We start from the raw sequence: 229688 nt of genomic DNA on the forward strand, positions 1-229688 counted from the left end.
TGAGTACACGCCGTCGTGGATAGAACTATCACGCCCGCTAGGACGGCGATTCCAGCTTTCATGATAGTTCCCCCCTTACCGTTGGCGAGCTCGCAATAGCGGGCGTGTTAGTAAGAACCAAAGGAGAATCCCAGCCAGAACCCCCTCCGCGCCGCAAACCAAACCACAAAAAAGCGCTCGACCAGGTGTAAGAATGCCCTGTAAATAACTCACATAAGAAAACGCCACAAATGTTGGAAATCCAACAACTATCAAACACAAAGCGATATTTCCGAATGGCGTTCTGCCCGCCCAGATCATGAACTTGGAAGTCACTACGCGCTTCAGCATGCCCATCTTCTTTACCTTACTGGCTCCAGAGTCACAGACACGGGCCTTTCGTCCACTTCAGTGTAGCGTCCGCTACCGGTCGATTGTGTTGAAAAAGTCCGACCAAGAAAATTTGGGCGGAAATTTTCGATCGCGATGCCCACGACAGTTCGTTTCTAGGCAAATGCGCGGATCAAACTGGTCAGAAAGCGATCGTCGTGGCCAATTTCTCGAGCTTCGTAAGCCCCGAAATTTTGGAGGCGACTTTTTCAACACAATCGGTCGGAAGCAGACCTTTCGACGTTGCGCTGTAGCCGAGAGCCGCAAACTCTCAGCAGCTACATCAGTGGCAACTTCTCAAGACGCATATAGAACAACATCACTATGCCAAGGGCGGCGTACGCAGCCAAGAAGGCCGCTAGCGCGACCGCAAAGCCCCAATTTGGATAAATGACGGCTGCACACATAATCACGCTCGCCAACACCGCCAATGCTGCCAGCGAGTTTTGTTCTGCAAGCAAGCGCGACTGCTTTCCGCAGTCACCGCAACGATATGGCCACTTCCGAGTGGCGAAGACGAGACGAACTGCACTCGCGCGAACCCCACAGTGGGGACAAATGTTCATATCGAAGCGCCCCCGATCATGCCCTCTCTCCCTGTCCTTACTTTGGCCAAATTTACCAGATCGGAAACGTCCGTTCCGGGTCGGTAGCGGACCTCCTGCCTGTGTCAAACCAGCCAAACCTGTCACGGGCCCCAATAGTCGAACTTGAATACGGTTCCGCGTGTAATTTCGAACGAAATACCGTTCGACCCTTCAATGGTCGGGTCTACCTCTCCGCAGTCAATCGCATGAGAGCCGGGTGCTATCGGTGTCGCCTCCCCAAGCTTGTGAGGCCAGACCTTACCGTCGATTCTGATCGGAAAGCAGGCGCCTCCACTACTACTCATCACCGCAAGGTATGTCTTCCCGTCCGAAGACTGCTCAACAGAGCCTCTCAGTGGGCGATCTGAGCAAGATGCGACCAACACGGCACCTATCGCCACAAAAATCGGAACCCGCATTGCTACGCTCTCCTTTCTTGGTGAACTGTCGGCTACGGGTCGGAAGTGGATACTCGTGCCCAATGGCTACTGTGAGAGATGAGAAAATTCCAAGGCAAGTCGTACGAAAAACGGCACGGCAAGCGCAACGCAAACAGCGACCCATAAACGTGTTCGCCTGGGAACGAAGGCCAGAATCAAAAACATCGCCGAGCCGTCATAAGCGGAGGACATGATTGACCTGTGGTGCGCGCTCCAAAACCATGCAACCAACAGGTAAGCAACTGCGAGGCACACGATGCCCAGCCGCGACCGCCAACTCAGGTTCCATTCCCGCGCCATCCCCATGCCACCCCCGAACGAACGCAAAGCAAGTATCCCAAGGTCCGCTGCGGGTCGTAGGCGGACCTTTACTTCAATTCTTTTTCCGATTCCCACGCTGCCAAGGCAGACATGAGCTCCGCTATCTGCATATGCCCGTATTCGGGCGATTTGTAGCGAATGTCTGCGTCAGATAGGAAGTGCCAGGCGATCTCTGGCATGTTGGTTCCAAGCCCGTTTGAACCTTGGACGTGCAAAGCTAGCAGTAGAGAGCCTCTCTGCAAATGTGCCAGCTCATCTTCGTTGCCCGGCCTTCGCCCAGCTAGTTCTCGAAGCACTTCTCTGAGCTGTTCGGCCGTTTGAGGTCTCACATCCATGGTTTCACCGTAACGTTGAGCGTCCGCTGCGGGTCGTAAGCGGTCATTACCGGCATGCCAACTATCTGACCTTAGCCACGATCAGGTCCGGACCATCGCCCAGGATCGGGAGCCTATCGCTCAGATGCACGTGGTCAAAACCTTCGGCCTCCATCTCGACTGCTACCTCGGCAAGCATTTTCGCAATGGCCCTAAGCTCGGCTGGGTTGGCCAAGATGCTCGCTTCGGAAAGCTTCATTGGCCCCTGCCGCGTGTCATTCCCTTCTTCGTAACCAAACAGCTTCATGCGGACCTCGGCTTTGTGATCTTCGTATTCATAGAACTGTCGGCTTTGGGTTGCGGACACTTGGCAATCCGCCGAATGCACATACACCTGACTATTTCGGGCACCTGGACAGCGCATCTGCAACCTTCCTCAGCAAGCGCGCATTCTGTCCATGGCCCTCAGCCCACAGTTGTACGAAGATCTTCTTCTGGACCGGCCCAATTGGCGAATCCGTGTCCCCGTAGGAAAGTCCGTAAAGCCTCTCAACCCCATAGCCAATGGGCTTTCCATTGATGCCCATTTGCAACGGACCGTCCGATTCTGCAAGTAGTTGCAGGTCCTCTGGTAGCCGTCCTTCGCGTCCGCCACGCCCCATGCTTGCAGGCAAGTTCGGGTTATGGCTGATCATGTAGTCGACGGCACCACCTTGACCAACGAACTGGCCCTCGGCCGCGTCAATTCCGACGTGAACAACATACGTCACTCCGGGAATTGGCCTCATGCAAATGGGAAAATACTTACTAATGGGTGCCGGCTCCGCAGCAGACGCAACCCAACTCACCGTAGCGGCAATAAAAGCCAGAATTGGCCCCAGAAGTTGCCTTGTAACGACAGATGCCATTGCCCCCCCCCTAGCGTCCATGTTGCCCAGCTCTATCATTGTGACACCGGCCATACCAAGGTCGGCTTTGGGTCGGAAACGGACCTTACGCCACCATCCTTTGACCCACAATTTACAGTGCTGGTGCTTACTACCCAAAGCCTAAGGCAGATGCTTTCCAGCTTCTTCTAAGAACTAGTGGGCGCGGCTTTTCGCGATCTCCGGGAAGGTCAAATAGAGGAAATAGACTCCCCCGGCAACACTGAGCGCATAAAGAACCCGGATCGCGATGATGTCCCTACGGACCTTGGGTCCATGCGCCGGTTTAGGAAGCCGCGGATCAAAGAGCATTCCTAGAACGCGAAGATGCGCACCGAAATCCCACCAATGCAACTTTCCATCGAAAGTTCGAAAGTAGCTCGGATCGACACGTCTAAGATTCTTCGCAACGCGCCACATCATCAGAGCACTACCAATTGTGAGTAGTGCGAAGACATCTAGCATGGTGTCATCCGACATTCTGACTCCCTCATTTGCTTAGGATGTAGCAGGAGCAATTTCTTTCGAGGAACGTCCGCGGCGGGTCGTGAGCGGACTTTGCCGTTGATCCTCGAACCTACGGCTAAGCCTACTCAACCTGGCGCGTGGAAATACTCCTCGTACCGCCTGACGGAGGCAGAAGCGGGCAACCCAACGGAACCGGCCCCAGCCACTTCAAGCCCAACGATTTGATCATCGACCGCCCAAACGATGATGTCGATGGTCTGACCGTTCCAAGTGCCACAGGCTTCAGCGACTTTTGTACCTGCCGCTGCGTCACCGTCTGGACCGAACCACACCGTCGCGCATCCACACTTGCAAGATGCTGTCACTTTGAGTTGTCCGACCGAGGCCATCATCTCTGGTGACACGGCCCGGACGGCGCCGACCTGTACGGTGCGCTCCACCACCGAAGCCTCTTCCAGCGAGATTGATCGAATCATTGGCATGGGATCGGGTCGTCGTATCGCGCAAGTTATCGGGTGGTCAAAGGTGGCGGCGCTTAGGTCCGTTTTGGGTCGGAAGCAATGGGATGGACTCCTCCCCGCCCTCGGCATCTAAGAGTGCCAGACTGGAATTGCGAAACAACCAGTCACAGCGAGGAGGAGTCCGCCATGAAGCTTACGCGCATTGGGGTCGATGTGGCCAAGCAGGTCTTCCAGGTCCACGGTGTTGATCGACATGAGACGGCTATTTGGCGTCGCCGTTTGTCACGGGAGCGGTGGTTACAGGCGGTGAGCGAGGCCGCCGAGGCAGGTTGTGAGATCGGCATCGAAGCCTGCGGTGGTGCACACCATTGGGCGCGGCAATTGCAGGCGCGTGGTTATCGGGTGAAGTTGATCGCGCCGCAGTTTGTGAAGCCGTACGTGAAGAGTAACAAGAACGATGCCAACGATGCCGAGGCAATCTGCGAGGCGATGAGCCGCCCGAGCATGCGCTTCGTGGCAGTCAAGACTGTCCAGCAACAAGACATCCAGGCAGTGCATCGCGTGCGCTCGGGACTGGTCGAACAACGGACGGCCAAAGGCAATCAAATACGTGGCCTGGTCGCCGAATATGGGCTGGTTGCACCGAAGGAGTTGTCCTCGCTTCGCCGCGCGATTCCCTGCTGGTTGGAAGATGCCGACAACGGCTTGAGCGGGTGCTTCCGACAGTTGCTCGAGGGCCTATGGCGCGACCTGCGCACCGCTGATGACCGCATTGGCGAACTGGATCGCACGATCGCCGACCTAGCGCAAGCCGATCCGGATGCACAACGACTCCAACAACTTCGTGGTGTGGGACCCATGGTCGCCACAGCACTGATCGCTGCGGTCGGCGACGCCAAACAGTTCGCCAACGGTCGGCAGATGGCCGCCTCGCTAGGACTAACCCCGCGGCAACACAGCTCGGGTGGCAAGGATCGTTTGCTGGGTATCAGCAAACGTGGCGACGCCTACGTGCGCGGGCTCCTGATACATGGCGCGCGATCGGCGTTACGAACGGCACCCACCAAGGATGATCGACTAAGCCAATGGGTCACGCGATTGGCTCAACGGGCTCACCCCAACGTGGCCTGCGTGGCACTAGCCAACAAAACAGCGCGCCTGGCCTGGGCCTTGCTGCGTCATGGCACCCACTATCAACCGGCGCTGGCGGCCGCCTGAGCGAGTAGACGTCTGAAACAACCCTATCCACGATTGCTAAGCCACCCGCACGATGGCGAACCGGTCGAACCGGCGCCGGCAAAACCCTGAAAGGTCCAAGTGCTTGCAAGCACGAGAAAGCGATTGGGAGCCGGCGCGCGACTAGCCCATCATGGCCAAGCACCGCAAAGCGGTGCGGCAGTTAGAGGCCGGATATACGTGTGCAGTCGACACGGACGCCAGAGCACGGGAGGCTTTGCAAAGGGGAGGAGTCCATATACGGACCTTGGCGCTCCGCGCTAGATGTCTCGGCCACCATAGAAAAACGCACCCCTAACCACCTCTTCGTCCGTCGCTTTCGGAAACGAAACGACATCCGGTCATCGCATCCTATCGGATGGATTCAAGCGCTCGCCGCCAGACTGGCTCGCTAGGAAACGGAATCCGAATCGAAACGCTCATCTTCCTTCCGCCAATGGCCACTGCGCTCTTCTGAGGTATTCCATGCACGAAGGCGTTCAACTGCGGAAGCATTGCTCCGTCCAGGAAGATCGAGTAGTCCTTGCCTCGTCGGATCGTCCGCGAAGAATCCAGCCCTGGCCAGTTCTTTGGCCACGGAATGGACGAGCCTGGCGCGTAGTTGTTGTCCCAGATCATGACTTCGGCATAAGGAGGCGACCATTTTTCGCTGCCAGGAAAGTCTAGGGAACAAAGGGACGCGTTCAAATCCAGCACCGCCTGCGGAGGTGGGGTGACATTCCTGCCCCTCGGAGATGGGTTCGACGGCGCGCAATCCAGGCCATCAACCTCAGTGGCGACGGAACCTTTGGCATCGTGGAGATAGAACTCGGCCACCGGCTGATCGGTAAAGCCGCGCATGTCGTAGTGCTGCTTCAGCTCCGGGCTCCGAAACACCCTGCCGGCCTGTTGCCTGACATCTTCCAGCTCTTGGGCAGTCAGCCGCTTAAAGCGATAACCCGGATCCTTCCCATCCTTGCCAACGAAGATCGCGTCTCCGTTCTCATAGATGGCCACCCGAGGCGAATCCGCGCCCAACACCATGGACCAAGGGTCGAACTCCACGACGACCAGGAGTGGCTCCGGTCCCTCGAAAGGATTGAAGTCGGCGGCAGGACAAAGCCTCGTAAAGCAGAGGCCAATGATCAGGCAAATTGAACGCTTTGACACGATAGCCCCTGTTAATGCGTGACGTCGGCATACTCTGAAATATCGGGCGGGTTTCAAATGGCAACTAACGCTTTATCAGGTTCGTCCGGTTTGGGTTGAATGCCCCATTCGCCTCAATCAGGCCTGGGGGCGCTGAGCTCACCAGTCGCGATCGGGCTGTCCATCTTGATGGTAATCGCAGCCAGGTCACACGGTCCCCACGCAAGGCCACCGCCACCAAGGTTGATTCCTCCATAGAGCCTCACCTGCCATGCGGAGAGGCGAGCTTCGCGAACGACGCTAAAGCCTCTGTAGACCAGCGCTCCGCCGGCAAACTCCCTGACGACTGGGGTGGCCTCGGGACCAACATTCTTAAATAGCTGATCGAATGCGGCATTTCCCTGGTCACTGATCGTCGTTCCCTTCGCTAGGTACTCATTACCGAGCAGCACGCCAAACTCATGGAAAAGCAGCCCCCGAGCAACCCACGCGGAGTACTCGGACAGCACGTCGCCACGGAACGTCGTCGCGTGCATGGACGAGGAGACGTGAGCAAGGCTTTCGAAGCCGTCCTCAATCTCGCGCTGCAAGCGAGCATTCGCGGTGAGGCGGCGCGCCACGTCAGACTCAACCATCCGCGAAGCGGCGTTGTGGTTCCCGGCCAACGGCAGGGTTGCGGTCAGGTAACCTTCGAGAAGGGACTTCTTGGCGTTGCATCGCGAGCACGAAGGCACCTGGGGAAGGTTTTCGCGGAGATCCACGGGGAAGAACGTCCGAGCCAAGACATGGTCCCCCGTCTCCGACGGCGAAGTGCAGTACACGCAAGGCTTACCTTTGAAGCGCTTTCCGGCCACGCGACTTTCTCCCAGGGAAGACCTATATCGGGTCGGAAGCGGACATCCCCCGCCTAACCCTCGCCCTGCTGAGCTGCCTCGAAACCGGAGATTTGGGGCGAGAGCACCGTTTTCGCTCGCCGCATAAAGAACAGGCCAACTATCAACAGAAAGGTGCTGAATTCAACGCGGCCCATAGGTTCGACAATCTCACCGCCTCGCAGCAGCACTGCGAGCCAAAGGGAGGCGCCTGCGACTATACAAATCGCGGCCCATATTCGAACGATCAGATGCGCCCAAGGCTTCCTCTGGAAGACGGTCCAGACAACTGTTGCCTGGATACCAATTGGCAAAAGGGCAAGCCACTCGCCAGACGCTAACGTCAGCGCATTACGAGCCAACAAGATACCGACAGTGACATACAGTGCTGGAACGTAATATTTGTCATATCGCGCAAGCATTTCCTTCCCCCTTAGCCTTTCGTACCCAGCGTCCTGGCACGATGTCATTCAATCGTGCCCCTCGCCAATGTCTGCTTCATGCCCTGAGCCGTTCCGTCAACTATCTGACGAAGCCAGGCCAGCGAGCAAGGGCGAGCCGCGACGTTGCAGGGCCATAAGGTAGCGCGACTCATCGTAGGGCGTGTGGGACTGCCAACAGCGGTGCAGGATGCGGATCCACTTGAAGGCTAGCGCCCGTACGGCCACCTGGTGCGGGCTGCCCTTAGCGCGCTGTTGGCGATAGAAGGCGCCGGCCCAGAAGGACTTGTTGATGGTCTGCGCGGCCCATTCGACGAAGGTCTGGCGAACGAAGGTCGGACACTGCCAACGCCAGTGCACCCAGCTTTTCTTGCCGCTGCGCTCCGTCACCGGTGCCACGCCGGAATAGCGCTGCAGTTGCGCGGCGGTGGCGAAGCGTTCGCGTTGGTCGCCGAAGGCGGTCAGCAGGCGCGGGGTCAAGATCGGTCCACTGCCCGGCAAGGCCTCGAAGAGCGCGTAGTCGGGAAGCGTGGGAGCGAGCACAGCGATCTCTTCGTCGAACCGTTCGATCGCCCGCAGGATCACCTGCAACTGCTCGACCAGGGCCTCGGCCAGCAGTTGATGCGTGGTGATCACGGCCGGATCCTCGGTCAACGGCATGGATGACCGGATCGCCTGCACGCGCTCGGCAATGACCGTGGCAAAGCGGACGTTGTGGGCATGGAAGAATGCTTCAAGCGTGGCCTTGCGCGCCCGCTTAGCCTGCTTGAGCATGGGCCAACGTCGCAAGAAGTCAAAGAACACCACCGTATCGTGCTGCTCAAACCAGTCCAGCAGTTGGGGGTAATACTGCTTGAGTGTGTTGCCCAAGCGATTGACCAAGCGCTTCTTGTCGTCGACCAGCAATCGTCGCTGCTCGACGAGGAAACTCAAGGTGCGCATCTCCACACTTTGGGGTTTGAGCGGCGTAACTCGGTCGGGATAGCGTTGCATCAGCTCCAATGTCAGCTGTGCATCGGTCGGATCGTCCTTCGCCCGGCTGGGTTTGAACGCTCTGCGATACATGGCCAGCAGGCTGGCATCGATCGAAAACAGCACGATGAAATCGTACTTCTGCAGTGCATACACCACGGGCCCTTTGGCCAGTTCGAGCGCGATGGCAATGCGCCCACCGAAGCGCTGATGCAATCCACGCGCCCACGCGTCGATGGCGTCGGGCTGATGCGCGAACGTGCCGAACTCATACGCGTCGCTGCCGGCCGGCTGCAAGCAAACGTCGTGCTTCGCATCCGCCCAATCCAAGCCAATGAACGCCGTGAAATCGTCATCCCGATGTGTGCGCATACGTCACCTCGTGGCGTGATCACGATACGAGACCTGCGTGCTTAAGCTCGGCGAAGCCAATATAGAGAGCCGATCACTCGGCGAGCCCTGAGTATTCGTTAAAGAGCTCAAGCGCACCGGCCGGCTCGAAACCAAAGCGGCGAACATCGGATGTTTGGGTCGGAATATTCGTAGCCGACCGGTGCAAGTCCCGCCCTCGCTGCCAGCTACCTGGCAACCGTGACATGGTCACTGAGAACGGGACGGAATACCTATACCGGGTCGGAAGCGGACGTTTCGCTCTATCTGGAACGCAGCGCTTCACCATCCTTGCTAGAGATCATTTCTCGCCAAAGCAAATCCATCGACCTTGTCGCCAACTATGCAAGCCAGCCCTGGCGCTGCGTCGATCAAAGGACCTGAGGTTGATGCGAAAAGCCCAGTAGAGCTTCCAGTTCAATCGCCATCGGTATCCCAAAAGCTTACTTTTATTCCCGAACTGTATGAGCCACTGGGTTTCGTTGTAGTAGCCAGAAGTATCAGGGAAGGCTGATTTGCCCCGAATGAGTACGACGCGAGTCACATCAGCCCAAGGGATAAACCCCACGTCGCTTCGAGTCGTGTAGGCGATCCCTCGTCGAGATATCTCGATTCGGTCGACGCTAACCGGGTCGTAGAAGACCATGCCCAAGTAGACGACAAGTCCTACGATGACAACTCCTGCAATGACCTCAACAACCGTGGTCGTCAGCTTCTCGTATTCCGGCCACGCCTTCCCAATGATTAGCAGCGCCGCTACCAAGAGTCCGAGGGCAATCCCCGGGATATCTCGCTTGGTAATTTCGGTGGCCTGACTACGTCGTCGGTTTCCCACGCATCCCCCGGATTCGATTCTCGGTAACACCAACTTGGACGTCCGCGTCGGGTCGGGAGCGGACATCCCATGTTTTCTAGTTACTGTTGGCACTCGGTGTGAAGTTCGGACCGAAAATTCCGTCCCACTCCCCCTCCCAGCAACAGTCATAGGACCTCTTTCCTTCAATGTCCTTGATATTCGGATCTGCGCTGTGCGCTAACAGCAGCCTCGCGATCTCAAACTTGCCCATTCGGATCGCATGGTGCAAAGCCGTCTCACCCCTTTCGCGCTGGACATTACAGTCCGCCCCGGCTTCAAGCAGCAACCTGACAGCGTTTACGTTACCCCAAGTTATTGGCGCGAAAAGCGGGGTGCTGCCAAAGATACCTATGGAGTTGACTGATGGCCGCTCCTGATAGTCGGCAAACTCCACGATGCCCCACACCACATCTAGAACATCGTCGACGGTCTGAAATTCACGCATCCGTATCACTCTGATTGCGATGTACGCTTGGGATCGCAAGCTGACAGTCAGCCACCTTGATTGGCCACCTGATCGGAAACCACCTCCCCCACGTAGGCCAGCAGCGGAGCAACCTCCGTCAAAGTTAGTGCGACAGGCAGCGCCCCGGGCTTTAGGACGCTGAGAACAAAATCGAGATCGTCATTTAGATCGCCCACCCCCAACGCGGCGGGTTGCTCATCCATCGCGCGAGACTCCCCAGGAAGGACGGACCAATACAGAGGATGATCGATTGCGACCTCGCTGATACCGCGAGTGACCATGACGTGATCAAAGAGCGCTTCAACTGCTCGCCGCAGCTCCGCCAGATCAATGGTCCTAGCCTGCTTATCGGTCCCCATACACCCCTCTCTGCCATTCCCTGAATAGGTCCGCTCCGGGTCGGAAACGGACCTAATTACATGGATCCAGTAGCTCCAACAGCTTGGCAAATGACGGGGCCACGAGCCACGCATCCTTTGCCCCCATGCCGATGAAGGGCATGCGCACAATCGAGCCGATTGGAGACAGGGCAATTAGCTCCCCACAACCATTCGTCGCGAACATGAAGTAACCAGGAGCGTACTCCGGCACCTCGTATTCCAGGTTGTAGCGCAGTACTACCGCTTCCTCGTAGAACTCGCAGTCCAGTTCTTGGCTTGGAATATTTCGGGCGAGTGGCGCCCCGGAACGGTAGTAATTCAGAACATCGTTGGGTATCTGCATACCGCGTCCTTTTCCCATGCCCAACACGAAGCCGTCGCTCTAGGTCCGCTGTGGCTCGCAAGCGGACCTTACTGAGAACGATCGACTAACCAGCGGCGCTCGTCGCTTGGACAAAGAGCTCTTCGAGTTCGTGCATCCGCCCGTCGACCGGCCCAAAGGTCAGGTCGGACTTTGACACGCCAAGCGTCGGCCCATAGGCATTCCAAAGCGATCCCTGGATTGCCAAGTCCCGCCATCTGCGCACGTTTTCGATCGCAATGGCTGCGTTGTTGTAGCGGATGTCTCCTGACACGATGGCTCCTTCAAGCTCTGAGACCACTTCGCCCGCCAACGCTATGAATTGATCGGTCTTGTCCATTGTCGTAATCCAGTTACTTTGTTCAAGACGAAGAGCTAGTCGTCCCTAAGGTCCGTTGTGGGTCGCAAGCGGACCTTTCAAGAATCTATGGTGATTGCACTTTAACGTCTCGCGCCGAGCGAATGCAGACCATCTGCATTTCACCCTGCTTGGCCTTGGCAACAGGGCAAACTTCCAAGTCGGCGACGGCAGACCGATCAAAGGCGACAACCCCTTTGATGTTCGCGGGGGCGTCTTCGTGCTCCGCTGGAACTACCCCGAGCAGCCTTTTGGAACCTATAGGCCAAATCCGCATTGACGGCGTTCCGTTGTAAAGCGAAACGCGCCCGCGCAGGGTGAAGCATTTTCCACCGCTGACGGGCGCTTCTTCGCATGCCAATGCGGCACTGGCCACAGAGCCCAAAGCGAGCGCCAAGCAAATGTTGCCGGCCATCTTCGATAGCCTTGAAATTACCATCCCAAAGACTCCCCCCGAATCTCAAGATAAGGTCCGTTCCGGGTCGGAGGCAGACATTCCCAGCTTGCCGATGGATGGATCTAGCCGCAAGGTCCGATATCGGGTGGATACTGGATCGCTCAATCGCAAGAGATTTCGCTGATCTACTGCCTTCGCGCTCAAAAGCACTCGATCAAATGGTGAACACCGGCGGCACATCGACTTATGCTCGATGCCGCACCTAAGTTTGAGCAATCCTCGATGCCAGGCGATCTCTTGGTGAATTTTTCTTCACCAAATTGGTTGGTGGCGGCACTTCACAACGGATTGCCTTCGCTCGATCATGCCCATGCAGATCGGTTATCAAGTAATCAGGGAATGTCCGCTTGTTGACTGCCGAATCCGCTTGCAGATTCGGCCTTCGTTTCAATGACGGGGGAGGATATTGCACATGGATCGATTCGTTCGGCATGCTCGACTGAATTGGCTCGTGGTCTGCGCGATCACGGCATATCAACCGGCAGCTAGCGCCGCCGAGAATTCCTCTGGCACCTGTGTACCCATATTGGCTCGCCTTCTCCCTGGCGAATATCACTATTGCGTTGCGGTTCGTGATTGGCAACACGGACGCGACCGCCGCGGACTTGAAGAGGCCGAGTATTCCGCCGAGTGGGGCGAAAAGCGCGCGCAGTTCGAACTAGGTGTCGACCACTTCAATGGTCGTCGCGGCGTCAAGGCGGATCACCCGCTGGGACTGGCCTGGCTGACCCTTGCTTCCGAACGCAATGATCCTCATTACGTCTCCATCCTCGCTTCAGCCCGCGCCCAAGCAACGCCGGAGGATCAGGAGCAAGCGGCGGCTTTGGTGGCGAAGATGCGGGAACGCTACAGTGATGCCTACGCGGTGGACCGTGCAGAACGACATTATCGGACTGAGTTGTGGGCCATACGTGATCAGGTCTGGAGTGTGCTCCTGCTCAACCCAGTCGACCCTTGGTCCGACCGTATCGCTGTTCAAATCGACGGATTGGGCGCTGTTCAACCCATGATCGCGCTAAGAAGACTGCAGAGTGTCGGCGAAACTTACTTTCAAGGGTGGGGTGGTCATGTGACCGTGGAGCCACTAGTTCCAGTGACGAACCCGTCCGGGTCCTCCTCTTCGGCGCAGCCCTCAGCAGCGCATCACTAACGGACAAGTTCCTCCAAAGTGATCGCGATGCCCGGTCGCAATGTCTGCTCCGCGCCGAGAGCGGGCCCTACCGCCAGGAGGTCGAGCTGTCCGACTCGTCAGATTTAGACTGCGACCGCGGTGGCAATAGCACGCGCCATACCTGCCGCGATACTTTCACTCGACTCGACATCAGTCTCGCCGACATGCAGGGGCCACTTCCGGCTATGCCATGGAAGTAGATAGACCTCCCATGGGCCAATCCAGCCTTCCGCCCCAGGCAGATCGATCCGGACGCTGCGAATTTTGACCAAACAGTCACGGATGGCGATCTCGTGAAGAGCATCGATCTTCATCTGTCTCTCCACCTAGGCCCAGCCATCTTACGTCCGCTTTGGGTCGCAAGCGGACCTTTTTGTCCTATCAAAATTCAACAAAGCAATCAGTTTTCAGCGTCACCCGAGAGCGGCAATCGGCAATGCAGGCATCGACGAGCGAACGCCTTGAAATACCAACTCGAAAAGAAACGTTTCTTGCAACGAGGGCAAGTACTAGAACAAGTTATCACCGACGAAAGCCACCAGCTCGCCATATAGAGCAGGACAGCGGCCACTTCGGCAGAGTCGGACATCCGTACTTGCGATAGTACGAGGCCGAATGGCAGCCATCCTGCAAGCAAGCCAATAGTGATCCATCGCCTGATACGGATACGGCGAAGTGCAGCGTTAATGACACATGTACTTTGCGCCACGGTATGCGTTGCCTCTCTGGCAGAACTAACGATCCATTGTCCAAGTTGGCATAAGGTCCGCTCCGGGTTGCGGATTCAACCGGTCGTTGCAACACCCCTAGACTGCGTCAGCAGGAGGCGTGCTGCAATGGCCCAACGACCCCGGATCCATTACACAGACACCCAGAAGGCCCTGATGTGGGACCGCTGGCAGCGTGGCGAGTCGTTGCACGAGATCGCCAAGCTGTTTGATCGGCACCACTCGGCAGTGCGTCGGATACTGGCCGAGACCGGCGGCATACGACCGTTGCCCCGTCGTCGTGCTGAGCGCGCTTTGACGCTCGCCGAGCGGGAAGAGATCTCACGAGCGATGGTGGCAGGCCATTCGATCCGTGCCGTCGCCTTGCAACTGCAGCGAGCACCGTCGACGATTAGTCGCGAGATCCAGCGTAGCGGTGGTCGGGACGGCTACCGCGCCAATCAGGCCGACCAGCAAGCCTGGGATCGCGCGCGTCGCCCCAAGGTCTGCAAGCTGGCCAAGCATCGGGTGCTCGCAACCCGGGTGGCGCAGAAGCTACAAGGGCGATGGGCGCCGGAGCAGATTTCCGGCTGGCTCAAGGGCACCTACCCGGACAGCGAGGAGCACCAGGTGTCACACGAAACCATCTATCGGAGCCTCTATGTCCAGGCCCGTGGTGCCCTAAAGAAAGAGCTCTTGGCCCACTTGCGGCGCACCCGAACGATGCGCCGTTCGCGCCACCACACGCAGAAGACTGACAACCACGGCCAGCTCCGCGACGCGGTGTCCATCAGCGAGCGCCCAGCCAGCGTCGAGGACCGCGCGGTGCCCGGTCATTGGGAAGGCGATCTGCTCTGCGGCAGCGGCAACAGTCAGATCGTGACCCTCGTTGAGCGACACACGCGCTTTGTCATGCTGATCCAAGTCGCCCGCAAGGATACCGAGACGGTCATCGACGCGTTGATCAAGCACGCGCGCACGTTGCCAAAGGAACTCTATCGATCGCTGACCTGGGATCGCGGCAGCGAAATGGCCGACCATCGACGCTTTACCCTGGCGACGGATATCCAGGTGTACTTCTGCGATCCTCAGCATCCGTGGCAGCGCGGTTCGAACGAGAATACCAACGGCCTACTCAGGCAGTATTTCCCTAAGGGCACTGATTTGTCCGTGCATTCGCAGGCCAAGCTCAACGCCGTGGCACGGGAGTTGAACGGACGTCCAAGAAAGACCTTAAACTTCGAGACGCCGGCCGAACGATTTCATCAGACTGTTGCGATGACCGGTTGAATCCGCAGTCGAAAGCAGACATTACGAAAGCTTAGCTAACCGACCAATCTAACCAAATGCAGTCCACGCTCTCCGGCTGGATCGCCCAGATCCGGAGCAGATCGAACCAACCGCGATTCTCACCTACCTGAATGTGCAACCTCGCACTTGGATAGGCACCGGCCAAGGCTGCGAACAGACCATCGGTCGCTTCGCGCGCCTCTTCCGGATTGCTTCGCGTCGTATCGCCTAGAGCGCAGGCAAGGTATTCCATGACCAGTTCGCGGGACGCGGATTCGCTACCAGGAGGGGTTGGTGCATCTTTCCCAGTCAACACCCCTCGAACCTGGAGTCCGCCTTGGGGGAAGCGAGCCCTCGAAGAGACGCAGAGGCCGTAAAGAAATCCAGCCAGGAAAGGCTGCAAGGTGTTCGTCACTTCATCCCCCTAGTAAAAACGTGCCTGCGCGATAAGGTCGGCTTTGGGTCGGAAGCGGACCTTCCCAGCTTGCCGACGGGCCGCTCTGGCCGCAAGGTCCGCGTTCGGCCAGAACCGGGCACTTTAAGGAAGGCGCATAAGTAGCGACCGAACGATCTGTCTTCCCTTTGGGACTCTGCTAAAGACCTGAGACGGCGAAGAATTGTCGAGCGCTTTGACGGGCGAGAGCCACCAGCCGAGGGCACGTTCGCCAAGTAACGCGATGACAACACTTGCAGTTTCCGCGTCGATCTCGCCGAACGCGGCGAGATGCTGAGGGCTGTCCAAGCGCTTGCACACCGCTTCGGTGTACCTGGCCCATGCAGTGTCTCCCGGATATTCGTCCCGCAGCACGTTAATCGAAGTCACGTCTTCCAGTCCGCAGTGTGGTTTGTGGGTGTCCGTTCCGGGTCGGAAACGGACGATTCTAGCGTCCCTCTCTTTTCCGCCGTATCCGAAGAAAGGCGGCCCTGATCAAACGGGACGCAATGTAGACGGCGACGAATATTCCCCACACCACTACCAGCGCCGCGGGTCCCTCAGGCTCAAACTTCAGTATCGCCAAGGATGCGGCCAAGCATAGGCCAAACATCAGAGCGTCAAGAACCTCGATAGGGGCCATCACCCGAACAAGGCGGGAATCCGGCGACGTACTCTTCAACCGACGCTGGAGCCTTCGACCGAGCACGATCAGGCCAATGATGGGCGTAAGAATCATGAAAAACGCTATCACGATCACGCAAGCGAACTTCATCGACTCTCCCAGGGTTCCGCTTCTCGTGCTCAGAATTTTATGTCTGCTCCGGGTCGGAGGTGGACCCTAGCCAGCATGCCAGTGGGTCACCCCATCCGCAAAGCCAATTCACTTCGCAAAGCCGCCGTCGCCTCAATAAATGCCCCAACGAGCCTCTCATCCGTCACGGCAGCGGGTCACGATGACAAGACCGCATTGGGGGGAACTGCCAATGGCTTCACTCCGCAGCTTGCGCCTCGCTTCGGCAGCCGTACTCATTCTTGCTGTTACGACAGCGGGGATCATGGAGTTTGTCGGGCATATGCTGATAGCGCCCGCACGGGAGGAGATTGGGCCTCCACCACCCGAGCTATCTGCAACCAGGGTCGGCTTTCGCAGTGCTTCGGGTGAGGTATACGGCTGGTTTGCACCCGGCACACCCGGGCGTGGCACCATCCTCCTTCTGCACGGCGTTCACGCGAGCCGACTGGCGATGCTGCCTCGTGCCCGTTGGCTCCATAGCTTGGGCTACTCGGTTTTGCTCATCGATTTCCAGGCGGCGGGTGAGAGTGACGGTAACGCCGTCACGTTCGGATACCGTGAGTCGTTTGATGTGAGTGCCGCCCTAAGCTGGCTTAGAACGCGGTTGCCGGACGAGCGCATCGGCATCATCGCGACTTCTATGGGTGGCGCTGCTGTGCTGCTTGCCGAACCGCCGGTGCGTGTGGACGCTATCGTGCTGGAGCAGGTGTACCCGACGATTCAAGAAGCCACGCGGGATCGGTTAGTCTTGCACCTGGGCTCCATCGGCCAGTGGCTGACTCCGCCTTTTCTCACCAGCATGCGTTTCCTGTTTGGGGTCGACCCCGGTCAACTTCGCCCAATTGACCATATTGGATCACTCTCTTCGCCGAAGCTCTTGATCGCGGGCGACGCCGATCTCTACACACGCTTGGCCGAATCTCGCGCCATGTTCGTGGCGGCCGGCGCCAAGAGTAGCTTATGGATTGTTCCGGGCGCGAGTCACGTCGATCTCTTCCACTATGCGGGTGACGACTATCGTCGCCATGTCGGCAAATTCTTGGATCTGGAGCTGCACGGGGTCTCACGCGAATAGAGTTGAGATGTGCCGTCGCGTCCGCGAGAAAAGGAGGTCCGCTACGGGTCGGAAGCGGACCTCCCCAGATTGCCGACGGCCCGACCCGATCGCAAGGTCCGACATCGGGCACAAGCGGACATTTCGATATTTAGGCGTCCTCGCCGGAAAGAGGCAGCCCACAGTTCATGCAGCGGCCCGCGAGAATATTCGAGAACGTCCTCATGAAGAATAAATTCTTGCATCGAGGGCAGGCGCTAAAGCCAGCAATGGCGCCAAAGATCACCACGATTGCCATATAGAGCAACGCGCCAATCGTCTCTACGGAATTAGAACTTGTCAGATTCGAAATCACAACCATGAAGGGAAGCCAGCCAGCGAAGAGACCGAATACAGTCCAGCGCCGAATTCGAATGCGGCGAAGTGCGGCATCAATAGCCGACAAACTTTGTTCCATAGCGAGGAACCCCTTGTTGCTATGTGGGAAGCTTATTCGAGATGCCCGATTCGGGTCGAAAGCGGCTTCCTACTGCCCGTTGACCATGTAACCCTCAGAGACAACCCGACTCCATCCATTCGCTTGCATACATCGATCAATATTCAGTTGTGTGTCGTCCGCAGGCGTATACCAATGCGATGAACGCTTCAGGCTATCTATGCACCAGTCGAATATGGGCTGTGCTTCATCGTTGGCGCAGATCACTTTCTTTCCTTTGATCTCTAGCGGTGAGCTATATGGAACCCAGCACATCTTTCCGTGTACAAGTTCGAGCATGTGCGGCTTTGCTTGTTCGTAAGGGTTGAGGTAACTGCACCCTTGGACGAACAAGAGTGGCAAAAGCACAAGGCAACTGATCCATCGCATGCCACCTCCTTTTTGATGGTCTTTGCGATGTCCGCTTCGGGTGGCGGGCTCAACCGGTCGATGCAACACTCCTGTTGCTTACGCAGTCGTCAGTGTGTTGCATCGACCGGTTGAGGCCGCCGTCGGGAGCGGACATCCCGTCAAAGTAGAGAAATGACCTCGGCCTCACCGACTAGCTTTCCGCCCTCTTGGATCCGCCAGCGTCGCCCGGGCTGCAATAGCTCCGCGATCCCCACGACGTTTAGGAACTCGACCACTAGCTCGGCAGTCTCCCCAGGCTCAATCCAGCGTTCCCCCGGAACCTCGAATTGACCGATGTAAAAGGTCAGATCGGTAGCTGCACCAAAATTGTGGTTCGGCCGATATCGAGTCGTTACCGGGCTGGTCCGACCACCCTCTTGGGCACTAAACATGTGCACCTTCGCTTGGACTCGAATGGCCTTGGGGCCACTACCAGTCGGCTCTACCACGTCATAGAAACCGAACGCTTTCGACATTTCCTTCCCCGGTTTTCAATGTCCGCGCTGGGTCGCAAGCGGACGTTTGAGTCGAACATATCAGAGCAACCGTTCGGACAGAACACAAAACGGGACGCTTGGAACAAGGAAGCAAAGTGGTCTTCCCGTAGCACCGATTTGCCTGAGGAATTCTCCACTTACAGGTAGATCCACTGATGCCAGCGGCGCCACCGTGTCAGTGTCGACAGGGAGATCTATGGCTGCATACGCGAGACGATCACAGTCTTCGACTTGCGCGACCGCACTGTGTTGCAGACACAGGAACGTGACAGCGCTACGCCATGAGTCGAAAAACGGGGCGAAAGCTTCAAACAATGATCGCTCGGACGTTGCTCCTGCTACACATCGAAATTCGGGCGCGCTACCAGCACCCGCGGAGATCATCGTGGCGAATTGCTCATTCGAGACTGTATGTTCGAACCCTCCGGCGACGTGCGATGGCAGAGCATCGCTGAACAGCCGGGTCCCGATGGCGTAGAGGGGATTGTCAAAGATGTTCTTGACGAACAGGACCGTCTTGTCTGTTGGAACGTTGCCGGGAAGCGTTTCGACGTACAGCCGCCAGTTGCTTTGAAGCGGCGAAGGAAACACTCGTCGAAGCGGCCCAGCGATTCGGGGGCCGAAATGGCCATGAGCATAGGTAAGGATCGTGAATAGTGTCGATCCATTGCGCTGTTTGAGCACAACACCAGTTGGCACTAAGTGGCTAACGTCTCGGACATCGACCACCCATGTGCAATACACCACGTTAGTGACATCACTCGCTAGTTTCAGAAACGGCAAGTGTGAAAAGAGCGCGCGGCGGAACCTCAGGAGCAACCGGCACGAGACCAACCAGTTAGCGAATTTTCCAAGCAGACCGGCTGACGGGTACACAAATTCATTCGTGTACGCCATGTCTTCTTCTGAATGTCCTTCCACTAGACGCTCATCTCTTCTCGTTATCGGAAACTGGGGCAAGGTGCACGGATGGCCAAAGGAATTTCAGCAACTTTTCGACTGCAAGAGAGTCCGCTATGGGTCGACAGCAGACATCTACCCAGTAAGCCGTCCACGCATTGCGTCATCCGACGGATGACGATAGGTCAACTCCTTTGAAGTGCTCCGCCAAGTCGCTAGCGCACAACATCGTTCCGTCCGACCGGACGTTTGCGACAGTATGTGCGGCCGCGACTACAGCGAGGATAACGTCCGTCTTAGTGCGCCCATCCTGAGTCCAATCGTTCGGAAGCGCCTCCACCGCGCCTAATGCCTCCTTCCCAGACATGTATTGCAGGCAGGTGATAAACGACCACTGCAAGCCCACCTCCTGGCGCAGACGTAGGCCGGCAGCCTGTGCGTCGATCTTCTCGTCCATCACGTCCAACAAAACGAGTGCAGCGGCAATGGTCTTTCCCTGAGGACCCAATTTGCTCTTCTTCCGTGGAAACGGGCTGCGCATCAAATTACCTCCGCTCTATGACCGCCTAGTTGTGTTGCTGCAAAGACCGGCTGAATCCGCAGTCGGAAGCGGACGCTCATCCCTAAACCGCGCTGTGCTCTGCTTAAGAGTGCTGTTGGCTACTTATACGCACCCGCAAGACCCACCTTGTAGCCAGCCTTTTTCAGAAAGGCCGTTGCCTTGCCATTGACGACGAGCAACGTAATCAGATTGACCAGCGGAATCAGCAGGAAAACGAACGTGACGACCTTCGCCAGCGTCGACCACTTGAGTTCGCTGGCAATCTTGAAGATACCGAACAGACCCAGCACCACCGCGCCAAGGCGAAGCACCCAGGAACCGATGACCAAATATCCGCCCGTGGCCTGAGAAACGTCCATATTGGGCAGCACCCCGACCAACGCTAACGCGACGAAGTTGACTAGAAATGCATAGATAACAGCCTTCTGTCCTTTGGAAATCTCGCGTGCGGTCAGATCGGCCCCCTGGTTCTGGTTGAACTTGAGATCGGCAAAATTCGGTTCCATGACTTCCCCTTGTCAATCGTGACGACGCGTTGAACGTTACCGTGAACCTCTGAATCACCTGGGCTTCCCTCGGCAGCGAGAAGTCCCGAAAGTCTAAGACTGTGCTCGTACTCTACGGGAGTCGAACTGCCGCCCTTACCCACGATGCAACGTCCGTTGTGGGTCGAAAGAAGGCGTCGGTGGCAACGGCTACTTCCTTCCACGCCTTAAGAGCACGAGCCGTTCACTTGAGCTCAAATGATGTGCGTAGCGGCACGCTGACCTTCCGGACATTGTCTTTGAGAAAAACGCGTAATACCCATGTGCCTGCGGGGTCATCAGAATCGCCAGTCCACCCGATAACCGGTGCCGACAGGAAGGTATGGTTTTTGGATTCGCTGATGACTCCCTTGAAGCAGGTCATATCGAGCTGATGGAACGTTGCTTTCCCATCCGGCCGTAGCACATCGATATCGCACGTTATGTCTGCAGCGCCTCCCTCCTTCAAAAGAGGGTTGGCGAAAAAGATCAGGAAAAAGACCTGTTTCCCTCTCGGAACAGCCTTTGCCACAGCAAAATTGGGAACAGTGTCTGATGGCGTCTGCCATTTAGCCTGCCAATCCGCGTCCGGAGTGACCAACAACGAGCCTCCAAATCCACCTACGGACCGCCGGGATTCGGTATCGGGCGCGAAGTGCCCCCGCCCGTCCTTCCACCCCTCTTGGGAAAAAGCAGGCAAGGCCAACAAAGTCAGCAGAAGCAAGCTCAGTAGCTTTGGCATGGATCCCCCAATCCAGTCAACAGTCCCTCGCAGTGTTCCGGCGTTGACCTGCAGCGTCAATAGCATCGATCGTCCGCTAGGGGTCGGAAGCGGAAATTTCGATGTCAGGCAGGAACAACCATCCCGAAGTAAGCTTCGGCTCTCTTCGCTAGGTCGTCGAGCTGCCCCGCCTCAATGATCAATGAAGCCTCTGCTACCCATAGGTTGGGGACATCCACGCCCCTTAAGCGAAACCTCAGCCGGATATGTCCGAGAGAGTCAGCAGTATTAGCCTCCAGGCGGAAATGACCTTCCAGGGATTCGTGATCCTTGACGCCTTGCCAACCCCGCCAATGGACTGCGAGATCCTTGAAGAATGCCGTCCATTGGTCCGGCCTAATGTCATAGACCTTCGTTACCGCGCTCAGCTCGTGTGATGAAGCGCTCACAGAAAACGTGCAGCCGTCGTACCCGGTCAGATCCGTTGGAATCTCCCCCTCAAAGCGAAGGGTCGTACTGCTGTTTACGTCCTTGATCAAGAAGTCGGGCATGCGCCAAGCTCCATAATTGTTTTGCAGTTCTGCGAACTGTCCGTTTTGGGTCGGAAGCGGACCTCATTATCACGGAGAGGGCGCAACATCGTGCCAAATCTCCGCACGCTCAAACAATCCGACGTATAGCTCAACGAGCTTCGTCAGGCCTCTCGATCCTGCATTGGAATCCGGCTGCCAACGTGAAATCACCTTACATTCGCCGTGACTAACTACTTCGACAATCAGAGTGTCTCCATCCGCTCCGAGAGTGGCATCCTCTGGAGGGAGCAACCAAAAGCCCGCATCGTCGAGTGCCTTCTTTAATTCACTGATCTCTGCTCGGGATGGCTTGTCGGTCTTCTGAAACTCGATTGTCCCAGAGTCGTACCCGGCGCGGCCCGACAAGACAACCGCCCGTCTGAGCGTCCCCGCCCCATTTTCTTCGTACCGAAGCGCGATTGGGTGCCGAAATATCGGCGAGTAGACGAGTCGCATCGCGAAATAGCTCGGGTCCTTGCCTGCGGCGGTAAGGACCGGCTCATTCATAGGTTTCAGATACGCGTCTGCGTATGAGTTACTCCGACACTCCTTGACCTTAGTAGCCTCGCTGGCGCAGACCGAATTGGCCCAGATCGCCAAGATCAAGTAAAGGATGGGGCGTACCAATTTCACGAGCTACGTCCTTGTCTGTGGATTCTCGGGTGTCCGCTCCGGGTCGAAAGCTGACTTTCCAGCTCACACCCTTGGCCGCGATATGTGGGCAAAAAATCCAGCTAAAGCGACTAACCAACCCAACAACATTACTGCCCATCCCAGCTTGTGCCACCAAAGGACGCCCAGGGCGAAACCACCGGCGGCAATCGCGAGGCCGGCGACACCGATCCGCACTCCAAGGAAGCGTCTGTCTGTGAAGATAATCTTCAGGTCTAGGTCTTCGTCGATCATCAATAGTCCCCTCTAGCCTCTTCGCGTTCCGTCGTGCAATGTCCGTTCTGAGTGGCGGACATAACGGGGATGCCCTGCTCATAGGACGATACATTCGGCGTCAGCTATTTGCTTCAACCGGCTCGATTGACTGAACTTTGATGCCAATTGGCTTGCAGGACCCTAAGCTAACTTCGCCCGGTGGGGCCGGGTCCACTATCCGCCCCCTGATTACAACCGTAGTTGCGTCGAGTTCCTGTGCCCGTTTGATTAGGGCCATATCGGCGCGCTTGATGAGAATCGGAAGGCATAGCGGTTCGGGCGGATTGCTGGGATCGGTACCCACTGGAAATAGGTTTCTGTTTTCGCCTGCCCAACGTAAGAGGCCCGTTACTCTGAGTTCCTTGCCGAGCATGGGTTTTGCGTCCCGAAAAACCTGGGGTGCTGGACTCTTTGTTGCTTCAATCGCATAGGCCGAGGTCACGAAGCTGTATGCCATCGTGATGGCAGCCGCATACAGCGAACCCCTCTGGACAATCTTCATGGTCTTGGTCCTGTTTCCAGCCAACACTTCCAATTGAATCAGGGTGAAGCCGCACAGAAACGCTCGTCGATCTGCTTCGTTCTGCGAGATGTCCGCTTTGGGTTGCGGACAGTTCAACGAAATCGAATCTTGACGATCTTCATGTCCGCCCTTCCAACCTCATAGCTTGAAATCCCGTCGAACACGCGTCGCCCCTGATAAGGCTTGATAGTGAAAGTGAATACGAAGGAGCTATCGGTCTCTCGCACTTGAAAGGTGTAGTTGTATGGGGCCGCGGCAAATCGCTGAAAGTCGTTCTCGGCAGGCTGGACTTGGAGGTCCTTCGCGAATTGTTCCAATGCGACGCATCCAGCGCGCAACTCCTGCACGGAATGCACCCCAGCCTGAACCGGCGGCGCGGCGGTCCTAGAGCAGGATCCGAGGCAGACCAAGGCCACAGTCAGCACAACCTTTTCCACGAACACCAGACACTTCACGGCCCATCCCCTGTTAAGCCCACTGCGTCCGCTTCATGCCCTGAGCCGTTCCGTCAACTATCGGACGAAGCCGGGCCGGCGAGCAAGGGCGAGCCGCGACGTTGCAGGGCCATAAGGTAGCGCGACTCGTCGTAGGGCGTGTGGGACTGCCAACAGCGATGCAGGATGCGGATCCACTTGAAGGCGAGCGCCCGTACGGCCACCTGGTGCGGGCTGCCCTTGGCGCGCTGCTGGCGATAGAAGGCGCCGGCCCAGAAGGACTTGTTGATGGTCTGCGCGGCCCACTCGACGAGTGGTCTGGCGCAGAAAGGTGGGGCATTGCCAACGCCAGTGCACCCAGCTTTTCTTGCCGCTGCGCTCCGTCACCGGTGCCACGCCGGAATAGCGCTGCAGTTGCTCGGCGGTAGCGAAGCGTTCGCGTTGGTCGCCGAAGGCGGTCAGCAGGCGCGGGGTCAAGATCGGTCCACTGCCCGGCAAGGCCTCGAAGAGCGCGTAGTCGGGAAGCGTGGGAGCGAGCACAGCGATCTCTTCGTCGAACCGTTCGATAGCCCGCAGTGCCACCTGCAACTGCTCGACCAGGGCCTCAGCCAGCAGCTGATGCGTGGTGATCACGGCCGGATCCTCGGTCATGCATTCGCGCCAAAATCAAAGTCGATGGAAGCGCTGGGCAAGAAAACCTCACAGCCATATCCGTGCTTTCGATAGCTAATGCCACCTTCAAGGAGACCACGCGCCGGGATTAGGTTTGCGGCCCAGTCGAGGTTGCTTGAAGGAAGCGGAATCCCCGACTTCACCATCAAGGCTATCGCCGTGCTCACGGCAGATTGATATTCGTGGACCAGGACCAGCAATCGAGAATCCATACTTCCCCGCCGTTGACCTTGAGGCTTCCGAGCTTGGGTCCGCTGTGGGTTGTGGATTCAGGCAATGCTTCGAGTGTTTTCTACCTGGCCATCCCCTGTCGGGCCGCCTGCGTCAGGAAACCCATGTTAGGAGACTGAAGAACACGCCTCCCCCAAGGAACTCGAAGCTGCGCTCACCTGACAACCGGACGTTGTAGTCATGAATCACAATCTTCAGCTCAGGCCGCATCGTTCCGTCGCGAACAACGACAGCCTGACCACCTTCGAGAAGCTGTCCGACCAGATACAAAGCGTCGCGTTGAGGAAAAGCTTCGCCTAATGTGATCTTGGCGCAGCCCGACTCATCCGTTTCGGACGACATGCCATCGAGTAACAGGCGTGCTCGATCGCCGGCGATCAGCGCGAGCCGCTGAGCTTCGTTTTGATAGGTTGGGATCCGATTTCTGCTCAGGTCATCTAGGGTGTTCTGTGACAATAGGATTCTCGCACCCGTGACCCGGACGGAGGCACAAGGGTGGGGAATCACGGTCAGCGGATCCATGGCCCTGTACCCGTTTGGTGGAGGGCCCAACTCCTGTGCGGACAGGTCACCAGAAAGCGCGAACGATGCGAGGAAGGCGAGGAAAATTCCAGTTCTCACAAATGTTCCTCTCAGTAGGTCAAAAACGCCTGACAAGTCCTGATACAGGCGGACCGGAGACAGCGTTTTCATCAATGTCCGTTTTGCATCGGAAGCCGACGTGCAGTGTTAGCGGGGAATAAGCATAGGAACAGTTCCGCTTACAGAATGCCGTTCGTTCGCGCTGGTCTTTACAAGAACCACCCGTGGATTGTCGAAGCTGACATCGATGCCACCAATGGCCTTGAAGTGAGGCAAAGGAGTCATCGTGGCAGCACCACGCCAGTCGATCTGATAGAGCCCGTCGGTGCCAACTGCCCACAATGTGCCACCACTTGAGGTTAAACCGAAGAACGCTATCGTTTCAGCGGGCGGAGCATGACTTCGCGATAAGCTCGCTAGGAATCCCGAGTCAAAGGGCTTCGTGTACAGGGTTCGAATTACGTCTCCACACACCTCAACGATCCGGCCATGCGCCATCATGTGGACGAGACCCACGGCGATAGCCAGGCAGCTGTTGTTCCAAGGTTCGGCCGCGATACCGTTCACCGGATCACACTCGGAGTTCAATGGTCCGCCGCAGAGTTGGCCCGTGATATTTTTTTCTACGGAGGCAACCTCCCCGGTAATCTTGTCTATTTGAGCCAGGCCGCCGCCCCATTCGCCGGCATTGAGCGCAACGAAAAAGTATCTACCGTTGTCATACGACGCACTGACTAAGCCGCGATGCAATGGCCCCGAGAGTGACGTTGAATGAACTGCGCCGTCCTTACCAAGCGCAATCAGACGCTTTGAAGTCAGTATCGTCTCAGCGCCACCCATGCAATTGATGGAGATGAAGGCGTCTCCATCCGTTGGTACTGTGGTTATCGTAGACCACGCTTGGTTGGACCAAACGGATAGCTCCCAGCGGGAATCGCCCCCATTGGATATAGCGACCGGATGCCCATCGCGCACACATAAATCGAGCACCGAACCTGGAAGATGCTGCGTTACTCGACTATCGCCAGATTCCTCGATCGCAGACAATTCGCCGGCATCTGAAAGAAGCCATAAATGGTGATCGGCGAAGACCGCTCGAATGAGGAATGACTCCTGTCCCTGGCGCACAGGTTCGGTCGCATGAACATTAGTCGGCATGCACAAGAAAAGCGCCGCGACCGTTGTTAATGGCGCCAGAGCTATGACGAACGTAATGGAATAAAACGGCCTGAATTTGATCACGCGTGAGTTCCCTTCCATCTCGCTCTACCAGTGGCTATGTGATCGAAGATACGTGATGTCTGCTCTAGGTCGGAGGCGGACATCCCAACTTGGTTAACTATCAATTGTCGCTCGGCCATTCTTACCCATTCGAAAGCCAGCCTCCGGCCGCCGAGCCCAGCGCCGCCAGGATGCCGACCAACACGGCAAAGGCATTCGTCGACAATTCCTTCTTCGCTCGGATTGCGCTGGCTAGCCCGATACCGGTTGCTACGCCCGCGGCAACAAAGGGCTTAAACGCATGAGAATCAAATAGGCTAAACATCAGCATCGCCAACGAAACAGCGGCCAATGCACACAGGAACGACGTACCAAAACGGGTCAGCACCTTCACAGTCACCTCCATGTATTTAATCCGGCGCACCTCAGACTAGCGTGTTGATCATAAGGTCGGGTTCGGGTCGGAAGCGGACCTTACGGTTGTGCGCTTTTCCGCCACTCGGCAAGGGGCGCTTCACACACCCTTATTGTCTGCACTTACACTTTCGGCGCTCACTTCCAGCTCAAACCGGCCTACGGGATAGGCCAGGACATCGAGCGTAGTAGAGGGAAAGTTGTTGACCAAAATGTGGATGTGCTCGATTGGCTGGTCGATGCTCGAATTGTCGGCGGCCACGACGATATAAGAGAGATCTGCGCCGGAGAACTCCGCATCGAACGATATGTGCAACGGAGTCGCGACCCCGGAGGCTTGATGTAAGTCGTACTTGCTCGAGCCAGCCTTGATGACTCGCCCGGTCGACGACAGCCCATAAAGAACGGGGACCATGATGCGTTTGTCGTAGCCAAAGCATGCGCAATAGGAGTTCAACGAGACCTTGAGTCCGCCCGCATGCGCTCCGTCGATCTTGAAGATCTTGTAATACGACGAGTAGTTGGAAATCTGCACGACCTTATCGTGCGAATCAATGTGGTAGCTGTTCGTTCCCTGCTTCAAGGTCAATACGTCTGATGCCTGGAGCGAGACCGAGGTTAGGCTAGCTGATGGCGACCGTTTCATCTGCGACAAGTACGTGTCGCTTGGTGGAACGCTGGCGCAACCGAACAAACCGAAAGCCATAAGGCACAGCAAAGATACGCGCTTCATCTTCCCCCCTGAATTTATACGGCCAGTGCAAGCCAGCTGCCCCCACATTCTAGTCCTCACCTTACGCAAGCCTTCGGTGCAGGACAACGCATCAGCCCATTGATATTCACCGACCGGCAGCTAAGGTCCGCATCGGGTCGGGAGCGGACCTTTCGTATGCCTAATGATTACCGAAAATGAGGCTGGTCACATCGCGCCAACCTGAAGCTGAGAGCGGGAGCAATTCGCCGTCTCGGAACTGACAAAGCAGTACGGTCGCCTGTGATGCCGTGAACCGCTCGTCTCCTTGAAGCACCAACGTCCCAGCACCGAAAGGCAGCTTGGTCCCATCAGGGAAGACCGGATGCGACTTGGCCTGATGAGCCCGGTAGTGACTCCCTGTGGTGATGTCTCTGACTTCAACAGCGCAAGTCTGGCTCCCGCCCGCCACTTGAATGTAGCTACCGGTGACAGACGTCAGGATTGCGAAGGAGCTTGGCCCAAAACTGCGAAGTGAATCCACAGCACGAACGATGTCCGCCTCTGTGGCGTCGTGGATGGTCGGTTTCCCTTCTATATCAAGACGCACTCCGCCCCCTTAATCGACCGATTCGTAGCAAAAACGAACATTGCGGCAGTGTCTGCTCCGGGTGGGGAGCCGACGTTAGCGTCGCGAAAGAATCGAATGCATCCGCGAAAGAATAAATCCACCGCTAGCGCCCCCTAGCACAGCGCCAAGCTGAGGATGCCCCTGGGCACTTCCGAAATAGCTTCCAATCCCACCACACAGCCCACAAAGGGCCAGTGCAAGCCAATACTTCCACTGTCCTAGCTTTTCAGCGAAGTCCATATCGTGTCCCGATGAACGGATTAGTTGATTTCATTGATTGATCAGCTTTTCTTTGGCTTGGAAGCGGACATCTCTGATCGAGAGGTAACGCTCAACTTTGGCTTGCTGCTGGGCCGGGATTAACCCCTATCCATACTTCGATACCCCTCTTATCTGCTCCCGCGTCAGTGAATTCGATGGGTAGGAATGGGATCTCCGCCGCGACAAACGCGGCCATAAGACGGGTCTTCTCGGCAGACGGAATGCCACTTATTTCAACGCCTACAGTTGTGTTGGTCATACCTCCGAACCAATTAGTCTGTAGGCCTGCTTCTGAAAGCGCGTCAAAGATTTGCTTGTGGAAATTCGATGGTTCGGCCTCGTGACGGTTATGAGCTACGACGAGATGGAAAGAGGCCCCGAGCCTTAAGCTCTCAATGAGCCGTAGGCGCTGCTTAGAAGTTAGCGATCGAGGGCCCAGCTGTTTAAGCAGTACCCGCTGCTGCCTGGCAGTCGCAATACGGTTGATTATGGGAGCGATGACTGTGATGCAGCCGGCGGCCACGGCCGTTTTCGTCCAGCCGAGTCCACTGGCCATCGCAGCGGTGATGCCGGCGATGACACTTACTGAAAACGCCGTGCGATCAACAATCTTCAACAAGTTCATGCCTATCCCAAGGGGGCCCGAGGCCGCCATCACGGTCGAAGCCCATAGTTCACCCGTACTGTCCGCTACGGGTCGCGGATTCAGCCGGTCGTTGCAACCCTCACAAACTGCCGGCGCCCTTTTCACTCCAATGCGTGAAGGTGGACGCCAAGCAGAATCTTTATCAGGAGCATATAAGCGGCACCGCCGAGAATAACTGAGACCGTTACGATGGCAGCAAGCCGCAAGGCTCCCCAAAAGATGACCGTCCAACGTAATTTCATGGCGACCGGACTCCGGCAAGTATCAGGTGTGTTCTGGCATCCCCAAAAGGTCCGTTCCGGGTCGGAGGCGGACATTGCCAAACCGGCTAATCTTCGTGCTTCGATGGCACGGCATCTTCACCGAAATGCATCTCGATAGCGGTCCGCACTAAGCCAGGGTAAGCGAACCAATATTGGCGTCTAGTGCGATCGGACACAAAGGCCGCACCAAGGTCATGGATGGCCAGACGGCGTTCGAACTCCGATATCGGGGCTCGATCAAAGCTGAGCAAAGCACGCCTATAGCGGGTCATTAGGCGTTTGAAATCGCCAATGCAGGTGATTCCTAGCGCCCGCAGTTCTGTTGCCAATTCATCGAACGAACCGTCGCCGTAATCATTCCTTCGAGGAAATAGGTTCGACATGGATCGGTGTATCAATGCTCCGGTCAGTGGCCGCTCGTAAGCGATTCGTCTGGCTGGTGATCGGTTCCCCATTTCTCCTCCCAGGAACTGTCTGCATTGGGTCGGAAGCGAACCTTGGGCCGTATAGGCCGGGACCTCCGAAATCACACGTAGACGCCGCAATTGACGCAACTGTGAAAGCCATTCTCCTGCGCGTCGAGGAGCGCACCACAATTGGGGCAACTCTCTGGACGGTGTTCATTCCAGAACCAAAGGTAGCTACATGGTCTATCCACAGAAAGCGCCTTTGCGACCGCCAGGCCATCAACGTTCACTGGGCTGCCCGAACTCCTTAGCTGCTCGAAGGCCCAATCTTCGTAAGAGCCAGACTGAAGCCATAACCTGTAAATGGAACCGAAAGTGGTCGTCCAGTCGGCGACAGCGTCGACCAACTGGGCCGTCGGATTGAGCTTCTCGGGCGCAACGGTCCTCCGGCAAACTCCACAGTGGATCGGGTTCTCCGACAGGTCAAACGCCAGATAGACCGAATCCACACCCGCACAGTCGCACCAGTCCTCGGGAGGGACCGGCACCATTGGGGTCAGTTTTTGGTATCGCCCACTGATCTCTGGCATGGCTTCCCGCCAAATTGTTGAGTGCTCGACTTAACTGATCTACTGGCGAACCTGATGTCGGCTCCGGGTCGGAGGCGGACATAACAAGTTCCATCAATCCATCCCCTTATAGACCACTCTACTCGACAGGCCAGAGAACCTTGTCATCAACCGAAATTTCGACGACGTATATAAATTTGTGGGGTTGGTTCAGAGGCGCAACGTTCATTCGCTCGATCCCTAGAAAAATAATCTCATCACGCCCTTGCCAAGCACCGGTGGATTTCCCTATGGGGCTAAGGTCCTGGACCGCAGGGAGGTGAAAAAATGGGGCTACCGCGTCAAACGGCTCAACTGTTCGGCTGGCTGATTCGGAAGGCGAGTCCAGACCCATCGCTGCGAATTTGTCGCGCCAGGCGGCCATCAGCTTCATGGCTTGCTCAAAGTCATATGGATCGTTGGCGGCCACTTGGATAGTAATTGCGCCAACCTTTCCATTCTTGGGTGTCACAGAAACCATATGTGGGCACGTGACCGTGAATTGCGTGCCGCCGACGTACTTCAGCACACCAGGTCTGTAGACATAAGCGGACAGACCCACGTCAAATCCGGGCGTCTCTGTGAGGGCGAGGGCCGGCGAGCGTTTCTTCGCGAGGTCGATTGACCACCCGGTCGCCACTTCAATCACTTTGCCGACGCTGCAATCCACAGTTTCGCGTGGCGGCTCGGCGCCAAGGCCGAGAACGCGACCGGCAAGTATCAAGACGAGTAGAAGCGCGAGTGTTGATACCAGCACCAACTTGATCGCAGTGGCCTTCATTTTTACCCCTAATTGAAGTGTCCGTTCCGGGTCGGAAGCGGACCTTACGGCCACCTAATTTTCGTACCAGCGCCGATAGCCGTGCCACTCGAATCCCCGATCAGTGATGGACTGCTCTGGTTGCGCGACGCCGTCGATGACACGGGCGCGCCGACGAATCAGCCTGAGCTTCTTGTCGGGATCGAACACAAGTGAGAGGCCGCTGCCGGCAACCCCACAATCCATCACACCCGGGCCACTCGTGACACAGTCGTCTAAGGCGACCCGACTTTTTACATCATCAAGGGATTGCATTGGCTCCGCGTAGGGCTTCAGCCTGGCTAGGCGATCTTCTCGCGAGTAGTTGCCGTAGAGAATGGCATCAATAGCCTTGGCAGCCCGCAAATTCTCGGCAGTCGTACAGACTGCCGTCGGGCACCTGCTTTCGGCGAAATTGAACTCATGGCCATTGATACCAGCCGCACCATCCTGTGCGGATGCCGTCGCGGCTATCCCCATGGCCAGTACCGCAAGGCAAACAAACACTCATCTCATGTCTTCCCCCTGGTGACGTACGACGGAACGACCTTGGATCATTGGTGTCCGCTGTTGGTGGCGGACACTCATCCACGTGAGTGGTACCAGATAATCAGGCCGAATATGGTTGCTCGCTGGATGGCCACGACACCAACGTAAAACGCTTACTGTCCGCTCGGAGATTCACCTGCTCACTGATGCCGTCGAGAGCCAACTAGCGCCCGTAGCCTAATTGATCGAGTTGAGCGGCAACGGTTTGGCGGTCCTGCATGATGTCCGGCCCCGGATGGAAGCGCCAAGCCTCAGACAGGTACACAAAGGCCAGCTCGGGATGGTTCTGGTCCTTGGCACACCCACCTGCGCCCAGAAGGTCACCGAAGCTACCGACTTGGTCGAACACATCGCGATAGGCGGCCTCCTCTTGTCCTGTCCGGCCGTGGCACACACGAAGGTCATACACATCCATCAAGACGGCGGCGCGGATTACGACCAGCAACGGATTGACGACCGACTGTTGTTCCGCGGACTTCATCACTGCTTGCTGAAGCGCCCGGGAGCCGCCCCAACGTGGTTCGGCCGCTTCAGCAACCATTTGATAGATCGCATAGCTCGCCGGATCAACGGCCAATCCACGCCGAGCCGATTCCTCGGTGAAAGCCGCGTCACCATCCATTCTTCCTACGCGCACCATCACGGCGTATGCACCGCTCAGCGATGGGTCCATCGCCACCGCCTTGGCAAGATCCTCTTTCGCCTTCTCGAGCAAGCCATGCATCGCCTCGAAATTAGCCTGCGGCGTTTGATTGGCCCAAGCTTCACCACGGGCGGCAGCCGCCATCTTGTAGTAAACGTTCCCGCTCGCCGCATAGGCCAGCGCGCTCCGGGGTGACTGCTTCTTCCACTCGTCCACCATCGACCGTACCTGCGGACTGGCAGTATCGAAGTTTTGGGCGATTGACCGCCAAATGGTGTCCTGCGGATGCTCAATAGTTGCAGTCGTCTTCACGTACTCGGCAACAGCCCTATCAATTAGCGCCGCTTGCTTGTTTTTCAGCAACTCCGCCATAAGCCCAGGATTGAGTGTAGGTTGCAGGCGGTAGTGGCAATACGCCATTACCGCGTCACGTGACCAGTGGCTCCCAGGGGGATTTGGGTAGGCGAGGCAGCGCGCGTCCTCATCTTGAATCTGCTCGGCCTTGGCCACCTCCGCTCGAAACGCTTGAATTTCTTCGGTCGAGAACGGACTGCTGCCTTCACTCTGCGAAGGATGCGAGCGTTCAACAGCGGCGTTTCGCGCCGGGACGGAGTGACTATCCTTCGACGGCGGCGTGCCGCAGCTTGCCAAACACGCGCAAAGCAATATCAGGCCAAGTGACTTGCTATTCATTTTTGAAGAGCCCCCCCCTAGTTAACCCCTCAGGATGGTGACCCGACGGGCGAAAGAACACTGTTTGAGCTGATGCAGTCTCATCGGACCCAGTTAGGCGGTCCTTGAACTAACTCGGAACCCGATGAATCGCGGCAGCAAGGGATTATGAGGACCATAAACGGCCTGCGTCGCTTGCTGTCGCCGCGTGGAACCCCCTGATCGCTGGCTACGAATTTCTCCTAGTCCGCGATGTCCGCTTCGGGTCGATTGTGTTGAAAAACTCCGTCTTTACAAATGGATGGCCAAAAATTCGTTCGCGACGTCGACGACAGTTCGATTCTGCATAACTTTCTACTTCGATATCGCCAGAAGGCGATTGTCGCGGCCAGTTTTTCGAGCCTCGAGAGAGCCGAAATTTTGGACGCGACTTTTTCAATACCATCGGTCGGATGCGGACATTAGCTCGAAGCTGGATCCGTAAATGTGGATGTGGGCAATGCTGCGAGCACAGCATCCAACAAGATGCCTCCGCTCTCCATAATCCACTCCCTGTAGTGATCCTCTGCGGCGACTCTCCCTGCGTCAGCCTTAGCAAGCCCGTCAGCACTCCAAAGCTCTCGTACCCGCCCGACTGGGAAGCTATCCGTTTCGGAGTCGACGCCAACAAATGTACGAAAAAGCTCTTCGTTCAGTCCATGGTTCGACCAACTCCACTGCGCGACATCCCTAACACCTTCGGTCAGACACGCGTCGCCGGTCAAGAGGCTGTCAAGGGCCTGCTTGACGTGTCTCAGGACCACGGTGTTCGAGTAGCCGACTTCCATATATCCCCAAATGTCTATTCAAGCTCAAGGTCCCCTTCGGGTCGAGGCTGTGTGAAAACACAAAAACTCGAGTAAAGCGTCACGCTGTTTCACTTCGCGTGATCGTCTCAAAGATCGAGCGCAAGTATCAACGCCTAGTCAGGCCATGATGGCCTGCATCAGCGGCTTCACCCCCATGATCTTCATGACCCGCTTCATGTTGTAGGCCAGCACGTGCAAGCTCATCTCCGTGGCGACTTTCGGCATAGTGCGCGTGAGGAAGTGTGTCGCCCCCATCCACGCTTTTAGTGTGCCGAACACGTGCTCGACGGTTTGTCGTCGCACGCGCATGGCGTCGGGACGTGCATTGAGCTGGTCCTGCATGGTTTCCAGCACCGTCTCGTGCTCCCAGCGTCGGATGCGTCGATAGCGACTGGTGGTGCACTGCGATCGTAGTGGGCATGTCGGGCAGGCCGACGACCAGTAGACGTGCACCGACTTGCCACCTTCATCGCACGTCATGCGCCGAGGTGCATCTTCACCCGCGGGGCATTGATACACGTCGCGGTCAGCCAGGTAGCGAAAATCACGCTTGTCGAAACGCCCCGCCGCCTTGCTGCTGGAGGTCAGCGGCTTGGGCACCAATGGCGTGATACCCGCCTGCTCGCAGGCCAGGATTTCCTCGCCCTTGAAGTAACCGCGGTCGGCCAGGGCAGTGAGCGTATCGCGTTGCATCGCATCGCGAGCACGCGTGGCCATGGCCGTCAGCTGGTGACGGTCATGGCCTTCGTTCGTGACCTCATGGGCCACGATGAGGTGATGGGTGGCCTCCACGGCCGCTTGCACGTTATAGCCGACGATGCCTGAGCCTCGACCGCTGGTCGCCATGGCGCGCGCGTCGGGATCGGTCTGCGAGATTTGCTGATCGGGTACCTCTCGCATCGCGTTACCGAGCGTGGCCAGTTGCTGCATCTGTTCGCGCACCGTGGCGATCTTCTGTCCCAGGTGTTTCACCCGAACTTCCGGCAAGCTTCCAGGCTCGCGATCGGCGCGATCGAGTTCGGCCAGATACCGAGCCACGCTGGATTCGAGCTGTTCTTGTCGAGCTTTGAGCTTGGCTTGGGTGAGGTTCTTGTCCCGGCCGTTGACCGCCTTGAACTTGCTGCCATCGATGGCAACCACCGCATCGGTGAACAGCTTCATTCGCCGGCACAGCATCACGAACTGGCTGCACACGCGCCGGATGGCCAAGCCGTTGTCTTTACGGAAATCGGCGATCGTCTTGAAGTCCGGCATGCAGCGGCCGGTCAGCCAGATCAGTTCGACATTGCGCTGGGCTTCGCGCTCCAGGCGGCGGCTGGACTGCACGCGATTGAGGTAGCCGTAGATGTAGATCTTGAGCAGCGTGCCGGGGTGATAGCTGGGGCGACCGGTGGCGGCAGGCTCGACACCTGAAAAGCCCAGGTCGCCAAGGTTCAGCTCGTCGACGAAGACATCGACAATCCGCACGGGATTGTCGTCATCGATGTAGTCATCCAGTCGCTCGGGAAACAGCACGCTCTGCGACCGATCGGCACCTTCAACGAATCGCTTCATGAGGCACACCCACGCTAGGATGTGCCTAGCGTAGCAAGGCTGAGTGGTTAGGTGTTTTCACACAGCCTCGGTCGGAGGCGGACATCGCACACTCAGTAACTGCGGCATCTGAGCTTAAACAGCACGCTATTGTTGAATGCCCCTCGCAAAAGAGGGTCCCTTCAATAGCCAAGACGTTCTTTCTACACAGGCAGCGGCGCCTTCCTGGCAAATCGCAGAAACCATAACCTCAGGTGATAAGGGCGCACCAGTAAAAACGAACCGAATGGCCATCTGACGCGACGTCCCCAAATCGGCAAACACCCATTCCTCAAGCGTCGAGCCATCACTGCCGAATAGCTTGAAGGTGGTCAGGTGGCCATCGGAGTTACTGGACCCGACCGACTGGGCAGACAGGCCCTCGAGCGCACTCGCCACCGATGGATAGGGAAAAGGCCGTGTGTCCAGAACGTAATGCGGATTCAAATAGCTGGAAGGCCACATTCCGTACTTAGAGTAATTGGCGTTGAAGCTAACTGGCACACGCGCTTCGCTGATGATATTGCTGCCATTTTTGCGTGCTGGAACGAAAAACGACTGGCGCACAGCAGCGACGGCCGAATCGTCTAAATCATTGTGGCCTGAAGACTTATCCACCCGCGCGTTGAGGACGTGGCCATCGGGTGCAATCGTCACATAGACCATCGTCGTGCCTTCGATACCAAAAAGCGCGTCAAAGCCTGGATAGCTCGGTTGTACAAAACGCGAGAGATCCTCCTGGGGAAGCGCATCGCCTAGTTGCGAATTCGAGGCTGGCGTCGCCACCGACGCATTCGATCCAGTCGCTGGACGACTCGGATTATTACTACAGCTGGAGACCATCAACGCGACGCCAAATACCGCCATCCACTTCCGCATGTTTTCTCCCCTGACATACTTATCCCATAGGCGAGCCGACGCTATTGCTTGCGACTCAATGTGATCAGGCTTCGGCAATGAACCAAAGGCCCGATCCACAGCAGCAATGGCCTCAGACCGAGTCACCATCGTTGAATTCTATGTTCGTTTAGACGACCACCATGATGCATCTTAAGCAGGTCCGCTTCATGCCCTGAGCCGTTCCGTCAACTATCTGACGAAGCCAGGCCAGCGAGCAAGGGCGAGCCGCGACGTTGCAGGGCCCTAAGGTCGGAAGCGGACATTGCAATCGATCGCACGGAAGCCGTCTTCGTGCCGCCGAACTGGAGATTGCCACGCCGCCGACATCACGACTCAAGGCGGGTCAACCACCGCAAAAGCGGTCAGCGCCCCAAACAGCATCGTCGCGAGACCCTGGATCACGACAGCCCGATAGAAGCCAAAGGGCTCTTCTGAGCGTCGGTAGGTATGTCCGGAGTCATTGGCATACATGCCGATCTCGCCAGTGCGCAGACCGACAATGATCTTGCCCACGCTGAACGCCGTCAGCGTCCCCATAAACAGCAGCATCCAATTCACGCCACTCCCCCAGCCAAGGTTCTCTACACGTTCTGATACACCACTTCTGCCATGTCCGTTACGGGTCGAAAGCGGAACTTTTTAAAGCTTGCCCCACCACTGCGGGGCCTGGGTGACTCGTCCTCGATAATCACGATATGTGATCTCACACCCCGAGCGTTTCTGCAGCTCTTCGACTAGCAGGCGCGTGCACGCAAGATCTGCTCCGACCGTTTCCTTCCCGCGATATCGAACCATCACTGAGAGAACAATAGATCTGGCCGTTGACATCAGCTCCAGCTGGGCCATCTCCGAGTAGGCCACGTAGTTTCGGTATCGCCAGCCAAAACGCATACCAGCCGGCTCCAGGCGCACGCCAGTAAACGAGCGCACCAAGACAAAAACCGTGCCGCCTAACCCAAACAGGGACATGGGCCACGTGGGGCCTCTCGCACCCGGATGATCCGTCACAATCGCCATGAAGCTGGCTACCAAGGCCAGCATTAAGAAGATGACCACGGGCCACCGGGGAGCCTTAAGTTCGCCGGTTTTCCGAAGCAATTCGGCATTTTTCTGCTCGGTGCGCGAATTTCTTGCTGCAAAAAATGCAGCCAACATGGAACAAAGAAAAAGCAGGGCTATCGCAAAGCCATTTGTCACACGCTCCCCTTACATTAATGAAAGGCCGTCGACACCTTGTTGCCGAATGTCCGCCCCGGGTCGGAAGCAGACACGATGGATGACATCAAAACAGCTCCAACGTGAAGCAAATTCCGCCGATGGCGCAAGTCACTATTGCCAACGTCGCGCGCCATCTTGCTGTTGAAAAGGTACGAACTGCGAGCCATGCCGACGACAAAACTAAGGAGAAGCCGGCGCCCGAGAGGATCCAGAAGGCGCTCAGCTTGATAGCGAACCCTTCGCCTTCGGATCCGGGCCGGGGGTCTCCAAGGAGGGACGTCAGCCCGAAAAAGAGAAAGACCCAGGAGAGGAAGGCCAGGATGATTGCTGTATTTGCGCCTAAGACTCGCCTCACCCGACTACTCCCAAAATAGTTATGTCCACAACAGCCTCAACATTTGGTGCGTTACGGGTCGAAAGCGGACTTAATGGCTCTAAAGGCGTGGAAACCAGACTCCGCGAGCCAAGGGCATGTTCATGTTCGGAATGACGCGCCGCTGGTCGAGAGTACTTATATCCACATCCGTCACGACGCGATCGATCTCCTGGAATCCGAAGACCGGATAGACCTGCTCCTCGATCATTCGGCGTGCGTCGGCCTCATCCATTGCCGTCACCCCACACCCCGTATTCAGGACGCAAGGGCACGGCGACCTATTAAAGGTGAACCAGTAGCGATGAAGCATCGCGGTTATTCCAAGTGTTAGGTTCGCAATGGGTTGAAAACGGACGCTCTGACGCTCGTCGGATAAGCCGCCTAATGGCTGATCGCACTCGCGGGCAGGTCCATTTCGAAAGATGAGTAGAACGGACTTTTCGGCGGCGAGAACAACTTCGCCTTCGCCGCTATGCCCTGGAAGCAATCAGCCACTATCGAATCACCGCTTCGCCAGGACCTCAAGACCTTTCCAGCCGAGTCCAGCTCAACTACAACGACAAAGGAAAACGGTTTCGGCCCGTTAGCCCCCAGACAGGACGACATCGCAGCCTGTACTACAGGAGCCTGAGATTGAACCAACGCCTGTTGTTGCTCCGGTGATAGTGATCCTTCATCGCGATCAGCCCATACCTTGGCATCGGCAAATGTCACATCGGCAGCAAAAGCGGCGGGCGCCGCGATTAGCAAAAGCAGAAGGCAAATCCTGACCATATCTCCCCCATGGATTCGGCCCAGACCAGGCCTGAGTTGAGCATAGCTGTTACTTCCGCTACGGGTCGAAAACAGACATTCCCTAGATCCCCCGGTCCTCAGTATGGCAACTCTCCAAACCGTCGGGGAGTATCGCCATGTCCATGCAGCCCAATGGCCGTCCGCTGACCCCATGGAACCGTGGCAGGGTTATCGGGCAGAAGCTTCCACTTAAGCTCCGGGATATCTTTGGGGTGAGGGTCCGACTTCAGCTGCAACGCCGCATCCGAGACTTGGCCCTGTTTAATCTGGCTATCGACAGCAAGCTTCGTGGATGCGACCTGGTCGCTCTGAGAGTTTGCGATCTGGCCCGGGAGGGTGGCCTCGGTGCCCGGGCCCAGATCATCCAACGCAAGACGGGAAAAACGGTCCAGTTCGAACTCACCGAACAGACCCGGCGCGCCATCATGGATTGGATCAACAGAAGGTGTTTGACCCGAGAGGACTACCTGTTTCCAAGTCGGCAGCGACCCGAGGCCCACCTGTCCACTCGCCAGTACGCCCGGATCGTAAAGCGCTGGGTTGCAAGCGCCGGGCTCCAGCCGTCGGACTATGGAACCCACTCCATGAGGCGAACGAAGCCGACCCTGATCTATCGCCGGACCCACAACCTGCGGGCGATCCAGCTTCTATTGGGTCATACGAAGCTCGAGAGTACTGTCCGCTATCTGGGGATTGAGGTAGAGGATGCCTTGGCGCTATCAGAGGAAACGGAAGTTTGAAGACAAGCCGAGCTTGGGCCGACTGCCCCATCAAGCGGCGCGGATCGAACGCGTACGTGTAGGGGTCGAAGCACGTAGCGCTTCAAGAAGGCGCTGAGAACAATCGTCGACACGCGGCTTCCGCCGCCTGAAGACCCTCGTCCGTCAGGGTCATCTGCTTGCTCTTATTGACGGGGTTCAGAATCAGTCCCTTGGCGAAGAGGCGCCCAGTCACCTCCCAGTCCATGCCTTTCCACACCATCTGGATGTCGTGTAGCGTGAGGTAAAGCAGGGCCAGGGCCGCCTCATCGATCTTATCCGCGTCGAGGTCCATGGTGGTCTCCCGAGGGCCAATGGGTGTCGATTTGAGTACGCCCGGGGAGAGGATCCGAAGGGTTTGGGGCGCCATCGAGATCCGCTTTTGAAGCTTGCGGGCGATAATCGGGCGGCCAATCGGTTTTTCGGCCGAATCTCGACAAGGTCCAACGGCGTATCAGGCTAGATCCACAACGCTATGCAATGGCATCACCTAGGATCGAGGATCTCGCAAATGAACAACCCGGTCTTCCCGGACGACGAGAATGGCGAGATGCTTCGGCAGATGGCTGCGGAGGGGGACGACCTATCGGTACCACGCGAGGTCGACTTCTCGGTCATTTTTCCGTCAGAGGAAACCGCGCTGAAGTTCGCAGTCGTGCTGCTAAAACACGGGCAGAAGGTGTCTTTCGCGGAGTGTGGAGAGCGCGACGAGGTCTTCTGGCTCGTGCAAGTTCATCCGTACATGATCCCCTCGCACGAGAACATATCCGGCTATGAGGATCTGCTGGCCAGTGAGGCCGACTCCCTCAGTGGGCAAACCATTGGATGGGCGTGCGAAAGTCCGGGATGAAACACGAAAATCTTGGCGATTCAAACGTGCGCTTCCGACGCAGAGCGGACACTTTATGGGTAACTAGTGACCATAAATTGGCCAAAGCGGCCAAGTTATGGGTAAGTGCACACCTTACTAAAAACCCGCAAATTTATGGTGGGCCCACCAGGATTCGAACCTGGAACCAAGGGATTATGAGTCCCCTGCTCTAACCGTTGAGCTATAGGCCCGTAGTGCGCCAGCGCTTGATGGCGGGCGTGGCGGGGCCGACATGTTAGCTGTGTTGGGGCGGGGGCGTCGACCGATGGGGCTGGAATGTGGCTGGGGAATGGGGTTCCCCTCATGCTGAAGGGTCGGCTTCCCGCCGCGGGTAACGTAGACTCGCCGGCAGCGCGCCTGGTAGCGGGCGCATCGACGGGAAGGCGCTATGCGCGAATTGATTGAACGTTACCTTGGCGCGTACAACCGCATGGATGTCGACGGCATGCTGGCGACGATGCATCGCGAGGTGGTGTTCGAGAACTATACCGCTGGCGTACTGAGCGTACGCACCCAGGGCGCGGATGAATTGCAACGCCTGGCGGAGAGCTCGCGCTACCTGTTCTCTGCGCGTCGGCAGCTGGTGCTTGCCTATGAAGAACGCGACGGCACGGCCACCGTACACATCCTGTTTGATGGAACGTTTGCCGTGGATCTTCCGAACGGCGTGCGCGCGGGACAATCGATCACCTTGGGCGGCCGTAGCGAATTTCGTCAGCGCGACGGTTTGTTGGTCTATATCGCTGACTACAGCGAGTAACTCGCGGGACGTGCGCTCGCCTTGAGCGCATCGTGGTCCGTCCGGCGTAGCAAGGCGTTGCGCCAATGCTGTTGCAGATCCGGTGCGGCGTCCACCAGCCATTGCGGCTTGTTGGCTACCAGTGCAGCGACGACTACGCCGTCTTCGTAAAGGACGCGCGTGCCGATGACGGCGGGCAGTTTGTTGCCGACGAGTACGGTGCCCACCAGGTTGAGCGGATCATGTCCGCTGATGCAGACCAGTTCGCCTTGCGGCTCGGTTTGTCGCGTTGCGCGTAGGCGGGCGATGGCTTCTGGCAAGGCGAATTGCTCACCCACCAAGCCTTCCACGAAGCGGCCGCCGCGGATTTCGCCACGGGCTTCCAGGCGGTGGTAGACGCGTAGGAGTTCGCGCCAGCTTGGGAGCCAGGGTGCTTCGCGCTCGAGCAGTTTCCAGAACACTACGCCGTAGCGGCGTAGCAGGGTGCGGGCGATGTGTTCGATGGCGTCGGGGTCGGAGGGTTTGGTTGTCCCCAACCGCTGGAGAGCGGGAGCGTTCTTGGCGGAACCTTTCAGCTCTTTCGCGAGCACCCGCCCCTCATCTGCCCTGCCGGGCATCTTCCCCCCAGAGGGGAGAAGAATCTGGTTGCGGACCAGTGACCAGCGGCCGGCGTCTTCGATGCCGGTGAGCATGTGGCGGCGGAGGCGGCGATGTCGGTGGGCGTCGCGTTTGGCGGCGGGCACCAGCAAGGCGCGAAGGCCGGCGTAGCTGTCGGCGGTGATGCGGCCGGCGGCCACCAGTTCGCCGAGTGCGTCTTCCAGCTCGGTGCGCAGCAAGTGAGTGGCGTGCAGTAGTTCGTCGAAGAATAGGGCGCCTTCGTCGCGCAAGGCATCGAGCACGGCCTGCGCGCGCGAGGAGATCAACACGTCCTGGAGGTTGCCGTCGCCGGAGGCCGCGCCGGTCCAGATTGGCAGGCTGCGACGCGGCAACAGTACGATGGGCGTTGCGCGAACCGGGCCGCCGCCACCGCCGCTACCGTGACGCAGACGGCTCCAGCTGACGCGGCCCGCCCGGCAAAGGTCGTCGAGCCAGCTGATGGCGTAGTCGTCGATGCGCGCAGGCAGCAGTTCCGCTTCCCACGCGCCCGCCGCGGCTTCGAAACCTTCAAGCTGGGTGAGCACGGCTGGCAGGGCATCGGGCCCGCTAAGGCGTGAACCTGGCGCCACGTGTTGCCAGTCGAACAGGAAGCGCATCAGGTCGCGCCGGCTTACCGGCTCGATCTCGCGACGCAGGCGGCCGATGGTGTAGCGGTGGATACGCGCCAGCAGGTGGCGTTCGCACCACTCCACGTTCGTGGCGCCCGGCGTGAAACGCCCCTGCATGACATAGCCTTCGGATTGCAGGCGGATCAGTGCGAGGTCGACGTCGGTGGTGGCTACCTGCAGCGTCTCGGCGAGTTGCGCCACGGTGACGGGCCCGAGTCCGCTGAGGCGACTGCGTACGAGTTCGAGCAAGGCCTCTTCGCGACTCCCTGCCTGGCTCGCGAATTCCGCCGGCGCGACGATGGCCGGTTGTAACGTCGCATCGGGGTGTACGGCCTGCCACAGGGGCAGCTTTTCGGCCGAGGTCCAGCATGCTTCGGGCGGGACTGACGCCTCACTCCCACGGAGCGAGGGGGTGAGCAACGTTGACCGGTGGGACTTGGCCAAGTCGGCGAGCCAGGCGTCCCAGCCTTGGTTCGCGTGGACTTCGCGCTGAGTGACTGCGCCGAGTATGCCGAGTGCCTCATGCATCTCGTCGGCGCTGCGCACCTGCGGCCAGGCCTCCTCGCGCACGGCAGCGATCGCTTCCGGGTCGAGGCGGCCAAGATCATCGGCACTTTCGGCGTCGTTCCACCGGCGTGCCTGCACGGCCTGAGTGCGCCGCTCTTCCAGCGGCGCGTCATCGAGGAAGGCGTAGGGCGCGGCGTTCAGCACTTCGCCGGCCAAGGGGCTGGGAGCGGCGAGATCGCGGGCGACTTCGGTGATCGAGCCGTCCTCCAAGCCATGCAGGATATGCAGCAGGCCATCCACATCCATCGCTTCGCGCAGGCAGTCGTGCAGGGTCTGGTTGACCAGTGGATGATCGGGAATCTCGCGCTCGCCAGCGATGTTTTCCAGGCAGGCCACCTGATCGGGAAACACCGCGGCGAGCAGGTCTTCGCTCTTCATGCGCTGCAAGGGCGGCGGCACCTTGCGGCCACCCTGGAAGCGCGGCAAGGCCAGCGCGGTGGTGGCATTCCAGCGCCACCGCGCCGGGAACAGCGGTGCATCCAGCAATGCCTGGATAAGCACCTGCTCAGCCGAGCCGGAATGCAGGTAGCGCGCCACTTCCTCCAGCGGGAAGCTGTGGCTGGTGGACAGCGACAGCACGATGGCGTCTTCGGTCGCGGCGGCCTGAAGCTCGAAGTTGAACTGTCGGCAGAAGCGTTTGCGCAGCGCGAGGCCCCAGGCGCGATTGATGCGACTGCCCCAGGGCGAATGGATGATGAGCTGGGTGCCGCCCGACTCGTCGAAGAAGCGTTCGAATACCAGGGTGTTCTGCGTCGGCAAGACGCCGAGTGCGTTTTTGGCCGCCGCGAGGTAGTCGGTGAGTTGCTGTGCCGCCGCCTCGTTCAGGCCGAGCGTGTGTTGCAACCAATGCATGACAGCCGGTACACCGCCGTCATCGAGGCGGGTGGCGATTTCCTCGCGCAGGCGCGATACGCCATGCGATAGCTCGACCGTGCGACCCGGCGCCTCGCCCAGCCAGAACGGGATATTCGGCGGCACGCCTTGGGCATCCTCCACGCGCAGACGATCGCGCTCGACGCGCTGGATGCGATAGCTGGTGTTGCCGAGCTGGAATACGTCACCTGCCAGACTCTCGACGGCGAAGTCTTCGTTCACCGTGCCGATGATGGTGGCCTGGGGCTCCAGCACGACGAGGTAATCGGCGGTATCGGGGATGGCGCCGCCCGAGGTCACCGCGGTCAAGCGTGCGCCGCGTCGGGCGCGCAGCTGGCCATGCACGGCATCGCGATGGATATAGGCTGCGCGCGGGCCGCGCGGCGTGGCAAAACCCTCCGCCAACATGCGCACCGTGGCGTCGAATTGCTCACGCGTAAGTTCGCGATAGGGATGGGCGCCGCGCACCATGGCGAACAGCGCATCCTCGCTCCATTCCCGGCAGGCCACTTCGGCGACGATTTGTTGCGCGAGTACATCCAGCGGCTGCGGCGGCTGGATCAACGCGTCCAGCTCGCCCCGTCGCACGCAGTCGAGCAACGCCGTGCATTCGACCAGGTCATCGCGCGTGGCGGGAAACAGCCGCGCCTTCGGTGTGCCGTCCACCGCATGGCCAGAGCGACCCGCGCGCTGCAGAAATGCGGCGATGGATCGGGGCGAGCCGAGCTGGCAAACCAGGTCGACATCGCCGATGTCGATACCCAGCTCCAGCGATGCGGTGGCGACCAGCACGGAAAGTTCGCCGCGCTTGAGACGCTGCTCGGCATCCAGACGCTGTTCCTTGGCGAGGCTGCCGTGATGCGCGGCGACCGCCGGCTTGCCCAGGCGTTCGGAGAGATGCCGCGACACGCGCTCGGCCATGCGTCGCGTATTGACGAAGACGAGCGTGGTGCGATGCGACTCCACCAGCTGGGCGAGGCGGTTGTAGACCAGCTCCCAGCAGTCGTTGGACATGACGGCTTCGAGCGGGACGGGGGGAACTTCGATGGCGAGGTCGCGCTGGCGGGTGTGGCCGACGTCGATGATGCATACGTCCTCCTCTCCCCTCTGGGGAGAGGACTGAGGTGAGGGGCGGGTGCTTGCGGCGTTGCTGATCAGAGCCTGCTTCGCTCCAGCCTTGTCGCTAGATTGGCCCCTCACCCCAGCCCTCTCTCCCACGGGACTACCTTCGGGTCGCCCGGAGGGGAGAGGGAGTAGAGCGCGGGCTCCGACCAGGAATTTCGCCACTTCCTCAATCGGCTTCTGCGTCGCCGACAAACCGATCCGCAGCAAACGGCGCTGGCATAGCGACTCCAGGCGCTCCAGCGAGAGCGCCAGATGCGCCCCGCGCTTGCTCGAAGCGATGGCGTGGATTTCGTCGATGATGACGGTACGCGTGCTGCCCAACATGGCGCGACCGGATTCGGAGCCGAGCAGGATGTACAGCGACTCCGGTGTGGTGACCAGGATGTGCGGTGGCTGCTTGCGCATCCAGGTGCGCTCGGACTGCGGTGTGTCGCCGGTACGCACGGCCGTGCGGATCGCCACGTCCGGCAGCCCCAGCTTGGCCAGCTCCGCGCGAATGCCTTCCAGGGGGGCTTCCAGATTGATGCGGATATCGTTGGAGAGTGCCTTCAGCGGCGAGACGTAGACCACCGAGGTGACATCCGGCAGCGCGCCGCCATGGGCGAGGCCTTCGCGCACCAGCATGTCGATGGCCGAAAGGAAGGCCGTGAGCGTCTTGCCCGAGCCCGTAGGTGCCGCCACCAGGGTATGCCGGCCCGCGCGAATGGGCGGCCAGGCCGCCTTTTGCGGCGCCGTGGGCGCGGCGAACGCGCCCTGGAACCAGGCCGCGACGGCGGGATGAAAATCGTGCAGTGGCATGGACTTGGGCTGGTGTCCGGGCAGTTCGGCAATGGATTCGAGATGGGGGTTTCAGGGCCGTTTGGCAACACGCACCCGATATCATGCACCCGTCCTCCCGCGAGGTGGCCAGCGTCGGGCGACCCGTGGAAGGCGCCGCCGAGTCCCCCACGCGCCGCGGGCGGCCACAGCACCCTCCACTTGATGCAGAATTCGGCCTTTCCCAACAAGGCCGCGATGTGAACCACCCGGGCGACCAGGGCAGCGACAGCTCCCAACACCTGACCATGGCCGATGGCCAACGCCTGTTCGTGCGCGACTGGCCCTATGCCCGCAGCCAGGATGCAGTACTGATCGTGCACGGCCTGGGTGAGCACAGCGGCCGCTATCAGCGGCTGGCGCTGTGGTTCCGCACGCGCGGCTATGCCGTGCGCAGCTACGACCAGCGCGGCCACGGCCAGACGCCAGGCATACGCGGGGCGATGCGCCACAGCGACGACCTGCTCGAGGACCTGGCCACGGTCTACAACGACTATGCCTCTGGCCTGCCCCGCCCACCCTTGCTGCTAGGCCACAGCATGGGTGGTCTGGTGGCGGCACGCGCCGTGCTCGATCAGCGCGTGCAGCCGCCCGCACTGGTACTTTCCTCACCGGCGTTCCGGAGTTGGGAGCATGCCTGGTTGCGGCGCCTGGCCGCCCTGCTCGCCCATGTTGTGCCAAATCTGCCCCTGCCTAACGGGCTGTCGTTCGACGAGCTCTCGCATGACCAGCAGGTGCAGCAGGCCTACCGTGGCGATCCGTTGCGGCATCGCTGGATAACGCCGCGCATGGCCGATTTCATTTTCCGCGCCGGCGAGAGCTCCATTGGCGACTCGTCTCAGCTGCGGATGCCCACGCTGCTGCTGGTAGCCGGTGCCGACCGGCTGGTCGATCCCTCAGGCAGCCGCGACTTCGCCGCGGGCGCATGGGCTGGCCAGAAGCTCACCACGCGCTATTTCGATGCGCTGTACCACGAGTTGTTCAACGAAGCGGAACCCGCGCGCAGTCAGGTACTCAAGCAACTGGGCGACTGGTTGCAACGGATGGCCTGAGGTCATTGTCGCCGGCGGCCCACGGCCGGCCGTTACATCCACTCGCGTTTGCTGGTGAAGGTGATGGTCAGCCATTCCGCCCGGATGTCGCTGCCCAGACGCGCGGCAATAGCGCTGCGCACGGCGTCCATCTCACCCATCGTACCCAGCGGTCGATACGGCTCGACCAGGATATGGATGTCGATGAAGCGCATGCGGCCGATCTTGGCGACGTAACTATCGAATCGCAGATAGTCGTACTCCTTCACCATGGCCTCCATCACCGTGCGCACGCGGCTGTCCAGCTCGTCCGGCGCCAGCTGCAGTACCTCGCGCAATGCATGCCACAGAGTCTTCAGCGGCAGGGGCAGCAGTGCGAGCGTGAGCAGGAGCAGAATGGTGGAGTCGATATAGCGCGTCCAGTGATCAAGCGGACCGCCCTTGATGACGGCGGCGATGCCGAAACCCGCCAGCACGGCGATGCTGATGCAGCCACTGATAAACCAGCTGCGCATATCCACCTGCAGCAGGACCGAGCCCAGCGCGACAGCGTGCCGATGCATGTAGAACGCCATGCCCATGCAGAACACGCCTACAAACGCCACCCAGGCAGCGCCGATACCAAACGCCAGCTCGTGACCACCGGTGAGCAGGTCGTGCACGGCGGTGAAGGCCGCGTAGCTGCAAACGACGGCGAGCACGGCCGAGTTGAACACCACGATCAACGGCTCGAGATGCCAATACCCAAACTGGAAGCGCCGGCTGCCTTCGCTGGCGACCAGGCGGGAAACGGCCAGTGAACCACCGGTAAGCACGGCATCGACCAGCGAATAGAAGCCATCGAAGGCGATCGCTTGCGAGCGCATGAACAGACCCGCCACCACGCTTGCCACGCCCACGAGCAAGGCCAGAACGATGGAAAGGCGCAGCTGGCTTTGTTCGCGTGAAGTATCCATGGCATCCGTCGTCGCTGACCGCGCGCGGCGTGGAATCAGCATGGCACGAGTCCTCGCGGAGCATCCACTCGCCGCCGCTAGCCATGCTTCCGAAATCGCCACCGCAGCCTGCTTTTTGATTGTGACAATGCCGCCGGTCGACTCACTGTGAAGGCAGCGGCTACCTATCGAAACACGGAATTCAAAAGCGCCGGTGATTCAGCGAGTTCGACGCATGGGGCTGGAGCCTTCACGTTTTGCATTCATCCGGCAAGCCAGCATGAACGGGGTTTTTTTAGCGCCCGGGGAATGCCATGTCCGATAAGCTCGGCTCGTCGTCTCGGCGCGATTTTCTTCGGCAGTCTCTGGTTGCCGTTCCGGCAGTGAGCCTGCTGGGGACTTCGGCCATCGCGCAGCCCCAGGGCGGCTCCACGGCAGCGGCGGCGGGACCCGCCTATACGCCCCACTACTTCACCGCGCCCGAATGGGAGTTCATCCAGGCGGCGGTGGATCGACTGATTCCCTCCAGCGAAGACGGACCCGGCGCACTGGAACTGGGTGTACCCGAGTTTCTCGATCGGCAGATGGACGATGCCTACGGACATGGCGGCCTCTGGTACATGCAAGGGCCGTTTGTGCCCAATACGCCGCCCACACTGGGTTATCAACTGCGCTTTGCGCCGCGCGAGCTCTATCGCACCGGTATCGCCGCGGTCGACGACTGGTGCCAGAAGCAACACAACCAGCGCTTCTCTGCCCTGACACCCGAGCAACGCGACGAGGTGCTGCATGGCCTGGAGAAAGGCGACATCAAGCTCGACCAGCTGCCTGCCACCGCATTCTTCTCGTTACTGCTGACCAATACCAAGGAAGGCTATTTCGCCGACCCGATGTATGGCGGCAACAAGAACATGGGCAGCTGGAAGATGATCGGTTTCCCCGGTGCACGCGCCGACTTCGCCGACTGGATCGAACAGCCCGGCAAGGTCTATCCGCTCGGTCCCGTGTCCATCAAAGGGGCGAAGCCATGACGCGTATGAAACCGGTCGACGTGGTGATCGTCGGCTTCGGCTGGACCGGCGCGATCATGGCCATGGAGCTGGCCGATGCCGGCATCAACATACTCGCGCTCGAGCGCGGTGACTTTCGCGATACCTCACCGGATTTTGCCTATCCGCGCAGCGCCGATGAGTTGGCCTATGGCATCCGTGGCGGCCTGTTTCAGCCGCTAGCCAAAGAAACCATCACCATCCGCCACACCCTGGATGAAACCGCCGTGCCGTATCGCCAGTACGGTTCGTTCCTGTTCGGCAACCACGTCGGCGGCGCCGGCATCCACTGGAACGGCCAGCATTACCGGCCATCGCCAGAGGACTTGGAGTTCGAGAGCCATATCACCAAACGCTACGGCAAGAAGTTCATGCCGGACGACATGCAGATCCAGGACTATGGCGTGACCTACGACGAGCTCGAGCCGTTCTTCGATCGGTTCGAGTACGTATGCGGCACCTCGGGGCGCGCCGGCAACCTCAATGGCGAGATCAAGGATGGCGGCAATCCCTTTGAGGGGCGACGCAGTCGCGAGTATCCGAACCCGCCGGTGGCCGATAACTACGCCGCCAAACTGTTCGCCGATGCCGCACGAACACTGGGCCACAAGCCGTTTCCGCAGCCTTCGTCCAATGCCTCGCAGCCTTACACCAATCCGTATGGCGCGCGCCTGGGTCCATGCAATCTCTGCGGCTATTGCGAGCGCTTCGGCTGCTACATGTATTCCAAGGCCTCGCCGCAGACCACCATCCTGCCGGTGTTGATGCGCCGCCAGAATTTCGAGCTGCGCACGAACAGCCATGTCACTCGCGTCAATCTCGACAACACCGGCAAGCGCGCCACCGGCGTCACCTATATCGACGCGCAGGGCCAGCAGGTGGAACAGCCGGCGGATCTGGTAATCGTCGCGGCATTCCAGATGCACAACGTGCGCCTGATGCTGATGTCGGGTATCGGCAAGCCCTACGACCCGAAGACCGGCACCGGCGTCATTGGCAAGAACTACGCGTACCAGATGATGAGCGGCATCTCGCTGTTCTACGACAAGGACGTGGCGATCAACCCCTTCGTCGCCGCGGGCTCGGGCGGCAACCAGATCATCGACGACTACAACTCGGACCATTTCGATCATGGCCCGCACGGCTTCGTCGGCGGCGGTTACATTTTGGGCGGACAGACCGGCGGGCGCCCGATCCAGCAGCTGACCTTGCCACCGGGCACGCCCGCATGGGGCGAGAAGTGGAAGCGCGCCGCCAAGGACAGTTACCTGCACACCACCGGCCTACAGACGCACGGCTCGGTGATGTCCTATCGCGATCGCTATCTCGATCTCGACCCCACCTACAAGGACAGCTTCGGCCTGCCCTTGCTGCGCATGACCTTCGATTGGCATGACAACGAATACAAGATGACGCGCTTCCTGACCGACCGTGCGCAGGAGATCGTCGACCAGATGAAGCCGCGCCAGAGCGCGCAGACCATCCGCAAGCCCGGCGACCACTACGACGTGCGCCAGTACCAGACCACGCACACCACCGGCGGCGTCATCCAGGGCAAGGACCCCAACACCAGTGCGCTGAACAACTTCCAGCAGAGCTGGGACGTGCATAACGTGTTCGTCACCGGCGCCTCGGCGTTTCCGCAAAACATCGGCTACAACCCGACCGGCCTCATCGGCGGCCTGACCTACCGATCGGTCAAGGCGATCCGTGAGACCTACCTCAAGAACCCCGGTCCCCTGGTGCAGGTATGAACACCCTGGCCCAACGTCGTCGCAGTCGTGGTGGCGCCCTGCTGCGCATCGTTACCTGGCTGGTCGTGCTGGTCGTGTTGGCCTGGTTGGCAACCCTGGCCCTGGGTCGCGGTGGCGGCGACGCCGCAGCGACGCTGCCGATGCCGACCGATGCGCAGATGAAGCAGGGCGAGTACCTGGCCAGGCTGGGCGACTGCGCGGCCTGCCACACGGCACCTGGTGGCAAGGCTTTCGCGGGCGGACTGCCGATCGCTTCGCCGATCGGCACCATCTTCAGCACCAACATCACGCCTGATCCGAAGACCGGTATCGGCAACTACACCTATGGTCAGTTCGAGCGAGCCGTGCGGCGAGGCATCAAGCCTTCGGGACAGTCGATGTACCCGGCGATGCCGTTCCCTTCGTTCTCACGGGTAAGCGACCAGGACATCCAGGCGCTGTATGTCTATTTCATGCGCGGCGTAACGCCGGTGGAGCAGGACAATCTGCACAACCGCATTCACTGGCCGCTGTCGATGCGCTGGCCGCTGACGTATTGGCGCTGGCTGTTCGCTCCGAAGGTCGAACCGATGCAAGTGGCGATGTCGCAGCATCCGGTGCTGGCGCGCGGCGAGTATCTGGTCGAAGGACTCGGCCATTGCGGTGCCTGCCACACCCCGCGCGCGTTCACCTTGCAGGAACGCTCACTGGGCAACAGCCCGCTTTTTCTCAGTGGTGGCGAGAGCGACAACTGGATTGCGCCCAGCCTGCGTGGCGAACCGGCCAGCGGTCTCGGCAGCGTGTCGGAAGCGGAGCTGGTGACCGTGCTCAAGAGCGGGCGCAACGAGCGCAGTGCCATCTTTGGCGCGATGTACGACGTGGTGGAACACAGCACGCAGTTCATGAGTGACGACGACCTCACGGCGGTCGCGCAATACCTCAAGTCGCTCACCCCATCGCGCCAGGAGACTCCGCTTACCTATGACCAGGCCACGCGCGACGCCTTGTTCGCCGGCAACGTGAGTGCAGCGGGTGCGCAGCTCTATATCGACAACTGCGCCACCTGCCACCGCACGGACGGTCACGGTTACGGCTACGTGTTTCCGGCACTCGCCGGCAACCCGGCCGTCAACGGCGACGACCCGCGCTCCATCATTCGGCTGGTTCTGCATGGCGGCACCATGCCGTCGGGTCGCGATGCACCGAGTCAATTCAGCATGCCGGCTTTCCGCGATCGGCTAAGCGACCATCAGGTGGCTGAAATATTGAGCTTCGTGCGCTCCAGCTGGGGCAATCGAGGGGGCTCGGTGGACGCAGCGCTGGTAACGCATATGCGGGGGCTGCCACCGGCAGGACAGCCCATGATGACGGGCTACGATCCACGCGCCGCCGAGCCTGCGGCGGCACCGGCCGCGCAGCACTAGCGAACGGGGCGAGCAGCGAAAGGCGGCATGGCCGAGCTACTTCCATTCCGCCGCGGATGGTGAAACAGGGCCATCGGAGCCCGCCTTCTGGCGTCCAAATGCCTGCGCACTACTGGACGAACAGGCTTCGGGGAGTCACGCTTATCGTTCCCCGCCGCCAGGACCCTCCATGAGAACGCCAGCCCGTGCCGCCCCGACCCTGCTTGCTGACCTCGGCGGCACCAATGTGCGTTTGGCCCTGGCCGATACGGGCCGTACGGCGCCGTTGATGGAAGACAGCGTCCGTCGCTATCGGGTCAAGGATTACGCCTCGATGGCTGACGCGATCCGTCAGTACTTCGAAGACACCGGCCATCGTGCCCAGCGCGCCATCATCGCCGCGGCCGGCCGCATCAGTGAGGGCGAGACGGTCAAGGTCACCAATAATCCCTGGCAGGTGGCGGCGCACGCGCTGCAGACCGAGCTGGAGATGGAGTCGGTGCATCTGGTCAACGACTTCGCCGCGCAGGCCATGGCCGTACCCCTGCTGCTCGCCGAACAGACGTCGTCAGTCGGCCCGCAGGCGCTGCCGCAGCTGGGTCAGCGCGAGCCGCAGACCTTCGTCGTAATGGGCCCGGGTACCGGCCTGGGCGTCGCCGGCCTGCTGCGCCGCGAATCGAACTGGATCGTACTGGAGACCGAGGGTGGCCACGCCGGCTTCGCCGCGCACACCACCGAGGACGTGGAGATCCTGCACCGCCTCAACGACCGCTTCGGTCGCGTGTCCAACGAGCGCATGATCTGCGGCAACGGCCTGGTGAATCTCTATCTCGCCCTGGCCGACATGGCCGGCCAGCCGGCCGAGGAATACACGCCCGAAGACATCACCTCGCGTGCCGAGGCCGGCACCGATCCGCTGTGCGTGCGCACGGTAGAAACGCTGGCGGGCATCTTCGGTAGCGTGGCAGGCGATCTGGTACTGAGCCTCGGCGGCTGGGACGGCGTCTACCTCACCGGCGGCGTCTTGCCCATCCTGTTGCCGTGGATCAAGCGTGGCGGCTTCCGCGAACGCTTCGAGGCCAAGGGTCGCTTCCGCGAAACGATGGAACAGGTACCCACGGTGGCGATGGTTCATCCGGAGCCGGGCCTGCTCGGCGCTGCGGCGCTGGCCGTGCTGGAAGCAGGCAAGCCCCTGGTCGCTGCAGCGATTAATAGCCGCTCGGCCGAATAGGGCCTCACACTCGGACAAGGATGACTTGCCGATGCCTGTGCTCACTCGTAGTCCCGCCTGAGCAGCTGAACCTGCTCGCTTGAGCGTGAGCGTGCACTATCGACGTAATAGTCGAGCAGGCGGATGCCGGTGTGACGGCTGACCGACATCCTATGCTCGGTGTAGAGCGGACCGTGGCGTTTTCCGCCGCCTGTAGCGCCCAGCGCGCAACGATGGCGCACCTGCCGTGGCTCGGGAGAGCGATTCACCGCGACGGTATCGGCACACGTTCCCTGCAAAATCAATCCACTTATTTGAATTGTTCCTGACGACTGTCCGTGCAGCGCGACACTTGTCGTGCTCAACGCCATCGCCAGAAGCATGACCGCGCGTTTCATCGTGCTATCCCTTCCGTTTGTAATGTTCTGCCATGCCTGCGCATCAGTCGGGCACACGGCAGTCATGACGTAACCAAGGCCCCGTAAAGGGATTGGGAATCGGCAGCGCAGAGACGCGCGATTCCGGCGTTGCAACTTATTGCCTGGTGATCTAGCGACGGTCCAATCGCTACCGTCGAGCACCGGATCTTGTATGAACTATCCAGGCTTGAGATGGGAGGTGAAACCCCTCTTTCGCGGGGATGCGATGGGGGAACTGGAGCGAGGTATCGGTGGCACCAACGCGTCGCGCGTCAGCATCGAAACGCTGGCGTCGCTCAGTCGATGCCGATCGGCGTAGCGGCATCCGACGCGCTATCGGCGGCGTCCGCAACGCGCTGGGGTTGCGCCGATGCGACGAGAGCCTCTTCAATGCGTTGGCGCAGCATGGGCGCCGAAATGGGTTTATGCACGATGCCGTAGCCCGACTGCTTGGCGTCCGCCAGCGCCGACGACGACGTTTCGCCGGTAACGACAAGCACCGCGAATGTTCCGTGCATGCGCCTCATCCTTTCAGCCAAAGCGATCCCGTTTTCGTCGTCCCGCAGACGCAGATCCACGATCAGAAGATCTGGACGTCCATACTTGACGAACAGCGAAGCCAGTTCCTCCGAGCCGGTGGCGGTGCGCACCTGGTAGCCCCAGAGTTCAAGTAGCGCGCGTGCGCCTTGCACAATGTCCACCTCATCGTCCACGACGAAGACGGTGAGATGGCCGCGCGCCGCAACGGCGTTGCCATCGGCGCCCGGCGAAGCGTCGCTGTTACCGCTGGGTAGTTCGACAATGCCGGGAATTCGCAGCTCGATCGTCGTCCCTTCGCCCTCGCGCGATCGAAGCACAATTCTTGCTCCGATCAATTCAGCCAGTCGCTTAACGATGGCCAGGCCGAGACCGACGCCCCGCACACGGTCGCGACCGGGATTGCGGAGCTGATAGAACTCTTCGAAGATCCGTGCGTGTTCGCTCTCTGGAATGCCTACGCCTGTGTCCAGCACGGCCAGCACGGCTTCGCTCGAATCGCGTCGCAGCGATACGGTAACGCCGCCCTGTTGCGTATATTTGAACGCGTTGTCCACCAGGTTACGCAGAATTCTGGAGATCGCCAGAGGATCTGCGTGGACCGCAAGCGGCAGGGTATCGATCTTGAGGCTGAGGCAGTTTTGCTGCGAGACGGATGTGTATTCGCTGCAAACGGAGCTGACCAGGAGGTCCAACGGGAAGGTCTTGGTGATCGCTACGTAGTGACCCATGGACAGCTGCGAAAGATCCAGCAAGCCGTGCACTAATGAGCCCAACGTATGGACGATCTCGTCGATCTTCGTGCTGACTTCCCGCAGCGTTTCGGGTGAGGGTTCTGCATTGAGGATGGCACTGTAAAGCGACAGCGCATGCAGCGGCTGGCGCAGGTCATGGCTCGCCGCAGCCAGCACGCGTGAACGTGCCGCCGCTAAATCTTCAGCCAGCCGCATCGCCTGCGTGACTTCGGTATGGCTGTGTTCCAGTTTACGGACCATCTGGTCACGTTCGCGACGCACGGCGATGGACCGTCGGAGCATGCGTTCGCTTTCGCCGGCAACGCCGATCAGCAGCCCCATATAAAGCATGTCCATCGCGAGCATGGGCAAGGCATGCTGCGGGTACAACCGAAGCCAGCCGACGTCAGCGATCACCAACAAGGCGCCCGAGTAGGCGCCAATGATAAGCCGCGACGCTTGCGCGACGGCAACGCTGCCGGCGGAAGCGGCGAAGACGATGAGTCCAAGCAGCAACTGATCTTCTACCAGCAACTTGGCAATAAAGAGGAGGCTTGACATGCCGATGCCCGCACCAGAAACGACGGCCAGCGACACCATCTGCCATTCCACCATTCGCAGTGAATACCAGTCCGTCCGTTTGAGTATCCACATGCCGTAGAGCGCTCGCGCGAACTCGGTAAGCAAGATCCACGACGCCCATGCGATGAAGGTCCCAGCAGCGACATGGGGTATTTCAGTGAGAGCCAGGCCCACGATCAAGGCGACATGCGCCAACGGCATGCGTTTCAGCATGCGCGCGTGAAGTTCAAGCCTCTCGCGCAGTACTTCCTGATCGAGCGATGCAGCCGTCAAGGAACTCTCAGCCATGGCGGCGCCGTCGGTGGCTTTGCTGTCATCCATGGTGGCGTCCCGAAACTCGTCGGCGCGCTTCATTGGCCTCGGCCAGCCGAGCGGGCGGACCACAATCCAAGCGCAGTGGCCGTCACCACCGCTTCCGTCCTGTTGTTGACCTTCAGCGCGCAAAACAGTGCGCTGATGTATTCCTTGACCGTGTGCTCCGACAGCCCCAACTCCCTGGCAATCGACTTGGTCGGTAGTCCCCGGCCCAAGGCGCGCAAAACATCGTGCTGCCGACGGGTGAGAACGGGTGCGGCCGTTTCGCTTGAGCCGGAGTGCGCAAGCACGTCGGGCGGCAGGTAGACGTTGCCGGCCAGAACCTCCTTCATCGCGAGCGCGAGTGTGGCGGGCGGCATGCTCTTGGGCACGAAGCTCATGGCGCCAACATCCAGACAGGCATGGATCGTGACGGGGTCATGCGCTGCCGAAACGACCACGGCGGCGACATCCGGCGCGATCTGCTTCAGCCGGGACAGGCCATCGAGCCCGTACTCGCCTTCCAGATTCAAATCGAGCAGGCAGACGGAAAGATCGGGATGCCTGGTGGCGAGAGCGATGGCTTCGGCAAGCGTCGATGCCTCGAGAACCTCGGCATTGTGCTGGATGGATTGCAGCAGAAGGCGCAGTCCGGCCCGGAACAGCGCATGGTCGTCGACCACCAAGATCTTCACATTCCCTCCTTAAGTCCTCTAAGAGAGTGGCGGAAGGCCTGGCAGAGTTGCCGTCCTTTTGATGTTGGCATGAGATCCGATGCGGTCGCCATGGGCCCGTGCCGACACGCCGAGTCGGGAAAGACGACTGGGTGAATGACGAAGGCGCTGCGCTGACCGTCCTGGAAGCCTTCCGCGGCCGCGCCCTAGTTGGGCATCCCGCGCCAATCGGCGACACTAGCCGCCTGTCAGTGATGGAGAAGCGCCATGGCGCACGGTGACACGGCCTTCCTGTTCGATCTCGATGGCACCCTGGTCGACAGCGTGTATCAGCACGTGCTGGCCTGGAAGGAGGCGCTCGATCGCGAAGGCGTCGAGCTGTCGGTATGGCGTATTCATCGCAAGATCGGCATGAGCGGCGGGCTTTTCGCGAACATGCTTCTGCGCGAAACCGGCCTTGAAATCACCGAGGAGCGGCTTACCCGATTACGCCAATGGCATGCTGAAGCCTACAACCGGCAGGCCTCGCAGGACGCGGTGCGACCCTTGCCCGGTGCGCGCGAACTGCTCGATTTCCTCACCGCAGAACAGATCCCCTGGGCCATCGCCACCAGCGGGCGCATGCTGACGGCGCAACACAATCTCGAAGCGCTCGGCGTCGACCCGTCGAAGGTGCCGGTGGTGACACGCGATCAGGTTCGCTACGCCAAACCCGATCCCGATCTGTTCATCACCGCGGCAGAGCGACTTGGCCTGGACGTCCATTACAGCCTGGTCGTCGGCGACAGCATCTGGGACATGCTCGCGGCGCAACGCGCGCGTGCGCTCGGCGTGGGCCTGCTCTCCGGCGGCTACGGCCAGGAAGAACTGGAAGACGCCGGTGCATTCCGCGTGTATGAAGATCCGGCGGACCTGCTCAAGCATATCGACGAGGTCGCCGCGCGCCGTTGAGGCGCACGAAGCGCACCTATCGCACCACGCATGTCAGGTGCGATTCATCGCCACAGGGTCGGCTGCCGTTAGTCTCAACCTCTGTTCGTTGATCGGAGGCCGCCATGCGTCGATATCTCGCCATGCTCCCGCTCGTCCTGCTCACTGCGTGCTCGCCAAGCTCACCACCGCCCGAGCAGAAGCCGCCTCAACCAAAAGCCGCGCAGAACGCGCCCGACAACGCCATGCTCGGCTCCGCCGAATGGTATGCCTGGGTCGACAACCGGCTACACGTCACCGACGCCGAAGGTCACGGCCCGGACCGCGGCTCGGACGAATGGAATCACGCCGTACAGCACCGGCTAGGCCAGGAAGCACCGCAGCTGCCCGTGGGTTCACCGCAGTGGCAACAAGCGGTGGATGGGTTGCTGCGGGCGCGGCCGTAGCCATTCTCCCTCTCCCCAGAGGGGAGAGGGTTGGGGTGAGGGGCGGGTGCTCGCGGTAACGCTTCGACGAAGCCCGCTTCGATTCAGCCTCAACGCAAGATTGGCCCCTCACCTCGGCTCTCTCCCCAAAGGGGAGAGGAAGAAGATGAACTAAGCCGGCGCCAGCAGCGCGTCCAGATCCGACTGATCGAAGCTGAGCTTCTCGCGCGTGCCGCCACCTTCGAGCACGGCCTCGGCCAGCTCGGCCTTGCGTGCCTTCAGCTCCTCGATGCGCTCTTCCACGGTGCCGCCGGTGATCAGGCGGAACACGAACACCGGCTTGTCCTGGCCAATGCGATGGGCGCGATCGGAAGCCTGCGCTTCCGCGGCCGGGTTCCACCACGGGTCGTAGTGGATCACGGTGTCCGCAGCGGTGAGGTTCAGGCCGACGCCGCCCGCCTTGAGCGATAGCAGGAACAACGGCACCTCGCCTTCCTGGAACTGGCGCACCGGCTCGGCCCGATCGCGCGTTTCGCCGGTCAGCGTGACGTAGCGGATGCGCTGACGATCCAGTTCGTGGGCGATCAGCTTGAGCATTTCGGTGAACTGCGAGAACAGCAGCACCTTGCGGCCTTCCGCCAGCAGCGCGGGCAGCATGTCCATCAGCAATTCGAACTTGGCCGAATCGCGCACGCCACGCGCCGCCTCCAGCTTGACCAGGCGCGGATCGCAGCAGACTTGGCGCAGCTTGAGCAAGGCATCGAGCACCACGATGCCGCTGTGCGAGATGCCGCGCTGGGCGATGACCTCGCGCAACTCTTCGGCCAGGGACAGGCGCAGGCTCTCGTACAGTTCGCGCTGGCGGCCTTCGAGGATGACGCGCCGCGTGATCTCGGTTTTCGGCGGCAATTCGGAAGCCACCTGCGACTTGGTCCGACGCAGGATGAAGGGCGCGAGGCGGCGATTGAGGCGGTCCTGGCACTCGGTTTCGCGATGACGTTCGATCGGCACGCGGTAGTGGCGACGGAACGCGCCCTCGTCACCGAGCAAGCCGGGTACCGACAGGTCGACCTGGGACCACAGCTCGCCCAGATGATTTTCCAGCGGCGTGCCGGTGAGGCAGATGCAGCGCGGCGCGCGCAGGCTCAGCACCGCGCGGCGTGCCTGCGTGCGTGGGTTCTTCACCTGCTGCGCTTCGTCCAGCACGATCAGCGCGAACGGCTGCTTGCGCAGCGTGACCACGTCGCGCGGCAACAGCGCATAACTGGTAAGCACGATGTCCTGCCCGCCCAGCTGCGAGAAATCGCCACCGCGCTGCGGGCCATGTAGGGCCAGCACGCGCAGTGAGGGCGCGAAGCGGGCCACTTCCGCCTGCCAGTTCGGAATCAGGCTGGTGGGCACGACGATCAGCGCGGGCTGGGTCAGTTGGCCGCGTTCTTTCAACGCCAGCAAATGAGTGATCAGCTGCAGGGTCTTGCCCAGGCCCATGTCGTCGGCCAGCACGCCGCCCACGCCCGCTTCAGCGAGTGCGTTGAGCCAACGCAGCCCTTCGCGCTGATAGGGACGCAGCTCCACGGTGATACCTTCGGGCACCGCATCACTGGCTCGCTCTGCCGCATCACGCAGGCGCGCGGTGAAGCCACGCAGCGCATCGGGCGCGACCAGCTCGCCGCCGCTGGGCAGTGCGTCGACCAGCTCTTCCAGGCGGCCCGCCTGCACGCGTGGCAGGTGCAGTTTGTTGCGCGGGCGCTCGAGATACTCGGCCAGTGGCGCCAGCAGCCCGCGCAATTCCTTCAGGCGCACCGGCACGCGGCGGCGTTCGTCCACCGGCGCGTACCACACGGCGTCTTCCGGCTCGTTCGGCGCGGGGCTGAGGTTGAGTTGATGCTCGGCCAGGGCCTGCGCCACGGCGGGCAGCAGGTTGTGCCGCTTGCCTTCCACCTCGATGCCGATTTCCAGGTCGAAGGCGTGATCGTCGGTGTCTTCGACGGCGTTGCCGTACCAGCGCACCGGTCCTTCCAGCACTTCGAACGGGAAGCTCGGCGCGTAGTCGAGCATGAATCCCTCGGCTTCGAGCTTGGGCCGCAGCGCCAACCAGCGTGCCGGCGTGTTCACTTCCAGTGCGCCAGCGTAGCCTTTGCCGGGGAAAAGCCATGCATCTTCAGGCAACGTGTCGGCAAGATCCCAGGGCAGGCCTTCGGTATCCACGCCCGGCGTGAGGCCGGCGCGCTCCAGCTGCTCCATCGCGGAGAGCTCTTCGGCGCGGCGGCGGATGATCTCGACCAGATGACCATTGCGCACGCGACGCACCAGCGGCTCGCCGCCACGGCCAGGCAGGCGCTCGCCCGCATAGTCGAAGTTGAGACGGGCGTAGGCCAGCGGTGGCGTACCGGCCGCGAGGCGGGCGTGACGGGTGAGCGCGTGCAGGGTCAGCACCGGCTTGGGCGACAATTCGGCGCGACGCATCTCGCCCAACACCCGCGGCAACGGCAGCCGATGCGCCAACCGGCTGCGTGGCAGAGCATCGCGCAAAGTCTGACTGTATTCGTGCTTCAGCGGCGGCAGGTCCAGCCACTGGGCTTCTTCCAGCGGCGCCTCCAGGTGACCCAGCTCGGCGCGCTCACCGTCCATGTACCACAGGCCATCGATGCGCAGCAGGCGATGATTGGTGGGCAGCGAAGGGAACAATCGCTGGCTGCCATCCTGCTCCATATGCCATTGCCAATTGAGCTGATGCGATTTGCCGCGCGACACGCGCAGGCCGGCGAGGCCGCCCAGGAAACACGGCGAGGTATCGAGAATCTCCGCCAGCAGCGCATCGCCGACATGGCCGGACAGCCGCGCATAGCTGCGACTCTTGCGCAGACTCTGCGGCAGGCCGAGCACGGTGGCGGCAAGACGCTGTTCGTGTGGCTGCAAGTGCCGCTGCGCCAGATGCTTGCTGTCCAGCGGCGCAGGCCGCACGAAGCGACCGCCCTGCTCGGCCACCGTCAACAGCACCGGCGCCACGTCCAGATGGGCGTAGGGCACGCCCTCTTCAGGCATCACTTCGAGGAAAAAGCCCAGCACGCCCTGCTCATGGGGCGCGCCCACAGCCGCCGACGCCAGCAACTTGCGCCAGACACCAGGCAACGACTCGCCACCGCTGTCACTACGGGGCGCGACCAGGTCGCCGTGCTGTTTATCGTCCGGTGACTGCATGCGCATTCAGTCCGCTAGGGCGACCAAAACATTGAGCTTAGCAAGGGACTTGCACGAGTGCGCGTCTCATCGCGCGGTTTTTGATGCCGGATGATGAGACATGGCTTCACAGCTCAAACGGAGCGTCAAAATGGACCGAACAAGCCTTTCGGATACTCGGGCTTCTGCTGGCGTCCCATCAGCAGCTTGAGGCCCTCGGCGGGCGTGACCTCGCCGTGCAGGACGGCGCGCACGCCGCTGCTGATGGGTAGATCAAGCTCGTGCTTGGTCGCCAGGCGAACCACTTCGTCGGCGGTGAGCACGCTTTCCACCACCTGCCCGATCTCGCGAACGGCCTCGGCGATGCCCTGGCCACGTCCTAGCGCCAGGCCCAGGCGGCGATTACGCGAAAGATCGCCGGTACAGGTCAGCACCAGGTCGCCCAAGCCCGCCAGGCCCATCAGGGTCTCGGGGCGCGCACCCAGCGCCACGCCCAGTCGCAGCATTTCGTTCATGCCACGCGTAATCAGGCCGGCGCGGGCATTGAGGCCCAGCTCCATGCCGTCGGCGACACCAGTGGCGACCGCCAGCACGTTCTTCATGGCGCCACCCAACTCCGCACCCAGCACATCGCTGCCCGAATAGGCGCGAAAGTTCGGCGCGTGCAGCAACACGGCCAACTCATGGGCGAAAGCGTCATCGTCGGAATGCACGGTAACGGCACTGGGCATGCCGGCCGCCACTTCGCGCGCGAACGACGGACCGGTGACCACCGCCGCCGGACGCCCCGGGAACCGCGCGGCCACCAGCTCGTGCAGGAACCGGCCCGTACCTGGCTCGAAGCCCTTGGTGGCCCAGGCAATGCGGGCACCGGGCTCCAGCCACGGCTCGATGTCCTCCAGCATGGAGGCGAACGCGTGGCTGGGCACGACGATCAGCACCACCTGCGCGCCGCGCAAGGCAGCGGCGAGGTCGGCCTCGTAGACCAGCTCGGACGGCAGCTCGACATCCGGCAGATAGCGCCGATTGCGATGGCTTGCGGCCATTGCATTCAACGCGGAGGCATCACGCCCCCACAGCCGGGTCGGCACCTGGTTGCGCGCAGCAAGAGCCGCCAGCGCGGTGCCCCAGGAACCGGCACCGAGAACGGCCAGGATCGGACGCTCCTCCATAAGCAGGCTCTATCGGATCAGCTATTGAGCATCGGAGCGGCGCTGCCGCTGAGCATGCGACGCTGCTGCTCGGCGAACAGGGCGTCGAAATTGATCGGCTGCAGCAGGAACGGCGGGAAGCCGCCTTCCAGCACGAGCGAGGAAAGTATCTGGCGCGCGTACGGGAACAGCAGGTTCGGGCAGTAGCTGTTGATGATGCCGGCGTGGTCCACTTCGTTGAAGCCGGCAATGCCGAACACGCCGGCCTGCTGGACTTCGGCCAGGTACGCGGTGCGCTCGCCCAGCATGCAGGTAAGGGTCAGGCTCAGCACCACTTCGTACTGGTCGTTGCCCAGCTCCACGGCCTTCTGGCCCAGGTTCAGCTGCACCTGCGGCTGCTGATCCGTTTCACCTACTTCCTGGAAGATCTGCGGGGCGTTGGGTGCCTCGTATGACACGTCCTTCACATAGATCTTCTGCAACACCAGCTGCGGCTGGCCAGCCTGGCCATTGGCCTGGCCGTTGGCGGTGAAATCTGCCATGGGATATCCCTCGTAAAATAGTGCGAGTGCGGTTGAGCAAAGAGCTGAATTGTTCCATACATCCCCGCAGGCCGCCATGCGGACATCCCTCAATTGAGCAAATATTGCGCACGACCCTGTTTTTCTGGGAGAATGTCTGGCTCGACTATGCCGACCCGATGCTTCGGGCACGTTCGCGACGCGATGCGAACCTCACGGCAGACCCCGAAATCAACACCCTCCAGCATCGCGTGGCGCACAGCGCCGCTGGGCCGATGTCGCCCTGGCTAACGGGCGGTACACCGATTACGGAGGTCATCATGGCCCGTGTATGTCAAGTCACCGGAAAGGGTGTGCAGACCGGCAACAACGTCTCGCACGCCAACAACAAAACCCGTCGCCGCTGGTTGCCGAACCTGCATGAGCGTCGCTTCTGGGTCCCGAGCGAGAAGCGCTGGGTGAAGCTGCGCGTTTCCAACCACGCACTACGCACCATCGACAAGAATGGCATCGAGGCCGTGATCGCCGACCTGCGTGCTCGCGGCGAAAAGGTCTGAGGATTGAGCCATGGCTAATAGCAAACAAGACAAGATCCGCCTGATCTCCTCGGCCGGTACCGGCCACTTCTACACCACGCAGAAGAACAAGAAGAACACGCCGGAAAAGTTCGAGTTCAAGAAGTACGATCCGGTCGTCCGCAAGCATGTGATCTACAAGGAAGGCAAGATCAAGTGAGCGAGGGGCCACGCGCCTAGCGCGTGGCCTACCGTTGCTCACCCCTGCGAAGGCAGGGGTCCAGCGCCTTTCACAAAAAACCCGCCGCAAGGCGGGTTTTTTGTTTCACGATGAGCGGCGCAATACTCTCAACTGCGGCGGGCGCCGCCTTACTGTAACGGCACCCTGGCAGCAAGGATGGCGGGGCGGAAAAACATACCCGTTTCGGGTATACGTCAAAGACGAAGCGGGTATGAATGTCCTCAAGCGCAAGGACTTCGCTCGGTAGCAAGCTGCAGAGAAGCTACCCGATGCCGCTTTGTGCAAGGCGGTTCACGAAATGGAAGCCGGCCTGGTCGATGCGGATCTGGGTAGCCTCCTCTACAAGAAGCGGGTGGCCCGCCTTGGCGGTGGCAAGAGCGGCGGCTATCGGACGCTGCTGTCGGCGCGCATCGGAAGCCGCTATGTGTTCCTGCATGGGTTCCCCAAGAGCGACAAGGCGAACATTACGCAGGACGAGAGGAAGGCGTTGCAGTTCGCCGGCAAGGTGTTTCTGGAACTATCGGCTGAGGCTTTGGTGAAGGCACTGGAGATTGGTGTTCTATTGGAGGTGTGTTGTGACGAGCAAGCTCATTGAATCCCTGCGTGGCGATCTCGCCGCGCTGCAGGACGCTGGCGCGATCGGCAAGGTGACGATGCGCGAGTTCGATGTGATCTGCCCACCGCCAGTGCGAGCGTTCAGCGCCATCGACATTAAGCGGCTGCGCGAGCAACTGAAGTTCAGCCAGCCGGTGTTCGCCCTGCACCTGCACACGTCGGCATCGACGGTGCGCAAGTGGGAGCAAGGCGATACCCACCCCGCGGGGCCTGCGCTCAAGCTGCTGAACATCCTCGCAGACAAAGGTTTGCAGGCCATCATCTGAAGCGCCCGAGGGACATCATGGTGTCGGGTTGAAGTCATTCTTCTGATCAAGCCAATTCGCCAGACCGTGTCGGGTGAATCTGTCTCTTTTTGCTGCCTGAACTGAACCATGGCATCTTCAACTACTGCGGTGCCCAAGTGGTGACATCCGAACTCCTGCTCGACTCGGAAACCCTGGACCCTAGACCCCGTCTGCAAGCCGCACGTGCCATTGGCCGCAACCTCTTCTACAGCCGCGAAGCAGATCATCCGATGGCATGACCGCTCTGGCCGAACTCTCGGCCAACCTGCCTATTCAAAACAAGCAGGCACGCCCACACGACAACCGAGCCATACAGTCACTGGATCTCGACCTACGCCAGAGGGCAGGAACAAGGGGCGCGATTCAAATTCGGCACTGCCCAAAGAAAAAGCCCGCCTTGCGGCGGGCTTTTCATCACTTCGGTGACAATACCAATCAGGCGTTGGCGACCGAGTAGCTCTTCAGTCGAGCAGCGAACTCCTGCAAGGCACGAATGCCGCTCTGCTCTGCTTCGGCGATCCACTGCTGCAGGCCCTTCAGTGCCTGGTCGGCACCGCGCTGCTCCATCAGGGCCGCCAAGCGCGCACGGAAATCACACACGGTGCTGAGCGTCGGACGCTTGGCCAGCACGGCCTGCATGCGGTCACGACCTTCATTGTCCAGCCAGCGACCACCGTCGGCCAGCGCGAGACGCATGCGACGCGGCATCGACTTGATGCTGTCGCCTGCATGCTGCGCTTCGTCACGCATGGTCGGCATGATCACGTTGCGGTAGTAATCGGTCATCGCCGCGAAGCGATGGGTGAGCACGCCCTTCAGCGTCTCGGCATCCGGCAGGTGCACGTTGGGGCGGATATCCAGCGACGGCGCCACACGCAGCACCTTGGCCAGGCCCACGGCACGCAAAGCGCAGATGGCAGCCCAACCAATATCGAACTCCCACTTGCGCAGGGCGAACTTCGCCGAACTGGGGAAGGCGTGGTGATTGTTGTGCAGCTCTTCGCCGCCGATCCAAAAAGCCCAGGGGATCAGGTTTCTCGCGGTATCCGCGCTTTCGAAATTGCGGTAGCCCCACCAGTGGCCGATGCCATTGACGAAGCCGGCGGCCCAGAACGGGATCCAGATCATCTGCACAGCCCACAGCGCCGCACCGAGCACGCCGAAGAGGGCGAAGCTGATGATCAGCATCAGGGTCGGGCCCCAGTACGGATGGGCGCCGTAGAGATTGCGCTCGATCCAGTCGTCCGGCGTACCGCGGCCGTACTTCTCGAGGTCTTCCTTCACTTCGCTGGCGTCGCGGTACAGCGAGACGCCGTCCCAGAACACCTTCTTGATGCCGTAGATCTGCGGGCTATGCGGATCTTCCTCGGTCTCGACCTTGGCGTGGTGCTTGCGATGCACCGCCACCCACTCCTTGGTGACCATGCCCGTGGTGAGCCAGCCCCAGAAACGGAAGAAATGCGCCACCACCGGGTGCAGGTCCACACCGCGATGCGTCTGGCAGCGGTGCAGGTACAGCGTCACCGTGAAAATGGTGAGCTGGGTCATGATCAGCATGTAGATCGTCATGCTGAGCCAGCCGGCATGCGTGATGCCGTTGGACAAGAAATTGAGGACCGCGTCGAGCATGGGAAGCACCCAGGTGTATGAAATATCAGTCTAAGCGAGGGGTTTCCGTACCCGCCAGCATGGACAGCGCAAAATATTGTCGCACCTCTTTCGTGCAACAAAGTTAATGTGCTGTGCCACGCATTAGGGCCCTCACCCAGTTGTCTATAAGTGGGGGCCCCGTGACAATCATGCAATGACCGCGCCTACCGCCGTATTGCAACTGGATCACATCACCCGCCACCGGGCCGGACGAGCTGCCGTGACGGATCTCAGCCTGCAGCTGGACGCCGGACAGGTACTGGGTTTGCTGGGGGTCAACGGGGCGGGCAAGTCGACCACCTTGGCCATGGTGGCAGGGGCACTGGTACCCGATAAAGGCTGCATCAAGCTGAATGGCATGGACTTTATCGAGCACCCCGAACTGGCTCGCCGGGCCATTGGCTGGCTGCCGGAACGTGCCCCTTTGTGGCCAGAACTGACCATCAGTGAACATCTGGACGCGTATGGGCGCTTGCGTGGCCTGCATGGCGTGGCTTTGGCACAGGCCGCCAAGAAGATCATCGAGCGCCTCGACCTCGGCTCGCTAGGCCGCCGACTGGCGGGCGTATTGTCTCAGGGTCAACGCCAACGGCTTGGGCTGGCCTGCGCGCTGCTGCACGAACCCTCCCTGCTGGTGCTGGACGAACCGGCCAACGCGCTCGATCCGGTCCAGGTCGCCGCGCTGCGCGGCGTGATCCGCGAACAGGCGGCGGCCGGCACCGCCATCATTCTCTCCACGCACCTGCTGGCCGAAGTGACGGCGGCCTGCGATCGCGTGGCGATCCTGCACGAAGGCCAGTTGCGCTATGACGGCCCGATCACAGACGGCGACCACCGAATGCTGGAACAGACCTTCTTCGATATCGCCATGCGCGGAAATGGGAACGGCGACCGGATGCACGCGGCATGAGCCTGCCTTGGACGGGTGTGTTCGCGGTAACGCGACTGGAACTTCGCCGCTTGTTTGTCCGCCCGCTGGCCTGGGTGCTCGCCGCACTGACCTTGGCCCAGCTCGCCTGGCGCTTCGTGCTGCTGCTGGGTGGCTTCCTGGCCAGCCAGATCAAGCTGGCGGCGCTGCCCGGCGGCCCCGGTTACACCGACCTGGTCGGGGTACCGATGCTGAGCAGCATCCTCACCGGTGGCATCCTGCCGTTTGGCGTCGCCGAGCTGGCGCTGGTGATCGTGCCGCTGCTGGCCATGTCGACCCTGGCCGGCGAACGCAGCAACGGCACCTTGCCGCTGTGGTTCGCCACCGGCCTGCCCTCCTCGCATATCGTGCTGGGCAAGTACCTGGCGCTGATGCTGTGGCTGGTGATCTGGCTGGTGCTGGCGCTGGCCATGCCCTTGAGTCTCGCGCATGGCGTCACCCTGGACTGGGGCAAGCTGGCGTCCGCATCGCTGGGGCTGTTGCTGATGCTGGCCGCGCTCGCCGCCATTGGCGTGGCCTGCTCAGCCTTCACTGCGCTTCCCGCGATGGCGGCCGCCACCAGCCTGATGCTGGGACTGGCCCTCGCTGGCGTGAACCTGGGTGCGCAGATGGCCGGCGTCAGTAATGGTTTTTTCAATGCGCTGTCGCTGAGCGCCCATCTCGAATCGCTGTTGCGAGGGCTGGTTTCCAGCGCCGACGTCATGTGGTTTGTGCTGGTGATCGCGGTCGCGCTGGCGCTTGCCACGCAACGCCTGAGCTCCGAGCGGGAGCGCGGCTGATGACGCGTCTGTTTCGACATCTGAACGGCTGGCTGTTCGCCTTGGCGCTACTGGTGGGCGCCGGCGCGCTGGGTTATCTCGCCGCGCGCTATGACCATGTCGCCGACTGGAGCTACGGTGGCCGCGCCAGTCTGTCCCCCGAAACACGTGCCGTCTTGGCCACGCTAAGCGGTCCCGTCGAGATCGTCAGCTACGCCGGGCCGCAAGGCGATCTGCGCAACACCGTCAGCAACTTCGTGCAGCGCTACCAGCGCGTGAAGAGCGACCTGTCGCTGCGCTTCGTCGATCCGCAACAGGATCCGGCGGCCATGCGCGAGCTGGGCATTACCGTCGACGGCGCCTTGATCATTCACTACCAGGGCCGCGAGCAGCGCCTGGACGAGCTGTCCGAACGCAGCCTCACCAATGCGCTTGAACGCCTCGCACGCGGTGGCGAGCGCATCGTGGCCTTCGTTTCCGGCGACGGCGAGCGTCGCCCCGACGGCAAGGGCAATGCGGACCTCGGCACCTTCGTGGCGCAGCTGGAAGGCCGCGGCATGCGCGCCGTGCCGCTGAACTTCTCGCAGGTAGCCGCAGTGCCGCAACACACCGACCTGGTGGTGCTGGCGAGCCCGGAGCTGGCCTTGCCCGACGGTGCCTTGAAGGCCCTGACCGACTACGTTGCCAATGGCGGCAACCTGTTGTGGCTGACCGAACCGAGCAATGATGACCTGCATCTGCAAGTGTTGGCCGATGCGCTGAGTGTGCGGGTGCTGCCCGGCGTTATCGTCGATGGCCAGGGTGCGGCGCTGGGCCTGAAAGACCCGCGCATGCTCGCGCTGGGTAGCTACCCGGTGAACCCCATCACGCGCGGCCTCACGCTGACCACCTTGTTCCCGCAGGTCTCCGCGCTGGCAGTGACCGCACGCAGCGACTGGACCGTGATGCCGTTTCTGCACTCGAGCGCGCAGAGCTGGACCGAGTTCAAACCCATCGACAATGCGCAAGACTCCACGGTCCAGTACGACGCCAACCTGGGCGAGCTGAAAGGCCCGCTGGACTTCGCCTTCGCGATGACCCGGCTGTCGCCGAGCCCGGATAAGAAAGAACAACGCGTCGTCGTGATCGGCGATGGCGACTTCCTCTCCAACACCTTCCTCGGCAATGGCGGCAATCGTGCGCTGGGCGAACGCATCTTCGACTGGCTGCTCGGCGACGATGCCTTGGTCAACCTGCCACCGCGTGGTGCGCCGGACCGCGTGCTGCAAATCTCGCAGGCGCAGCTGAGCGGCGTGACCCTGGGCTTCCTGGTCGTGCTGCCGCTGTTGCTGCTGGGCATCGGTGGCTGGATCACCTGGCGCCGTCGTCGCGCATGAAGCGAGCCGTGCGCCAATGCTTGTGGATGATCGGTGGTGCCGTTGGGCTGGTCGCGCTGGCTGGCTGGCAATGGCAGCGCGATCGCGCGCAGGACCCTGGCAGCTTACTGGATCTCTCGCCCGCATCCGTCACGCAGGTGGAACTCAGGCTGGGCCAAGGCGCCACTGAACGCTACTCCCGGCATGACGGCCATTGGTGGCGCACCGACGGCACGCCGGTGCGCGCCGACGATGGGCGCCTTGGCGAGATGGTTGATACAGCGGCAGCCGCCGTGCTCAGCTGGCGTCCGGCCAATGATTTCGTGCCCGCCAAGATTGGTCTTTCCCCGCCGCTGGCGGTGCTGAGCCTGGACGGTCAGCGGCTGGAATTCGGCGAAATGTCGGTCACCGGCCCGCAGCGCTATGTGCGCGTGGGTGACCGCGTAGCGCTTATTTCCGTACGCTACATGCCCCGGCCTGTCACCGGCGAGGTTAGGCAGCTGCAGTAGACCGTTTTTTTGGGTCATCCCGGCCTTTGCGAGGATGACGGGTGGCAAGCCCACTTGCACCTAGCACTCCCCTCCCCATATCTAGGCCATTCCTCGACAGGAGCAGCGGTATGAGTCAGCAGGCGATCGGCGTGATCGGCATGGCAGTGATGGGTCGCAACCTGGCTCTCAATATCGAGAGTCGCGGCCACGCGGTATCCATTTACAACCGCAGTCGCGAGAAGACCGACGAGGTCGTCGCCGAGCATCCGGACCGCCGCCTCGTACCCACCTACACGCTGCGCGAATTCGTCGATTCGCTGGAAAAGCCGCGACGCATGCTGCTGATGGTGAAGGCCGGCGAACCCACCGATGCCACGCTTGCCGAACTGAAGCCCCTGCTGGACAAGGGCGACATCGTGATCGACGGCGGCAACACTTTCTTCCAGGACACCATCCGGCGCGAACGCGAGTTGAGCGCGGCGGGCCTGCACTTCATCGGTACCGGCGTTTCCGGTGGCGAGGAAGGTGCACTGCATGGTCCTTCGATCATGCCGGGCGGGCCGCGTGACGCTTACGACCTGGTCGCGCCGATTCTTACCGAGATCGCGGCGCGCGCGCCCGATGGCGAACCCTGCGTGGCCTATATGGGCCCGAATGGCGCTGGCCATTACGTGAAGATGGTACACAACGGCATCGAATACGGCGATATGCAGTTGATCTCCGAAAGTTACGCGGTGCTGCGCAACGTGCTGGGCCTTTCCAATGACGAACTCGCCGCCGTCTATGCTGAATGGAACAAGGGCGAGCTGGACAGCTACCTGATCGCGATCACCGCGGACATCTTCACCAAGAAAGACAGCGAGACCGGTAACGCACTGGTCGACATGATCCTCGACCGTGCCGCGCAGAAGGGCACCGGCAAATGGACCAGCCAGAGCGCGCTTGACCTGGGCGTGCCGCTGCCGTTGATTACCGAGTCGGTGTTTGCACGCTTGCTGTCGGCCATCAAGGAGGAGCGCGTTGTCGCCAGCAAGGTGCTAGCCGGCCCCAAGGCGCCGGGATTCACCGCCGACCGCGCCGCCTTTATCGAAGCCGTGCGCCGTGCGCTGTACTTCAGCAAGATCGTGTCCTATGCCCAGGGCTTCGCCCAGCTTCGCGCCGCCTCGGACGAATACCAGTGGCAGCTGCCGTACGGCACTATCGCGCGCATCTTCCGCGCCGGCTGCATCATTCGCGCGCGCTTCCTGCAGAAGATCACCGACGCCTATGAGCGCGACGCCCAACTGAACAATCTGCTGCTCGATCCGTATTTTCGCGATATCGCCGCGCAGTATCAGGACGCACTGCGCGAAGTGGTGGCTACCGCCGTACGTGCCGGCGTGCCGGTGCCGTGCTTTGCCTCGGCGATTGCCTATTACGACGGCTATCGCGCCGAACATCTGCCCGCCAATCTGTTGCAGGCGCAGCGCGACTACTTTGGCGCACATACCTTCGAGCGCGTCGACAAACCCGGCAGCTTCCACGCCGACTGGAGCTAACCGCACGCCTCTAGGAGCGCACCCTGGGGGCGATCACGGCGTTACCGCTTCGTAGGCTTTTCACTCGGGCCATCCCTGGCCCTCGCCCTGCGGGCAGCTTACGATGTGCAAACCGGCAATCCTGCCGGTTTGTCACTCGGGCCATCCCTGGCCCTCGCCCTGCGGGCAGCTTACGATGTGCAAACCGGCAATCCTGCCGGTTTGTCGCGCACAGGGTGCGCTCCTACAGACATATACATCCACCGTGCCGAGTTGTAAGTCGTGCCTGAATTGCCCGAAGTCGAAACTACCCGTCGTGGTATCGAGCCGCATGTTGTCGGTCGACGCGTTACCGGGGTGACCCTGCGTCGCCCGGATCTGCGTTGGCCGATTCCTGCGGAGATCAGCGAAGTGCTGCCGGGCCAGCGCATCGATGCCGTCGAGCGGCGCGCGAAGTATTTGCTGCTGCATACGCAAGCCGGCAGCGTGCTGGTGCATCTGGGCATGACCGGTGTGCTGCGCGTGTTGCCGCCCGATGCGCTGGTCGGTAAGCACGATCACGTCGACATCGCGCTGGAGCCGACCGCGACCGAGGGGCCTCGCATCCTGCGTTTCACCGACGCGCGGCGCTTCGGTTGCGTGCTGTGGCAAGCACCCGGTGACACGCACGAGCTACTCGCATCGCTCGGGCCGGAGCCGCTGACCGATGATTTCGATGGCGACCTGCTGTGGCATCTGTCGCGTGGACGCAAGGCTGCGGTGAAACTGTTCCTGATGGACAACGCCATCGTGGTTGGCGTGGGCAATATCTACGCCAGCGAGGCGCTGTTTGCGGCAGGCATTGATCCACGCAAGCCCGCGGGCAACGTGTCGCGTGTGCGTTATGCGCGATTGGCGGCGGAGGTGAAGCGCATCCTGGCCTGGGCGATCGAACGCGGCGGCACGACGTTGCGCGACTTTCTCAATCCGGATGGGGCGCCCGGTTATTTCTTCCGCGAGCTGCAGGCCTATGGTCGCGAGGGTGAGCCGTGTCGGGCGTGTGGCACGCCGATTCGGCAGGTAGTGCTGGGGCAGCGTTCGACGTTTTGGTGTCCGAAGTGCCAGCGGTAGCTCCAAGCTCCTTCTCCCAAAAGGGGAGAAGGAGCCAAGAGCCGCCACGATTAATCTGGCCAGCGAAACTCCACGAACGTATTGTTGAACTCCGGATCCTCCATGCCACCGCCCAGCTGGGCGACCAGTTCGCCGCCCAGGCCTTCGGCCTCAAGCTTCTGGCCATCGGCGAAGTGCGCGCCGAGTGCTTCCAATTCCACCAATCGCTCGCACAGCAGCCCAGCGCGATCACTGTCGGCTTCCGGCACGTTGCGGACGCTAATGTCCGGCCGTCCAAACTTGCGCATGCCGCGCGTATGCACCCAGTAGCGTCCAGATGCCTCTTCGGGATCGCGCAGAATAAGCAGGTGATTACGGATCGGTGCGCCATCGCGGATCAGGAACTGCCGGCGCCAGCCATCGGCGTCGAACAGGCTCAGCGTCTGCGGATCGAGTATGGCCTTGCCGCCCACGTCGAGCAGCGCCGCCAGCACGCCCAGCGTGTCGCGCAGGTAGCCGGTGTCCGAGCTATCCGGGAGGCGACCGCGTACTACCAGGACTTCAGGTGAATCCAGGGCCAGCTTGTACGCTTCCGGCGCATCGTCCTTGAACATGCGGCCCATACCGCCCTTGAGCGGATAGCCCTCCCACTGACGCAGTGCGTTGTGGTGGTGGCTGGTCAGTTCCATGCCCTCGGGCAGGCCTTCGCTGCCGTAGTCGATGGAAGGTGCGCGCACGGGCTCAAACTTGCCGAACACGTAAAACTGCAGCAGGGCTTCCTCACTGCTCGGCTGCCAATGCGGACGCTGCCAGGCGGGGATGGTGATCTTGGACATACCTGTTCCTTAGAGTGGTCTAGTGGGCTCAGTGCCCTTCTTAGGGACGCCCTGATCGATGCGACGAGGGTGTCACCGGCTCTGTCTGCCCGCAGATGCGTGCTGCGTCGGCGAAGGCAGGCTGCCTGTCGAGACGGCGCGGCGCGGAGCTGCGGGCAGACAGAACCGGCCCTTCGGGTGATGTCCAGAAAGCCCGCAGGCCGTGGTGCGCGGCTTGCCCAGGCGGCCAGCCTGCGCTGCGCCACGCCCCACACCCTGCGAACTTTCTGGACATCATGCCACCCTCGTTGCATCGATCAGGGCGTCCCTAACGGCAGCACCGACTGCTGCAGCTCGATCCGGCCGTGTCCCTCGGTGATGTTCTTGAACTCGGCACGACTCACCGAGACATAGCGGTCGTTGCCGCCAATCTCAACCTGCGGACCCTCGGTCACGGCGCGACCCTGTTCATCGACGCGCACCACCATGGTGGCCTTGCGACCGGTGTGGCAGATGGTCTTGATCTCTTCGAGGTTGTCGGCCCAGGCCAATAAGTAGCGACTGCCCTCGAACAGTTCGCCCCTGAAATCGGTGCGCAGGCCATAGGCCAGCACGGGGATGTTCAGCCGGTCGACCACATCGCTGATCTGCCACACCTGGGTCTTGCTGAGAAACTGCGCCTCATCGACGAACACGCAATGCAGCGGCCCGCACGCAGCAATATCGGCCTGCACCATGGCGAGGAGATCTTCTTCTGCGCCGAACCGGCGCGCCTCCGCCTTCAGGCCAATGCGCGAGGCCACTACACCCTCGCCAAAACGATTGTCCAGCGCGGGCGTGAGTATGAGCGTGCGCATGCCGCGCTCGCGATAGTTGTAGGCGCTCTGCAGCAATGTCGTGGTCTTGCCAGCGTTCATTGCCGAGTAATAGAAGTAGAGCTTTGCCATGATCGTTCCTGTTGCGGGGCGCTGATGTTACCCGTTTGCCGGCTGCCTTAGCGGGCAAACCTGCTTCACTCCTTGTCCAGCGGGGTGGTGCCTCCCGTAAAGCGTGTGCGAGCCTGCGCCAGCCGGTACTTGCGCTCGTCGCTCCAGCGCCGCCAATGGCACAGCGCCAGCACGTCATAGACCAGCCGGAAAGCGAGGATACGCGTCCACACCTTGAACGAATCGAAGACGTCGCCGGCCAGCATGGAAACCACGCCCTGCTCGATCTGGAACGTATTTCGCGGCGAGCGAAACAGCTGCTGCATCACCGGCCCATTGAAGCGATAGATAAAGAATCCGAAGCGGCGCATGCCTCGCCGCTGGCGCCGCTCCAGCCGCCGCTGAAGAGCGGCTTCCGTGGCTGGTTCGCGCAACGCGCGATCGACGACCTCGGCCGCCTGCTCGGCTCCGCTCATGGCCAGATACACGCCCGAGGAGAAAACGGGATCGAGGAAGGCGAACGCGTCGCCCACCAGCACCCAGCCGGGCCCGCCCATCCGCTGGGATTCATAGGAATAGTTGCCGGTCACGCGAACCTCGTTGCCGATCAATTCGGCCTGCTCGACGCGCTCCCACAAGGCCGCATTCTGTTTCAAGGTCTCGCGCAGGAAGTCCACCGTGCGACCGCGACGCTGCTTGAGATAATCGGGCCGACATACGGCGCCCACGCTCATCACGCCGTCCGGCAGCGGGATCATCCACATCCAGCCATGCGCGAAGCGATAGATGCTGATATTGCCCGCATCCTCGCCGGGCCGCGTCTGCGCGCCCCGGTAGTGGCCGAAGATCGCCGCACTCTGGTGTTCGGGGTTCTTGAGCCTGAATTTTCCGCGGCTGGCGAGCAAGGCGTCGCGGCCACTGGCGTCAACCACATAGCGCGCTTGCAGCTGGTATTCCTCGCCCGCTTTCGTGGCAACACGCAAGATCGACTCGCGCGGGCCTACATGCGTCACTTCGCGTACTTCATGCCCCTCGCGCGCATCTGCGCCCGCTTGGCGCGCATGCTGGAAAAGCATGGCGTCGAAATCCTGCCGCCATACCTGGTACGCATGCGGCGGACTGTGGCCAATGGCCCGGGCGAAGGCAAACGTGTTGTAGCCGCGCTCATTGTCCGCCTCGAAGTCGGCGCCGGCCTTGTACACGCCCAGGTCGCGCACTTTCTCCAGTACGCCGAGACGCTCGAAAATCGGCAGGTTCATCGGCAGCAGCGACTCACCGATATGGAAGCGCGGGTGCCGGTCTTTCTCCAGTACCACCACGTGATAGCCGCGTCGCGCCAGCAAGGCCGCGGCCGTACTGCCGGCAGGTCCCCCGCCGATCACGACGACGTCGCACTGCTGTGTCGGGATGCGCTCCCCGTCCGCCATGCCACCCTCCAGCGCCCAGCCAGGGCCCCATTATGCGGCGGCACGCGGCGTATGCCACAGGAGCGACGACGCCGGAGACGCCGACCCGCCCGGCTGGCTATACGGACCGAACGGCGCGACCCGCCTCTGCTACCATCGTGCGCCGCTCAAGATACCGCGCTGACCATGCTCAATCCCCAACAATTGGCCGCCGTCGAACATTGCGACGGCCCGCTGCTGGTATTGGCCGGCGCAGGCTCGGGCAAGACCAGCGTGATCACGCAGAAGATCGCGTATCTGATCACCCGCAAGAAACTGTCGCCGTCCAAGATCGCCGCCATCACCTTTACCAATAAGGCGGCGAAGGAGATGCGCGAGCGCGTGGCGAAGCTGATCACTACTGAGGATGCGGCGGCACTCACCGTATGTACCTTCCACGCCCTGGGCTTGAAATTCCTGCAGATCGAGCATGAGCGCGCCGGCCTGCGCCGTGGCTTTTCGGTGCTGGACGCCGATGACAGCGAAGGCATCATCAAGGAACTGTCGCCCAAGGGGGTGAAGTCGGATGTGCTGTTCGGCATCCGCAACCTGGTCAGCCGCGCCAAGAACAGCGGGCTGTCGCCGGAAGAAGCCTTAGCCGCGGCGCGCAGTCCCCGTGAGCTGGATGCCGCCACCATCTACGAGATGTACCAGCAGCGTCTTGCCGCCTTCAATGCGGTGGATTTCGACGACCTGATTCGCCTGCCACTGCGCATCCTGGAAAGCGACATGGAATGCCGCAATGCCTGGCGCGAACGCCTGCGCTATTTGCTGGTGGACGAATACCAGGACACCAACGACGCCCAGTACCGGCTGCTCAAGGCCTTGACTGGCGATCGCGGTGGCATCACCTGCGTGGGCGACGACGATCAGTCGATCTACGCCTGGCGTGGCGCTAATCCCGAGAATATCGATCAGCTCGGCCGGGATTGGCCGACGCTGCGCGTGATCAAGCTCGAGCAGAACTATCGCTGCGGCAAGCGCATCCTGCGCGCTGCCAACAAGCTGATCGCCCACAACCCGCATCTGCACGAAAAGAAACTGTGGAGCGAGCATCCGGAAGGCGCACAGATCCGCGTACTGGAGTGCAAGGACAACGAGAACGAAGCCGAGCGCGTCGCTGCCATTGCCGCCACCCTGGCGGAGAAGCACAAGGCACGCTGGCACGATATCGCCATCCTGTATCGCGGCAATTTTCAGGCGCGGCCGCTGGAAAAGGCGCTGCGGCTGGCACGCGTGCCCTACCACCTCACCGGCGCCCTGAGCTTTCTCGACCGCGCCGAAGTGAAGGACCTGCTCTGCTATCTGCGCCTGCTGACCAATCCCAGCGACGACGCAGCCTTCCTGCGTGTGGTGAACGTACCCAAGCGCGAGATCGGCTCGACCACGCTGGAGAAGCTGGGCCAGATCGCGCAGACGCGCCATGCGCCCTTGCTGGAAGCTGCGCGCAGCGACGCCGTCTTGCGCCAGTTGACGCCGCGCCCCGCCGCCGCGCTGGCGTCCTTCACTACGCTGATGGATGAGCTGCGCAGCGCCTCGCTGCACGAAAGCGCCGCCGACCTGGTGGAAACGGTGCTCAAGCGCACCGGCTACGCCGAACAGATCGCCGCCAGCACCACCGACGCCGCCTTGCGCGAACGCCGCCTTGGCAACCTGCGTGAATTGGCGGACTGGTTTCGCGCCATGCAGCGAGGCAACAACACCGCCGGCGATCTTGCTGCGCAGCTGGCGCTGCTCAGTCATGCCGACCGTGATGAACCCGGCAATGCCGTGCGCATGATGACGTTGCACGCAGCCAAGGGCCTGGAGTTCCGTTTTGTCTTTATCGTCGGCTGCGAGGACGGCACCCTGCCCCACGACGGCGCGATCGACGAAGGCCGCATCGATGAAGAGCGGCGCCTGATGTACGTGGGCATTACCCGCGCCAAGGAAATGCTGACGCTGTCGTGGTCATCCAAGACCAAGCGCTACGGCGAAGTGCACAGCAACCAGCCCAGCCGCTTCCTGCATGAGTTGCCGCAGGACGATCTGCACTGGCAAGGCAAGGATCCGGAAGCGGACAAGGAAGTGGTGCGCGAAACAGCCGAATCGCATATGGCGAAGATCGCCGCGATGCTGGCCGGCGGCTGATCACTGACATGAGCGATCACGCGTTTCCCGATGCGCAACGCGAGGGGCTTTATCGCGCCATCCACGAACGTCGGGATGTGCGCTCGCAGTTCTTGCCTGATCCCATCGCGCCGGACGTGCTCGCGCGCCTGCTACTCGCTGCGCATCACGCACCCTCGGTCGGTTTCATGCAGCCCTGGGATTTCATCGTGATCGATCGGCCGCAAACCAAGCAGGCGGTGAAGGCGCTGTACGACCGTGCCAACGCCGACGCCGCCGGTAACTACGAAGCTGACCGCGCCGCGCTGTACCGCCGGCTCAAGCTCGAGGGCATCGTCGAGAGCCCGATCAACCTATGCATCACCTGCGACCGCACCCGCGGCGGTCCGCATGTACTGGGCCGCAACACCATGCTGGATGCCGACCTGTTCAGCACCTGCCTGGCCGTCCAGAATCTCTGGCTTGCCGCCCGCGCGGAAGGCATCGGCGTGGGCTGGGTCAGCATCGTCGACGCGGCGGAACTGGCCGGGGTTCTGGGTCTGCCGACCCACGTGGTTCCGCTGGCCTACCTCTGCCTGGGCTACGTCAGCGAGTTTCTTCCACGCCCTGAACTGGAAACCGCCGGCTGGCGCGCACGACTGCCGCTGGATGACTTGCTGCACGGCAACCAATGGGGCGAACCCTTGCAGGACGATTCGTTGCTGAGCGCCTTGCGCGACATCACGGCCGATGCGACACGCTGACGGCGTGCGCGCCAACGGCACTCAGATCATCCGCTCCGCTTCCAGCTCACTCTTCAGATACGCATAGTAGATCGGCCCGGCAATCAGCCCGGGTAGGCCGAAGGCGGCCTCCATGATCAACATGGCCACCAGCAGTTCCCAGGCGCGTGCGCGTATCTGGCCGCCGACGATGCGTGCGTTGAGGAAGTACTCGAGCTTGTGGATCAGCACCAGGAAGCCAAGCGCGGCGATGCCCACGCCCAGCGACAACGACAGGCCGGCGATGGTGATGGCGGTGTTGGAGATCAGGTTGCCGATCACCGGCAACAGGCCAACGATAAAGGTGACGATGACGAGGGTCTTGGCCAGCGGAACATGGATGTCCATCAGTGGCAGGACACCCAGCAGAAAGATCGCGGTGAAGACCGTATTGAGCAACGAGATCTTGAATTGCGCGAACACGATGTTGTGGAACGCTTCGGCCAGACGCTGACAACGTAGGCCCAGTGCCGCCGCCAGCGGACCGACCTGATGCGCCGGACGTGCCCGACTCAGCGCGACGACGGCGCCCAGCACCATGCCGATCAGGATATGCACGAACACCCGCGCAGCCCCCTTGCCGATGGTTTGCAGGCTCACCGAATGCTTGCGGGTCAGCTCCATCGCCATCACGCGCAGGTCGTCCACGCTGTCGGGCAGCCAGCCCACTACCGAGGCGGGCAGCTGCTGGCGCGCCTTCTCCACCAGCGGCATCAGCTGTTGCTGCCACATCACTTCGGGATTGCCAATTTCATTGCGCAGGAAACTCACTGCGCTAAGGATCAACAACACCAGCAGTCCCACCACGATGGTGCCCAGCAAGGCGACCACCAGCACGCGCGCGCGGTCGCTGGGCACACGCTTGCCCAGCAGCGGCGCCGTCGATTGCACGAGCTCGTAAACCAACAGTCCCGCAAACAATGCCGGCAGCAGGTGTAGCCCCAGCACCAGCAGCAAGGCCACTCCGGCCAACACATAGCTGGTCACCCTTATCGCAAGTGACGATGGGCGTTGGACGGTCGAAACAGATTCCATGCAGTTCATACGAGCAGCGGGGATTCTCCGAGTCTGTCAGCAGCACGAGGCAGCCGCCAGCCCCACGAGACTCGCTGTGACTTCCTGTCGCCTGTCACGGGGGGTCGCGCCCCGAGGTCGACACCGCCCTGTCGTAAACTTGTTCAATCCTGCTCGCTCAAATCTCCACGGGAATCCTTCATGTCCGTTCGTCTGCCGACGGCTCTTGCCGCCCTGGCCCTGCTCGCCGCTTGTTCTGCCGCGCCCACCAAGGCGCCATCTGTCCCCACTGTGCCCACGGCCGCCGCGACCGCCGCGACGCCCGCCGACGACAATCTCAATGCCGTCGCCTGGAGCCAGACCGCGATCGAGCACGACCTGATCTACCTGCAGACGTATCGCGATGCCGAGTCGCGCCTGCTGCCCGCGCTGAGCGACAAGCAATGGGACGCCCTGCCCAAGGACGATCGCCTGGCGCCGGTCAAGGGCCTCAATCCCGCCGTGGTGCTGGATATCGACGAGACCGTGCTGGACAACTCGCCCTACCAGGCGCGTCTGATCAAGAGCGGCGGCGAATTCAACGAGGCTGACTGGGCCGCCTGGTGCAAGGAAGAGCGCGCCCGCGCCCTGCCTGGCGTGGTCGAGTTCACCCGCTTCGCGGCCAGCCATGGCATCGCCGTGATCTACATCTCCAATCGCGCCAAGGACCTGGACCAGGCCACCTTGTCCAATCTGCGCAAGGCGGGCCTGCCGGTATCCGGCCCGGAAGCGTTCCTGGGCCTGGGCACCTTCGTGGAGGACTGCGAGCAAGTCGGCACCGAGAAAGGCTGCCGGCGCCAGCTGGTCAGCCGCAAATATCGCGTATTGATGCAATTTGGCGACCAGATCGGCGATTTTGTGACTGTATTGGCAAATAATGCCGAAGGCCGCCAGAAGGCCATGAGCTCCTACATGGGCTGGGTCGGCACGCGCTGGTTCGTCCTGCCCAATCCGACCTATGGCTCTTGGGAGCCGGCTTTGTTTAATAATGACTGGAGTGCGCCCCGCGAAGAGCGTCGTCGCCAGAAAATCAGTCGCTGCGCCTCGATTAATAAGTAACTAGAAACAGCAGGTTACATAGCGCAACTTAAAGTATTGCTTTAACTTAAGGAGGGAAGTAAGATCTCCCCCGCTGACACCTGCTGACCTTGAAAACTCCGCAGGCAAGGCCATTTCCCTTCCGGCTCTGCCGGATTACCCCGTGAGGCCCAACGCCCGCGGGGTTTTCTTTTTGGGCGCCCCGACACTCCTGCGCCTGCTGGCTCTTGTTCACCCGGAGCCGACACCCTTACGCTCGGCCGACCGCCCCGTACGCTGGTCCACCGGGCGCCATCATCGCGAGACTCCATGCGTCGTTCATCCGTTTACTTCGCCGCCGCCCTCGGCGCCCTGCTCCTGCTGGCCTCAGCGGCGGCCTTGTTCATGACCTCGCACAAAAGTGCGCCGGTGGTCGTGACTGCCGGCGGCGAAACGCCGGAAGCGTCGGTGCAGCAGTCGCTGGCGCTGATCAAGGCCGGAGACTTCGCCGACTTCTGGAAGCACGCGCTGCCGCCAGCCGACTTCGACACCTTGCGAGCGGACTGGGCGCGCCCTCGCCCGGATGAGCAACCCATCAGCCCCGAGGATCGCGCCGACTTCATCAAGAACGTGCAGCAGCTCACCGAACCGGGTGCGGAGAACAAGCTCTACGCGCTGGCCCGGCCCAAGCTGAACCAGCTGGAGCAGCAGTATCACGACCAGCTGCCGGTGATGATCGGCATCGGCCAGGCCATTGCCGCGACCGGCGTGGCCCAGAGCAAGGAGCTGACCAACCCGCAGAAGCAGCAGGCCACCGAGGTCATCAATGTGCTGGCGCCATGGGCCCAGCAGGTGCCGTGGTTCGACCAGGCCAAGGCCAAGCAGGCCATTGCCGTGGCCGTGGCCACCGCGCGCCAGCTTGACCTGAAGACGCCCGAGGCCCTGCGCTCGATGAATTTCGACACGGCGATGCAGAAGTACAGCACCGGCTTTCTCGGCATCAAGCAGGTGCTGAGCATCTATGGCCTGTCGATTGACGACACGCTGGACTCGGTCAGAGTGACGACGCTGGAAAACCGCAACGGCCATGCGCGCGTGCGCATCGACTACACCCTGCTCGGCAAGCCGCTATCCACCGAATCGAGCCTGATCGAACAGGACGGCCGCTGGTACAGCGACGACATGCTGCAGAATGTGCGCGATGCGCATGACCGGCTGGTCGCACCGCCCGCCCCGGCCAGCAGCGCGCAAGCACCGGCGGCGCCCGCGAGCGCGGCGACACCGCTGCAGACGTCGACCAAGCCGCCCGCCAGCAACGCCGCAGGCACCAAGCACTAAAAAGTCGTCATCCCAGCGGCCCTCAACAGCCGAAGGGCTGTTGAGAGCCGCTGGGATGACGAGCAAGGATTTGTGCAGACCTTCCTCAAGAAGCGGTTTCGCCAACGCACCAGTTACAATCTGGGGATGCAGAATATGTCGACCACGGACACTCCCGCCCGTAGCCGCGCGCCCTGGTGGTTCAACCTGGCGGGGCAACTACTTGAACCCTGGGTGCGCATCCGCCGCGATCCCGCCGAACCGGCCGCCTTGCTCAAGGCCGGCGCGCCGATTTGCTATGTGATCGAGCGCGATGGCTTCTCCGACGGCTTGATCCTCGAACGCGCCTGCCGCGAGGCCGGGTTGCCCAGCCCGATGCAGCCGCTATCGGGCACGCGCCGTCGGCGCTCGGTCTTTGCGCTGGCGCGCCGCGACGGCTGGCTGTTCGGCCGCAGCCGCAAGCGCTCGCCCAACGAGCCGCTCGGCCAGCTGGTGCGCTCGCTGGAAGTCGAGCCGGACCGCGATATCCAGATCGTCCCCGTCTCCATCTATGTCGGCCGCGCTCCGACCCGCGAGTCGGGCTGGTTCAGCGTGCTGTTCTCGGAAAACTGGGTGGTGGTGGGTCGCTTCCGTCGCCTGCTTGCCCTGCTGCTCAATGGCCGCGACACGGTGGTGCATTTCTCCACGCCGGTGTCGCTACGCAGCGTGATGACCGAGGCCGGCGAGATCCGGCCGGAACGCCTTACACGCAAGATCGCCCGCGTGCTGCGCACCCACTTCCGGCGCATTCGTGCGGCGGTGATCGGCCCCGACCTGTCGCACCGGCGCACCGTGGTCGACGCCGTGCTCAATGCCGAACCCGTGCGCGAAGCCATTGCCGCCACCGCCGCGAAGGAACGCATCAGTCCGGCCAGGGCCTGGCGCAAAGCGCACGACATGGTGATGGAGATCTCCGCCGACTATTCGCACCCGGTGGTGCGTTCGGCCTCGTTCCTGCTCTCCAACTTCTGGAACAAGCTGTACGACGGCATCGCCATGCATCACTTCGAAAAGGCGCGCGCCGCGGCGCCGGGCCATGAAGTGGTGTACGTGCCCTGCCATCGCAGCCACACCGACTACCTGCTGATGTCCTATCAGCTGCATGTCTCCGGCGTGGTGGTGCCGCATATCGCGGCCGGCGTGAACCTCAACCTGCCGGTGATCGGACCGATCCTGCGTCGCGGTGGTGCGTTCTTCCTGCGCCGCAGCTTCAAGGGCAACGCGCTGTACCCGGTGGTGTTCAACGAATACGTAGCGCAGCTGATCGATCGCGGCGTCCCGATGGAGTACTTCATCGAGGGCGGTCGCTCGCGTACCGGACGCCTGCTGGCACCGCGCGCCGGCATGCTGGCGATGACTGTGCGCGCCTTCCTGCGCGCGCCGCGTCGCCCGGTGCTATTCCAGCCGGTATACATCGGCTACGAGAAGCTGATGGAGGGCAAGAGCTACGCCGGCGAACTGTCCGGCAAGCCGAAAGAGAAGGAATCGCTGCTCGGCCTGCTGCGCGGCTTGAAGGTGCTGCGCCAGCGCTATGGTCATGTGGCGCTGAACTTCGGCGAGCCGATTGAGCTCAATCCCCTGCTCGATGCCGCCAGCGCGAACTGGCGCGTCGCCACTGCCAATCCGGATGCCAAGCCCGAATGGCTGGGCCGTGTGGTGGATGATCTCGCCGACCGCATCCAGATCAATATCAATCGTGCCGCCGACGTCAATCCGATCAACCTGCTGGCGCTGGCGATCCTGGCCACGCCCAAGCACGCGATGGCAGAAAACGACCTGCTGGCGCAGCTGGAACTGATGAAGTCCCTGCTGGAAGAGTTGCCGTATTCGGATCGCGTCACCCTGACCTCGATGGACCCGCCGGGCATCATCGCCTATGGCGAGCAGATGGGCTGGATCCGTCGCGTGCGCCATCCGCTGGGCGACGTGCTGATGACCGAGGGCGAGCAGGCGGTGCTGCTCAGCTACTTCCGCAACAATGTGCTGCACCTCACGGCCACCGCCGCCTGGGTGGCCTGCTGTTTCCTCAACAACCGTCGCATGTCGCGCGCCTCGGTGCTGCGCCTGGGCCGCATCATCTACCCGTTTATCCAGGGCGAGCTGTTCCTGCCGTGGGATGCCGACGGCTTCTGCACCCAGCTGCAGGCCACCATCGACTTCTTCGTACGCCGCGGCCTGCTCGAAGCTACCGGCGACGGCCGCGTGCTGGAGCGTGGCCCCGGCCAGGACGATGCGGCTTACCAGCTCAAGATCATTGCCCGCAGCCTGATCCAGGCGTTCGAGCGTTACTACATCACCATCGCGGCATTGGTGAAGAACGGTCCGCACACGCTCAGCGCCGCCGAGCTGGAAAACGCCTGCGCACTCACCGCGCAACGATTAAGCCTGCTCAACGAGTTGTCGGCGCCGGAGTTCTTCGACAAGGCGCTGTTTCGCGGCTTCATCCACAAGCTGCGCGAGAGCCGCATCGTGTGGACCGACGAGGCCGGCAAGCTCGACTACGACCGCGGCCTGGAAGACATGGTGCGCGATGCACGCGTGATCCTTGCCCGTGAGGTACGCCACTCCATTCTCAAGATCACCCCGGGCGGCGACGGAGAGAAGGAAGCGCATGTGCCGACCGAGCTCGCCAAGCCCGAAGCGGCCAAGCCGGTCCCCGTGGACGCCTCCAGCGAAGCGCTGCACGAACGCCACGTGGTGGCGGAACACCATGCGCACGCGCCTGAAGAAGTCACGCCCGTAACGGAAGACGCCAGCGACGACGCTCCGCGCAAGGACTGATGCCGGCTCCCCGGAACCTCGCGGAGGGGTGACGAAAGTCACGCCTCCGCGCCGGTCACGCAGCCCATAAGATGGCTGCTTCATCCCGGGGAGCTTCACCATGACCGCACGAGTCGCCTTAGCTATTGCCGCCGCCCTTTCGTTGCCGACCGCCATCGCGGCCGACGCGGCCCATACCAACCACGATGTCACCGTGCTGCATTGCTCGCGCATGGTCGATCCCGTGGCCGGCAAACTGCTGGGCGAAACCACGCTGGTGATCGACAGCGGCCGCGTCAAGGAGATCCGTGCCGGCGCCGTCGACGACAAGCCCTATCGCGATGCCGCGGCCGCGGCAGGCGGTAACTACGCCCTGGTCAACCTGGCTGACTCCACCTGCATGCCGGGCCTGATCGACGCGCATACGCATCTCACGTCCGAGACCAGCCCCACCGGCTACACCGACCAGTTCCGCTGGAACACCGCCGACTTCGCGATCCGCTCCACCGTCTACGCACGCCGCACGCTACTGGCCGGCTTCACCGCGGTGCGCAATGTTGGCGACGGCGACAACGAATCGATTGCCCTGCGCAACGCGATCAACGCCGGCATCGTGCCGGGCCCGCGTATCTTCTCCGCCGGCAAGCCCATCGGCACCACGGGCGGCCATGCCGATCCCACCGACGGCTATCGCATGACCCTGGCCGGTAACCCGGACGCGAAGGACGGCATCATCAACAGCGCCGATGACGCCTACAAGGCGGTGCGCCAGCACTACAAGGACGGCGCCGACCTCATCAAGATCATGCCCTCCGGTGGTGTGCTCGACGAAAGCAGCAGCGTCGACAACGCGCAGATGACCATCGACGAGATCAAGGCCGTGGTCGCCGCCGCCCACGACTACGGCTTCACCGTTGCCGCCCACGCGCATGGCGCCGAAGCGATCCGCCGCGCCGTACTGGGCGGCGTCGACTCGATCGAGCACGGCACCTTCATGAACGACGAGGACATGAAGCTGATGAAGGAACACGGCACCTGGTACGTGCCCACCATCATCGCCGGCAAATACGTGCAGGAAAAAGCCAGCGTGCCCGGCTATTACCCGGCGCAAGTCGCAGCCAAGGCCAGGCAGGTCGGCCCGCTCATCCAGGCCACCGCAGGCAAGGCCTACAAGGCCGGCGTGAAGATCGCCTTCGGTACCGACGCCGCCGTCTATCCGCACGGCCAGAACGCCAAGGAGTTCCAGTACATGGTGGAGGCCGGCATGCCGGCGATGTTCGTCCTGCAGGCCGCCACCACGCACGCCGCCGAACTGCTGCACAAGCAGGACGAACTGGGCCAGATCGCCGTGGGCCGTCGGGCCGACGTCATCGCAGTGCCGGGTAATCCGCTGGACGACATCACGCTGATGCAGAAGGTCAACTTTGTGATGAAGGATGGCGTGGTTTACAAGGAAGCTGGCAAGGAAGCCTTGTAAAGCACCGCACTGCTCCCTCTCCCGTCCGGGGAGAGGGCCGGGGTGAGGGGCCAATCTTGCGGCAAGGCCAGTTCAGGGCCGGCTCTTTTGAAGCTCTCCCGCGAGCACCCGCCCCTCATCCCAACCTTTTCCCCCAACGGGGAGAAGGAGCTCGGAGCTGCGATCCGCTACCATGTCCCCATGAGCAATCAGCACCCCAACACCACCCATTTCGGTTTCCGCGACGTGCCTGTCGCCGACAAGCAGAAGCTGGTCGGCCAGGTGTTTACTTCAGTTGCGCGCAGCTACGACCTGATGAACGACCTGATGTCGTTCGGCGTCCACCGCCTGTGGAAGCGCCATTTCGTCAGCGTGAGCGGCGTACGCCGCGGTGACCGCGTGCTCGATCTGGCCGGCGGCACCGGCGATATCGCCGCACTGCTGCGCCCGGTGGTGGGTGCGGAAGGCGAGATCGTGGTGGGCGACATCAACGCCGCCATGCTCGGCGTCGGTCGCGACCGCATGACCGACCGCGGCATGGTGTCGGGCCTGCGCTGGGCCCAGCTCAACGCCGAGGCGCTGCCGTTCCCCGACAACAGCTTCGACGCCGTGACCATGGCGTTCGGCCTGCGCAACGTCACCGACAAGGACAAGGCACTGGCCGATATCTGCCGCGTGCTCAAGCCGGGTGGCCGTGCCCTGATGCTGGAATTTTCGCGGGTGCAGAGCGAACTCTTCAGCAAGCTCTACGACTTCCACTCGTTCAAGGTGCTGCCCAAGCTCGGCCAGCTGTTTGCCGGCGACGCCGACAGCTACCAATACCTCGCCGAATCGATCCGCAAGCACCCGGACCAGGAAGCGCTCAAGAGCATGATGGAACGCGCCGGCTTCGGTCGCGTGGACGTGCGCAACCTCACCAACGGCATCGTGGCGATCCACCGCGGCTACAAGTTCTAAGCCCGCATGCGCGTGCTGGTCACCGGAGCCTACGGTTTCATCGGCTCGCACATCGTCGCGGCCTTGGTGACCGCCGGTCACGACGTCACTTGTGCCGTACGCGGCGCCCGACTTGACACCCGCTTCCCCGGATTGAAGGCCGTCGCCTGCGACATGGCGCGCGACACCACGCCAGCGGCCTGGCTTCCTCGCTTGGAGGATGTCGATGCCGTCGTGAATTGCGCCGGTATCCTGCGTGAACGAGCCGCCGACAGTTTCGAGGCCGTCCATGTACAGGCACCGCAGGCCTTGTATCTGGCCTGCGTGAAAGCTGGCGTGCGCAGGGTGGTCCAGATCTCAGCCTTGGGGAACGTGAGGGATGGCGCCTTCATTGCCAGCAAACATCGCGGCGACGAACAACTTCTCAGCCTGCCGCTCATTGCTACGATCTTGCGCCCATCGGTGGTCTACAGCGCCCGCGGTTCGTATGGTGGCACCTCCCTGCTGCGCGCGATGGCAGCGCTACCTTGGCTGACGGTGGTACCTCGCGCCGCACTGCGACCTTGCATACAACCGATGGCCGCCGAGGACGTCGGCCTGGCCGTGGTAGCTGCGCTCGAAGATCCACCGCAGGAAAGCGAGACGCTGGAGCTGGTGGGCCCGCGGGCGATGGGCCTCGATGACTATCTGCAGTGCTGGCGCCGCTGGCTCGGCTTGCCCATGGCCAAGATATGGGCGGTGCCCACGGCATGCGTCAAGGTGATCAGTCGGCTTGGCGAATGGCTCGGCGTTGGTCCGCTCGGCTCGACCATGCAGGGCATGCTTGAACGCGGCAATCTTGGGCGGCCCGACGCGCTCGAACACTTGCACACGCGACTCAACCTGACACCTCGCACCCTGGAGCATGCACTGGCCGAGGCGCCCAGCCACGTACAGGATCGTTGGCATGCGAGGCTTTACTTCGCCTTGCCTCTGCTGCGCGTAAGCGTGGCCCTGTTGTGGCTTGGCTCTGGTGTCGTCGGCTGGCTGCTGCCACCGGAAGCGGTGGCCGATGCGGCGCCGAACGGTCTGCCCTCTGCCGCCACTGCGCTGATGCTGGCGCGCGGCACGGCGACGCTGGATCTGTTGCTCGGTGCGCTATGCCTGCTTCGGTGGCGCTCTGGTTGGGTGCTAGCCGGCATGTTGCTGATGCTGATCGGCTACACGATCGGCATCGGAACGCTGTGGCCGGCGCACTGGCTCGACCCATTCGGGGGGCTGCTGAAAAACCTGCCTCTCATGGCGGCGCTCATTGTGCTGATGGCGATAGAGGAGAAGCGATGAGCGCTTACGCGCTGTTGAAGTTCGCGCATATTCTGTCCTCCACGCTGTTGTTCGGCACCGGCCTGGGTACCGCGTTCTTCATGTGGTTCACCTGGCGCAGCGGCAACCTTGCTGCCATCGCGGCAGCGTCTCGGCTAACCGTACGCGCCGACTGGCTGTTCACCACCCCGGCCGTCCTTATCCAGCCCATCACCGGCGTGCTCCTGGCACGGCTCATGGGATTTCCCTGGAGCACGCCATGGCTGCAGCTGGCCATCGCTCTCTATCTGCTGACGGGCCTCTGCTGGCTGCCCGTGGTTTACCTGCAGATGCGCGTGCGCAACCTCGCTGCGGGAGCACTGATCGCCGGCCAACCATTGCCGCCGGCCTGCTCGCGGTTGATGAACCTATGGTTCGCGCTTGGCTGGCCGGCGTTTCTGGCGGTGCTGGGCATCTTTTGGCTCATGGTGGCCAAACCGACGCTTTGGACCTGAGCAATGCTTTGCGACAACCCCGTTATCGGCGCTGTCACCGCTGATGCGCTGCGCAATGGCATAGTGTCGACATGCCATCGACCCATCGCTGAGTCCAGCCATGCCGCAACCCTATCGTCCGCTTGCCACCATTGGCGCCCTGCTCGGCTGGTTCGCGCTGGCGTTGCAGTTATGGATGTCCATTCGACTGGCCGGTGGCTTTCTCGCGGGCGCGTGGCTGTTCCTTGGCTTCTATACGATTCTCAGCAATCTGCTGGTGGCCACCAGCCTGACTGCGGCCGCCATGGGGCCGCGCGGTGCGGTCACGCGGTTCTTCGTGCGCCCTGGTGTTCAAACGGCCTTGGCCATGAGCATCACCATCGTAGGCCTGATCTACAACGTGATGCTGCGCGGACTGTGGCACCCCGAGGGCTGGCAGCTATTGGCCGACGTGATCGTGCACGACGTGATGCCCGTGCTGTACCTCATCTACTGGTGGCTGGCTGTCTCGAAACGAGAGCTGCGCTGGACTCAGGTGCTGATCTGGCAGAGTTACCCCGCGGCGTATTTCCTTTACGTGCTGCTGCGAGGCTCGGTTGATGGCTGGTATCCGTACCCATTTCTTGACGTCAAAACGCTGGGTTATGTCCAGGTAGTGATGGACGCCTGTTTTGTACTACTGGCCTTTATCGCCGTGGGGCTGGTGCTGGTCGCCCTGGGCCGCTGGCAGGCACGCCGGCGCGGCGACGTTGTAGCCGCCACGGTCTGAGGCGCTATCCCTCGCGATCTACGCTTGACGCAGGTCGTCCACGACATCGCCGTAGTGCAGCGTCTCCTCCTCGTGCGCCTGGTCGCGCCAGGTTTCGGTGAGTGCGGCGTCGTACCAGCGACGCATGGACGGTAGCGCCAGCAGCCGTTGCGCATACTCCGTTGCGGGCCGATCAAGCGCGATGCCGTAGGTCTGGACGCGATACGCGACCGGCGCAAAGAACGCATCAACCGCGGTAAACGCCTTGCCCGCGAGGAAGGGGCCGCCGAAGCGTGCCAAGCCTTCGGTCCATAACTCGTTGATACGGTCGATATCCGCCTGCAGGGCCGGCCCGATGTCACGCAGGCGCACGCGAATGCCGCAATTCATGCCGCACTGGTCGCGCAGCGTGGCGAAGCCGGAATGCATTTCCGCCGAGGCACAACGCGCCCAGGTGCGGGCGGCGGTGTCGGACGGCCAAACCTGTGGATGACGCTCGGCGAGGTATTCGGCGATGGCCAGCGATTCCCACACCACGGTATCGCCATCGTGCAGGCAGGGTACGCGCCCCGTCGGCGAGAAGCTGCGAAAGCTGCTCCAGTTGGAACCTGCCGCGAAGGCCACCTGGCGCTCTTCAAACGGAAGGCCAAGCTCGCTCAGCAATACCCAAGGGCGCAACGACCACGATGAGTAATTCTTGTTGGCGATATAGAGAGCGATCGTCGACTTGGTCATGGCGCCTCAGTGTTGTTTGACGGGGGTCGTGGCCACCGGTGCGGCGGACGATGGCGCACGGCGACGGGCATTGGCAAGCACCACGCCACCGACCGTAACCATGCCGCCGACCAAGGTCAGCCAGCCCGGGCGTTCGCCCAGCCATACCCAGCCGATCAGCACCGCGATCGGCGGCGAGAAATAGATGAAGCTGCTGACCTGCGAAGCGGAAGCTCGATGCAGCGCCGCGTTCCACGCGACGTAACCGATGAACGTGGGCGCGATACCGAGCCACACCAGCGCCCAGATATGCGAGGCCGGCGCCGCGGCCAAGGCATGCGGCAAACCCAGGCCGAATGGCAGCGCGCCCAGCATGCCGGCAAAGAAGGTGAAGCCCGTGACGCCCAGCATGCTGTTGCGTGCGAACAACGGCTTCTGCCCCACGAAGAAGATCGCACACGCCAGCACGCTGACCAGCACCAACGCCGCCATCGGTTCGAACTTCACGTCCTTGCCGCTGGCCAGCACCACCATCACGACACCGACCAGGGCCACGCCCAGTCCGATCAGGGTGCGGGGCGATAGGCGCTCGCGCAACCAGATCGCCGACAGTGCCGCCGTGGCCGCCGGCACCAGCGAAATCAGAATCGCCGCGGTGCCGCTGGCGACCCGGGTTTCGGCCGTGTTGAGGCACAGATGATAGACAGTCAGGCCGATCACACCGAGCAGAGTCAGCTGCGGCCAGTCGCGCCGGGCCGGCAGCGGCACTTTCTTCACCAGCAACAGCACGGCGAAACACAGCGAACCGATGGCCAGGCGCGCCAAGGCCACTTCGCCAGGGGTGAACGAGGCCAGCGAGTAGGCGATCGCGGCATAGGCCGACGACCAGGTGAGCAGGGCAATGCCGATATAGACAAGGGCGCGCCCGTCGAGGCGTTCCGGGGTTTGCATGGGGGAGGTTCCGTGGGAAAGCGTGCAAATCGTAAGTCGGAGGGCGGGTACGCTTGAATGATGGATCAGCGTACGATGCGGATGTTTCGCCAACGAACGAAGTGTCCAATGAACGTACTTACCTTTGAATCGAAACCGATTTGGGATGTAACGGATTGGCAACTGCTGGAGGCCCTGCAGCAGGATGCGCGCCTCGGCTATGCGGAACTGGGACGCAAGGTGCGCCTCTCCGCCCCTGCCGTGGCCGAGCGCGTCAGGCGCCTGGAGGAAGCGGGCGTCATTGCCGGTTATCGTGCCGTGGTGAACCCGCGCAAGCTGGGTTACGAGATCGACGCGATGATCCGGCTGCGCTGCGACGGCGGCATCTGCGCTCGGGTAGGCACCCTGGTGGCAGACATCCCCGAAGTGCTCGACTGTCGCCGCCTGGCCGGTGAGGACTCGGCCCTGCTGCGCGTGGTGGCCATGTCCATCGCACACCTGGAAACCGTGCTCGACCGGCTGCTGAAGATCCACGCGAGCATCAGCACCACCACCCTGGTGGTGCTGCAGACGCCACACGAGAACCGACCACTGACGCGCACCATGTGGAACGCCGGCCGCTCGCTACTCGAAGACTAGGCACCCGTTTCCTATCGCCGTTGTAGGAGCGCACCCTGTGCGCGACAAAGCGGCAGGACTGCCGATTTGCACAGCGCCAGCTGCCCGCAGGGCGAGGGCCAAGGATGGCCCGAGTGACAAAGCGGCAGGACTGCCGATTTGCACAGCGCCAGCTGCCCGCAGGGCGAGGGCCAAGGATGGCCCGAGTGACAATGCGGCAGGACTGCCGCTTTGCACAGCGCCAGCTGCCCGCAGGGCGAGGGCCAAGGATGGCCCGAGTGACAAAGCGGCAGGATTGCCGCTTTGCACAGCGCCAGCTGCCCGCAGGGCGAGGGCCAAGGATGGCCCGAGTGAAAAGCCTACGTAGCGGCAACGCCGTGATCGCGCACAGGGTGCGCTCCTACAACAATAAAGAGCGGGCACGCCCTGGAACTTGCGACCATGGTCGCGTGCTCACCCAGTACTTTTGTCACGGTCGCACACGCGCCGCGATGCGCATACTCCAGAAACATTACATCGATCCAATCGTTGCCTGGGAGTTCGCATGCGCCGTCTGTTCTACCTGCTGCTGAGCGGCAGTCTGGTGTTGTCACCCTGTACCGCCCTCCTGGCCAAAGACGCCCCCACCGACAAGGCCGCCGCCGCCAAGGATGAAGACGTCCAGGCGCCGACCACCGAAAGCGCGGTGCGCACCAAGCACAGCGTGAGCATCAACGGGCATTCGATCGCCTATACGGCCACCGCCGGCAACCTGATCATCCGCGACGAGAAGGGTCAGCCGCAGGCCAGCGTCTTCTACGTGGCCTACACGGTCGATAATGGCAAAGCGGAAAAGCGGCCGGTGACCTTCCTCTACAACGGCGGCCCGGGTTCTTCCAGCATGTGGCTGCATATGGGCTCGTTCGCGCCGGTGCGCATCGAGACGGCCGCCCCTGAGGCGACCGCGCCCGCGCCGTACAAGCTGGTGCCGAACAACGACAGCCTGCTCGACAAGACCGACCTGGTCTTTATCGATGCGGTCGGCGCCGGTTATTCGCGCCCCGTCGGCAAGGCCGAGGGCAAGGACTTCTGGGGCGTCGACCAGGACATCTCGGCGTTCTCGCGCGCGATCCAGCGCTACGTCACGGTCAACAACCGCTGGAACTCGCCCAAGTTCCTCTACGGCGAAAGCTACGGCACCACGCGTTCCGCGGCCCTGGTCGATGCGTTGCAGGACAAGGGCATGTCGTTCAACGGCGTGATCCTGATGTCCTCGATCCTCAACTACGGTGTGCGCATCCCCGGCTATGACGAGATGTATGTCGGCTACGTGCCCAGCTACGCGGCCGCCGCCTGGTATCACAACAAGCTCGCCAACAAGCCGGCTGACCTGAAGGCTTACCTCGACGAGGTGCGCGCGTTTGCGCGCGGGCCGTATGCCACGGCACTCGCCAAGGGCCAGGATCTGTCGTCGGCCGAGGCGGACGCCGTGGCTCAGAAGCTGGCCAGCTATACCGGCATGCCGGCGAGCTACATCAAGGACGCAAACCTGCGCGTGGAGCCATCGCGCTTCCGCAAGGAGCTGCTGCGCAACGAACGCCGCACGCTGGGCCGCTACGACGCGCGCTTCGAGGGCGTGGATGAAGACGCCGCCGGCGAGACGCCGGACTACGATGCGTCCGATGCCGGCATCAGCGGCGCGTTCGTCACCGCCTTCCACGACTATGTCACCAGCCAACTGAACTACCACAGCGATCTCGAGTATCGCCCGACCTTCAGCGACATCGGCAAGGACTGGGACTGGAAACATCAGGCCGCCGGCATCAAGCGTCCGCTGCCCACCGCGTATGTGGCCGGTGATCTGGCGCATGCGATGCGTACCAACCCCAACCTGCAGGTGCTGTCAGTCAACGGCTATTACGACTTCGCCACGCCGTTCTTCATTACCGAGTACGACCTGGCGCACATGAATCTGGAGCCGTCCCTGCGCGGCAACCTGCACTTCGTGTACTACCCCTCGGGCCACATGATTTACCTCAATACCGAGGCGTTGAAGCAGCTCAAGGGCGATCTGTCCCGCTACTACGACAACACCACCCACCTTTGATCTGCGACGTACCGGAGACGACCCCCATGCGCCACTACGCACTCACTTCACTCGCCCTCGCCACCATGCTGGCATGGGGCTATTCGCCGCTGCATGCAGCCGAGAACGACACCAAGGATGCGCCCAAGGCGCAGGCCGACAAGAAAGACCAGGACAAGGCGGATAAGACTGCGTCCGATGAGCTGCCTGTCCCGCCCGAACGCTCGGTGGTGACCAAGCACAGCGTGCGCATCAACGGTCGCACGATTGACTACAAAGCCACCGCCGGCACCATGTTGATCCGCGACGACAAGGGCAAGCCGACAGTGAGCTTCTTCTATGTCGCCTATACGGTGGACGGCGGCAAGAGCGGCAAGCGTCCGCTGACGTTCTTCTACAACGGCGGCCCGGGTTCATCGTCGATGTGGCTGCACATGGGTTCGTTCGGTCCCGTGCGTGTGGCCAACGATGGCGACAAGCCGGTGCCGCCGGCGCCCTACCACACCGTGCCGAACGAGCAGAGCCTGCTCGACAAGACCGACCTGGTCTTTATCGATGCACCGGGCACGGGATATTCGCAGCTGGTGGGCAAGGCCGAGGGCAAGGACTTCTACGGCGTCGACCAGGATGCCGCGGCCTTCACCCAGTTCGTCAGCCGCTACGTAAGCCAGAACAACCGCTGGAACTCGTCCAAGTTCCTGTTCGGCGAAAGCTACGGCACCACCCGCTCCGCCGTGCTGGCGAAGACGCTGCAGGAAAAGGGCATGGAGCTCAACGGCATCGTGCTGATGTCGTCGATTCTCGACTTCACCGTCGCCGCGCCCGGCATCGATCACGGCTATATCGTGAACCTGCCGACCGAAGCAGCGATCGCCTGGTATCACAACAAGGTGCCGAACAAGCCGGCCGATATCGGCACGTTCCTGGCCGAGGTGCGCCGCTTTGCCTCGGGCGATTACACCCTGGCCCTGGCCAAGGGCGATGCCATCGATCCGACCGAGCGCGACCGCGTGGCCGTCCAGATGAGCAAGTATCTCGGCCTGTCGCCGCAGTACATCAAGGACGCGAACCTGCGCATCGGCCCCAGCCGTTTCCGCAAGGAGCTGATGCGTGACGACCGCCGCACGGCGGGACGTCTGGACGGCCGTTTTGTGGGCATCGATCCGGATGCTGCCGGCGAGACGCCGGACGGCGACACGGCCAGCGACGCCGTCACGGGTGCGTATGTCGCCATGTTCAACCAGTACGCCGCCAACGAACTGAAGTTCACCGAGGACCGCTCTTACCTGCCCAACAATTACGCCGTGGTCGGCAAGAGCTGGGACTGGAAGCGCAAGAACAGCGGCGGCTGGACCCAGGCCACTTACGTGGGCAGCGATCTGGGCGACGCCATGCGCCGCAACCCGCACCTCAAGGTGTTCTCGGCCAACGGCTACTACGACCTTGCCACGCCGTTCTACGCCACCGAGTTCGACCTCACCCACCTGGGTCTCGAACCTGCGCAGCTGAAGAACATCTCGTACGGCTTCTATCCCTCGGGTCACATGATCTACCTGGACCAGAAGTCGCTGGAGCAGACCAAGACCGACCTGTCCCGCTTCTACGACGACGCGGCGCCGTGACCAAGCAGATACCACCGAATACCACGCCCGAAGAACCCATCGACCCGTCCCGCCGCCGCCTCTTGGGCGGCATGGCGGTGACGGGTGCCGCGTTGGCGATCGGCGGCTATCAGGGCAGCGCGCAAGCAGGCACATCGGTCGCCGATAGCACGCCTGGCGCGCTCGATGCCGCCCTGCGCGAACATATTCAGCAGGTCGTGGTGATCTACGCGGAAAATCGCAGCTTCAATAATCTGTTCGCGAACTTCCCCGGCGTGGAAAAGCCGCTCAGCGCGCTGAAGCCCGAGGACTATCTGCAGCGTGATCGCGATGGCTCGATCCTGAAGACCTTGCCCCCTATCTGGCATGGCATGGTGCCGCACGCGCAGACGGTGAATCACCACCGCTACGAAGTGAAGCAGGAAGACCTGGTCGGCCTGCCGAACGCACCCTGGGCACTGCGCACCGGCAACGGCAAGCCGTTGCCGCACGGCGTGGTCACGCGCGATCTGGTGCATAGCTTCTACAACAACCAGCTGCAGATCAACGGCGGCAAGAACGACGGCTTCGTCGCCTGGGGTGATACCGGCGCCATGGTCATGGGCCACTACGAAGACAGCGCGGCCAACCTGCGCCTGTGGCAACTCGCGCGCCAGTTCACCTTGTGCGACAACTTCTTCATGGGTGCCTTTGGCGGTTCATTCCTCAACCACCAGTACCTGGTGGCAGCGCAACCGCCGTACTACCCGCAAGCCGACCAAAGCCCGGCACGTTTCAATATCGCAAAAACGGAAAGCGGCGAACCGACCGACACCCGTTTGAAGCTGGCGAGCGACTCGCCGGCCAGCGCGATGGAGGGCACGCCTCGATTCGCCTCGCGCAGCCAGTTGACACCCGACTTCTGGGCCGTCAATACGATGATGCCGCCCTACGCGCCCAGCGCCACGGAATCGGGCAGCAACCCGGCGCTGGCCGATCCGGACAGCCCCAATACGGTGCCGCCGCAGACGCACAAGCACATTGGCGACGTGCTCTCCGCGGCCGGTGTCGACTGGGCCTGGTACGGCGGTGCCTGGCAGCTGGCGCTCGATGGCAAGGGCGATGGCGACCAGCACCAGTTTCCGCAGCGCCCAAACTTCCAGATCCACCACCAGCCGCTGAACTACTTCAAGAGTCTTGCCCCCGGCACCGCGGCGCGCGCGCAGCACCTGCGCGACGGCGGTGTTGGCGAAACGGCGCCAAATAATCGCTTCATCGCGGATATCAAAGCGGGTCGCCTGCCGGCGGTGAGCTTCTACAAGCCGCAGGGCGATCTGAACATGCACGCCGGTTATTCAGACGTGGATGCGGGCGATCGCCACATCATGCACATTGTCGATGCATTGCAGAAATCAGCGGCGTGGAAGCACCTGCTGGTGGTTATCACCGTCGACGAAAACGGTGGCTGGTGGGATCACGTGGCGCCACCCAAGGGCGATCGTTGGGGACCAGGCTCGCGCATCCCCGCCATCATCGTGTCGCCGTTTGCGAAGAAGGGCCACGTCGACCACACCATCTACGACACCGGCTCGATCGCACGCTTCCTCACCCGCCGCTTCGGCCTGGAAAAGCTGCCCGGTCTGACCCTGCGCGAGCAGGCCATGGTGGCCGCGGGTGGTCCGCCACCAGGCGACCTGACGGAAGCGCTGGAGCTTGGCGCCGCCTGACGCCAACCTGCCCGCTCGCCCCTGCCGGACTGGCGGAGACGAGCGGGCACAAACCGCTCACGACCCCGATGCGATACTCGGCCCCACCCGTTGCCGGAGAGGATCGCCATGCATCGCACCCGTCTAGCCGTCGCCCTGCTTGCCATGTTGTTTGCCGTGGCGGCCAGTCATGCCCAATCGGGTTACGGCGGCATTGCCAACACGGCACAAAATCTCATGAAGAACTTCGACATTGCCGACAAGAACCATGATGGCCTGCTGACCCGGAAAGAGGCCGAGAAGGTGCCTTTCATCAAGGCACATTTCGACCAGATCGACACGACCCACCGCGGCTCAGTGTCCAAGCAGGAGGTGCGCGACTACATCAGCTCGCTGCAGCGTCCGGCGCCGGCGGGGGCTAGTACGACGCACTGAGGTTACTCACGGTGGTTCCGAGAGGGTGATGCAAATACGGCGTCATCCCAGCGAAAGCTGAGATGACGATGAGGAGGCGTGTATACCCTTCTTAGGGGGACGGTGAGAGGCCGTCAGCGCGTCCCAGGGTGACCATCGGCCCCGGCGGCCATCACATCGTCGATGGCATACTCGGCGTTCCTGCTGATGGAGTCTCCCCGATGCGCCCGTTCCATGCCCTTGCCTTCGGTGCCCTCGTGCTGCCGCTGAGCGCCTTCGCCGCCGACCCGCATTCCTTCGCCCAGCCCGACCAGGTCCGCGTGACCCATCTGGATCTGGATCTGAAGATCGACTTCCCGCAGAAGCAGCTGGACGGCAAGGCCACGCTGACGCTGGACTGGAAGAACCCGAAGGCCACCTCGCTGGTGTTGGACACGCGCGACCTGAAGATCGCCAGCATCGAAGGCATCGATGCCCAGGGCCATGCCAACGCGCTGAAGTTCGCCCTGGCACCGCGTGACAAGGAGCTGGGCAGCAAGCTCACCATCGCCACACCGCAACAGCCGGCCAAGGTGCGCATCGTCTACTCCACCGTGCCGACCGCCTCGGGCCTGCAGTGGTTGACGCCGGAGCAGACGGCGGACAAGAAGCTGCCCTTCATGTTCTCGCAGTCCGAATCCATCCACGCCCGCTCGTGGGTGCCGCTGCAGGACACGCCGGCGGTCCGCTTCACCTATACCGCGAACGTGACCGCACCGAAGGATGTGCGCGTGGTGATGAGCGCGATCAACGATGCCAAGCATCCGCTCGACGGCAACTTCACGTTCAACCAGCCGCACCCGATTCCCTCCTACCTGCTGGCCATCGCTGCCGGTGATATCGCGGCCAAGGAAACCGGCCCGCGCTCGGCCGTGTATGCCGAGCCCAGCGTGGTCGGCAAGGCTGCCAAGGAATTCGAGGACACCGAAAAGCTCATCGCGGCCGCCGAGAAGCTATACGGTCCGTACGCCTGGGGCCGCTACGACCTGCTGGTGCTGCCGCCGTCGTTTCCATACGGCGGCATGGAAAATCCCAACATGACGTTCGCCACGCCGACCTTGCTGGTGGGCGACAAGAGTCTGGTCTCGGTGATCTCGCATGAGCTGGCCCACTCGTGGTCGGGCAACCTGGTGACCAGCGCCGCCTGGCGCGACATCTGGCTCAACGAAGGCTTCACCACCTACGTGCAGGGCCGCATCACCGAGGCCGTCTACGGCAAGACCCTGGCGGATGAAGAAGCCCTGCTGTCGGCCCGCAACCTGCAGAAGACCATCGGCGCCATGCCGGTGAATTCGCAGCGCCTGGCACCGGAACCGCGCGGCATCGGCGCCGACGATTCGCTTTCCGAAGTGCCCTACGACAAGGGCTCATGGTTCCTGCGCACGCTGGAGCAGCGCTTCGGCCGCGAGACCTTCGACGAATACCTGAAGGGATATTTCAATCACTTCGCCTTCCAGAGCATCACCACCGAGCAGATGCTGGAGTACCTGAAGGCCAATCTGTTCGACAAGAACCCGGGAAAGATGAGTTGGGACGAAGTGAAGGCCTGGGTCTACGATCCGGGTACTCCGAAGAACGCACCGCTGCCGACATCGGCACGCTTCGATGCGATCGACAAGGAGCGCAGCGCCTTCCTCGCCGGCACGCGGAGCGCCGACAAGCTCGACGCCAAGGGCTGGAATACACAGGAGTGGATGTACTTCCTCGACGGCATGCCGGACGTGGCGCCGCTGGACAAGCTCAAGCAGCTCGATGCCGCCTGGCACCTCACGGGCACGCCCAACGCCGAGATCGGCATGCGCTGGTATACCCACGCCATTGCCGCCGGCGACAAGGACGTGTGGAGCGCCGCCGCCGAGCATATGAGCCGCATCGGCCGCCTGTACCTCACCATGCCGCTATACAAGGCCTTCGCCAAGACGCCGGAAGGTCTCGCCTATGCCGAGCAGGTCTATGCCAAGGCCAAGTCGGGTTATCACCCGATGACCCAGCAGGCGGTGGAAGCGGTGTTCGCCAAGGCCAAGAAGGGCGACAAGAGCGAGAAGTAAGCACCGCGCCCGCCTCCTTGCAAAAGGAGGCGGGCGACGCCATCGATTGTCGCGCCATCCCTCCGCTTATCGAGCAAGCCACATGACGTCTCCTACCCCGCTCAAGGCTCCGGCTGCCACGCGTCCCTTGTGGCAGCGACTGGCACTGCGCCGCCTGAAGTTCCTCGGTTTTGTCGCTGTGCTGCTGGCCGTGGTGCTGGGCGGCTCCTACCTGTTCGCGCCGCAATGGCTGATGAAAGCCGAGATCAAGCGGCAGGCCATGTCGGCGCATGTCGAGGAGCACTCGATACAGGTTGGCGATACCAACTGGGTGTACTTCGAAGGCGGCCAGGGCCCCACGCTGTTGCTGCTGCACGGTTTCGCTGCCAGCAAGGAAGTGTGGCTGAAGCAGGCCGAGCTGTTGACGCCGCATTTCCACGTGATCGCACCGGATCTGCCGGGCTGGGGCGAGTCCAGTCGCGTCGACGGCGCCAGCTACAACATCGACGCCCAGGCCGCACGCCTTCAGGCCTTTGTCGATGCGCTGCATCTGCCGCGTTTCGTGCTGGTCGGCCATTCCATGGGCGGTGCCATCGCTGGCGTCTACGCCGCCGAACACCCGGAACACGTGGCGGAAATGGCCTTGCTGAGCTCCTTTGGCCTCAAGACCAACGAGAACGACCTCTCGCGCCAGGTGTTGGCCGGCAAGGATCCGTTCGTGTTTGACGACCGCGCGGGCTTCGAGCGCGCTTCCGCGCTGGCCTTCGTCAACCCGCCTTCCTTGCCGGGCCGCTTCGTCGATGTGCTGGTCCGGCGCAACCAGGCCGACCGCGCCTTTTTCGAGCACACGCTCAACGAATTGCGCGATCCATCGCAGTATCTGTCCGTGCAGAATCGCCTCGACCGGCTGACCATGCCGGTGCTGGGGCTGTGGTGCCATGACGACAAGATCGTCGATATCTCCGCTCTCGACAGCTTGCGCAACGGCCTCAAGAACGCCAGCGCCATCAGCACCAGCGTGCTGACCGGCTGCAATCACATGCCGATCCTGGAGAAGCCGGAAGAGACGGCGCGTATCCTGACCGCGTTTGCACTATCGCACTGAGCATGAACACCCGTCCGCAATGATCATGGTCCTTGCTGCCGTGATCATGGCGGCGCCCATGGTTGGCGCCTCGACTACCCACACGCACCATCGGCGGCGCCCCATGCAGCGCCGGTCGCAGATGCCCCGACGCCAGCCGCCCGATAACTGACGTGGGGCCATGCCCCCGTGGTTGCGAAGCCGCTCAGGTGCTGTAGGCTAGCCGGCGGGGACTCCAGGGGAATATCGATGCGTTGGCTACGCATGATAGTCATGGCTTTCGTGCTGCCGCTCGCGTGGCCGGCTGCAGCGAGCGACCTGACCGTGAAGGTGATCGATGGCGAAGGCAAGCCCGTCAGCGATGCCGTAGTCACCTTGACGCCCGATGCCTCGACGCGGGACGCGGCTACGCTGTCCTCGACTGAGCGTCCGGCCTCGGCGACCCGGATCATCAACCAGAAGAACGAAACGTTTCTTCCCTACGTCCAGGTATTCCGCCCTGGCGACATGACCGTCTTCCGCAACAGCGATACGACCCGCCATCATGTCTATTCGTTCTCGCCGATCAAGTCGTTCGAGTTCGTGTTGCGACCCGGCGAGAGCTCGCCTCCGCTGACCCTGGAGCAGATCGGGATCGCCGCGGTCGGCTGCAATATCCACGATCACATGATTACGTATTTGTACGTGTCCGATGCGCAGAACATCGCCGTGTCGGGAACCAACGGTCAGATCACGCTGCCACATCTCTCGACCGGTCCATACACGCTGCATCTATGGCATCCGCAATTGCACCCCGGGCGACCGGACATCGTCCGCGCCGTCCATATCGATGGGAAGTCGACCCCAGACCTCATCACGCTGACCGTGTCCTTGCTCCCCGATCCGCGCATGCAGATCGATCGCGAACACCTGGGGTATTGACCGACACCCATGGCCACCATCGGATTCCGCATGCGGCTGGCCTTGTTCGTCGTGACGACGATCGTGGCCGTGCAGGCGCTGACCGCCGTTCTGGTTTCCGAGGTCACCCATCGTCAGCTGGTCGCCGAGGGTAAGCGCCAGCTCACGGCATCGGCAGACACCTTCGTCGATCAGCTGGACGACATTTCCACGCGGGTGGCCGAAAGCGTGCAGATCCTCGCGCTCGACTACGCGCTTCGCGCCGCCATCGCGCAGCATGACAAGGACACGGTGTTCTCCGTATTGCGCAATCACGGTCGGCGCGTGGGTGCGACGCGCATGCTGATGATGGGACTGGACGGAACCATTCAGGTGGACACGCTGGGGGGATCGTCCTCGCTGCAGCGCTTTCCCTTTCCGGACCTGATCGACCGTGCGTTCAGCCAGCGCACGGCGGCGGTGGTGGCCTTGGACGGCAAGGCCTACTGGATGGTGGTGGTGCCGATTTACGCGCCGCAGCCGGTCGCCCTGGTCGGCGCCGGCATTCCGGTCGACGATGCCTTCCTAGCTCGCATGCAGCATCTCTCGGCGCTGCCCAAGGACATCGAACTGGTGGCGCGGACGCAGGCATCGCGATGGGATGTGGTCGCCCGCAGCGATTCTCGCGTCGACCTGATGGGCGGCCTGTCGTCGCTGTCACCCCAACCCGTCCTCGAGAAGGTCGGCGGGCACGAGTATCTGGTGCTGGCGCGTCCCTTGAGCGGGCTGCAGGAGAGCGCCCCCATCCAGGCCGTGATCGGCTATTCGCTGGATGATGCGCTGCGTCCCTACCATTCGGTCGTCTCGACCTGGCTCGGTTTGCTCGCACTGGGCCTGGTGCTCGGTCTGTTGGGTGCCTGGCTGATTGCCCGTGGCGTCTCGCGGCCGATCGAAGCACTGGCGGCATCGGTGCGGCGTATCGAGCAGGGCGACTACAGCGCGCCCGCGGCAGCCGAACGCAAGGACGAACTGGGGCAGCTGGCCACCGCCTTCTCCACCATGACCCAGTCCATTCGTCAGCGCGAGGACCGCATCCGCTTTCAGTCCCTGCACGACGCCACCACCGAACTGCCCAACCGCACCGCCGCCGAAGCCTTCATCCAGCGCAGTCTGCACGAGCACAACCAAGGCGCGCTGTTGATGGTGGGCCTGACCCGCATCCCCGAGATCATCAAGACCGTGGGGCATGCGCTGAGTGAACGGCTCATGCGCGATGCCGCCGAGCGCATCCGGCAAACGGCCACCTCAGGCTTCGCCGCGCGCGCTTCCGATACCGCCTTTCTGATCTGGCTACCGCGTGCGGGCCGGGCCGAGGCCATCGCCCTGTCGCTGCACCTGCTCGAGGTGTTGAACAAGCCGTATCAGGAGCCCGACGTTTCGATCGACACCGTGCCGGCCGTGGGCATTGCCATGCATCCGGACCACGCCAAGGCCGCAAGCGAGCTGCTGCAACGGGCCGAGATCGCCCTGTTTGCGGCCTTGCGGGTACCGCAAGCGGTGGCCTTCTACGATGCCGCCAGCGATCCGCATCGTCCCGAACGCCTGTCGCTGATGGGTGACCTGCGCGATGCGATCGAGCGCAACGACGTGGTGTTGCACTATCAGCCGAAGTTGAGCCTGCGCGAGCAGGCCATCGATGGCGCCGAGGCGCTGATCCGCTGGCAGCACCCCAAGCTCGGCTTCGTTCCACCGGATGCCTTCATTACGCTGGCCGAGGAAACCGGCAACATCCATCGCGTGACGCGCTGGGTGCTGACGACCGCCATCTCGCAACTGCAGCGTTGGTCGTCGCAGGGACTGAACTGGCATATCGCGGTCAACCTGTCCGCGCGTGATCTGCACGACCTCGAGCTGCCGCGCCGCGTCGCCCACCTGCTCGCCTTGCATCGGGTGAAGGTCGAACATCTGCGACTTGAGATCACTGAAAGCGCGGTGATCGGCGAGCCGGTCATCGCCATTCAAGTCCTGCGCGAGCTTGCCGATCTAGGCTTGCGAATCGCGGTCGATGACTTTGGTGTTGGCCAGTCATCGCTGGCCTATCTCCGAAAGCTGCCGGTGCATGAGTTGAAGATCGACAAGATGTTCGTGCAGGGACTGGCCACGCATGCCGACGACCGGATGATCGTGCGCTCCATCGTGGAACTCGCGCACCGCCTCGGCTATGGGGTGACGGCCGAGGGCGTCGAGGATGCCGCGGCCCTGGCCTATCTCACCAAGATCGGCTGCGATCATGCGCAGGGACATTTTCTCGCTCCGGCACTCGACACCGAAAGTTTTGAGCATTACGCCATCGGCTTTGAGGTGGGAGCCACGCAATGAGGCAGGCGGTGGGCTGTGCCTGCCTGCTCGCGCTGTCGATGAGTCGCATGGCCGTGGCGCAGGACTTCAGCCTCCACGCCTATATCGATGGACGCCTCGTTGCGGCGCCCGATCAAACGAGCTGGACGCAGGGCGGTTTCGGTAAAGCCCGTTTCGGCGGCGGCGACACCGAACCCCGCTTCGGCGGTGCGGCGCTGATCGGCCTGGCGCAGGTGACGCCCGCGTGGCTCGCCTATGCCGACGTGCAGTATCAAAGCACCGATCGCCACACCCTCGACGTCGTCGAGGCCTACGTGCGTTATCGGCCCGTCTCCAGCAGCGCCTGGCGCTGGTCGGTCAAGGCCGGCGCGTTCATGCCGCCGATCTCGCTGGAGAACGATGCCATCGGCTGGACCAGTCCGTGGACGCTTACACCGTCGGCCATCAACAGCTGGGTCGGTGAGGAACTGCGCGCGAAAGGCGTGCAGGGGCAGCTCGAATGGCGTGGCAACAGCAACACCATCGAAGCCGCCGGCTCGCTGTTCAAGGGCAACGATCCCGCCGGAACCTTGCTGGCCGTTCGCGGCTGGTCGTTGAGCGACCTGACCTATGGCCTGGGCAGCACCCTGCGCGAACCCGCTGCCTTCGTGCGCGCGTTCGGCGATCCCGATCACCCGCGCTACAACCCGTTCGAGGAGATCGATGGTCGCTGGGGCTGGTATGCCAGCCTGACCTGGCGCTCGACCGATCTCGGGCAGCTGACCCTGATGCGCTACGACAATCGCGCCGATCCGGCCGCGCATACGGACTACGAGGGTTCGCCTGATGTCTTCGCGTGGCGCACCGCATTCTGGAGTGCCGGTGCGCGCACCGATACCGGCCCGGTGACGTGGATAGCGCAGGCGATGGACGGCAGCACGGAAATCGACCCCACGCCCGGCGTCAACCGCACGACGCGTTTTCGTTCCGCGTTCCTGCTGGCCGGATGGAATCGTGGCGCCTGGCGGCCTGCCCTACGCCTCGATCATTTCAGCACCGGCGAAGACCTGAACTCGTCCCCGCTGGGCTTGGGCGAAAGTGGCAATGCGCTAACGGCCGCGATCAACTGGCGGCCACGCTCATGGCTGCGCTTCACCGGTGAAATCCTGCACATCGAGGGCTCGCGCTCGGCACTGCGCTCACTGGGACTGCCGACCCGCTATGCCGATACGCAGACGCAATTGGGCGTACGCCTGATCTATTGACGCCGGCTGCCCTGGTGTCAGTCGGCGACGTCGGCAATCAGGCGATCGAGCTCGGTCTTCAGCCACGCGCCATTGAGGCGCAGCCAGTCGCGCTGCTCGCGCCAGTCCGGAAAGATGCCTTCCACCTGCGCCCAGAAACGCGGCGCATGGCTGCGCACTTTCAGGTGGCACAGTTCATGGGCGAGCACATAGCGGAGTGCGGCGGGTGGTGCGAGTGCGAGGGCGAGATCGAGATTGATGCGATCGCGCGTGTCCAGGCTACCCCACAGGCTTTTCATGGCGCGGATGCGCAAGGCCGTCGGCGCGAGACCGAGTTGCGGCACGTAGCCGGCGAGCCAGCGCGCCACGTCACGACGCATTTGGGCTTCGAAGAAGGAGGCGAGCAAACCACGCGCCACCGGCACGGCGCGCGTGTGCGGGCGTGGAATCACCAGGGTGAGCGTGCCTTCGCCCACCTCGACACGCGGATACGGACCCTCCGCCCAATCCAGCTGCACAGTTTCGCCGCGCAAGGGAAACTCGGTGGGCACGCCCACGCGCAATGGCGGCAGCGGCTTGACGATGAGATGCAGCTCATCGAGCTTGCGCTCGAGCCAGTCGGCGTGATGACGAAGGAACGCCGACACCTGCGCTGGATGCGTGCCATGCGGATACGACAAACGTGCACCCTTGGGCGTCACGGTAAGACGCAAGCGACGCGCGCGCGGATGCGCGGCCTTGAGCACGCGGATCGTACTGCCGCTTGCGGTCGCCAGTTCCAGCCAATCGCCTTCAAGATGCTGCGTCATGTCCCGCCTGCCCTGCTGCTACCCGGCGTCCAGGCCGTTAGTTTCCCTTAGCTGATGTGGGGGAAGCATGCAGGCTTCGCAAGACGGGTCCATGACTGGCCTGTCGACCGCGAGAGGCTCCCAGCTGGACCGGAGGGCAAAAATCCATTAGACAGAACAACTTAGCCCCTCCTGCCGCCCCCATTAAGGGCAGCAGGAGGATTGAAGCCGGGTCAGCTTAACCTTCGGCCGGGCGCGGCAGGCCAAACCATTCTTCCAGCTTGCCCAGCAGGCGTTCCAGCTCCAGCGTAAGCAGGGCAAAGCTGGCGTCGGCCTCGGCGGCGGCGTCCTGGTGGCTGTCGCCCATCTCGTCCAGGACCACGTCGAGGAACTTCAGCTTGCGCACGATCAAGTCTTCGCCCAGCACAAAGCTCATGCGCTCATCGAAAATGAGACCAAGCTGGAATACCTGCTTGCCGTTGCGCAGGTGCTCCTTCACTTCCTCGCTGTCCAGGTCCTGGCGACGGCATTTGGCGATGGCACCCGTAGCGCTGGCGGGGTCGCGCAGCTCCACCTCGTCACCCAGGGTCAGGCCCGCCGGCGGGTTACCGTTGGCGAGCCAGTCGGTCATGAGCACGCGCGGACCTTCTTCCGGTGCCAGCGGCACGGCGGGGAAGCTGCCCAGCGCTTCGCGGATCTGGGTCAACGCATTCTCAGCCGATTTGCGACTGGAGGTATCCAGCACCAGCCAGCCGTGCTTCCTGTCGACATAGGACTTCATGCGCGAACTGCGGATAAAGGCACGCGGGACCAAGTCGTTGAGCACGTCCTCCTTGATGCGCTTGCGCTCGCGCCCACCCACCTTACGGTCCTCTTCTTCGGCGATCTTCTGCACACGGCGATGAAGTTCGTCGTTTACCACCGAGCTTGGCAGCAGCTTGTCCTCGCTGCCCACGGTCACCATGGTGCAGGCGTTGACCACGTGGGTCAGCGCTGCCTCTTCGCCTCGACCCACGGGCGGCACAAAGCCCTTCGTACCCATTTCCAGGGGACCGCAGGGACGCAGGCGATGCTCGGGCAACGCCTCGTCCAGGCGCTTCAGGTCTTCGGCAACGGCGGGGGAAAAGCGGAACAGCGTGAGGTTGCGAAAAAACATTCGGTATCCGGGTTTGGTTTCTTTGCCGTCATCCCATCAAGACTGGGATTCAGCGTCGTTATCGATGCGCAAAAGGCACTGGACCCCAGCTTGCGCTGGGATGACGGTGAGGTAGTGCGAGGGTTTACCGGCTGACGGCGGCGACGGCGTTTACCACCGTATCGAGGTTCGCACGGTTCAACGCGGCTACGCAGATGCGCCCCGTGCCGACCGCGTAGATGGCGTACTCCTCACGCAGGCGATCGACCTGGGCCTTGCTCAGGCCCGAGTACGAGAACATGCCCGCCTGCTGCTGGATAAAGCCGAACTGCGGTGCACTCGCGGCTGCGAGCTTCTCCACCATGCCAGCACGCATCGCGTGGATGCGCGCGCGCATCTCGCCCAGTTCCTGCTCCCACACCGCACGCAGCTCGGCGCTGTTGAGCACGCCGGCCACTAGTGCGCCGCCATGCGTGGCCGGACTGGAGTAGTTGGAGCGGATGGTGCGCTTGACCAGCGACTGCACGCGCAGCGTTTCAGCGCGATCCTTGCCCACGATGGATAGCGCGCCCACGCGCTCGCCATACAGCGAGAACGACTTGGAGTAGGAGTTGGCCACCACGAACGACTCGATGCCCGACTCGGCGAACAGACGCACCGCCGCGGCATCGGCATCGATACCCTTGTCGAAGCCCTGGTAAGCCATGTCGATGAAGGGCATCAGGCCGCGGTCTTTCACCAGCGCCACCACCTGCTTCCACTGCTCGACCGACAGGTCCACGCCGGTGGGGTTATGACAGCAGGCATGCAGCAGCACGATGCTGCCCGGTTCCAGCTTGCCGAGGTCGGCCAGCATGCCGGCGAAATTCAGGCCATGCGTCGCCGCGTCGTAATACGCGTAGTCGACGACCTCGAAGCCGGCCGAACTGAATACCAGGCGATGGTTTTCCCAGCTCGGATTGCTGAGGGCCACCTTGGCGTTCGGCAGCACATGCTTGAGGAAATCCGCACCGATACGCAGCGCGCCGCTACCGCCGATGGTCTGCGAGGTGGCCACGCGACCGGCGGCCAGCAGCGGCGACTCCGCTCCAAACACCAGCTTCTGGGTAGCCTGGTTGTACGCCGGCATGCCGTCGATCGGCAGGTAACCGCGCGGCTTGGCTTCCAGCGCCAGCGCCTGCTCGACGTCGCGCACGGCGCGCAGCAGGGGAATACGGCCCTGTTCGTCGTAATAAATGCCCACGCCCAAGTTGACCTTGCCCGGACGGGCATCGGCCACATAGGCCTCGGAGAGTCCCAGGATCGGGTCACCCGGGATCATTTCAACGGATGCAAAAAGAGACACGGCGCTACTCGATGGATGGGTTGAGGGGTTCACGACTCGTCCGGCGTACCGGCAAGCCACTCGTGCGCATCAGCGCGGGCAACACCTCCGCGCGCACCAAGCGCAGCGAAGTCAAACAGGCGGCGGTCAGCCAGTTGCGAGGGCGATACCTGCCCCAGCGCGCGGAAGACGTTCTCACTACGCCCCGGCTGCTGCTGTTCCCAGTCCTCCATCATGCGCCGAACCGCCTTGCGCTGGAGGTTTTCCTGCGAACCGCAAAGGTTGCATGGAATGATCGGGAATTGCTGCAGCGTAGCGTACTCCGCGATATCGCTTTCCCGGCTATAGGCCAGCGGCCGGATCACCACGTGGCGGCCATCGTCCGAGCGTAGCTTGGGCGGCATCGCCTTGAGCTGGGCCTGATAGAACATATTCAGGAAAAACGTGGCGAGGATGTCGTCGCGATGATGGCCCAACGCGATCTTGCTGACACCGTTGTTGGCCGCCCACTGGTACAGCGCGCCGCGCCGCAGGCGCGAGCACAGGCTGCACATGGTCTTGCCCTCGGGAATCACGCGAGTGACCGTGCTGTAGGTGTCCTGCTCGATGATGTGGAAGGGCACGCCGCGCCCGCTGAGGTAGTCCGGCAGCACATGCGCGGGAAAGCCCGGCTGTTTCTGGTCCAGGTTCACCGCGATCAGCTCGAAGCGTACGGGGGCCTTGGCCTGCAATGACAGCAAAACGTCTAGCAAGGTGTAGGAATCCTTGCCGCCGGACAGGCAGACCATCACCTTGTCGCCGTCTTCGATCATGTTGAAATCGGCAATAGCCTGCCCCACCTGATGGCGCAGGCGCTTGGCCAGCTTGGCGGCCTCGTAATGCTGCTTGCGAGTGGAGTCGGGCTGGGCGGACATGATCTGGATCGAGCGGGTCGGCCTCCCATTGTAGCCGGCTGACCCCGGGATACGCCGGTCCCTTCCTCGGTCCGTCGGCGGTACAATCAAGCATTATTTCCCAGCCGTCGCCCCCACATGCAGGTCCAGGACCAAGCCGAGATCGCCCACCTGCTGGCCGAATTGCGTGTCGAGCACCGCGATCTTGACGTCGCCATCGAGCACCTGGCCGACTCGCTCGGCCGCGACGAGCTGCAGCTCACCCGGCTCAAGAAGCGCAAGCTGCTGTTGAAAGACCATATCGCCCGCCTGGAAAGCAGGCTGATTCCCGATCTGGACGCCTGAGCAGGCGCGGGCTGGTTCCCCACCAGATCACCTGGCGACTCGATGCCTGGTCGCGTTCCAGCGAATAAGTCGTCATCCCAGCGGCTCTTAACAGCCGAAGGGCTGGTCTAGCTGGGATGACGAGCTTGGCACGAGGTTATTGAAGGCTGCCCATGGGGCAAAGGCAACCAGAGAGCCGCCTCCACCCCACACGTCGTGGTCAGCAGCTCATGCCGCCCGTTTGGGATTCGGCCCATAAGCGTTATTGCCAGCCTCACCGTCCTGAGCCAGCACGTAAATCAGATACAGACCGGCGAGAGGAATGAAGCTGATCAACATGAACCAGCCACTCTTGCCGACGTCGTGCAGACGCCGAGCGGCCACGGCAATGCTCGGCACCATCACGGCCAGTGCATAGATGTACGCCAACCAGGGCACGTGGATCAAACCGCAAACGAGGCCCAGCACAAACGAAACGATGACGTTCACCAAGGTGAACATCCAGTACTCCTTGCGACGTGCACGTCCATTGAAATCCGCATAGTGGCCCTTGAGGACCTTCAGATACCACTCCATACAACCTCCCTGTGAGGCCCCCGGGTAAGGGCCGCTATTGATGAAACACACGCGCTTCGCTCGCCACGCTCGATCCAGCGACACGACGGTCGGCATGTCCGCGAAGGCTTCTGAAGCGTCTCAAATCGAAGATCGATAGGACTTGATGTGCATGCGCACTCGCGAGGCGAGCGCACACTGCTTTGGCACACATCACGAAAGTCATGCCTTTCATGAACGCCTTCTCGGTACGACTGCGTCATGGCGTTCAAAAAAAACGCGGGGCCGAAGCCCCGCGCCTTCACTTGCTCAGATCGATACTTACTCGCCGATCACCATGCCTACGCCGACGCGGAAGATGGGTGCACCACCACTCGACGAAAAACCCGCATTGACGTTGACCCGACCATCATTGCTCCAGCGCGAGACACCAACGCCCAGCGCGCTCTGGCCGCGATAGCCCGCCACGCCTGCATTCACGGTGATCTTGCCCGGCAGGTACGGCATGTTGTTCACCAGAGCCGCCGCCGAGGCGATGCCGCGATTGGCGTCACGGTTCACCTGGTTGATCGCCGTACCCATGCGGTCGAACTGGTCGTTCAACTTGCTGTCGATGCCCTGCAAGGCGTCGCCGACATTGTTGTACGAGCCACCCGCCACGTTATAGGTCGGAGCGGTAACGCTGCCGTTCGACATGGTGCTGCCGCCGCCCAGTGCACTGGTTACACCTTGCAGCTGCGACACATTCACCGCGTCAGTCTGCTGCGTGCCGGCCGACACATTGGCGATCTGACGCTCGCCACCAGCCACACCTACCGAGACGGTGTTGGCACGATCGGCCACCGAACCCTGACCCAGGGCAACCGCACCGGTAGCTGTCGAGGTCACTGAAGCACCCTGGCCAATCGCCGTGCCGGACGCTGCACTCACCTGCGTATCCGCGCCCACCGCCACCGCATTGGTGGCCGTGGCCGAAGTCACCGTGGCGTTGGCGCCTACCGCCACGCTGCCGTCAGCATGCACTTTGGCGTTACCGCCCAGGGCGGTGTCGTTGGGGCCAGCGGCGTAACTGTCGTTGCCGATCGCCGTACCGTAGCTGCCCAGTGCCGTCGCGTTCTGGCCCAGCACCGAGGCGTTGTCACCCGCCGCATTGGCGTTGTAGCCGACCGCCACACCAGCCGTGCTACCCGCATTGGCGTTGTTGCTGCTGCTGCCGCTGGCATTGCCATCGACGTAAGGCAGGCTGGCACCACCCGTACCGTTGGCCTCGATATTGGTGACACGATTGTCGATCTTGGTCACCTGGTTACCCAGGCCGCTGATCTGGTTCTGCAGGTTATCGTTCAACGCGGCAATCTGTCCGCCGTTCACCGCATCGCGGCTGCCGGCCACAATCGCACCGTCACGCACATTGGTGAGCAAGGTACCGTTGGCGCCACCGAAGGTCACTACGCCACGGCTCGAGCCGGCGTCATAGGTCACCGCATCCAACGCATTGCCACTGCCGTCCACAAGGCCGCTCGTTTTGAGCTGTCCCACGTTCACCGCATCCGTCTCATCGACACCCGCCGTGACATTCTTCAGCGTACGCGTCTTGCCGTCCTTGTCGGCAAGGTCTATAGCAACACCATCGGTGTCCTTGCCTACCGTCAGGTTGGCTCCGGCTGCCGACTGCTGTACTAGGCCCGCCGTACCGTTCGTCAGATTGTTGATGTTGGTGGTGTTGTTGGCGATATTGCCTTCGGCCGTGGTCACACGGTTGTTGGTGTCGTTGAGCTGCGCACCATTGACCGCATCCGTGCTGGTCGACGACACATCGCCCGCTGCCACGTTCACGATCTTCTGACCCGCCACATTGGCTTCGCCGTTCGGACCGTTGAACAGCACGGCCTTCTGGGTGTTGCCGTTGCCGTCGATCAGGCCCGAGTCCTTCAGCTGCGACACGTTTACCGCGTCGCTGTCACCCGTGCCCTTGGCCACATTGGTGATCGTCGTGCCACCGGTACCGGTCGCACTGTTGTACGACGTGCCACCGAGCGTGATGCTGTCCTTGGCGGCACTGTCGTAGGTCACCGCATTGAGCGCGTTGCCATTGCCATCGACCAGGCCGCTGCTCTTCAGCTGCGACACGTTCACCGCATCGTTGTCGGCCTGACCAGCCTTCACGCCAGTGACCGTGCGGTCGCCTTCTGTACCGGCCACGCTCACCACCGTGCCGTCGGTCGACTTGCCCACCGTGATGGTGCGGGAGGTCGCATCCTGCTGCACCAGACCCACCGAACCGTTATTGATCTGGTTGGTGATGTTGCTGATGTCCGTGGTGTTGGTCGTGGTACGACCGTCGATGTTGGTGATCGCGCCGCCTACGTTGTTATACGTGGTGCCACCCGTGCCATCGCTGTTCTTGTTGACGACATAGCTCGGTGCGCTGATCGTGCCGTCGGTGTTCACACCGGCGCCACCACCCAGGGCATTGGCGACGCTTTCAGCCGTGCCATGCAGCTGGCTGCCGTTGACCGCATCCGTGCTGGTCGACGACACATCGCCCGCTGCCACGTTCACGATCTTCTGACCCGCCACATTGGCTTCGCCGTTCGGACCGTTGAACAGCACGGCCTTCTGGGTGTTGCCGTTGCCGTCGATCAGGCCCGAGTCCTTCAGCTGCGACACGTTTACCGCGTCGTTGTCCGACGTGCCGTTGGCCACGTTGGAGATCTTCGTGCCGTTCGTGCCGGCCAAGGTGACCGAGCCGGTATTCACTGAACCATCGGCGTTCTTGTCGTACTGCACCGAGCCGGCAGCCAGATTGTTGATCGACGTCGTGTTACCCGCCACCGCATTGTTGGTCGCATTGAGCTGCGCACCATTGACCGCATCGGTCGAGGTGGTGGACAGCTCGCCCTGCGCCACGTTGGTCAGCTTGGTACCGCCGGTCAGACCGCCATCGGTGCTCACGGTGTTGCCTAGCGTCACCTGGCCGTGGGTCGCGTCGTCGTACTTGACCGCATCGACGGTGGCTGTGTTCGCTGCGGCCGTGACCTGGCCCATCGTCGCTGCATCGCTATCGGCCGTGCCGTTGGCGACGTTGCTGATCTTCTGGCCGCCGGCATTGATACCGCCGGTCGTCACGCTCGGGCCACCGTTGATGGTGAGGCCGCTGTTGTTGATCGTGGTGTTGCCCGCCGTCACCGAGGTGACCGCCAGGTTGTCGGCCATCTGCAGCTGCAGGTTGCCGCTGCCGTCGACCTGCGTCTGCAGGTTGGCACCGGAGTAGCTGCCGGCCGTGCTGGCCTGACCCTGGATCGACATCGTGTCACCCAGCTTCTTGGCTACGCTGCCGGTGTTGCCTGCGAAGGTGATCGGGGTGGCCGCCAGCGTGGTCACGCTGTCGCCCAGGTTGTTGACGGTGTTGCCCAGGGTGGTGATGTTGGTCGTGTTGGTGGCGATGTTGCCTTCCGCCGTGGTCACACGGTTGTTGGTCGCATTGAGCTGCGTACCGTTGACCGCGTCGGTCGAGGTGGTGGACAGCGTGCCCTGTGCCACGTTGGTCAGCTTGGTACCGCCGGTCAGACCGCCATCGGTGCTCACGGTGTTGCCCAGCGTCACCTGGCCGTGGGTCGCGTCGTCGTACTTGACCGCATCGACCGTGGCCGTGTTTGCCGCGGCATTTACCTGACCCACGGTGGCTGCATCGCTGTCGGCCGTGCCAGCGACCACGTTGCTGATCTTCTGGCCACCGGCATCGATACCGCCGGCCGTCACGCTCGGGCCACCGTTGATGGTGAGGCCGGTGTTGTTGATCGTGGTGTTGCCCGCCGTCACCGAGGTGACCGCCAGGTTGTCGGCCATCTGCAGCTGCAGGTTGCCGCTGCCGTCCACCTGCGTCTGCAGGTTGGCACCGGAGTAGCTACCGGCCGTGCTGGCGGCGCCCTGGATCGACATCGTGTCGCCCAGCTTCTTGGCCACGCTGCCGCTGTTGCCCGCGAAGGTGATCGGGGTGTCCGCCAGCGTGGTCACGCTGTCGCCTAGGTTGTTGACGGTGTTGCCCAGGTTGGTGATGTTGGTCGTGTTGGTGGCGATGTTGCCTTCCGCCGTGGTCACACGGTTGTTGGTGTCGTTGAGCTGCGCACCATTCACTGCATCGGCCGAGGTCGCCGACAGCGCGCCCTGCGCTACGTTGCGGATCTTGGCACCACCGGTCAGACCGCCATCGGTGCTCGCGGTGCCGCCCAGCGTGATGCTGCCCTTGGTCGCGTCGTCGTAGGTCACTGCATTTAGCGCATTGCCGCTGCCGTCGATCAAGCCAGCATCCTTCAACTGAGCAACGTTGACCGCATCGCTGTCAGCCGTGCCCTTGGCCACATTGCTGAGCTTCGTGCCGCCCGTGCCGGTCGCACTGTCGTACGCCGTGCCACCCAGCGTGCTGTTGTTGTGCGTGGTGTCGTCGTACATCACGGCGTCAGCGACCGAACCGGCCACCGTGGCCTTCAGCTGGCTCACGTTCACCGCATCGGTGTCGTTCGCGCCGGCCGCCAGGTTGGTGATGCGGCGGGTGTTGCCGGTCGCTCCGACCGATACTTCGCCACCGGCCGTGCCGCCGACCAGGTAGGCCTGGGTGTTCAGCGTGCTGCCATCGGCCAGGGAGTTGGCACCCAGGGCCACGCTATTTGCGTGGCTGGCCGTTGCCTCGTAACCCAGGGCTGTAGCACCGGCTACCGTGGCGTGTGCGTCACCGGCAGCGAGTCCGGTGTCGTTGGTGCGGGCGTACTTGATGCCCGTGCCATTGTCGGTGACATAGGTGGTGCTCGTATCACCGGCCAGGTTATTGATGGTCGTGGTGTTACCCGCTACGGCGTCGTTGGTGGCGTTGAGCTGCGCACCGTTGACCGCATCGGTCGAGGTCGAGGACAGCTGACCCTGGGCGACATTGGTAACCTTTTTGCCGCTGGCGCTGATGCCGCCAGTCGTCATGCTCGGGCCGTCGGTTATGGTCACGCCGTTGCTGTCGATCCTGGTATTGCCGACGGTCACCGAGGTGACCGCCAGGTTGTCGGCCATCTGCAGCTGCAGGTTGCCGCTACCGTCCACCTGCGTCTGCAGGTTGGCACCGGAGTAGCTGCCGGCCGTGGTGGCGGCGCCCTGAATCGTCAACGTCTCGCCCAACTTCTTGGCCACGCTTCCGCTGTTGCCGGCGAAGGTGATCGGCTTGGCGACGGTGGAGTTCAGGTTGAAGATCGCCGTGCTGTTGTTGGCGATGTTGGTGGTGTTGGTCGTGGTGCGACTGTCGATATTAGTCAGTGCGTCGCCCACGTTGTTATACGTGGTGCCGCCAGTACCGTCAGTGTTCTTATTGAGCTTGTAGCTCGGTGCCCCGACCGCGCCCGTGGTCGAGTTATAGGATGCGCCGGCGCCCAGCGCCGTCGCCGTATCCGTAAACCCCTTGTTGACCTTGACGTCTTCCGACTGCAACTGGCTGACATTGACCGCATCGGTTGCGGTAGCACCGGCGGCCACATTCGTCACGCGACGCTCATTACCCGACGAACCTACCGACACTTCGCCCTTGGCAGCCGATGCGATGCCCGACAGAGCCGTGGAACCGGGGTTGTAGCCCGCCGTGGCCAGGTTGGCCGTGGTGGTCGAGCCAGCGCCCAGCGCCACCGAATTCGTTGCAGATGCGGTTGACGCCGTACCGATAGCCGTGGAATTGACATTACTGGCAAGCGCCGTGCTGCCGATGGCGGTTGCGCCGCCATTGCCCGTCGCAGAAGCGTTATAACCTAACGCTATGCCGCCGGAGTGCGAGACGCTCGCGCCTGCACCGATGGCCGTTGCGTCGAGGCCATAGGCGTAGGCGGAATTACCCATCGCAATGCTCCCGTCACCGGTGGCAGCACTATTGCCCAAGGTCCCATCAATCTTCGCTTGCTTACCGATGACAATTCCGCTGCCGGTATTGCTCATAGTGGCCGAGTTGCCAATCACGATGCTGCTTGCACCCTGAGCAGATGCACTCGTTCCGATGGCGATGGCATTGAGGGCACCCGTCACGGTACTCGCTTGAGTGCCCAGCACGATCGACTGAATGCCCAACGCGTTAGCCTGCGCGCCGATGGCCGTAGCGTAATTCCCCGCAGCGTTCGCCTGGTAACCCAAAGCGAGGGACGATGTGCCCGACGCGATCGACTGAATACCCACCGCGGTCGAATTCACGCCACTGGCGTTCGCAACCGCACCCAGCGCGGTCGCGCCCTGCGCGGATGCTTTCGAAGCCGCACCCACCGCCGTCGCATCGCCGCCTGTCGCTGAAGCGCTGGTCGAAGTTCCAGAGTATTGTCCGTTTGTTGCCTGAGCCGGCGTGGCAATTGTCGCCGCATGCGCCGTTACGCCACCGAGCAGGCCCAGCGCCAAGGCGGCACTACGCAGTTGGATGGTATGGCTGGGCTTGTCGGCCTTCTTGCGACCCTTGGCGAACTCCGAGGCCACCACCCACGTATGCGAGACGGCATTCCAGACAATGCGATAGACCTTGTTCATAACGATTCTCTTCTACGTAGTGACAGCCTGAGCGACACCGCCACGATCACCGAAGTGATTTCGCAGGGAGCCTCCCTGGTTGGGGACTGAGTTGGATTGCGGGCTAGGGCAAAGCGGGGGTTCGCTTCACCAGCCAAGCGTGTGGACTTCAACGGAGCCGCCTGTAGCGCGGCATTCGCAAAGGTTAGAGATTCGGCGCACGGCGTCCTATCAGACGAATCTGAAAATGCATGACAAACAGACACGAATGCAGGGAAAAACCTACAGACAACCAAGGAAAGCGCACGTGACTGCCAGCGACACATGGAAGACTTCAGCCTTTCCCGAATCGACCGCCTTTGGTGACATGCGCGATGCCATCTATCGCTAAGACAATGGAATGAATCCACTGCGACGCCCAAGAAGAGCGGCGGCAAGGTTATTTTTCGCGCGATATAAATAGTTATATGGACGGCCAAACACTGGCGCAACGACGTTCGACAAAAACGAAAAAGCCACGCCGGATAACCGGCGTGGCGTCAACGAAGCAGGTGAGTACGAATCCCCGGCCAATCGGCCAGGGACTCATGTCAAAGGGTTACCAGACCATGCCGGCACCCACGCCCACGCCCATATCACCGCGGGTATTGCTGGTGGCGCTGGCCTTGAAGATAGCGACCACTTTCGCTGATCGTCGACACGCCCACCGCCAGGCTTTGCTCGCCGCGGAAGGAGCCGACCGCGACGCCTGCCGAGCTCTGTTTCGGCTGGTATGCCTGCGGCAGGTTAGGGAACCACCCGATGGCATCCCATAAGAGGATTCTCAAATTGTGTGAAAGCCCCTACACACTTTGAGTAAATAGCCACTTCATCCCATCCAACTGTTCAGATAAGCACGCCCGCAAGCACCCCATACGCGTGCTATTTGTGCACTGTTCGCCAGGGTGATTAAATCTCAGCGCCGGGCGCGACGCGCCAAGTCGTAACGTTGCAGCCCTACTCATTCCGCCGGAGCCTCCATGCCCTCGCTCGTCCCGTTGCAGCTGGAAGATGACTACGTTGTGCTCGAACCCTTGACGTTGGAACACGCGCCCGCGCTGGAAACCGCGACAACTGATGGGGAGCTGTGGAAGCTGTGGTTTACCAGTGCGCCGGCACCGGGACAGGCGGCGTCATACATCGTCAAGGCCCTTGAAGGGCAGGCTGCTGGCCACATGCTTCCGTTCGCGATACGCGAGAAGACGACGGGCGAGATCATCGGCACCACACGTTTCTACGAGTTCGCAGCTGAATTGCCGCGCATCGCCATCGGCTACACGTGGTACGCCAAGCGCTGGCAGAAAAGCCACGTCAACACGGCATGCAAGCGTTTGTTGCTGAAGCACGCGTTCGAGTCGCTCGATTGCGTGGCCGTGGAATTTCACACCGACGGTCGCAATCTGGATTCGCAGCGCGCCATCGAACGCCTAGGCGCGCATCGCGACGGCGTGCTTCGCGCGCACAAGCGTCGCCCGGATGGCACGCTGCGTGACACTGTCTGTTACAGCGTCATCGCCAATGAATGGCCGGACGTATCGCGATGGCTGAAGATGCGTTTGGAGCGACTGGCTGGCTGATTCGTGCAGGCAGCCTTCCAACACGCTTCAGGTCCTTCACCGACGCGGTGCGCCGAACGGCGGTCCCGTACGCGGCACTTTCCCTTCACATGACCTGCACCAACGCTAGTGCGGACGGCCGTCCGGCGGGGCCACAAGATGCTGCCGTGGCTATCCGCGGCAATCGCAAATTCCAAACTAGGCCGAAAGAAAGTCTCGCCCGCGGCGCAATTAGTTGCGACAATCGCCGTACCCAAGCTAGGGCTGGACGCTCTGGCTCGGGTCGCAGCCAAGAAGGAGCGCGGGCGTGGACCTTTTCGAAGCGAACAGCATTACAGCGAGCAGCGCCGAGGCAGCGGCAGTCATCGGGTCGCTGCTGGAGCAGCAGGTCTCGAGCGGACTTCTGCTAGATGACCCCAAGACCCTGGCCAGCCGCTTGGTGACCCAGGTATGGGCGCAGCAACCTGAGCTGTTTGAAGGAAGAACGGGCCCGAAACCGCATCAAATTGCGGTCGCCGCCATCGCACTGGCTGCCGGCATGCGCCTTGAGGCGTATCGCAACAACGAAGCGCTACGAAGCTCTTATACCTTTGCGCTCGGTTTGATCCTCAACGAAATCGCCTCCAACGCGCACGCTTATGCGTTCCACCACGTGGATCATCAACTGCTTGATGCAGCGGCAGCGACGTTCGAGGAACCGCTAAGCCAATTACAGCTATCGCCGCTATTCGAATCGTTCGGCCTCTGATGACTTAGGGGCAACTCGATGAGCCTTCCCGGATACGTCATCCTGGTGCGGTGCTTCCCGACAGTGAAGGGAATCCTCCAAGCAGAGCTCGTCATCGCAGCGAATGCTGGGATGCAGCGACGTAATTCCGCTGAAGGACAAAAGGCACTGGATCCCAGCCTTCGCTGGGGATGACGAGCGCGCCACGAACTCCTTCGAAGCTCCCCTAATTCGATACTCCGTTTACAGTGCCGCTAACTTCGACGCTCACACTCATCGGTTTGACTTTGCCGTCGCAGGCGAAATTCCTCACGCCCCACGAAAATGGCTGCTGCCGCCACCATCAGGGCGAGCAAGTACCAGGTGATCAGGTAGACGAGATGGTTGTTGGGGAAGTTGATCACCGTCAGGCCACCGACCGGCCACGACCGTTGGCCACCGGCCGCGGGGCTTGTGGCAGCATCAGCATCTACGAAGTAAGGCGCTACACGCCGCAGTCCTCGGGCGTCGGCAATGGCCGGCACATCGCGCGTATACCAACGGTTTTGTGTGGGGTCATTGCGGCGAAGCATTACCGACGGTTCGCTCATGCGCAGCAGTCCGGTCACCGTCACTTCTCCGCTGGGCCCGGCGGCGCACTGGCCGCGAAGCGCGCACCAGTCGGTAGGCACGAAGCCTCGATTGACCAGCACGATGGCACCGTCGGCCATTTGTAGCGGCGTCACTACCCAGTAGCCACTGCCCAGGTCGGTAGCCGCCCAGACCAGCGTTTGGCGATCATGTAGAAACGCGCCGCTAAGGCTGACATCCAGGTACTCGTCGGCTTCGGCGGTAACCTGCCCCCATTGGCCGGGGCCCGGCGCAGCGGCGGGCGGCGCGTGCACGCGCTGATCGACACGTTCGATGAGATCGCGCTTCCAGGCGAGGCGCTTGACCTGCCACGTACCCAGGGCCACGAAGCCAGCGAACAACAGCAGCGCGAACGCGGCGAGCAAGGCCAGCCCAAGCGGGCCTCGTGGGCCGCGTACGGCCTCGTCGGGTGGTGTACCGGTGGATGTCATGGTCGAGCGATGATCGTGTTGCCTTGGCGCACCGTCACGGCAGGTTTGCCGGATCTTGCATCTGCGAAGGCATCATGTTGCTGTTGAGGTGGTACATGATCCAGATCGACCCGCTCAAGGTGATGACGACGAGCACGATGGTAAAGACCAGGGCCAACATGTTCCAGCCGCCTTCGGACTTGGTGTTCATGTGCAGGAAATAAATCATGTGCACCACGATCTGCACAGCCGCGAACGCCAACACCACCAGTGCCGTGGTGCTCGATTTCTCGAAGCCGCCGCTCATGACCAGCCAGAACGGGATGATCGTGAGGATGGTCGCCAATACAAAGCCGGTCAGGTAGCCCTTCAGGGTGGCATGGATACCCAGGTCGTCGTGACCATGCTCATCGGTCCCGCCGTGACCCGGTTGCGGCTCGGTGTGAGCACTCATGGCAGCACTCCCATCAGGTAGACAAAGCTGAAGACGCCGACCCATACGAGGTCAAGAAAATGCCAAAACATCGACAGGCACATCAGCCGCCGCTTGTTCGCTGAACTCAGTCCCTTCCTGCCTACCTGCACCATCAGCACGATCAGCCAAAGAATGCCGCTGCTCACATGCAGGCCGTGGGTGCCCACCAAGGTGAAGAACGATGAAAGGAAGGCACTGCGCTGCGGGCCGGCGCCGATCGAGATCAGGTGAGCGAATTCCCTCAGCTCCAGCGTGATGAACCCGGCACCCAGCAGCCCGGTGATAGCGAGCCAGGTCATCATCGCTCTCTGCCGATCGCGCTGCATTTCCAGCACGGCAAAGCCATAGGTGATCGACGACAACAGCAACAGCGCCGTGTTGATCGCAACAGTGGGCAGCTCAAGCACTTCGGCGGCGGTCGGTCCTCCCGCGAATTCCCGCCCAAGCACGCCGTACGCCGCGAACAGGCAGGCGAAGATGAGGCAATCGCTCATCAGGTACACCCAGAAGCCCAGCAAGGTGCCGTTCTCCGGGTGATAGTCGCCGGCCGCGTGGAAGCTCAATGTTTCCGGCAATCCGTTACCGGTGCTCATGGTGATCGAGGTATCAGACATGGTTGGCCAGAAGCTCTGAGCGGGATGCTTCGACGCGATGCACTTCGTCGGCCGGTATGTAGTACTCGCGGTGGTAGTTGAAGGTGTGGCCGATGGCCACGGCCAGCAGCGCGATGAACGATACGGCCGCCAGTGGCCACATGTACCAGATCATGGCGAAGCCGAACACGAAGGCAATGCCGCCGAGAAGGATGCCGGCCGACGTGTTCAATGGCATGTGGATGGGCAGGAAGCCATCGGTCGGGCGTTGATAGTGGTGCTGCTTCATCTGCCACCACGCATCCCCCTGATGGACTTGCGGCGTGATCGCGAAGTTGTACTGCGGTGGCGGCGACGATGTGGACCATTCCAGCGTGCGACCGCCCCAGGGATCGCCGGTGACATCGCGCAATTCATGGCGACGGCGGAAGCTCACCCAGAACTGCATCAGCATGCTGAAGATGCCGAGGAGGATCAGGAAGGCACCAAAAGCGGCGATCTGAAACCAGATCTGCAATGAGGGGTCGTCGAAATGGCTGAGCCGGCGCGTCACGCCCATGAAACCAAGCCAGTACAGCGGGAAGAAGGCGAAGTAGAAGCCCACCACCCAGAACCAGAATGAGCACTTGCCCCAGAACGGATCGAGCTTGTACCCGAACGCCTTGGGGAACCAGTAGTTGATACCCGCGAACAGCCCGAAGATCACGCCGCCGATGATCACATTATGGAAGTGTGCGACCAGGAACAGGCTGTTGTGCAGTGAAAAATCCGCCGGCGGCACCGCCAGCATCACACCGGTCATGCCGCCGATCACGAAGGTGACCATGAAGGCCACGGTCCACAGCATCGGCACTTCGAATTCCACGCGGCCGCGATACATGGTGAACAGCCAGTTGAAGATCTTCGCCCCGGTGGGAATCGAGATGATCATCGTGGTGATGCCGAAGAACGAATTGACGCTGGCACCCGAACCCATGGTGAAAAAATGATGCAGCCACACGAGGTAGGACAACACCGTAATCACCACTGTGGCATACACCATCGATGCGTAACCGAACAACGGCTTGCGGCTGAAGGTGGAGGTCACCTCGGAGAAGATGCCGAACGCCGGCAGCACCAGGATATAGACCTCGGGGTGACCCCAGATCCAGATCAGGTTCACGTACATCATGGCGTTGCCGCCAAGCTCGGTGGTGAAGAAGTTGGTGCCCACGTAGCGATCCAGCGCCAGCATGGTCAGCACGGCGGTCAGCACCGGGAAGGCCGCGACGATCAGCACATTCGTGCACAGCGCCGTCCAGGTGAAGATCGGCATCTTCATCAAGGTCATGCCAGGGGCACGCATCTTGACGATGGTTACCAGTAGATTGATGCCCGATAACAATGTACCGATTCCGGCTATCTGCAAGGACCAGATGTAGTAGTCGACTCCGGCATCCGGGCTCGAGGCGATATCGGAAAGCGGCGGGTAAGCCAGCCAGCCGGTACGCGCGAACTCACCGATGAACAACGATGACATCACCAGCATCGCGCCGGCCACGGTCATCCAGAAGCTGAAGTTGTTGAGGAAGGGGAACGCCACATCGCGCGCACCGATTTGCAGCGGCATGACGAAATTCATCATGCCCGTCACCATCGGCATGGCGACGAAGAAGATCATGATCACGCCGTGCGCGGTGAAGATCTGGTCGTAGTGCTCTGGCGGCAGATAGCCCGCCGAATCACCGAACGCGATCGCCTGCTGCGCGCGCATCATGATCGCGTCCGAAAAACCGCGCAGCAGCATCACGATGCCCAGGACCATGTACATGATCCCGATCTTCTTGTGGTCGATGCTGGTGAACCACTCCCTCCAGAGATAACCCCACACGCGGTAGTAGCTAAGCACGCCGATCAACGCGATGGCACCCAGCATCACGACGGCAAACGTGCCCAACACGATCGGCACGTGCAGCGGGAGCTCCTGCAAGGTGAGGCGACCGAAGATCAGCTTGGTAAGGTCGAGATGGTTAGACATCTTGGACACCACAGCGCGAATGGTCAGTCGGTGGGATTACTTTGGATGGGCCATGGGCACGGCTGGCATGCCTTCCGTTCCCTTGGCAGCGGGCACGGCAACCTCGCTGCCGATGCCCTGCATCTTCATGGGTTTCATGCACGATGGACTGTCGGGCTGCAAGCAACGCGTGACGATGGCGAGGAACAGACCCGGTTCCACTGCAGCGTAGCGGCGTACCGGATCGTTCTGGCTCGGCTGGGCCAGCTTCACATAGGCTTCACGATCCAGGGAACCACCGCCGGCTTTCGCACGCTGTATCCACTGGGCGAACGCTTCCTCGCTCACGCCGTGGAAGAGGAAGTGCATGCCGGAGAACCCTTCCCCGCTGTAATTGGCCGAGAAGCCCTGGAACTCACCGGGCTTGTTGATCACCGCCTGCAGCTTGGTTTCCATGCCGGGCATCGCGTAAATCTGGCCGGCCAGCGCAGGAATGAAGAACGAGTTCATCACCGTCGACGCCGTAATCTTGAAGCGGATCGGTCGGTCCACCGGCGCCGCCAGCTCGTTCACAGTGGCAATGCCTTGTTCGGGGTATATGAAGAGCCACTTCCAATCGAGCGCTACCACCTCGACGGTCAGCGGTTGCACATCGGCAGGAACCGGACGTCCGTACGACAAGCGCTCGAGCGGACGGAACGGATCGAGCTTGTGCGTACTGACCCAGGTGACCGCGCCGAGCGCGATGATGATCAGCAGCGGGGCCGACCAGATCAGCAGTTCGAGCATGGTGGAGTGTGACCACTCCGGATCGTAAGTGGCTTTTTTGTTGGACGCCCGGTAGTGCCAGGCAAACAGCAAGGTAAGCACGATCACCGGCACGATGATGATCATCATGAGCAGCGTCGAGGTAATGATCAGATTGCGCTGCTGCACGGCAAGGTCGCCGGATGGCGACATGAGCACGGTGCTACAGCCCGTGAGCAAGGTAGCGATAGGTAGCAGTAGTCCGCGGAGAGCCTTCATGGACATAACCGACGACGCAACCGACATGGGATGGTTGAAGACGGTACGCCGATCGGCGCGATATCGGAACAGGTCACTTCCCGATAACGCTGTGAGGCGTGGCGGTGCCATACTGCGGCAGCCACATCCTCCCTCTTTCTGAGTAACGATGATGTCAAGCAGCATGCATGAAGATCGCCAACCCGCCGGCACCTCGGCCGCGGAAATCGGGCGCTTGCAGACTCATGCGAAGGTCGCCCCAGGCGAGATCGCCATTGGCGTGGTCATTGGAAGAACGTCGGAATACTTCGACTTCTTCGTCTTCGGCATCTCCTGCGTGCTGGTTTTTCCGACCGTCCTGTTTCCGTTCGAAACGCCGTTGAACGGCATGCTGTATGCCTTCACGATATTTTCACTGGCCTTCATCGCGCGGCCACTGGGCACGGCACTATTCATGACCTTCCAGCGCCGATGGAGTCGCGGCACCAAGCTCACCATCGCACTGTTCGTGCTTGGCAGCGCGACCGCGGGCATGGCCTTCCTGCCCAGCTATAAAGACATTGGCGCTTGGTCCATCGCCTTGCTGATCCTGTTCCGCATCCTGCAAGGCCTTGGGCTCGGCGGATCATGGGATGGCCTGCCGTCCCTGCTTGCCCTCAATACACCGCCGCAACGCCGCGGCTGGTACGCCATGTTGGGACAGTTGAGCGCACCTATCGGCTTCATGGTCGCCAGCGCCCTGTTCCTGTTCCTGCATGCCAACCTCGACCACGACGACTTCATCGACTGGGGCTGGCGCTATCCGTTCTTCGTCGCGTTCGCGATCAACGTAGTCGCGTTGTTCGCCCGCCTGCGGCTGGTCGTCACGGAGGAATACACGCGCTTGATGGAGGAGCGCGAACTGGAGCCCATCGGCATGTTCGACATGCTCCGCGCGCAAGGCGGCAACATTTTTCTTGGCGCCTTCGCGGCACTGGCCAGTTATGCGTTATTCCACCTGGTGTCTATTTTTCCCTTGTCCTGGATCGCGCTGGGCACCACGCAATCGGTCGATGCCGTACTGATCGTGCAGATTGTCGGTGGCGTTGCCTGCATCCTCGGCGTCATCGCTTCGGGCGTCATTGCCGACCGCATCGGCCGTCGCACCATGCTCGGCACGGCGGCCGCGCTAATCGGTATTTTTGCGCTGTTTGCACCGTTGTTACTGGGTGGCGATCGTGGCGCGCAGCGCACCTTCATCATCGTAGGCTTCGCCTTGCTTGGACTGTCGTACGGCCAGGCGGCGGGTAGCGTTACATCCAATTTCGAAGCTCGCTTCCGCTATACCGGCGCAGCCTTGACCACCGACTTCGGATGGTTGATCGGCGCGGCCTTCGCTCCCCTGGTCGCACTCGGCCTGTCGTCCCGATTCGGACTGGTCGCCGTGAGTGCCTATCTGCTCTCCGGCGTGGCATGCACGCTGGTGGCATTGCGGGTGAATCGCGCCCTGGCAACACGCGACTGATTCGTAGCGGAGGATCAGCAGGTCAAGGTGGCATGCCACCCGCCGCCAAGCGACCGCGTCCCTAAGGGCTCGCGCATTTCACCGTAGTTTTACGGTTTTTCTTTGCCTGACCCAGGTGTCAAATGGAGCACTGGCCGGCAGGCCAGCACCATTCGTGCAACGCTTTATCTAGACCAGGGGGCACCCATGTCCACCGTAGCCGAACCATCCGCCGTTGCCGTTGCCGCCGCCGAACGACGCACCACCAAGCGCGTATCCAAGCGCCAGGCCACTGGCGCCAAGCCTGACGCTCCGGCAAAGCCCAGCGCACCCCTGTCGCAGGACAGCTATCATCAGGCGGTGGAAACCCGGCAGGCGATGGCAAGAGACATCCGCGCTAAGTGCTCGCGAAAGTCCCTGGGCGGCTGGCAGGCGCCGAAGGGGCGGCGTGACCCCGTCGATATCCTGATCGAAACATCGAAGGGTCGGATCGAGTCGCTGGTGCCGATCCGTTATGCCCGCATGATGGCATCGCCGTTCGCGTTCTACCGCGGTGCCGCCGCCATCATGGCCAACGATCTCTCCTCCACCGCGAGCACGGGCATTCACCTGCAGATCTGCGGGGATTGCCATTTGGTGAACTTTGGCGGGTTCGCCACGCCCGAGCGCAAACTGGTGTTCGACATCAACGATTTCGACGAAACCACGATTGGTCCGTGGGAATGGGATGTCAAGCGACTCTGCGCCAGCCTGGTCGTGGCTTCGCGCGCGAACGGATTTTCGGCCGACGACGCGCGTGACGTCGCCTGGGAGGCTGCCTCCTCGTATCGCGACCACATAGCCAATTACGCGGTCATGCCGCTGCTCGATGCCTGGTACGACCATATCGACCTGGAAGCGGTGCTCGGCCGCATGCAAGACGAGCAAATGAAAAAGCTGACGACGAAGAATGTGCGCAAGGCCAAGGAGTACACCGCTCACATGAAGGAGTTCGTCAAGTTGACGGTGGCCGGCGGCTCGCCCGCACGCATCCAGGACGAACCACCGCTGCTCTATCACGACCCCGTACTGCAGAACGTCATTTCCGCGGAAGAGCGCGCACGGGCATTCAAGGGCTATGTTGCCTCCCTGCTACCGGAGCGACGCGTCCTGCTGGAGCGCTTTGAGTCGGTCGATTCCGCTGTCAAAGTCGTCGGCGTTGGTAGTGTGGGCACCTACTGCGGCATCATCCTGCTGGTGTCCGGCAGTGGCGACCCGCTTTTCCTCCAGTTCAAGGAGGCGCGGGAGTCCGTGATTGATCCGTTCATCGGCAAGAACCCTTACCCGCATCACGGGCAGCGCGTCGTTGCCGGCCAACGGCTGATGCAATCGGCGAGCGATATTTTCCTTGGCTGGACTGACGGGCCAAAGCGCCATTTTTATCTGCGTCAGCTACGCGATGCCAAGATCTCGCCGCAGGTCGAATTGATGCAACCGGCGAATCTGCGTCGCTATGGCCGGCTGTGTGCGCACACGCTGGCGCGCGCCCACACGCGATCGGGAGACGCCGTGCTGCTGGCCGCCTATCTGGGCAGGAGCGATGCCTTCGCCGACGCCATCGCGTCGTTCTCCGTGGTCTATGCCGACCAGAACGATCGCGACCATGCGGCCATGGTCAAGGCGGCGCGAGCGGGGCGTATCGAGGTCGCCGCCATCAATTGAGGAACCCCTCGCGCCATGCCCGGGAAGTCGCTAAGGCTGCAAACGCATGCCATCTTCGGCAAACGCTACGGGCCCCTGATAATGCTCGCGAATGGATGCCTCGACGCTGGCCCGCGCTTGATCGATCGTGGGTGACAAATGACTCAGCAGCAGTCTTTTCACTTGACTGTCTGCAGCCAGCACGCCAATCGCCTTGGGTGGGGTGTGCAAGGTGTAGAGCACGCGTGGTGAGCCGGGTGGATCAAGCACCACGCTATTGAAGACCAACAGGCTGCTGTGTTGTGCGATATGCCGCAGATTGTCGAGGCCCTTGGCGTCGATATCGCCGCTGAAGGTGATGCTCTGATGGCGATAGTCGATGCGATAGATCACTGCCGGCGCATCGCCGTGGTGGCCGGCAATCGTGCTGATCTGCAGGCCATGCTCGGAATGAATGACGGTCGGCGACTTGGAGGCGTTCGTGGACGCGTCAATGTCCGTGGTCTTGATCGTCATCGGCGCCGCGAAGTCGTGCAGGTAGCTATAGGCGCCTGCGGGTCCAAACAGCAGATCGATAAAGCGGCTGGTCGATGGAAAGGTGGCATCCTCGCCTTCGCCATGATGTCCGCTAGGGCCAAAGACCTGGAAATGGATCGGGCCACCGCCCGAAACCACACGCGCCTTGAATATCCCAGGCAATTCGCCAGTGTGATCGATATGCAGATGCGTCAACAGTACGGTATCGATCTTGGCCAGGGACAGCTTGGCCTCGCCCAGCCGCACGAACGTCCCTGGCCCAGCGTCGACCAAGATGCGCGGCTCGCCGTCGACCAGGACGACATACCCTGCCCCGGCTCGCCCGGTCGCACCCGGGCCACCCGACCCCAGCACCACCAGCTCCAGCGGCGGGGCCACGGGCGTGGCCATCGAGTTGGCAGCGGCGAATATCAGAATCGCGACATAGCGGGACAGTTTGAACATGGCGTTCCCCAAGGGCGGACGTGGTCAGTCACGTAAGCCTGTTGATCAGGTTGGGAACCATTACGTCTATTCGAGTTGACGCCGCTTCCACCAGCGCCAGAGGACGGCGCCAGAACCGACGACGAGCCACCCGGCGTAGAGAAGCATGAGCCCTACGCTCAGTGCCCTTGAATGCGTGGCAACTCCCCAGCCAAGCAGGCAGCAAATGAGGATGAAGCCCAACAGTGCGATGGGACTGAACACACTGCGTGGTTGTGACCCGTCAGTCATGGCCTTTCCCGTTGCTAGCCAGCCTTCGCTCCGGAACATGCTGCCACGATTTCAGCGACGACATACTCCACCGGTCGACGACGCGCGTTCCAGGGAAAAGTGAGCGGCCTGAAAGGCAAACCAGGGCGGCGCTTGTACAATCGGCCAACCTACCCCACCACGGATCAGGCGCGGAAAGGGCTGAGCGTATTTTCCTGCCGTAGAAACGTGAACCCAACGGAAGAAGTGACGATGAAAAAATATTTCGCCTGCGCAGCTGTCGCGACACTCCTCGCGGGATGTACCAGCGCGCTGTCGTTACGTGATTCGGCGCCCACCGCCACTTATGCCGGCAATGGCAGCGCCGAAGCGGTGGCCGATTGCGTCGTCAATGCCTGGTCAGAAAAGTCGCTCAATCTGCAAAGAATCGTGCTGTACAGCGGGACAACGGTTGAGATTCGGGAAACGGCAAACAGTCCCGTCATCGCTCTTGTCGACATCAAGCCGGTGGGTGCAAATACCATCGCAAAGTACTTCTCGCATTTTCCGACGGACGATTCGTGGTTCTTCGACCACGTCGAAACCTGCATGAACGCGACGCCACCTGAGGGCTGATCCGCTAACGAACGCGTGTCCCTGATCCGCTGCCCGCGGGAGCGAAGATCTAGGCTAGGCGGGCCGCCCGGGCCCGCGGCACGGGCCCATCCATGGATCGCATGAGGTGAACGCTTGGTGCGCCCTGGCGGCGTGCCAGGCGTTTCACTAGGGCGACGGCTTATCCCTGTTGCTGTCGCGATCCAGCACTCGCCGCGGTTGCACATCGATGCTCGCGGTCATGCCGGCCGCCAGCACGACATCGGCCGGAATGCTGGTTTCGTCGATGTCGATGCGCACCGGCACGCGCTGAGCCAGGCGCACCCAGTTGAAGGTCGGGTTGACGTCGGCCAGCAAATCCCTGCCGGTGGGGTTGTCGCGATCGGTGATGCCGCGCGCGACGCCGGTGATGCGACCCCTCAGGCGTACGCCGCCGCTCAGCAGACGGATATCGACCGGATCGCCCACGCGAATGCTCGGCAACTTGGTTTCCTCGAAGTAGCCATAGATGTAATAGCTGTGGCGATCGATCAGCGCCAGGCGCGGACTGCCAGCAGCGGCATAGTCACCCACGCGCACATCGAGGTTGGTCACGTAACCGTCCACCGGAGCGCGCACTTCGGTGCGTGCGAGGTCGAGCTTGGCGCGATCCACGGCGACCTGCGCCTGCACCACGGCCGCCTCCGCCTGTTCACGCGACGCCGTGGCCTGATGGCCACTGGCCTGGGCCTGCTGCCAAATCGCGCGCGCAGTATCGGCGGCGGATCGGGCGTCGGTACGCTCTTCCTTGGGCACGACGTCGGCCAGGTCCTGGCGACGCCTGGCCTGATCCTGGCGCATATCGTATTCGGCCCTACGCGCGGCGGCACTGGCCAGCACCGCATCGATATTGGCACCGGCCGCCCGGGCACTGGCTTCGGCGGCAGCAAGATTGGCTTGGGCCTGCGCCAGCGCGATATGGAAACGCTCAGGGTCGATGATGAAGAGCACGTCGCCCTTGTTCACCACCTGGTTGTCGACCACCGCCACCCGCGTGACCAGGCCGGAAACATCGGGCGCTATGCGCGCCACTTCGGCGCGCACGCGGCCATCGCGTGTCCAGGGCGAATACATGTAGTGCCGCCACAGCGCATGGCCGAGCAACAGTGCCACCACGACGACGACGACGGTGATAAGGAATCGGAGCAAGGGCTGGGTCTGGATCTTCATATCAATGACTCAGGGGTATAACAACAGGCCGGCAGCGCCGAACAGACAGAAGAACAAGGCGACGCGGAAGAGAGAGGGATGCCAGACATAGCGGTATAGGCCATAGCGACCGACGATGGTGTCGATCACCCACAGCACCAGCAGGCAGCCGAGATACACCAGCAGAATGCTGGGCACCAACGCGTCGGCGAGGGCGATTTCACGGGGCATGGGATGACTCAGGCGATTTGACGATGTAGGGCGCAAGCGCGGACTCGTCGTCGCGCAGCGCCGTGCGCAGCTGCAACAGATGCGCCAGCGCCGGCTGACAGCTGGCACGCGCCTGCGGCAGGGTCTGTGTGGTCAGGGTAATGGCATGGTCGACCGCGCGATCCGCTTGCTGCCAGCGCTCGGCGTTCGGCTCGTCATACAACTGGGCCAGCGCAAGCACCGCTTTGTGCATGGTCTCCAGCACCGATGGCGGCAAATCCGCATGCAGCATGTCCTGGCGCAATTCGAGCACGGCGCGGCCGCAGTCGTGCACGGCCAGGGCCCAGGCCAACAGCTCCTTTGATTCTTCGCTTCGCGGCTGGGTGAATGACACGACTTGTTGAAACAGATCGCGGTTGGCGCTCTCGAAGCGATAGAGCAAGCCTTCCATCGGGGCGGTGGCGGCGAAGGTCACCTGTCGACGCAGCTGTTGCAGCTGGCGACGACGCAGCCACCGCGTGCCGATCAGGGTCGGAATCACCATGAAGGCCGCGCCGCTCATCATCAGGCCGAACAGCGAAGCGATGCCATCGTTGATGAAACGCTCCGGGTTGTACTCCATCGGGTTTTTCAACGCGAAGATGTAGACGAAGCCGAGGGTATAACCCGCACCGACACCAGGCAGGGTCGCGTTGCGTGCAGTCAGGTAAGGCCCGATCAGCAACAGCGGCGTGGTCGCGAGGATCAGCATGATGAAACCGTCGCTGCCCGGCAGCAGCCAGAACGTCACTATGTAAGCCGCCGCCATGCCCAGCGCGTAGCCAATCCAGGTGTTGGCCGTGGCCGCCAACGGCGTTGGGGAGGTTGCCAACAGACCGCTGAAGACGGTGGCCAGCAACAGCGCACTGGGGCCAAAGGGCCATGCCGTGGCCAACCAGAACACGCTCAGCGTGAGCATGGTGAGGAAGGTGCGGACTACCGCAATGAGTGGCGAAGCAAAGTCGTTGGCACGCTTGAAGTCGACGCGCTCCACCGTGCCCTGCAAGCGTCCCTGCGTTTCGCGCAGCGTCGCTTCCAACGCGGTGAAGTCGCGCAGCTCGTTGACAAAGCGGCGCAGCAGCGTGGTGCCGCTGTCGAACTCCAACAGCAGCTCAGGGTCCTGGCGCAGCTCGTCACGTAGCTCCGCGGCCAATGCCGGCAACTTGGTCTCGCTCGCTTCCAGGCGGTTGGTGAGCAGGCGTGGCATCGCATTTTCGGAGGTCGCCGGCGAAAGCGCTTCGCCGACGGGCGCGTAGAGCTTGATCAGCGCAGCCGCCGTGCGTGGATGGTTGTTGCGCTCCAGCCGGTTGATGAGGTGATGTAGTGACTGGAAACTGGTGGCGGCTGCCATATAGCGCAGGTTGAGCAGCTGCATGCGGCTGCTACGCGCACGTGCCTCCGGGTCTTCGAAGATCACGGTCGAGCGCAGGTCTTCCAGCTGCACGGCGGCCCGCACGAAGCGCAGGTGCGCCTGCTCCATCTCGGAACGCGGAATGTGTCCACCCAGGCTTCCACGTGCGAATTCGATAAAGTGCCCGAAGTGCTCGCGTAAGCTCCGGCGCAGCACCTCGCGCAAGCGTTCGGGCAGCACAATGTCGCTGACCAGGCCGGCTACGATGATGCCCAGCATCACCTCGCTCACGCGCAGGACCGCGGAATTGAATACGGCATTCGGGTTATTGATCACCGGCAGCACCACGATGGCCGCGGTATAGCCTGCCAGCACGAAACCGTAGGACATGAAGTTGCGGTACAGCACCGCGCCACCCGCGCACAGACCGACCCATAGCGACAGGCTGAGCAGGAACAGTTCGCGCTGCTGCGGAAACGCCGCCATCAGCAGCAAGCCACACAGACTGCCGGCCACCGTGCCGATGGCGCGGTAGAAACTCTTGGCCAGCACCATGCCGCTTTGCGGATGCATCACGATCGACACGGTGATCATCGCCGTCGCCGGCTGCTCCAGCTGGAATACCATCGCCAGCCACGCGGTGAGGTAGAACGCCAGCAGGCACTTGAAGACGAAGATCCACGCCTGCCGCTCGCCCGTGAGGAACTCCCCCAACCAGGGCCAGGATCGCTTCGAAGGAAGATCCGGAGACACCGCCGACATGGTTTATTCGCGCTCCAACTGCGCACTGAATTTCTTCAGCAGACGCTCCAGCTGCGCCATATCGCGCGGATGCAGGCCACTCACCTGCCGTTCCAGTAGCGCGCATACATCCGGCAGAAAGCTCTCGATCATCGCCATGCCTTCGGCGGTCAGCGTGAGCGACACTTTGCGGCGATCCTCGTCGCTGGCGTGACGCTCGATCAAACCCTTGTCGCAAAGCTCATTGGTAAGGCGGGTGATGTTGGCGGACTTCTCACCGGCGGCATCGGCCAGCTCGGTCGGATGCAGCGTAAAGCTCGCGGTGCCGTAGAGCATCATCAACAGGTTGTACTCGGGATGATTGATGCCGTAGGGCCGCAGCATGGCGTTGGCATCGTCGTGCACACGTTTATAGATGTGCTTGACCAGCCGGATCAACACCGCAGGCTCCAGCGGAAACGCAGGATGCCGCTGGCAGGTGACGGCCAACCGCTGTTCGGTGGGAAGGAAGCTGCTCATGGCCCCGGCCTGATTAGTACATATATATAATATTCACATATGAATTTTATGGCTGTCACGGAGTACGTGCAAGAGCGTCATCCCTTGGATGTGAAAAAGGCGCCACGAGGGCGCCTTTGTTGGTCGGGAAATCCGCTCAGGTCATCCGCCCTTGACCGGATAAGTCTCGAACGCTCCCGGCGCACTCGCGCTGGACGGGCTGGCCGGCTTGCCTGCCGGGTGATTGGACGGCGCCAGCTGCGCCGTGCCGCACTGGTAGGCGCCCCAGGGCTGCGAACCGTCGGTCAGGTCGCCCAGTGGCTTGATGGTGTCGGCATGCATCTTGGCCGCTTCATTGCGAGCCATCACCTCCAGCTCGTCGCGCACCTTGATGTCGTTGCGATCGACCGGACCAACATGGTCCATGACCGACACCGTGACCTTGCCCAGGTCGTGGCAGGAGGACACATCGCCGGTCCAGGCCGTGCGGACGTTCTTCGCAGCATCGTCCAGGGTGATGCCCCAGGTGCAGGCGCCAAGTAGCGCGATGGGAAGGAGCAGCAGCAGGGTCTTGCGCATGGGTTACTCCGCAACATGGAAATGAAAAAGCCAGGCGGTTGCCCGCCCGGCCTCCATCCTAACCCGGGAACGTGAACAGGTCCCCACAGGAACTTACTTTGATGTTACCGGCTTGCCGTCGCCGTCGATCACTTGCAGCTCGCCCAGGTTGAGGGCGCGTATCGGCTGCTCAATCTTCTTGAGATCGCCGACGATGACCCAGGTCAGGGCGGGCGGCGCAATGATCTCCTTGATCGCCGCCTGAGCATCGGGTTGACCGACTGCCTCGGTGCGCGCCTTGAGCGTCTGGATGTAGTCGTCCGGGCGGCCGAACTGCACGATCTCGCTCATTGCACCCAGCACCGCGGCGCTGGTCTCGAAGCTGCCTGGCAGGCCGCGAATATTGGAGTCCTTGATCTTGTTCACTTCCTGCTCGGTCAGCGGACGCGGCCCGATGACGTCGGACGCTTCCTTCAGCACTTCGCGGGCGGACTCGGCGGTTTTATCAGTCTGCACCGGTGCATACATCAGGAACGGGCGCTGGCCGATCGCATCGCGCATGAAGCTGAAGGCACCATAGGCCCAGCGCTTGTCCTCACGCAGATTCATGTTGAGGCGCGAGGTGAAGCTGCCGCCGAACGCACCATTGGCGATGTCGATGGCCAGCTCGTTGGGCGCCTTGCTCGACGGCGCGAGCAGGCCGGCGAGCACCAGCGACTGCGGTGCATCCGGCTTGTCGATCAGGAATACACGCGGCTTGGGCTGCGCTGACACCTTGGCGATGTTTTTCTTCGGCACCGCGCCGGCAGGGGCTTTCCAGTCGCCGAAAGCGGCTTCGAGCTGAGGAATGATCTGCTGCAGCGTGGTGTCACCCGCCACCAGGATCTTGACGTTGTCGGGACGCAACCAGTCTTTCTGGAACGCTGCCAGATCGGCCGCCTGCATCGACTTGATCGCCTGCTCGGTGCCGGTACCCGTGAACGGAATGCCGTAGGCGTGGTTGGCGCCGTAGATCAGCGGTGGCAAAGTGCGCAAGGCCAGGGCCGACGGCTGGGTCTTTTCCTGGGCGATCGTGGCCAGCCACTGGCCGCGAATGCGCTCGATGTCCTCGCCTTTGAACGCAGGGTTGCGCACGATATCGGCAAACAGCTCCAGCGACGGCTGCAGCTGGTCGTTCATGGCGTTGAGCGAGGCCGAGCAGGCGTCCAGCCCGCAACCGACGCGGGTAATCGCACCCAGGCGCTGCTTGCGCTTGGCCACTTCCACCGAGTCGAGATCCTTGGTGCTCTCGTTCATCAGCGTGGTGGTGAAGCTGGCCGTGCCGAGCTTGCGACCCTGGTCAGCGGCATAGCCGGCGTCGAACATCAGCTGCACATGCGTCACCGGAACGGTGTGGCGCTGGGCCAGCACCACTTCGATGCCGTTCTTGAGCTTGCCGCGCTCGAGCGTCGGGAAACTGAGGTCCGGGAACTGGCTGACCTGCGGCACGCCGGTGCTGCGGTCGAGCTGGCCCTTGGCCACGGCGTAGTCGTGCTTGGCCGGCAGCTTCGGTGTCGGGCGACCGTCGGCCGGGTTCAGCGCGACGACCTTGGCATCCTCCGTATCCGGATTGAAGTCCTTGTCGGCGGGCAGCACGGTGAGCAGGTAATCGCCCTTGCTCAACCACTTGTTGGCGGCCGCCTTCACACCCGCCGCAGTGGCGGCATCGGCGCGTTCGAGGTCCTTCTTGTAGGCACCCGGATCACCGCGATAGACCTGACCCTCGGCCAGGATCACCGCCTTGCCGCCGAAGCCACCGACCTTTTCCAGCCCGCGCACGAAGCCCGCACGATTGCCGATCTTGGCTCGCTCCAGCTCGTCCGCCGTCGGACCTTCGGCGAGGAATTTGTTCAGCTCCTCGGTGATGACGGCCTCGACCTTGGCCGGGTCCACACCGTCCTTCACATCGGCCTGGATCTGGAAATGACTGGCCAGGGCGAACGGCGAGATGCTCGCCGACACGTTATCCACCAGCTTGTCCTGATAGACCAGGCGCTGATACAGGCGCGAGGTCTTGCCGCCACCCAGCACGGTGGAGGCCAGTTCGAGCTGGATCGAATCATCGCTGCCCAGCTGCGGCACCACCCAGGTGCGATAGATGCGCGGCTGCGCCACGTGATCGTGCTGCACCCCACGCGTGGATTTGCCCAGCGGGGTGACCCATGCCTGCTGGCGCGGCACGGCCGGACCGGCCGGAATGTCGCCGAAATACTTCTCGGCCTTCGCCCGGGCCTGCTCCACCGTGATGTCGCCGGCCAGCACCAGGGTGGTATTGGCAGCGCCGTAATAGTCGTGGAACCACTGCTTCACATCGGCCAGCGACGCTGCATTGAGGTCGGCCATCGAACCGATGGTGTCGTGCTGGTAGGGGTGATTACCGGGATAGGTGTTGGACAGGATGTTCTGGTCGACGCGGCCATACGGACGGTTCTCGCCCTGGCGCTTTTCGTTCTGCACCACGCCGCGCTGCGTATCGAGCTCTTTCTGGCCGATCGCGCCCAGCAAATGGCCCATGCGGTCCGACTCCATCCACAGCGCCATGTCCAGCGCCGTGGTGGGTACCGTTTCGAAGTAGTTGGTGCGGTCGAACCAGGTCGTGCCATTCATGTCCGTGGCGCCCGCCAGCTCGAACGGCTGGAAATAGGTGCCCTTGTGGTTCTCCGACCCGGAGAACATCAGATGCTCGAACAGATGTGCGAAACCGGTCTTGCCCGTGGGCTCGTCGGCGGAACCGACGTGATACCAAATGCTCACGGCGACGACGGGCGCCTTGTGATCTTCATGCACCACCACGGTCAGCCCGTTGGGCAGGGTGAAGCGGGTATAGGCGATATCCGGAACCGCGTGAGCGGCTTGCTCGCTCGCCAGATTCGGCGCCGCGATGACCGGCAAGCCGGCCGAAACGCTAAGTAGCCCTGCAACGAGCAGGGCGAGGGGCTTTCTTGCCATGGCGACACTCCTGTTTCGCAGAATGAACACTCGGAGGCTATCGGTGGCCTTGCACCTTGGCAAATGACCAATGACAGGGGTGTCTATAGCTCTGCCGGACTGTCCGCCGGGCTGTCCGATTCTGCTCGGTTGCTGTCCGCGGACAGCCAGGCGCGCACGTCACGCCGCGAACAAGGTCAATAAATTCATTGCCTTAAGTGCAGGCGAGGGGTTGGCACGCTGCTTGCCATATCTACCGTGTAGGACTCACCCACTTTCATCGGAGATATGATCATGAAATTCGAATCGTTTTTGCTGCGCGGCCTCTTCGTCGTCTGCCTGCTGGTTTGCGGCCTGGTGCTGGGCGCCATGGTGACCGCCTCGCCGGACGCCGTTCGTCTCGCCGTCGCCGGTAGCGCCGGTCAGCTGCTGATCGCCACCCCAACTCCCTGCGCCCTGCCGCCCGACGGCATCGTGTGCCCGCGGATCAACGGCTGAGCACGGACGCTCATCCGTTTCGACGCTTTATGGGGCGCGCACGAACCCCGATAATGGCTGGATGCTGCATGTCATTCTTTTCCGACCCGAGATACCGCCGAACACCGGCAATGTAATCAGGCTTTGCGCCAACACCGGCGCGACCTTGCACCTGATTCGACCGCTGGGATTCGCGCTGGACGATGCCCGCCTGCGACGCGCAGGCCTCGACTACCACGAATATGCGCAGCTGGCCGTGCACGACGATCTTGCCAGCTGCCTGCAGAGCATCGGCCAGCCACGCGTGTTCGCCTTCTCGACACGCGGCCGCGTTGCCCACGTGGATGCCCGCTTTAGCGAAGGGGACGCCTTGCTATTCGGTTGCGAGACCGCCGGCCTGCCCGGCGAGGTGCTCGATGCCATTCCCGAGGCGCAGCGCCTGCGCCTGCCGATGCGCGCGAACAGCCGCAGCCTCAACCTCTCCAACACCGTTGCCGTGGCGGTGTATGAGGCGTGGCGTCAATTGGGTTTTGTGGGCGCGGGCTAGCGAACTTGCTCCCTCTCCCCAAAGGGGAGAGGGGGCAATAAGCGGTGAGCCGCTACAATGCCCGCCATGACTGAAGCCGTCTCCCGCTCCCTGCTCCCACGCCCGCTTCGCGCGCTCGCCGGTCGCGCGCTGGAAGCCGCACTCAATCACACCTTGTCGCTCGATCCGGACACGGTCACGCGTCTCGCCGCACTGGATGGCCGCAGCGTACAGCTGCATCTGCGCGGGCCCGAGCTGGCCTTGTCCGTTACGGTCGACGGCGAGCGCCTGAAGGTCGGACCGGCCCAGGACGATAGCCATCTGCGCGTCGCCGCCACGCCGGGCAGCCTGCTCGCCATGCTGCTCAAGCGCGACGACGACGGCGTGGCGCCGGGCAAGGTGGAGATCGCCGGCGACGCCGAGCTCGCACGACGCCTGGAGAAACTCGCCAGCAAGTTCGCACCGGATTTCGAAGAGGCGTTCGCGCGCACCTTTGGCGACGTACTCGGCGTGCCGCTGGCCAAGGCCGTGCGCAATGGGCTCGCCCACGCCCGTGAAACCGCCAGCCACCTGACCACCGACACGGCGGACTGGCTGCGCGACGAAATACGCGTCGCCGCGGCACCCGGCGAAGTGGAAACCTTCCTCGACGGCGTGGACGAACTGCGCGAACGCAGCGAGCGGCTCGAAGCGCGGCTCGCACGGCTCGAACAGCGCCTGCGCAAAGGACCTGCCGCGTGACCACACCTTTGAACGTGGTGCCGCGCGTCCTGCGTGTCGCGTCCGTGCTGCTGGCCTATCGACTCGATGAGCTGGTCGATGCGGCCCACCTGTTCCGTCCGCTCAAGCTGGTGCGACCGTTCGTGGCCCGGCCACACGCCGATGTGCGCAACATGCCGCGCGGCGAACGCCTGCGCCTGGCGCTGACCGAGCTCGGGCCGATCTTCGTCAAGGCTGGCCAGGTACTGTCCACGCGCCGCGATCTGGTGCCGGCTGATATCGCCGACGAGCTGTCCCAGCTACAGGATCAGGTGCCGCCTTTCTCGGGCGCCGAAGCACGCGCCATTGCCGAGCGGGAGCTGAAGGCGCCGATCGGCCAGTTGTATGCGCGCTTCGACGAGACGCCACTGGCCTCCGCATCGATCGCCCAAGTCCACGCCGCCACGCTGCATGACGGCAGCGAGGTCGTGGTGAAGGTCTTGCGCCCTGGCATCAAGCAGCGCATCGATCGCGACGTGAAATTGCTGCGTTCGCTAGGCGAACTGGCGCAACGCTGGCATCCCAACGCCGACAAGATCCGCCCGCTCGACGTGGTCGCCGAAGTCGAGAAGATGCTGGAAAACGAGCTGGACCTGCAGCGCGAAGGCGCCAGCGCCAGCCTGCTGCGCCGCAACTTCGCGAGCGGTGTCGATATGTACGTGCCGGCCGTGCATTGGGAATTGACCACCGGCGGCGTGCTGACATTGGAACGCGTACACGGCGTCAGCTGCGACGATATTGCCGCCATCGATGCGGCAGGGATAGATCGCAAGGCGCTGGCGGTAAAAGGCGTGCGCCTGTTCTACGAACAGGTATTCCGCGACAACTTTTTCCACGCCGATGCCCACCCGGGCAACATCTGGGTGGATACGACGAGACCGACCGAACCACGCTTCATCGCGCTGGATTTCGGCATCATGGGCTCGCTGCCGGAAGAAGACCAATACTGGCTCGCGCAAAATTTCATCGCCTTGTTCGAGCGCGATTACGCGCGCATCGCGCAGCTGCACGTCGACGCTGGCTGGATGCCCTCTAACGTGCGCCTGGACGAACTGACCGCTGCCGTACGCACGGTGTGCGAGCCGTATTTCACCCGACCGCTAGCGCAGATCTCATTGGCCGAACTGGTGGTGAAGCTGTTCCAGACCGCGCGGCGTTATCAGCTGACCTTGCAGCCGCAGTTGATCCTGCTGCAAAAGACCTTGCTGAATATCGAAGGCGTGGGCCGCATGCTCGATCCCGAGATCGATATCTGGGCAGTCGCCCACCCGGTGCTGAAACGCATCCTGCGTGAACGCTACAGTCCGCTGCGTACGCTGCGCACCATGCGTCGCCGCCTGCCCGAATGGCTGCACGCCGCGCCGGAATTCCCCGAATTGATTCGCGACGCCCTGCGCCAGGTCGCGCGTGGCGAGCAGCGCAGCGTGAGCGATCCGAACGCGCTGGCGCAGCAGCGCGACGATGCGCAGCGCACGCGTCGCTTGTTGGCCTATGGCTTGCTGGGCAGCAGTTTGCTGATTGGTAGTGCGGTGCTGTGGACACAGGCGTCGCAACAAGGTCCGTGGCCCGCGGTCGTGACAGGCGTCATCGCTCTACTCGCATTCTCCATCGGCTGGCCCCGACGCTGATTTATTCGCTGGGATGACGGTTTCGGCACGTATACGTACCGCGACCCTCACGCACGCAGGCTTATCCAACTCCCCCATGCTCGACATCCTCTACCAAGACGACGCCCTGATCGCGGTGAACAAGCCCGCAGGCCTGGCTGTGCATCGCTCCAAGATGGTCGGCAACGCCGAGGAGTTCCTGATCGACCAGTTGCGCGAACAAGTCGGTGGCATCGTGTATCTGGCGCACCGGCTCGATCGCGCCACCAGCGGCGTGCTGTTGATCGCGCGCTCCTCGGAGATCGCCGCCGCGCTGGGCGAGCAGTTCATGGGCCGCGAAGTGCACAAGCAATACCTGGCGGTGGTACGTGGCTGGCCGGAAGCAGAGGAAGCACTGATCGACTATGCCCTGCCCGGCTCCCGCGACACCGGCCCACGCCGCGAGGCCCACACCCGCTACCAGCGTCTGGCCACCGTGGAAGTACCCATCGAACTTGGCCGTTACCCGCAGCAACGCTATGCCCTGGTGCTGGCGGAACCGGAGACCGGTCGCTTCCGCCAGATCCGCAAGCACATGGCGCACATCCATCACCCGATCATCGGTGACTGCCAGCACGGCCGCGGCGATCACAACCGCCTGTACAAGCAGTACTTCAGCTGCCACCGCATGCTGCTACACGCCTGGCGACTGCGCTTTTCCCATCCCGTGACCGGCACTCCCATGTGCATCGAGGCACCATTGGATGCGGCCTACCAGACGTTGCTCGAGCGTTTCGGCTGGACCGTGCCCACAGAACCACTGGCGCCATTTGCCGCATAAGTCAGGGCAGCGCGTGACACGCGCGCCCGCTAAACTGCGGGCATGCTCACCGTCAGCCGATCCATCACCCTACCCGAATCGGAGCTGACCGAGCGCTTCCTGCGTGCCGACGGTCCGGGCGGCCAGCACGTCAACCGCACCGAGAGTGCGGTGGAACTGCGCTTCGACGTGGTGCATTCGCCGTCCCTGCCCGAACCCGTGCGCGAGCGCCTGCTGGCCCGCCGTGACCGCCGCCTTACCGACGACGGCGTGCTGGTGATCCAGGCCCGGCGCTTCCGCGAGCAGGCCCGCAACCGCGAAGACGCGCGCGAACGACTGGTCGAAATCATCCGCGGCGTGCTGGTGCCTCCCAAGGCACGCGTCGCCACCAAGCCCACCCGCGGCTCGAAAGAGCGGCGCCTCGCCGGCAAAGAGCAGCGCGGCAAGATCAAACAAACGCGTTCGCGTGACTGGAGTCGTGAATGAGTAACCGGATGTTGCCGCCCGCCCCTCCCGAAGCGCCCAAGCTCAATAGCCGTTTCTGGCCCTGGCTGGCGCGCGTGCTGCTGCGCCTGAGCGGCTGGCGCCTGCTCGGCGAACTGCCGAACGAGCCCAAACTGATCCTGATCGGCGCGCCGCATTCGTCCTACTGGGACGGTTACTACGGCCTGCTGATGAAGATCGGCCTGGGCATCGACATCAACATCATGATCAAGCGCGAGGTGCTGGAGGGCCCGCTGGGCATCATCCTGCGCCCCATCGGCATGATCGCCATCAATCGCAGCGCCGCGCTGAATGTGGTGGACCAGATGGTGCAGCGATTCGGCGAACGCCCGCGAATGTGGCTGGGCATCACGCCGGAAGGCACGCGCAAGAAGGTCACCCACTGGAAGTCCGGCTTCCTGCGCATCGCCCACGATGCCAAGGTGCCGATCCAGACCCTCTTTATTGACTATCCCAGCAAGACTTTCACCTTCGGCCCGGTCGTAAGAGCCACTGAAGATCATGATGCGGACATGACGAAGATCCGCGAACTGTTCTCGCCGTATCGCGGCAAGCATCGCAACGCCAACGGATAAGCACTAGCTGTGCAAACCGGCGACCCTGCCGGTTTGTCGCGCACAGGGTGCGCTCCTACAACAAGGGTAGGGTAGGGATTAGCGCTCGGAGTGACCCGACTCGTCATAGTCGCGGTGCGTCAGCAAACCAGGACGCACCAGGTCGACGAAAGCCCGCGCCTCCGCACTGAGGAACTTGCCCTTGCGCATCACCACGCCGTAGCTGCGCTGTGGGAAATACTGTTTCATGTTGCGGACGGCCAAGCGCGAACGGTCGGCGTCGGTGATGCAGATGCCGGTCACGATGGAAATGCCCAGCCCCATCGCGACGTATTCCTTGATCACGTCCCAGCCGCCGACTTCGATGGCCACGTGATAGGGCACCTGGCGCTGCTGGAACACCAGGTCCACCAGTCGATAGGTGGACAGTCGCTGCGGCGGCAGGATCAAGCCATACGGCGATAAGTCCTCAAGCGTGATCCGCTCCTTGGCCGCCAGCGGATGATCCCGCGGCGTGATCAGCATCGGGTCGTAGTGAAGCACCGGCGCCCAGGCGATATCGTTGGGCACGTCGAGCATCGAGCCCACGGCAAAGTCCGCCTCGTCCGCGCGCAGCAGCGCCAGCCCATCCTTGCCGGTGACATTGGCCAGCTGCAATTGAACGGACGGGAAGCTCTCGCGATAGCGACGCACCAGATCCGGCAACAGGTATTGGATCGTCGAACTGCCCGCCGCAATGGTCAGGCGGCCGCCCTGCATGCCCTTCACCCTGGCGTGGAAATCGCGGTCCAGGTTCTCCCAGCCCTCGACCAGCGGTCGCGCCAGTTCGTACAGGGCTTCGCCCGCGTCGGTGAGGTTGATACGTCGGCGTCGGCGCTCGAGCAGGCTGACGCCCAGCTCGCGCTCCAGTGCCTGCAACTGCAGGCTCACCGTCGGCTGAGACAGGAACAGCGCCTCGGCGGCACGGGTCAGGGTACCCAGCTTCACCGTGTAGACGAAGGCCCGCATCTGCTTCTGGCGGTTGCCCTTGTAATAGAACCGACCCGACTCGCTGGCGCTCGATCCATCGCCTTTTCGTCGCCTGGATGGCTCGGGAAGTGCTGTTTTGGTCTTCTTCAGCATCGGTTGAACCGATTTCATGGCTTACAACTCAAGTAGTTGCACTAAGTATTAAGAATGATAATAGCAAAAATTGAAACATTTGCTTTGTCAAATCAATTCTCCGTGACCTAGTGTCATCGCATCGTCATCACGGAGTTTCGCCATGGCTGTCCCCAAGGAACGCGTCCTCATCCACCCGGCACAGGTCCATGGCGCCACGGGGCCGGAGCATGCCGCCATCCTCACCCCCGATGCGCTGACCTTCCTGGCCAACCTGCATCGCCGCTTTGACGCTCGCCGCCTGGAACTGCTGGCCGCGCGCAAACTGCGCCAGGCCCGCTACGACGCCGGCGAGCTGCCTGACTTCCGCACGGATACCGTTGCCATTCGCGAGGGCAGCTGGACGGTGGCTCCCATCCCCGCCGCCCTGCGCGACCGCCGCGTCGAGATCACCGGCCCGGTCGAGCGCAAGATGATCATCAACGCGCTCAACTCCGGCGCGAAGGTGTTCATGGCGGATTTCGAGGATTCCTCGGCCCCCACTTTCGCCAACCAGGTCGACGGCCAGATCAACCTGCGCGACGCCGTGAACGGCTCGATTGCGTACGTCTCGCCCGAGAGCAAGCCCTACCGCGTGCAGCCCAATCCCGCCGTGCTGGTGGTGCGCCCGCGCGGCTGGCACTTGCCGGAACGCCATATCACCGTAGACGGCGAGCCGATGGCCGGCGCCCTGGTCGACTTCGGCCTGTATGTTTTCCATAACGCCCGCCACCTGCAGGCGCGCGATCTCGGCCCCTACTTCTACCTACCCAAGCTCGAGGCAATGGAAGAGGCCGCGCTGTGGAACGACGTGATGTCCGCCGCTGAAGGCGAGCTGGACCTGCCGCCGGACTGCATGAAGGCCACCGTGCTGATCGAGACGCTGCCGGCCGCATTCCAGATGCACGAGATCCTGCACGCGCTGCGCGGCCGCATCGTCGGCCTCAACTGCGGACGCTGGGACTACATTTTTTCCTACCTGAAGACGTTCCGCGCCCACGGCGATCGCCTGTTGCCAGATCGCAGCCAGGTGCTGATGACGGTGCCGTTCCTGAAGTCGTATTCGGAATTGCTGATCCAAACCTGCCATCGCCGCGGCGCCTTCGCCATGGGCGGCATGGCCGCGCAAATTCCGATCAAGGGTGACGACGCCGCCAACGAAGCCGCCCTGGCCAAGGTGCGCGCCGACAAGCTGCGCGAAGTGCAGGCCGGTCACGACGGTACCTGGGTCGCCCATCCCGCCCTGGTGCCGGTGGCGCAGGAAGTGTTCGACAAGTACATGCCCTCGCCCAACCAGCTGAGCGTGGAGCGTGCCGATGTCTGCGTGACACGCCAGCACCTGATCGCACCGTGCAGCGGCTCGATCAGCCGCGCCGGCTTCGACAACAACGTCGAAGTGGCGCTGCGCTACACCGCTTCGTGGCTGGATGGCCAGGGCTGCGTGCCGATCCATCACCTGATGGAAGACGCTGCCACCGCGGAAATCGCCCGCGCGCAAATTTGGCAATGGCTGCACCACGGTCCGCTCGAATTCACCGATCACGCGCCGATCGATCTCGCCCTGTTCGATCACGCGCTCACCAAGCACACGCATCGCCTGCGCGAAAGCAGTGCGTCTTACGCGGCTCGTGCCGACGAGGCTGCCGCCCTGCTTTCCAAACTGACTCACGCCGATCAGCTCGGCGACTTCCTCACCCTGGCCGCCTACGCACAGCTCTGACCTTCCACTGGTTGCATCAACGCAACACCGAAAAGCAATGGAGACATGCTCATGAAGAACACGCTGCCCACCGCCGACCAGATCGCTCTCGACTGGAGCAACAACCCTCGCTGGAACGGTATCCAGCGCAATTATTCCGCTGCCGACGTAGTGCGTCTGCGCGGCACGGTGGGCGTGGAACATTCGCTCGCCCGTCGCGGCGCCGAGCGGTTGTGGAAGTCGCTGCACAAGGAAGACTTCGTCAACGCGCTGGGTGCCCTCACCGGCAACCAGGCCATGCAGCAGGTGAAGGCCGGCCTGCAGGCGATCTACCTGAGCGGTTGGCAGGTCGCCGCCGATGCCAACGTCGCGGGCGAGATGTATCCCGACCAGTCGCTATACCCGGCCAACTCGGTGCCGCTGGTGGTCAAGCGCATCAACAACACCTTGCTGCGTGCCGACCAGCTGCATCATGCCGAGGGTCTGGACGACACCGACTGGATGGTGCCGATCGTGGCCGATGCGGAAGCCGGTTTCGGTGGCGTACTCAATGCGTTCGAACTGATGAAGGCCATGATCGAGGCCGGTGCGGCGGGTGTGCACTTCGAGGATCAGCTCGCCTCGGTGAAGAAGTGCGGCCATATGGGCGGCAAGGTGCTGGTGCCAACGCGCGAAGCCGTGGACAAGCTCAACGCCGCGCGCCTGGCGGCCGATGTCCTCGGCGTGCCGACCCTATTGGTGGCACGCACCGATGCCGACGCGGCCGATCTGCTCACCTCCGATATTGACGAGAACGACCAGCCGTTCGTGACCGGCGAACGCACCGTGGAAGGCTTCTATCGCGTGCGCCCGGGCCTGGACCAGGCGATCAGCCGTGGCCTCGCCTATGCGCCGTACGCCGACCTGGTGTGGTGCGAAACCAGCAAGCCGAATCTGGAAGAAGCGCGCAAGTTCGCCGGGGCCATCCACGCCAAGTACCCAGGCAAGCTGCTGGCCTACAACTGCTCGCCCAGCTTCAACTGGAAGAAGAACCTGGACGACGCCACCATCGCCAAGTTCCAGAAAGAGCTCGGCGCCATGGGCTACAAATTCCAGTTCATCACCTTGGCCGGCTTCCACAGCCTCAACTACGGCATGTTCGATCTGGCCCATGGCTACGCACGCCGCCAGATGAGCGCGTTCGTGGAACTGCAGGAGCGCGAGTTTGCTGCCGCCGAGCGTGGCTTCACCGCCGTGAAACATCAGCGTGAAGTGGGCACCGGCTATTTCGATGCCGTGACCCAGGCGATTCAGCAAGGCCAGTCGTCCACGACGGCGCTCAAGGGTTCCACCGAGGAACAGCAGTTCCACGCTTCGCGCCAGGCGAGCGCCGCCTGACCAGAAGCAGCGTGTCGCGTAGGCCAGCAGGGATGCCGGCGCGTGCGCGGAGAGCCATGCTCTCCGCGCACGCCACGCAAGGCATGCGGCTCGCGCCGATCAGGCGGATCGTTCGGTAACTTGTGGCGGCACCAGCGTAATCACCGTCCAACCAGGGCGCGGTTCCAGCTCTCGCTTCACCGACGCCACGCGCAACGCGCCTTTTTCTTCCACGCCGAACAACAGCACCGTATCGGAACCATGTTGTTCGATGAAGTGCGGCCAGTCGAAGGTGCTGGTGAGGCGTGTCGACTTGATGCGCCAGCCTTGCGCCACCAACTGGATGAATCGCTCATGCGTCATATCGGCGGCGAACAGCGGCGGCACTCGCAGACTCCGCGCCAGCTGACCGCGCTCGCTGGCTTCTTGCGGCCCTTCGTTGCGCAGTCGATAGACGCGCTCGCGCCCAAACTCCTGGCGGTAGTGCACACAGGCCAAGGTATTGCGCTCGCGATGGGTGGACATCGCCAGCAATCGACCGATACCCGTGAGGTCGAGATGTCGCTCCGCATAGGCGGTAGCTGGGTGACCGTAGAACGTGGTCAATCCATCCATGCGTGCCTGGCGGATACCTTCCCAATCTTCGTCCGCCACGATGACCTGGAATCCGCTGCCGACAAGCGCTCGCGCGGCGGCGCGCGCCACTTGATCCGAACCATAGATCAGCACGCCGTGCGGGTCGGGCTCAGTCACCTTCAACCAGCGCGCGAGCGGTCGCGCCGTGGCGCTCTGCAACACCACCGTGCCGACGATCAGGATGAATACCAAGGGCACCAGCGCCTCGGCACCCGGCAGCTGCAGATCATCCAGTCGCAACGCAAACAAGGCGGACACAGCGGCCGCCACGATGCCACGCGGCGCCACCCAGGCAATCAAGGCGCGCTCGCGCCAATTCAGCGAACTGCCGCCGCTGGCAATGACCACCGTGATGGGGCGCACCACCAGCTGCGCAGCCACGAAAATCGCCACGCCCGACCACAACACGCCATCCGGCAAGGGCCAATCCAGTCGGGCTGCAAGCAGGATGAACAGCACCGACACCAGCAGGGTGGTGAGGTTTTCCTTGAAGTCGAGAATGTCGTCCATGTGCACGTCGCGCATATTGCCCAGCGCAATGCCCATCACCGTCACTGCCAGCAAGCCCGATTCATGGGTGACGGCGTTGGACAACGAAAACGCGAGCAACACGGCCACCAGGGCGCCGTAGTTCTGCAGATACTCGGGAATCATGTGACGGCGCAGCAGGATGGCCAGCAACCACGCGGCCGCCAGGCCAATCGCCGAGCCGCAACCGATCACCAACAGGAACACGCCAATGGTGTGACCTTCCTCGCGCGACACGATCGCTTCATACACCAGCACGGCGAACAACGCGCCGAGCGGATCGATCACGATGCCTTCCCAGCGCAGGATGTTGGCAATGCGTGCGTTCGGCCGCACCGTGCGCAGCATCGGCGCGATCACGGTCGGCCCGGTGACGCAGGTGAGCGCGCCAAAGAGCAGGGATATCTCCCAGCTCAAACCCGCCAGATAGCGTGCAGCCACGGCCAGCAACAGGACGGCGACCACCGCGCCATAGGTCACCAGCCCACGCACCACGCCGCCGATGCCCCGCAACTCGCTGAAACGCAGGGTAAGGCTGCCTTCGAACAGGATCAGTGCCACCGCCAGCGACACCACGGGAAACAGTAGCGGCCCCAGCAGTTGGTCCGGCGCTACCAGATGACCTACCGGCCCAAGCAGGAGGCCCGCCAACAGCAGGAACAGGATGGCCGGCAGTTTGACCCGCCACGCCAGCCACTGGGCAAGAAATCCGACGCCCAGCAGGCAAACCAGCAACAGTCCGAGCTCAGCCGTCATGCGCGACCCTTCGAGCGTCCGTCGGGCCCTATCGGAGCACGCGCGCAGCGATGACGTCCACCGTGCGGCGGACAGAACCATGCGAGGGAAGAGGAGGGGGCCAAGCCCCGGTATCGGACGGGGGAGGGGGAGGGAGTACCGATACCGGGGTGGCAGGCATAGTTCATTTGCGAACTAGCGGGTACAAATATTACCCCGCTTTCGGAACAAGTCAATACCCGTCAGTACAAGAATTGTCCCCTGTCGAGCGGCGGCATATCAGAAACGCCTGTAGGTCAACGCCTCGGCAAGATGCGAGCGGTCCAGCAAGGCCGCCCCGCCATCGAGGTCGGCAATGGTGCGAGCCACCCGCAACGTGCGGTGATAGGCGCGGGCCGACAAACCCAGCCGCTCCAGCGCCGCATCGAACCACCGCCGCTCGGCCGGGCCCAGCGCGCAGTCCCGTTCCAATTCGCGCGTGCTGATTTCTGCATTGGAGCGACCTGCGCGCATCAACGCATGCTTGCGCGCCCGCACCACGCGCGCCCGGACCGTCGCGGAGTCCTCGTCGTGTTCACCGCGTGGCGCGCCCAACTCGCTCAGCGGTACGCGCGGCACTTCGACACTCAGGTCGATGCGGTCCAGCAGCGGCCCTGAAATCCGCGCACGGTAACGCTGGATCTGGTCCGGCGAGCATCGGCAAGCTTGGCGCGGATCGCCGGCATAGCCGCATGGGCACGGGTTCATCGCCGCCACCAGCTGGAACTGGGCCGGGAAGGCCGATTGCCGCGCCGCCCGGGAGATCACGATGTGACCCGATTCCATCGGCTCGCGCAGCACATCCAGCACATGCCGACCGAATTCGGGCAGCTCGTCCAGAAACAGCACGCCGTTATGCGCCAGCGAAATCTCGCCCGGCCGCGGCACCGAACCGCCGCCCACCAGCGCCACCGCCGAGGTCGTGTGATGCGGCGCCCGGAACGGGCGTCGACGCCAGCGCGAGGGGTCCAGGGTCTGTCCGGCCACCGACAGTACGGCGCAGGTTTCCAGCGCTTCAAGCTCGGATAGCGGCGGCAGGATGCCCGGCAAGCGCTCGGCCAGCATGGTCTTGCCGGTGCCTGGCGGCCCTGCCAGCAAGAGATGATGACCACCGGTGGCGGCTATCTCCAGCGCGCGTCGCGCCTGTCGCTGCCCACGTACATCGGCGAGATCCGGGCCACCCGATTCCGTGCAGGCGTCGGACGCTTCGGCTGGCAGGGCGAGATCCTGTGCCCCGCGCAGCCAGCCGCATACTTCGGCCAGCGTGTCGGCTACCAGTACATCGGCATCGGACACCAGGGCGGCCTCGGCCGCGTTTGCGCGCGGCACGACTACGCGGCGCCCGCGCGCCCTTGCCCGCAGCAGCGCCGGCAGTACGCCCGACACGCCGCGCAACGCGCCTGACAGCGCCAGCTCGCCCAGGAACTCGCAGTCATCCAGTTTCTCGCGCGGGACCTGGCCCCCGGCGGCCAGGATCCCCAGGGCGATAGCGAGATCAAAGCGACCGCCATCCTTTGGCAGCTCGGCCGGCGCCAGATTCACGGTGACCTTGCGGTTCGGGTATTCGAATGAGGTGTTCTGGATGGCCACACGCACGCGGTCGCGCGCTTCGCGAACCGAGGCTTCGGGGAGACCCACGATATGGGTGCCCGGCAAGCCGCCGGACAGGTGAACCTCGACCATCACCTGCGGTGCGGTCACGCCTTCCTGGGCACGACTAAGCGTGACAGCAAGGCTCATGGCGCCGGCACAGCACAAAAGAAGCGGGCACAGCGGCCAGATTGATGCACAGGGTTGGATCCCTCAAACAGCCTGTGAACAAAAAACAGCCGCCCCCGATCGTTCTCGGGGTGAGGGTGACAGATCGGGGGCGGCTCCCGGGACGTGGACCCGCGCCGCAACCCTTTAGGGGGCAGCACCGGCCTCAAGATCTGCGATTCGTTTCTCCAAGGCCTCGACCTTGGCGCGGGTACGCGCCAGAACCTGGCTTTGGACCTCAAACTCCTCGCGGGTGACTAGATCAAGGCGGCGCAATCCCTGCGCCAGGACATCGCTGAAGTTGGTGCGCAAATCCTGGTGCGCCTGGGTCAATCCATTTGGAACCAACGAAACAAGACGCTGGGCAAGTTGGTCGATATCCTGCCTATCCATCATGGACAGCACCTCGAGCTCGTCGGGGGGCAGTGTAGATTCATGTCTTTAAATGCCACCATCAGGATGCTCCGCTAGAAGATGTAGGCATTCTCCTACACGCTAAGGACACAGGCGACAGCCCGTAGCCTGCGCAGGCAAAATGGCGTCTCACGGCAGCGGGTGCCGACTCCTACGATTTCGAGGAAAGCTCATGAAGCTGGTGGTTGCGGTCATCAAGCCGTTCAAACTGGACGATGTACGCGAAGCCCTGGCCGAAGTGGGGGTCCAGGGCATTACCGTCACCGAGGTGAAGGGCTTTGGTCGTCAGAAGGGCCATACGGAGCTGTACCGCGGCGCGGAATATGTCGTCGATTTCCTACCCAAGATCAAACTTGAGGTCGCGGTGGCCGACGATCAGCTGGATCGCGTGGTCGAAGCCATCCAGCAGTCCGCCCGTACCGGCAAGATTGGCGACGGCAAGATCTTCGTCAGTTCGCTGGAGCAGGTGATCCGCATCCGCACCGGTGAGCTGGACAACGACGCGCTCTAGGAAGCGCTCGGCGCCTGAGTACGCTCGAAGCGGCGGTGATGCACCAGCAAGCCGGCGAAATAAGTGATGTAGTAGCCGATCAGCAGCCCGAACAGCGCCAGGGTCAGCGGGCTGTTGCCAAAAGCGGGGGCGGATTGCGCCACGGCGGAGTCTTGCAGTTGCGGCATCATCACCATGAAGCGCCAGCCCAGGCGCGCGAGCAGCAACACGGACAGCAGGCCGCCGATCCAAGGGTTGGGGATATAGGCATCGGCGCCGCTCGCGTCACGCTCGAATCGAGTCAGACGCAGCCCCGCAAGCCCCAGCAACGCACCGCTGAGCGCACCGCCCAGCAGGCCTTCCAGCAAGCGCAGGTTATGTAGGCCGCTCAACGCCAGCCCCCCACCAAGGAGCGCAAAAATGGCGATGCGAGCGAGCATGCGCTGTCGGCGGATAGGCTGCCGCCCAAAAGTGCCACGCACACGGCGCCAGACGGCGAACGCCATCAACGGCAGCATGAGGAAAGGGATCACTGACGGGGCCATCGGCATTCCTTCGCTGAGAACATGGTCCGCAGCTTATCGGACCTGCCCCGTGCTGGCGGTTGACTCGGCACAGCCATCGCAAGTGACGCCCGTCACCCGCGATGACCCGACCCGGACTTACTTCGCCTTGCCCTGATTCGCCACCGCGGCCATCTTGGCCGCAATCGCTTCGGCGTCACCCAGGTAGTAGTGGCGCAGCGGGTTGAGGTCGGCATCGAACTCGTACACCAGGGGCACGCCATTGGGGATGTTCAACTCGACGATGTCGTCATCGGAGATGTTGTCCAGATACTTCACCAGGGCGCGCAGGGAGTTGCCATGGGCGGCCACCACCACGCGCTGGCCGGTACGGATCGCCGGCGCCAGCACGTCGTGCCAGTACGGCAGCACACGGGCGACGGTGTCCTTGAGGCACTCGGTATCCGGGATGTCCTTCGGGTCGAGCTTGGCATAGCGCGGATCGGTCACCGACTCGTTGGCGGCGCGATCCAGCGGCGGCGGCGGGATGTCGTAGCTGCGGCGCCAGACCTTTACCTGGTCCTCGCCGTACTTCGCCGCGGTCTCGGCCTTGTTGAGGCCGGTGAGCGCGCCGTAGTGACGCTCGTTGAGGCGCCATTCGAAATGCACCGGAATCCACATCAAGTCCATGGCGTCCTGCACGCCCCACAGCGTGCGCACGGCGCGCTTGAGTACCGAGGTGTGCGCCACATCGAAGGTGTAGCCTTCGGCCTTGAGCAGACGGCCCGCCTCGGCGGCTTCGGCCATGCCCTGTTCGGTGAGATCGACGTCGGCCCAGCCGCTGAAGCGGTTGTCGAGGTTCCACTGGGACTGGCCGTGACGGATGAGTACGAGCTTGTACATGGCGGGATTCGCAGCGATAAACCTGAAATGTTGAGGCTCGATAGCGGGTACGTCAAATCGGCGGCCGGCCCTTGTCGAAGGTCATGCTAAACCCCAGGGCGCCTGCAGGCATCCTAGGGCGGTCATTACATCTACATGGAGTTCGTTATGCGCCGTAACCTCTTTACCCTCGCCTTCGCCCTGACTCTGCCCCTGTCGGCATGGGCCGCGGACAACGATGTCAGCAAGGTCAATGGCACCGTGCATGTCGAATCGGGCCAGCAGGCGGGCAACGTGAGCACCGTGAACGGCGCCGTCCGCATCGGCGACAACGTGACCGTGCAGAAGGCCAGTACCGTCAACGGCTCCATTGAGCTTGGCGACAAGTCCCAGGCGACGGCCATCGACATCGTCAACGGCTCAGCAACCCTCGGTGCTGGCAACCGCGTCACAGGTCCCGTGAGCATTACCAACGGTGCCATCCGACTTGGTGAGCATACCGATGTGCAAGGCAAGGCGAGCACCGTCAACGGCGGCATCACCCTCAATGCCGCCCATGTGGGCGGTGGTATCCAGACGACCAATGGCGACATCACGGTAGGGGCCAACTCGCATGTCGAGGGTGGCATCCTGGTCGACAAGCCGGGTGGCTGGTTCAACTGGAATACCAACAACCGCCTGCCGCACGTCGTGATCGGCCCGCACGCGGTCGTGCAGGGTCCGCTGGAGTTTCGCCGCGAGGTGGTGCTGCAAGTGAGCGATACCGCGCAGATCGGCCCGGTGAAGGGCGCTACGCCGGTGAAGTTCAGTGGGGATGCGCCGCCGGCGAATTAAGGGATGACGAAGTCGGGCCGTGACGTTCAAACCCAGTCGCGCGGCTTCAGGTAATCACCGAGCCGCGCTTCCGGCGAGCCGGCCTCGGGTTCATAGGCGTATTCGAAGCGCACGCGCGGCGGCAGGCTCATTAAGATCGATTCGGTGCGGCCGCCCGATTGCAGCCCGAACAGCGTGCCGCGGTCGTAGACGAGATTGAATTCCACGTAGCGGCCGCGTCGATAGAGCTGGAACTCGCGCTCGCGCTCGCCATATGGCGTGTCCTTGCGGCGCTCGACGATCGGCAGGTAAGCGTCGAGAAAGCCCTGGCCGACATCGCGCGTAAAGGCGAAACAGCGCTCGAACCCGCCTTCGTTGAGATCATCGTAGAACAGCCCGCCGACGCCGCGCGTCTCGTTGCGGTGCTTGAGATAGAAGTATTCGTCGCACCACTTCTTGTAGCGCGGATAGACATCCCCGCCATACGGCTGGCACAGGTCGCGCGCTACCGTATGCCAGTGCACCACGTCCTCGTCGTGCGGATAGAACGGCGTGAGATCGAAGCCGCCACCGAACCACCACACCGGCTCCACGCCCTCCTTGCTCGCTTCGAAATAGCGCACGTTGGCATGCGTGGTGGGCAAGTGCGGATTGCGCGGATGCAGCACCAGCGACACGCCGGTGGCGACAAAGCTGCCGCCGGCCAGGTCGGGCCGGTGCGCGGTGGCGCTGGGCGGCAACTGATGGCCGTAGACGCGGGAGAAATTCACGCCAGCCTGTTCGAAGATCGCGCCATCGCGCAGCACGCGCGTGCGTCCGCCGCCGCCCGCGGGGCGGGTCCATGCGTCCTCCTCGAAACAGGCCTGGCCGTCCAGTTGCTCGATGGCCGCGCAGATGCGGTCCTGCAGGTCGCGCAGGAAGGTTTCGGCGAGATCGGCTTGTTGGCTCATCGGTGGACCCGTAATCGTGTGAACCCGGCAAGCTTAACAAGCTCAGGCATGACGGCCGATGCGATGGCTTTAGCTGAGTCGCTCGACGATACGGCGATGGCCGATCAAGTTTGCCCAGCGCGCACCGAGGTCGATCCACATCAGGTAACCCGATTCGGTGAGCAGCCTGACCAGGTAGCGGCGACTGAGCACGAGCGCCGGCTCGGCCGCGACTGGCACGCAATCGAAGCCGAGCCGCCGCGCCAGCAGCTGACAGCGGGCGAGGTGATAGCGACTGGTGACCAGGGCCACCGGCGGCAGCAACTGCATCAAGGGGCCGTCTTGCTGCAGCAGGCTGCGCGCGTGGCGTAGATTCTCCAGCGAATCGACCGACGCCTGTTCCAGCTGCAGGGTCACGCCGGCGGGGAGCTCGTGCTCAAGCAGCCAGGCTCGTCCGGCAGCGGCTTCGCTGACGCGCCCCCCACTGCGACCGCCCAGCAACAGCACATGGTCGGTCCGATCGGCCCGCATCAACGCCAGCGCGCGCGATAGGCGCTGCTGGTAATCCAGCTCGGGCTGGTCGTGCACCAAGCGGCGGCCGAACACCAGCACGGTCATCGGCCGCGGCAGGGTCAACGGGCTACGCACCGCCACGCGCCATACATGAATGAGATAGCCGAGCCAGACCAGCCCCAGGCTCAGCGCCAGTGCGACTAGGGTCACCGCCGCGGCATGCAGCACGTCCCGATCGCTTAAGTAGCGCCAGGGGCCACGTTTGAGGGGGGCGATGATGGGCGGCACAGGCAGGGCGGCGGCGGCATACTCGGTGCCCGAGTGTGCGCAGATGGCGATGGGGAAGCAATCGCGCCTTGCACAAAGATGAATGCCGGCTCGACCGCGGTTCGCCCGGACTAGGAAATACGACGGTCGCTGGTTAGGCTCCCGCGATGTCTGTACCGATTCAACCCCTGGCCGTCAGTGCCTTTACGGCCACTTCGGCGCTTGGCCATGGTCTCGAAAGCCACCTTGCCGCCCTTGCCGCCTCGCGCGGCGGACTCCGCCCCAACGATTTCAGCAGTGCACCGCTGGCCTGCTGGATAGGCCGCGTAGATGGCGTGGAAGAGGCGCAGTTGCCGGCCGCGCATGCCGTATGGGAATGCCGCAACAACCGGCTCGCCTGGCTTGGCCTGCATCAGGATCATTTCCTGGAACGCGCCCTGGACGCACGCCAACGCTACGGCGCCGCACGCGTCGCCTTGGTCCTGGCCACGTCCACCGCGGGTATGGGCGCCACCGAGGAAGCTTATCGCCGCCTCGATGCGCAAGGCCACATACCGGCGGACCTACGGCGCCCGCTGATCCATTCCCCGCACTCGCTGGCAGGCTTCGTGGCCGAAGCGCTCGGCCTGGAAGGCCCTTGCCTCACCGTCTCCACCGCGTGCTCGTCCAGCGCCAAGGTGTTTGCGAATGCCGAACGATTGATCCGGCTGGGCCTGGTGGATGCCGTCGTCGTCGGTGGCGTCGACACGCTCTGCGACAGCGTGCTGTTCGGCTTCAACGCGCTGGAGCTGGTGTCGCCGGAGCCGTGCCGGCCGTTCGACCAGGCGCGCCGCGGTATTTCCGTCGGTGAGGCGGCCGGCTTCGCCCTGCTCGAGCGCATCGACGCCGCACCGCGCGCGCTGCGCCTGCTAGGCTACGGCGAGTCCAGCGATGCCCACCACATGTCGACGCCCCACCCGGAAGGGCTGGGGGCCGAACTCGCCTTGCGCGACGCCCTCGAGCGCGCCGGCCTGCGCGCCGACCAGGTCGACTACATCAACTTGCACGGCACGGCCAGCCTCAAGAACGACGAAGTGGAAGCCGCCCTGGTTGCGCGTACCTTTCCGGCGTCCACCCGGGCCAGTTCGACCAAGGGCTACACCGGCCACACGCTAGGTGCCGCGGGCATCCTCGAAGCCGCATTCGCGCTACTGGCGATTCAACACGGCCTGGTTCCGGGCAGCCTCGGTTGCACCACGCCGGACGCCGCTTGCGGTCCGCAGCTCGCGCTGGAAAACGAGCGGCGGCCTGTCGAGGTGGCGCTGAGCAACTCCTTCGGCTTCGGCGGCAACAACGCCTGCCTGGCTTTTGGTAGGGCGCCGGCATGAACACCTTGCCTGTGTTTGTCGAAGGTATCGGCCTGTGGTCGACGACCCTGGGGGATTTCGCCGCGCTGCAGGCGCAGGAACAGGGCGACGCGGTGACGCCACCCAGCGCACGTCCGCCGGCCACCTTCCTGCCCGCCAACGAGCGGCGCCGTGCGCCAGAAAGCGTCCTGCTGGCCATCGAAGTGGCTGGGCAAGCCGTCGCCATGAGCGAGCGCTCGGCCAGCGAACTGCTGTGCGTGTTCAGCTCCGCCTATGGCGACCAGCTGATTTCCGACTACATGTGCGCCACGCTCGCCCGGGCGCCCGCGGAACTCTCGCCGACACGCTTCCACAATTCGGTCCACAACGCGCCGGCGGGTTACTGGACCATGGCGACCGGTTGTCACGCCGCATCCAGCGCCATCAGCGCGGGCCCCGCCAGTTTCGGCGCCGGCTTGCTGGAGGCGGCCAGCTTGAGTCAGGCGGAACAGCGCCCGGTGCTGCTGGTCTGCAGCGACATCGCAGGTAGCGGCCCGGTGGGAGAAATGAGCGGCTCACGCAGCAGCTTTGGCTGCGCGCTCGTGCTGTCGCCGGAGCAGGGCCTGCGCAGCCTCGGCAAGCTCATGCTCACGCTTGAACCTCATGCGGGCCTGGCCTTGCACCCGGGCCCGCCCTCCGGTGCCTGGTACGAATCCAACCCCACCGCCGTATCGGCGTGGCCACTGTTACAAAATCTTGCATGTGGCGAGGGACAATGTACCCTCGCCGCGGCGACGACCCTGGCCCTGCGAGTTACCCTGGAGAAGGTTGCTTGAATACATCCGACGCCCGCTGGTGCGTGTTGATCCCCTGCCTCAATGAGGAAGCGGCGATCGAAGGCGTGGTCGAATCGGCGCTAGCCCTTAATGTGCCGGTCATCGTCGTCGACGATGGCTCGGACGATCGCACAGCGCAAATCGTGGCCGCGCTGCCCGTCACCTTGCTGAGTCATCCGCAGCGTCGCGGCAAAGGCGAGGCGCTGCGGACCGGTTTCCGTGAAGCCCTGCGCCAGGGTTTCGATGCCGTGATCACCATGGATGGCGACGGGCAGCATCTGGCAAGCGACATCCCGCGCATCGCAGCTGCCGCGAAACGCTATCCCGACCACATCGTGATCGGTGCACGCCTGATCGATCGCGAACAGCAACCCAAGGGTCGCCGTCGCGCCAACGCGGTCGCCGACTGGGCTATTTCCTGGGCCTGTGCACAACCTGTGGCCGATACCCAGAGTGGGCAACGCTGGTACCCACGCGCGGCGCTCGATCTGGTGGACCTGCCGGCCGAGAACTTCGTGTTCGAGGCTGCCATTCTGATCGCGGCTTCGCGCATGAAGAACCTGGGCGTCGTATCCGTGCCGATCGCGTCGCGCTATCACCGCGAGTTCCGCGTCAGCCACTTCAGTCCGGTACGCGATATCGCGCGCATTACCGGCTACACCATCGGCCAACTCATCCATCAAGGCAACGTCGTCGCCAGTTATCGACGCTCGCGAGCGTCGCAGCCGCTGGTCTACGACACGGCCGTAAGCTGACGGTGGCGTGCCCGGCGATAGCGCCGGGCTGAACGCCGGATCATGCGGCGGGATGGATGACGGCGGCGCGTCCGCTGGCCAGCACCTGACCACGATGCTCCACGCGGAACGCATATTGTGCCCCGGTATCGTCGGCATACAGGCACTGCGCATGGACGTCCAAATGGCCATCCAGCTGATCGACGAACTCGACCGCAAGCACCACCTCGCGCACGCTGACCAGGCGACCCTGGCGCGGCGCCATCACGCCCCGGTCACGCGCGAGCAGCGCGCCGTGCACCGCCATGGCCTGCGCGCCGTACTCGACCAGGTTGACCGCGTGCAGGCCATCTTTGCCGCGTAATGGATGATCGGCCCTGGCATGGCCAAGGCTCGTCGTGTGAATGCTTGTGGCATCCCACGCGAGCACGGCATCCAGCAGGCACATCGCGCCCTGGTGGGGAATGAGCGGTGCCCAGTCAGTCTTGGCGAGCATGCGGAGCCATCATGATGGAAAGGCAGAAATGGAAGGCCACACCCAGGCTCACCGTCAGGCCAATGGCGCGCAGCACCGGAATGGAGCTCCAGGCCAGCATGCCAAAGACCAGCAAGGCCGAGAGCACGCATACGAGGGTGGCATGCAGGGTGCGCCGCTGCTCGGCGGCATCGCCCGTGTCGCGCTCGAAGAACAGCGCGTAGTGCAGCCCGAGGCCGGCCGCCAGGATCAGCGCCACCAGATGGAACAGCGAAATCTCGACCCCGGCCACACGCTCGACCGCCAGCACCAGGAAGGTCGCCAGGGTCATCGGCGCCAGTACGTGCCAGGCCCGACGAACGCTGCGCAGGGCAAGCGTGATGACCAGTACGAGCAATACCGTCGCGGCGAGCAAGGCATGCAGAATGCGAGCGCGATAATCGACCACCAGTGACTCTGCGGCATCCTTGAGATCGAGCAGGCGCAGGGCCCCACCGCTGGCCTGCGCCAACGCCTGCAACGCGGTCACGTCATGCAGCCCGCTTAGCGTAGCCAGACCCAGCCATTGGTCGTCGCGCTGCACCAGCATGGCGGACAGGCGTTGCCCCAAGGGTGACGCCGCAAAACGCGCCGGCGTCAGCGGCGGCCATGCGCGCGCCTTCTGCACATCGTCGACGAAGGGAGCGAACAGGCCCGGCTGGAACGGCATGCCTTGCAAGGCCTCGTTCAAAGCCTGCTGCAGCAGTTGGCGGTCCGGCAGCTTCTGCTGGCGTGCACGTTGTACGGCCTCGCTGGGGAGATAGCGCGATGGCAACTCGACCGCGTCCACTGCATGTCGCGCGACCAGGGCGTCCAGCGCCGGTTCGATGCGCTCGGACAAGGCCAGCACACCTTGTTCGCTCGATGACTGCAAGATCAACAAGTAGCGTACATCCGGCGCACCCAGGGCCTCGCGCAGGCGTGCGTCGCGCTGCAGCAGGTCGCGTGGCAACGGAGTGAGCGCAGCCAGGTCGTTTTGCCAGAACGGCCCTTGCGCCAAGGCGAGCATCAGTACGGTCGCCAGCGCCACCACCCACGGGATCCAAGGTGGCCGCGGCAGTGCATCGGCGAACCGACGCGCGGCGATCAACCAGGGCATCTCGGCGACATCGCGCACCCGCGCGGGCAACAAGTACGGCAGCAGATAGCGCGTGCTGAAACCCGCCACCAGCAAGCCAGTCACGGTAAACACCGCCAGCTGGCGCAATCCATTCACACCCGAAGCGTAGAACGCGGCATAGGCAATGCAGGCCGAAGCGATGGCGGTCAGCAGTAGCGGCCACAAATCACGCACGCTTTGCACGGCATCCTCGCCGGCGCGGCGATGACTGAGTACGCGTATCGGGTACTCCTGCGCCACGCCCAGCAAGGTGAAGCCAAAGGCCAGCGTAATACCGTGCACCTGAGGGAACAGCCACACCAACGCGGCGATGCCGGCCAGGGCGGCGCTGGCGATCGGCAGGGCCGACAGCAGCAACGAGCTGACACTGCGGTAAGCCAGCAGTAGCAACACGATGAAGCCCACGGTGGAGATACGGCCGATCCACTCGGCCTGGCCGCGGGTCTGCGCATTCACCAGCACGCTGAAATAACCGGGACCGCTCAGCGTGAGCGCGGCGCCCTGATGATCGGGCAGTGCGTCGAAGGCGCGTCGAATGCCGTCAATGGCGATGGCCTGCGCATCCGGATCGAAGCCTGGAGCATGCGTCTGCACCAGCAGCAATGCCTCGTTCTGCGCCGAGAACCACACGCCGTTGCGCACATCCGGCGACTTCGGCGGCGTCCATCGCTCGGCCAGCTTGAGGACTTCAAGCGTGGGATCGCGCGGCAGCAGCCCCTTCAGCAAGCCGGCAGCCGGTGAGGCGAGATCCTCCAGCCGTTGCTCCAGTTCGTCGCGCAGGAACGCGGCATCCAGGCGCTGAGTATCCAGCGTCGGCGACAACAGATAGCGGTAGGGCAGCAGACGGTCGTCGAGCGAGGCGACGTCGAAACTGCCGTTGATCACCTGGCTGAAGTGCTCATCCTTGCGTAGCGCCGCCGCCAAGCCCTGGCTCAGTGCCACAAGCTGATCGTCGGACTTGCCCGCAATGGCCAGCAGCAACAGGCGCGAACCGGGACCTTCGCCCACCTGCTCCATCAACAGGCGTTGATCGGGCGTGGTCGGCGCCGGCATGAAGCTGCGTAGATCGGTGCTTATGCGCAGGCGCTGCGACACCATCCAGCCCAGTGCGGCCAGCGTCGCCAGCCACAGCACCAGCAGGACCCAGCGCCCGCCGCGATGCATGCTCAGCCGCCCTGGCAGAGCGCCACCAGCGCATCGCGCGTCGGCGTCACTGGCATCTTGGCGGCGAGCTCGCCCAGCAGGTCGATAGAGAGATCGCCGTCCGCCTCCTGCACGCGCATGCAGCGCGGCTCGTTGCCTTGCCCGTCGATCTCGATGCGACTGACCGTGCGCGCCAGGTTCGGGTCGCGCGGCGTGAGCGTGAGGGTCCAGCGCTTCGTGTCGCCGACGGTATGCTGGATCGCAAAGGCCTGTTCCAGGCGTTCGGAATCGCCGCCGAGCAGGGCGACAAAACTTTCGAGCAGGATCTGCAGCTGGGGGGCGCGCTTGAGCGAGAAGTGACGCGGCGGACGACCCTCGCGCTGCTGGGTTACCTCGCCATCGGCAATGCTCGAGACTTCGCGATTCGGGCGTTCCACGCGGCGCTCAAGGCGATCGCCGCCCAACCAGGCCAACTCGCCGGACACCACCAGCGGCTGATCCAGCACCTTGAGGAAGCGCGCCTCGGCGAACGCCGTACGCGCAGGCGCGGGGCGACCGAGCGAGTTCACCAGCACGCGCGCCGTGGCAGCGTCCTCAGGCGCCGACGCGTTCGCGCACAGCGACAGTATCGTTCCGCACAGGAACACCAGCGTCTTGCTGCCAGAAGTCATAGAAATTGAACCAGTTGTAGGGGGCGACGTGCACGTAGTGCTCCACGCGACGGGCATAGCGGGCGATAACCGCGTCCAGTGCAAGCGCGCGTTCCTGGCGCGGAATCTCCACGCGATCGGCGAACGGTTCGAAAATCAGCCGGTAGCGGTTACCGCCTTCGTACAGACCAAAGCACAACATGACCGGCACTTTCAGCGAATGCGCCAGCAACCAGGGACCCACGGGAAAGGGCGCGGGTTCACCAAGGAAAGGCGTACGACGCAACACTTCGTGCGCGCGCCCGCGGTCGGCGAGCAAGGCCACCATGGCGCCCTGCTGACAGGCTTCCGCCATGGCGAGCGTGACGGATGCGCCGCCCTGCGATGAATCGATCACGTGCTCACCGACATCGGGAGCGAGCGCTTCGAGCAGCTCGGTCAGGGCCGGTGTCTTCTGCTTGTCGAGCACGACGCGCAGCGGAACCTCCGGCCGCCGCGAACGCAGCGCGCGCAAGGCTTCGAAGCTGCCCTGGTGAGTTCCCACCAACAGCAAGCCACGCCCCTGCGCGAGGCAAGCCTCGAGCCCGTCCAATCCTTCCACCGAAATATCGAAGTCCTTCTCGCCGCGCGCCAGCAGGAAGATGCGATCGAGCATGGTCGCGGCAAAACTGTGAATGTGCTTCATCACCTGCCAGGCCGTAACGGGTCGACCCAAGGCGCGTTCCAGGTAGCGCCGCGAGGCGCGCCGCTCAGGCCCGCGCCGGAGGAAGAAATAGAGCGTGATGGGATAGAGGCACAGACGGCCAAGGGGGCGACCACCGTGCAACCCGATCGTGCGGATCAGCCATATCGCGAAGCGTCCGCCGCCTTCGGGACGGCTCTGCCAGTGTTCGCTCACGACGCGCCCTCGATCAGGCCGCGCGCCAGCAGGGTGCCATCTCGGCGTATTTCAAAGCGCACGCGGCCGGCCGCTTCGATCAAGTCCAACCTGGCAGGTTCGTCCGGCAGCAGCGGCGCCACGAACTTGGCCTCCAGTACGCGCGTCAGGCGCAGACCGCGCCACTCCCGCAACGCCTGTGCCACATGCTCCAGCAGCACCACGCCCGGTACCACCGGCATAGCAGGGAAATGACCGGGCAGGCTGGGATGATCCGCCGCCACGCATAGGTCGCGCTGGTATTCGGCGTCAGTCATGGCGACCCGGGGCCCTCGCCACACAGCGCAGCCAGACCACCCCGGAAGGCAGCCAGCGCCTCGGCGTCGTTACCGGGTGCATGGAGGAAGGGGACGACATGTCTGGATCTGCCTGCTCGCTTAACGGACGACGGCGGCGGAGGGCTGCCCTTGCCTAAGAAACTGTTTCGGATCGCAAGGCGGGCCAGGGCGAGATCCAAAACTGTCGCTAACAGCATCATGCCAAAGGTGAGTTAGGCAAAGGTGAGTTACGCAGCGCGGTGCTGTTCGATGTGTTCGGACAGCGTACGCAAGCTGGTGAAGATCGTGCGATTTTCCGGATTGTCCGAGCGCAGCTGGAAGCCGTATCGCTTGGATACGGCCAGCGCGATCTCCAGCGCATCGATGGAATCCAGCCCAAGATCGCCGCCGAATAGGGGCGCGTCGGGCTCGATTTGATCAGCCGTCACTGTCTCCAGGTTGAGGCATTCAACGATCAAGGTAGCCAGCTGGTGTTGTGCGGTGCTCTGCTCGGCCATGCCTCTTCCGTACCCATTACATGCGCCTCTCCCCCAGAGGCAGCGGCCGGCAAGTGTAACATAGCGTCCCCGCCTCCCTCGGTTGCACTCCATGGTTCAGGGTTGTGAAAACGCAGCCGCCCAGCCCACCTTGCGGCGCGCACCGCAGGTGTCTTACCGCACGGCCGACCCCGAGGCGGTACTGGGCGAGCCGGGCACGCTGGCGGTCTTCGGCTTCGGCGCTGGCGCCACCCGCAGCGCCGACCCGCGCTGGCTAGGGGTCGATCTCGAGTGCTTCGATGCGCCCGCGCCACTGGAAATCTGGCAGGTGAACGGGGCGGTAACCGAGGGTCGCTCGGGCGAGCTGCGCTGGTCAGCCGGCGCCGGCTGGCTGTTCGCGGCCATCGAGCTGGACGAGCGCGCCCACGGCGGCCCGCGCGGTGCCAGCGCCGCTGCCTACGCGGCCCTGTGCGCGTTTCTTGCGACCCGCCGCGAGCATCACGTGCAACGCATCTGGAATTATCTCGGCGGGATCAACCAGGGCGAGGGCGACAGCGAGCGCTACAAGCAGTTCTGCGAAGGCCGGGAGGACGGCATGGGCGCGTTCTTCGCCGAAGGATTTCCGGCAGCGACAGCCATTGGTCACCATGCCGCCGAATGGCGCCTGCAGGTCTACCTGCTTGCTTCCGACGAACCCGGCCTGCGGGTAGAGAATCCGCGCCAGCTCAGCGCCTGGCGCTACCCACGCCAATATGGCCGCACGCCGCCCAAGTTCGCCCGCGCCATGGCACTGCCGGCGCAGGACGCCTTGGCCATCTCAGGCACGGCCGCCGTGGTCGGCCACGCCTCGGCGCATCAGGACGACCTGCAAGCCCAACTCGACGAAACGCTGACCAACCTCGAGGCCCTGCTGGCCAGCGCCGGCATGAACGCCGGCTTCGACACGCAATCGCCGCTCAAGGCCTATGTGCGGCACCCGACCGATGCGCCGCATGTTCGCGATTTCATGCAGCACCGGCTTCCCGGCGTGCCCGTCCTGCTGCTGCACGGTGACGTCTGCCGGCAGGAGTTGCTGGTGGAAATCGACGGCTGGCGTTACGCGTAAATCCGGGGCGCGCGCCGTCGACGCTCACTTCGATGCGTAGGTGGGATCGAGGCTGGCCAGGAAGCCGTCCACTTCGTCATGCAGATACGGGTTCGCGACGCCCTTTTGTTCCTTGGCCGTCGTCTCAGCGTGGACAGGAACGGCCTGCAGCAACTTGCCCGTGGCCGAATCGAACACGTAGATAGTGGCGGAATAGCCGATCGCCGGCGCTGCGTCGCCACCTTGTTTCGTATACGAGGTCACCGTGTAGCTGGGTTTCATCCAGGGCTGGTAGTGGACTGCCAGGCGATAGGGCAAGGCTTGTTCCTTCGCGCGCGAGGGCTGTCCGTCCTTGAATGGGCCGTCAGCCGGATCGGCGTTGCGCAGGGTGATATGCCGGTCGCTCGCCCACTCGCCAAACCAGTTCTCGACATTGCCGCAATTGACGGTGTCACTGGTGCACGCCAGGTAGAACGTAAAGCGCGGGCTCGCATCCGCGTTGAACAGCTGCAGGGAATGCAGGTTCTGCTGTGCCGTGGGGTCGACGACCGGACCGGCTGCAACGCAGCCCTGCAGGACCATCGTGACGAGCGTAGCCACCACCACCTTCCGAATGCCCATCGCATGCTCCTTTGCCAACGAATGATAGTTTGCAAAACGCTTACGGGATGAAACGGGACTGCAGGCTGAAATGGACGGCTAATCGCAGATGCCATAGTCGAGCCGTGGCTTACTCTGGCCGAAGTGACGACGACTGGATAGTGCTGGTCATTTCTTGGTCGGGCGGTGCCAGCCCTCAAGCGTTACCTGACGAGCCCGTGTCAGGGTCAGCTCGCCGGCCGGCGCATCCTTGCCGATCACCGAGCCCGCGCCAATGGTCGCCTGGGCACCGATGCTCACCGGCGCCACCAAGGCGCTGTTCGAACCGATGAAGGCACCATCGCCGATCGTGGTGAGGCTCTTGTTCACGCCGTCGTAGTTGCAGGTGATGGTGCCGGCGCCGATGTTCACGCCGCTGCCGATCACCGTGTCGCCGAGGTAGCTCAGGTGATTGGCCTTGCTGCCCTCGCCGAGTTGCGCCTTCTTGGTCTCGACAAAGTTGCCGATATGCACGCCGGCAGCCAGTTCGGTACCCGGGCGCAAGCGCGCATACGGACCGATGATGCAGGGACCGTGCGTCACCACGCCCTCCAGATCGCAGTGCGAATGCACGACGGTGCCGGCGGCAAGACGCACATCCTTCAAGCGCGTGAAGGCGCCAATCCGGACATCCTCGCCCAGCAACACCTCACCCTCGAGTATGACGTCGATATCGATATCGACGTCCGAACCCGCGGTCACCGTGCCGCGCACATCGATGCGCGAAGGATCGGCGATGCGCACGCCCTCCAGCGCCAGTGCCTTGGCGGCGCGCAATCGATACTGCGCCTCAAGCTCGGCGAGCTGCCAGGGATTATTGGCGCCGGCCGCCTCGTATTCGTCCTCGCATTCCACGCAGGCGGCCGCGCGATTCTCGGCAGCGGCCATGGCGAAGATATCGGTGAGGTAGTACTCGCCTTGCGCGTTGTTGCGATCCAGTTTGGACGTCCAACGCTTCAGGGCCACCGCCTCGGCGGCGACAATGCCGGTGTTGATGAGATTGACGGCGCGCTGGCTGTCGTCGGCATCCTTTTCTTCCACCACCGCGCGCACGAAGCCATTGCCGTCGCGCAGTACGCGTCCATAACCCTGCGGATCGGCGACGCGGGTAGCGAGCAGGCTGACCGTGCCTTCGGCGCTGACCAGGCGTTGCAGGGTTTGTGCACGTGTCAGCGGCACGTCGCCATACAGCACCAGCACGGTGGCATCGTCCGGGACATCGAGCAGCGCTTCACGGACGGCGTGCCCGGTGCCCAGCCGCTGCGATTGCAACACCCAACGCAGATCGGCCTGGCCCTCGAACGCGGCCCGCACCTGGTCACCGCCATGGCCGTAAACCAGGTGGATGACCTGTGGCTGCAAGGCACGGGCGGCCTCGAGCACGTGCGCCAGCAACGGGCGGCCGGCCAACGGCATCAGCACCTTGGCCTTTTTGGACTTCATGCGCTTGCCTTCGCCGGCGGCGAGGACAATGACGTGCAGGGGGGCATTCTTGATCATGGGCTGGCCCGTCGTGGCTAGCGGCGGAGCATAGCAGCCGCCAGATGGAGAACCTCGGACATGGTTGGGCGTGAAAGGGGCTAGCGGGCGCCGACGGCAGCAGCGTTGGCGTCGGTTACCGGCTTGCCGTCTTTCCAGGCGAAGCGAAACACATAGGCCGCGCTGAACGGGCGCGCGTCGCTGTCGACCGTATGTTCGTTGCCGTTGGCATCGGCCGCCCAGCGCCTGATCAGCAAGGGCTCGAAGGTCCACTGCATGGCCGCCTCGCGGACGACATCCGCGAAGAGTCGGCCCTGCGGATCGACCTGTGCTTCATCGGCGATGCGTACCTCGCTCACCTTGCCTGCGGCACTGACGATCAACAGTGCCTCAACTTCGACGGGTGGAAGTCCGGACGAGAGCAATGCCGGCGGATAGATCGGTGCCGCGTGCGCACTAGGTACAGCACCCGTGGAAATCTCCCCCATCGCCAGCTGGTAGTGCTGCATGCCGTCCTTGGCGACGGCGCGATAGGAAGTATCGCCCTGCGGCGACGGCCGCGCGGGTGCGGGAGCGGGTGCGGTGGCGCAACCCGCCAGCACGGTAGCGATGGCAGCAAGAGCCCATCCCAGTAACGGCCGATAGCTTGCCTGGCGAACCGACTTCACGTCCATGCGTCGTCCTCTCCCGTGGGGTAGGCGCAGCATAAACAAAAACGCCGGCCTGTTGGCCGGCGTCTCGTGTCCAGCCCGTGCAACACGCACGGGTGGGCGGGTGTCTTAGTGCTTGAGCGTCTTGCGCAGACGCTCCAGCGCCTGCAACTGGGTGAGCGCCTGGGCGAGCTTGGCCTGGGCGTCGGCAATCTCCACCGCATCCGTGCGATTGGCCAGGGCGTCTTCGGCTTCGCGCTTGGCAGCCAGCGCAGCGGCTTCGTCGATGTCCTCGGAGCGAATCGCCGAATCCGCCAGCACGGTAACGCTCTCCGGCTGCACTTCGAGAATGCCACCGCCGGTGATCGAGATATCGACCTTTTCACCGTTCGACTGGGTAACGACGACCTTGCCCGGCTTCAGACGGGTAATCAGCGGCGCATGGCGCGGCGTGATGCCCAGCTCGCCGATCTCGCCGGTGGCAACGACCATCGTCGCCTCGCCCGAGTAGATCTCGGCTTCGGCACTGACGACTTCGACGCGAATGGTGTGGCTCATAACGAAGATTCCGGATGCTTAAAGGCGACGGGCGGACCGGAGGGTCCGCCCTGAGGGATCAGGCGGCCTTCTTGGCGCCCATTTCCTCGGCCTTCTTGATGGCCTCGTCGATGCCGCCGACCATGTAGAACGCCTGCTCCGGCAGGTGGTCCGCTTCGCCGTCGACGATCATCTTGAAGCCGCGGATGGTTTCCTTCAGCGGCACGTACTTGCCCGGCGAGCCGGTGAACACTTCGGCCACGTGGAACGGCTGCGAGAAGAAGCGCTCGATCTTGCGCGCGCGCGACACGGCCTGCTTGTCTTCTTCCGACAGCTCGTCCATGCCCAGGATCGCGATGATGTCCTTGAGCTCCTTGTAGCGCTGCAGCGTACCCTGCACGCGACGGGCCACGTCGTAGTGCTCGGCGCCGATCACATTCGGATCGAGCTGGCGGCTGGTGGAGTCCAGCGGATCCACGGCCGGGTAGATACCCAGCGAGGCGATGTTACGCGAGAGCACCACGGTCGCATCCAAGTGGGCGAAGGTGGTCGCCGGCGACGGATCGGTAAGGTCATCCGCGGGCACGTACACGGCCTGGATCGAGGTGATCGAACCGGTCTTGGTCGAGGTGATGCGCTCCTGCAGCACGCCCATTTCTTCGGCCAGCGTCGGCTGGTAGCCCACGGCCGACGGCATACGGCCGAGCAGCGCGGACACTTCGGTACCGGCCAAGGTGTAGCGGTAGATGTTGTCGACGAACAGCAACACGTCCTTGCCCTTGCCGTGCTCGTCCTTCTCGTCGCGGAAGTACTCGGCCATGGTCAGGCCGGTCAGCGCCACGCGCAGACGGTTGCCCGGCGGCTCGTTCATCTGGCCGTACACCATCGCGACCTTGTCGAGAACGTTGGAGTCCTTCATCTCGTGGTAGAAGTCGTTGCCCTCACGGGTACGCTCACCCACGCCGGCGAACACGGACAGACCCGCGTGCGCCTTGGCGATGTTGTTGATCAGTTCCATCATGTTAACGGTCTTGCCCACGCCGGCGCCGCCGAACAGGCCTACCTTGCCGCCCTTGGCGAACGGGCACATCAGGTCGATGACCTTGATGCCGGTTTCCAGCAGGTCGTTCGCAGCCGCCTGGTCGTCGTAGCTCGGCGCTTCGCGATGGATGACCCAACGATCCTGCTCGCCGATCGGACCGGCTTCGTCAATCGGGTTGCCGAGCACGTCCATGATGCGGCCCAAGGTGGCCTTGCCGACCGGCACCTTGATGCCTTCGCCGGTGTTGCGCGCCGCGAGGCCGCGCTTCAGCCCAGCGGAGGAACCGAGGGCGATGGTACGAACGACGCCGTCACCCAGCACCTGCTGGACTTCCAGCGTGATGTCGGTGCCGTCGATCTTCAGCGCGTCGTAAACCTGCGGCACCTGATCGCGCGGGAATTCCACGTCGATGACCGCGCCGATGATCTGTACAACTTTGCCCTGACTCATGGATGTGCTCCGGATGGATCTTTTAAGGTTCGATACAAGCGCCGACGAAGCGTCGCTCTTAGTTGAATTGTGCAGCCATGGATGGCTGCTTTTTGAACTTAGCGATCAGGGAGCGATCGCACTTATACAGCCGCTGCACCGCCTACGATTTCGGAAATTTCCTGGGTGATCGCGGCCTGACGCGCCTTGTTGTAAATCAGCGTCAGCTCACCGATCACCTTGTTCGCGTTATCCGACGCGCTCTTCATCGCGACCATGCGTGCCGCATGCTCGCTGGCGAGATTCTCCAGCACGCCCTGATACACGACCGACTCGATGTAGCGAATCATCACGTGCTCGAGCACGGTGGCGGCATCGGGTTCGTAGATGTAGTCCCAGTCGTGCTTCTGTTCCAGCTTCACCCCAGCCACCGAATATGGCGTGGCCGAGCCCGACTCGTCGGAGGCGGCCAGTTCCTGGGCCATCACCGGCAGCGGCAGCAAGGCGTGCACGGCCGGCTTCTGCGTCATGGTGTTGATGAAGACGTTGTGGGCCAGGAACACACGGTCGACCTTGCCTGCCAGGTAACCGTCGAGCGCGACCTTGATCGCGCCAATCAGATGATCGAGCTTGGGCTTCTCGCCGAGGTGGCCGACGCTGCCGATCAGGTTGACGCCCTTGATGCGGCGGAAGAACTGGTTCGCCTTCTGGCCGATCGCCACCACGTCCACTTCCACGCCCTGGTCCTGCCATTCGCGGATGGCCGGCAGCATGAGGCGGAACAGGTTGGAGTTCAGGCCGCCGCACAGGCCACGATCCGTGGTGATGACCACGTAGCCCACGCGCTTGACGGTCTCACGCTCCTGCAGGAACGGATGATTGAACTCGGTGTTGGCCTGGGCCACGTGCGCGATCACCTTGCGCATCGCACGCGCATAGGGGCGCGAGGCCTTCATCAGATCCTGAGCCTTGCGGATCTTCGAGGCCGAGACCATTTCGAGCGCGCGCGTCACCTTGCGCATGTTCTGCGTGCTCTTGATCTTGGTTTTGATTTCGCGTCCGCTTGCCACGTTTGCCTCAACCTGTTGGGTTATTGCGATCCCGACCCTTCGGCCGGAGTGCTGTACAGCCGCTCAACCAGCGGCTGTACACCCTTTATTGCTTACCAGCTACCGGTCTTCTTGTACTCGTCGAGCGAGGTCTTGAAGACGCCTTCGATTTCATTGTTCCAGTCACCGGTGGCGACGATCTTCTTCATCAGCTCGCCGTGGTTCTGGTGCATGAACGCGTGCAGGCCCTTCTCGAACGGCAGCACCTTGTTCACCGGCAGGTCGTCGAGGTAACCCTTCTCGGCGGCGTACACCGACAGGGCGAGCTCGGCAATCGACAGCGGGGCATACTGAGCCTGCTTCATCAGCTCGGTCACGCGCGTGCCGCGGTCCAGCTGGGCGCGGGTGGCCGGGTCGAGGTCCGAAGCGAACTGCGCGAACGCAGCCAGCTCGCGGAACTGCGCCAGGGCCAGCTTCACGCCGCCGGACAGCTTCTTGACGATCTTGGTCTGGGCGGCACCACCGACGCGCGACACCGAGATACCGGCGTTCACGGCCGGGCGGATGCCGGCGTTGAACAGGTCGGTTTCCAGGAAGATCTGGCCATCGGTGATCGAGATCACGTTGGTCGGCACGAAGGCGGAGACGTCGCCGGCCTGGGTCTCGATGATCGGCAGCGCGGTCAGCGAGCCGGTCTTGCCCTTCACTTCGCCGTTGGTGAACTTCTCGACGTACTCCTCGGAGACGCGAGCAGCGCGCTCGAGCAGACGCGAGTGCAAATAGAACACGTCGCCCGGATAGGCCTCACGGCCCGGCGGACGCTTCAGCAGCAGCGAGATCTGGCGGTAGGCCACGGCATGCTTGGACAGATCGTCATAGATGATCAGCGCGTCTTCGCCGCGATCGAGGAAGTACTCGCCCATGGCGCAGCCCGAATAGGGCGCAGCGTACTGCAGCGCGGCCGACTCGGAAGCGGAAGCCACCACGATGATGGTGTTGGCCAGCGCGCCGTTCTCTTCGAGCTTGCGCACCACGTTGGCGATCGACGAACGCTTCTGGCCGATGGCAACGTAGATGCACTTAATGCCGGAATCTTTCTGGTTGATGATCGCGTCGATGGCCAGCGCGGTCTTGCCGGTCTGGCGGTCGCCGATGATCAGCTCGCGCTGGCCGCGGCCGATCGGGATCATCGAGTCGACGGACTTGTAGCCAGTCTGCACCGGCTGATCGACCGACTTACGCCAGATCACGCCCGGAGCGACCTTCTCGATCGGCGAGCTGTGCGGCGTATTGATCGGGCCCTTGCCGTCGATCGGGTTGCCGAGCGCGTCGACGACGCGTCCGAGCAAGGCCGGGCCGACCGGCACTTCGAGGATGCGGCCGGTGGTCTTGGCCACGTCGCCTTCGCGCAGATGCTGGTATTCGCCCAGCACCACGGCGCCGACCGAGTCACGCTCGAGGTTCAGCGCCAGCGCATAGGAGTTGCCCGGCAGTTCGATCATTTCGCCCTGCATCACGTCGGCCAGGCCGTAGATGCGCACGATGCCGTCGGACACGCTGATGATCGTGCCTTCGTTGCGTGCCTCCGCGCCGAGCTTGACCTGCTCAATGCGGTTCTTGATCAGTTCGCTGATCTCGGACGGATTCAAAGTCGTGCTGGACATGGTGGTTATCCTGAAGAATTTGTTTTCTCAAGAGTCCGGCCATGGATGGCCGGTTTTTGCTCTTCGCGAAATGGACTTCGCGTGAAACGAACTGGAGAGGAGTGAGTAGTGAGTAAGCGTGGTGGTGGTTGCTTTCCACTCGTTTCTCACGGTCTCTCCACGGTGCATCTGCTGTTAACGCGCCAAACTGCTGGCCAACTTGGCCAGGCGGCCGCGGGCGGAGCCATCAATCACTTCACTGCCGGTATCGATCACCACGCCGGCAAGCAACGCGGCATCGATCCGGGTTTCCAGTTCGATCTCGCGCTTGAAACGCTGCTTCAGCGATGCCTTGAGCTGCTCGGCCTGCGCCGTGTCCAGCGCCATCGCGCTGGTCACCTTGACCAGCAGCTGCGACTCGGACTCTCGCTTGAACGCCTCATACAGCTCGGCCACTTCCGGCAACAGCGCCAAGCGGCGCTGCTCGGCCATCTCGCCGAGGAACTGTGCAAACGGTGCATCGGCAGCCATGCCGCTCGGAAGATGCAGCGCAACCAGCTGTGCCGGCAGCACACGCGGGTCGGTGCTGAGGCCTGACACGCGCGAATCACTCGCGACCGCGGCAGCGAATGCGAGCGCCTGCGACCACGCAGTCAACGAACCGGCCGCATGCGCCAATTCAAAGGCAGCGCGGGCGTACGGTCGAGCGAGGGTGATTGCCTGTGCCATCGGTCAGATCTCGGTTGCGAGCTGGTCGAGCAACGCCTTGTGCGTCGACGGGTCGATCTCGCGCTGCACGATCTTGCTGGCGCCCTGCACGGCCAGTGCACCCACCTGCTGGCGCAGCTGGTCGCGGGCACGCTGCGCCATCGACGCGATATCGTCCTGCGCCGAAGACTTCAGCCGGTTGATCTCAGTGATCGCTTCGGCACGGGCCTTATCGATGATCTGATTGGCCTGCTGCTGGGCCCTGTCGATGATCTCGGAAGCTTGCTGGCGTGCCACCTTGATCTCGGCCGCGACCTTGTGGTCAGCGTCCTTCAGCTCGGCGTGCGCGCGCTCGGCGGCATTGAGGCCCTCGGCGATCTTGATCTGCCGATCCTCAATCGCCTTGTTGATGTGCGGCCAAATGAAGTGGACGCAGAACCAGATCAGGATGGCGAACGAAATCATTTCGCCAATCAAGGTCGCGTTGAAATCCATCGCTGCGTTACCTGTAGTTGCTGTGTATTACGAGCAAGTACGCCGAAGCGTCGTTGCGGAAATGCGGCGCCGCCGAAGCGGCGCCATAAACCACCGGATTAGTGACCAGCTGCAGCCGTGGCAGCGCTCATCACGTTCGACAGCAGCGGGTTCGCCACGGCGAAGTACATCGCCAGCGCCACGCCGATCAGGAACGCCGCGTCGATCAGGCCGGCGAGCAGGAACATGCGGCCCTGCAGCAGCGGCACCAGCTCCGGCTGACGGGCAGCGGCCTCGAGGAACTTCGAACCCATGACGCCGATACCGATACAGGCACCGAGTGCACCGAGACCGATGATCAGACCCAGCGCGATGGCGGTGAAGGACTGCACTTGAGCAATATGAGCGATGAGTTCCACGACGGTCTCCTGAGAAATTTAATCTAAAAAGTCAAAATGGTTTAAATGGAAAATTCGAATGCACGAATCAGTGGTGATCGTGCGCCATCGAGATGTACACGATCGTCAGCACCATGAAAATGAAGGCCTGGATGCCGATGATCAGGATATGGAACACGCCCCACACCGTGTAACCGATGATGCCGGCGCCAAACAGCGCCGCGCCAGCCAGGCCGGCGCCGGCACTGAACAGGCCGGCGATCAGCATGAACACCAGCTCGCCCGCGTACATGTTGCCGAACAGTCGCATCGCCAGGCTCACCGGCTTGGACAGCAGCTCGACGACGTTGAGCAGAAAATTGGGGATCCACAGCACCGGATGCTTGCCGAACGGCGCGGTGAACAGCTCGTGCATATAGCCGTTGAAACCCTTCGCCTTGAAGCTGTAGAAGATGATCAGCACGAACACGGTCAGCGACATCGCGAACGTCATGTTGATGTCGGCGGTCGGCACGGAGCGGAAATGGCCGAGGCCAAATTTCGCGGTGATCCACGGCAGCAGATCCACCGGCAGCAGATCCATCGCGTTCATCAGAAACACCCAGACGAACACGGTCAGCGCCAGCGGCCCGAGAAAACGGCGGTCGCCATGGAACACGTCCTTGACCTGGCCATCGACGAATTCGAGCACCAGCTCGACAAACGCCTGGCCCTTGCCCGGCACGCCCGGCGTGGCTTTGCGCGCCATCAGCCAGAACAGCAGGCAGAAGACCATGCCCAGCACCAGCGACACGGCGACCGAGTCGATATGCACTGCCCAGAAGCCACCCGGACTTGCCTGCGGACGCAGGTGGGTCAGATGGTGCTGGATGTATTCGGTCAGGCCGCCCGACTCGCTTGCCATGTCTCAACCCTTGAATCTGAACGCCAGCAGATAAACCGCGTAAGCAGCCGCCAACCCCGTGATGGCGGCCAGCGGCGGCAACTTATATTGGAACAGGATCACGATCAGCCCCCCGACGATCACGATCCATTTTAGGAGCATGCCTGTCAGCAATCGGCTCAACGCCATGCCAGCCCCGTCTAACCCGCTGAAAAAGCGTGCCGACATCAGCGCGGTACCCAGCGCCACAATCACCGCACCCGCAGCGGCCGATATCGCTTCACGACGCCCCAGCGCCAGGAAAACAAGGCCGACCAGTACTGCTACAGCGAACTGCAGCCACATGATACGCAAGGCGAGACGTCGACCGGAGGCAAGACTGTTGAGCACGTAACGTCCCCGCGCGGTTTACACCAGGCGGCACCGATACAGCTACCGGCCACATTCCAATCCGCAAGAGTATATCAGTGGGCCGATTGCAGCGACAAGCCGAAGGCGCTGCGACATCTTGTCATGCGCCTATTTTTGTTCACACTTTGCCGCTCTGCCCAAAGAAAAAGGCCGGACATGAGTCCGGCCCTGAGACGCAACTGGGGGATTAGGTGTTGCGTCGATAAAGCGTGATTACTTGCCTGCAGCAGCCTTCTTCACCGCAGCCACCGGCGCCGCAACGGCGTCGTTGGCGGCCTGCTGCTGCTCCTGCACGAGCGCATTGAGCGACTCGGCGGTCTTCTGGGTCACGGCAATAATTTCTTGCGTTACAGCCACGGCGCGCTCGGCGTTCTCGCGGCTGGCGGCGGTGCCCTTTTCCCACAGCGCACGCAGGCCATCGGCGTCGCGAGTCTCAAAGGCATCGGTGATGAAGGTGGAGGTAACTTCCGCCTGTTTTTCGAGCGCCTTGATCTGAAGCTCGGCGACCTTTTCCAGACCCTTGATCGCCAGGGACTGAGCCTTGAAGGCGCTGTCGGCGAGCTGTTTGGCGTAAGCAAAAATCTGGGAATTGAGTTGCTGCGTCATGACTTGGTCCCTCGACGGGAGTTTGGGTAGTGGGTGTAGCCTACCGAGTCATTTGCTGCAATGCAATATATTTTTCATGGCAAAACAGACATGTCACGAAAAATTCAATAAATTCTTGGGTTTAAGACCAAGCCATGAAATTTTGCGACGCGTCAAAAACTGTCACGGCTGCTACTTGCGCCCGAGGTGCACGTCTCATGCACGACCACTTTGTCCAGACCAGGCAAGCGCGGCTCCAGGCGCCGGAAGATCCAGCGCGCCAGCACTTCGCTGGTGGGGTTCTCCAGCCCATCGATGTCGTTGAGGTAGTGATGATCGAGCTGGTCATAGATCGGCGCGAAGGCCGTCTTCACGTCGGCGAAGTCCATGACCCAGCCCAGCGACGGATCCGGCTCGCCCGCTACGTGGATCTCGACACGGAAGGAATGCCCGTGCAGTCGCGCGCATTTATGGCCCAGCGGCACGTTCGGGAGTCGATGGGCCGCTTCGATGTGGAAGACTTTGAAGATATGCATGGCGCCATTCTACCGCTTGCGAGATGCGCCTTCCGAGGTATACCGCCCGCCATCTCTCCTCACGCCCCCAAGAGCAAGGGTCATACACACACGCGTTGCACGCCGGGTTGACGTGCACAGTGGCTTAAATTGCTGACCGGAGGCGGGGGTCGTCGGCACGCGGGGAACTCAGGCAATCAACGCCCTTCTGCGCGTCACCCGCGACTACACCTCGCCGTCCCTTGAAGATGATGTGTGAGCGGGTGCTCCTTGCCGAGAGGGTAGGGCGATGTGCAGGTTGTTGTCTGCCGCTACCGTCGCTGCACTGACGGCGGCGATCGTTCCAGGCTTGGCCGCGGCTGCCGATGGCGGCTCGAACCTCCTTTTGCGTGGGGGGTCCGTCGCTGCCTACGCAGGGCCTCAAACGAATGGTCGCGCCGACCCACTGGACACGGCTCTGGCAAGCGCACCGAACCGGGCGGCGCCCGTCACCACCCAGGATGCCGTCCGCCTGGCGGCGGCGATGAACGAAGCCTGGGCGTTTCCCGCCGCCGGCGGCCGCAGCGACTGGAGTCGGGACGTCGGGCGATGGAGCTTCGCTTCGGTGACGACCTCTTACAACGGCTCGCCCGATGCGTTCAATCTCCAGGCCGGAAGCCTGCCGAGCAGCCCCACCTTCGGGGCCACGGGTGACGCCGCGGTCGCCCGTACGCAGCTCCTGGCCGGCTATCGCATCACACCGACCGACCGGATCGCGGTGTCGTATGGCGTGACTACGTCCAGCAGCAACCTTCAGAGCGGGCGGCGCAGCAAAGCCGCCTACAACTTCTGGACCCTCACGCCCAAGGTGGCCTACATCAAGACCCTGGCCAGCGGTGACACGGATGCCTCCACCATCGTTGCGATCGGCTGGTTCTCGCGCAAGACCAATGCGATCTACCAGAACAGTGCCGTCGGTCGCATCGAGACCGTGGTGATGCGGCAAACCACGGGCGGCTGGGGCGTCGGTGGCGTGGCTGCTGCGATCGAACATTACTCGCAGGATCCGACCGCACCCAGCTATGCCATGCCGCACAACCCGAACTTCAATGGCGTGGGGCTCGGCGTGGGGCCGCAGACCAACTGGAACACGAAATGGCAGGGCGGAAACATCGAATTTCGCTATCGCTGGATCTACGAATTCAATGGTCCTGGCGGACGCGCGGACCAGCCCATGTTGCTCTCGGCCACCGTGCATTTGTAAGGCCACGCTTGGCGCCGCCGATGCGAGGGACGCGAGACCCACCGTGCGACAGGGGCTGGCCATCCTGGCACGTCAAAAGCACAGCTTCCCCGACGATCGGCTCGATCTCAGGAGGGACGCGCTCACTCCGCGTGGTCCATGTGGTCGCCCAGGATCATCACGTTGAGCTCGCGACTCTTCCAGAAGATGTGATGGATACGCGGTCGCAGCTTCTCCAGCAGCGATTCGCCCGCGCGATCGAAGGTCAGCAGGACGGCAGGCCGCGAACCGTCGCCCGGCACCTGCTCGATTCGGTCATAGGCCGGAAAACCGTACTTGTCGAGGAAGGCCGCGATCTCCTCGTCGGACGTGCCCGGTTCGATATTGCCAAGCAGTAAGCGGGCCATGAACGCTCTCCCGTAGCCATTGTCCGGTGCAGCGCCGGCGCCATCGCCTGCGCCGGTCAGTATTTCTCGTCGATGAAGCGGTAGGGATAGTCCGGCTCGCGGTAATCACCCCGTTTCTCGCGCTTGGGCAGGACCACTTTTTCGCGCGGCACTTCCTTGTACGGAATGCGGCTGAGCAGGTCGTTGATGATGTTGAGGCGGGCGCGTCGCTTGTCGTTGGAGTTGACCACCAGCCACGGTGCGAACTCCGTGTCGGTCGAGCGAAACATGTCGTCGCGTGCGCGCGAGTAGTCGTACCAGCGGCCATAGGACTTCAGGTCCATCGGCGACAGCTTCCAGATCTTGCGCCCATCGTCGATGCGCCCCTGCAAACGGCGCGTCTGCTCGGCTTCATCCACTTCCAGCCAGTACTTCAGCAGGGTGAGGCCAGAATGGACCATGCCGCGCTCCACCAGCGGCGCCACGCGCAGGAAGCTCTCCACCTGTTCGTCGGTGCAAAAACCCATCACACGCTCGACGCCGGCGCGGTTGTACCAGCTGCGATCGAAAATCACGATCTCACCCGCCGCCGGCAAATGGGGCAGGTAGCGCTGGATATACATCTGGCTCTTCTCGCGCTCGGTGGGTGCAGGCAGCGCGACCACGCGGAACACGCGCGGGCTCACCCGCTCGGTGATGGCCTTGATGGCACCACCCTTGCCTGCGCCATCGCGCCCTTCGAAAACGATGCAAATCTTGGCGCCATGCTTCTGCACCCAGCCCTGCAGCTTCACCAGCTCGACGTGCAGCTGCTGGAGTTCGCTTTGATAGTCCTTGTTCTTGAGCTTCGTCGGGCCGGCGGAGTCGTCCGCCTTGGCTTCCTTCTTGTCCTTTGCCATCGCATCGCCCCTCATGTTCCCGCGCCACCCTGGCGTTTCAGGGCGGACACCGTGGACCTGGCTGGCACGCCAACCCTCGACGAAGGCCAACGGCGTCGCCATCGTTCGCACGAAACAACCTTTGCAGCCGCACCAGCCTTGCCGCATATGGCGAACTTATCGCCGCCGCCATGAAGATCTCGTCACGTTTGCGGCTTCGGTGGCAGCGGCGGCGGCAGGATCGGGACAGAGGCGCCGCGGTCGGCCCAGCCGTTCCGGGGGGGGAGTACCCCGAGCCCGCAGACGAAGCCGGACATCCATGCCAAGCGATCGCGCCCGCAGGTCAAACCAACATGCACAGAAGATTGACAGGCATGGTGTCTAAATAAGGCGCTGAAAGCGCACCTGGTCGTCACGAAGGAAGATTTCGAGCCGACAGCTCCACGACTTTCATGATGCCGGCAGCCGCCGACGACTAGCCCGCGCTCTCCGCGTAGTCAATGACTGACTAGATGCTCTTCTTGGGGGCATGGCGATGAGTCCGCTCTTCCGTACCGCCGCTGTATCGCTGGTGGCGCTGTTCTGGTCAGTGCCGGTGCTCGCTGGAGGCGAGGGCGCGGATGGTCAGGCACCGGGCTCCCCAGTCCCATTCCATACGCTGTCGGGACAGGTCGAGCCGGACCGGGCCTGGAGTTCCAGCACGACCTCTGACCATGGCTTGCCAGGGCCCGCAGCGCCCATCCCGGACGCGACCCAAGCTATTGCAGAGTTCAGCGGAGACTGGCTGCTTCCGGCCAGGAGCGACATGCATGCATGGGGTGGGACACCAAGCCGCTGGAGCTTCGCGTCGCTGGTAATCTCCCCTTACGCAGCTGCCCCGATCCCCGCCGGCATTGAAGCCGACGCACTCGGCGTCGATCCGGCGAACGGCCATTACGCACCCTCCTATGTGCCGGTGATCGCCAGCTATCGCATCAGCCAGACGGCCCGTATCGCATTTTCGTTGGGCGCGGCCTCGTCTTCGAACGGCTTCCAAACCGCGCGCCGCAGCAGCACCAGTTCGGACGTCTGGGCCATCAAGCCCAGAGTGGCCTATACGAAGGTTTTTTCCGGCTCGGATGTCGAATCCTCCACCGTTTTCGCGATGGGTGTGTTCTCGCAAAAATCCAACGCGATGTATCGGAACGGCTTCGTTGGACGCTTCGAATCGATGCTGATGAAACGAACCCCGGGCGGCTGGGGATATGGCGGCGTCGCCGCTGCCATCGAGCAACCCAACTCCGACCCTGGCAGCATGCCGGGCCGCGGCGCGAACTACACGGCAAATAGCGGTCTCGCCCTGGGCGTCGGTCCCCAGGTCTCCTGGGCCCACCGATGGATGGGCAGCAATATTGAATTGCGCTCGCGCTGGATCTACGAATTCCACGGCCCCAACGGCCATACGGACCAGCCGATCATGCTGACGGCCACGCTGCGCCCCTGAGTTCAATGGCATGCTCACGGCGCACGCCGTGCCGACCACGCGCTGACCCATCTCCGGCTTTACCGCAGGGACCAGGGAGGGCTGGTCCGAGGCCAGCTTGTCCATGGAAGGTGTAGCGACGCCCTGCTTCTCCTTAACGCGCGGATTTCGATGGGCAACTCGGTCGGGCTCCGGGAAGCGCTGCGTTATATGCGTAAAGCTTGCTCAGCCGAACGACGGTCTTGGCGTTCCGACCCACCGGGCGCCCACCGTTAGCCGACGTTGCGGTCTGGGTGACGGCGCGACGCGTGACAAATGCGCGGCCGTCCGCATGGGGTTCTTGTTAAGCTCTGCACGCGAGAGGCATAGTCACCTAGCAAGACCACGATGTCGGGAGAAAGCATGCGGGTGCGCCTGGAAGATGTAGCGCGAGCGACGGGTGTCTCGCCTAAGACAGTTTCCCGCGTCTTGAATGAAGAGCCGTCGGTCAAGGACTCCACGCGCCAACGCGTCCTGGCCGCCATGGCGTCGATGAATTATCGCCCGAGCCCGGCAGCACGGGGTCTGGCCGGCAACCGTTCGTTCCTGGTTGCCATGCTGTACAACAACAACAACAACCCGGCCTCGACCTATCTCGCCGAGATCCAGGATGGCGTACTCGATGCATGCGACGCACATCGCTACAGCATGATGGCCTGCCCCTTGCGCATGCGCGGGCAGGATTTTATGCGTCGAGTCGATGCCTTGATTTCCGATCACCAGATCGATGGCGTCATCGTCACGCCGCCGCTCACCGACTACCCGCCACTATTGCAGCGCCTGAAAGAGTCCGGCGTTCCTCATGCCAGCATCTCCCCAGTCCACCGCGAAGGCGTCATTGGTGTGTGCATGGACGAGCAGCAGGCTGCCAAAGCGTTGGTCACCCACCTGGTCGAACTTGGACACCAGCGGATTGCGCACATCGTAGGTATCGCCAACCATGGTGCCAGTCGCTGGCGACTGGCTGGCTACAAGGACGCATTGGCTGCCGCCGGCATGCCTTGCGATCCCGACTATGTGGTCCAGGGGGAATTTACGTTCGGCTCCGGTGTGGTTGCCGCACGGCAGCTGTTTGCACTGCCTAGACCTCCCACCGCGATCTTCGCCGCCAACGATGACATGGCAGCCGGCGTCATGTGGGCAGCCAACGAACGTGGCCTGAAGATACCGCGTGATTTGTCCGTCTGCGGGTTTGACGACACGCCCTTGGCGACCCAGTTGTGGCCACCGCTGACCACGGTGAGGCAGCCAAGCAAGGAGATGGGGAAGCTGGCTACTTTGCAGCTCATGGAGATTCTTCGCGGGCGTGGCGCGGGATTGCTCATACAAGTCCCTTACTCGCTTCAACTGCGCGAATCGACCGCCGCCGTACCCTGATGGCTAGCGGTTGTCCCAGGACGCCATCGCCCCCTGACCCGTCCCGCCGGGTGCGACACCCACGCTCCTAGAACGCGTGTCGACGCCGCGGACGGCGCTGTTGCGGCGCAAATTGACAGCGCTGTCATTTCTGTCAGTCTGCGCCGTGACTGGCTCCGAGGGGGAACCAGTCCCCCCTGATGGAGAGAGCTGTGCTGGCGTCCGTTCGTCGATTGCGTAGTGTCCCGTCCGTCGTGGCCATGCTGCTGGCCGGCATGCAGGGTGGCCAGGCATGGGCCGATAGCGCCGCCACCGTGCACCCCGACCAATGGCCACGCGCCAGCTGGCCGCTGCCGCAGAGCGCACCACTGGAACAGCGCCTTGCTTCGCTGATGGCCAAGATGACCGTGGAGGAGAAAGTCGGCCAGCTGATCCAGGCGGATATCCTCAGCGTGACGCCCGAGGACGTGCGCAAGTATCGGCTCGGCGCGATTCTCGCCGGTGGCAACTCCAGGCCGAACGGTGAGCTGTTCGCTGATGCCGAGCAGTGGAAGAAACTGTCCGATGCGTACTATCGCGCCTCGATGGACACCAGCGACGGTCACGTGGCGATCCCGCTGCTGTTCGGCATTGATGCTGTGCACGGGCACAACAACACCGTCGGCGCCACCTTGTTTCCGCAAAATTCCGCGCTCGGTGCCGCGCACGATCCGGCGCTGATGCGCGAGATCGCTGCGGCCACGGCCGAGGAAGTACGCGCCACCGGCATCAACTGGACGTTCGCACCCACTATTGCGGTGCCGCAGGATGTGCGCTGGGGCCGTTCTTACGAAGGTTTTTCGCAGGATCCTCAGCTAGTCGCGCGCTACGCCGTGGCGATGGTCGAGGGATTGCAGGGTAAGGTCGGCACGCCGCAGTTCCTCGACAGTTCGCATGTCGTCGCCACCGCCAAGCATTTCCTTGCCGATGGCGGTACCAAGAACGGCAAGGACCAGGGCGATGCCGAGATTGACGAGTCCGCCCTGCGCACGCTTCACGCCGCGGGCTATGCGCCGGCCATCGACGCCGGCGTGCAGACCGTGATGGCCTCGTTCTCGGGCTGGAACGGCGTGAAGATGCACGCCAACAAGGGCTTGCTGACCGATGTGCTTAAAGGGCGCATGGACTTCCAGGGCATGGTGGTCGGCGACTGGAATGCCCACGGCCAGATTCCGGGCTGCACCAACGAGGATTGTGCGGCCTCCATCAATGCCGGTGTCGACATGTTGATGGCGCCCGACAGCTGGCGCGGCCTGTACGAGCACACGCTGGCGGAAGTGAAGTCCGGCGTGATTTCGACGGCACGTCTTGATGATGCGGTGGCGCGCATCCTGCGCGTGAAAATTCGTGCCGGTCTGTTCGACGCTGGTTTGCCGTCGACACAGCCGCTGGCGGCGAAATCGGCCGAGGTGGTTGGTAGTGCGGCTCACCGTGCCATCGCACGCCGTGCCGTGCGCGAATCGCTGGTGTTACTGAAGAACAACGATGGCCTGCTGCCGCTCGATCCGCGCCAGCACATCCTGATCGCCGGTGACGGTGCGGACAATATTTCCCGCCAGAACGGCGGCTGGACGCTGACCTGGCAAGGCTCCGGTCTGAAGAACTCGAATTTCCCGCATGCGCAGTCGATCGGCGCGGGAATGGCCGAGCAGGTCAAGGCGGCGGGTGGCCAGGCGGAGATTGCCGCCGATGGTCGCTATACCCGCAAGCCCGATGTGGCCGTGGTGGTGTTTGGCGAGGATCCGTACGCCGAATTCCAGGGCGATATCCCCAACCTGATGTATCGCCCTGGCGACGACCATGATCTCGCCTTGATCCGCCAACTGCGTGGCGAAGGCGTGCCCGTGGTTGGCGTCTTTCTTACCGGACGCACGCTGTGGGTGAATCGCGAAATCAATGCCGCGGATGCCTTCGTGGTGGCATGGCTGCCCGGCAGCGAAGGCGGTGGCGTGGCCGATGTACTGCTGCGCAAGCCTGACGGGCAGGTTGCCTACGACTTCCACGGCAAACTGGCTTATGCGTGGCCACGAACCGCCGTGCATGGACAGGGTGCGCCGCAATTCGCGCTCGGCTATGGCCTGACCTATGCCGATCACGCGACCTTGCCAAAGCTCTCCGAACTCTCGGGCATCAGCGGCGAGCAGATTCCGGTAGGCAATTACATCGATCGCGGCAAGGCTGTGCATGGCTACAGCTTCCTTCTCGTCGGCGCGGACCAGGCCCCTGTTTCCGCCGACGTATCGCCAGCCCGGACGAGTGACGGCAGCCTTGGCATGAGCTCGCTCGATTACCAGGCGCAGGAGGATGCTCGACGCTTCATCTGGCAAGGTGACAAGGCGCAGCTGGCGGTTCATGCGCGCGCACCGATGGACCTCGATCGCGAAACCAATGGTGACGTTCTCCTGGTGACGACGTTGCGCGTCGACGCGCTACCCACGCAAGACGTGTGGATCGGCATGGGCTGCGGCAAAGGTTGCCAGGGGCGCGTGCCACTGGGCGCGCAACTGGCCAAGCTGCCGGCGGGGCAGTGGATCCGTATCGGCGTTCCGCTCAAGTGCTTCCGTGCTGCGGGCGCGGACATGCATCACATCGACCAGCCGTTCGCGCTGGGCGGCGGCCGGGGCACCGAGCTGGCAATGGCCCGGGCCGCGCTGGGCACGGACGTGGATCAGGTCATCAACTGCGCCAAGTAGCTTTAGCTGCTACTTGCCCAAGCGGCTGTTCGATGACCTTGGTACGCGCACCTGAAACCTGCAGTGCAGCGCCGAATAGATCGGGCGCCGACTTTCGAGCCCGGGCCATTTCCTGACATCGGACGTTAAGACGCCCATTTGCTCTGCACCATTAAATGGCCTTTGGTGCGCCGAATGAAGGGCGCAAGGCGAGGTGCGGCAAGGGTTGCGGGAGTTTTCGAGGGCTTGCTGCCGTGCGGCAAGCTTCTCGGCCAGAAGCGCCTTATCATCGACAAATGACAGCGCTGTCATTTTGTAGTCGGCGGCATTGTCGGGGGAGTGAGGAATTTCGTTGTCGTTGACGTCGTCGTCGCCGAGGTATGTGGCGGCTAACAACTATCCGAACGAATGAGAGGGGAAGTTCAATGAAGTTGAGATACTCGGCGCTGCATGTCGCCATGGCACTCGCACTCGCACCGGGCACGGTGCTTGCCGCGGAGCAGGATGGCGGACCGCAGAACGCGCCATCGCAGAATCCGCCGTCCCAGAATCCGACGGCACCCGACCGCAAGGTCAAGCAGTTGTCTGCCATCTCGGTCACGGCGACCAAGCGTGAAACGCCGCTGCAGAAGACGCCCATCGCTGTCACGGCGATTACCCCCGATACGCTCGACAAAGAGCGCGTGATGACAGTGCAGGACCTGACCAGGCTCGTGCCAGGCCTGCAAGGTACGTCCGAGGGTGATCATGGCGTGGTCACGCTGACCTTGCGCGGCATCGGCAATGACAGCGCCAAGACCGAGTACGCCGATCCTGAAGTGGCCACCTTCGTCGACGGCGTGTATGCAGCGCGCGCCGAAGCCGCCTCGTCCCTGCTGCTGGATATGGACGGTGTGGAAGTGCTGCGTGGCCCCCAGGGCACGCTGTGGGGCCGCAACTCCACCGCAGGCGCCATCAATTTCCAGACTGCCAAGCCGGACATCAGCGGCGGTTTCTATGGCAACGGGCAGATCGAAGCCGGCAACTTCAACCAAATTGGCACGCGCGCCGCGATCAACCTGCCCATCAGCAGCACCTTTGCCATGCGCGTAGCGGTGGTGCACGAGCAGCATGATGGCTATGTCAGCTACCAAAACCCGGCCAGCGAGATCCCATCGGTAGCGCAGCAGCAGGCGACCTATCTGGCCCAGGGTGGCAACGCGGCGAGCTTCCAGCCGATCAATCTCAACCAGTTCATTCAAAGCGGCCCGAAGTACAACTCGCAGAATCAGTCGGCCGCCCGCGTGAGCGCACTGTGGCAGCCCAGTGACACCTTCAAGTGGAACTTGTCGTACGAGTATTTCGTCGACCGCGGTACCCCCAACCTGAGCCTGATGCAGTCACCACGTGAGGGTCAGGACTTTTGGTCCGCGCTGATCAACACCGCGCCCTACCTGGACCGAACCTCCAAGACCGTGCGTAGCCGCATGGACTGGGACTTCACCGACGGCATGGAACTGTCCTATATCGCCGGCTACAACCGTTACTCGGGCAAGAGCGACTTCGACCAGGACGTCGGCGTGGCCGTGCCCACCAGTTTCACCACGGGAGGCGTGACCCAGGAAGACCGCACCAACTACTCCAACTACGAAAGCTACAGCCACGAAATCGACGTGAAGTCGACCGGCCAGCAGACCATCGACTGGATTGTCGGTGCGTACTACGAGCACGAAGACAACAACATCCGTTTCGATATTCCGATCATGAACGGAACCGAGCAAGGCTCGGTCAACTGGCAGGGTTCGTTTATCCAGCCGAAGGAGACGGTGGAGTCGAAGGCGGTATTCGGTCAGGCCACCTGGCATATGTCCGATCACTGGCGCTTGACCGGCGGCGCACGCTGGTCGCATGACGACAAGGCCAACGAAGGTGGCGTCAACTGGGACTGGGCCTACGATCCCAGCGTGCCGCAAATTCCGATCTCGCCGGGCGTTCTGCCATCACCGGCAACCGGCTTCAGCGCGGGGCAGTTGAACACCGCTTCGTACAGCAAGAGCAAGGTCACCGGGCTGCTGCGTGTAGACACGGATATCAGCGAGCATGGCCTGGCTTACGCCAGCATTTCCACCGGCTACAAGTCGGGTGGCACGCAGGACGGTGGCGCGCTGTACCAACCCGAAACGCTCACCAACTATGAAATTGGCACCAAGTTCGCCTTCCTCGATGGTCACCTGACCTGGAATAGCGCGATGTACTACATGGACTTCAAGAACTTCCAGCTGTCCGCACCCATCACCTATGCCAATGGCGCCCATGGCCTGGGCTTCTCCAATGTGCAGGGCGACACGGAAGTGTTCGGCATCGAATCGGAGCTGGCGGTGCAGCTACAGAATGACCGCGCCAATCTGATCTTCTCGGCGATCCCGAAGAAGCGGATCGGTACCCTGCTATACGCCGGCAGCAACGACTATGCGGGATTCCCGGCGTGCCCACCGACCGCGCCCCTGGGCGTTGGCAACTGCCTGAATGTGACCGGCAACGACTTGCCACACGCGCCGGACGTCTCGCTAACCGCCATCTACGAGCACGACTTCCACCTGGGGAATGGTGCCCGCCTGACGCCGCGCCTCAGCGCCCAGTACCAGAGCATGCAGTGGCTGAGCTGGTTCAACCTGGGGGCATCGGACCAGCAGAAGGCGTACGTTCGCGGCGACCTGTCGCTGCGCTACACCGAGCCGGGCGACCGCTGGTACGTCAACGCGTATGTGCAGAACGTCTCGGACGGCCGCATCAGGACCAGCGCAGGCAGCAGCATGGTCAATGGCAACCTGGTTTACATCTCCCAGTACCTGCCGCCACGCACCTACGGTGTCCAGCTGGGCTTCTGGTTCTAGTGATCCCACCCCAGTGGCCCACACCGCGACACACCGGCTGTTCTCCCGACGGCATCTCCATTGAGATGCCGTCCCCTCCCGAGAATGGCGACTTGGCTGGATCCTTGTGGGGGGATCCGGTCCTTCTCTGGCATGCTGTGATCGTTGATTCATGGGGATGTTCGCGGGACTGTGGGCCGGCGTTGAAACACGCTTCCCGCGTCGCTCGCAACCGACCCGGTGCGGGATATGTGACACGCCTAACTTAGGCTTTGCTGCGCAGAGTGGCGGAGTTGCAATCGGGTACCCAACGGCTGTATCCAGTGATCGCCGCTTGCACTGCCAGCAAAAGGGATTGAGACATGTCGCGATTGAAGAAAGTACTCGTCGTGGGCGGCGGCACGGCCGGATGGCTGGCGGCGTGTTACCTGGCGAAGGCGATGAATGCGGTCCACCCGGATGGCGTGCAAGTGCATCTGGTCGAGTCGGACAACATCGGACTGCTTGGCGTGGGCGAGGCTACCTTTCCCTCGATTCGCGGCACGCTGTCAGCCATTGGTCTGGATGAACGACGCTTCCTGGTGGGCGCCACGGCGACCTACAAGCAAGGCATCCATTATCGCCACTGGGTGAGGCCGCCCGGCACGCCCGGTCATGATCACTTTTTTCACCCCTTCAGCCAGCCCAGCCAGCGCCCTGGGGGCCCCGAGCTGTTGCCGTACTGGTTATTGGGAGCCGCTCCCGAGGGTATGCCATTCGCCGATGCAGTGACCATGCAAAGCATGCTGGTCGATCACGGCCGCGGCCCCAAGCGCCTGAAGGACCCTGACTATCAAGGGCCGATGAATCACGCGTTCCACTTCGATGCCGCCTGCTTCGCCAAGGTGCTGGCGGAGCACGGCCAGGAGGTACTGGGCGTCAAACGGCTCGTCGCAACGGTGGAGCGCGCGGAGCTCGATGAGCAAGGCGCTATCGCGCTCGTGGTCACACGTGAGTTGGGCGCACTCAGCGCCGACCTTTACGTGGATTGCACCGGCCTGCGCGGCACCTTGATCGGCGGGATCATGCAGTCGCCGTTTCACAGCCGCCGCGATGTACTGTTCGCCGACCGCGCGGTGGCGATGCAGGTGCCTTATGCGCAAGCGGATTCGCCGATCCCTCCGTACACCATCTCGACCGCGCAGGAAGCCGGCTGGATCTGGGACATCGGCCTGCAGAAGCGCCGCGGCGTCGGCTACGTGTATTCCTCGCGACACACCGACGATGCGCGCGCCGAGGAAGTGTTCCGCCGCTATCTCGCTCCGGCCGGTGATGAACTGAAGGCAATCAACATCAAGTTCGAAACCGGCTACCGGCCCGAGCACTGGCGCAAGAACTGTGTGGCGGTCGGCCTGGCCGGCGGCTTCGTCGAGCCGCTGGAATCGACCGGCATCGCGCTGATCGAAATAGCCACGTACCTGCTTACCCATCTGCTGCCGGGTGACACCGACGACATGGAACGCGCCGCGCGCCACTTCAACACCATGATGGTAGCCCGCTACGACCGCATCATCGACTTCATCAAGATGCATTACTGCGTGAGCCAGCGGCGCGACACGGCGTTCTGGATCGACAACGCCGACCCCGCCAGCATCCCGCAAACCCTGCAGGACAAGCTCGCGCTATGGAGGAACCGGCCACCGCATCGCCTCGATTTCGTCAGCGACCTGGAGATGTTCATGGCCTCCAGCTGGCAATACGTGCTCTACGGCATGGAGTTCAAAACGGATATGGAACCCATGCGCGGCAACTATCCACGCTTCGATGAGGCGCGCCAGGAGTTCGCCACCATCCAGCAAGTGGCCGCCCTCGCCCTCAACGACCTTCCTGATCACCGCGCACTGGTCGAGCACATGTGCAACGAATACCGGCAACGGACAAACCTGCAGGGCACGGCGGCGTAGTTCGAGTCGCTTCCGAGCCGCGCCAAGGTGAAGTAAACGCCGGCGCGGGTGTCTCCTCCCAGGAACTAAGCCAAGCCACGCGTTCCATGCCGCGCCAAGGTCAAACGGGTCATCGGCATGGCCAGCGTCGTACTGATCAGTGCCATGATCAGCACCGCCGAAAATATCGTGGGGGAAATCACCTTGACGTCCAGCAAGATGGTCGCAACCACGATTTCCATCAGGCCTTTAGCCTGGGCCAGCGCGCCCAGGCCAAGCGAGAACCGCCAGGACTCGCCGGTCATGCGCGCGGTGAGCGCTGTCCCGGCGATCTTGCCGACGACGGCAAACAAGGTAAGCAGCACCGTGATTTCGAGGAAACCGGGTGATGCCACGTCAATAAATACTTTCAGGCCCGTAACAATGAAGAAGAACGGCAACAGGATGTTGACGGTTAATGGCTCTATTCGCTCCAAAAGTATTGAGCGCCAGGTCGTGGGAATGATCGTACCCGCAATAAACGCACCAAGCAGATAGTGCAAGCCTAGCCATTCGGTCATGGCTGCTGACAGGATCGCGGCAACACAAGCGATGATAAGCATGGTATCGGTCGACACCTGAGTGCGACCAGCGTAACGCGCAAGCCACGGACGCACGACGCCGAGCATGCCGCCGAAGTAAAGCAGACTGGAAACAATCTCGACGACGTTGCTTGATGCGCCTGATCCGTCTAGCTGCAATCCGGCAAGAAAAACCGCCAGGACAATCCAGAGTGCGCCGTCATTCGCCGCTGCCAAGGTCAGCGCAAATTGCCCCAGTCGGTGATCGAGCAGATCCAGCTCGCGCAGGATCGCCGCCAGCACCGGCAACGCCGTAACCCCGCAACATATACCGATGGCGACCGCAAACTGGATGGCGGAATGTCGTGGGTCAAGCAGTTGCGGATACATCGCGGCAATCACCATGCCCACCGAAAACCCGAGCAGCGAAGGCACCAACATGCTCGCTCCGGATATCAAGGCAAGCGCCCTCCCATCGCCCCGAAGCGTCTTGAAATCCAAGTGCATTCCCGTAACCAGCGCAAAGAAAAGCAGCGCGATCGCGGACACGTGCGATAGAAAAACGAGGGAGGCCGGAGAGAATATCATCGCGTAAGCAGCCGGCGCCCAACGTCCGAAGCATGAGGGCCCCAATACCACTCCGAATAGGATCTGCACCACCACCAGCGGTACCATCGACATGAGGCGCAGTTGATAGGCAATTAACGGCGGCAGGGCGACGATAAACATGGCCTGCAGTAGAAATACCAACATGTCGATCATCCGTCCCCTGATCAAGGCATTATTCGATGATCACCCAGTAACAGCAATTGTTTCGTGACACCCTTCAGTATGGCGCCATGTACACGGCGTAGCCGCCATTCAAGCAATCATCCTGCAAGCGGCCAACGCATCAATGACTACGCAAGGACTTCGGAGAGGGCTGTACGACAATCCATGGCCTGAGCAGAAAATGCCGAGGACGGATCGGTTTCGCTCGTGGATTGCAGTCAGGACAGGTCGCTTCACCGCGCTGCGACCCATCGGGCGAAGCTCACCATCTTTCATGGTCTCTGCTACCTCTTGCCGCGTTCGCGACTGGCCGACGTCGGCGACGGTAACGACCTGGAGCGTTTGCTGACATCGGCGCGAGCAGACTGATTCGCCGCCACTTCGGCCAAGGCCGTGCGAGCTTCGGCCACGATCTCCCTGAAGCGCGTGGTGACAGCGTCCTTCTGCACCTGTTCGATGGATGGCCCGAGCGCATCGCGAACTACCGTTTCGACCGCCACCTGCGCCTTGAGCCATTGCGGCATCAGCGGCGCGGCGGTGAATTCGCGTACGTGTGCTGCCGCAGCCAGGAAGCGCGCGGCCCGCTTCACCTCGCCACGCTCGCTCAGCAAATAAGCTGCACCTTCGACGCAGCCGGCCACGCCGCGCCAGTCCTCGAGTTCGACGAAGGCCTCGATGGTTGCCAGCCAGTCTCCCGCCGCCCCGGGCAGTTGACCCAGGTAATAGCGCTGCAGGGCCCGGTTGATCAGCACGTACGCCTGTTGATACACGCCATGGCCGGGCGTCGACACCGCGTCGAACGCTTCGCCGAGACAAGCCTCCGCCTCGTCGTGCTGCTCGCTCAAGGCGAACGCAATGCCTCGGCCCAACAGCGCCATCGAGCGTAGCCACGCGTCGCCCTGAACGTCCGCGATGATCTGCGCCGAAGCCGCACAGGCCTCCGCGCCGGCGATATCCCCAGAGGTCGCCAACTCGAACGCCAGTACGGCCCGGCCTGCACCCGCCAGGCTCGACTCCCCCAGCTGCTCCGCCAACGCGATGCCGTCGCGCAGCAGTTCCTGCGCGCGCTCGTGCACCTGCAACTGGTGTTGCATGATGCCGCAGGCAATGAGTGCCTGCGCCCGCTGCCGTGTCAGCGCCAGCCCCAGGCACAACGCCTGGTCGAGCCAGCGCGCGGCCTCACCGTAGTCGGCGCCCATCCTGAAGTACCAACACAGGTTGCCGCTCAGGGCCAGCGCCATGTCGACGCGATCCCGTCGCGACACGGCATATTCGAATGCCGCGTGCAGATCGGCCCATTCGTGTCTGACTCGTTCGCACCACAGCTGCTCATGCTCGCCACGTATTTCCGCGTCGACCCGCTCTGCGAGACGCACGAAATGCGCCAGGTGCGCGTCGCGCACGCGTTCCACATCGCCGTTCTCGGCAAGTTTCTCCAGGGCGTAGAGCCTCACGCTGTCGAGCAGGCGATAGTTCGGCGGCAGCGTAGCGGTGTTGACGACCAGCAAGGATTTGTCGACCAGTCCACCCAACGCATCCATGACCTGTTCGTCATAGAGGCCGAAGACCGCGCCGACCGCGCTGGCTCCGCCCAGCGTACATGGACCAATGAAGACACTGAGTCCGCCGAGCAGCGAGCACTCGCGCCCCGACAACAACGCGAAGCTCCAGTCGATCAGCGCACGCAGGGTCTGGTGGCGGGCCGGCCAGCTGGGACAGCCCTCGGCGATATTCAGCAAATGGACGTCCATTCGCTGCAACAGCTGTTCGGGGCTCAGCAGGCGTAGTCGTGCCGCCGCTATCTCCAAAGCCAGCGGCAATCCATCCAGGCGACGGCAGATCTCGGCAACCGTGGACGCGTTGGCCAGGGTCAGCGCGAAGCCCGATGCAAACGCACGCGAGCGCGCCAGTAGCAGCTTCACCGAAGGCACCTGGGACAGGCGCGCGACATCCTCGTCCGTGTTCCATTCGCCCACCGGCGGCACATCCAGTGGCGGGAGCCAGTAGAGCGTTTCGCCCGCGCAGTTCAGGCGGTGCTGGCTGGTGACCAACACGCGCGGATCCACGCTTGCCGCCAGCAAGACCTCGATCGCCGCCGCTAACGGCCCGGCGATACGTTCGCAGTTGTCGAACACCAGCAAGACGTGACGCGTCCTCAGCTGCGCGCCGAGGCGTGCCATCAATTCGTCCATGCCGGCCGTGAGGCGTATATCAAACAGGCCGGCCAGCCAGCGTGCGAGCCCATCACCATCGGTTTGCGACGTGCAATCGAATAGCCACACGCCGTCCAGAAAGTCCCTGGTGACGCTCCGTGCCACTTCCAAGGCGGCCTGCGTCTTGCCGATGCCACCGGCACCAGCCACCGTCACCAGGCGGGCTTCCTGCAGCAGGTGGCCGAGCTGGGTGAGATCGTCGTCGCGTCCGATCAACGCGTCGGCCCGTTCCGGCAGGCGGGCACGGACCGGCGGCACGAAGCCCAGCGCCGGCGCCGGCTCCTGCGCCAGCTCCGGTTGCTGCTCACTGAGCGGCGCGATGAAGCGGTAGCCCAGGCCGTGCACGGTCTGGATGTAGCGCGGCTGTTCGCTGTCGTCCGCCATCGCCCTTCGCAGATGCGCAATGACCCGGCTGAGTGTAGAAGGCGTGACGAAGTTGTGTCCCCACACGGCGTCCAGCAGGTCGTCGCGGCTGATCAACTGGCCTGGGTGCGCCAGCAGCTTCAGCAGCACGGCAAAAGCTTTCGGCTCCACGGTAATTTCACGCCCATCGCGCGTCACCCGATGGGCCCACGAGTCGACGACCACGTTCGCAAACGCGAACGCAGCGGATCTCTCCTGCTCTTCCGGGTGCTTTTCGTTCGCCATGCCCCAGCGCGCCCCTTCCGGACCTGGTTATGGCGATCCTTGCCGAGTCGCGTCTTGAGATTCCCTTACCGAATCTTTAAGACTCTGCGCCCCCGAACGCACAGCTTATACCCCGACGGGCACCGCCCGCTGCCTCGCCTCCCAGCGCGGAGCAGACTTCCATGAGCGCTTGCTTGCATGCAAGCCGATACTGCCTCGCCATCTCTAATTGTCCCTGACACCTTTTCCCCTAGGTAGTTTGCGCCAACGTATGCTCGATATCGTCCTTTACAGCGGTATCGACCTCGAGAACGGGAACTCCCTGAAGTTCGTTGATGCGCCCGTGCCGCATACCAAACAAGACGCCGCTTCGCCTGTACGTTGCAGTCCATGTGACGCGACCCGAGCTTGCATGCTGGTAGTCGCCTTCGTACGTAAAGCCATTAGCGGACTTGCCGGAAACAGTTGCCATGAGCGCTACCTTCTGGTTGGTTATCGACTCAGCATAGTCCTTCGCAGGAACCGCGACGGCGTCGCCCGCACTTCACCGCGTTACCCTTAGCTAACAACTGCGAGCGCATGCTCCGGTGGCGCCAGGAAAGAAAGTCTCCTCCTTGGCAGGCGTCTCAGCCACGCGGTCCTCTCCCTAACGCCATCTGAGTACTTCTTCGATTCACATCGGAGTTGCGGTTTCGGCCGCCCAGAATCCGCCATGCGGATCATCACTCAAGGCAACCCATGTCCAATCATGATTCCAAGACTACTCACGGTTCCTCCAAGAACCTGGTCGACACTGCAGCGGCTAACGGCTCTTTCAACACTCTCGGCAAAGCTCTGGAAGCGGCCGAACTAACCCATGTCCTCAAAGGATCAGGTCCGTACACCGTCTTCGCACCGACTGACGCGGCCTTCGCCAAGCTTCCCACGGGCACGCTGGACAACTGGCTGAAGCCAGAGAACAAGGCGGAATTGATCTCCGTGTTGAAGTACCACGTGCTACCAGGCCGGACATCGGCTGTGGACGTCGAGAAACTGTCCGCACCGAAGATGATGCAGGGTCAATCTGCTGCTGTCAGGAAGGACGGTGACAAGCTGAGCATCGGCGGAGCGAACATAACGCAGCGGGATATCGCATCGAGCAATGGCTTCATCCATGCGATCGATACGGTTATTGTGCCTACCAAGCAGTAGTCGACCATGGTCTTGTGGTGAGGTCGCCCTCACCACAACACCTCGATCCAACCATCGCGGTCCCAGCCGGCCCAGTCGCTAATGCCGAGAATACGCCCCCGAGGCTCACTACCCCGAGTGGCGCGGATGACTCGCGCTACATCCACCTAAGATGTTGGTGTCGTGGTTCGCCCGTATGAGGAGCTTCTGTGTGGGCGCCTTCCTATTCCGAAGGGAGAAAAACCACCAGCGTTACGGGCAATCCGAATCACTAACGGACGGAGCCGTACGACGAGGCTCCAGCAGGGGTCGTCAAATGATAATGATGTCAAATCCCAGCCCTACCGCCGAAGGTCACCTTCGCTACCCTGTGACGAACGGCTATTTCGACATCGCTGACTTCTTCGTGATGCGCAAAGGAAAAGCACGGCTCGAGCCGTGCCGGTGCGGGACCGGTTGCGCTAGGCCCTGCTTGGGCGGATGCGGCTGCCAGGCCTGTGCTTGGCGCTACGCAGCTGAAGGCCCAGCGATGTTCAGAGACTGGGAGCCGCGTTGACGGACTCCGAGGCCTCTCGACCGTTGATTCCCAGGTGCTGGAATGTCCGTATATGGGCTCCTCCCCGCCTTCGGCATCGAGTGCCAAACTGGAGTTGTGATACACCAGTCAACGGCGAAGAGGAGCACACCTCAAATGGTTGTGTCGCATGTAACGAATGCGCGAACTATCGTGCAATGAGGGCCCATGTCCAGTAGCCCGCAATCGCAATCTGCACCGCAAATAAGAAGAAACGAGCGTTGACCGCGATGACGCTCAATGCGCAGAGATGAATGATCGATTGACCAAATCGAGCTATCAGTAGCCATGGGGCGAGCCCATCAGTGACATCGGTACGGCCGGTGGTAATGGCTACAAGAAGAAGACCGCCAACGATGGGAAAGCTTTCGATGCAGTTAGCATGCGCGCGTGCCAGTCGTTGCAAAAATGGTGAATGGTTCGCGTTGTCCGGCCTGAATTCATTGGATTTGGCTCGTCCCGAAACAACCAGGGAAGAGCGGATGACCTCCATGAGAATAAGTAAGAAGAGTGCCCACGCGATAAAAAGCGTCAGCATCAAGGCAGATGTGCTCATCGATCAGCCCTCCCATGTGTCGAAGCGGATGAGAACGTTCTAGCTCAATCTCTCCGGACGTGTTTTGTCGACTTAAGCCGAGCGGTTAGCGTTCTCGGGAAATCCGGGCCGCTGCACGCATACGACGCAGTATCGTTGCCCAGGCGGAGCCTGCGTGACAACCCAACGAGTCAAACGACTGACCGCTGGCGCCTATGAGTCGCGCGCGGTCGCCAATAGTCGATCGCCTCGATCCGCCGAAGCGCAAGATCCGGATAGTCGGCGACCGGTTCCCAATGGATATTGCTCCATCCTTGGAGCGCCATTATGTACCGCCTGATTGGAATCCTTCTTCTCACTCACCTTGCAAGTGCCCACGCAGATTGCGAACTCCCGTATGCGCCAAAGGAAGTTCGCGATGTAGCGCTGAACTTTAATCACCGTCTTGAGGCACGGGATACGAAGCAGGGACGCAATCGAGCGCACAGTACAAGAGCCAACGTGTCGCAAAGCGCCAAGACGGCGGCGAGTAGCAGACGTACCCAGACTGCCGATGGCCCACCGTAGCCGCAATGTCTGCTTCGGCTTGCGGATTCAGCCGGTGGATGCGACGAATTGGTGGAATCTTGGCGCGCATGCTGCGCGGCGCGCTACAGATGAACCTCGGAAAATGCCAACCTTGCGGCTCCTTGCTCCGGCAAGAACGACCAGTGGCTCAACTAAGCACTTCGTGCCAGTCAACTAAACGCCAACTTGCAACTACCTCGTTGAGCACGAAAGGGTCACCTTGGATGAACGCCTCTGCCTCGTCCCTGCTGGTGAAAACGCCAAGAGCACCTTCTGGAGGATTTCCAAACGGCCCAGCCATCAGTAGCGTGCCTCGCATATGAAATTCACGTAAGCGCGACTGATGTGCTGACAGGTGGACGGAAGCCCGGCTTAACCCACCCGGGGCCAAGTCATAAAACATGAGCACCTTCATAGCGGCTCCTTGAATCGAGCAAGGTTTGGCAGACTACAGAGTAACTCGAGAGCATCAACCGATGACCTACGTGATGTCCGCCTCAGGTTGCGGATTCAACCGGTCGTTGCAACACACCTGCTGCTGACGCAGTCTCTGGGTGTTGCAACTACCGGTTGAGGCCGCCGTCGAGAGCGGTCATTTGGTCCGGACCTGGATTGACTCACCAACACCCATCGCGCGCCTGCCCAAGCACAAATTGTCAGTCTCGCTCGCCTTGGCAAGCTGAATCATTGCTTGCAATGACATCACTGAGCGCGAACTCATCAACCCTGTAGAGGAAGCTATGAGCGCGACGGTCGGGTCCAGCCCCGTAGAACCTTCGCGTGCGCACCATCCCGCAAGTTGACCATACTCTCGAGCATCCGATCGCCGAACTGATTCAACGCGTTGCCTTCTTGACATCGTTGCTCGACGGGTTTGTCAGGATGGCGCTCGCGATCACGTGAAAGAGATGATCGGCCCGCGGCGCCAATGAGGGTTGGCCGGCGAGCCAGCCGAGTGCCGACATCAGGGCGAACAGGTCGTCCCCATCCATATCGGCGCGCGCCGTTCCTTCGGCCTGAGCGCGGAGCAGTAGCCGCGCGCCCACTGCGTGCACTGTTGCGCATGAAGCGTAAAGCGCGGAGTTCGGGTCCGCGTGGGCGCTCGCCATCAAGTCGACAACGCCGCGATAGCTATGGACGAACGCCACCCCGTCGCGGAACCAGGATACGAGTGCTTCGTCAGCTGGCTTCGACGTTTCGAGTTCGTCTGCCTTCTGCGTCAGTGCCTCCATATTCCTGCACAGCAACGCTTCGAATAAGGCTTCTCGCGTCGGGAAATGACGAAGCAGTGTGGCCAACCCAACGTCGGCCCGGCGCGCGATATCTCGCATGGACGCATCGACACCATGCTCGGTGACGACGTCACGCGCGACTGCAAGTAGATGGCTGTAATTCTTTCTGGCGTCGGCTCGCATGGGTCGCCTTGACAAACGGAGCAGTGATCCATATATTCGGATCAGTGGTCCGGATGCTATGAGTCAGGATCTGGATCGGTGATCCACAAGATACAGCGCCGCCGTCCCAATGGGAACAGAGACGCTGTTCGACACGACGAAAGGTGAAAAGTCATGGGAAAGCTTGAGGGTAAGGTTGCAGTCATCACGGGCGGATCGAGCGGCATGGCGCTGGCGAGCGCCAAGCGCTTCGTTGAAGAAGGTGCCTACGTTTTCATCACGGGCCGGAGGCAGGAGGCGCTCGACGAGGCCGTCAGACTGATTGGCCGGAACGTGACCGGCGTGCGCGGCGACGCCGCCAATCTCGACGACCTCGACCGCCTGTTCGATACAGTCAAGCGGGAAAAGGGCAAGATCGACATCCTGTACGCGAGCGCCGGCATAGGCAAAGCCGTCCCCCTGGGCGAGATTACCGAGCAGCACTTCGATGCGGAGTTCGGCCTGAATACGCGCGGCACCCTGTTTACGGTTCAGAAGGCGTTGCCGCTGTTCAACGATGGCGGATCGATCTTCATGACCGGGTCCGTTGCTTCGGTGAAAGGTTTTCCTGGTTTCAGCGTGTATGCGGCGAGCAAGGCGGCGCTGCGCTCATTCGCACGCACGTGGCTCAACGAACTGAAGGGTAGGAATATCCGGGTGAACGTGCTGAGCCCGGGGCCGATCGCCACACCGATGCAGGACCAAGTTCTCGACGAGGAGGCGAAGCGGATGTTCGAATCCCTGATCCCGCGGGGAAAGATGGGCCGTCCTGAGGAAATTGCGGCGGCCGCGCTGTTTCTTGCTTCAGACGATTCGAGCTTCGTGAATGGGGTGGAGTTGTCTGTCGACGGCGGCTTTTCAGCCATCTGAAATCGCGCCGAAAAGCGTGCGATTGCCTGGCACTCCGGGAAGACGCTTATCGCGCCTGGATCATTCCGGGCAACCAACTTCAACACCGATCGGAAACGTGATATGAGCTACGCAATTGTAGGTTTTGGCGCGGTCGGCCAGGCGCTGGCCCGCATGTTCGCCCGCAAGGGCATCGAAGTGGCTGTAGCAAGCAGGCATCCGCCTGAAGCGCTCGCGCCGCAGGCAAACGCGATCGGCCCGACGATCGTTCCCAAGAACTTGAAGGATGCGCTCGCGGCCGACATCGTCATGTTGGCTGTCCGGTACGAGCAGCACCAAGAGGTCGCGAAGGCACGGGCAAGCTGGCAGGGTAAGATCGTGATCGACGTGACGAACACTCTCGACGATTTGGGCGACCTTCCTTCCTCTTCAGTAATAGCCCGGGCCCTGCCCGGCGCTCAATTGGTCAAAGCGTTTAACCATCTGCCTGCCCGCGTTCTCGCGGAAGACCCGGCCGTCAACGGCGGACGACGGGTTGTATTCCTGTCGAGCGACGATGAAAGCGCGACCGCAACGGTCGCCGCCCTGGCCGAGCAGCTCGGCTATGCGCCGGTCAATCTCGGCAAGATCGCGGAAGGCGGTCAGCTCGTGCAGGCGCGGAACGGGATCTGGGGGCCCCTGATCTTCCAGGACCTGTTCAAGAAGGAGCAGTGACCAAGGGCGACGCCGAACAAAGTTTGGCCCACGTATCCGCCCTCCCGCACACCTGGCGGGCAGGCGAACACGCCGCCACCGATGTGCGTCACGAACTGCTTCATCAAGATCTTCGGCGTCTTGTCGAGGATCTTGATGAAGCCCTGGCGTGGATCGTGCTGAATGCACAGGAACATCAAGCCTGCATCCGACGTGCCCGCAGTTTTGAGTAACACTGCGATTTTGGGTCCAATCCCTCAACTGACGGAGATTGGACGTGAAGAAGCGTTTTACCGAAGAGCAAATCATCACCTTCTTAGGTGGCTCAGTTTTGGACGCACATCAACAACTAGATGGCTCGCAGGAATGCGCCATGGGTGCGATTAATGTTTACCAACGACAAGTAGCGTAAAGCCGCTCACGGGCTTGCCTCGTTCCGCATTCTTTGCTCCTACCAGGAACACATCGTGGGACTTCGCGTCCAACGCAAGCGTTCGCGCCGACTTCATGGTTGGCACGGTGCCGACGGCGGAGTAATGATCAGCGTCATCCTGATGAATGACATTCAGGACCCCATCACGACTCGGGCTGAAGAGAGTCTTGCTTTGTGCATCGTATGCCACTGCGTCAGGCTCTTTTCCCACGGCGACCTTAGCGACCTGATGCCCGTTGCTGGCGTCGGTGACGATCAGCCATCCGTTCGCGCACACCGAAAACAGCCTTTTGTTGATGCTATCGATGGCAAGACCCGTAGGGCCTTTGCAGGGTGCCAAGGACCATGTCTGCCGGACGGCATTGGCCTTGATGTCGATGTGGGCTATCTCACCCCTGTCCTCGAGATTGACATAAACGTTGCCGGCGCCATCGCTAACGGCGAACTCGGGATTACCGGTCAGAGCGATCGTTGCTACTTCTTTGTTGCTTGCGGGGTCGATCACACTGATGTTGTTGCTGTCGCCGTTCATGGAAAGCACATGTCCTGTTGCGCTTTCATAGATGACGGCATCCGGGTCCTTTCCGCTTACGGGAATCTGCTCGACGACCTTGAGCGTGTTTAGATCGACGACGCTTACGTTGTTGCCGCGACCGTTGGTCACGTAGGCGCGATGCATATCCGGGATGAGTGCGACGCCGTGCGCGTGCTGCATGCCAGGAATTTCTTTAACCAGCCTTCCGTTGGTGGCGTCGACAACCATCACGCGGTCATCGCGCGCTATGAAGAGTCGATGCGACGCGTCATCTAACGTTAAGTAGTCCCAGCCACCCGATCCATCCAGCGCGTAGAGTTGCTTAACCGAATAGTTGCTCGTTGCTGCCGAAGCTGCCCATGCCGGAGAGCTCAGCAAGCCGGCCAAAATGAGCGTTAATGCGATTTTGTTCATGACCTATTCCTTGGGTTGTTCGAATACAAATTGAAATTTGATAAATGCTAATGGTGGGAGTCGGATATCATCCAATAACTTCTCACCCGAAGTTATCGTGTGAGTGTCTTTGTAAAAGGATGCGCGAGACTAATCCAGAGAACGAAAAGCATTGAACGCTTGCTTCAGATCTTACGAGCGCACGTAGATAGCCATCTAAGCCTTGTGAGTTGGACCGAGCACGTAGCCTTCGCCGCGCACCGTGGTCAGCAGCCTGGGTCCGGGAAAGTCCCTATCGATCTTGTCGCGCAACCTGGAGATATGCGTCTCCACAAGACTGGTTTTTGACGATTCTCGACCCCAGACATGTTCAAGAAGCATCGCCCGCGTCACCACGTCTCCTGCGTGCCGCATCAGGTATTCCAATAGGTGCCACTCGCGTGGTTGCAGCGAGATGAGGCGTCCTGATCGACGCGCTCGATGATCGACGAGATTGAGTTCTAGATCACCAAGCCGAAGCAGGAACGTAGGTCCATCTGCGGCGGGTTTCACCCAGAGGACTAAAGTATTGATGCGAGCGATCAGCTCGGTAAACGCAAAGGGTTTGACCAGGAAGTCGTTCGCCCCTCCGCTGGCTCCATCAGCAAGGGAGTCCAGGTCGTTCAACTCCGCGAGCATCAAGATCTTCGCTTCCACCCCACGTTCGCGAAGTTCCCGCACGAGACCGGGCCCGTCCAGCGTTGGTAGCGCTCGATTGAGCACTAACACATCATAGTTTTCCGTACAGGCTAACAGGAGACCTTCGCCGCCATCGGACGCCTCGTGGACGCGATGTCCTCTCGCCGAAAGCCCTTTGGTCATATACGACCTGGCGTCTCCGTCACCTTCGACAAGCAAGATTTTCATTCGCGCGTAGTTCTGCAGGAGAACTTCGGAGCAAGTAGCGCGCTGACCAGTTTTGGCGAAGTCCGTTTGAAGACGCGCACAGAGATGCTCGGCTCGCTAGTGGATGTCGGTTCGCGTTGCGTCGAATGGAAATCGACTCATCGCCAATCACTGTTCGGGCTCATGCGACGTAAGGGATGGGGCCGTCAGCGATGGCTGACGACCCCATCCGCCCGGTCGATTAGAACTGGAATCGAACGCCTGCAAGGTAGGTCAAGCCATAAAATTCGCGCTGGATGGGCCTGTTTGACGTGCCCTGATAGAAAGCGTGGGGTGTATTCAGCAGGTTCTTGGCTTGAAAATAGATGGTCCAGTTTTCCGGGAGATCATAACTTGCACCGAAATCCATGGACGTTCGAGCGGCGTTGAAGACATCGCTCGATCGATCCGAGCCGACGCTGAAAAGGTCGGATGACACTGAGTAGGCAGCCAGGTTCACCTGTAACCCGGATCGCTTGTAGAACAACGTCGCGTTCCAGGTGTTCTTCGAAGTGGACGGCAGCAGCGAGTACTCACCGGGTCGGATCTCAATGCGCGAATCCACCCAAGTGTAGTTGGCGCCCGCACCGAAGCCGCTGAGCCAACCTGGCAGGTTCTGGAATTGCTGGTTCCAGTTCAGTTCCAGGCCGCGTGCATACGATGAGCTGATGTTCTTGAAGGTGAACACTCGAAGCGGCAGGGAGTTACCCGGGAACAGGCTGTTATCAAATGCCTGTGTCGTCTGGATCGGTACGATGTAGTTGGAAATCTCTTTGTCGAATATGCCTGCGGAGAGGATGCCGCCATTGGGCAAGTACTCTTCGATGCTGAAATCGAAGCTATTGGCCGTTGCGGGCTTCAACGCCGGATTACCCGTAGTGACGATGCCCGACCCGAGGTCGACCGCCAGTGCCGGATTGGCTTGATTGAAGCCGGGGCGACCGATCGTCGATGAGTAGGCTGCGCGCAGTATGGTGTTGGGCTGCAACTCATAACGGAACTGCAAGCTCGGGAAGAAATTGTTGTAGCTATGCTTGGTGGAAATGGGTGTCGCGAACGAGTTGCCCGAAGCATCTACACCCGCCGAGTAGGCATTGCTGCGATCACGAGTTTCCTCGTAACGGACGCCGGCCAGAATGCCCAGCTTGTCGTAGGTTCCCCGGTACTCGCCGTAACCAGCGTAAATATCTTCGTGCGCATCCAGATACTGTTGCTGGCTACTGAGTATCTGGCTAGGCCCAATGGTTCCGTAGCCAAAGATTTGTTGCAGCGCCCCGGGAATGATGTCAACGCCGTTCTGATAGTGGCCGTCGTAGTACGTCTCGTTGACGCTACCGGACACGGCGGTCAAAGGGATGTTCGAAGTGCTTACGGCATACGGCTGCGCCGTCGTTTGCTTATGTCGATCACGCACACTTACGCCAAAGTCAAGCGACTGTTCGGTCAGGCTTCCCCAGTCGATCGGAGTTTGAGAGTTGGCGGCATACGACATTTCGTGGTCGAAGTTGTTGGCCGTGCTGTTATTGATCGCGCTTAGCGTGTAGTTCGCTGGATCCAGGTAGCCGGGCGCGCCGGTAATGGTGTAGAGCGGAACATGGCCGGGACCGGTAGGGCTATACGTAAGCTCACCAGCCGGCGTCGATGGCGAGTTATACGTAAACGTCGAGTTGTAGTCGTAGGGCTTTTTATAAGTGCCTTCGACGTAGGCTACGTGATAGTCGACGGTCGTGTCGCCAAGTGCGGCGATCGTATTTTTGCCGCCAAGCATATAGAGCCGTTCTTTCGACGTTTCCTGCTCGTCGCGCAGCGACTTAGTAATGCCGCCAGGGAAGGTCAAGGTGTCCTGGAGCGTGCCGTTCGGCTGGACGATAGTGTTGCCGTCCGGCGTGATATCCATGACCTGGCGCTTGTAGTCTTCGGTGTAACCCGCCTCGAACGCACGGAAGTACCATTCGTTGTTGTCATCGGGTTGGTAGTCAAGATCCATGGCATAGCCATGACGGCGACGATGCAGCTCGTAGTCGCGCTGCTCGATGACATTTACCGCCTGATAAGGATGGGTGTCATTGTTGAAGTAAGCGGGCTCGACGTCATCAATGCCCCGAGAGTCGGTATGACCCGAGGCCGTCAGGACGATCGAAAACGGACCAAAGCGGCCACCTCCTGCCAGTGAGAAGTTGGTTACTTTGGTGCTGCGCAACTCCTCATATCCCCCGCCAATATCGCCTTCAAGAAACGGACCTTGCTCGACCGGCGCCGTTTTTGGCAGCACTTCGATGGTACCGCCAAGCGCCTCGGCATCCTGGCGTGGCAGGTTGGACTTTGTTACCGCGATGGCACCAATGAAACCCGTCGGAATGGAATCCAGCGCGACACCACGATAGCCGCCGAAGGGTGACGCATTATTGGTTGGCAACAAGCGTACGCCAGCATAGGTCGTACTGTTCAGGTCGGCGTCGAAACCACGAATGTTGACGTAACGGCCCTCACCCTCATCGGTCTCCAGCGACACGCCGGGAATGCGTCGTACGGCCTCAGCCGCATTGACATCCGGTAACGCTCGAATCTCGTCGCCGGTACGGATAAGGATGATGTTGGGTGCGTTTTGCTGCGTGTTGCGAGCCGTTTCTTCGGTGGTGCGCGGGGCGACGACATGAACGCCCTGGAGATCCTTGACCTTCTTTTTCGAGGCATCGTTGGCGTCATCGGGCGTGTCGCTATCCGCATTCGAGGCCGTTGCGGTCGATGCCGAAGCGGCGTCACCCGCCGCCGGCGGATCAACCGCATCTAGCGGGCTTTGCGCCCAAACAAAACCCGGTGCACATAGCGCACTGAGACCGACAAAAGCGGTGCAATTAAGTAGCGCGCTACGTAGCGTTGATGGTTGCATAGGTCGTGCCTCGAGATCGATGGATAACGGAAGACCGATGGCACTGCGGGTACACGCGCCAGGGGTAGCAGCTCGATTGACTGTCCCACGCTAAGGGCGTCGTATAACGAATATGTGTCTGCTGACTTACCGATCCGTAAGGGGCGACTTGAAACGCTGTTGCAACGTGGACCAAATCGGAACGAGGAATTGCTCCTTCGCCGGAAAGAAGGCTCTTTGCGGATGTTCGCGATGGGCAAGCGCAGGCAAGCGCCAGGACCGGCCAGCGTTTTGTAGACACTCAGGAACCGCTGTGCGCGTAGCGCCATTCGAACTCAACCGGTGAAAGACCGTCCAGCCCATGTCCATCGCGGAAGCCTCATGCACCATGAGCGTCCTTTCCTGCGGCGGACGGAGCACGAGTACGCCAGGTGACAACGCGGTTGAGGCGATCAACGCCGAGACCCTGACGGCAATGCAGAGCGTTCGAGACAAACAGGCGACCTACGCCAAAGATCACGCGAAGACCCCTGCAAAGGGCGCCAAGGCGGTCGTCGGCTCATAGCCAACAATCTAGGTGGCCTTGCGCCAATGATGTTTGAGACGGCGAACTCAATCAGAGGCGAGAAGTGCTTGCGATCCCGGGGCAGTCCAGCCGTCGGAGTGGGTCATCGCAGAATGGCGGCCTCACTCGTAGGGTCCCACCGCGTGCTCGTCACTAGACAAGAGGCGCATGAACGCCGGATGGATGAACAGCTTCTCCCGGCCCGCCTTCACCTCGCGTAACTAACCGCTCTGCCCAGTGCTCCACAGCTCACGCCGCAAGGAGAAGCGCCGACTGCCTCCTACAGAGGTCTGGTTTGGGTCGGAAGCGGAGGTCAACGACGTCTCAAGCATCGCCAATCTGCGGACATCCAGAAGAACTCCGAATGACTCCCTGAGCCACTAAAGCAACTGCTTCCTAACCAACTACACGGGCTTGCTCGGCGCATAATGCTCTGACGAATTGGCAGGCTTTCACTAGCACTATGGCAGTCTGAACTTGCGAGTGGTGCGTATCGGCCAGATTGACGTGAAGTGGGTGCCGCCCGCCACGCGGAAAGCAGCTGAAACGCCGTTCAGAATGTCTAATCCTTCCAGGACGTCCTTTGCGCGCCGAAAGGAATGCCGCGGATCAGACGCGAGCATGAAAAGATTGATCTCTTTTGGGCTGACATCGTAACCCTCGAGTTCGACCGCATCGCCCAAAGCCTCCTTCAACTTTCCCTCAATCACGGCGAGAAAGGCTTCGTCGGCCAGAGACTTGCGCCAGAACTTGATGACCAGCTGATAATCCATCGGGCGATTGTAAGCCCAGCTATCCCCGAAAAAGGGGCCGGAGGTAGTTAAGAGGTTTAACTACCTCCGGCCCCTTTTCTGATCTCTAATCGGCCCTGACACCTTTTTGTTGCTTGCCATGTGCACTATCGGCGCCACGGACCATTGCACGGTGCGTTGCTCGATGGCGGAATGAACCGGTGAATCGGCCAGTTCCCTCATCAGACGCTGCGCTGAGCTACGCGCCTGGGAGGCGCGCTCCCAGATCACTATATCGGCGATCGTGCCGTCATCCTGCTGGGTCAACATCCGCGACACGAACCCCGGCTGTTGCCGCAACCACGGATCGACATCCGCGTTAGCGCGAACGAAATCGGCCAAGCTAACCCCCTTGGCCAGCTTGAACGACGTTATCTCGATGGCTGGTTTCATAACAACCTCCGATTAGATGCAATAACCGCCGCCCACCTCAATGCTCTGGGCATTGACCCAAGCATTCTCTGGCGAGAGCAACGAGGTGATCACGCCGGCCACGTCTTCAGGCTCACCGACCCGAGCCAGCGCGGTTTGCGAGGCTAGTAGCTCTTCGAATTCGGGATGGCTGTCCAACCCGCCCAAATCGGTGCGGATCGCACCCGGCGAAACGGCGTTGGCGCGAATGCGACGTCCGCCGAACTCCTTAGCCATGTAGCGCGTCAATACCTCCAGCCCGCCTTTGCAGGCGGCATAAGGCGCTACGCCAGACGTCGCCACGCGCGTGGTGGCACTGGTCACGTTGACGATGGCACCGCCGTCGGCCATCAACGGCAACAGGCTTTGCGTCAGGAAGAAGGGCCCCTTCAGGTGCACATTCATCAGACCATCGAATTGGGCTTCGCTGACCGACACGATCGGCTCAAAGCCGCCAACACCCGCATTGTTGACCAGATAATCGAAGGAGTCTCGGCCCCAAGTTCGTTTCAGCACGTCTGCGACCTGTCGCGAAAACGCATCAAAGCCGGCAATGTTGGTAACGTCCAGATATAGCGCAGTAGCCTGCCCGCCCTCGGCCTCGATCTGCTGCACCACCGCTTCTGCGCTTAACCTGTTGCTGTTGTAGGTGGCGCTGACGCCTAATCCACGACGCGCGCAGGCAAGTGCCGTGGCCCGTCCAATGCCGCGGCTGGCGCCTGTGATCAAGACGATCTTCATGATGAGGTCCTCGGGTGTGTTGTGGAGGCGCCAGCATAGGCAGCACACACAGGGCACTTTGGCCGGATTCCATCACAGGCTTGCCTAATCCTCTCGGGTACATGGCAGATGCCCGCTCGGCCGTGCAGAATCCATACATGGATAACGTTATGGATGAACTGCGCCGCCTGACAGCCCGCGCCGAGAATCGCAGGACCGAAACCGGTATCCCGCGTGTGGCCATGGTCAAGGGCAAAATCCCGGAGCACCAGCTCACCGGCATCTACGAACCGATGGTGAACCTCATCCTGCAGGGTGGGAAAACCCTGACTATCGGCGATCGCACGTTGCACTTCGATCCAGCCAGCTACTTCGTCATGTCAATCGATGTGCCAGCTACGGGCACGGTGCATCAGGGCGGCCACGGCCAGCCTTACCTCGCAGTCGCCTTGACACTGGACCCGGAGAAGATTGCCAGCCTTTTAGACGACATTCCGACTTGCCCCGATGTCACGCATACAGAACGCGGCTTCTCAGTGTGCCCGGTGACTCCCGAACTGCTGGATGCCTGGGTCCGCTTATTGCGGTTGATGGAGCGCCCTGCAGATATAGCGGCACTGGCCCCAGCCTACGAACGAGAGATCATGTATCGGGTGCTGCAGGGATCGCAGGGATGGATGTTGCGCGACATCGCAGCGCAGGACAGTACTCTCGCTCGCGTACGCCAGGCGATTGCTTGGCTGAGGAACCACTACGCCCAATCGGTGCAGGTAGAAACCCTGGCGGACGTGGCTGCAATGAGCCCCGCCACGTTTCACCGCCGCTTCAAGGCGGTCACGGCGATGAGTCCGATTCAGTTCCAGAAGCAGCTCCGCCTGTTGCGCGCCAGGGAGCTGCTGGTCGTTAGCGCCCAGCAGGCCTCGACGGTGGCCTACGAAGTCGGCTACGAAAGCCCTTCCCAGTTCAGTCGCGAATACACGCGCTTCTTCGGCATGTCGCCGGCCAAGGATGCACTTGAAGTGCGAAAACAACTGCGCCCAGATGGCAGCGGTGGCAGTCATTTAGAGCCTTTGGCCTGACCTTTGCTTCCCCGCGAAGTGAGCCAATGGGAACGAAGTGTTGGCTGTCATGGCACGCCGCTCTTCTTCATCACGACAGCTTCGTTCTTATGCTCCACGAATAGGTGCCGGGGACAATTTCTGACGTTGTCGATGAGATCCGCAGTTACCTGCAATCGCAGAAGGTGCTGGGGACGGATCGGTTTCGCTCGTGGGCGAAGCCAGGACAGGTCGCTTCCCGCGGTGCGACCGATCAGGCGACCACCTCGCCATCTTTAATTGTCCCTGACACCTTTTTCCCCTCTCCAGGAAGATGCGGGACTGAATCACCCATTCGGCGAATGGCGAGTCGAAAGGCACGAGCAGAAGCTAGTGGTGCAATCTCACAACGATGCTCTTCAAGGGCTTGCACCAACTGGGCCCGGGCCGCTTCGCTGGGGGTCCAAGCATCCCAAATGCGCAGGCTTTCATCCCCTGCGCAAACCCACCGTCCGGATCAAATAGGTGTCAGGGACAATTTCTGAATTGCCCAGCTATCTAGTCGATGAGTGGAAACCAAGGCGCGGCGCTTCGCTGGTGTCCGCCCTGCCCATCGCCCACCGCGACGGAAGTGAACCTGACCCCGTTAGTTCGTCCCCCGGTTTACTGGCCTTAAGTTCGGTGAATCAGAGGAGAAAGCATGCAGGCACAGCACGCGCACCCATGGCATGGCCGCTCGCCATCTGTGACGGGCATCACGGGCGAAAGCCGACGGTAAGGTATACGGTGCAACGTCCCGTCAGCCATCGTCGTGGGGAGGCGCCGCAGGATGCAGCGTTTCGACGGGGGAATTCCGGTCTGCGTGTTTCGCTGTGGTCTTCACCACGGCCACATGCGTCGTATGCGCAATCGGGCCTTTCATGAGGTCATCGCATCATTGCACTGGAGGGAGTCATGTCATTGAACAAGCCGGGTAACCGAGCTGTTGCGCTTTGCGTCGCCATCGGTCTTGCCCTTGCGGGCAGCGCGTACGCCGATACTCAAAGCGGTCCCGATGTCAGTCCAGCCGTACAGCACGATGTCTTGCATTCCTTACGCGGCGTGATGCCGCGACCCGACGATTTCGCGAAGAGTCCGCACCAGCATCCGCAGCATCCGCTGCCGTGGCTCGATGGTCCGGGCAACCCAACCGACGGCGCCGTGCAGGGCTCAACCACCGGTGTGTTCGCCCCAACGGCAGGTTCCGGCGTTGATGGCGTGGGCAACGGTTTCAGCGGCCCCCAGGGGACGTTTACGGTCAACAGCGCACCGCCGGATACCAATGGTGCCGTGGGTGCGACGCAGTATGTGCAACTCGTCAACAGCGGTTTCGCCGTGTTCGACAAGGCCACCAAAGCCGTCACATATGGTCCGGTGGCCACGAACACCCTTTGGTCAGGCTTTGGCGGACCATGTGAAACCGACAACGACGGCGACGCCACGGTGGTTTACGACAAAGCTGCCGGCCGTTGGGTGGTCTCTCAATTCGCGGTGACTGCTGCGCCGTACTTCGAATGCGTGGCCGTGTCCGCGACGAGTGACGCTACCGGCGCTTACTACCGCTACGCGTTCCCCTATGGCAGCGTCTTCCCCGACTATCCGAAGATGGGCGTGTGGCCGGATGCGTATTACGAAACCTTCAACATGTTCAACGGCAACACCTTCGCCGGTGCCAAGCTGTGTGCCTACGACCGCAATGCCATGCTGAGCGGCGCTGCAGCCACGCAGCAATGCTTCCAGCTTTCCACCAGTTATGGTGGCGTTTTGCCGGCTGACCTCGATGGATCCACCGCACCGCCGGCGGGCTCGCCGAACTACCTGATGAACTTCGGCACCAGCAAGTTGAACCTGTGGAAGTTTCACGTGGACTGGACCAATACCGCCAATACGACGCTAACCGGCCCTACGGCGATTCCGGTCGCCTCGTTTGCTGCGGCGTGCGGTGGTGGCACCTGCGTTCCGCAGACGGGCACGAGTCAGAAGCTCGATTCGCTGGCCGATCGCCTGATGTTCCGTCTGGCCTACCGCCACTTCACCGATCACGAGTCGCTCGTGGTGACTCATTCGGTAAAGGTCGGCACGACCAGGCAGAACCCGTATACCGGCGTGCGTTGGTATGAAGTCCGCAGTCCGGGCGCGACGCCCGTGGTGTACCAGCAATCCACCTTCTCACCCGATACCACGTATCGTTGGATGGGTTCAGTGGCGATGGACAAGCAGGGCAATATGGCGCTTGGCTACAGCGCGTCCAGCAGTGCCATCCATCCGGCTATCCGCTATACCGGACGCTTGGCGACCGATGCGTTGAGTACCATGCAAGCTGAAAACAGCATCATCGAAGGGCTGGGCTCACAGAGTGGCAGCAACCTGTCACGCTGGGGCGACTACAGCGCGATGACGGTCGATCCCAGCGATGACTGCACGTTCTGGTACACGAACGAGTACCTGAAGACCACCGGTGCGTTCAACTGGAGCACGCGCCTCGAGTCGTTCAAGTTCTCGACCTGCCAGTAAGGGGTAACGGGCATCTTCACCCTGGCGACAGGGTGAGGATGCCTCAAGTCCGTCATTTCTGGACGCCGTCCTTTATCGTATTCCAGAGTCGCAGTCCAAGCGCACGTGCGTGAGTTGACCGTCGTGCACGAGGGCGCTGGCTATCTCGCATCGTGGCAGCGCAGCACCCTGGACATCGACCTCCACCCGATATTGGCCAGCAGGCACCTGTACGCTGAAGCGTCCCTGGGCATCGGTGACCGTACGTGCAACCACTTGGCCATCGGCTTTGCGCACCTGTACCGTGACGCTAGCCATCGGCGCGGCGTCTGATTCGCCGGCGTGTTGTGGACCGGGTCGTGCCGGAGACAGGCTCACCATGCCGCTCACTCCAGTCGAAATAGGCGCTGCCCATACATGAGTGCAGGGCATCAGTGCGATTATGAGTGCGAGTGCGAGCCGCATCATGGTCGTCTCCTTGGGGCAGTGATTTTTGTGACCGCCTCGCCGGCGCAGCGAATACCGATCTGGTTACCACGACCAGCCTATCGTTCTACCCGCACCCCAAAAGGTGTCAGGGACAATTTTTGAGGGACAATTTCTGAATTGCCCAACTATCTAGTCGATAAGATCCGCAGCCTACCCCCAACAGCAGAACGTACTTGTGACGGATCAGTCTCGCTTGTGGATCGAAGCCAGGACGGGTCGTTTCACCGCGGTGCGACCGCTCAGGCGACCACATCGCCATTTTTAATTGTCCCTGACAGCTTTTTCCAGCGAAGGCCAGAGCAGCGTCAATGACGTCAGCGTTCTATGGCCAATAGACAGATATGCAACGATTTTGTCGGGGTATATAAGCCACCGGACCATAGGGCGAAAAAGGTGTCAGGGACAATTTCTGTGCAACTGTAGAAGGTGCTGGGGACGGATCGGTTTCGCTCATGGGTCGAAGTCAGGACAGGTCGTTTCACCGCGGTGCGATCGCTCGGGCGACCACCTCGCCATCTTTAATGGTCCCTGACACCTTTTTCGATCGCCAGCTAGGGCGACCAAACTAGGCCCACTCGAACTTGGGGGATGTGAGATGAAGCTTTGGACCGCCATTGCATTGTGCCTGTTGCTCGTAATGCCCGCCCTCGCTGCGGAAACTTCACAGGACTCCAAGGCCGTCGTTCTAGCGTTCTACCGGCTGGCCCTTCACGACTTCAAACCGGCGGGGGCGTTCTCGCGTTATGCCGCTTCGGACTTTGTCGAACACAGCGCGGACAGCACCGATGGAACAGCGAAATCCACGGTGGCCTTCCTCGAAGATCTCAAGAAGAAATTTCCCGATCCGAAATGGGAAATCGTGCGCACTATCGCCGAAGGTGACATGGTGTTTCTGCACGTGCGCGTCACACCGGCGCCGGATGCGCCTCCGATTGCCGTGGCTGAGATTTTTCGGGTCCGCAAGGGGAAGATCGTCGAACACTGGGATGTCATCCAACACGCGCCAGAGCATCCGGCGAACCCAAACTCGATGTTCTGATACGCGCTCAGCGTTTTCGTCGCGCTTGTTCCGACTCGTGTCGAAACCCGGCGATCTTGGTCGAAAGGTTCAGTGACTGCCTCGGGTCGGGAGCGGACTATCCAACTGTGATCACAGGCCTAGCACCTAACACCCATACTGATCGACAAGTGCATCACTGGCGAGACCATATCCACGCTCATCAAGGGCAACGAAGGACACGGTGTAAGACGGATAGTCGCATTCGACAGATGCTTGATACCGCTCAACTACAACTGAGGCCCGACCATTGGCCGACATAGTCTTCCTCTGCTTTAGAGCTTCAATTACTTCCGAAGAGATGACAGACCTTACAAATGCCTCTTGGTTCCTAAACCAAATCTCATGCACACGCCCTCGCTGTGCCCAATAGGGTAAACGAGCAGCAATGGCCCTGTCGGGAACGAAATACAGTTCCAACGCCCCGTAATCAGAGTCTGCGTCTGGGTCGTTCGTGATGTAACCATAGTGATAGGTCCCAGACATCACGAAGCGACCCTGAAATGATACCTTTCCATACTCGCCAACGGCTAGAAACTTAACGGGGCTGCTGCTCGGGATCGAGTAATCCAGCCCATTTTCTGCGTGGACGTTTTGGGGATCTGAAGCTTGGATAGAGATCGGCGCAGTCGTAACGAGCAGAGCAAAAATCATTGCCATATTGCGCATTTCGCCTCCCATTCCTTGTCGTGGACGACGCTAGTTTAGGTCCGCATTGGGTCGGAAGCAGACCCTTAGCTTTGGCCAAAACGCAAGCGTGACTGGCCCGTTGCAATCCGAAAAAGCCAGACTCCGAGCGTTGAAGCCAAGACGCAAACCACATGCACGCGAAGCAATGGCCAAGCCGGGCCTGTAACGCTCATACCCAAAAGAAATAGCGGTGTGGATAGTAAGAGCGCGGCAACCGTGCAGAAGGCGACAGCATGCGCGAAAGCGTACCTGTGGATTGGCCAGACGAACCAGATAGAGATCAAACTAGTGGCGGCTGCGCTAGCAAGCAACAGGGTCGACTGGAATCGCCCGGAGGCCACTGGCCAAGGATCTCCCCACAAACCGGGGTTCGACCGCAGGAGTGCGTACAAGGCCCCCTCCACAACGAACGAGGCAATGGTTAGAAGACATGCAAACGCAAAAATTCGCATAAGTCGCATTTAGCTTCCCCTGAGAATGTAGCCTCTTGAAGCGCCACCCAGTGAGTCCGTTCTGGGTCGCAAGCGGACGATTTATCAGATGATGTTCTGGCCACTATGAATCAAAGCACTGTCCTTTGCTGTGCGCCTTTGATGCCCAGTCACCCCAAGTCAGTTTTAGTTGGTTGCCGACTACTTCGATACGCATCATTCGCGGTAGATCCAGGGGCTCCGCGGTCTGACCCCGGTCCTGATAGCCGCCGACAAGTAGCGTTTCGTAAAGGCCTGGTTGCAACCTTGTCGAGCAAAGTTCGAAACCCCACATTGCTTTACCCGCGTCGTTCACAACATCAAGCACGCGATGTTGCCTGGTGTCGAGCAACACCAGCGCCAAGCGGGGCCCCAGCGGTCTATCGTCGCGCTCAACCCAAAGCAACATCTGATCCTGCCCCGGCACCGTCACCCCGATACCTTCGCAGCCACCATCAGGGCTGGTAAATCCTTTGGACTGGGGGAAGAGCCCCGGTTTCAATCCCAGATTGATCGACGAACCGTCAGGCCACGATGCCACCACCTGCATATCGTCATCGGTGGCATCGCCGCCAGCCGATGTAAACGCGATTGTCGTGGGGCCGCCTTGAACCGAGCACGTAGATTTCCAAGCCGGCCGGAAATAGGTGCCGAGCGCGCTCAGGTTGCCGCCCGAAGCGGCCTGTGCCGCTTGGGCCGTGGCCGCCATGCTAATTCCTGCTAGTAGAAGCGCTACCCCGATCATCATTGCCCGCATGAAACTCCCCTGTGCTCTATCGGCAGATTCCAACGCGTGCTCGGAAGCTAGATTGTGTCCGCTCCGGGTCGGAGGCGAACATTGCCAAACCGGCTAATCTTCGTGCTTCGATGGCACGGCATCTTCACCGAAATGCATCTCGATAGCGGTCCGCACTAGGCCAGGGTAAGCGAACCAATATTGGCGTCTAGTGCGATCGGACACAAAGGCCGCGCCAAGGTCATGGGTGGCCAAACGGCGCTCGAACTCCGATAACGGGGCTCGATCAAAGCTGAGCAAAGCACGCCTATAGCGGGTCATTAGGCGTTTGAAATCGCCAATGCAGGTGATTCCTAGCGCCCGCAGTTCTGTTGCCAGTTCATCGAACGAACCGTCGCCGTAATCATTCCTTCGAGGAAATAGGTTCGACATGGATCGGTGTATCAATGCTCCGGTCAGTGGCCGCTCGTAAGCGATTCGTCTGGCTGGTGATCGGTTCCCCATTTCTCCTCCAAGGAACTGTCTGCATCGGGTCGGAAACGGACCTTCGAAGAATCATTGCCGCTTGCAAGTTAAAACGCCACCGAAGCCAGCCTTCGCAGTCTTGGAACTAGCTTCTGCACCCTGCAACAACCATTCGACAGCCTCAATATTAGAAGCAGAAATCCAGGTTCCGTAGGACCCGTGACGTCCGTGCTTTCGTTCAAAGCCAACTACCGCGCGCCGAACCTCATAGGACGCTTCGGGATCGGCTGGATCGGCCACAGAAATCTCGTCAGCCGCCGTGATCTGCCCAAGAATCGCCTCAACTTGTCGTCTCTCGCGGCCTTCCGTGAATCCAAACGTATAAATGACGCAGGTTCCGGCATCACGCTTCGAAGAAAACTGGATGTCTGGAATGTTGGGATACAAGAAAGGACTCCTATACGACTGTTGGCGATAAGGTCTGCTCCGGGTCGCAAGCGGACAGTCCCACCATGCCTGGCGAATGCCCCGACGACCACATCAAAACAGAGCGTTGAACAAGAAGTAGGAGACTGGGGCCGAAGCTAAACCAACGAAGAATCTAGCGACTAGATTGGTCGGTCGAGAAACGAGAGCAACGGCAATAGCTCCTACCAGCACAGCGACATAGGCCCAAAAGGTCATCACCCACATAGCGTAGAACGCGAAGTCCTGGCTCTTCCCTGCCACGCTCAGAAAATGGCCAGCGGCGATGAGCAGATATAGAACGAGAGGGAGGCACGTCGCACCCAAAACGACCACCGCAGCTCTCCGGAGCTTTGGCCTACGGAGAAAGAGGGCAAGCGTACATGCTGGGACGCCAAGTTCGAACGATGCCGCGATGATAGAAAGCGTCAAGTCATCCATGCAATCTGATTGTCTCGCGTGCATTGTTGTTGGCTTTCAAGGGAAAACGTTGATGTCCGCTTCGGGTTGCGGATTCAGCCGGTCGTTGCAACACACTAAAGACTGCGCGAGCAGCGGGAGTGTTGCAAGATGTCCCATCGACCTCCGATTCATTACACCCACACGCAGATTGGGCTGATGTGGGACCGCTGGCAGCGTGGCGAGTCTCTTCACCAGATTGCCAGGCTCTTTGATCGGCATCATTCCTCGGTCCGCCGGGTTCTGGCCGAGACCGGCGGTATCCGGCCCGCGGTGCGCTGCCGGCCTGATCGAGCACTGACCCTAGCCGAGCGCGAAGAGATTTCACGGGCGCTGATGGCAGGACAATCGATACGCTCCGTGGCGGTGCGGTTGAGCCGGGCGCCATCGACGATCAGCCGGGAAATTCGACGCAATGGCGGACAGGACCGCTACCGGGCCAGCTGCGCCGACCAACGCGCGTTGGATCGCGCCCGTCGCCCCAAGCCCTGCAAGCTTGCCCAGCACCGGACCCTGGCGCGCTTGGTAGCCGCTAAGCTCCAGCAACAATGGGCGCCGGAGCAGATTGCCGGCTGGCTCAAACGGACGTACCCGGGGAATGAGGCGCTTCAGGTGTCGCACGAAACGATCTATCGCAGCCTCTTCATCCAGGCGCGCGGAGCCCTGAAAAAAGAGCTCTTGGCGCACCTTCGGCGCACGCGAGCCATGCGCCGGTCGCGACATCACACGCAAAAAACCGATGATCATGCTCAGATCACCGGCGCCATCTCGATCCGCGAACGTCCCGCCGATATCGAAGACCGAGCCGTGCCAGGCCATTGGGAGGGCGATCTCTTGTTTGGCGGCAGGAACAGCCAGATCGCCACGCTGGTCGAGAGGTGGTCACGCTATGTCGTGCTGGTCAGGTTGGACGGCAAGGACAGTGAGACGGTGGTCAATGCGTTGATCAAACACGCAGGGAAACTTCCGCGCGAGCTGTATCGATCGCTGACCTGGGATCGAGGATCGGAGATGGCTCAACATCAGCGCTTTACGTTGGCGACGGACATCAAGGTCTACTTCTGTGATCCGTACAACCCTTGGCAACGTGGATCGAACGAAAATACCAATGGACTTCTGAGGCAGTATTTCCCCAAGGGGATGGATCTATCCGGGTTCTCACAAGCGCAACTCGATGCCGTGGCAAGGCGCCTGAACGAGCGACCCAGGAAAACCTTAAACTACGAAACGCCGGCCGAGCGATTTCATCAAACTGTTGCAACGACCGGCTGAATCCGCAGTCGGAAGCGGACCTTCTCCCCAAAGCTTACGTGCGCAGATACCGCACGCAAAGAACGATCGACACGGGCCAGATCACGAGGTAGGGCCAAGGCGCAATCCAGACGCGACCTGCCGATTCGGGCCCTTTCGCGAAGAGCACTAATAGAAAAACAACCAACAGGCCAAGAAACGCCATCGCGTTGGCAGCAAACATGATTTTTAGCGCTCGCCACATACTCCCCCCGTATCGGGCCTGCTCTACTGTAGCGTCCGTTCCGGGTCGGAAGCCGACCTTGCGGCCACCTAGTTCTCGTACCAGCGCCGATAGCCGTGCCACTCGAACCCCCGATCAGTGATGGACTGCTCCGGCTGCGCGACGCCGTCGATGACGTGGGCACGCCGACGAATCAGCCTGAGTTTTTTGTCGGGATCAAACACTAGCGAGAGTCCGCTGCCGGCAACCCCGCAATCCATCACGCCCGGGCCGCTCGTAACACAGTCGTCTAAGGCGACCCGGCTTTTTACATCATCCAGGGACTGCATTGGCTCAACGTAAGGCTTTAGCCTCGCTAGACGATCTTCTCGCGAGTCGTTGCCATAGAGAATGGCATCAATAGCCTTGGCGTCCCGCAAATTCTCGGCAGTCGTACAGACTGCGGTCGGGCACTTGCTTTCGGCGAAATTGAACTCGTAACCATTGCTACTAACCGCACCAACCTGTGCGGATGCCGTCGTGGCTATCCCCATGGCCAGTACGACCACGCCAACAAACACGCCTCTCATGCTTTTCCCCTGATGACGTACGACAGAACAACGATGGATCGTGGGCGTCCGTGAAATGCTTCCGGGGTACCGTCGTCATGGGCAACACTCCTTCCGCTCGCGCGTCTATAGTGTGTTGCGTTCACCGCCTGAAGTCGCAGTCGAAAGCGGACCCTATACTCGAACGTATTTCTCTTTCGCCGCTGCCTTTGCCGCGTCAATTTGATTCGCCAGGACACGAAGGTGTATTGCTTAGCGCTGGCTGGAAACGAAACCAAAGGCGGGAAACAAATACTCGAAAGAAGAAGTAAGAAACCGGGAGACTTGCCACAAACCCAGCCCCGGCCGTAGCGATCAAGAACAGCCTTGGATTCGCGTGCGGAGAGCCGATAAGAGCACCCACGACGGCCCCGGCGACAGCTCCCGCAACAGCACCGCCAATTGCGTTACAGATCGCGAATTGAATCCAAGTGACAAAGTAGTCACGTTCCGTCAGCATGCTCTGAGACATTGGAACTCCCTAATGACGCCCTCGGTGGTTTAACGGCTTCTCACGCGGCTAGTTTCTCGTCAGTAAATGTCGGCTTCGGGTCGGAAGCGGAACTTTCTACGCTTTCGCAGTCATCTTATTTGGCGCCTATCGACTGCCTTATGATGTTACGGAACGCATCGATGTCTTCGTGCGTAGCAAAGAATCGCTTCGGAACAATCTGGAACAGTTGGTCGGAGAGGTACAGAAGGAAAACGCTCTTGCCTTCCTTCCATTTGAGGTAGTCACTCCACGGCTTCACACTGTTGCCCTGTTCCGTGCGCGCCGCCACGCCGGCGCTCGTGACCATCATGCTGATCTCATGCTGGAAATCCTTCCTCTGGGAATAGCTCCGACGGACTTTCCTTGGGACCCAGACAAAGGCGGTGAAGGCCAAGTACGCAAGGATGCCCGGTAAGATCCAAGTAGTTGGATCCGTCAACGATTGACGACGTACGAGGAACGAGGTCGCCATCGCGAAAACAACCAGGCCAAGCAGCAAAATGCCTATCACCGCCAAAGAGCGTCTTGGTCGCACGTGAACCCACTGAGCAGCCATCAAATCTTCGACGGCGATTCTTCCCCTCAGCTCCATGCCCCCCCCTTGTCCTTACTTAGTGGCCAAAGCCTAGTTCCACGCCTCAAAAAAGTTAACCTAGCTCGTTTCCCTAGGACAAGAGGCCGTTTGTTGTAGGTAAAATCTAATGTCTGCTCCGGGTTGCGGATTCAGCCGGTCGTTGCAACACACTAAAGACTGCGCGAGCAGCGGGAGTGTTGCAACGACCGGCTGAATCCGCAGTCGGAAGCGGACATGTTTGTACCTCTCCGCTCATCGCCCGCAAGTTCGGGAGTACTACTCATCGCAATGATGATTAAAGGGTCGGCTGGAACCAAGGAAAGATCGAAAGTGGTTGTGTCGCCAAAGGCACGGCAACACCAAAGAGCTTCCTATCGGCGAGCATTCCAGAATGCGGGTCAACGCTTGGGTCGCAATGGACGTCTGCGATGACTTTGCCGGCTCTTTCCATCAGGACGCCATTGCTCTCCGAAGCTCCATCCTGTTGATATGTTGGGTTTACCACCATGGAGTAAACCGAATACGTCGTATCTGCCCGTTTCAGGCTAAGGAATATCAATACTCCTCTCCCGCCATCTCCCATCGACGCTCCAGAAGCATATGTCTCGAGGGGTTGAGGTTTAGCTGGAAATTCGAGGTCTGTATGGGCGTCTGTTCCGAATCGATACCGGATATCGCCGAAAGCGGAACCTCCGGCTGCCCGTGCGCACACCGCTATCTTCTTGGCATGCTTTGTATTGCATGCAAACAACACCGTTTCGCCGGCTTGGCACATCGTTCCTGGTAAGGTATGCCCGAAGTACTCCTGTGCGTGAATCGAGCAAGCAAGTAGCATCCCAGCAGCGCAAAAAGGCCGCCGCAACGCCACCGGAACTGACCTTGTCAAACTCATCAGCATCCCTCTTTTGCCAGAAAATGGAGTCCGCTTCGGGTCGGAAACCGACCTAAAAGATCACATGTCGAACGGCTTGCTTAGGTCGCGCACGCGAACGTCTGGATACCGATATTCAGCCGCCGTAACCACGTCACGCCAGTCTTTCTTGGCTAGTTCGATGTATTTCCTGACGCCACCAGCATCCCCGTCGGCCGCAGAAACGATGCAGCGCAGAACGCGATCGGTGGCGACGGACGCGTAGCCGGCCCGAAACGAACACAAGGCGTCCAACACGGCCTGCGCATCCTCCTTATAATCGGCGCGCACCCATGCCGCGACGTCGTCGGACAAGTCCAATTCCGTAGCCATAAGCCCCCTAGCTCGCCAATCTGCCCATCCTAGCTAATGTCAGCTTCGGGTCGGAAGCAGACATCGCAACTTGGATAACCATCAATTGTTGCACGGCCGTTCTTACCCATTCGAAAGCCAGCCTCCGGCCGCCGAACCCAGCGCCGCCAGGATGCCGACCAACACTGCAAAAGCATTCGTCGACAATTCCTTCCTCACACGGATTGCGCTGGCTAGACCGATACCGATTGCTATGCCCACGGCAACAAAAGGCTTAAACGCATGAGAATAAAATAGGTTAAACATCAGCATCGCCAATGAAACAGCAGCCAATGCGCACAGGAACGACGCACCAAAACGAATCAGCACCTTCACTGTCACCTCCAAGTATTGAACCTCGCGAACCTGCGACAAGTGTGTCGATCATAAGGTCTGCTCCGGGTCGGAGGTGCGCATTTAGGAGTCGGGGAATTTTATCCCCCGATCCTCGGCCAAGTGCGTTGTCCTGGCATCCGGTCGGGCCCCACCGTGTACAAGGGCATCGACCATGCGCTGGTTCTTGCACATCACCGCGGCGCGCAATGCACTGAGGCCGTTCGGCAGCGCAAGGTTGGCGTCGGCTCCGGCTTCAAGCAATACGGTGACGTTATCTAGCCTGTTCGCCCAAGCCGCGGCCATCATGGGGGACCATTCGCCCGGTTGCCGTATGTCCGGACGAAGGCCATGTCGCAGGAGCGCCTTGATCATTGCAGGTGAACCGTGTTGTGCAGTGTCATACATCGCCATGCTGTCGGCAGGGTCTTTGCGCCATTGTGCCCCCCGAGCGAAAAGGCTATCCAGGAGACGCACGTCGTCAGCAAGCGCGGCAAACTCGAGCGGTGTGATGTCCATAGAGCCAAACGGATAACTCACGTTGGGATCCGGCAACGCCGCGACCAAAGCGGCAAGTTTCATCCGGTCGGGTCGCTTGGCGTCAAGTGTTGCGCCTCCGCATATGGTGGCACCCCGCATATTTTCCATTACCACGTCGTGCGCGGCGGCAAGCACAGCCGAGTCACCCGCCGCCTGGGCGAGTGTGCATGATGACGCGATCAGCAAGACAACAAGCAGATACCAAAGTCGGTGCACGCAGTCCCCCTAGTTTCCCAAGTTCCCTTCACCCAAAGCCGGTAATCTTGCAGACGTCCGCGTCGGGTCGAAAGCAGACACTCCGCCGAACAGAACGGACCCATTCGCCTCATCACACCGATCGAGGTAGACCGGCCTGGATACTCCATTGCAAGGAAGTGACCGCGCTACGATCGAATCAGGTTCCACTCTTGCCTTCGAGTAGGTGCGGCCCAAACCCAATCGTTTGAACCACCCCCTCGGGCACGGTATCCGGTGCGGAGGAGAGCAACCCTGGATTGTCGATCCACGATATTGGCTGGCGAGGTCCTCGCAGATATGACCGCCACTCTCCAAACTGATCGCGACTAGTGTCATAGGGATATCTATTGATCGTGAATGACACCGGGATGCGCGCGAGCCAATACGGGTCATTTACGCGCTTGCCAGTCGTCGGTACATGGAATGTCCAATGACTTGCAGGCCGAAGCGCTGCCGCGGCGAGATCTTTCCGCATGAGCTCTACATTCAAGCTCGGCGAGTACGACGTCAGGTTAACCTGCTCAACCGACGCATCCCGAACCTTTCCGTCTCGATCGACACGGAGTAACACATAGACTACGCCTGTCGCTCGTGCATCTAGGGCAGTCTTTGGATAAGCCGGTGTTGTTCGATGATCCCAACTGATACTGTCACTTGGAGCTTCATCGTCTTCGCCTATGGTGGACCCACCAATGCGGACCGTAACGTGCTTCTCGTCAACCCATTCCGCCAAAAGGCGTAAGGTGATCTTAGCCTTGGCTATGACTTGGGGTTTTTCGTCGACCTGGAACCTCCAGGCTGTCACTGTCTGCCGAATGAAGTCGTTGAGATAAGCTGGCAGCCTTGCCGACTGATCTATTGCGTAAGCGCGCACACTGCCATCCGGACTAATTTCGATTGTCCCAGTCACAAGCATGGTTGATTCTGTTTGCTTCCGCACTGTATCGGCGGTTGCGGCAGCAGTCGTAAATGACATAAAAGTGCAAAGCAACACCACTAGCCATCGCATCATCACAACTCCCCTATGGTATGTGGCCGAGTCTAGGATTCGATGGTCGAACAGGAGACTCGGCATTCCACAAAATCATGTCCGCTACGGGCTGCGGATTCAGCCGGTCGTTGCAACAGTTTGATGAAATCGCTCGGCCGGCGTTTCGTAGTTTAAGGTTTTCCTGGGTCGCTCGTTCAGGCGCCTTGCCACGGCATCGAGTTGCGCTTGTGAGAACCCGGATAGATCCATCCCCTTGGGGAAATACTGCCTCAGAAGTCCATTGGTATTTTCGTTCGATCCACGTTGCCAAGGGTTGTACGGATCACAGAAGTAGACCTTGATGTCCGTCGCCAACGTAAAGCGCTGATGTTGAGCCATCTCCGATCCTCGATCCCAGGTCAGCGATCGATACAGCTCGCGCGGAAGTTTCCCTGCGTGTTTGATCAACGCATTGACCACCGTCTCACTGTCCTTGCCGTCCAACCTGACCAGCACGACATAGCGTGACCACCTCTCGACCAGCGTGGCGATCTGGCTGTTCCTGCCGCCAAACAAGAGATCGCCCTCCCAATGGCCTGGCACGGCTCGGTCTTCGATATCGGCGGGACGTTCGCGGATCGAGATGGCGCCGGTGATCTGAGCATGATCATCGGTTTTTTGCGTGTGATGTCGCGACCGGCGCATGGCTCGCGTGCGCCGAAGGTGCGCCAAGAGCTCTTTTTTCAGGGCTCCGCGCGCCTGGATGAAGAGGCTGCGATAGATCGTTTCGTGCGACACCTGAAGCGCCTCATTCCCCGGGTACGTCCGTTTGAGCCAGCCGGCAATCTGCTCCGGCGCCCATTGTTGCTGGAGCTTAGCGGCTACCAAGCGCGCCAGGGTCCGGTGCTGGGCAAGCTTGCAGGGCTTGGGGCGACGGGCGCGATCCAACGCGCGTTGGTCGGCGCAGCTGGCCCGGTAGCGGTCCTGTCCGCCATTGCGTCGAATTTCCCGGCTGATCGTCGATGGCGCCCGGCTCAACCGCACCGCCACGGAGCGTATCGATTGTCCTGCCATCAGCGCCCGTGAAATCTCTTCGCGCTCGGCTAGGGTCAGTGCTCGATCAGGCCGGCAGCGCACCGCGGGCCGGATACCGCCGGTCTCGGCCAGAACCCGGCGGACCGAGGAATGATGCCGATCAAAGAGCCTGGCAATCTGGTGAAGAGACTCGCCACGCTGCCAGCGGTCCCACATCAGCCCAATCTGCGTGTGGGTGTAATGAATCGGAGGTCGATGGGACATCTTGCAACACTCCCGCTGCTCGCGCAGTCTTTAGTGTGTTGCAACGACCGGCTGAATCCGCAGCCGGGAGCGGACCTTCATATCAATGCAGAACCAAGGCCAACTGCCCCGGCGATGACAACCAACTGCACAGCAATGGCGCCTAAATAGAGTCTAGGTTTCCGCCCTGGATTCTCTTTGATCGCAAGAGCACGGTAAGCCATGCTGTAAATGTAGCTATATGGAACCATCGCGATAAAGCAAAACGCGACGTAGGCCAACGGCCCGAGCCGTTGTGCTGCGACCAGTACGGCGACGAACGTCGGGATGCCAATGAGCATCATGCGACGCACCTCTGAGCGATCGAGTTCCCCACCCCTGTAAATCATCGTTGTCCCCGTACCCCTGAAGAGAGCGTATGCAAAATGTCCGCTTGGGGTCGAAGCGGGCACTGCCAGCATGCCAGCAGGTCACCCCGACCGCAAAGTCCACTCACGTCGCAAAGCCGCTGCCGTCTCCATAAATGCCCCGGCGCGCCTCTCATCCGTCATAGCAGCGGGCAACGATGACGAGACCGCTATGGGGGGGAGACTGCCAATGGATCTATTTCGCAGCTTGCGCCTCGCGTCGGTGGCCACGCTCAGCCTTGCCGTTGCGTCCATGGGGATAATTGGTTTCGTCGGCCATACGCTCGTCGCGCACACACGGGAGGAGATTGGGCCGCCACCACCGGAGCTGTCCGCAACCGAGGTGCGCTTTCGCAGCGCTTCGGGCGGCGTGATCCATGGCTGGTTTGCACCCGGCTCGCCCGGACGTGGCGCCGTCCTCCTTCTGCACGGCGTTCACGCGAACCGACTGGCCATGCTGCCTCGAGCTCGTTGGCTACATAGCCTGGGATACTCGGTTCTGCTTATCGATTTCCAGGCGGCCGGAGAGAGTGACGGCTAGGCCGTCACATTCGGATACCGAGAGTCGTTTGATGTATGCGCCGCCCTCCGCTTTCTTAGAGCACGATTGCCCGGAGAGCGTGTTGGCATCATCGCTACGTCCATGGGGGCGCTGCTGTGTTGCTGGCGGACCCGCCGGTGCGCGTGGACGCGATCGTGTTGGAGCAGGTCTATCCGACGATTGAGGAAGCCACGCGGGATCGGCTGGCGTTGCACCTGGGCTCCATCGGCCCCTGGTTGACGCCGCCTTTTCTCGCCAGCATGCGTTTCCTAATCGGTATCGATCCCAGTCAACTCCGACCCATAGACCATATCGGAAGACTCGCTTCGCCGAAGCTCTTGATTGCGGGTGACGCCGATATGCATACGCGCTTGGTCGAAGCTCGAGCCATGTTCTTGGCGGCCGGTGCCAACAGCAGCTTATGGATTGTTCCCGGCGCCCGTCACGTCGATCTCTACCAATATGCCGGTGACGACTATCGTCGCCATGTCGGCGAATTCTTGGATCAGGAGTTGCACGAGGTGAGACGGAAATAGCACAAGGATCTGCCTGATGAGTCATGGGCGCGGCAAGACATTGCGGTCGGTTGCGTCCTGAGACTGAATTCGTGTCGCAAGCGAACATTACTTTGATGAAAACGAACGACGGTTGCGATGAGGGCTCCAGAACCCCAAACCCCAGCCTAGACAGCAAGTACTATGGTTCGGACATCCATACGCCTAAGGGGGGCTTAAATGAAATTGTCTGGAACAGCGCTTGCTTTGTGCTTTGTCCTGGTTTCTGGTTGCGCGAGCGCGCCGCCGTCGCTTCGAATCACGCAGTCGCCCGATCAGACATTGAGTCCGCCGCCGCCCGACAAGGCGCAAATAGTCTTTCTCCAGCCCTACAAACCCTTGGGTGGCTATGCTGACACGCCGTTGTATGACATTACGGCGGACAAGGCCGAACTTCTCAATGTGCTTTCGTCCAAGGGGAAAGTGGCCGTTCTCGTGACACCTGGACGGCATACTTTCATGATTTCCGGCATGGGCGTGGCCGCACTACAAGCGAATGTGGAGGCAGGGAAGCGTTACTACATCCTTAGCCGCTTCAGGGCGTATATAGGCTATCAACTCCGTCCGATTCGAAAGGGTGATCCTTCGGAATTCAGCACGAGCAACCCTGAGTTCGCGCAATGGCTACAGGACACGACGTTTGAAACCATGAGCGCTTCCGGCCAGGCGCTGTATTCGAACCCGGCGACCGTCGGTAAATGGAAGGCCGATGCCCTGGACAAATGGAGCAGGCTGTCTACCGATGAAGCAAAGCAACTGACGTTGAATACTGAGGACGCCGTGCTGAACTGATCGGGTTCACCAGTGTCGATTGCTGCTTAAGGCAGAAATCGGAGTGCACCTTCCCTCGCAGAAGGGTGAAGGTGCACTCCGGTTCGCGTTTGGATAGGAGGACAGGATGCTCCTCTTAAGCCACGGCGGGGCAACGAGATACCCGCTGCGAATTGCGGACACGTTGCCTGCCGCTTTCACCTAGTTACTGAGCCGAGAACTCCACGTTCCAGTCCTTCTCCCGCTGGCTGAGGATGCTGCCGTCGCTGGAGATGCAGAAGACTGGTACTGACTGTGAAACACGCATGGGCTTGCACTGGAACGGTGCATCGGAGACTTGGGTCCAGTCATCGATCTGCGCGTTGTACGTGTAGATTTCCCAGGTACCCTTGAATGCTCCAGCGGCCATGCGGAGTGCGTATGCATTTTTCGTGTCATCAAACTGGACATCGAAAATCGCATACGGCGGACGCTTCACGCGTTTCCACGTGTCGCCATGGTCGACAGAGACGAACACCTTGGAAAAGATGCCCTTGCTCCACAGCACGGAGATGACCCCCGACGCGGGATCGACATGGTGGCTGGAGATGGTGGTGGGTGGCGTGATTGCCTTCCATTGCAGGGAGTCCAGGTTCAACCGATAAAGCTCGTTGAAGGTGTTGACGTAGTACGCGCCTTGCACGAGCTGGCCATCGGCGCCCATCCAGCCGAGCATATTCTTGGCATCCAGCGGAAACTCGCGCGCCTTGTTCAACGCCTCCAGGCCACCTTGTTGCGCAACATAGACGGAAAGCCTATCCGTGCCCTTGCGGCTCAGGGGTAATGGCACCTGATGGGCGGTCGTCACGACCCACTTCTTTCCTTCTTGCTCGATGTCGACGATGGCTTCGTCGGCACCAAATGATCTGATGTCACGCCAACTATGGCCGCCATCGGTACTCTCACGCAGCACACCGTTATCTGAGCCTGCGACCAGCGTCTGGTCCACGTAGGCAACCGCGGTGATGCCGTGAAGTGTGTCGATGCCTACGCCATCCCAGCTGCCATCCGGATGCCGAATGCGCACCTGCCCGAAGTCCGCACCAAAGTACAGATTGCCTGCGGCGTCCGTCACCCCTCGATCGGTGATCGGTGGTGTAACGCCCCGCGCAAGGCGGAGGAACTCCTCATTGGTTTTGGCCGCTTTCAGCTGTGCAATCACGGAGGTTTTGTTGACCTTGCGATCGTACGTCGTCAAGAGGTCGGCAATGATGCCGAGGCCGGAGAAACCCTGGGTCATTTGAATGGGCGTTGGCGGCACCGATGGCTGCCAGACAATCGGATCCTGCGACTTCAGAAGTGACGCGTACTCCCTGAGTACGCCATCGATGTCATGGGCATTTTCCGCTGCGCGCACCGGCAATATCACCAGCTGGTAACCCCCGATATTGATGGGTGCCAGACTGCCAAGGTCGGTAACGCGTCCCGCCTCGACCTTAAAGGTCGGGTAATCCCCCCAACCGTACGAGTCCCACTGGGCGATCCGGTAGTCGCCTGGTGGCAACCAGAGACCATAGGCCTTCTGATCGGCATCCGATCGCGGCAGCAGCATCTGCTTGGAGCCGCCATTGACTGCCTGCACCTTCAGCGCGCCGCCACCGGTCCCTTTGGGAAAGTTGACGTAGACATAGCCGTTGGTCGCTGCCAATTGCGACGCCACTTGCTCGGCAGCGTGGCTCGTAGCGGCGGGCACCGCGAATAGAAGCGCGATGCATGCAATTACTCGGCTGACATGTAAGCGACGGTACCCCGCCAGCCGACGTCCATTCCCAGAAAGCTGTTTCTGATGCGATCGTGCCATTCGCTCCCCCTAAGAGCTGCCCTGGTTGATCGCCCCAGGTCGAGGCGAACCGTTCCAGCTTGCCGATCGTTGCTATGGCTCGCAAGAGAGACCATGCAAAAACGTGTCAGGGGGCAATGTCTGCTCCTGGGTTGAAGCCAGGACAGATCGCTTCACCGAGTGCGACCGATCGCGCGACCACGTCAATCGTGCGGGACGGCCTCCCCTTCCATTGGAGGGGCGCAGAAGCACGGACGGCCATGCATAGTTCATGGTGTCGTACTCCCCTCCCCAGGAAACTCTGTCATGCAAGCCCGCACCATCGTCATCGCCACCGCCCTCGCGCTGGCATCCCTATCGGCGCACGCCGGCCTGTCCGATGTCACCCCGCTTGGCAAGGGACGCTACATGATCGGCGGTCGCGCCAACACAATTTTCGGATCGCCAGGTAAGTTGGAGGCCAAGGCGATGAAGATCGCCAACGCGTACTGCGTAGAGAAAAAGCCCGGCACCGAGGCCGTGATGGAATCGGCCACCGGGCAGCGGGCAGAGCAGGGAGTTGCCGGCGTAGGCCAGGGCTGGGCGGTGGGCGGCGGTGGCCACTTCGCGGAGACCGAGGTCGTCTTTACGTGCGATTCGGTGGAAGCCACCGCTACTGCCGCTGCACAGTAACCTGCTGACGCCTCATTCAGTCGCGTTGTGCAGCAGACACAAAAAACCGCCTTCGCAGGCGGTTTTTTTCTTTTAGGCACCTTCAGCGTACAGGCAGCCCTCTGGTGATTCACCGACTCGCTTCAGAAAGGCAAAAAGGTGTCAGGGGCAACTCTGAATTGCCAACTGTCTAGTCAAAGAGTGCAAACCAAGACACGGCGCTTCGCTGGTTTCCGCCCTGCCCTTCGCCCACCGCGACGGAAGTGAACCTGACCCCGTTAGTTCCTGAATGCTCCGCAGCTCACTTCTGTGTTGGCATGGCACTCATGTGTAGTAGCCCCCAACCGTGACCATCCAGGTCAACAAAGCTGTGCGTATACATAAAGCCGAAATCCTCCGGCTTGTCGTAGGTTGAGCCACCTGCGGCGATTGCTTTGGCGACGAGACTATCTACCTCCTCACGGCTATCGCAACTGAGCGAGAGCAGAACTTCAACAGCCTCGCTCGTATCGCAGATGACTTTGGGCGTGAAGTCCCGGAATCTGGCGTGCGTAAGCAACATGACTGAAATTGTGTCGCTGACGACGATGCACGCGCCAGCGTCGTCGGTAAACTGCGGGTTGTGCGAGAAGCCAAGAGTCTTGAAGAACGCTATGGACTTCGACAGGTTCGCGACCGGCAGGTTGATGAACACTTGTTTGCTCACGGATTCCTCCTTTGTGCTGTTGGTAGCGAACGAGCCAAACCGGGTTCTACCCCATTGCATTAGTCGCGCAAAATTGCCTCGCCGGTTCGCGGGTTTGTCAGGGTCACATTCTCAAGCGCTCGAATACGCCAGATCTCGTTCTGTCTCGTCAGCACGGCGAGAATCAGCGTATCCACTACGTGTGGTCCGGCCGGGTGGGCTACGCCGGCCGCCAGGCGACTCCAGAAATGGACGACTACCGCGCCGTCGGCAATATGCACGATATCGATGAGTTCGTTCTGGAGCGTAGAGTCGCGATAGATCGTTTCGTGAATGGGAGCGTGGAGCGCCACGATCTCTTCAACGCCCCGAACGTAGTGCCCGAAACGATTCACGAACGTCGCGTCTTGATCGAACAGGTCGCCCAGTGCAGCCATGTCGTGACCGTTCCAGGCGGCCTGGAACGCACCGGGTGCATCTTCGGGTCTTTTCATCTTGGTCATCGGGGTTGTCGCCTTATGTCTCTTGAATTACCACGGTACCTAACAGCGTAGTTGCTGCGACATGAAGGCATGTGAATCGAGACGCTCGGTTTTAGCCAACCGTTGATCGTTCGTTGGAGTTCTGCCCGGATACCGTAGGCATTCAGTATAGGCACCAGCGGCTGCTTCGAGCCGACCTCGGGCCGCTTGCAGCTTGTCCGCGAAAACAGAACCAGGTTGAGGTGGGAAAAGGGTGGTACTGGCCGGTGATCGGGGAGGCCCGAAGTCCGAGGACCACAGCAGGCAGGTCGCGCGCACCCATGCGTCGCAACGGCAATCCCTGACAGGCGGGGATCGTTGCCTTTGCTAACTTCGGCCCGTCACTCGTCGCGTTCTTTCCATGGGGCTACGCGAGTGACCATGGCAGCAATGTCATGAGGCGCGGGCCGTAGGTGCGTCCAACACCCACGACCCGCTAACCATCACCAACTGAGACGTCGAGTAGCCCACGGGAACTTCCCCCACAGGCTCTCACGGAACCGGACGTGACAGTCTCCCGTCATCCGGCTCTTGTCATCCACCCTCACCGAAGATCCAGTGTGGCAGGAGGTTGGGTTGACGTTGCTTGATGCCATTCAACCATTGCCACCCACGGCTCCAGTGTCTCTTCAGTCGTTTGTATTTCCGTAACGCCCAACGCACGAGATAGCGATCGATGGTGAACATGGCTTTGTTTAGTGCAGAGCGGTGGAAGTGGCCGTAATACTGCACCCATCCCCGTAACACAGGACTTAGCCAGTCCACGATTTGTTGGAAGCCCAAATCGCTGCGTCGATGTATCGCCCATCCGCGGACGGTCTGCCGCATCGCACGTGCGGCCTTGGCACTGATCGCGGGTGTGAAGTTGGTGAAAAATTGCCCTCGCCGATTCCGCGCTTCTCTTGGCCGAAACTCGTAGCCAAGAAAATCAAAAGAGCAGCTGACATAGATGCTCTTCCGATTGGCATCTTTGCAATAGACAACCTTCGTCTTCTCCGGGTGCAGTGCCAACTTGCAGCGGGCCAGCCGATCCTCAATGGACTGCCTGAGTGCTTTCGCTTCCTGCTCGCTTCGGCAGTGACAAACGATGTCATCGGCATAGCGTTCGAAGGTGATGCCTGGATGAGACTCCCGCATCCACCGATCAAACACATAGTGCAGAAACAGGTTAGCTAGCAGTGGGCTGATAACCGCCCCTTGCGGTGTTCCCCGACCCGTACTGACGACCTGATTGCCATCGGGCATCTGGACCGGCATGGCCAACCATCGCTCGATATATAACAGCACCCAGGCACACTGGGTGTGCTTGCGTACTGCATGTATCAGTAATCGATGGTCAATGGTGTCGAAGAACCCCCGGATGTCCAGGTCCAGGACCCAGTCGCGTTCCCAGCAGCGCCGACGCGCCACCGCTAACGCTTGATGGGCTGAGCGACCGGGGCGATAGCCAAAGGAATCACGATCGAAGATGGCTTCGAACGTGGGTTCCAGAGCCCGTTTGACCACCGTTTGAGCAATCCGGTCCACGACGGTGGGTATGCCTAGGGGACGCGTTGTCCCGCCCTTCTTGGGTATGTCCACTCGTCGCACCGGTTGCGGTCGGTAGCTTCCCGAGCTCATTCGGTTCCACAGCTTGTACAGATGATTGTTCTCATTCTGCGCAAACTGTTTCAACGTTTGGCCGTCCACACCGGCCGCACCCTGGTTCGCCTTGACCTGCTGGTATGCCTCCCACACTTCCCGCTTGGAAATAACAAAGGGTTTGGCCAGGCTCATGCAAATCCTCCTCTTGCGAGTTGTTCGCTAAGTCCAACCGGGATAACAATGCCCCTTCGGTCCAGTGCCATTACGGCACCTTCCTCCCTACTACGGGCATTTCCGCCCCTGTGCGCCGCATCGGTACTCACCCTCTTGGGGAGGCCTTCCCCTTGAGGTTCTCCCTTCGCATCGGCACGACAGGTTCCCAAGTTCCTTATCAAAGCCTGGATTACCGTCACGTCGCCTTCATGCCGGTTGCCAATCAGGCGGTAGGCAGGTCGCCCCCTGATCTTGGGTCGCGCGCTGCAACTCATCAGCACGGTTTCGGCAACGTCTAACCATTTTTCGACACGTCGACAGCGATTCACTTGCGTTCGTCTCGGTAATCCACACCTGACGTGGTTGTCCACGCCTTTAACTCCAACGCTCACCACCCGAGCTCTTGACTCGCGCAGCTTGGAGGGGTTTGCGATCCACGCCTGTACGTTGACCGCGAGGGGCCTTCCCTCATCTTCGATAAAGCATCGCTAGCTCTTACAGA

219 protein-coding genes and 1 tRNA gene (1 of these 220 only partly in view) are annotated in these 229688 nt (G+C 61.7%); 84 read left to right on the plus strand and 136 right to left on the minus strand.

All coding sequences use genetic code 11. The features are described 5' to 3' along the window. From ACT01B_RS20485 to ACT01B_RS20505, 5 genes are all read right to left on the minus strand, one after another. Positions 1-62 carry the beginning of a hypothetical protein gene (locus ACT01B_RS20485; protein WP_445145043.1) on the minus strand. The gene continues 319 nt to the left of window position 1, outside the view, so only the first 62 of its 381 coding nucleotides appear in the window; its start codon is at positions 60-62; its stop codon lies beyond the left edge, outside the window. A gap of 585 nt (positions 63-647) precedes the next feature. Continuing rightward, positions 648-830: a hypothetical protein gene (locus ACT01B_RS20490; protein WP_445145044.1), complete on the minus strand. Its 183-nt coding sequence runs from the start codon at positions 828-830 to the stop codon at positions 648-650. A gap of 1283 nt (positions 831-2113) precedes the next feature. After that, positions 2114-2398, minus strand: coding sequence for an Imm32 family immunity protein (locus tag ACT01B_RS20495; RefSeq protein ID WP_445145045.1), 285 nt, complete (start codon positions 2396-2398; stop codon positions 2114-2116). A gap of 715 nt (positions 2399-3113) precedes the next feature. After that, positions 3114-3437 carry a hypothetical protein gene (locus ACT01B_RS20500; RefSeq protein ID WP_445145046.1) on the minus strand — a complete coding sequence of 108 codons (324 nt, stop codon included), beginning with the start codon at positions 3435-3437 and terminating at the stop codon, positions 3114-3116. Between the two features lie 113 nt (positions 3438-3550). Beyond that, positions 3551-3907: a hypothetical protein gene (locus tag ACT01B_RS20505; RefSeq protein WP_445145047.1), complete on the minus strand. Its 357-nt coding sequence runs from the start codon at positions 3905-3907 to the stop codon at positions 3551-3553. 165 nt (positions 3908-4072) lie between these two features. On the opposite strand from ACT01B_RS20505, the gene ACT01B_RS20510 reads away from it, so the two are divergent. After that, the gene (locus tag ACT01B_RS20510; RefSeq protein ID WP_445145048.1) at positions 4073-5104 is read left to right on the plus strand and encodes an IS110 family transposase; all 1032 of its coding nucleotides are present in this window, start codon (positions 4073-4075) and stop codon (positions 5102-5104) included. Between the two features lie 369 nt (positions 5105-5473). Here the strand turns inward: ACT01B_RS20510 and ACT01B_RS20515 are convergent, their stop codons facing one another. The 10 genes from ACT01B_RS20515 to ACT01B_RS20560 form a co-directional block, all read right to left on the minus strand. After that, positions 5474-6271 (minus strand): hypothetical protein, encoded by a 798-nt coding sequence (locus ACT01B_RS20515; RefSeq protein WP_445145049.1) that lies wholly within the window; start codon positions 6269-6271, stop codon positions 5474-5476. A gap of 113 nt (positions 6272-6384) precedes the next feature. Next, positions 6385-7104 (minus strand): hypothetical protein, encoded by a 720-nt coding sequence (locus ACT01B_RS20520; protein WP_445145050.1) that lies wholly within the window; start codon positions 7102-7104, stop codon positions 6385-6387. A gap of 53 nt (positions 7105-7157) precedes the next feature. After that, positions 7158-7544 carry a hypothetical protein gene (locus ACT01B_RS20525; RefSeq protein ID WP_445145051.1) on the minus strand — a complete coding sequence of 129 codons (387 nt, stop codon included), beginning with the start codon at positions 7542-7544 and terminating at the stop codon, positions 7158-7160. A gap of 96 nt (positions 7545-7640) precedes the next feature. Further along, positions 7641-8906 (minus strand): IS110 family transposase, encoded by a 1266-nt coding sequence (locus ACT01B_RS20530; RefSeq protein WP_445145052.1) that lies wholly within the window; start codon positions 8904-8906, stop codon positions 7641-7643. 319 nt (positions 8907-9225) lie between these two features. Beyond that, positions 9226-9825: a hypothetical protein gene (locus tag ACT01B_RS20535; RefSeq protein WP_445145053.1), complete on the minus strand. Its 600-nt coding sequence runs from the start codon at positions 9823-9825 to the stop codon at positions 9226-9228. A gap of 10 nt (positions 9826-9835) precedes the next feature. Beyond that, on the minus strand, positions 9836-10225 hold the full coding sequence (locus ACT01B_RS20540; RefSeq protein ID WP_445145054.1) for an ankyrin repeat domain-containing protein: 390 nt from the start codon (positions 10223-10225) through the stop codon (positions 9836-9838). A gap of 47 nt (positions 10226-10272) precedes the next feature. Continuing rightward, positions 10273-10605 (minus strand): hypothetical protein, encoded by a 333-nt coding sequence (locus tag ACT01B_RS20545; protein ID WP_445145055.1) that lies wholly within the window; start codon positions 10603-10605, stop codon positions 10273-10275. 52 nt (positions 10606-10657) lie between these two features. Then, positions 10658-10969: a hypothetical protein gene (locus tag ACT01B_RS20550; protein ID WP_445145056.1), complete on the minus strand. Its 312-nt coding sequence runs from the start codon at positions 10967-10969 to the stop codon at positions 10658-10660. An 85-nt stretch (positions 10970-11054) separates the two neighbouring features. Then, positions 11055-11327 carry a hypothetical protein gene (locus ACT01B_RS20555; protein ID WP_445145057.1) on the minus strand — a complete coding sequence of 91 codons (273 nt, stop codon included), beginning with the start codon at positions 11325-11327 and terminating at the stop codon, positions 11055-11057. Between the two features lie 85 nt (positions 11328-11412). Next, positions 11413-11760 (minus strand): hypothetical protein, encoded by a 348-nt coding sequence (locus ACT01B_RS20560; protein ID WP_445145058.1) that lies wholly within the window; start codon positions 11758-11760, stop codon positions 11413-11415. A 454-nt stretch (positions 11761-12214) separates the two neighbouring features. On the opposite strand from ACT01B_RS20560, the gene ACT01B_RS20565 reads away from it, so the two are divergent. Further along, positions 12215-12952: a hypothetical protein gene (locus tag ACT01B_RS20565; RefSeq protein ID WP_445145059.1), complete on the plus strand. Its 738-nt coding sequence runs from the start codon at positions 12215-12217 to the stop codon at positions 12950-12952. Positions 12953-13056: 104 nt separating this feature from the next. On the opposite strand, the gene ACT01B_RS20570 is transcribed toward ACT01B_RS20565, so the two are convergent. Beyond that, positions 13057-13287 (minus strand): hypothetical protein, encoded by a 231-nt coding sequence (locus tag ACT01B_RS20570; RefSeq protein ID WP_445145060.1) that lies wholly within the window; start codon positions 13285-13287, stop codon positions 13057-13059. Between the two features lie 522 nt (positions 13288-13809). Between ACT01B_RS20570 and ACT01B_RS20575 the strand changes: the two genes are divergently transcribed. Next, complete coding sequence (locus ACT01B_RS20575; protein ID WP_445145061.1) at positions 13810-14970, plus strand: IS30 family transposase; 1161 nt, start codon at positions 13810-13812, stop codon at positions 14968-14970. Between the two features lie 31 nt (positions 14971-15001). Here ACT01B_RS20575 and ACT01B_RS20580 read toward each other — a convergent pair whose 3' ends face one another. Further along, positions 15002-15223 carry a hypothetical protein gene (locus ACT01B_RS20580; protein ID WP_445145062.1) on the minus strand — a complete coding sequence of 74 codons (222 nt, stop codon included), beginning with the start codon at positions 15221-15223 and terminating at the stop codon, positions 15002-15004. A gap of 1166 nt (positions 15224-16389) precedes the next feature. Here ACT01B_RS20580 and ACT01B_RS20585 point away from each other — a divergent pair. Further along, on the plus strand, positions 16390-17274 hold the full coding sequence (locus ACT01B_RS20585) for an alpha/beta hydrolase (RefSeq protein WP_445145063.1): 885 nt from the start codon (positions 16390-16392) through the stop codon (positions 17272-17274). 130 nt (positions 17275-17404) lie between these two features. On the opposite strand, the gene ACT01B_RS20590 is transcribed toward ACT01B_RS20585, so the two are convergent. From ACT01B_RS20590 to ACT01B_RS20715, 26 genes are all read right to left on the minus strand, one after another. Further along, positions 17405-17710 carry a hypothetical protein gene (locus tag ACT01B_RS20590; protein WP_445145064.1) on the minus strand — a complete coding sequence of 102 codons (306 nt, stop codon included), beginning with the start codon at positions 17708-17710 and terminating at the stop codon, positions 17405-17407. 548 nt (positions 17711-18258) lie between these two features. After that, positions 18259-18615: a hypothetical protein gene (locus ACT01B_RS20595; protein ID WP_445145065.1), complete on the minus strand. Its 357-nt coding sequence runs from the start codon at positions 18613-18615 to the stop codon at positions 18259-18261. A gap of 60 nt (positions 18616-18675) precedes the next feature. Further along, on the minus strand, positions 18676-19533 hold the full coding sequence (locus ACT01B_RS20600; protein WP_445145066.1) for a DUF2071 domain-containing protein: 858 nt from the start codon (positions 19531-19533) through the stop codon (positions 18676-18678). 166 nt (positions 19534-19699) lie between these two features. Beyond that, complete coding sequence (locus tag ACT01B_RS20605; protein ID WP_445145067.1) at positions 19700-20077, minus strand: hypothetical protein; 378 nt, start codon at positions 20075-20077, stop codon at positions 19700-19702. A 119-nt stretch (positions 20078-20196) separates the two neighbouring features. Further along, positions 20197-20604: a hypothetical protein gene (locus tag ACT01B_RS20610; RefSeq protein WP_445145068.1), complete on the minus strand. Its 408-nt coding sequence runs from the start codon at positions 20602-20604 to the stop codon at positions 20197-20199. A gap of 223 nt (positions 20605-20827) precedes the next feature. Beyond that, positions 20828-21364 (minus strand): hypothetical protein, encoded by a 537-nt coding sequence (locus ACT01B_RS20615; protein WP_445145069.1) that lies wholly within the window; start codon positions 21362-21364, stop codon positions 20828-20830. Positions 21365-21468: 104 nt separating this feature from the next. Next, entirely contained in the window at positions 21469-21894 is a 426-nt protein-coding gene (locus ACT01B_RS20620) for a DUF6228 family protein (protein WP_445145070.1), read from the minus strand. Between the two features lie 717 nt (positions 21895-22611). After that, complete coding sequence (locus tag ACT01B_RS20625) at positions 22612-22821, minus strand: hypothetical protein (protein ID WP_445145071.1); 210 nt, start codon at positions 22819-22821, stop codon at positions 22612-22614. A 100-nt stretch (positions 22822-22921) separates the two neighbouring features. Then, complete coding sequence (locus tag ACT01B_RS20630; protein WP_445145072.1) at positions 22922-23344, minus strand: hypothetical protein; 423 nt, start codon at positions 23342-23344, stop codon at positions 22922-22924. A 113-nt stretch (positions 23345-23457) separates the two neighbouring features. Then, positions 23458-23820, minus strand: coding sequence for a hypothetical protein (locus ACT01B_RS20635; RefSeq protein WP_445145073.1), 363 nt, complete (start codon positions 23818-23820; stop codon positions 23458-23460). A gap of 57 nt (positions 23821-23877) precedes the next feature. Beyond that, the gene (locus ACT01B_RS20640) at positions 23878-24450 is read right to left on the minus strand and encodes a transposase (protein WP_445145074.1); all 573 of its coding nucleotides are present in this window, start codon (positions 24448-24450) and stop codon (positions 23878-23880) included. Further along, complete coding sequence (locus ACT01B_RS20645) at positions 24447-24683, minus strand: DUF6896 domain-containing protein (protein WP_445145075.1); 237 nt, start codon at positions 24681-24683, stop codon at positions 24447-24449. The genes ACT01B_RS20640 and ACT01B_RS20645 overlap by 4 nt, the downstream gene beginning before the upstream one ends. Before the next feature lie 112 nt (positions 24684-24795). Then, positions 24796-25224 carry a hypothetical protein gene (locus ACT01B_RS20650; protein ID WP_445145076.1) on the minus strand — a complete coding sequence of 143 codons (429 nt, stop codon included), beginning with the start codon at positions 25222-25224 and terminating at the stop codon, positions 24796-24798. A 207-nt stretch (positions 25225-25431) separates the two neighbouring features. Continuing rightward, positions 25432-26526 carry a hypothetical protein gene (locus tag ACT01B_RS20655; protein ID WP_445145077.1) on the minus strand — a complete coding sequence of 365 codons (1095 nt, stop codon included), beginning with the start codon at positions 26524-26526 and terminating at the stop codon, positions 25432-25434. Between the two features lie 121 nt (positions 26527-26647). Further along, positions 26648-26911, minus strand: a complete 264-nt coding sequence (locus ACT01B_RS20660; protein ID WP_445145078.1) for a hypothetical protein — start codon at positions 26909-26911, stop codon at positions 26648-26650. Positions 26912-27019: 108 nt separating this feature from the next. Beyond that, positions 27020-27652: a hypothetical protein gene (locus ACT01B_RS20665; RefSeq protein WP_445145079.1), complete on the minus strand. Its 633-nt coding sequence runs from the start codon at positions 27650-27652 to the stop codon at positions 27020-27022. 920 nt (positions 27653-28572) lie between these two features. Further along, complete coding sequence (locus tag ACT01B_RS20670; protein WP_445145080.1) at positions 28573-29127, minus strand: hypothetical protein; 555 nt, start codon at positions 29125-29127, stop codon at positions 28573-28575. 122 nt (positions 29128-29249) lie between these two features. Continuing rightward, a complete protein-coding gene (locus tag ACT01B_RS20675) occupies positions 29250-29390 on the minus strand; it encodes a hypothetical protein (protein WP_445145081.1) in 141 nt (46 codons plus the stop codon). 1136 nt (positions 29391-30526) lie between these two features. Next, positions 30527-31207: a hypothetical protein gene (locus tag ACT01B_RS20680; protein ID WP_445145082.1), complete on the minus strand. Its 681-nt coding sequence runs from the start codon at positions 31205-31207 to the stop codon at positions 30527-30529. Between the two features lie 54 nt (positions 31208-31261). Further along, positions 31262-31705 carry a hypothetical protein gene (locus ACT01B_RS20685; protein WP_445145083.1) on the minus strand — a complete coding sequence of 148 codons (444 nt, stop codon included), beginning with the start codon at positions 31703-31705 and terminating at the stop codon, positions 31262-31264. A 232-nt stretch (positions 31706-31937) separates the two neighbouring features. Continuing rightward, a complete protein-coding gene (locus ACT01B_RS20690; protein ID WP_445145084.1) occupies positions 31938-33110 on the minus strand; it encodes a hypothetical protein in 1173 nt (390 codons plus the stop codon). 944 nt (positions 33111-34054) lie between these two features. Then, entirely contained in the window at positions 34055-35491 is a 1437-nt protein-coding gene (locus tag ACT01B_RS20695) for an IS1182 family transposase (protein ID WP_445145085.1), read from the minus strand. A gap of 126 nt (positions 35492-35617) precedes the next feature. Next, positions 35618-36388, minus strand: a complete 771-nt coding sequence (locus tag ACT01B_RS20700; protein WP_445145086.1) for a TonB family protein — start codon at positions 36386-36388, stop codon at positions 35618-35620. A gap of 354 nt (positions 36389-36742) precedes the next feature. After that, positions 36743-36958, minus strand: a complete 216-nt coding sequence (locus ACT01B_RS20705; RefSeq protein WP_445145087.1) for a hypothetical protein — start codon at positions 36956-36958, stop codon at positions 36743-36745. A 90-nt stretch (positions 36959-37048) separates the two neighbouring features. Next, positions 37049-37606: a hypothetical protein gene (locus ACT01B_RS20710; protein ID WP_445145088.1), complete on the minus strand. Its 558-nt coding sequence runs from the start codon at positions 37604-37606 to the stop codon at positions 37049-37051. Positions 37607-38061: 455 nt separating this feature from the next. Next, entirely contained in the window at positions 38062-38235 is a 174-nt protein-coding gene (locus ACT01B_RS20715) for a hypothetical protein (protein WP_445145089.1), read from the minus strand. A 679-nt stretch (positions 38236-38914) separates the two neighbouring features. On the opposite strand from ACT01B_RS20715, the gene ACT01B_RS20720 reads away from it, so the two are divergent. After that, the gene (locus ACT01B_RS20720) at positions 38915-39538 is read left to right on the plus strand and encodes a tyrosine-type recombinase/integrase (protein ID WP_445145090.1); all 624 of its coding nucleotides are present in this window, start codon (positions 38915-38917) and stop codon (positions 39536-39538) included. Between the two features lie 82 nt (positions 39539-39620). Here ACT01B_RS20720 and ACT01B_RS20725 read toward each other — a convergent pair whose 3' ends face one another. After that, positions 39621-39851: a DUF6429 family protein gene (locus ACT01B_RS20725; RefSeq protein WP_445145091.1), complete on the minus strand. Its 231-nt coding sequence runs from the start codon at positions 39849-39851 to the stop codon at positions 39621-39623. A 216-nt stretch (positions 39852-40067) separates the two neighbouring features. Between ACT01B_RS20725 and ACT01B_RS20730 the strand changes: the two genes are divergently transcribed. After that, complete coding sequence (locus ACT01B_RS20730; RefSeq protein WP_445145092.1) at positions 40068-40406, plus strand: ribonuclease E inhibitor RraB; 339 nt, start codon at positions 40068-40070, stop codon at positions 40404-40406. 136 nt (positions 40407-40542) lie between these two features. Here the strand turns inward: ACT01B_RS20730 and ACT01B_RS20735 are convergent. Next, positions 40543-40618 (minus strand) — tRNA-Ile (locus ACT01B_RS20735). A gap of 197 nt (positions 40619-40815) precedes the next feature. On the opposite strand from ACT01B_RS20735, the gene ACT01B_RS20740 reads away from it, so the two are divergent. Beyond that, positions 40816-41187: a nuclear transport factor 2 family protein gene (locus tag ACT01B_RS20740; protein ID WP_445145093.1), complete on the plus strand. Its 372-nt coding sequence runs from the start codon at positions 40816-40818 to the stop codon at positions 41185-41187. Here ACT01B_RS20740 and ACT01B_RS20745 read toward each other — a convergent pair. Next, on the minus strand, positions 41175-45794 hold the full coding sequence (locus ACT01B_RS20745; RefSeq protein WP_445145094.1) for a DEAD/DEAH box helicase: 4620 nt from the start codon (positions 45792-45794) through the stop codon (positions 41175-41177). The genes ACT01B_RS20740 and ACT01B_RS20745 overlap by 13 nt on opposite strands. Positions 45795-46060: 266 nt before the next feature. Between ACT01B_RS20745 and ACT01B_RS20750 the strand changes: the two genes are divergently transcribed. Then, positions 46061-46864, plus strand: coding sequence for a lysophospholipase (locus ACT01B_RS20750; protein ID WP_445147540.1), 804 nt, complete (start codon positions 46061-46063; stop codon positions 46862-46864). Positions 46865-46896: 32 nt separating this feature from the next. On the opposite strand, the gene ACT01B_RS20755 is transcribed toward ACT01B_RS20750, so the two are convergent. After that, on the minus strand, positions 46897-47841 hold the full coding sequence (locus ACT01B_RS20755; protein ID WP_445145095.1) for a cation diffusion facilitator family transporter: 945 nt from the start codon (positions 47839-47841) through the stop codon (positions 46897-46899). A gap of 251 nt (positions 47842-48092) precedes the next feature. On the opposite strand from ACT01B_RS20755, the gene ACT01B_RS20760 reads away from it, so the two are divergent. The 4 genes from ACT01B_RS20760 (at position 48093) to glk (ending at position 53194) form a co-directional block, all read left to right on the plus strand. Continuing rightward, the gene (locus ACT01B_RS20760; protein WP_445145096.1) at positions 48093-48809 is read left to right on the plus strand and encodes a gluconate 2-dehydrogenase subunit 3 family protein; all 717 of its coding nucleotides are present in this window, start codon (positions 48093-48095) and stop codon (positions 48807-48809) included. Next, the gene (locus ACT01B_RS20765) at positions 48806-50581 is read left to right on the plus strand and encodes a GMC family oxidoreductase (RefSeq protein WP_445145097.1); all 1776 of its coding nucleotides are present in this window, start codon (positions 48806-48808) and stop codon (positions 50579-50581) included. Before ACT01B_RS20760 ends, ACT01B_RS20765 begins: the two co-directional genes overlap by 4 nt. Next, positions 50578-51984 (plus strand): c-type cytochrome, encoded by a 1407-nt coding sequence (locus tag ACT01B_RS20770; protein ID WP_445145098.1) that lies wholly within the window; start codon positions 50578-50580, stop codon positions 51982-51984. The genes ACT01B_RS20765 and ACT01B_RS20770 overlap by 4 nt, the downstream gene beginning before the upstream one ends. Before the next feature lie 169 nt (positions 51985-52153). Continuing rightward, positions 52154-53194 carry a glucokinase gene (gene glk / locus ACT01B_RS20775; RefSeq protein WP_445145099.1) on the plus strand — a complete coding sequence of 347 codons (1041 nt, stop codon included), beginning with the start codon at positions 52154-52156 and terminating at the stop codon, positions 53192-53194. 41 nt (positions 53195-53235) lie between these two features. On the opposite strand, the gene ACT01B_RS20780 is transcribed toward glk, so the two are convergent. The 3 genes from ACT01B_RS20780 to ACT01B_RS20790 all read right to left on the minus strand — a co-directional run bounded on the left by ACT01B_RS20780 (position 53236) and on the right by ACT01B_RS20790 (position 56422). After that, the gene (locus ACT01B_RS20780) at positions 53236-53571 is read right to left on the minus strand and encodes a hypothetical protein (RefSeq protein WP_445145100.1); all 336 of its coding nucleotides are present in this window, start codon (positions 53569-53571) and stop codon (positions 53236-53238) included. Between the two features lie 317 nt (positions 53572-53888). Next, complete coding sequence (locus tag ACT01B_RS20785) at positions 53889-55463, minus strand: ATP-binding protein (RefSeq protein ID WP_445145101.1); 1575 nt, start codon at positions 55461-55463, stop codon at positions 53889-53891. A 332-nt stretch (positions 55464-55795) separates the two neighbouring features. Next, positions 55796-56422, minus strand: coding sequence for a response regulator (locus ACT01B_RS20790; protein ID WP_445147541.1), 627 nt, complete (start codon positions 56420-56422; stop codon positions 55796-55798). Between the two features lie 258 nt (positions 56423-56680). Here ACT01B_RS20790 and ACT01B_RS20795 point away from each other — a divergent pair, with 258 nt between their 5' ends. Together ACT01B_RS20795 and ACT01B_RS20800 are read left to right on the plus strand one after the other, a co-directional pair. Further along, positions 56681-57364, plus strand: a complete 684-nt coding sequence (locus ACT01B_RS20795; protein ID WP_445145102.1) for an HAD family hydrolase — start codon at positions 56681-56683, stop codon at positions 57362-57364. Positions 57365-57468: 104 nt separating this feature from the next. Further along, complete coding sequence (locus tag ACT01B_RS20800) at positions 57469-57789, plus strand: hypothetical protein (RefSeq protein ID WP_445145103.1); 321 nt, start codon at positions 57469-57471, stop codon at positions 57787-57789. A 150-nt stretch (positions 57790-57939) separates the two neighbouring features. On the opposite strand, the gene ACT01B_RS20805 is transcribed toward ACT01B_RS20800, so the two are convergent. The 3 genes from ACT01B_RS20805 to secB form a co-directional block, all read right to left on the minus strand. Continuing rightward, positions 57940-60969 carry a DEAD/DEAH box helicase gene (locus ACT01B_RS20805; RefSeq protein WP_445145104.1) on the minus strand — a complete coding sequence of 1010 codons (3030 nt, stop codon included), beginning with the start codon at positions 60967-60969 and terminating at the stop codon, positions 57940-57942. 125 nt (positions 60970-61094) lie between these two features. Further along, on the minus strand, positions 61095-62120 hold the full coding sequence (locus ACT01B_RS20810) for an NAD(P)H-dependent glycerol-3-phosphate dehydrogenase (protein ID WP_445145105.1): 1026 nt from the start codon (positions 62118-62120) through the stop codon (positions 61095-61097). A gap of 17 nt (positions 62121-62137) precedes the next feature. Then, positions 62138-62641 (minus strand): protein-export chaperone SecB, encoded by a 504-nt coding sequence (gene secB / locus ACT01B_RS20815; RefSeq protein WP_445145106.1) that lies wholly within the window; start codon positions 62639-62641, stop codon positions 62138-62140. 299 nt (positions 62642-62940) lie between these two features. Here secB and rpmB point away from each other — a divergent pair, with 299 nt between their 5' ends. The 4 genes from rpmB to ACT01B_RS20835 all read left to right on the plus strand — a co-directional run bounded on the left by rpmB (position 62941) and on the right by ACT01B_RS20835 (position 64257). Next, positions 62941-63177, plus strand: coding sequence for a 50S ribosomal protein L28 (rpmB, locus tag ACT01B_RS20820; protein ID WP_445147542.1), 237 nt, complete (start codon positions 62941-62943; stop codon positions 63175-63177). 10 nt (positions 63178-63187) lie between these two features. Then, positions 63188-63355: a 50S ribosomal protein L33 gene (gene rpmG, locus ACT01B_RS20825; RefSeq protein ID WP_008211962.1), complete on the plus strand. Its 168-nt coding sequence runs from the start codon at positions 63188-63190 to the stop codon at positions 63353-63355. A gap of 319 nt (positions 63356-63674) precedes the next feature. Then, on the plus strand, positions 63675-63971 hold the full coding sequence (locus ACT01B_RS20830) for a type II toxin-antitoxin system RelE/ParE family toxin (protein WP_445145107.1): 297 nt from the start codon (positions 63675-63677) through the stop codon (positions 63969-63971). Further along, positions 63952-64257 carry a helix-turn-helix domain-containing protein gene (locus ACT01B_RS20835; protein WP_445145108.1) on the plus strand — a complete coding sequence of 102 codons (306 nt, stop codon included), beginning with the start codon at positions 63952-63954 and terminating at the stop codon, positions 64255-64257. Before ACT01B_RS20830 ends, ACT01B_RS20835 begins: the two co-directional genes overlap by 20 nt. Before the next feature lie 456 nt (positions 64258-64713). On the opposite strand, the gene ACT01B_RS20840 is transcribed toward ACT01B_RS20835, so the two are convergent. After that, on the minus strand, positions 64714-65907 hold the full coding sequence (locus tag ACT01B_RS20840) for a DesA family fatty acid desaturase (protein ID WP_445145109.1): 1194 nt from the start codon (positions 65905-65907) through the stop codon (positions 64714-64716). A gap of 175 nt (positions 65908-66082) precedes the next feature. Between ACT01B_RS20840 and ACT01B_RS20845 the strand changes: the two genes are divergently transcribed. The 6 genes from ACT01B_RS20845 (at position 66083) to mutM (ending at position 72087) form a co-directional block, all read left to right on the plus strand. Then, positions 66083-66838 carry an ABC transporter ATP-binding protein gene (locus ACT01B_RS20845; RefSeq protein ID WP_445145110.1) on the plus strand — a complete coding sequence of 252 codons (756 nt, stop codon included), beginning with the start codon at positions 66083-66085 and terminating at the stop codon, positions 66836-66838. Further along, positions 66835-67635, plus strand: coding sequence for an ABC transporter permease (locus ACT01B_RS20850; RefSeq protein ID WP_445145111.1), 801 nt, complete (start codon positions 66835-66837; stop codon positions 67633-67635). The genes ACT01B_RS20845 and ACT01B_RS20850 overlap by 4 nt, the downstream gene beginning before the upstream one ends. Beyond that, positions 67635-68990, plus strand: coding sequence for a GldG family protein (locus ACT01B_RS20855; RefSeq protein WP_445145112.1), 1356 nt, complete (start codon positions 67635-67637; stop codon positions 68988-68990). The genes ACT01B_RS20850 and ACT01B_RS20855 overlap by 1 nt, the downstream gene beginning before the upstream one ends. Next, complete coding sequence (locus ACT01B_RS20860; RefSeq protein ID WP_445145113.1) at positions 68987-69478, plus strand: hypothetical protein; 492 nt, start codon at positions 68987-68989, stop codon at positions 69476-69478. The genes ACT01B_RS20855 and ACT01B_RS20860 overlap by 4 nt, the downstream gene beginning before the upstream one ends. A 110-nt stretch (positions 69479-69588) precedes the next feature. After that, entirely contained in the window at positions 69589-70998 is a 1410-nt protein-coding gene (gndA, locus tag ACT01B_RS20865; RefSeq protein ID WP_445145114.1) for an NADP-dependent phosphogluconate dehydrogenase, read from the plus strand. A 261-nt stretch (positions 70999-71259) separates the two neighbouring features. Next, positions 71260-72087 (plus strand): bifunctional DNA-formamidopyrimidine glycosylase/DNA-(apurinic or apyrimidinic site) lyase, encoded by an 828-nt coding sequence (gene mutM / locus ACT01B_RS20870; protein ID WP_445145115.1) that lies wholly within the window; start codon positions 71260-71262, stop codon positions 72085-72087. A gap of 50 nt (positions 72088-72137) precedes the next feature. Here mutM and ACT01B_RS20875 read toward each other — a convergent pair whose 3' ends face one another. The 3 genes from ACT01B_RS20875 to ACT01B_RS20885 all read right to left on the minus strand — a co-directional run bounded on the left by ACT01B_RS20875 (position 72138) and on the right by ACT01B_RS20885 (position 75234). Continuing rightward, positions 72138-72902, minus strand: coding sequence for a hypothetical protein (locus ACT01B_RS20875; protein ID WP_445145116.1), 765 nt, complete (start codon positions 72900-72902; stop codon positions 72138-72140). A 296-nt stretch (positions 72903-73198) separates the two neighbouring features. Then, entirely contained in the window at positions 73199-73828 is a 630-nt protein-coding gene (locus tag ACT01B_RS20880; protein ID WP_445145117.1) for a thymidine kinase, read from the minus strand. 65 nt (positions 73829-73893) lie between these two features. Next, on the minus strand, positions 73894-75234 hold the full coding sequence (locus ACT01B_RS20885; protein WP_445145118.1) for an NAD(P)/FAD-dependent oxidoreductase: 1341 nt from the start codon (positions 75232-75234) through the stop codon (positions 73894-73896). 165 nt (positions 75235-75399) lie between these two features. Here ACT01B_RS20885 and ACT01B_RS20890 point away from each other — a divergent pair, with 165 nt between their 5' ends. Next, positions 75400-77382: a UvrD-helicase domain-containing protein gene (locus ACT01B_RS20890; RefSeq protein WP_445145119.1), complete on the plus strand. Its 1983-nt coding sequence runs from the start codon at positions 75400-75402 to the stop codon at positions 77380-77382. 8 nt (positions 77383-77390) lie between these two features. After that, positions 77391-78104 carry a 5,6-dimethylbenzimidazole synthase gene (bluB, locus tag ACT01B_RS20895; protein ID WP_445145120.1) on the plus strand — a complete coding sequence of 238 codons (714 nt, stop codon included), beginning with the start codon at positions 77391-77393 and terminating at the stop codon, positions 78102-78104. Positions 78105-78125: 21 nt separating this feature from the next. Here bluB and ACT01B_RS20900 read toward each other — a convergent pair whose 3' ends face one another. Beyond that, positions 78126-79157, minus strand: a complete 1032-nt coding sequence (locus ACT01B_RS20900; RefSeq protein WP_445145121.1) for an AI-2E family transporter — start codon at positions 79155-79157, stop codon at positions 78126-78128. 180 nt (positions 79158-79337) lie between these two features. Here ACT01B_RS20900 and ACT01B_RS20905 point away from each other — a divergent pair, with 180 nt between their 5' ends. The 8 genes from ACT01B_RS20905 to ACT01B_RS20940 all read left to right on the plus strand — a co-directional run bounded on the left by ACT01B_RS20905 (position 79338) and on the right by ACT01B_RS20940 (position 89244). Continuing rightward, positions 79338-80234: a 5'-nucleotidase, lipoprotein e(P4) family gene (locus ACT01B_RS20905; RefSeq protein ID WP_445145122.1), complete on the plus strand. Its 897-nt coding sequence runs from the start codon at positions 79338-79340 to the stop codon at positions 80232-80234. Between the two features lie 288 nt (positions 80235-80522). Continuing rightward, complete coding sequence (locus ACT01B_RS20910) at positions 80523-81530, plus strand: hypothetical protein (RefSeq protein ID WP_445145123.1); 1008 nt, start codon at positions 80523-80525, stop codon at positions 81528-81530. A 126-nt stretch (positions 81531-81656) separates the two neighbouring features. Then, complete coding sequence (gene plsB, locus ACT01B_RS20915) at positions 81657-84329, plus strand: glycerol-3-phosphate 1-O-acyltransferase PlsB (protein WP_445145124.1); 2673 nt, start codon at positions 81657-81659, stop codon at positions 84327-84329. A gap of 100 nt (positions 84330-84429) precedes the next feature. Next, positions 84430-85785, plus strand: coding sequence for a metal-dependent hydrolase family protein (locus ACT01B_RS20920; protein ID WP_445145125.1), 1356 nt, complete (start codon positions 84430-84432; stop codon positions 85783-85785). A 180-nt stretch (positions 85786-85965) separates the two neighbouring features. Further along, positions 85966-86721, plus strand: a complete 756-nt coding sequence (gene ubiE, locus ACT01B_RS20925; RefSeq protein ID WP_445145126.1) for a bifunctional demethylmenaquinone methyltransferase/2-methoxy-6-polyprenyl-1,4-benzoquinol methylase UbiE — start codon at positions 85966-85968, stop codon at positions 86719-86721. Between the two features lie 6 nt (positions 86722-86727). After that, positions 86728-88023 carry an NAD(P)H-binding protein gene (locus tag ACT01B_RS20930; RefSeq protein WP_445145127.1) on the plus strand — a complete coding sequence of 432 codons (1296 nt, stop codon included), beginning with the start codon at positions 86728-86730 and terminating at the stop codon, positions 88021-88023. Next, positions 88020-88496 carry a DUF2269 family protein gene (locus ACT01B_RS20935; RefSeq protein WP_445145128.1) on the plus strand — a complete coding sequence of 159 codons (477 nt, stop codon included), beginning with the start codon at positions 88020-88022 and terminating at the stop codon, positions 88494-88496. The genes ACT01B_RS20930 and ACT01B_RS20935 overlap by 4 nt, the downstream gene beginning before the upstream one ends. 100 nt (positions 88497-88596) lie before the next feature. Next, entirely contained in the window at positions 88597-89244 is a 648-nt protein-coding gene (locus tag ACT01B_RS20940; protein ID WP_445145129.1) for a Pr6Pr family membrane protein, read from the plus strand. Positions 89245-89262: 18 nt separating this feature from the next. Here the strand turns inward: ACT01B_RS20940 and ACT01B_RS20945 are convergent, their stop codons facing one another. Together ACT01B_RS20945 and ACT01B_RS20950 are read right to left on the minus strand one after the other, a co-directional pair. Further along, positions 89263-89958 carry a glutathione S-transferase family protein gene (locus tag ACT01B_RS20945; RefSeq protein ID WP_445145130.1) on the minus strand — a complete coding sequence of 232 codons (696 nt, stop codon included), beginning with the start codon at positions 89956-89958 and terminating at the stop codon, positions 89263-89265. 6 nt (positions 89959-89964) lie between these two features. Next, complete coding sequence (locus tag ACT01B_RS20950; RefSeq protein ID WP_445145131.1) at positions 89965-90888, minus strand: DMT family transporter; 924 nt, start codon at positions 90886-90888, stop codon at positions 89965-89967. A gap of 108 nt (positions 90889-90996) precedes the next feature. On the opposite strand from ACT01B_RS20950, the gene ACT01B_RS20955 reads away from it, so the two are divergent. The 10 genes from ACT01B_RS20955 to ACT01B_RS21000 all read left to right on the plus strand — a co-directional run bounded on the left by ACT01B_RS20955 (position 90997) and on the right by ACT01B_RS21000 (position 104881). Then, on the plus strand, positions 90997-91506 hold the full coding sequence (locus ACT01B_RS20955) for an Lrp/AsnC family transcriptional regulator (RefSeq protein ID WP_445145132.1): 510 nt from the start codon (positions 90997-90999) through the stop codon (positions 91504-91506). A gap of 523 nt (positions 91507-92029) precedes the next feature. After that, a complete protein-coding gene (locus ACT01B_RS20960; RefSeq protein ID WP_445145133.1) occupies positions 92030-93571 on the plus strand; it encodes a S10 family peptidase in 1542 nt (513 codons plus the stop codon). Positions 93572-93597: 26 nt separating this feature from the next. Then, positions 93598-95172 (plus strand): S10 family peptidase, encoded by a 1575-nt coding sequence (locus ACT01B_RS20965; protein ID WP_445145134.1) that lies wholly within the window; start codon positions 93598-93600, stop codon positions 95170-95172. Further along, a complete protein-coding gene (gene acpA / locus ACT01B_RS20970) occupies positions 95169-96857 on the plus strand; it encodes an acid phosphatase (RefSeq protein WP_445145135.1) in 1689 nt (562 codons plus the stop codon). The genes ACT01B_RS20965 and acpA overlap by 4 nt, the downstream gene beginning before the upstream one ends. 108 nt (positions 96858-96965) lie before the next feature. Then, positions 96966-97271, plus strand: coding sequence for an EF-hand domain-containing protein (locus ACT01B_RS20975; protein WP_445145136.1), 306 nt, complete (start codon positions 96966-96968; stop codon positions 97269-97271). A gap of 200 nt (positions 97272-97471) precedes the next feature. Further along, positions 97472-99337 carry a M1 family metallopeptidase gene (locus tag ACT01B_RS20980; protein WP_445145137.1) on the plus strand — a complete coding sequence of 622 codons (1866 nt, stop codon included), beginning with the start codon at positions 97472-97474 and terminating at the stop codon, positions 99335-99337. Positions 99338-99419: 82 nt separating this feature from the next. Then, positions 99420-100421 carry an alpha/beta fold hydrolase gene (locus ACT01B_RS20985; protein WP_445145138.1) on the plus strand — a complete coding sequence of 334 codons (1002 nt, stop codon included), beginning with the start codon at positions 99420-99422 and terminating at the stop codon, positions 100419-100421. Between the two features lie 252 nt (positions 100422-100673). Beyond that, complete coding sequence (locus ACT01B_RS20990; protein ID WP_445145139.1) at positions 100674-101321, plus strand: methylamine utilization protein; 648 nt, start codon at positions 100674-100676, stop codon at positions 101319-101321. Positions 101322-101330: 9 nt separating this feature from the next. Further along, positions 101331-103658, plus strand: coding sequence for a putative bifunctional diguanylate cyclase/phosphodiesterase (locus tag ACT01B_RS20995; RefSeq protein ID WP_445145140.1), 2328 nt, complete (start codon positions 101331-101333; stop codon positions 103656-103658). Then, the gene (locus tag ACT01B_RS21000; protein WP_445145141.1) at positions 103655-104881 is read left to right on the plus strand and encodes a hypothetical protein; all 1227 of its coding nucleotides are present in this window, start codon (positions 103655-103657) and stop codon (positions 104879-104881) included. Before ACT01B_RS20995 ends, ACT01B_RS21000 begins: the two co-directional genes overlap by 4 nt. Positions 104882-104898: 17 nt before the next feature. Here the strand turns inward: ACT01B_RS21000 and ACT01B_RS21005 are convergent, their stop codons facing one another. The 4 genes from ACT01B_RS21005 to ttcA all read right to left on the minus strand — a co-directional run bounded on the left by ACT01B_RS21005 (position 104899) and on the right by ttcA (position 109021). Next, positions 104899-105669: a M48 family metallopeptidase gene (locus ACT01B_RS21005; RefSeq protein ID WP_445145142.1), complete on the minus strand. Its 771-nt coding sequence runs from the start codon at positions 105667-105669 to the stop codon at positions 104899-104901. Positions 105670-105886: 217 nt separating this feature from the next. Continuing rightward, a complete protein-coding gene (locus ACT01B_RS21010) occupies positions 105887-106804 on the minus strand; it encodes a recombination-associated protein RdgC (protein ID WP_445145143.1) in 918 nt (305 codons plus the stop codon). Between the two features lie 124 nt (positions 106805-106928). Beyond that, positions 106929-108128, minus strand: a complete 1200-nt coding sequence (locus ACT01B_RS21015) for an amino acid aminotransferase (RefSeq protein WP_445145144.1) — start codon at positions 108126-108128, stop codon at positions 106929-106931. Positions 108129-108157: 29 nt separating this feature from the next. Further along, positions 108158-109021, minus strand: coding sequence for a tRNA 2-thiocytidine(32) synthetase TtcA (ttcA, locus tag ACT01B_RS21020; RefSeq protein ID WP_445145145.1), 864 nt, complete (start codon positions 109019-109021; stop codon positions 108158-108160). Between the two features lie 117 nt (positions 109022-109138). Between ttcA and ACT01B_RS21025 the strand changes: the two genes are divergently transcribed. Beyond that, on the plus strand, positions 109139-109345 hold the full coding sequence (locus ACT01B_RS21025) for a YdcH family protein (RefSeq protein WP_266151005.1): 207 nt from the start codon (positions 109139-109141) through the stop codon (positions 109343-109345). A 207-nt stretch (positions 109346-109552) separates the two neighbouring features. On the opposite strand, the gene ACT01B_RS21030 is transcribed toward ACT01B_RS21025, so the two are convergent. From ACT01B_RS21030 to ACT01B_RS21040, 3 genes are all read right to left on the minus strand, one after another. After that, the gene (locus ACT01B_RS21030; RefSeq protein ID WP_445145146.1) at positions 109553-109900 is read right to left on the minus strand and encodes a DUF805 domain-containing protein; all 348 of its coding nucleotides are present in this window, start codon (positions 109898-109900) and stop codon (positions 109553-109555) included. Between the two features lie 300 nt (positions 109901-110200). Beyond that, a complete protein-coding gene (locus ACT01B_RS21035) occupies positions 110201-116416 on the minus strand; it encodes a YadA-like family protein (RefSeq protein WP_445145147.1) in 6216 nt (2071 codons plus the stop codon). 614 nt (positions 116417-117030) lie between these two features. Beyond that, positions 117031-117222: a YadA-like family protein gene (locus ACT01B_RS21040; protein ID WP_445145148.1), complete on the minus strand. Its 192-nt coding sequence runs from the start codon at positions 117220-117222 to the stop codon at positions 117031-117033. 192 nt (positions 117223-117414) lie between these two features. On the opposite strand from ACT01B_RS21040, the gene ACT01B_RS21045 reads away from it, so the two are divergent. Both ACT01B_RS21045 and ACT01B_RS21050 read left to right on the plus strand, forming a co-directional pair. Beyond that, on the plus strand, positions 117415-118011 hold the full coding sequence (locus ACT01B_RS21045) for a GNAT family N-acetyltransferase (protein WP_445145149.1): 597 nt from the start codon (positions 117415-117417) through the stop codon (positions 118009-118011). A gap of 286 nt (positions 118012-118297) precedes the next feature. Beyond that, the gene (locus ACT01B_RS21050; protein WP_445145150.1) at positions 118298-118738 is read left to right on the plus strand and encodes a hypothetical protein; all 441 of its coding nucleotides are present in this window, start codon (positions 118298-118300) and stop codon (positions 118736-118738) included. 233 nt (positions 118739-118971) lie between these two features. Here ACT01B_RS21050 and ACT01B_RS21055 read toward each other — a convergent pair whose 3' ends face one another. The 5 genes from ACT01B_RS21055 to cyoA form a co-directional block, all read right to left on the minus strand. Beyond that, complete coding sequence (locus tag ACT01B_RS21055; protein WP_445145151.1) at positions 118972-119778, minus strand: SURF1 family protein; 807 nt, start codon at positions 119776-119778, stop codon at positions 118972-118974. A 34-nt stretch (positions 119779-119812) separates the two neighbouring features. Then, on the minus strand, positions 119813-120211 hold the full coding sequence (cyoD, locus tag ACT01B_RS21060) for a cytochrome o ubiquinol oxidase subunit IV (RefSeq protein ID WP_445145152.1): 399 nt from the start codon (positions 120209-120211) through the stop codon (positions 119813-119815). After that, the gene (gene cyoC, locus ACT01B_RS21065; protein ID WP_445145153.1) at positions 120208-120846 is read right to left on the minus strand and encodes a cytochrome o ubiquinol oxidase subunit III; all 639 of its coding nucleotides are present in this window, start codon (positions 120844-120846) and stop codon (positions 120208-120210) included. Before cyoC ends, cyoD begins: the two co-directional genes overlap by 4 nt. Continuing rightward, entirely contained in the window at positions 120839-122812 is a 1974-nt protein-coding gene (gene cyoB, locus ACT01B_RS21070) for a cytochrome o ubiquinol oxidase subunit I (protein WP_445147543.1), read from the minus strand. Before cyoB ends, cyoC begins: the two co-directional genes overlap by 8 nt. 66 nt (positions 122813-122878) lie before the next feature. After that, the gene (gene cyoA / locus ACT01B_RS21075; RefSeq protein ID WP_445145154.1) at positions 122879-123847 is read right to left on the minus strand and encodes a ubiquinol oxidase subunit II; all 969 of its coding nucleotides are present in this window, start codon (positions 123845-123847) and stop codon (positions 122879-122881) included. A gap of 163 nt (positions 123848-124010) precedes the next feature. Between cyoA and ACT01B_RS21080 the strand changes: the two genes are divergently transcribed. Together ACT01B_RS21080 and ACT01B_RS21085 are read left to right on the plus strand one after the other, a co-directional pair. Beyond that, complete coding sequence (locus ACT01B_RS21080) at positions 124011-125330, plus strand: MFS transporter (RefSeq protein ID WP_445145155.1); 1320 nt, start codon at positions 124011-124013, stop codon at positions 125328-125330. Positions 125331-125516: 186 nt separating this feature from the next. Next, positions 125517-127010: a DUF2252 domain-containing protein gene (locus ACT01B_RS21085; protein WP_445145156.1), complete on the plus strand. Its 1494-nt coding sequence runs from the start codon at positions 125517-125519 to the stop codon at positions 127008-127010. A 30-nt stretch (positions 127011-127040) separates the two neighbouring features. Here the strand turns inward: ACT01B_RS21085 and ACT01B_RS21090 are convergent, their stop codons facing one another. After that, on the minus strand, positions 127041-127970 hold the full coding sequence (locus ACT01B_RS21090; protein ID WP_445145157.1) for an MBL fold metallo-hydrolase: 930 nt from the start codon (positions 127968-127970) through the stop codon (positions 127041-127043). Between the two features lie 501 nt (positions 127971-128471). Here ACT01B_RS21090 and ACT01B_RS21095 point away from each other — a divergent pair. After that, positions 128472-128834 (plus strand): hypothetical protein, encoded by a 363-nt coding sequence (locus ACT01B_RS21095; RefSeq protein ID WP_445145158.1) that lies wholly within the window; start codon positions 128472-128474, stop codon positions 128832-128834. Positions 128835-128981: 147 nt separating this feature from the next. Here ACT01B_RS21095 and ACT01B_RS21100 read toward each other — a convergent pair whose 3' ends face one another. From ACT01B_RS21100 to ACT01B_RS21125, 6 genes are all read right to left on the minus strand, one after another. Further along, positions 128982-130022, minus strand: a complete 1041-nt coding sequence (locus tag ACT01B_RS21100) for a biotin/lipoyl-binding protein (RefSeq protein ID WP_445145159.1) — start codon at positions 130020-130022, stop codon at positions 128982-128984. Positions 130023-130031: 9 nt separating this feature from the next. Continuing rightward, positions 130032-130232, minus strand: coding sequence for a DUF1656 domain-containing protein (locus tag ACT01B_RS21105; RefSeq protein ID WP_445145160.1), 201 nt, complete (start codon positions 130230-130232; stop codon positions 130032-130034). Beyond that, positions 130222-132363, minus strand: a complete 2142-nt coding sequence (locus ACT01B_RS21110) for an FUSC family protein (protein WP_445145161.1) — start codon at positions 132361-132363, stop codon at positions 130222-130224. The genes ACT01B_RS21105 and ACT01B_RS21110 overlap by 11 nt, the downstream gene beginning before the upstream one ends. Before the next feature lie 3 nt (positions 132364-132366). Then, positions 132367-132861, minus strand: a complete 495-nt coding sequence (locus ACT01B_RS21115; protein WP_445145162.1) for a MarR family transcriptional regulator — start codon at positions 132859-132861, stop codon at positions 132367-132369. 141 nt (positions 132862-133002) lie between these two features. Next, positions 133003-133419, minus strand: a complete 417-nt coding sequence (locus tag ACT01B_RS21120; protein ID WP_445145163.1) for a DUF4156 domain-containing protein — start codon at positions 133417-133419, stop codon at positions 133003-133005. Between the two features lie 93 nt (positions 133420-133512). Further along, positions 133513-136386, minus strand: a complete 2874-nt coding sequence (locus tag ACT01B_RS21125; RefSeq protein ID WP_445145164.1) for a M16 family metallopeptidase — start codon at positions 136384-136386, stop codon at positions 133513-133515. A gap of 273 nt (positions 136387-136659) precedes the next feature. Between ACT01B_RS21125 and ACT01B_RS21130 the strand changes: the two genes are divergently transcribed. From ACT01B_RS21130 to ACT01B_RS21160, 7 genes are all read left to right on the plus strand, one after another. Further along, entirely contained in the window at positions 136660-136863 is a 204-nt protein-coding gene (locus ACT01B_RS21130; protein ID WP_445145165.1) for a hypothetical protein, read from the plus strand. A 61-nt stretch (positions 136864-136924) separates the two neighbouring features. Continuing rightward, on the plus strand, positions 136925-137389 hold the full coding sequence (gene trmL / locus ACT01B_RS21135; RefSeq protein WP_445145166.1) for a tRNA (uridine(34)/cytosine(34)/5-carboxymethylaminomethyluridine(34)-2'-O)-methyltransferase TrmL: 465 nt from the start codon (positions 136925-136927) through the stop codon (positions 137387-137389). 66 nt (positions 137390-137455) lie between these two features. Further along, the gene (locus ACT01B_RS21140) at positions 137456-138109 is read left to right on the plus strand and encodes a ubiquinone biosynthesis accessory factor UbiJ (RefSeq protein ID WP_445145167.1); all 654 of its coding nucleotides are present in this window, start codon (positions 137456-137458) and stop codon (positions 138107-138109) included. Between the two features lie 8 nt (positions 138110-138117). Continuing rightward, positions 138118-139755 carry a ubiquinone biosynthesis regulatory protein kinase UbiB gene (gene ubiB, locus ACT01B_RS21145; protein ID WP_445147544.1) on the plus strand — a complete coding sequence of 546 codons (1638 nt, stop codon included), beginning with the start codon at positions 138118-138120 and terminating at the stop codon, positions 139753-139755. Between the two features lie 76 nt (positions 139756-139831). After that, positions 139832-140554, plus strand: a complete 723-nt coding sequence (locus ACT01B_RS21150) for a pseudouridine synthase (RefSeq protein ID WP_445145168.1) — start codon at positions 139832-139834, stop codon at positions 140552-140554. 42 nt (positions 140555-140596) lie between these two features. Next, on the plus strand, positions 140597-141019 hold the full coding sequence (arfB, locus tag ACT01B_RS21155) for an alternative ribosome rescue aminoacyl-tRNA hydrolase ArfB (RefSeq protein ID WP_445145169.1): 423 nt from the start codon (positions 140597-140599) through the stop codon (positions 141017-141019). After that, on the plus strand, positions 141016-141612 hold the full coding sequence (locus ACT01B_RS21160) for a 1-acyl-sn-glycerol-3-phosphate acyltransferase (RefSeq protein ID WP_445145170.1): 597 nt from the start codon (positions 141016-141018) through the stop codon (positions 141610-141612). Before arfB ends, ACT01B_RS21160 begins: the two co-directional genes overlap by 4 nt. Before the next feature lie 78 nt (positions 141613-141690). On the opposite strand, the gene ACT01B_RS21165 is transcribed toward ACT01B_RS21160, so the two are convergent. Then, positions 141691-142731: a LysR family transcriptional regulator gene (locus ACT01B_RS21165; RefSeq protein WP_445145171.1), complete on the minus strand. Its 1041-nt coding sequence runs from the start codon at positions 142729-142731 to the stop codon at positions 141691-141693. Between the two features lie 124 nt (positions 142732-142855). On the opposite strand from ACT01B_RS21165, the gene aceB reads away from it, so the two are divergent. Together aceB and aceA are read left to right on the plus strand one after the other, a co-directional pair. Then, the gene (gene aceB, locus ACT01B_RS21170; RefSeq protein WP_445145172.1) at positions 142856-144451 is read left to right on the plus strand and encodes a malate synthase A; all 1596 of its coding nucleotides are present in this window, start codon (positions 142856-142858) and stop codon (positions 144449-144451) included. Between the two features lie 51 nt (positions 144452-144502). Further along, on the plus strand, positions 144503-145807 hold the full coding sequence (gene aceA, locus ACT01B_RS21175; RefSeq protein WP_445145173.1) for an isocitrate lyase: 1305 nt from the start codon (positions 144503-144505) through the stop codon (positions 145805-145807). A 99-nt stretch (positions 145808-145906) separates the two neighbouring features. On the opposite strand, the gene ACT01B_RS21180 is transcribed toward aceA, so the two are convergent. From ACT01B_RS21180 to ACT01B_RS21190, 3 genes are all read right to left on the minus strand, one after another. After that, positions 145907-147706 carry a cation:proton antiporter gene (locus ACT01B_RS21180; protein WP_445145174.1) on the minus strand — a complete coding sequence of 600 codons (1800 nt, stop codon included), beginning with the start codon at positions 147704-147706 and terminating at the stop codon, positions 145907-145909. A 258-nt stretch (positions 147707-147964) separates the two neighbouring features. Next, positions 147965-149464, minus strand: a complete 1500-nt coding sequence (locus ACT01B_RS21185; protein ID WP_445145175.1) for a YifB family Mg chelatase-like AAA ATPase — start codon at positions 149462-149464, stop codon at positions 147965-147967. 165 nt (positions 149465-149629) lie between these two features. Further along, positions 149630-149878 carry an accessory factor UbiK family protein gene (locus ACT01B_RS21190; protein WP_445145176.1) on the minus strand — a complete coding sequence of 83 codons (249 nt, stop codon included), beginning with the start codon at positions 149876-149878 and terminating at the stop codon, positions 149630-149632. A 190-nt stretch (positions 149879-150068) separates the two neighbouring features. Here ACT01B_RS21190 and glnK point away from each other — a divergent pair, with 190 nt between their 5' ends. Continuing rightward, positions 150069-150407 (plus strand): P-II family nitrogen regulator, encoded by a 339-nt coding sequence (gene glnK, locus ACT01B_RS21195; protein ID WP_243048302.1) that lies wholly within the window; start codon positions 150069-150071, stop codon positions 150405-150407. Here the strand turns inward: glnK and ACT01B_RS21200 are convergent. Together ACT01B_RS21200 and gpmA are read right to left on the minus strand one after the other, a co-directional pair. Further along, positions 150404-150931, minus strand: coding sequence for a DUF1453 domain-containing protein (locus ACT01B_RS21200; protein WP_445145177.1), 528 nt, complete (start codon positions 150929-150931; stop codon positions 150404-150406). The two genes, glnK and ACT01B_RS21200, sit on opposite strands and share 4 nt — an antisense overlap. 117 nt (positions 150932-151048) lie before the next feature. Next, complete coding sequence (gpmA, locus tag ACT01B_RS21205) at positions 151049-151792, minus strand: 2,3-diphosphoglycerate-dependent phosphoglycerate mutase (RefSeq protein WP_445145178.1); 744 nt, start codon at positions 151790-151792, stop codon at positions 151049-151051. Between the two features lie 147 nt (positions 151793-151939). Here gpmA and ACT01B_RS21210 point away from each other — a divergent pair, with 147 nt between their 5' ends. Further along, positions 151940-152605, plus strand: a complete 666-nt coding sequence (locus ACT01B_RS21210; protein WP_445145179.1) for a hypothetical protein — start codon at positions 151940-151942, stop codon at positions 152603-152605. Between the two features lie 26 nt (positions 152606-152631). On the opposite strand, the gene hemF is transcribed toward ACT01B_RS21210, so the two are convergent. Together hemF and ACT01B_RS21220 are read right to left on the minus strand one after the other, a co-directional pair. Continuing rightward, positions 152632-153534, minus strand: a complete 903-nt coding sequence (hemF, locus tag ACT01B_RS21215; protein ID WP_445145180.1) for an oxygen-dependent coproporphyrinogen oxidase — start codon at positions 153532-153534, stop codon at positions 152632-152634. Between the two features lie 69 nt (positions 153535-153603). Beyond that, complete coding sequence (locus ACT01B_RS21220; protein WP_445145181.1) at positions 153604-154254, minus strand: ElyC/SanA/YdcF family protein; 651 nt, start codon at positions 154252-154254, stop codon at positions 153604-153606. A 206-nt stretch (positions 154255-154460) separates the two neighbouring features. Here ACT01B_RS21220 and ACT01B_RS21225 point away from each other — a divergent pair, with 206 nt between their 5' ends. From ACT01B_RS21225 to ACT01B_RS21235, 3 genes are read left to right on the plus strand one after another with little or no spacing between them, the layout of a single operon-like run. After that, complete coding sequence (locus tag ACT01B_RS21225) at positions 154461-155660, plus strand: beta-ketoacyl-[acyl-carrier-protein] synthase family protein (protein ID WP_445145182.1); 1200 nt, start codon at positions 154461-154463, stop codon at positions 155658-155660. Beyond that, positions 155657-156454, plus strand: a complete 798-nt coding sequence (locus ACT01B_RS21230; RefSeq protein WP_445145183.1) for a beta-ketoacyl synthase chain length factor — start codon at positions 155657-155659, stop codon at positions 156452-156454. Before ACT01B_RS21225 ends, ACT01B_RS21230 begins: the two co-directional genes overlap by 4 nt. Then, positions 156451-157209, plus strand: a complete 759-nt coding sequence (locus ACT01B_RS21235) for a glycosyltransferase family 2 protein (RefSeq protein WP_445145184.1) — start codon at positions 156451-156453, stop codon at positions 157207-157209. The genes ACT01B_RS21230 and ACT01B_RS21235 overlap by 4 nt, the downstream gene beginning before the upstream one ends. Before the next feature lie 40 nt (positions 157210-157249). On the opposite strand, the gene ACT01B_RS21240 is transcribed toward ACT01B_RS21235, so the two are convergent. The 6 genes from ACT01B_RS21240 to ACT01B_RS21265 all read right to left on the minus strand — a co-directional run bounded on the left by ACT01B_RS21240 (position 157250) and on the right by ACT01B_RS21265 (position 162327). Next, on the minus strand, positions 157250-157684 hold the full coding sequence (locus ACT01B_RS21240) for a phosphotransferase (RefSeq protein WP_445145185.1): 435 nt from the start codon (positions 157682-157684) through the stop codon (positions 157250-157252). Then, a complete protein-coding gene (locus ACT01B_RS21245; RefSeq protein WP_445145186.1) occupies positions 157668-159986 on the minus strand; it encodes an MMPL family transporter in 2319 nt (772 codons plus the stop codon). The genes ACT01B_RS21240 and ACT01B_RS21245 overlap by 17 nt, the downstream gene beginning before the upstream one ends. A 2-nt stretch (positions 159987-159988) precedes the next feature. Beyond that, positions 159989-160636: a LolA-related protein gene (locus ACT01B_RS21250; protein ID WP_445145187.1), complete on the minus strand. Its 648-nt coding sequence runs from the start codon at positions 160634-160636 to the stop codon at positions 159989-159991. Next, complete coding sequence (locus ACT01B_RS21255) at positions 160560-161513, minus strand: LpxL/LpxP family acyltransferase (protein ID WP_445145188.1); 954 nt, start codon at positions 161511-161513, stop codon at positions 160560-160562. The genes ACT01B_RS21250 and ACT01B_RS21255 overlap by 77 nt, the downstream gene beginning before the upstream one ends. Further along, positions 161510-161809, minus strand: a complete 300-nt coding sequence (locus ACT01B_RS21260; RefSeq protein WP_445145189.1) for a hydroxymyristoyl-ACP dehydratase — start codon at positions 161807-161809, stop codon at positions 161510-161512. Before ACT01B_RS21260 ends, ACT01B_RS21255 begins: the two co-directional genes overlap by 4 nt. A 248-nt stretch (positions 161810-162057) precedes the next feature. After that, entirely contained in the window at positions 162058-162327 is a 270-nt protein-coding gene (locus tag ACT01B_RS21265; protein WP_445145190.1) for a phosphopantetheine-binding protein, read from the minus strand. 91 nt (positions 162328-162418) lie between these two features. Here ACT01B_RS21265 and ACT01B_RS21270 point away from each other — a divergent pair, with 91 nt between their 5' ends. Continuing rightward, positions 162419-163411: a chorismate transformation enzyme, FkbO/Hyg5 family gene (locus tag ACT01B_RS21270; RefSeq protein ID WP_445145191.1), complete on the plus strand. Its 993-nt coding sequence runs from the start codon at positions 162419-162421 to the stop codon at positions 163409-163411. Between the two features lie 24 nt (positions 163412-163435). On the opposite strand, the gene ACT01B_RS21275 is transcribed toward ACT01B_RS21270, so the two are convergent. The 14 genes from ACT01B_RS21275 to queD form a co-directional block, all read right to left on the minus strand. After that, entirely contained in the window at positions 163436-164011 is a 576-nt protein-coding gene (locus ACT01B_RS21275; protein ID WP_445145192.1) for a hypothetical protein, read from the minus strand. A 147-nt stretch (positions 164012-164158) separates the two neighbouring features. Next, complete coding sequence (glmU, locus tag ACT01B_RS21280) at positions 164159-165526, minus strand: bifunctional UDP-N-acetylglucosamine diphosphorylase/glucosamine-1-phosphate N-acetyltransferase GlmU (protein ID WP_445147545.1); 1368 nt, start codon at positions 165524-165526, stop codon at positions 164159-164161. Positions 165527-165609: 83 nt separating this feature from the next. Beyond that, positions 165610-166182, minus strand: a complete 573-nt coding sequence (locus tag ACT01B_RS21285) for a hypothetical protein (protein WP_445145193.1) — start codon at positions 166180-166182, stop codon at positions 165610-165612. 105 nt (positions 166183-166287) lie between these two features. Next, complete coding sequence (locus ACT01B_RS21290) at positions 166288-166716, minus strand: F0F1 ATP synthase subunit epsilon (RefSeq protein WP_445145194.1); 429 nt, start codon at positions 166714-166716, stop codon at positions 166288-166290. A 58-nt stretch (positions 166717-166774) separates the two neighbouring features. Next, on the minus strand, positions 166775-168187 hold the full coding sequence (atpD, locus tag ACT01B_RS21295) for a F0F1 ATP synthase subunit beta (RefSeq protein WP_445145195.1): 1413 nt from the start codon (positions 168185-168187) through the stop codon (positions 166775-166777). A gap of 122 nt (positions 168188-168309) precedes the next feature. Beyond that, complete coding sequence (atpG, locus tag ACT01B_RS21300; RefSeq protein ID WP_445145196.1) at positions 168310-169236, minus strand: F0F1 ATP synthase subunit gamma; 927 nt, start codon at positions 169234-169236, stop codon at positions 168310-168312. Between the two features lie 92 nt (positions 169237-169328). Then, the gene (gene atpA, locus ACT01B_RS21305; RefSeq protein WP_445145197.1) at positions 169329-170879 is read right to left on the minus strand and encodes a F0F1 ATP synthase subunit alpha; all 1551 of its coding nucleotides are present in this window, start codon (positions 170877-170879) and stop codon (positions 169329-169331) included. A 174-nt stretch (positions 170880-171053) separates the two neighbouring features. Then, positions 171054-171587, minus strand: coding sequence for a F0F1 ATP synthase subunit delta (locus ACT01B_RS21310; RefSeq protein ID WP_445145198.1), 534 nt, complete (start codon positions 171585-171587; stop codon positions 171054-171056). Positions 171588-171590: 3 nt separating this feature from the next. Next, positions 171591-172061 (minus strand): F0F1 ATP synthase subunit B, encoded by a 471-nt coding sequence (locus tag ACT01B_RS21315; RefSeq protein WP_445145199.1) that lies wholly within the window; start codon positions 172059-172061, stop codon positions 171591-171593. A gap of 98 nt (positions 172062-172159) precedes the next feature. Continuing rightward, the gene (gene atpE / locus ACT01B_RS21320) at positions 172160-172459 is read right to left on the minus strand and encodes a F0F1 ATP synthase subunit C (protein ID WP_108471844.1); all 300 of its coding nucleotides are present in this window, start codon (positions 172457-172459) and stop codon (positions 172160-172162) included. Between the two features lie 67 nt (positions 172460-172526). Beyond that, positions 172527-173342: a F0F1 ATP synthase subunit A gene (atpB, locus tag ACT01B_RS21325; protein ID WP_445145200.1), complete on the minus strand. Its 816-nt coding sequence runs from the start codon at positions 173340-173342 to the stop codon at positions 172527-172529. A gap of 3 nt (positions 173343-173345) precedes the next feature. Further along, positions 173346-173711: a hypothetical protein gene (locus ACT01B_RS21330; RefSeq protein ID WP_445145201.1), complete on the minus strand. Its 366-nt coding sequence runs from the start codon at positions 173709-173711 to the stop codon at positions 173346-173348. Between the two features lie 234 nt (positions 173712-173945). Then, positions 173946-174338 carry a phasin family protein gene (locus ACT01B_RS21335; protein WP_445145202.1) on the minus strand — a complete coding sequence of 131 codons (393 nt, stop codon included), beginning with the start codon at positions 174336-174338 and terminating at the stop codon, positions 173946-173948. A 152-nt stretch (positions 174339-174490) separates the two neighbouring features. Then, on the minus strand, positions 174491-174853 hold the full coding sequence (gene queD / locus ACT01B_RS21340; RefSeq protein WP_445145203.1) for a 6-carboxytetrahydropterin synthase QueD: 363 nt from the start codon (positions 174851-174853) through the stop codon (positions 174491-174493). 268 nt (positions 174854-175121) lie between these two features. Here queD and ACT01B_RS21345 point away from each other — a divergent pair, with 268 nt between their 5' ends. Then, positions 175122-176075, plus strand: coding sequence for a hypothetical protein (locus ACT01B_RS21345; protein ID WP_445145204.1), 954 nt, complete (start codon positions 175122-175124; stop codon positions 176073-176075). 122 nt (positions 176076-176197) lie between these two features. Here the strand turns inward: ACT01B_RS21345 and ACT01B_RS21350 are convergent, their stop codons facing one another. Together ACT01B_RS21350 and ppk2 are read right to left on the minus strand one after the other, a co-directional pair. Beyond that, complete coding sequence (locus tag ACT01B_RS21350) at positions 176198-176461, minus strand: hypothetical protein (RefSeq protein ID WP_445145205.1); 264 nt, start codon at positions 176459-176461, stop codon at positions 176198-176200. 56 nt (positions 176462-176517) lie between these two features. After that, complete coding sequence (gene ppk2, locus ACT01B_RS21355; RefSeq protein ID WP_445145206.1) at positions 176518-177339, minus strand: polyphosphate kinase 2; 822 nt, start codon at positions 177337-177339, stop codon at positions 176518-176520. A gap of 550 nt (positions 177340-177889) precedes the next feature. Between ppk2 and ACT01B_RS21360 the strand changes: the two genes are divergently transcribed. The 5 genes from ACT01B_RS21360 (at position 177890) to ACT01B_RS21380 (ending at position 187681) form a co-directional block, all read left to right on the plus strand. Continuing rightward, the gene (locus ACT01B_RS21360; protein WP_445145207.1) at positions 177890-178801 is read left to right on the plus strand and encodes a hypothetical protein; all 912 of its coding nucleotides are present in this window, start codon (positions 177890-177892) and stop codon (positions 178799-178801) included. Positions 178802-179182: 381 nt separating this feature from the next. Then, positions 179183-180196, plus strand: a complete 1014-nt coding sequence (locus ACT01B_RS21365; protein WP_445145208.1) for a LacI family DNA-binding transcriptional regulator — start codon at positions 179183-179185, stop codon at positions 180194-180196. A 179-nt stretch (positions 180197-180375) separates the two neighbouring features. Beyond that, on the plus strand, positions 180376-182907 hold the full coding sequence (locus tag ACT01B_RS21370; RefSeq protein WP_445145209.1) for a glycoside hydrolase family 3 N-terminal domain-containing protein: 2532 nt from the start codon (positions 180376-180378) through the stop codon (positions 182905-182907). A 404-nt stretch (positions 182908-183311) separates the two neighbouring features. After that, positions 183312-185759, plus strand: coding sequence for a TonB-dependent receptor (locus ACT01B_RS21375; protein WP_445145210.1), 2448 nt, complete (start codon positions 183312-183314; stop codon positions 185757-185759). Positions 185760-186100: 341 nt separating this feature from the next. Further along, positions 186101-187681 (plus strand): tryptophan halogenase family protein, encoded by a 1581-nt coding sequence (locus ACT01B_RS21380; RefSeq protein WP_445145211.1) that lies wholly within the window; start codon positions 186101-186103, stop codon positions 187679-187681. Between the two features lie 65 nt (positions 187682-187746). Here ACT01B_RS21380 and ACT01B_RS21385 read toward each other — a convergent pair whose 3' ends face one another. Further along, positions 187747-188982 (minus strand): cation:proton antiporter domain-containing protein, encoded by a 1236-nt coding sequence (locus ACT01B_RS21385; RefSeq protein WP_445145212.1) that lies wholly within the window; start codon positions 188980-188982, stop codon positions 187747-187749. A 293-nt stretch (positions 188983-189275) separates the two neighbouring features. After that, positions 189276-191852 carry an ATP-binding protein gene (locus ACT01B_RS21390; protein WP_445145213.1) on the minus strand — a complete coding sequence of 859 codons (2577 nt, stop codon included), beginning with the start codon at positions 191850-191852 and terminating at the stop codon, positions 189276-189278. 717 nt (positions 191853-192569) lie between these two features. On the opposite strand from ACT01B_RS21390, the gene ACT01B_RS21395 reads away from it, so the two are divergent. Then, positions 192570-193022, plus strand: a complete 453-nt coding sequence (locus tag ACT01B_RS21395) for a fasciclin domain-containing protein (RefSeq protein ID WP_445145214.1) — start codon at positions 192570-192572, stop codon at positions 193020-193022. Positions 193023-193723: 701 nt separating this feature from the next. Here the strand turns inward: ACT01B_RS21395 and ACT01B_RS21400 are convergent. The 3 genes from ACT01B_RS21400 to ACT01B_RS21410 form a co-directional block, all read right to left on the minus strand. Further along, on the minus strand, positions 193724-194131 hold the full coding sequence (locus ACT01B_RS21400) for an MAPEG family protein (RefSeq protein WP_445145215.1): 408 nt from the start codon (positions 194129-194131) through the stop codon (positions 193724-193726). A gap of 694 nt (positions 194132-194825) precedes the next feature. Continuing rightward, positions 194826-195092 (minus strand): YciI family protein, encoded by a 267-nt coding sequence (locus ACT01B_RS21405; RefSeq protein WP_445145216.1) that lies wholly within the window; start codon positions 195090-195092, stop codon positions 194826-194828. A 421-nt stretch (positions 195093-195513) separates the two neighbouring features. Continuing rightward, entirely contained in the window at positions 195514-196092 is a 579-nt protein-coding gene (locus tag ACT01B_RS21410; protein WP_445145217.1) for a TetR/AcrR family transcriptional regulator, read from the minus strand. A 153-nt stretch (positions 196093-196245) separates the two neighbouring features. Here ACT01B_RS21410 and ACT01B_RS21415 point away from each other — a divergent pair, with 153 nt between their 5' ends. Then, entirely contained in the window at positions 196246-196980 is a 735-nt protein-coding gene (locus ACT01B_RS21415) for an SDR family NAD(P)-dependent oxidoreductase (protein WP_445145218.1), read from the plus strand. Between the two features lie 102 nt (positions 196981-197082). Further along, positions 197083-197673, plus strand: a complete 591-nt coding sequence (locus tag ACT01B_RS21420) for an NADPH-dependent F420 reductase (protein ID WP_445145219.1) — start codon at positions 197083-197085, stop codon at positions 197671-197673. Here the strand turns inward: ACT01B_RS21420 and ACT01B_RS21425 are convergent. Then, complete coding sequence (locus ACT01B_RS21425; RefSeq protein WP_445145220.1) at positions 197601-197849, minus strand: hypothetical protein; 249 nt, start codon at positions 197847-197849, stop codon at positions 197601-197603. The two genes, ACT01B_RS21420 and ACT01B_RS21425, sit on opposite strands and share 73 nt — an antisense overlap. An 80-nt stretch (positions 197850-197929) precedes the next feature. Between ACT01B_RS21425 and ACT01B_RS21430 the strand changes: the two genes are divergently transcribed. Next, positions 197930-198064, plus strand: a complete 135-nt coding sequence (locus ACT01B_RS21430) for a hypothetical protein (protein WP_445145221.1) — start codon at positions 197930-197932, stop codon at positions 198062-198064. On the opposite strand, the gene ACT01B_RS21435 is transcribed toward ACT01B_RS21430, so the two are convergent. The 3 genes from ACT01B_RS21435 to ACT01B_RS21445 all read right to left on the minus strand — a co-directional run bounded on the left by ACT01B_RS21435 (position 198036) and on the right by ACT01B_RS21445 (position 202827). Then, the gene (locus ACT01B_RS21435) at positions 198036-199034 is read right to left on the minus strand and encodes a YncE family protein (RefSeq protein ID WP_445145222.1); all 999 of its coding nucleotides are present in this window, start codon (positions 199032-199034) and stop codon (positions 198036-198038) included. The genes ACT01B_RS21430 and ACT01B_RS21435 overlap by 29 nt on opposite strands. 195 nt (positions 199035-199229) lie before the next feature. Beyond that, a complete protein-coding gene (locus ACT01B_RS21440) occupies positions 199230-199919 on the minus strand; it encodes a response regulator transcription factor (RefSeq protein ID WP_445145223.1) in 690 nt (229 codons plus the stop codon). A gap of 220 nt (positions 199920-200139) precedes the next feature. After that, on the minus strand, positions 200140-202827 hold the full coding sequence (locus ACT01B_RS21445; RefSeq protein WP_445145224.1) for a TonB-dependent receptor: 2688 nt from the start codon (positions 202825-202827) through the stop codon (positions 200140-200142). 367 nt (positions 202828-203194) lie between these two features. Between ACT01B_RS21445 and ACT01B_RS21450 the strand changes: the two genes are divergently transcribed. Continuing rightward, positions 203195-203371: a hypothetical protein gene (locus tag ACT01B_RS21450; protein ID WP_445145225.1), complete on the plus strand. Its 177-nt coding sequence runs from the start codon at positions 203195-203197 to the stop codon at positions 203369-203371. A 461-nt stretch (positions 203372-203832) separates the two neighbouring features. Here the strand turns inward: ACT01B_RS21450 and ACT01B_RS21455 are convergent, their stop codons facing one another. From ACT01B_RS21455 to ACT01B_RS21465, 3 genes are read right to left on the minus strand one after another with little or no spacing between them, the layout of a single operon-like run. After that, a complete protein-coding gene (locus tag ACT01B_RS21455; protein ID WP_445145226.1) occupies positions 203833-204144 on the minus strand; it encodes a hypothetical protein in 312 nt (103 codons plus the stop codon). Positions 204145-204204: 60 nt separating this feature from the next. After that, the gene (locus ACT01B_RS21460; RefSeq protein ID WP_445145227.1) at positions 204205-204555 is read right to left on the minus strand and encodes a hypothetical protein; all 351 of its coding nucleotides are present in this window, start codon (positions 204553-204555) and stop codon (positions 204205-204207) included. A 12-nt stretch (positions 204556-204567) separates the two neighbouring features. Continuing rightward, positions 204568-205314, minus strand: coding sequence for an SDR family NAD(P)-dependent oxidoreductase (locus ACT01B_RS21465; protein ID WP_445145228.1), 747 nt, complete (start codon positions 205312-205314; stop codon positions 204568-204570). A 149-nt stretch (positions 205315-205463) separates the two neighbouring features. Here ACT01B_RS21465 and ACT01B_RS21470 point away from each other — a divergent pair, with 149 nt between their 5' ends. Continuing rightward, on the plus strand, positions 205464-206372 hold the full coding sequence (locus tag ACT01B_RS21470; protein ID WP_445145229.1) for an AraC family transcriptional regulator N-terminal domain-containing protein: 909 nt from the start codon (positions 205464-205466) through the stop codon (positions 206370-206372). A gap of 912 nt (positions 206373-207284) precedes the next feature. Beyond that, positions 207285-208883: a hypothetical protein gene (locus ACT01B_RS21475; RefSeq protein ID WP_445145230.1), complete on the plus strand. Its 1599-nt coding sequence runs from the start codon at positions 207285-207287 to the stop codon at positions 208881-208883. 72 nt (positions 208884-208955) lie between these two features. Here ACT01B_RS21475 and ACT01B_RS21480 read toward each other — a convergent pair whose 3' ends face one another. Then, complete coding sequence (locus ACT01B_RS21480) at positions 208956-209330, minus strand: carboxypeptidase-like regulatory domain-containing protein (protein WP_445145231.1); 375 nt, start codon at positions 209328-209330, stop codon at positions 208956-208958. 616 nt (positions 209331-209946) lie between these two features. Here ACT01B_RS21480 and ACT01B_RS21485 point away from each other — a divergent pair. Then, positions 209947-210390 (plus strand): nuclear transport factor 2 family protein, encoded by a 444-nt coding sequence (locus ACT01B_RS21485; protein ID WP_445145232.1) that lies wholly within the window; start codon positions 209947-209949, stop codon positions 210388-210390. A gap of 126 nt (positions 210391-210516) precedes the next feature. Here ACT01B_RS21485 and ACT01B_RS21490 read toward each other — a convergent pair whose 3' ends face one another. From ACT01B_RS21490 to ACT01B_RS21500, 3 genes are all read right to left on the minus strand, one after another. Continuing rightward, the gene (locus ACT01B_RS21490) at positions 210517-211077 is read right to left on the minus strand and encodes a hypothetical protein (RefSeq protein ID WP_445145233.1); all 561 of its coding nucleotides are present in this window, start codon (positions 211075-211077) and stop codon (positions 210517-210519) included. A 576-nt stretch (positions 211078-211653) separates the two neighbouring features. Then, entirely contained in the window at positions 211654-212277 is a 624-nt protein-coding gene (locus ACT01B_RS21495) for a hypothetical protein (RefSeq protein WP_445145234.1), read from the minus strand. A gap of 582 nt (positions 212278-212859) precedes the next feature. Next, a complete protein-coding gene (locus ACT01B_RS21500) occupies positions 212860-213216 on the minus strand; it encodes a hypothetical protein (protein ID WP_445145235.1) in 357 nt (118 codons plus the stop codon). 588 nt (positions 213217-213804) lie between these two features. On the opposite strand from ACT01B_RS21500, the gene ACT01B_RS21505 reads away from it, so the two are divergent. After that, on the plus strand, positions 213805-214965 hold the full coding sequence (locus tag ACT01B_RS21505; RefSeq protein WP_445145236.1) for an IS30 family transposase: 1161 nt from the start codon (positions 213805-213807) through the stop codon (positions 214963-214965). A gap of 291 nt (positions 214966-215256) precedes the next feature. Here ACT01B_RS21505 and ACT01B_RS21510 read toward each other — a convergent pair whose 3' ends face one another. The 7 genes from ACT01B_RS21510 to ACT01B_RS21540 form a co-directional block, all read right to left on the minus strand. Beyond that, positions 215257-215736 (minus strand): hypothetical protein, encoded by a 480-nt coding sequence (locus tag ACT01B_RS21510; RefSeq protein ID WP_445145237.1) that lies wholly within the window; start codon positions 215734-215736, stop codon positions 215257-215259. A 605-nt stretch (positions 215737-216341) separates the two neighbouring features. Beyond that, complete coding sequence (locus tag ACT01B_RS21515) at positions 216342-216839, minus strand: YcxB family protein (RefSeq protein ID WP_445145238.1); 498 nt, start codon at positions 216837-216839, stop codon at positions 216342-216344. Positions 216840-217773: 934 nt separating this feature from the next. Continuing rightward, entirely contained in the window at positions 217774-218046 is a 273-nt protein-coding gene (locus ACT01B_RS21520; RefSeq protein ID WP_445145239.1) for a hypothetical protein, read from the minus strand. Positions 218047-218166: 120 nt separating this feature from the next. Then, entirely contained in the window at positions 218167-218418 is a 252-nt protein-coding gene (locus ACT01B_RS21525) for a hypothetical protein (protein ID WP_445145240.1), read from the minus strand. A gap of 81 nt (positions 218419-218499) precedes the next feature. Continuing rightward, a complete protein-coding gene (locus ACT01B_RS21530; protein WP_445145241.1) occupies positions 218500-219171 on the minus strand; it encodes an ankyrin repeat domain-containing protein in 672 nt (223 codons plus the stop codon). 1129 nt (positions 219172-220300) lie between these two features. Continuing rightward, positions 220301-221461, minus strand: coding sequence for an IS30 family transposase (locus ACT01B_RS21535; protein ID WP_445145236.1), 1161 nt, complete (start codon positions 221459-221461; stop codon positions 220301-220303). 77 nt (positions 221462-221538) lie between these two features. Then, positions 221539-221784: a hypothetical protein gene (locus ACT01B_RS21540; RefSeq protein ID WP_445145242.1), complete on the minus strand. Its 246-nt coding sequence runs from the start codon at positions 221782-221784 to the stop codon at positions 221539-221541. 253 nt (positions 221785-222037) lie between these two features. Between ACT01B_RS21540 and ACT01B_RS21545 the strand changes: the two genes are divergently transcribed. The 3 genes from ACT01B_RS21545 (at position 222038) to ACT01B_RS21555 (ending at position 223734) form a co-directional block, all read left to right on the plus strand. Continuing rightward, the gene (locus ACT01B_RS21545; protein ID WP_445145243.1) at positions 222038-222388 is read left to right on the plus strand and encodes a hypothetical protein; all 351 of its coding nucleotides are present in this window, start codon (positions 222038-222040) and stop codon (positions 222386-222388) included. Between the two features lie 155 nt (positions 222389-222543). Beyond that, the gene (locus ACT01B_RS21550; protein WP_445145244.1) at positions 222544-222924 is read left to right on the plus strand and encodes a hypothetical protein; all 381 of its coding nucleotides are present in this window, start codon (positions 222544-222546) and stop codon (positions 222922-222924) included. Between the two features lie 198 nt (positions 222925-223122). Next, positions 223123-223734: a hypothetical protein gene (locus ACT01B_RS21555; RefSeq protein ID WP_445145245.1), complete on the plus strand. Its 612-nt coding sequence runs from the start codon at positions 223123-223125 to the stop codon at positions 223732-223734. A gap of 184 nt (positions 223735-223918) precedes the next feature. On the opposite strand, the gene ACT01B_RS21560 is transcribed toward ACT01B_RS21555, so the two are convergent. After that, positions 223919-225400: a hypothetical protein gene (locus tag ACT01B_RS21560; RefSeq protein WP_445145246.1), complete on the minus strand. Its 1482-nt coding sequence runs from the start codon at positions 225398-225400 to the stop codon at positions 223919-223921. Between the two features lie 438 nt (positions 225401-225838). On the opposite strand from ACT01B_RS21560, the gene ACT01B_RS21565 reads away from it, so the two are divergent. Continuing rightward, positions 225839-226204: a hypothetical protein gene (locus ACT01B_RS21565; protein ID WP_445145247.1), complete on the plus strand. Its 366-nt coding sequence runs from the start codon at positions 225839-225841 to the stop codon at positions 226202-226204. 280 nt (positions 226205-226484) lie between these two features. Here ACT01B_RS21565 and ACT01B_RS21570 read toward each other — a convergent pair whose 3' ends face one another. From ACT01B_RS21570 to ltrA, 3 genes are all read right to left on the minus strand, one after another. Next, positions 226485-226889: a VOC family protein gene (locus tag ACT01B_RS21570; protein WP_445145248.1), complete on the minus strand. Its 405-nt coding sequence runs from the start codon at positions 226887-226889 to the stop codon at positions 226485-226487. Positions 226890-226948: 59 nt separating this feature from the next. Continuing rightward, the gene (locus ACT01B_RS21575; RefSeq protein ID WP_445145249.1) at positions 226949-227371 is read right to left on the minus strand and encodes a YybH family protein; all 423 of its coding nucleotides are present in this window, start codon (positions 227369-227371) and stop codon (positions 226949-226951) included. A 552-nt stretch (positions 227372-227923) separates the two neighbouring features. Further along, positions 227924-229165, minus strand: a complete 1242-nt coding sequence (ltrA, locus tag ACT01B_RS21580) for a group II intron reverse transcriptase/maturase (RefSeq protein WP_445143493.1) — start codon at positions 229163-229165, stop codon at positions 227924-227926. Positions 229166-229688: the final 523 nt, after the last annotated feature.

The sequence above is a fragment of the Dyella sp. Tek66A03 genome, from assembly GCF_052567735.1.

Coding starts and splice junctions, on each gene's coding strand:
- ACT01B_RS21575 (WP_445145249.1), bottom strand. CDS start 227,371: ATGACCAAGATGAAAAGACCCGAAGATGCACCCGGTGCGTTCCAGGCC.
- ACT01B_RS20880 (WP_445145117.1), bottom strand. CDS start 73,828: ATGGCAAAGCTCTACTTCTATTACTCGGCAATGAACGCTGGCAAGACC.
- ACT01B_RS20990 (WP_445145139.1), top strand. CDS start 100,674: ATGGCTTTCGTGCTGCCGCTCGCGTGGCCGGCTGCAGCGAGCGACCTG.
- ACT01B_RS20860 (WP_445145113.1), top strand. CDS start 68,987: ATGAAGCGAGCCGTGCGCCAATGCTTGTGGATGATCGGTGGTGCCGTT.
- ACT01B_RS20960 (WP_445145133.1), top strand. CDS start 92,030: ATGCGCCGTCTGTTCTACCTGCTGCTGAGCGGCAGTCTGGTGTTGTCA.
- secB (WP_445145106.1), bottom strand. CDS start 62,641: ATGGCAGATTTCACCGCCAACGGCCAGGCCAATGGCCAGGCTGGCCAG.
- ACT01B_RS20840 (WP_445145109.1), bottom strand. CDS start 65,907: ATGCTCGACGCGGTCCTCAATTTCTTGTCCAACGGCATCACGCATGCC.
- ACT01B_RS20640 (WP_445145074.1), bottom strand. CDS start 24,450: ATGACCGAGGATCCGGCCGTGATCACCACGCATCAGCTGCTGGCTGAG.
- ACT01B_RS21230 (WP_445145183.1), top strand. CDS start 155,657: ATGAACACCTTGCCTGTGTTTGTCGAAGGTATCGGCCTGTGGTCGACG.
- ACT01B_RS21375 (WP_445145210.1), top strand. CDS start 183,312: ATGAAGTTGAGATACTCGGCGCTGCATGTCGCCATGGCACTCGCACTC.
- ACT01B_RS21275 (WP_445145192.1), bottom strand. CDS start 164,011: ATGGGCATTCGGAAGGTGGTGGTGGCTACGCTCGTCACGATGGTCCTG.
- ACT01B_RS20525 (WP_445145051.1), bottom strand. CDS start 7,544: ATGCTTGCGCGATATGACAAATATTACGTTCCAGCACTGTATGTCACT.
- ACT01B_RS21120 (WP_445145163.1), bottom strand. CDS start 133,419: ATGCGCAAGACCCTGCTGCTGCTCCTTCCCATCGCGCTACTTGGCGCC.
- atpB (WP_445145200.1), bottom strand. CDS start 173,342: ATGGCAAGCGAGTCGGGCGGCCTGACCGAATACATCCAGCACCATCTG.
- ttcA (WP_445145145.1), bottom strand. CDS start 109,021: ATGTCCGCCCAGCCCGACTCCACTCGCAAGCAGCATTACGAGGCCGCC.
- ACT01B_RS21365 (WP_445145208.1), top strand. CDS start 179,183: ATGCGGGTGCGCCTGGAAGATGTAGCGCGAGCGACGGGTGTCTCGCCT.
- ACT01B_RS20645 (WP_445145075.1), bottom strand. CDS start 24,683: ATGGATTCTCGATTGCTGGTCCTGGTCCACGAATATCAATCTGCCGTG.
- ACT01B_RS20845 (WP_445145110.1), top strand. CDS start 66,083: ATGACCGCGCCTACCGCCGTATTGCAACTGGATCACATCACCCGCCAC.
- ACT01B_RS20675 (WP_445145081.1), bottom strand. CDS start 29,390: ATGAAATTACGTTGGACGGTCATCTTTTGGGGAGCCTTGCGGCTTGCT.
- ACT01B_RS21150 (WP_445145168.1), top strand. CDS start 139,832: ATGCTCGACATCCTCTACCAAGACGACGCCCTGATCGCGGTGAACAAG.
- aceB (WP_445145172.1), top strand. CDS start 142,856: ATGGCTGTCCCCAAGGAACGCGTCCTCATCCACCCGGCACAGGTCCAT.
- atpA (WP_445145197.1), bottom strand. CDS start 170,879: ATGTCCAGCACGACTTTGAATCCGTCCGAGATCAGCGAACTGATCAAG.
- ACT01B_RS20650 (WP_445145076.1), bottom strand. CDS start 25,224: ATGGATCCGCTGACCGTGATTCCCCACCCTTGTGCCTCCGTCCGGGTC.
- ACT01B_RS20665 (WP_445145079.1), bottom strand. CDS start 27,652: ATGAAGCGCGTATCTTTGCTGTGCCTTATGGCTTTCGGTTTGTTCGGT.
- ACT01B_RS20605 (WP_445145067.1), bottom strand. CDS start 20,077: ATGCGCAGCCCGTTTCCACGGAAGAAGAGCAAATTGGGTCCTCAGGGA.
- ACT01B_RS21460 (WP_445145227.1), bottom strand. CDS start 204,555: ATGAAACCAGCCATCGAGATAACGTCGTTCAAGCTGGCCAAGGGGGTT.
- ACT01B_RS20630 (WP_445145072.1), bottom strand. CDS start 23,344: ATGAAGATTGTCCAGAGGGGTTCGCTGTATGCGGCTGCCATCACGATG.
- ACT01B_RS21190 (WP_445145176.1), bottom strand. CDS start 149,878: ATGATGGATAGGCAGGATATCGACCAACTTGCCCAGCGTCTTGTTTCG.
- aceA (WP_445145173.1), top strand. CDS start 144,503: ATGAAGAACACGCTGCCCACCGCCGACCAGATCGCTCTCGACTGGAGC.
- ACT01B_RS20945 (WP_445145130.1), bottom strand. CDS start 89,958: ATGACCAAGTCGACGATCGCTCTCTATATCGCCAACAAGAATTACTCA.
- ACT01B_RS21085 (WP_445145156.1), top strand. CDS start 125,517: ATGTCCACCGTAGCCGAACCATCCGCCGTTGCCGTTGCCGCCGCCGAA.
- hemF (WP_445145180.1), bottom strand. CDS start 153,534: ATGAGCCAACAAGCCGATCTCGCCGAAACCTTCCTGCGCGACCTGCAG.
- ACT01B_RS21000 (WP_445145141.1), top strand. CDS start 103,655: ATGAGGCAGGCGGTGGGCTGTGCCTGCCTGCTCGCGCTGTCGATGAGT.
- ACT01B_RS20545 (WP_445145055.1), bottom strand. CDS start 10,605: ATGGGGACCGATAAGCAGGCTAGGACCATTGATCTGGCGGAGCTGCGG.
- ACT01B_RS20810 (WP_445145105.1), bottom strand. CDS start 62,120: ATGGAGGAGCGTCCGATCCTGGCCGTTCTCGGTGCCGGTTCCTGGGGC.
- ACT01B_RS20615 (WP_445145069.1), bottom strand. CDS start 21,364: ATGCCAAAGCTACTGAGCTTGCTTCTGCTGACTTTGTTGGCCTTGCCT.
- ACT01B_RS20875 (WP_445145116.1), bottom strand. CDS start 72,902: ATGTCCAAGATCACCATCCCCGCCTGGCAGCGTCCGCATTGGCAGCCG.
- glnK (WP_243048302.1), top strand. CDS start 150,069: ATGAAGCTGGTGGTTGCGGTCATCAAGCCGTTCAAACTGGACGATGTA.
- ACT01B_RS21160 (WP_445145170.1), top strand. CDS start 141,016: ATGAGTAACCGGATGTTGCCGCCCGCCCCTCCCGAAGCGCCCAAGCTC.
- ACT01B_RS20975 (WP_445145136.1), top strand. CDS start 96,966: ATGCATCGCACCCGTCTAGCCGTCGCCCTGCTTGCCATGTTGTTTGCC.
- ACT01B_RS20535 (WP_445145053.1), bottom strand. CDS start 9,825: ATGTCCGCTCCCGACCCGACGCGGACGTCCAAGTTGGTGTTACCGAGA.
- ACT01B_RS21210 (WP_445145179.1), top strand. CDS start 151,940: ATGCGCCGTAACCTCTTTACCCTCGCCTTCGCCCTGACTCTGCCCCTG.
- glk (WP_445145099.1), top strand. CDS start 52,154: ATGAGAACGCCAGCCCGTGCCGCCCCGACCCTGCTTGCTGACCTCGGC.
- ACT01B_RS21055 (WP_445145151.1), bottom strand. CDS start 119,778: ATGACATCCACCGGTACACCACCCGACGAGGCCGTACGCGGCCCACGA.
- ACT01B_RS20985 (WP_445145138.1), top strand. CDS start 99,420: ATGACGTCTCCTACCCCGCTCAAGGCTCCGGCTGCCACGCGTCCCTTG.
- ACT01B_RS20830 (WP_445145107.1), top strand. CDS start 63,675: ATGGAAGCCGGCCTGGTCGATGCGGATCTGGGTAGCCTCCTCTACAAG.
- ACT01B_RS20720 (WP_445145090.1), top strand. CDS start 38,915: ATGTCCATGCAGCCCAATGGCCGTCCGCTGACCCCATGGAACCGTGGC.
- ACT01B_RS20610 (WP_445145068.1), bottom strand. CDS start 20,604: ATGGAACCGAATTTTGCCGATCTCAAGTTCAACCAGAACCAGGGGGCC.
- ACT01B_RS20705 (WP_445145087.1), bottom strand. CDS start 36,958: ATGCTGCTGTTTATGGGGACGCTGACGGCGTTCAGCGTGGGCAAGATC.
- ACT01B_RS21370 (WP_445145209.1), top strand. CDS start 180,376: ATGGAGAGAGCTGTGCTGGCGTCCGTTCGTCGATTGCGTAGTGTCCCG.
- ACT01B_RS20505 (WP_445145047.1), bottom strand. CDS start 3,907: ATGCCAATGATTCGATCAATCTCGCTGGAAGAGGCTTCGGTGGTGGAG.
- ACT01B_RS21345 (WP_445145204.1), top strand. CDS start 175,122: ATGTGCAGGTTGTTGTCTGCCGCTACCGTCGCTGCACTGACGGCGGCG.
- ACT01B_RS20760 (WP_445145096.1), top strand. CDS start 48,093: ATGTCCGATAAGCTCGGCTCGTCGTCTCGGCGCGATTTTCTTCGGCAG.
- ACT01B_RS20800 (WP_445145103.1), top strand. CDS start 57,469: ATGCGTCGATATCTCGCCATGCTCCCGCTCGTCCTGCTCACTGCGTGC.
- ACT01B_RS21080 (WP_445145155.1), top strand. CDS start 124,011: ATGCATGAAGATCGCCAACCCGCCGGCACCTCGGCCGCGGAAATCGGG.
- ACT01B_RS20855 (WP_445145112.1), top strand. CDS start 67,635: ATGACGCGTCTGTTTCGACATCTGAACGGCTGGCTGTTCGCCTTGGCG.
- ACT01B_RS21425 (WP_445145220.1), bottom strand. CDS start 197,849: ATGTTCCTGTGCATTCAGCACGATCCACGCCAGGGCTTCATCAAGATC.
- ACT01B_RS21490 (WP_445145233.1), bottom strand. CDS start 211,077: ATGCGCAATATGGCAATGATTTTTGCTCTGCTCGTTACGACTGCGCCG.
- ACT01B_RS20685 (WP_445145083.1), bottom strand. CDS start 31,705: ATGGGGATAGCCGCGACGGCATCCGCACAGGATGGTGCGGCTGGTATC.
- ACT01B_RS21115 (WP_445145162.1), bottom strand. CDS start 132,861: ATGAGCAGCTTCCTTCCCACCGAACAGCGGTTGGCCGTCACCTGCCAG.
- ACT01B_RS20510 (WP_445145048.1), top strand. CDS start 4,073: ATGAAGCTTACGCGCATTGGGGTCGATGTGGCCAAGCAGGTCTTCCAG.
- ACT01B_RS20995 (WP_445145140.1), top strand. CDS start 101,331: ATGGCCACCATCGGATTCCGCATGCGGCTGGCCTTGTTCGTCGTGACG.
- ACT01B_RS20600 (WP_445145066.1), bottom strand. CDS start 19,533: ATGGCGTACACGAATGAATTTGTGTACCCGTCAGCCGGTCTGCTTGGA.
- cyoA (WP_445145154.1), bottom strand. CDS start 123,847: ATGAAGGCTCTCCGCGGACTACTGCTACCTATCGCTACCTTGCTCACG.
- bluB (WP_445145120.1), top strand. CDS start 77,391: ATGAGCGATCACGCGTTTCCCGATGCGCAACGCGAGGGGCTTTATCGC.
- ACT01B_RS21335 (WP_445145202.1), bottom strand. CDS start 174,338: ATGACGCAGCAACTCAATTCCCAGATTTTTGCTTACGCCAAACAGCTC.
- ACT01B_RS20730 (WP_445145092.1), top strand. CDS start 40,068: ATGAACAACCCGGTCTTCCCGGACGACGAGAATGGCGAGATGCTTCGG.
- ACT01B_RS21455 (WP_445145226.1), bottom strand. CDS start 204,144: ATGGATTATCAGCTGGTCATCAAGTTCTGGCGCAAGTCTCTGGCCGAC.
- ACT01B_RS20795 (WP_445145102.1), top strand. CDS start 56,681: ATGGCGCACGGTGACACGGCCTTCCTGTTCGATCTCGATGGCACCCTG.
- ACT01B_RS21245 (WP_445145186.1), bottom strand. CDS start 159,986: ATGCATCGCGGCGGGCGCTGGGTCCTGCTGGTGCTGTGGCTGGCGACG.
- ACT01B_RS21545 (WP_445145243.1), top strand. CDS start 222,038: ATGGATCTATTTCGCAGCTTGCGCCTCGCGTCGGTGGCCACGCTCAGC.
- ACT01B_RS20695 (WP_445145085.1), bottom strand. CDS start 35,491: ATGAAGCGATTCGTTGAAGGTGCCGATCGGTCGCAGAGCGTGCTGTTT.
- ACT01B_RS21045 (WP_445145149.1), top strand. CDS start 117,415: ATGCCCTCGCTCGTCCCGTTGCAGCTGGAAGATGACTACGTTGTGCTC.
- ACT01B_RS20560 (WP_445145058.1), bottom strand. CDS start 11,760: ATGGCCGGCAACATTTGCTTGGCGCTCGCTTTGGGCTCTGTGGCCAGT.
- ACT01B_RS21030 (WP_445145146.1), bottom strand. CDS start 109,900: ATGGAGTGGTATCTGAAGGTCCTCAAGGGCCACTATGCGGATTTCAAT.
- gpmA (WP_445145178.1), bottom strand. CDS start 151,792: ATGTACAAGCTCGTACTCATCCGTCACGGCCAGTCCCAGTGGAACCTC.
- ACT01B_RS20955 (WP_445145132.1), top strand. CDS start 90,997: ATGAACGTACTTACCTTTGAATCGAAACCGATTTGGGATGTAACGGAT.
- ACT01B_RS21410 (WP_445145217.1), bottom strand. CDS start 196,092: ATGCGAGCCGACGCCAGAAAGAATTACAGCCATCTACTTGCAGTCGCG.
- ACT01B_RS21405 (WP_445145216.1), bottom strand. CDS start 195,092: ATGAAGGTGCTCATGTTTTATGACTTGGCCCCGGGTGGGTTAAGCCGG.
- cyoC (WP_445145153.1), bottom strand. CDS start 120,846: ATGTCTGATACCTCGATCACCATGAGCACCGGTAACGGATTGCCGGAA.
- ACT01B_RS20530 (WP_445145052.1), bottom strand. CDS start 8,906: ATGCGCACACATCGGGATGACGATTTCACGGCGTTCATTGGCTTGGAT.
- ACT01B_RS20575 (WP_445145061.1), top strand. CDS start 13,810: ATGGCCCAACGACCCCGGATCCATTACACAGACACCCAGAAGGCCCTG.
- ACT01B_RS20910 (WP_445145123.1), top strand. CDS start 80,523: ATGCGTCGTTCATCCGTTTACTTCGCCGCCGCCCTCGGCGCCCTGCTC.
- ACT01B_RS21420 (WP_445145219.1), top strand. CDS start 197,083: ATGAGCTACGCAATTGTAGGTTTTGGCGCGGTCGGCCAGGCGCTGGCC.
- ACT01B_RS21380 (WP_445145211.1), top strand. CDS start 186,101: ATGTCGCGATTGAAGAAAGTACTCGTCGTGGGCGGCGGCACGGCCGGA.
- ACT01B_RS20680 (WP_445145082.1), bottom strand. CDS start 31,207: ATGAAGGCCACTGCGATCAAGTTGGTGCTGGTATCAACACTCGCGCTT.
- ACT01B_RS21385 (WP_445145212.1), bottom strand. CDS start 188,982: ATGATCGACATGTTGGTATTTCTACTGCAGGCCATGTTTATCGTCGCC.
- ACT01B_RS20585 (WP_445145063.1), top strand. CDS start 16,390: ATGGCTTCACTCCGCAGCTTGCGCCTCGCTTCGGCAGCCGTACTCATT.
- ACT01B_RS21185 (WP_445145175.1), bottom strand. CDS start 149,464: ATGAGCCTTGCTGTCACGCTTAGTCGTGCCCAGGAAGGCGTGACCGCA.
- ACT01B_RS20580 (WP_445145062.1), bottom strand. CDS start 15,223: ATGGAATACCTTGCCTGCGCTCTAGGCGATACGACGCGAAGCAATCCG.
- gndA (WP_445145114.1), top strand. CDS start 69,589: ATGAGTCAGCAGGCGATCGGCGTGATCGGCATGGCAGTGATGGGTCGC.
- ACT01B_RS21555 (WP_445145245.1), top strand. CDS start 223,123: ATGAAATTGTCTGGAACAGCGCTTGCTTTGTGCTTTGTCCTGGTTTCT.
- ACT01B_RS21265 (WP_445145190.1), bottom strand. CDS start 162,327: ATGGCCGAGCAGAGCACCGCACAACACCAGCTGGCTACCTTGATCGTT.
- ACT01B_RS21010 (WP_445145143.1), bottom strand. CDS start 106,804: ATGTTTTTTCGCAACCTCACGCTGTTCCGCTTTTCCCCCGCCGTTGCC.
- ACT01B_RS21465 (WP_445145228.1), bottom strand. CDS start 205,314: ATGAAGATCGTCTTGATCACAGGCGCCAGCCGCGGCATTGGACGGGCC.
- ACT01B_RS21470 (WP_445145229.1), top strand. CDS start 205,464: ATGGATGAACTGCGCCGCCTGACAGCCCGCGCCGAGAATCGCAGGACC.
- ACT01B_RS20885 (WP_445145118.1), bottom strand. CDS start 75,234: ATGGCGGACGGGGAGCGCATCCCGACACAGCAGTGCGACGTCGTCGTG.
- ACT01B_RS20540 (WP_445145054.1), bottom strand. CDS start 10,225: ATGCGTGAATTTCAGACCGTCGACGATGTTCTAGATGTGGTGTGGGGC.
- ACT01B_RS21240 (WP_445145185.1), bottom strand. CDS start 157,684: ATGCTCGCCAAGACTGACTGGGCACCGCTCATTCCCCACCAGGGCGCG.
- ACT01B_RS21415 (WP_445145218.1), top strand. CDS start 196,246: ATGGGAAAGCTTGAGGGTAAGGTTGCAGTCATCACGGGCGGATCGAGC.
- ACT01B_RS20785 (WP_445145101.1), bottom strand. CDS start 55,463: ATGGTGTCGCTGGCCGTCGTTTCTGGTGCGGGCATCGGCATGTCAAGC.
- ACT01B_RS21540 (WP_445145242.1), bottom strand. CDS start 221,784: ATGATGCTCATTGGCATCCCGACGTTCGTCGCCGTACTGGTCGCAGCA.
- ACT01B_RS20965 (WP_445145134.1), top strand. CDS start 93,598: ATGCGCCACTACGCACTCACTTCACTCGCCCTCGCCACCATGCTGGCA.
- ACT01B_RS21130 (WP_445145165.1), top strand. CDS start 136,660: ATGAAATTCGAATCGTTTTTGCTGCGCGGCCTCTTCGTCGTCTGCCTG.
- ACT01B_RS21180 (WP_445145174.1), bottom strand. CDS start 147,706: ATGACGGCTGAGCTCGGACTGTTGCTGGTTTGCCTGCTGGGCGTCGGA.
- ACT01B_RS21395 (WP_445145214.1), top strand. CDS start 192,570: ATGTCCAATCATGATTCCAAGACTACTCACGGTTCCTCCAAGAACCTG.
- ACT01B_RS21505 (WP_445145236.1), top strand. CDS start 213,805: ATGTCCCATCGACCTCCGATTCATTACACCCACACGCAGATTGGGCTG.
- ACT01B_RS20570 (WP_445145060.1), bottom strand. CDS start 13,287: ATGAAGATCGATGCTCTTCACGAGATCGCCATCCGTGACTGTTTGGTC.
- ACT01B_RS21510 (WP_445145237.1), bottom strand. CDS start 215,736: ATGAGAGGCGTGTTTGTTGGCGTGGTCGTACTGGCCATGGGGATAGCC.
- ACT01B_RS21535 (WP_445145236.1), bottom strand. CDS start 221,461: ATGTCCCATCGACCTCCGATTCATTACACCCACACGCAGATTGGGCTG.
- ACT01B_RS21165 (WP_445145171.1), bottom strand. CDS start 142,731: ATGAAATCGGTTCAACCGATGCTGAAGAAGACCAAAACAGCACTTCCC.
- ACT01B_RS20500 (WP_445145046.1), bottom strand. CDS start 3,437: ATGTCGGATGACACCATGCTAGATGTCTTCGCACTACTCACAATTGGT.
- ACT01B_RS20595 (WP_445145065.1), bottom strand. CDS start 18,615: ATGTCGAAAGCGTTCGGTTTCTATGACGTGGTAGAGCCGACTGGTAGT.
- ACT01B_RS20900 (WP_445145121.1), bottom strand. CDS start 79,157: ATGGAATCTGTTTCGACCGTCCAACGCCCATCGTCACTTGCGATAAGG.
- plsB (WP_445145124.1), top strand. CDS start 81,657: ATGCAGAATATGTCGACCACGGACACTCCCGCCCGTAGCCGCGCGCCC.
- ACT01B_RS20930 (WP_445145127.1), top strand. CDS start 86,728: ATGCGCGTGCTGGTCACCGGAGCCTACGGTTTCATCGGCTCGCACATC.
- ACT01B_RS21105 (WP_445145160.1), bottom strand. CDS start 130,232: ATGCCCCGTGAAATCGCCCTCGCCGACGCGTTGGTGCCCAGCATTCTG.
- ACT01B_RS20670 (WP_445145080.1), bottom strand. CDS start 29,127: ATGAACTTGTTGAAGATTGTTGATCGCACGGCGTTTTCAGTAAGTGTC.
- arfB (WP_445145169.1), top strand. CDS start 140,597: ATGCTCACCGTCAGCCGATCCATCACCCTACCCGAATCGGAGCTGACC.
- ACT01B_RS21140 (WP_445145167.1), top strand. CDS start 137,456: ATGACTGAAGCCGTCTCCCGCTCCCTGCTCCCACGCCCGCTTCGCGCG.
- ubiE (WP_445145126.1), top strand. CDS start 85,966: ATGAGCAATCAGCACCCCAACACCACCCATTTCGGTTTCCGCGACGTG.
- ACT01B_RS21110 (WP_445145161.1), bottom strand. CDS start 132,363: ATGTCGGCGGTGTCTCCGGATCTTCCTTCGAAGCGATCCTGGCCCTGG.
- ACT01B_RS21475 (WP_445145230.1), top strand. CDS start 207,285: ATGTCATTGAACAAGCCGGGTAACCGAGCTGTTGCGCTTTGCGTCGCC.
- ACT01B_RS20555 (WP_445145057.1), bottom strand. CDS start 11,327: ATGGACAAGACCGATCAATTCATAGCGTTGGCGGGCGAAGTGGTCTCA.
- ACT01B_RS20950 (WP_445145131.1), bottom strand. CDS start 90,888: ATGCAAACCCCGGAACGCCTCGACGGGCGCGCCCTTGTCTATATCGGC.
- ACT01B_RS20690 (WP_445145084.1), bottom strand. CDS start 33,110: ATGAATAGCAAGTCACTTGGCCTGATATTGCTTTGCGCGTGTTTGGCA.
- ACT01B_RS21400 (WP_445145215.1), bottom strand. CDS start 194,131: ATGAGCACATCTGCCTTGATGCTGACGCTTTTTATCGCGTGGGCACTC.
- ACT01B_RS21495 (WP_445145234.1), bottom strand. CDS start 212,277: ATGGCGGCCACGGCCCAAGCGGCACAGGCCGCTTCGGGCGGCAACCTG.
- ppk2 (WP_445145206.1), bottom strand. CDS start 177,339: ATGGCAAAGGACAAGAAGGAAGCCAAGGCGGACGACTCCGCCGGCCCG.
- ACT01B_RS21485 (WP_445145232.1), top strand. CDS start 209,947: ATGAAGCTTTGGACCGCCATTGCATTGTGCCTGTTGCTCGTAATGCCC.
- ACT01B_RS21125 (WP_445145164.1), bottom strand. CDS start 136,386: ATGGCAAGAAAGCCCCTCGCCCTGCTCGTTGCAGGGCTACTTAGCGTT.
- ACT01B_RS20935 (WP_445145128.1), top strand. CDS start 88,020: ATGAGCGCTTACGCGCTGTTGAAGTTCGCGCATATTCTGTCCTCCACG.
- ACT01B_RS20625 (WP_445145071.1), bottom strand. CDS start 22,821: ATGATCGACGAAGACCTAGACCTGAAGATTATCTTCACAGACAGACGC.
- ACT01B_RS21090 (WP_445145157.1), bottom strand. CDS start 127,970: ATGTTCAAACTGTCCCGCTATGTCGCGATTCTGATATTCGCCGCTGCC.
- ACT01B_RS20850 (WP_445145111.1), top strand. CDS start 66,835: ATGAGCCTGCCTTGGACGGGTGTGTTCGCGGTAACGCGACTGGAACTT.
- ACT01B_RS20765 (WP_445145097.1), top strand. CDS start 48,806: ATGACGCGTATGAAACCGGTCGACGTGGTGATCGTCGGCTTCGGCTGG.
- ACT01B_RS21035 (WP_445145147.1), bottom strand. CDS start 116,416: ATGAACAAGGTCTATCGCATTGTCTGGAATGCCGTCTCGCATACGTGG.
- ACT01B_RS21200 (WP_445145177.1), bottom strand. CDS start 150,931: ATGGCCCCGTCAGTGATCCCTTTCCTCATGCTGCCGTTGATGGCGTTC.
- ACT01B_RS21260 (WP_445145189.1), bottom strand. CDS start 161,809: ATGACTGACGCCGAATACCAGCGCGACCTATGCGTGGCGGCGGATCAT.
- ACT01B_RS21515 (WP_445145238.1), bottom strand. CDS start 216,839: ATGGAGCTGAGGGGAAGAATCGCCGTCGAAGATTTGATGGCTGCTCAG.
- ACT01B_RS20745 (WP_445145094.1), bottom strand. CDS start 45,794: ATGCCACTGCACGATTTTCATCCCGCCGTCGCGGCCTGGTTCCAGGGC.
- rpmB (WP_445147542.1), top strand. CDS start 62,941: ATGGCCCGTGTATGTCAAGTCACCGGAAAGGGTGTGCAGACCGGCAAC.
- queD (WP_445145203.1), bottom strand. CDS start 174,853: ATGCATATCTTCAAAGTCTTCCACATCGAAGCGGCCCATCGACTCCCG.
- ACT01B_RS21440 (WP_445145223.1), bottom strand. CDS start 199,919: ATGAAAATCTTGCTTGTCGAAGGTGACGGAGACGCCAGGTCGTATATG.
- ACT01B_RS20620 (WP_445145070.1), bottom strand. CDS start 21,894: ATGCCCGACTTCTTGATCAAGGACGTAAACAGCAGTACGACCCTTCGC.
- ACT01B_RS20725 (WP_445145091.1), bottom strand. CDS start 39,851: ATGGACCTCGACGCGGATAAGATCGATGAGGCGGCCCTGGCCCTGCTT.
- ACT01B_RS20700 (WP_445145086.1), bottom strand. CDS start 36,388: ATGCGGAAGTGGATGGCGGTATTTGGCGTCGCGTTGATGGTCTCCAGC.
- ACT01B_RS21565 (WP_445145247.1), top strand. CDS start 225,839: ATGCAAGCCCGCACCATCGTCATCGCCACCGCCCTCGCGCTGGCATCC.
- ACT01B_RS20940 (WP_445145129.1), top strand. CDS start 88,597: ATGCCGCAACCCTATCGTCCGCTTGCCACCATTGGCGCCCTGCTCGGC.
- ACT01B_RS21350 (WP_445145205.1), bottom strand. CDS start 176,461: ATGGCCCGCTTACTGCTTGGCAATATCGAACCGGGCACGTCCGACGAG.
- ACT01B_RS21390 (WP_445145213.1), bottom strand. CDS start 191,852: ATGGCGAACGAAAAGCACCCGGAAGAGCAGGAGAGATCCGCTGCGTTC.
- ACT01B_RS21310 (WP_445145198.1), bottom strand. CDS start 171,587: ATGGCACAGGCAATCACCCTCGCTCGACCGTACGCCCGCGCTGCCTTT.
- ACT01B_RS20550 (WP_445145056.1), bottom strand. CDS start 10,969: ATGCAGATACCCAACGATGTTCTGAATTACTACCGTTCCGGGGCGCCA.
- ACT01B_RS20740 (WP_445145093.1), top strand. CDS start 40,816: ATGCGCGAATTGATTGAACGTTACCTTGGCGCGTACAACCGCATGGAT.
- ACT01B_RS20565 (WP_445145059.1), top strand. CDS start 12,215: ATGGATCGATTCGTTCGGCATGCTCGACTGAATTGGCTCGTGGTCTGC.
- ACT01B_RS20890 (WP_445145119.1), top strand. CDS start 75,400: ATGCTCAATCCCCAACAATTGGCCGCCGTCGAACATTGCGACGGCCCG.
- ACT01B_RS21450 (WP_445145225.1), top strand. CDS start 203,195: ATGAGCGTCCTTTCCTGCGGCGGACGGAGCACGAGTACGCCAGGTGAC.
- ACT01B_RS21250 (WP_445145187.1), bottom strand. CDS start 160,636: ATGACTTCTGGCAGCAAGACGCTGGTGTTCCTGTGCGGAACGATACTG.
- ACT01B_RS20660 (WP_445145078.1), bottom strand. CDS start 26,911: ATGGAGGTGACTGTGAAGGTGCTGACCCGTTTTGGTACGTCGTTCCTG.
- ACT01B_RS20980 (WP_445145137.1), top strand. CDS start 97,472: ATGCGCCCGTTCCATGCCCTTGCCTTCGGTGCCCTCGTGCTGCCGCTG.
- ACT01B_RS20780 (WP_445145100.1), bottom strand. CDS start 53,571: ATGAAACGCGCGGTCATGCTTCTGGCGATGGCGTTGAGCACGACAAGT.
- ACT01B_RS20920 (WP_445145125.1), top strand. CDS start 84,430: ATGACCGCACGAGTCGCCTTAGCTATTGCCGCCGCCCTTTCGTTGCCG.
- ACT01B_RS21445 (WP_445145224.1), bottom strand. CDS start 202,827: ATGCAACCATCAACGCTACGTAGCGCGCTACTTAATTGCACCGCTTTT.
- ltrA (WP_445143493.1), bottom strand. CDS start 229,165: ATGAGCCTGGCCAAACCCTTTGTTATTTCCAAGCGGGAAGTGTGGGAG.
- ACT01B_RS21270 (WP_445145191.1), top strand. CDS start 162,419: ATGGTTCAGGGTTGTGAAAACGCAGCCGCCCAGCCCACCTTGCGGCGC.
- ACT01B_RS20805 (WP_445145104.1), bottom strand. CDS start 60,969: ATGCAGTCACCGGACGATAAACAGCACGGCGACCTGGTCGCGCCCCGT.
- ACT01B_RS20770 (WP_445145098.1), top strand. CDS start 50,578: ATGAACACCCTGGCCCAACGTCGTCGCAGTCGTGGTGGCGCCCTGCTG.
- ACT01B_RS21290 (WP_445145194.1), bottom strand. CDS start 166,716: ATGAGCCACACCATTCGCGTCGAAGTCGTCAGTGCCGAAGCCGAGATC.
- ACT01B_RS21025 (WP_266151005.1), top strand. CDS start 109,139: ATGCAGGTCCAGGACCAAGCCGAGATCGCCCACCTGCTGGCCGAATTG.
- ACT01B_RS21100 (WP_445145159.1), bottom strand. CDS start 130,022: ATGAAGATCCAGACCCAGCCCTTGCTCCGATTCCTTATCACCGTCGTC.
- ACT01B_RS21285 (WP_445145193.1), bottom strand. CDS start 166,182: ATGGACGTGAAGTCGGTTCGCCAGGCAAGCTATCGGCCGTTACTGGGA.
- ACT01B_RS20715 (WP_445145089.1), bottom strand. CDS start 38,235: ATGGATGAGGCCGACGCACGCCGAATGATCGAGGAGCAGGTCTATCCG.
- ACT01B_RS21005 (WP_445145142.1), bottom strand. CDS start 105,669: ATGACGCAGCATCTTGAAGGCGATTGGCTGGAACTGGCGACCGCAAGC.
- ACT01B_RS20905 (WP_445145122.1), top strand. CDS start 79,338: ATGTCCGTTCGTCTGCCGACGGCTCTTGCCGCCCTGGCCCTGCTCGCC.
- ACT01B_RS21315 (WP_445145199.1), bottom strand. CDS start 172,061: ATGGATTTCAACGCGACCTTGATTGGCGAAATGATTTCGTTCGCCATC.
- ACT01B_RS20590 (WP_445145064.1), bottom strand. CDS start 17,710: ATGGAACAAAGTTTGTCGGCTATTGATGCCGCACTTCGCCGCATTCGA.
- trmL (WP_445145166.1), top strand. CDS start 136,925: ATGCTGCATGTCATTCTTTTCCGACCCGAGATACCGCCGAACACCGGC.
- atpD (WP_445145195.1), bottom strand. CDS start 168,187: ATGAGTCAGGGCAAAGTTGTACAGATCATCGGCGCGGTCATCGACGTG.
- cyoD (WP_445145152.1), bottom strand. CDS start 120,211: ATGAGTGCTCACACCGAGCCGCAACCGGGTCACGGCGGGACCGATGAG.
- ACT01B_RS20755 (WP_445145095.1), bottom strand. CDS start 47,841: ATGCTGATTCCACGCCGCGCGCGGTCAGCGACGACGGATGCCATGGAT.
- ACT01B_RS20750 (WP_445147540.1), top strand. CDS start 46,061: ATGGCCGATGGCCAACGCCTGTTCGTGCGCGACTGGCCCTATGCCCGC.
- ACT01B_RS21480 (WP_445145231.1), bottom strand. CDS start 209,330: ATGATGCGGCTCGCACTCGCACTCATAATCGCACTGATGCCCTGCACT.
- ACT01B_RS21225 (WP_445145182.1), top strand. CDS start 154,461: ATGTCTGTACCGATTCAACCCCTGGCCGTCAGTGCCTTTACGGCCACT.
- ACT01B_RS21435 (WP_445145222.1), bottom strand. CDS start 199,034: ATGAACAAAATCGCATTAACGCTCATTTTGGCCGGCTTGCTGAGCTCT.
- ACT01B_RS21095 (WP_445145158.1), top strand. CDS start 128,472: ATGAAAAAATATTTCGCCTGCGCAGCTGTCGCGACACTCCTCGCGGGA.
- rpmG (WP_008211962.1), top strand. CDS start 63,188: ATGGCTAATAGCAAACAAGACAAGATCCGCCTGATCTCCTCGGCCGGT.